General features: G+C 71.3%; 192 protein-coding genes and 2 pseudogenes (2 of these 194 cut by a window edge). 112 read left to right on the top strand and 82 right to left on the bottom strand.

All coding sequences use genetic code 11. The features are described from left to right. Positions 1–86: the 5' end (the start) of an MFS transporter gene (locus OG349_RS06565; RefSeq protein ID WP_327233691.1), read on the bottom strand. Its footprint begins 1,498 nt before the window's first position; 86 of the gene's 1,584 nt are visible here — the first part of the coding sequence; the start codon lies at positions 84–86; the stop codon falls past the left edge of the window. 78 nt (positions 87–164) lie between these two features. Between OG349_RS06565 and OG349_RS06560 the strand changes: the two genes are divergently transcribed. Beyond that, entirely contained in the window at positions 165–818 is a 654-nt protein-coding gene (locus OG349_RS06560) for a winged helix-turn-helix transcriptional regulator (protein WP_327233690.1), read from the top strand. Further along, positions 815–1,468, top strand: coding sequence for a DUF4304 domain-containing protein (locus OG349_RS06555; protein ID WP_327233689.1), 654 nt, complete (start codon positions 815–817; stop codon positions 1,466–1,468). The genes OG349_RS06560 and OG349_RS06555 overlap by 4 nt, the downstream gene beginning before the upstream one ends. Here OG349_RS06555 and OG349_RS06550 read toward each other — a convergent pair. Continuing rightward, on the bottom strand, positions 1,407–2,114 hold the full coding sequence (locus OG349_RS06550; protein ID WP_327233688.1) for a class I SAM-dependent methyltransferase: 708 nt from the start codon (positions 2,112–2,114) through the stop codon (positions 1,407–1,409). The genes OG349_RS06555 and OG349_RS06550 overlap by 62 nt on opposite strands. A gap of 174 nt (positions 2,115–2,288) precedes the next feature. After that, on the bottom strand, positions 2,289–2,438 hold the full coding sequence (locus OG349_RS06545; RefSeq protein WP_327233687.1) for a hypothetical protein: 150 nt from the start codon (positions 2,436–2,438) through the stop codon (positions 2,289–2,291). A gap of 251 nt (positions 2,439–2,689) precedes the next feature. Between OG349_RS06545 and OG349_RS06540 the strand changes: the two genes are divergently transcribed. Further along, positions 2,690–4,090: a hypothetical protein gene (locus OG349_RS06540; protein WP_327233686.1), complete on the top strand. Its 1,401-nt coding sequence runs from the start codon at positions 2,690–2,692 to the stop codon at positions 4,088–4,090. 152 nt (positions 4,091–4,242) lie between these two features. Then, on the top strand, positions 4,243–5,022 hold the full coding sequence (locus OG349_RS06535; protein WP_327233685.1) for an MHYT domain-containing protein: 780 nt from the start codon (positions 4,243–4,245) through the stop codon (positions 5,020–5,022). Positions 5,023–5,055: 33 nt separating this feature from the next. Here OG349_RS06535 and OG349_RS06530 read toward each other — a convergent pair whose 3' ends face one another. From OG349_RS06530 to OG349_RS06520, 3 genes are all read right to left on the bottom strand, one after another. Next, positions 5,056–7,068: an ATP-binding SpoIIE family protein phosphatase gene (locus OG349_RS06530; protein ID WP_327233684.1), complete on the bottom strand. Its 2,013-nt coding sequence runs from the start codon at positions 7,066–7,068 to the stop codon at positions 5,056–5,058. Positions 7,069–7,679: 611 nt separating this feature from the next. Continuing rightward, positions 7,680–8,771, bottom strand: a complete 1,092-nt coding sequence (locus OG349_RS06525; RefSeq protein ID WP_327233683.1) for an LLM class flavin-dependent oxidoreductase — start codon at positions 8,769–8,771, stop codon at positions 7,680–7,682. A gap of 237 nt (positions 8,772–9,008) precedes the next feature. Continuing rightward, complete coding sequence (locus tag OG349_RS06520) at positions 9,009–10,130, bottom strand: prephenate dehydrogenase (RefSeq protein ID WP_327233682.1); 1,122 nt, start codon at positions 10,128–10,130, stop codon at positions 9,009–9,011. A 382-nt stretch (positions 10,131–10,512) separates the two neighbouring features. On the opposite strand from OG349_RS06520, the gene OG349_RS06515 reads away from it, so the two are divergent. The 7 genes from OG349_RS06515 (at position 10,513) to OG349_RS06485 (ending at position 18,868) form a co-directional block, all read left to right on the top strand. Further along, positions 10,513–11,013 carry a flavin reductase family protein gene (locus OG349_RS06515; protein WP_327233681.1) on the top strand — a complete coding sequence of 167 codons (501 nt, stop codon included), beginning with the start codon at positions 10,513–10,515 and terminating at the stop codon, positions 11,011–11,013. Between the two features lie 241 nt (positions 11,014–11,254). Continuing rightward, complete coding sequence (locus tag OG349_RS06510) at positions 11,255–12,772, top strand: FAD-binding oxidoreductase (protein WP_327233680.1); 1,518 nt, start codon at positions 11,255–11,257, stop codon at positions 12,770–12,772. 218 nt (positions 12,773–12,990) lie between these two features. Further along, the gene (locus OG349_RS06505) at positions 12,991–14,202 is read left to right on the top strand and encodes an acyl-CoA dehydrogenase family protein (protein ID WP_327233679.1); all 1,212 of its coding nucleotides are present in this window, start codon (positions 12,991–12,993) and stop codon (positions 14,200–14,202) included. A 45-nt stretch (positions 14,203–14,247) separates the two neighbouring features. After that, positions 14,248–15,822: an AMP-binding protein gene (locus tag OG349_RS06500; RefSeq protein ID WP_327238475.1), complete on the top strand. Its 1,575-nt coding sequence runs from the start codon at positions 14,248–14,250 to the stop codon at positions 15,820–15,822. Positions 15,823–15,996: 174 nt separating this feature from the next. Continuing rightward, positions 15,997–16,467 carry a flavin reductase family protein gene (locus OG349_RS06495; RefSeq protein ID WP_327233678.1) on the top strand — a complete coding sequence of 157 codons (471 nt, stop codon included), beginning with the start codon at positions 15,997–15,999 and terminating at the stop codon, positions 16,465–16,467. A gap of 132 nt (positions 16,468–16,599) precedes the next feature. After that, positions 16,600–17,586 carry an LLM class flavin-dependent oxidoreductase gene (locus tag OG349_RS06490; protein ID WP_327233677.1) on the top strand — a complete coding sequence of 329 codons (987 nt, stop codon included), beginning with the start codon at positions 16,600–16,602 and terminating at the stop codon, positions 17,584–17,586. A gap of 55 nt (positions 17,587–17,641) precedes the next feature. After that, the gene (locus tag OG349_RS06485) at positions 17,642–18,868 is read left to right on the top strand and encodes a styrene monooxygenase/indole monooxygenase family protein (RefSeq protein WP_327233676.1); all 1,227 of its coding nucleotides are present in this window, start codon (positions 17,642–17,644) and stop codon (positions 18,866–18,868) included. A 62-nt stretch (positions 18,869–18,930) separates the two neighbouring features. Here OG349_RS06485 and OG349_RS06480 read toward each other — a convergent pair whose 3' ends face one another. The 3 genes from OG349_RS06480 to OG349_RS06470 form a co-directional block, all read right to left on the bottom strand. After that, on the bottom strand, positions 18,931–20,304 hold the full coding sequence (locus tag OG349_RS06480; protein ID WP_327233675.1) for an NtaA/DmoA family FMN-dependent monooxygenase: 1,374 nt from the start codon (positions 20,302–20,304) through the stop codon (positions 18,931–18,933). After that, on the bottom strand, positions 20,294–20,644 hold the full coding sequence (locus OG349_RS06475; RefSeq protein WP_327233674.1) for a hypothetical protein: 351 nt from the start codon (positions 20,642–20,644) through the stop codon (positions 20,294–20,296). Before OG349_RS06475 ends, OG349_RS06480 begins: the two co-directional genes overlap by 11 nt. 124 nt (positions 20,645–20,768) lie before the next feature. Continuing rightward, on the bottom strand, positions 20,769–21,335 hold the full coding sequence (locus OG349_RS06470) for a TetR/AcrR family transcriptional regulator (protein WP_327233673.1): 567 nt from the start codon (positions 21,333–21,335) through the stop codon (positions 20,769–20,771). Positions 21,336–21,596: 261 nt separating this feature from the next. Here OG349_RS06470 and OG349_RS06465 point away from each other — a divergent pair, with 261 nt between their 5' ends. After that, positions 21,597–23,099: an MFS transporter gene (locus OG349_RS06465; protein ID WP_327233672.1), complete on the top strand. Its 1,503-nt coding sequence runs from the start codon at positions 21,597–21,599 to the stop codon at positions 23,097–23,099. A gap of 164 nt (positions 23,100–23,263) precedes the next feature. On the opposite strand, the gene OG349_RS06460 is transcribed toward OG349_RS06465, so the two are convergent. The 5 genes and pseudogenes from OG349_RS06460 to OG349_RS06440 all read right to left on the bottom strand — a co-directional run. Then, positions 23,264–24,076, bottom strand: a complete 813-nt coding sequence (locus OG349_RS06460) for a class II aldolase/adducin family protein (RefSeq protein ID WP_327233671.1) — start codon at positions 24,074–24,076, stop codon at positions 23,264–23,266. A gap of 52 nt (positions 24,077–24,128) precedes the next feature. Then, complete coding sequence (locus OG349_RS06455; protein ID WP_327233670.1) at positions 24,129–25,649, bottom strand: FAD/NAD(P)-binding protein; 1,521 nt, start codon at positions 25,647–25,649, stop codon at positions 24,129–24,131. 216 nt (positions 25,650–25,865) lie between these two features. Continuing rightward, the gene (locus tag OG349_RS06450; protein WP_327233669.1) at positions 25,866–26,822 is read right to left on the bottom strand and encodes a helix-turn-helix domain-containing protein; all 957 of its coding nucleotides are present in this window, start codon (positions 26,820–26,822) and stop codon (positions 25,866–25,868) included. 630 nt (positions 26,823–27,452) lie between these two features. Further along, the gene (locus OG349_RS06445) at positions 27,453–28,115 is read right to left on the bottom strand and encodes an SDR family NAD(P)-dependent oxidoreductase (RefSeq protein WP_327233668.1); all 663 of its coding nucleotides are present in this window, start codon (positions 28,113–28,115) and stop codon (positions 27,453–27,455) included. Between the two features lie 191 nt (positions 28,116–28,306). Further along, positions 28,307–28,809 (bottom strand): annotated as a pseudogene (locus tag OG349_RS06440) (transposase); the annotation flags it as partial. 67 nt (positions 28,810–28,876) lie between these two features. On the opposite strand from OG349_RS06440, the gene OG349_RS06435 reads away from it, so the two are divergent. From OG349_RS06435 to OG349_RS06400, 8 genes are all read left to right on the top strand, one after another. Next, positions 28,877–29,095, top strand: a complete 219-nt coding sequence (locus OG349_RS06435; protein WP_327233667.1) for a hypothetical protein — start codon at positions 28,877–28,879, stop codon at positions 29,093–29,095. 233 nt (positions 29,096–29,328) lie between these two features. Continuing rightward, positions 29,329–30,633: a bifunctional 3-oxoadipate enol-lactonase/4-carboxymuconolactone decarboxylase PcaDC gene (gene pcaDC, locus OG349_RS06430; protein ID WP_327233666.1), complete on the top strand. Its 1,305-nt coding sequence runs from the start codon at positions 29,329–29,331 to the stop codon at positions 30,631–30,633. A gap of 81 nt (positions 30,634–30,714) precedes the next feature. Then, positions 30,715–31,347: an MBL fold metallo-hydrolase gene (locus OG349_RS06425; RefSeq protein WP_327233665.1), complete on the top strand. Its 633-nt coding sequence runs from the start codon at positions 30,715–30,717 to the stop codon at positions 31,345–31,347. A gap of 94 nt (positions 31,348–31,441) precedes the next feature. Next, entirely contained in the window at positions 31,442–32,221 is a 780-nt protein-coding gene (locus OG349_RS06420) for an exodeoxyribonuclease III (protein ID WP_327233664.1), read from the top strand. A gap of 101 nt (positions 32,222–32,322) precedes the next feature. Further along, the gene (locus tag OG349_RS06415) at positions 32,323–32,760 is read left to right on the top strand and encodes a DUF6278 family protein (protein WP_327233663.1); all 438 of its coding nucleotides are present in this window, start codon (positions 32,323–32,325) and stop codon (positions 32,758–32,760) included. Between the two features lie 203 nt (positions 32,761–32,963). Beyond that, complete coding sequence (locus tag OG349_RS06410) at positions 32,964–33,893, top strand: glutamate ABC transporter substrate-binding protein (RefSeq protein WP_327233662.1); 930 nt, start codon at positions 32,964–32,966, stop codon at positions 33,891–33,893. Positions 33,894–33,901: 8 nt separating this feature from the next. Continuing rightward, complete coding sequence (locus tag OG349_RS06405) at positions 33,902–34,546, top strand: amino acid ABC transporter permease (RefSeq protein WP_327233661.1); 645 nt, start codon at positions 33,902–33,904, stop codon at positions 34,544–34,546. Then, entirely contained in the window at positions 34,543–35,400 is an 858-nt protein-coding gene (locus OG349_RS06400) for an amino acid ABC transporter permease (RefSeq protein ID WP_327233660.1), read from the top strand. The genes OG349_RS06405 and OG349_RS06400 overlap by 4 nt, the downstream gene beginning before the upstream one ends. Before the next feature lie 204 nt (positions 35,401–35,604). Here OG349_RS06400 and OG349_RS06395 read toward each other — a convergent pair whose 3' ends face one another. Continuing rightward, a complete protein-coding gene (locus OG349_RS06395) occupies positions 35,605–36,342 on the bottom strand; it encodes a hypothetical protein (protein WP_327233659.1) in 738 nt (245 codons plus the stop codon). A gap of 114 nt (positions 36,343–36,456) precedes the next feature. On the opposite strand from OG349_RS06395, the gene ggt reads away from it, so the two are divergent. Then, complete coding sequence (gene ggt / locus OG349_RS06390) at positions 36,457–38,292, top strand: gamma-glutamyltransferase (RefSeq protein ID WP_327233658.1); 1,836 nt, start codon at positions 36,457–36,459, stop codon at positions 38,290–38,292. 81 nt (positions 38,293–38,373) lie between these two features. On the opposite strand, the gene map is transcribed toward ggt, so the two are convergent. From map to OG349_RS06375, 3 genes are all read right to left on the bottom strand, one after another. Next, positions 38,374–39,141 carry a type I methionyl aminopeptidase gene (map, locus tag OG349_RS06385; protein WP_327233657.1) on the bottom strand — a complete coding sequence of 256 codons (768 nt, stop codon included), beginning with the start codon at positions 39,139–39,141 and terminating at the stop codon, positions 38,374–38,376. A gap of 49 nt (positions 39,142–39,190) precedes the next feature. Next, entirely contained in the window at positions 39,191–40,558 is a 1,368-nt protein-coding gene (locus OG349_RS06380; RefSeq protein WP_327233656.1) for a pyridoxal phosphate-dependent aminotransferase, read from the bottom strand. Positions 40,559–40,714: 156 nt separating this feature from the next. Beyond that, a complete protein-coding gene (locus OG349_RS06375) occupies positions 40,715–41,356 on the bottom strand; it encodes an NAD(P)-dependent oxidoreductase (protein ID WP_327233655.1) in 642 nt (213 codons plus the stop codon). 92 nt (positions 41,357–41,448) lie between these two features. Between OG349_RS06375 and OG349_RS06370 the strand changes: the two genes are divergently transcribed. From OG349_RS06370 to OG349_RS06335, 8 genes are all read left to right on the top strand, one after another. Continuing rightward, positions 41,449–41,898 carry a winged helix-turn-helix transcriptional regulator gene (locus OG349_RS06370; protein WP_327233654.1) on the top strand — a complete coding sequence of 150 codons (450 nt, stop codon included), beginning with the start codon at positions 41,449–41,451 and terminating at the stop codon, positions 41,896–41,898. 10 nt (positions 41,899–41,908) lie between these two features. Next, the gene (locus OG349_RS06365; protein WP_327233653.1) at positions 41,909–42,301 is read left to right on the top strand and encodes a PPOX class F420-dependent oxidoreductase; all 393 of its coding nucleotides are present in this window, start codon (positions 41,909–41,911) and stop codon (positions 42,299–42,301) included. Positions 42,302–42,523: 222 nt separating this feature from the next. Further along, positions 42,524–44,245: a hypothetical protein gene (locus OG349_RS06360; RefSeq protein WP_327233652.1), complete on the top strand. Its 1,722-nt coding sequence runs from the start codon at positions 42,524–42,526 to the stop codon at positions 44,243–44,245. A gap of 175 nt (positions 44,246–44,420) precedes the next feature. Beyond that, positions 44,421–45,263, top strand: coding sequence for a nitrilase-related carbon-nitrogen hydrolase (locus OG349_RS06355; protein ID WP_327233651.1), 843 nt, complete (start codon positions 44,421–44,423; stop codon positions 45,261–45,263). Positions 45,264–45,277: 14 nt separating this feature from the next. Next, positions 45,278–46,597, top strand: coding sequence for an aspartate aminotransferase family protein (locus OG349_RS06350; RefSeq protein ID WP_327238474.1), 1,320 nt, complete (start codon positions 45,278–45,280; stop codon positions 46,595–46,597). A gap of 114 nt (positions 46,598–46,711) precedes the next feature. Beyond that, the gene (hydA, locus tag OG349_RS06345) at positions 46,712–48,115 is read left to right on the top strand and encodes a dihydropyrimidinase (protein ID WP_327233650.1); all 1,404 of its coding nucleotides are present in this window, start codon (positions 46,712–46,714) and stop codon (positions 48,113–48,115) included. Positions 48,116–48,182: 67 nt separating this feature from the next. After that, positions 48,183–49,184, top strand: coding sequence for a TIGR03842 family LLM class F420-dependent oxidoreductase (locus OG349_RS06340; RefSeq protein ID WP_327233649.1), 1,002 nt, complete (start codon positions 48,183–48,185; stop codon positions 49,182–49,184). Between the two features lie 52 nt (positions 49,185–49,236). Further along, positions 49,237–50,763: an NCS1 family nucleobase:cation symporter-1 gene (locus OG349_RS06335; protein ID WP_327233648.1), complete on the top strand. Its 1,527-nt coding sequence runs from the start codon at positions 49,237–49,239 to the stop codon at positions 50,761–50,763. A 106-nt stretch (positions 50,764–50,869) separates the two neighbouring features. Here the strand turns inward: OG349_RS06335 and OG349_RS06330 are convergent, their stop codons facing one another. The 4 genes from OG349_RS06330 to OG349_RS06315 form a co-directional block, all read right to left on the bottom strand. Next, positions 50,870–51,925, bottom strand: coding sequence for a lipoate--protein ligase family protein (locus OG349_RS06330; RefSeq protein WP_327233647.1), 1,056 nt, complete (start codon positions 51,923–51,925; stop codon positions 50,870–50,872). Between the two features lie 720 nt (positions 51,926–52,645). Continuing rightward, on the bottom strand, positions 52,646–53,614 hold the full coding sequence (locus tag OG349_RS06325) for a hypothetical protein (protein WP_327238473.1): 969 nt from the start codon (positions 53,612–53,614) through the stop codon (positions 52,646–52,648). Between the two features lie 38 nt (positions 53,615–53,652). Beyond that, on the bottom strand, positions 53,653–53,850 hold the full coding sequence (locus OG349_RS06320; RefSeq protein WP_327233646.1) for a hypothetical protein: 198 nt from the start codon (positions 53,848–53,850) through the stop codon (positions 53,653–53,655). Positions 53,851–54,181: 331 nt separating this feature from the next. Then, a complete protein-coding gene (locus tag OG349_RS06315; RefSeq protein WP_327233645.1) occupies positions 54,182–54,457 on the bottom strand; it encodes a hypothetical protein in 276 nt (91 codons plus the stop codon). A 233-nt stretch (positions 54,458–54,690) separates the two neighbouring features. On the opposite strand from OG349_RS06315, the gene OG349_RS06310 reads away from it, so the two are divergent. From OG349_RS06310 to OG349_RS06300, 3 genes are all read left to right on the top strand, one after another. Then, a complete protein-coding gene (locus OG349_RS06310) occupies positions 54,691–56,394 on the top strand; it encodes a RecQ family ATP-dependent DNA helicase (protein ID WP_327233644.1) in 1,704 nt (567 codons plus the stop codon). A gap of 87 nt (positions 56,395–56,481) precedes the next feature. After that, positions 56,482–58,596, top strand: coding sequence for a glycogen debranching protein GlgX (gene glgX / locus OG349_RS06305; RefSeq protein WP_327233643.1), 2,115 nt, complete (start codon positions 56,482–56,484; stop codon positions 58,594–58,596). Between the two features lie 534 nt (positions 58,597–59,130). Continuing rightward, on the top strand, positions 59,131–59,601 hold the full coding sequence (locus OG349_RS06300; protein WP_327233642.1) for a lamin tail domain-containing protein: 471 nt from the start codon (positions 59,131–59,133) through the stop codon (positions 59,599–59,601). Positions 59,602–59,934: 333 nt separating this feature from the next. Here OG349_RS06300 and OG349_RS06295 read toward each other — a convergent pair whose 3' ends face one another. Beyond that, positions 59,935–60,849, bottom strand: a complete 915-nt coding sequence (locus OG349_RS06295; RefSeq protein ID WP_327238472.1) for a transposase family protein — start codon at positions 60,847–60,849, stop codon at positions 59,935–59,937. Positions 60,850–60,883: 34 nt separating this feature from the next. Here OG349_RS06295 and OG349_RS06290 point away from each other — a divergent pair, with 34 nt between their 5' ends. Further along, entirely contained in the window at positions 60,884–61,537 is a 654-nt protein-coding gene (locus OG349_RS06290) for a 2'-5' RNA ligase family protein (protein WP_327233641.1), read from the top strand. Between the two features lie 32 nt (positions 61,538–61,569). On the opposite strand, the gene OG349_RS06285 is transcribed toward OG349_RS06290, so the two are convergent. Continuing rightward, positions 61,570–61,737, bottom strand: a complete 168-nt coding sequence (locus OG349_RS06285; protein WP_327233640.1) for a hypothetical protein — start codon at positions 61,735–61,737, stop codon at positions 61,570–61,572. 272 nt (positions 61,738–62,009) lie between these two features. Between OG349_RS06285 and OG349_RS06280 the strand changes: the two genes are divergently transcribed. Beyond that, positions 62,010–62,222 carry a hypothetical protein gene (locus OG349_RS06280; RefSeq protein ID WP_327233639.1) on the top strand — a complete coding sequence of 71 codons (213 nt, stop codon included), beginning with the start codon at positions 62,010–62,012 and terminating at the stop codon, positions 62,220–62,222. A gap of 78 nt (positions 62,223–62,300) precedes the next feature. Continuing rightward, positions 62,301–62,655, top strand: a pseudogene (locus OG349_RS06275) (transposase); the annotation flags it as partial. Between the two features lie 427 nt (positions 62,656–63,082). Here OG349_RS06275 and OG349_RS06270 read toward each other — a convergent pair. Beyond that, entirely contained in the window at positions 63,083–64,159 is a 1,077-nt protein-coding gene (locus OG349_RS06270; RefSeq protein ID WP_327233638.1) for a hypothetical protein, read from the bottom strand. A gap of 348 nt (positions 64,160–64,507) precedes the next feature. On the opposite strand from OG349_RS06270, the gene OG349_RS06265 reads away from it, so the two are divergent. Further along, positions 64,508–66,475 carry a hypothetical protein gene (locus tag OG349_RS06265; protein ID WP_327233637.1) on the top strand — a complete coding sequence of 656 codons (1,968 nt, stop codon included), beginning with the start codon at positions 64,508–64,510 and terminating at the stop codon, positions 66,473–66,475. Continuing rightward, a complete protein-coding gene (locus OG349_RS06260) occupies positions 66,476–68,293 on the top strand; it encodes a hypothetical protein (RefSeq protein ID WP_327233636.1) in 1,818 nt (605 codons plus the stop codon). A 7-nt stretch (positions 68,294–68,300) separates the two neighbouring features. Here the strand turns inward: OG349_RS06260 and OG349_RS06255 are convergent, their stop codons facing one another. After that, entirely contained in the window at positions 68,301–69,182 is an 882-nt protein-coding gene (locus OG349_RS06255) for a hypothetical protein (RefSeq protein WP_327233635.1), read from the bottom strand. Positions 69,183–69,424: 242 nt separating this feature from the next. Here OG349_RS06255 and OG349_RS06250 point away from each other — a divergent pair, with 242 nt between their 5' ends. Further along, complete coding sequence (locus OG349_RS06250) at positions 69,425–69,901, top strand: hypothetical protein (protein WP_327233634.1); 477 nt, start codon at positions 69,425–69,427, stop codon at positions 69,899–69,901. A 1,274-nt stretch (positions 69,902–71,175) separates the two neighbouring features. On the opposite strand, the gene OG349_RS06245 is transcribed toward OG349_RS06250, so the two are convergent. From OG349_RS06245 to OG349_RS06230, 4 genes are all read right to left on the bottom strand, one after another. Further along, a complete protein-coding gene (locus tag OG349_RS06245) occupies positions 71,176–72,885 on the bottom strand; it encodes a UvrD-helicase domain-containing protein (RefSeq protein WP_327233633.1) in 1,710 nt (569 codons plus the stop codon). Beyond that, the gene (locus OG349_RS06240; RefSeq protein ID WP_327233632.1) at positions 72,875–74,713 is read right to left on the bottom strand and encodes an ATP-dependent nuclease; all 1,839 of its coding nucleotides are present in this window, start codon (positions 74,711–74,713) and stop codon (positions 72,875–72,877) included. Before OG349_RS06240 ends, OG349_RS06245 begins: the two co-directional genes overlap by 11 nt. A 214-nt stretch (positions 74,714–74,927) precedes the next feature. Further along, on the bottom strand, positions 74,928–75,098 hold the full coding sequence (locus tag OG349_RS06235; RefSeq protein ID WP_327233631.1) for a hypothetical protein: 171 nt from the start codon (positions 75,096–75,098) through the stop codon (positions 74,928–74,930). 489 nt (positions 75,099–75,587) lie between these two features. Further along, positions 75,588–76,217, bottom strand: a complete 630-nt coding sequence (locus tag OG349_RS06230) for a hypothetical protein (protein ID WP_327238471.1) — start codon at positions 76,215–76,217, stop codon at positions 75,588–75,590. Positions 76,218–76,402: 185 nt separating this feature from the next. Here OG349_RS06230 and OG349_RS06225 point away from each other — a divergent pair, with 185 nt between their 5' ends. The 7 genes from OG349_RS06225 (at position 76,403) to OG349_RS06195 (ending at position 84,199) form a co-directional block, all read left to right on the top strand. Further along, entirely contained in the window at positions 76,403–77,104 is a 702-nt protein-coding gene (locus tag OG349_RS06225) for a site-specific integrase (protein WP_327233630.1), read from the top strand. A gap of 49 nt (positions 77,105–77,153) precedes the next feature. Then, entirely contained in the window at positions 77,154–78,971 is a 1,818-nt protein-coding gene (locus OG349_RS06220) for a gamma-glutamyltransferase family protein (protein WP_327233629.1), read from the top strand. 111 nt (positions 78,972–79,082) lie between these two features. After that, the gene (locus tag OG349_RS06215; RefSeq protein WP_442806365.1) at positions 79,083–79,970 is read left to right on the top strand and encodes an inositol monophosphatase family protein; all 888 of its coding nucleotides are present in this window, start codon (positions 79,083–79,085) and stop codon (positions 79,968–79,970) included. A 113-nt stretch (positions 79,971–80,083) separates the two neighbouring features. After that, positions 80,084–81,499, top strand: coding sequence for a phytoene desaturase family protein (locus OG349_RS06210; RefSeq protein WP_327233627.1), 1,416 nt, complete (start codon positions 80,084–80,086; stop codon positions 81,497–81,499). Between the two features lie 74 nt (positions 81,500–81,573). Further along, positions 81,574–82,095, top strand: a complete 522-nt coding sequence (locus OG349_RS06205; RefSeq protein WP_327233626.1) for an O-acetyl-ADP-ribose deacetylase — start codon at positions 81,574–81,576, stop codon at positions 82,093–82,095. 89 nt (positions 82,096–82,184) lie between these two features. Beyond that, the gene (locus OG349_RS06200; RefSeq protein ID WP_327233625.1) at positions 82,185–83,681 is read left to right on the top strand and encodes an AlkA N-terminal domain-containing protein; all 1,497 of its coding nucleotides are present in this window, start codon (positions 82,185–82,187) and stop codon (positions 83,679–83,681) included. A gap of 11 nt (positions 83,682–83,692) precedes the next feature. Next, the gene (locus OG349_RS06195; RefSeq protein ID WP_327233624.1) at positions 83,693–84,199 is read left to right on the top strand and encodes a methylated-DNA--[protein]-cysteine S-methyltransferase; all 507 of its coding nucleotides are present in this window, start codon (positions 83,693–83,695) and stop codon (positions 84,197–84,199) included. A 20-nt stretch (positions 84,200–84,219) separates the two neighbouring features. On the opposite strand, the gene OG349_RS06190 is transcribed toward OG349_RS06195, so the two are convergent. From OG349_RS06190 to OG349_RS06180, 3 genes are all read right to left on the bottom strand, one after another. Next, positions 84,220–84,780 carry a GrpB family protein gene (locus OG349_RS06190; protein WP_327233623.1) on the bottom strand — a complete coding sequence of 187 codons (561 nt, stop codon included), beginning with the start codon at positions 84,778–84,780 and terminating at the stop codon, positions 84,220–84,222. Further along, complete coding sequence (locus OG349_RS06185) at positions 84,773–85,495, bottom strand: SIR2 family NAD-dependent protein deacylase (protein ID WP_327233622.1); 723 nt, start codon at positions 85,493–85,495, stop codon at positions 84,773–84,775. The genes OG349_RS06190 and OG349_RS06185 overlap by 8 nt, the downstream gene beginning before the upstream one ends. A gap of 64 nt (positions 85,496–85,559) precedes the next feature. Continuing rightward, positions 85,560–86,075 (bottom strand): NUDIX domain-containing protein, encoded by a 516-nt coding sequence (locus tag OG349_RS06180; protein WP_442806209.1) that lies wholly within the window; start codon positions 86,073–86,075, stop codon positions 85,560–85,562. Between the two features lie 106 nt (positions 86,076–86,181). Between OG349_RS06180 and OG349_RS06175 the strand changes: the two genes are divergently transcribed. The 3 genes from OG349_RS06175 to OG349_RS06165 all read left to right on the top strand — a co-directional run bounded on the left by OG349_RS06175 (position 86,182) and on the right by OG349_RS06165 (position 89,862). Beyond that, positions 86,182–87,336, top strand: a complete 1,155-nt coding sequence (locus OG349_RS06175; protein WP_327233620.1) for a glycerate kinase — start codon at positions 86,182–86,184, stop codon at positions 87,334–87,336. A 181-nt stretch (positions 87,337–87,517) separates the two neighbouring features. Further along, the gene (locus OG349_RS06170; RefSeq protein WP_327233619.1) at positions 87,518–88,453 is read left to right on the top strand and encodes a DUF6891 domain-containing protein; all 936 of its coding nucleotides are present in this window, start codon (positions 87,518–87,520) and stop codon (positions 88,451–88,453) included. Between the two features lie 230 nt (positions 88,454–88,683). Further along, positions 88,684–89,862 carry a lipid II:glycine glycyltransferase FemX gene (locus OG349_RS06165; protein WP_442806208.1) on the top strand — a complete coding sequence of 393 codons (1,179 nt, stop codon included), beginning with the start codon at positions 88,684–88,686 and terminating at the stop codon, positions 89,860–89,862. A 37-nt stretch (positions 89,863–89,899) separates the two neighbouring features. Here OG349_RS06165 and OG349_RS06160 read toward each other — a convergent pair whose 3' ends face one another. Then, entirely contained in the window at positions 89,900–91,099 is a 1,200-nt protein-coding gene (locus tag OG349_RS06160; protein ID WP_327233618.1) for a PucR family transcriptional regulator, read from the bottom strand. 223 nt (positions 91,100–91,322) lie between these two features. Between OG349_RS06160 and OG349_RS06155 the strand changes: the two genes are divergently transcribed. The 5 genes from OG349_RS06155 to OG349_RS06135 all read left to right on the top strand — a co-directional run bounded on the left by OG349_RS06155 (position 91,323) and on the right by OG349_RS06135 (position 97,113). Beyond that, positions 91,323–92,123 (top strand): ABC transporter ATP-binding protein, encoded by an 801-nt coding sequence (locus OG349_RS06155; protein ID WP_327233617.1) that lies wholly within the window; start codon positions 91,323–91,325, stop codon positions 92,121–92,123. 773 nt (positions 92,124–92,896) lie between these two features. Further along, positions 92,897–93,811, top strand: a complete 915-nt coding sequence (locus tag OG349_RS06150) for an ABC transporter ATP-binding protein (RefSeq protein ID WP_327233616.1) — start codon at positions 92,897–92,899, stop codon at positions 93,809–93,811. After that, entirely contained in the window at positions 93,808–94,698 is an 891-nt protein-coding gene (locus OG349_RS06145; protein WP_327233615.1) for a branched-chain amino acid ABC transporter permease, read from the top strand. Before OG349_RS06150 ends, OG349_RS06145 begins: the two co-directional genes overlap by 4 nt. Next, a complete protein-coding gene (locus OG349_RS06140; protein WP_327233614.1) occupies positions 94,691–95,845 on the top strand; it encodes a branched-chain amino acid ABC transporter permease in 1,155 nt (384 codons plus the stop codon). Before OG349_RS06145 ends, OG349_RS06140 begins: the two co-directional genes overlap by 8 nt. Further along, positions 95,842–97,113 carry an ABC transporter substrate-binding protein gene (locus tag OG349_RS06135; RefSeq protein ID WP_327233613.1) on the top strand — a complete coding sequence of 424 codons (1,272 nt, stop codon included), beginning with the start codon at positions 95,842–95,844 and terminating at the stop codon, positions 97,111–97,113. Before OG349_RS06140 ends, OG349_RS06135 begins: the two co-directional genes overlap by 4 nt. Positions 97,114–97,786: 673 nt before the next feature. On the opposite strand, the gene pssA is transcribed toward OG349_RS06135, so the two are convergent. The 9 genes from pssA to OG349_RS06090 all read right to left on the bottom strand — a co-directional run bounded on the left by pssA (position 97,787) and on the right by OG349_RS06090 (position 108,699). Next, positions 97,787–98,641, bottom strand: a complete 855-nt coding sequence (gene pssA, locus OG349_RS06130; protein WP_208298547.1) for a CDP-diacylglycerol--serine O-phosphatidyltransferase — start codon at positions 98,639–98,641, stop codon at positions 97,787–97,789. Continuing rightward, positions 98,628–99,275, bottom strand: a complete 648-nt coding sequence (locus OG349_RS06125) for a phosphatidylserine decarboxylase (protein WP_161309119.1) — start codon at positions 99,273–99,275, stop codon at positions 98,628–98,630. Before OG349_RS06125 ends, pssA begins: the two co-directional genes overlap by 14 nt. A 180-nt stretch (positions 99,276–99,455) precedes the next feature. Continuing rightward, positions 99,456–100,682: an acyl-CoA dehydrogenase family protein gene (locus OG349_RS06120; RefSeq protein WP_327233612.1), complete on the bottom strand. Its 1,227-nt coding sequence runs from the start codon at positions 100,680–100,682 to the stop codon at positions 99,456–99,458. Between the two features lie 3 nt (positions 100,683–100,685). Continuing rightward, positions 100,686–101,192 carry a MaoC family dehydratase gene (locus tag OG349_RS06115; protein ID WP_327233611.1) on the bottom strand — a complete coding sequence of 169 codons (507 nt, stop codon included), beginning with the start codon at positions 101,190–101,192 and terminating at the stop codon, positions 100,686–100,688. Positions 101,193–101,195: 3 nt separating this feature from the next. Continuing rightward, the gene (locus tag OG349_RS06110; protein ID WP_327233610.1) at positions 101,196–102,185 is read right to left on the bottom strand and encodes an HpcH/HpaI aldolase/citrate lyase family protein; all 990 of its coding nucleotides are present in this window, start codon (positions 102,183–102,185) and stop codon (positions 101,196–101,198) included. After that, the gene (locus OG349_RS06105; protein ID WP_327233609.1) at positions 102,182–104,203 is read right to left on the bottom strand and encodes a protein meaA; all 2,022 of its coding nucleotides are present in this window, start codon (positions 104,201–104,203) and stop codon (positions 102,182–102,184) included. The genes OG349_RS06110 and OG349_RS06105 overlap by 4 nt, the downstream gene beginning before the upstream one ends. Before the next feature lies 1 nt (position 104,204). Further along, on the bottom strand, positions 104,205–105,581 hold the full coding sequence (ccrA, locus tag OG349_RS06100; protein ID WP_327233608.1) for a crotonyl-CoA carboxylase/reductase: 1,377 nt from the start codon (positions 105,579–105,581) through the stop codon (positions 104,205–104,207). 392 nt (positions 105,582–105,973) lie between these two features. Beyond that, positions 105,974–106,786, bottom strand: coding sequence for a TetR family transcriptional regulator (locus tag OG349_RS06095; protein WP_442806207.1), 813 nt, complete (start codon positions 106,784–106,786; stop codon positions 105,974–105,976). Positions 106,787–106,893: 107 nt separating this feature from the next. Continuing rightward, on the bottom strand, positions 106,894–108,699 hold the full coding sequence (locus OG349_RS06090) for a 3-hydroxyacyl-CoA dehydrogenase family protein (protein WP_327233606.1): 1,806 nt from the start codon (positions 108,697–108,699) through the stop codon (positions 106,894–106,896). A 352-nt stretch (positions 108,700–109,051) separates the two neighbouring features. Between OG349_RS06090 and OG349_RS06085 the strand changes: the two genes are divergently transcribed. After that, a complete protein-coding gene (locus OG349_RS06085; protein ID WP_327238469.1) occupies positions 109,052–109,618 on the top strand; it encodes a HEAT repeat domain-containing protein in 567 nt (188 codons plus the stop codon). A gap of 73 nt (positions 109,619–109,691) precedes the next feature. On the opposite strand, the gene OG349_RS06080 is transcribed toward OG349_RS06085, so the two are convergent. The 6 genes from OG349_RS06080 to OG349_RS06055 all read right to left on the bottom strand — a co-directional run bounded on the left by OG349_RS06080 (position 109,692) and on the right by OG349_RS06055 (position 115,612). Continuing rightward, on the bottom strand, positions 109,692–110,120 hold the full coding sequence (locus tag OG349_RS06080) for a RidA family protein (RefSeq protein WP_327233605.1): 429 nt from the start codon (positions 110,118–110,120) through the stop codon (positions 109,692–109,694). A 51-nt stretch (positions 110,121–110,171) separates the two neighbouring features. Next, a complete protein-coding gene (locus OG349_RS06075; RefSeq protein ID WP_327233604.1) occupies positions 110,172–110,870 on the bottom strand; it encodes a response regulator transcription factor in 699 nt (232 codons plus the stop codon). After that, positions 110,867–112,195, bottom strand: a complete 1,329-nt coding sequence (locus tag OG349_RS06070; protein WP_327233603.1) for a sensor histidine kinase — start codon at positions 112,193–112,195, stop codon at positions 110,867–110,869. Before OG349_RS06070 ends, OG349_RS06075 begins: the two co-directional genes overlap by 4 nt. 10 nt (positions 112,196–112,205) lie before the next feature. Beyond that, complete coding sequence (locus OG349_RS06065) at positions 112,206–113,366, bottom strand: acyltransferase family protein (RefSeq protein ID WP_327233602.1); 1,161 nt, start codon at positions 113,364–113,366, stop codon at positions 112,206–112,208. After that, entirely contained in the window at positions 113,359–114,393 is a 1,035-nt protein-coding gene (locus tag OG349_RS06060) for an alpha/beta hydrolase (protein WP_327233601.1), read from the bottom strand. The genes OG349_RS06065 and OG349_RS06060 overlap by 8 nt, the downstream gene beginning before the upstream one ends. A gap of 157 nt (positions 114,394–114,550) precedes the next feature. Continuing rightward, positions 114,551–115,612, bottom strand: a complete 1,062-nt coding sequence (locus OG349_RS06055) for an Rv2578c family radical SAM protein (RefSeq protein WP_327233600.1) — start codon at positions 115,610–115,612, stop codon at positions 114,551–114,553. A 233-nt stretch (positions 115,613–115,845) separates the two neighbouring features. On the opposite strand from OG349_RS06055, the gene OG349_RS06050 reads away from it, so the two are divergent. From OG349_RS06050 to OG349_RS06020, 7 genes are all read left to right on the top strand, one after another. Next, positions 115,846–116,289 carry an SRPBCC family protein gene (locus OG349_RS06050; protein ID WP_327233599.1) on the top strand — a complete coding sequence of 148 codons (444 nt, stop codon included), beginning with the start codon at positions 115,846–115,848 and terminating at the stop codon, positions 116,287–116,289. A 292-nt stretch (positions 116,290–116,581) separates the two neighbouring features. Then, positions 116,582–119,017 carry an MFS transporter gene (locus tag OG349_RS06045; protein WP_327233598.1) on the top strand — a complete coding sequence of 812 codons (2,436 nt, stop codon included), beginning with the start codon at positions 116,582–116,584 and terminating at the stop codon, positions 119,015–119,017. A 168-nt stretch (positions 119,018–119,185) separates the two neighbouring features. Further along, the gene (locus OG349_RS06040; RefSeq protein ID WP_327233597.1) at positions 119,186–121,678 is read left to right on the top strand and encodes a SpoIIE family protein phosphatase; all 2,493 of its coding nucleotides are present in this window, start codon (positions 119,186–119,188) and stop codon (positions 121,676–121,678) included. Positions 121,679–121,772: 94 nt separating this feature from the next. Next, on the top strand, positions 121,773–122,486 hold the full coding sequence (locus OG349_RS06035; protein WP_327233596.1) for a class I SAM-dependent methyltransferase: 714 nt from the start codon (positions 121,773–121,775) through the stop codon (positions 122,484–122,486). Positions 122,487–122,781: 295 nt separating this feature from the next. Next, positions 122,782–123,780 (top strand): dihydroxyacetone kinase subunit DhaK, encoded by a 999-nt coding sequence (locus tag OG349_RS06030; RefSeq protein WP_327233595.1) that lies wholly within the window; start codon positions 122,782–122,784, stop codon positions 123,778–123,780. Positions 123,781–123,841: 61 nt separating this feature from the next. Further along, a complete protein-coding gene (gene dhaL, locus OG349_RS06025; RefSeq protein ID WP_327233594.1) occupies positions 123,842–124,519 on the top strand; it encodes a dihydroxyacetone kinase subunit DhaL in 678 nt (225 codons plus the stop codon). 77 nt (positions 124,520–124,596) lie between these two features. Continuing rightward, positions 124,597–124,737 carry a hypothetical protein gene (locus OG349_RS06020; RefSeq protein WP_327233593.1) on the top strand — a complete coding sequence of 47 codons (141 nt, stop codon included), beginning with the start codon at positions 124,597–124,599 and terminating at the stop codon, positions 124,735–124,737. 14 nt (positions 124,738–124,751) lie between these two features. On the opposite strand, the gene OG349_RS06015 is transcribed toward OG349_RS06020, so the two are convergent. Both OG349_RS06015 and OG349_RS06010 read right to left on the bottom strand, forming a co-directional pair. Further along, on the bottom strand, positions 124,752–125,459 hold the full coding sequence (locus OG349_RS06015) for an HAD family hydrolase (RefSeq protein WP_327233592.1): 708 nt from the start codon (positions 125,457–125,459) through the stop codon (positions 124,752–124,754). 166 nt (positions 125,460–125,625) lie between these two features. After that, entirely contained in the window at positions 125,626–126,576 is a 951-nt protein-coding gene (locus tag OG349_RS06010; RefSeq protein ID WP_327233591.1) for a ScbA/BarX family gamma-butyrolactone biosynthesis protein, read from the bottom strand. Positions 126,577–126,687: 111 nt separating this feature from the next. Here OG349_RS06010 and OG349_RS06005 point away from each other — a divergent pair, with 111 nt between their 5' ends. The 7 genes from OG349_RS06005 to OG349_RS05975 all read left to right on the top strand — a co-directional run bounded on the left by OG349_RS06005 (position 126,688) and on the right by OG349_RS05975 (position 133,488). Then, positions 126,688–127,344 (top strand): ScbR family autoregulator-binding transcription factor, encoded by a 657-nt coding sequence (locus OG349_RS06005; protein ID WP_327238468.1) that lies wholly within the window; start codon positions 126,688–126,690, stop codon positions 127,342–127,344. After that, positions 127,338–128,174, top strand: a complete 837-nt coding sequence (locus OG349_RS06000; RefSeq protein WP_327233590.1) for a M55 family metallopeptidase — start codon at positions 127,338–127,340, stop codon at positions 128,172–128,174. The genes OG349_RS06005 and OG349_RS06000 overlap by 7 nt, the downstream gene beginning before the upstream one ends. A 1-nt stretch (position 128,175) precedes the next feature. After that, the gene (locus OG349_RS05995; protein WP_327238467.1) at positions 128,176–129,531 is read left to right on the top strand and encodes a M20/M25/M40 family metallo-hydrolase; all 1,356 of its coding nucleotides are present in this window, start codon (positions 128,176–128,178) and stop codon (positions 129,529–129,531) included. Positions 129,532–129,591: 60 nt separating this feature from the next. Beyond that, entirely contained in the window at positions 129,592–131,640 is a 2,049-nt protein-coding gene (locus tag OG349_RS05990) for a prolyl oligopeptidase family serine peptidase (RefSeq protein ID WP_327233589.1), read from the top strand. Continuing rightward, positions 131,637–132,572 (top strand): S66 peptidase family protein, encoded by a 936-nt coding sequence (locus OG349_RS05985; RefSeq protein WP_327233588.1) that lies wholly within the window; start codon positions 131,637–131,639, stop codon positions 132,570–132,572. The genes OG349_RS05990 and OG349_RS05985 overlap by 4 nt, the downstream gene beginning before the upstream one ends. Before the next feature lie 58 nt (positions 132,573–132,630). Beyond that, a complete protein-coding gene (locus tag OG349_RS05980) occupies positions 132,631–133,170 on the top strand; it encodes a GNAT family N-acetyltransferase (RefSeq protein ID WP_327233587.1) in 540 nt (179 codons plus the stop codon). 102 nt (positions 133,171–133,272) lie between these two features. Further along, positions 133,273–133,488: a DUF6243 family protein gene (locus OG349_RS05975; protein ID WP_327233586.1), complete on the top strand. Its 216-nt coding sequence runs from the start codon at positions 133,273–133,275 to the stop codon at positions 133,486–133,488. A 3-nt stretch (positions 133,489–133,491) separates the two neighbouring features. Here the strand turns inward: OG349_RS05975 and OG349_RS05970 are convergent, their stop codons facing one another. Continuing rightward, entirely contained in the window at positions 133,492–133,827 is a 336-nt protein-coding gene (locus OG349_RS05970; protein ID WP_327233585.1) for a DUF6204 family protein, read from the bottom strand. 140 nt (positions 133,828–133,967) lie between these two features. Here OG349_RS05970 and OG349_RS05965 point away from each other — a divergent pair, with 140 nt between their 5' ends. Together OG349_RS05965 and OG349_RS05960 are read left to right on the top strand one after the other, a co-directional pair. Next, a complete protein-coding gene (locus tag OG349_RS05965; RefSeq protein WP_327233584.1) occupies positions 133,968–134,885 on the top strand; it encodes an arginase family protein in 918 nt (305 codons plus the stop codon). A gap of 125 nt (positions 134,886–135,010) precedes the next feature. After that, positions 135,011–137,002: a DUF5107 domain-containing protein gene (locus tag OG349_RS05960; RefSeq protein WP_327233583.1), complete on the top strand. Its 1,992-nt coding sequence runs from the start codon at positions 135,011–135,013 to the stop codon at positions 137,000–137,002. 26 nt (positions 137,003–137,028) lie between these two features. On the opposite strand, the gene OG349_RS05955 is transcribed toward OG349_RS05960, so the two are convergent. The 3 genes from OG349_RS05955 to OG349_RS05945 form a co-directional block, all read right to left on the bottom strand. Then, positions 137,029–137,379, bottom strand: coding sequence for a VOC family protein (locus tag OG349_RS05955; protein WP_327233582.1), 351 nt, complete (start codon positions 137,377–137,379; stop codon positions 137,029–137,031). A gap of 103 nt (positions 137,380–137,482) precedes the next feature. Continuing rightward, positions 137,483–138,292: a methyltransferase domain-containing protein gene (locus tag OG349_RS05950; protein ID WP_327233581.1), complete on the bottom strand. Its 810-nt coding sequence runs from the start codon at positions 138,290–138,292 to the stop codon at positions 137,483–137,485. Positions 138,293–138,417: 125 nt separating this feature from the next. Next, positions 138,418–139,929, bottom strand: a complete 1,512-nt coding sequence (locus OG349_RS05945) for a bifunctional phosphatase PAP2/diacylglycerol kinase family protein (RefSeq protein ID WP_327233580.1) — start codon at positions 139,927–139,929, stop codon at positions 138,418–138,420. A 526-nt stretch (positions 139,930–140,455) separates the two neighbouring features. Between OG349_RS05945 and OG349_RS05940 the strand changes: the two genes are divergently transcribed. Both OG349_RS05940 and OG349_RS05935 read left to right on the top strand, forming a co-directional pair. Next, a complete protein-coding gene (locus OG349_RS05940; RefSeq protein WP_327238466.1) occupies positions 140,456–141,742 on the top strand; it encodes an aminotransferase class I/II-fold pyridoxal phosphate-dependent enzyme in 1,287 nt (428 codons plus the stop codon). A gap of 328 nt (positions 141,743–142,070) precedes the next feature. Next, entirely contained in the window at positions 142,071–143,123 is a 1,053-nt protein-coding gene (locus tag OG349_RS05935) for an MBL fold metallo-hydrolase (protein ID WP_327233579.1), read from the top strand. Here the strand turns inward: OG349_RS05935 and OG349_RS05930 are convergent. Then, positions 143,103–143,786, bottom strand: a complete 684-nt coding sequence (locus OG349_RS05930) for a DedA family protein (protein ID WP_327233578.1) — start codon at positions 143,784–143,786, stop codon at positions 143,103–143,105. The genes OG349_RS05935 and OG349_RS05930 overlap by 21 nt on opposite strands. An 11-nt stretch (positions 143,787–143,797) precedes the next feature. Continuing rightward, entirely contained in the window at positions 143,798–144,589 is a 792-nt protein-coding gene (locus OG349_RS05925) for an MBL fold metallo-hydrolase (RefSeq protein ID WP_327233577.1), read from the bottom strand. Between the two features lie 365 nt (positions 144,590–144,954). Here OG349_RS05925 and OG349_RS05920 point away from each other — a divergent pair, with 365 nt between their 5' ends. The 4 genes from OG349_RS05920 (at position 144,955) to OG349_RS05905 (ending at position 148,622) form a co-directional block, all read left to right on the top strand. Further along, positions 144,955–145,365, top strand: coding sequence for a hypothetical protein (locus tag OG349_RS05920; RefSeq protein WP_327238465.1), 411 nt, complete (start codon positions 144,955–144,957; stop codon positions 145,363–145,365). 126 nt (positions 145,366–145,491) lie between these two features. After that, complete coding sequence (locus OG349_RS05915; protein WP_327238464.1) at positions 145,492–147,729, top strand: phage holin family protein; 2,238 nt, start codon at positions 145,492–145,494, stop codon at positions 147,727–147,729. A 191-nt stretch (positions 147,730–147,920) separates the two neighbouring features. After that, positions 147,921–148,379 (top strand): hypothetical protein, encoded by a 459-nt coding sequence (locus OG349_RS05910; RefSeq protein WP_327233576.1) that lies wholly within the window; start codon positions 147,921–147,923, stop codon positions 148,377–148,379. Between the two features lie 72 nt (positions 148,380–148,451). Then, entirely contained in the window at positions 148,452–148,622 is a 171-nt protein-coding gene (locus OG349_RS05905) for a hypothetical protein (protein WP_327233575.1), read from the top strand. Positions 148,623–148,775: 153 nt separating this feature from the next. Here OG349_RS05905 and OG349_RS05900 read toward each other — a convergent pair whose 3' ends face one another. The 6 genes from OG349_RS05900 to OG349_RS05875 form a co-directional block, all read right to left on the bottom strand. Continuing rightward, a complete protein-coding gene (locus OG349_RS05900) occupies positions 148,776–150,059 on the bottom strand; it encodes a sulfite oxidase (protein ID WP_327233574.1) in 1,284 nt (427 codons plus the stop codon). Positions 150,060–150,534: 475 nt separating this feature from the next. Beyond that, complete coding sequence (locus tag OG349_RS05895; RefSeq protein WP_327233573.1) at positions 150,535–152,142, bottom strand: AbgT family transporter; 1,608 nt, start codon at positions 152,140–152,142, stop codon at positions 150,535–150,537. A gap of 99 nt (positions 152,143–152,241) precedes the next feature. Continuing rightward, positions 152,242–153,252, bottom strand: coding sequence for an alpha/beta hydrolase family esterase (locus tag OG349_RS05890; RefSeq protein ID WP_327233572.1), 1,011 nt, complete (start codon positions 153,250–153,252; stop codon positions 152,242–152,244). Between the two features lie 324 nt (positions 153,253–153,576). Then, on the bottom strand, positions 153,577–154,368 hold the full coding sequence (locus tag OG349_RS05885) for a creatininase family protein (protein ID WP_327233571.1): 792 nt from the start codon (positions 154,366–154,368) through the stop codon (positions 153,577–153,579). After that, complete coding sequence (locus tag OG349_RS05880) at positions 154,365–155,054, bottom strand: FadR/GntR family transcriptional regulator (protein WP_327233570.1); 690 nt, start codon at positions 155,052–155,054, stop codon at positions 154,365–154,367. The genes OG349_RS05885 and OG349_RS05880 overlap by 4 nt, the downstream gene beginning before the upstream one ends. A gap of 109 nt (positions 155,055–155,163) precedes the next feature. Beyond that, positions 155,164–156,180 carry a LacI family DNA-binding transcriptional regulator gene (locus OG349_RS05875; protein ID WP_327238463.1) on the bottom strand — a complete coding sequence of 339 codons (1,017 nt, stop codon included), beginning with the start codon at positions 156,178–156,180 and terminating at the stop codon, positions 155,164–155,166. A 407-nt stretch (positions 156,181–156,587) separates the two neighbouring features. Here OG349_RS05875 and OG349_RS05870 point away from each other — a divergent pair, with 407 nt between their 5' ends. The 6 genes from OG349_RS05870 to OG349_RS05845 all read left to right on the top strand — a co-directional run bounded on the left by OG349_RS05870 (position 156,588) and on the right by OG349_RS05845 (position 166,449). Continuing rightward, positions 156,588–157,877, top strand: coding sequence for an ABC transporter substrate-binding protein (locus OG349_RS05870; protein WP_327233569.1), 1,290 nt, complete (start codon positions 156,588–156,590; stop codon positions 157,875–157,877). A 12-nt stretch (positions 157,878–157,889) separates the two neighbouring features. After that, complete coding sequence (locus tag OG349_RS05865; protein WP_327233568.1) at positions 157,890–158,822, top strand: carbohydrate ABC transporter permease; 933 nt, start codon at positions 157,890–157,892, stop codon at positions 158,820–158,822. 38 nt (positions 158,823–158,860) lie between these two features. Further along, positions 158,861–159,712, top strand: coding sequence for a carbohydrate ABC transporter permease (locus OG349_RS05860; RefSeq protein WP_327238462.1), 852 nt, complete (start codon positions 158,861–158,863; stop codon positions 159,710–159,712). 82 nt (positions 159,713–159,794) lie between these two features. After that, a complete protein-coding gene (locus OG349_RS05855) occupies positions 159,795–161,048 on the top strand; it encodes a glycoside hydrolase 5 family protein (protein WP_327238461.1) in 1,254 nt (417 codons plus the stop codon). 79 nt (positions 161,049–161,127) lie between these two features. Beyond that, entirely contained in the window at positions 161,128–163,233 is a 2,106-nt protein-coding gene (locus tag OG349_RS05850) for an endo-beta-N-acetylglucosaminidase (RefSeq protein WP_327233567.1), read from the top strand. Between the two features lie 150 nt (positions 163,234–163,383). After that, positions 163,384–166,449, top strand: a complete 3,066-nt coding sequence (locus OG349_RS05845) for an alpha-mannosidase (protein ID WP_327233566.1) — start codon at positions 163,384–163,386, stop codon at positions 166,447–166,449. Between the two features lie 40 nt (positions 166,450–166,489). Here the strand turns inward: OG349_RS05845 and OG349_RS05840 are convergent, their stop codons facing one another. Further along, a complete protein-coding gene (locus tag OG349_RS05840; protein WP_161309225.1) occupies positions 166,490–166,753 on the bottom strand; it encodes a hypothetical protein in 264 nt (87 codons plus the stop codon). A 126-nt stretch (positions 166,754–166,879) separates the two neighbouring features. Further along, positions 166,880–167,749, bottom strand: coding sequence for an RNA polymerase sigma factor SigF (locus OG349_RS05835; protein ID WP_161309224.1), 870 nt, complete (start codon positions 167,747–167,749; stop codon positions 166,880–166,882). 1,298 nt (positions 167,750–169,047) lie between these two features. Here OG349_RS05835 and OG349_RS05830 point away from each other — a divergent pair. Then, a complete protein-coding gene (locus OG349_RS05830; protein ID WP_327233565.1) occupies positions 169,048–171,258 on the top strand; it encodes a DUF2264 domain-containing protein in 2,211 nt (736 codons plus the stop codon). Further along, complete coding sequence (locus OG349_RS05825; RefSeq protein WP_327233564.1) at positions 171,251–174,379, top strand: alpha-mannosidase; 3,129 nt, start codon at positions 171,251–171,253, stop codon at positions 174,377–174,379. Before OG349_RS05830 ends, OG349_RS05825 begins: the two co-directional genes overlap by 8 nt. 37 nt (positions 174,380–174,416) lie before the next feature. Here OG349_RS05825 and OG349_RS05820 read toward each other — a convergent pair whose 3' ends face one another. Together OG349_RS05820 and OG349_RS05815 are read right to left on the bottom strand one after the other, a co-directional pair. Beyond that, positions 174,417–174,959: a DUF4153 domain-containing protein gene (locus tag OG349_RS05820; RefSeq protein ID WP_327233563.1), complete on the bottom strand. Its 543-nt coding sequence runs from the start codon at positions 174,957–174,959 to the stop codon at positions 174,417–174,419. Next, positions 174,947–176,266: a molybdopterin-dependent oxidoreductase gene (locus tag OG349_RS05815; RefSeq protein WP_442806206.1), complete on the bottom strand. Its 1,320-nt coding sequence runs from the start codon at positions 176,264–176,266 to the stop codon at positions 174,947–174,949. Before OG349_RS05815 ends, OG349_RS05820 begins: the two co-directional genes overlap by 13 nt. A gap of 113 nt (positions 176,267–176,379) precedes the next feature. Between OG349_RS05815 and OG349_RS05810 the strand changes: the two genes are divergently transcribed. From OG349_RS05810 to OG349_RS05800, 3 genes are all read left to right on the top strand, one after another. Further along, entirely contained in the window at positions 176,380–177,813 is a 1,434-nt protein-coding gene (locus OG349_RS05810) for a hypothetical protein (RefSeq protein ID WP_442806205.1), read from the top strand. Between the two features lie 91 nt (positions 177,814–177,904). Further along, a complete protein-coding gene (locus OG349_RS05805) occupies positions 177,905–179,062 on the top strand; it encodes a molybdopterin-dependent oxidoreductase (protein ID WP_327233561.1) in 1,158 nt (385 codons plus the stop codon). Beyond that, on the top strand, positions 179,062–179,538 hold the full coding sequence (locus OG349_RS05800) for a hypothetical protein (RefSeq protein WP_327233560.1): 477 nt from the start codon (positions 179,062–179,064) through the stop codon (positions 179,536–179,538). Before OG349_RS05805 ends, OG349_RS05800 begins: the two co-directional genes overlap by 1 nt. 10 nt (positions 179,539–179,548) lie before the next feature. Here the strand turns inward: OG349_RS05800 and OG349_RS05795 are convergent, their stop codons facing one another. Then, positions 179,549–180,385 carry a helix-turn-helix domain-containing protein gene (locus OG349_RS05795; protein ID WP_327233559.1) on the bottom strand — a complete coding sequence of 279 codons (837 nt, stop codon included), beginning with the start codon at positions 180,383–180,385 and terminating at the stop codon, positions 179,549–179,551. Positions 180,386–180,535: 150 nt separating this feature from the next. On the opposite strand from OG349_RS05795, the gene OG349_RS05790 reads away from it, so the two are divergent. From OG349_RS05790 to OG349_RS05780, 3 genes are read left to right on the top strand one after another with little or no spacing between them, the layout of a single operon-like run. Continuing rightward, positions 180,536–180,841, top strand: coding sequence for a 4a-hydroxytetrahydrobiopterin dehydratase (locus tag OG349_RS05790; RefSeq protein ID WP_327233558.1), 306 nt, complete (start codon positions 180,536–180,538; stop codon positions 180,839–180,841). Between the two features lie 46 nt (positions 180,842–180,887). After that, positions 180,888–181,871 carry an AraC family transcriptional regulator gene (locus tag OG349_RS05785; RefSeq protein WP_327233557.1) on the top strand — a complete coding sequence of 328 codons (984 nt, stop codon included), beginning with the start codon at positions 180,888–180,890 and terminating at the stop codon, positions 181,869–181,871. A 32-nt stretch (positions 181,872–181,903) separates the two neighbouring features. After that, entirely contained in the window at positions 181,904–182,869 is a 966-nt protein-coding gene (locus OG349_RS05780; RefSeq protein WP_327233556.1) for a class I SAM-dependent methyltransferase, read from the top strand. A gap of 128 nt (positions 182,870–182,997) precedes the next feature. Here OG349_RS05780 and OG349_RS05775 read toward each other — a convergent pair whose 3' ends face one another. The 6 genes from OG349_RS05775 to OG349_RS05750 all read right to left on the bottom strand — a co-directional run bounded on the left by OG349_RS05775 (position 182,998) and on the right by OG349_RS05750 (position 195,262). Continuing rightward, positions 182,998–183,798 carry an aldo/keto reductase gene (locus OG349_RS05775; protein ID WP_327233555.1) on the bottom strand — a complete coding sequence of 267 codons (801 nt, stop codon included), beginning with the start codon at positions 183,796–183,798 and terminating at the stop codon, positions 182,998–183,000. 149 nt (positions 183,799–183,947) lie between these two features. Continuing rightward, positions 183,948–185,771 carry an AMP-dependent synthetase/ligase gene (locus OG349_RS05770; protein ID WP_327233554.1) on the bottom strand — a complete coding sequence of 608 codons (1,824 nt, stop codon included), beginning with the start codon at positions 185,769–185,771 and terminating at the stop codon, positions 183,948–183,950. Positions 185,772–186,008: 237 nt separating this feature from the next. Beyond that, positions 186,009–191,201 (bottom strand): NaeI family type II restriction endonuclease, encoded by a 5,193-nt coding sequence (locus tag OG349_RS05765; RefSeq protein ID WP_327233553.1) that lies wholly within the window; start codon positions 191,199–191,201, stop codon positions 186,009–186,011. After that, entirely contained in the window at positions 191,194–192,123 is a 930-nt protein-coding gene (locus OG349_RS05760; RefSeq protein ID WP_327233552.1) for an AAA family ATPase, read from the bottom strand. The genes OG349_RS05765 and OG349_RS05760 overlap by 8 nt, the downstream gene beginning before the upstream one ends. Before the next feature lie 23 nt (positions 192,124–192,146). Further along, positions 192,147–194,237, bottom strand: coding sequence for a hypothetical protein (locus tag OG349_RS05755; protein WP_327233551.1), 2,091 nt, complete (start codon positions 194,235–194,237; stop codon positions 192,147–192,149). 53 nt (positions 194,238–194,290) lie between these two features. Continuing rightward, the gene (locus OG349_RS05750; RefSeq protein ID WP_327233550.1) at positions 194,291–195,262 is read right to left on the bottom strand and encodes an alpha/beta hydrolase; all 972 of its coding nucleotides are present in this window, start codon (positions 195,260–195,262) and stop codon (positions 194,291–194,293) included. 130 nt (positions 195,263–195,392) lie between these two features. On the opposite strand from OG349_RS05750, the gene OG349_RS05745 reads away from it, so the two are divergent. Next, positions 195,393–195,818 (top strand): (2Fe-2S) ferredoxin domain-containing protein, encoded by a 426-nt coding sequence (locus OG349_RS05745; RefSeq protein ID WP_327233549.1) that lies wholly within the window; start codon positions 195,393–195,395, stop codon positions 195,816–195,818. Positions 195,819–195,988: 170 nt separating this feature from the next. Here OG349_RS05745 and fdhD read toward each other — a convergent pair whose 3' ends face one another. From fdhD to OG349_RS05720, 5 genes are all read right to left on the bottom strand, one after another. Next, entirely contained in the window at positions 195,989–196,828 is an 840-nt protein-coding gene (gene fdhD, locus OG349_RS05740; protein ID WP_327233548.1) for a formate dehydrogenase accessory sulfurtransferase FdhD, read from the bottom strand. A gap of 62 nt (positions 196,829–196,890) precedes the next feature. After that, positions 196,891–197,748, bottom strand: coding sequence for a 2Fe-2S iron-sulfur cluster-binding protein (locus tag OG349_RS05735; RefSeq protein ID WP_327233547.1), 858 nt, complete (start codon positions 197,746–197,748; stop codon positions 196,891–196,893). Further along, on the bottom strand, positions 197,745–199,751 hold the full coding sequence (locus OG349_RS05730) for an NAD(P)H-dependent oxidoreductase subunit E (protein ID WP_327233546.1): 2,007 nt from the start codon (positions 199,749–199,751) through the stop codon (positions 197,745–197,747). The genes OG349_RS05735 and OG349_RS05730 overlap by 4 nt, the downstream gene beginning before the upstream one ends. Positions 199,752–199,758: 7 nt before the next feature. Next, on the bottom strand, positions 199,759–201,726 hold the full coding sequence (locus tag OG349_RS05725; RefSeq protein ID WP_327233545.1) for a molybdopterin oxidoreductase family protein: 1,968 nt from the start codon (positions 201,724–201,726) through the stop codon (positions 199,759–199,761). A gap of 189 nt (positions 201,727–201,915) precedes the next feature. Further along, the gene (locus OG349_RS05720) at positions 201,916–202,887 is read right to left on the bottom strand and encodes a 2-dehydropantoate 2-reductase (RefSeq protein WP_327233544.1); all 972 of its coding nucleotides are present in this window, start codon (positions 202,885–202,887) and stop codon (positions 201,916–201,918) included. 203 nt (positions 202,888–203,090) lie between these two features. Between OG349_RS05720 and OG349_RS05715 the strand changes: the two genes are divergently transcribed. From OG349_RS05715 to OG349_RS05695, 6 genes are all read left to right on the top strand, one after another. Further along, a complete protein-coding gene (locus OG349_RS05715) occupies positions 203,091–204,491 on the top strand; it encodes an OFA family MFS transporter (RefSeq protein ID WP_327233543.1) in 1,401 nt (466 codons plus the stop codon). Further along, on the top strand, positions 204,454–204,621 hold the full coding sequence (locus OG349_RS34790) for an MFS transporter small subunit (RefSeq protein WP_442806204.1): 168 nt from the start codon (positions 204,454–204,456) through the stop codon (positions 204,619–204,621). The genes OG349_RS05715 and OG349_RS34790 overlap by 38 nt, the downstream gene beginning before the upstream one ends. Positions 204,622–204,774: 153 nt before the next feature. Next, positions 204,775–205,722 (top strand): beta-ketoacyl-ACP synthase III, encoded by a 948-nt coding sequence (locus OG349_RS05710; protein ID WP_327233542.1) that lies wholly within the window; start codon positions 204,775–204,777, stop codon positions 205,720–205,722. 93 nt (positions 205,723–205,815) lie between these two features. Next, positions 205,816–206,505 carry a GntR family transcriptional regulator gene (locus OG349_RS05705; RefSeq protein ID WP_161307524.1) on the top strand — a complete coding sequence of 230 codons (690 nt, stop codon included), beginning with the start codon at positions 205,816–205,818 and terminating at the stop codon, positions 206,503–206,505. Between the two features lie 333 nt (positions 206,506–206,838). Then, positions 206,839–207,858 (top strand): hypothetical protein, encoded by a 1,020-nt coding sequence (locus OG349_RS05700; protein ID WP_327233541.1) that lies wholly within the window; start codon positions 206,839–206,841, stop codon positions 207,856–207,858. A gap of 82 nt (positions 207,859–207,940) precedes the next feature. Beyond that, a complete protein-coding gene (locus OG349_RS05695) occupies positions 207,941–209,113 on the top strand; it encodes a DUF6183 family protein (RefSeq protein WP_327233540.1) in 1,173 nt (390 codons plus the stop codon). 59 nt (positions 209,114–209,172) lie between these two features. Here OG349_RS05695 and OG349_RS05690 read toward each other — a convergent pair whose 3' ends face one another. Continuing rightward, positions 209,173–210,150: an aldo/keto reductase gene (locus OG349_RS05690; RefSeq protein ID WP_327233539.1), complete on the bottom strand. Its 978-nt coding sequence runs from the start codon at positions 210,148–210,150 to the stop codon at positions 209,173–209,175. 366 nt (positions 210,151–210,516) lie between these two features. Here OG349_RS05690 and OG349_RS05685 point away from each other — a divergent pair, with 366 nt between their 5' ends. After that, positions 210,517–211,698 carry an ROK family transcriptional regulator gene (locus OG349_RS05685; RefSeq protein ID WP_161307521.1) on the top strand — a complete coding sequence of 394 codons (1,182 nt, stop codon included), beginning with the start codon at positions 210,517–210,519 and terminating at the stop codon, positions 211,696–211,698. Here the strand turns inward: OG349_RS05685 and OG349_RS05680 are convergent. Continuing rightward, the gene (locus tag OG349_RS05680) at positions 211,670–211,915 is read right to left on the bottom strand and encodes a hypothetical protein (RefSeq protein ID WP_327233538.1); all 246 of its coding nucleotides are present in this window, start codon (positions 211,913–211,915) and stop codon (positions 211,670–211,672) included. The genes OG349_RS05685 and OG349_RS05680 overlap by 29 nt on opposite strands. Before the next feature lie 141 nt (positions 211,916–212,056). Here OG349_RS05680 and OG349_RS05675 point away from each other — a divergent pair, with 141 nt between their 5' ends. The 14 genes from OG349_RS05675 to OG349_RS05610 all read left to right on the top strand — a co-directional run bounded on the left by OG349_RS05675 (position 212,057) and on the right by OG349_RS05610 (position 230,306). Next, a complete protein-coding gene (locus tag OG349_RS05675) occupies positions 212,057–213,589 on the top strand; it encodes a sugar ABC transporter ATP-binding protein (protein WP_327233537.1) in 1,533 nt (510 codons plus the stop codon). Further along, on the top strand, positions 213,586–214,659 hold the full coding sequence (locus tag OG349_RS05670; protein WP_327233536.1) for an ABC transporter permease: 1,074 nt from the start codon (positions 213,586–213,588) through the stop codon (positions 214,657–214,659). Before OG349_RS05675 ends, OG349_RS05670 begins: the two co-directional genes overlap by 4 nt. 57 nt (positions 214,660–214,716) lie before the next feature. Then, entirely contained in the window at positions 214,717–215,760 is a 1,044-nt protein-coding gene (locus OG349_RS05665; RefSeq protein ID WP_327233535.1) for a substrate-binding domain-containing protein, read from the top strand. A gap of 71 nt (positions 215,761–215,831) precedes the next feature. Continuing rightward, entirely contained in the window at positions 215,832–217,049 is a 1,218-nt protein-coding gene (locus OG349_RS05660; RefSeq protein WP_327233534.1) for a Gfo/Idh/MocA family protein, read from the top strand. Between the two features lie 10 nt (positions 217,050–217,059). Further along, on the top strand, positions 217,060–218,064 hold the full coding sequence (locus tag OG349_RS05655) for a sugar phosphate isomerase/epimerase family protein (protein ID WP_161307515.1): 1,005 nt from the start codon (positions 217,060–217,062) through the stop codon (positions 218,062–218,064). 329 nt (positions 218,065–218,393) lie between these two features. Then, on the top strand, positions 218,394–222,083 hold the full coding sequence (locus OG349_RS05650) for a ThuA domain-containing protein (RefSeq protein ID WP_327233533.1): 3,690 nt from the start codon (positions 218,394–218,396) through the stop codon (positions 222,081–222,083). A gap of 105 nt (positions 222,084–222,188) precedes the next feature. Beyond that, entirely contained in the window at positions 222,189–223,322 is a 1,134-nt protein-coding gene (locus OG349_RS05645; RefSeq protein ID WP_327233532.1) for an inositol-3-phosphate synthase, read from the top strand. Next, a complete protein-coding gene (locus OG349_RS05640; RefSeq protein ID WP_327233531.1) occupies positions 223,319–224,311 on the top strand; it encodes an SCO3242 family prenyltransferase in 993 nt (330 codons plus the stop codon). Before OG349_RS05645 ends, OG349_RS05640 begins: the two co-directional genes overlap by 4 nt. After that, complete coding sequence (locus tag OG349_RS05635; protein ID WP_327233530.1) at positions 224,308–225,162, top strand: sugar phosphate isomerase/epimerase family protein; 855 nt, start codon at positions 224,308–224,310, stop codon at positions 225,160–225,162. Before OG349_RS05640 ends, OG349_RS05635 begins: the two co-directional genes overlap by 4 nt. Next, entirely contained in the window at positions 225,159–225,779 is a 621-nt protein-coding gene (locus tag OG349_RS05630) for an EboA domain-containing protein (RefSeq protein ID WP_327233529.1), read from the top strand. Before OG349_RS05635 ends, OG349_RS05630 begins: the two co-directional genes overlap by 4 nt. Beyond that, positions 225,779–226,627, top strand: coding sequence for a TatD family hydrolase (locus OG349_RS05625; protein ID WP_327233528.1), 849 nt, complete (start codon positions 225,779–225,781; stop codon positions 226,625–226,627). Before OG349_RS05630 ends, OG349_RS05625 begins: the two co-directional genes overlap by 1 nt. A gap of 4 nt (positions 226,628–226,631) precedes the next feature. Next, positions 226,632–227,801 carry a metabolite traffic protein EboE gene (eboE, locus tag OG349_RS05620; RefSeq protein ID WP_161308040.1) on the top strand — a complete coding sequence of 390 codons (1,170 nt, stop codon included), beginning with the start codon at positions 226,632–226,634 and terminating at the stop codon, positions 227,799–227,801. Next, positions 227,798–229,219: an alkaline phosphatase family protein gene (locus OG349_RS05615; protein ID WP_327233527.1), complete on the top strand. Its 1,422-nt coding sequence runs from the start codon at positions 227,798–227,800 to the stop codon at positions 229,217–229,219. Before eboE ends, OG349_RS05615 begins: the two co-directional genes overlap by 4 nt. 34 nt (positions 229,220–229,253) lie before the next feature. After that, positions 229,254–230,306: a sugar phosphate isomerase/epimerase family protein gene (locus OG349_RS05610; RefSeq protein ID WP_327233526.1), complete on the top strand. Its 1,053-nt coding sequence runs from the start codon at positions 229,254–229,256 to the stop codon at positions 230,304–230,306. Between the two features lie 95 nt (positions 230,307–230,401). Here OG349_RS05610 and OG349_RS05605 read toward each other — a convergent pair whose 3' ends face one another. After that, positions 230,402–230,686: the 3' end of an OFA family MFS transporter gene (locus OG349_RS05605; RefSeq protein ID WP_327233525.1), read on the bottom strand. Its footprint extends 1,128 nt past the window's final position; only the last 285 of its 1,413 coding nucleotides appear in the window; its start codon lies off the right edge, out of view — the gene reads right to left on this strand; the stop codon is at positions 230,402–230,404.

The following is a 230,686-nucleotide window of genomic DNA, read 5'->3' as shown; positions in this document are numbered from 1 at the left end:
TTGACCAGGGTCGTGTCGAGGTTGATCACGAACGCGGCGAGGAGGAGGGCGACGAGCACGAGCGGTTTGGACGGCGTACGAGTCATGCTTCAAAACTACATCCGAGTAGTTTACTTTCTCCATCACTCGCTTTAGATTCCGCCGTCCTGTCGTACGCTGGGCGCATGCGGAGTTATGGCCAGTACTGCTCGATAGCCCGGGGTCTCGACGTCATCGGGGACCGCTGGACGCTGCTGATCGTCCGGGAACTGCTGCTGCGAGGCCCGTGCCGGTTCACGGACGTCAGGAACGGCCTGCCGGGCATCGCGACGAACCTGCTGTCGACCCGCCTCAAGGAACTCGAAGCGGCAGGGCTGATCACCCGCGAGGACGCGCCACCGCCCGTCGCCACCGCTCTCTACCACCTCACCGAGGCCGGCCTGGCACTCCAGCCGGTCCTCAAGGCGATCGGGCTGTGGGGGCTGCGCTTCATGACCGACGAACGCCCCGACGACGCGTTCCAGGCACAGTGGCTGGCCTACGCCCCGGCGTGGTTCACCACCGACGCGCGGCCGGACGGCCCGCCCGCCGTCATCCAGCTCGTCGCGGACGGCGAACTGGCCGTCATCGAGCTGCGGGACGGCCACGTCCACACCCGTCTCGGCCGCGCCACCGACCCGGACCTCACCCTGGAAGGACCACCCCGCGCGGTCCTCGGCCTCCTGACAGGCAAGATCGACCTCGACCTCGCCACCCAACTGGGCCTGTCCGCCACGGGCCACCGCGACCTGCTCACCCGCCTGCGCCCGGTCGTAGAGGAGGGTGAGCGGCGGACATGAACCCCCTGGACACCCTGATCGCGCGGCATGTCGCACCGGTCGCCAAGGCGGCCGGCTTCACGAAGAAGGGCAGGACTTTCCGCCTGGCCGGGGCCAATGGCGATCACCTGCTGATGCACTTCGACACCCACGCGGTCGACCCGGCTCGGCACGTCTTCGACGTCACCTTCTGGATCGTCCCGCTGCCCTACTGGGAGTTCCTTAATCGGCAGTACGCGAACCCGCCCGCTCCCGAGGCCGGCGGCGCGCTCGCGACCTGTCCCGTGATCCCGCCGCCCGGTGTCGCCCACGAGCCCGAGGAGGAGATGCCGTTCCGGTCCCGCTGGGCTTTCACGGAACCGGGGACGCGGGATCTGTGCGGACGTGAACTGGCCCGCGTTCTGGCCGAGGAGACGCTTCCCCTGGTGACGCGCCTGCTCGACCGCAGGACCCTTCTGGAGCAGACCCGGAGCAATCCGAACGGCGAGTTGGTGAGGCTGCGGGGTGCGGCACAGAGCGAGATAGTGCTGCGCGTCGACAGCGATCCGCTCGCCGAAGTCACCGCTCTCGTCGACAAGGCCGAGACGGACGGCGGTTTTCCGCCCTTCGTCACCTGGGCGCGGCAGCGGCTGCGGCAGCGTGCGGAGCGGGAGGGGTTCGCTTGGCCATGACGACCACGCCCGGGCCCGTGTGCTCGTCGGCGGGGAGGCGGAGTTCGGCGACCGGGTGGAGGCCGGCCTGTTCGATCAGGGACACGAGTTGTTCCGGGCGCCATTTGTGGGTCGTCCAGCGGACCGGTACGCCTCCGTAGGCCTCGGTCCGCAGCGCGTCCTCGTCGCCGACGTGCGTCGCGGTGATGAAGTGGCCGCCCGGCTTCAGGGCGCGGGCGAAGTGGGCGAGGACCTGGGGGAGGACGTCGCGGGGGAGGTTGAACAGGGACCACCACCCGAGCACGCCGCCCAGGGACGCTTCGCCGAGGTCGAGTTCGGTGGCGGAGGCGACGTCGAAGCGGCACTGGGGATAGAGGCGTCGCGCGTTCTCGATCATGCGGGGGGAGAGGTCGACCCCGGAGACGTCGAGTCCGCGTTCGGCGAGGTAGCCGGTCACCGTTCCGGGTCCGCAGCCGACGTCCAGAACGGGTCCGAGCCCGCTCACGGTGTCGGCGAAGGCGTCGATCGACGCCTTGAGCCAGGGATGTCCGCGGATGTCACCGATCCCCGTTGTCAGCACCATGTGGACGTAGTTGTCCGCCACTTGGTCGTAGGACTCACGGACCGTGTGGAGATCGGCCGGGCGGTCGATGGGGTGTGCGCGCATCGGCCCACGATAGGCGGGGCTGCGCGAGGTGCGCATGCCGGTACGCGACGGGCAGACGCCCACGGCGGCGCAGATGGAACCGTGAGCCGCGTCCTGGACGCGCCGCGACACTTCAAGGCGTCCCTGTAGCCGCAGCCTTGCGCGGCGCGTCCCTGAACAGAGCGCCCTCGTCCCTCACTTGGCCTTGCGGAAAGCGTCCACCGCCCTTTCCAGCCGCCGTCGGAGCGGTGTGGTCCGCCACACCCGCGACCACTGGTGGGCGCGGCCCAGTCCGTATCCGGCAAGGATCGGCAGCAACGCCTCCAGATCTCCCATGTGTTGCATGTGCGCCTCCACGCAGCCAGGCAATCCTCCCGGTGCCCCGGGCGGAGCACCGAACGGACTCCAGGCTGTGGCCGGACGCGCACACCGTCCGGTACCGCGCCGACCGGTTTTCGGTACGCCTCTGACCTGCGGCGGGACCGACTCCGGCATCGAACTGGCACGGGGAGAAGCGTGCTTCGTCCCGTTTCCCGGACCGGGACCGGTCGGCTGCGCTAGCCTCCCGGCATGTCCGACACCTGGGGGAGGGTCACGTGTCGTCCACCGATCCCGACACGCACCGTGCGAAGGAACTGGAACGCCTCGCGGATCAGCAGGCGACCCGGTCCCTCCTCGAAGAAAGCCCCAGCCTGCTGGCGTGGTTACCGGCCGCACGGATTCCCTCGCCGGACACGCCCGCCACACGCGCCCGCGCCGTCCATGACCTCTTCCGGGAAATCATGGAGCGTGCCCAGTCCGCGTACAGCGCGAACGCGGGAGACTCCGTCGCGCGCGACACCCTGGCCGTGGGAGCCCTGTTCGGTCTGGTGACCTGGGGTCCCACGGGGCGGCCGGACCCCGGCGGCCGCCCTGCCGCGAGCAAGGAGGTCCGGCGGGGGCTGGCGGGGAGCTGGCTGGAGCCACCGGTCCTGGCCGACACCATCCGCCGCAGAGTGCACAAGCAGCGCCTTCTGACGGAGTTCCTGCACACCCTGTACGACTACGACGCGCCCGCACCGCCGCCCCAGGGGGACATCACCCCCGCCCCCGTGATCCCCGCGCCCCCCGTACGCCGGGGCCGGGCCCGCAGGCGCTTCGTACTGACCGCCCTGGCGGCCGTGGTGACGGCCACAGCGGTGCTCCTGGCCGTGACGCGGCCATGGTCGGACCCACCGAGGAAAATCGCCGACAGCGCGCGGATCAAGGACCGCGCGGTCGGCGTCGAGGGCAAGGAAAGCGTGGGCTCACCGGTCAAAGTGATCTCGGTGAACTCGCTGAACACGGGCAGCAACAGCTGGGCGTTCCCCGACGTACGAGAACTCTCCGCCGCGGAACTGCGAGAGATCGGTGACATCGGCAACCAGACGCGCTACGACGACTGGTTCCTGGAGCGCGACGCCGTTCCCGTCGGACTGCGCGCGGATCAGGTCCTCCTGGAGGGCAACTCCGACCGCTCGGTGCGCATCGTGGGCCTCACCCTCGACAAGACCTGCCGGGAACCGCTCGCCGGGACCCTCTTCGACAATCCCGACGCGGGTCAGGACGACACGGTCATGCTGAGGGTCGACCTCGACCAGCGGTTCCCGGTCGTACAGAGCAGCGATCCCGACGCCGAGGAGGGCGACTACTTCGAACACAACTCCATCTCCCTGAAGCAGGGCGAGCAGGTGACCGTGATCGTCCTGGCGTACACACAGCGGCAGTACTGCGAGTACAACCTGGACTTCGAGATCGCCCACGGCGACGAGACCCTGACCCAGACCGTCAAGGACAACGGCCGTCCCTTCCGGCTCTCCGCCGACACCAGCGACACCGGCAGGACCCATCCGTACGACTCCTACGGGCGGGTCTACCTCGGCGGCGTCGCCGTCGCGGCCGTCTGCCCGAGCGGCGGCGGCGAGTTCATCGGCGTGGATCCAAAGACCTTCACGTACGACACCAGGCAGTGCTCCTGAGGCTTCCGGCCACCGCCTCCGACTGTTCCCAGCCAACTTCGTTAAGAAGACGAGACCGTACGAATCGGTCCGGACCGCCGTCGTACAGCCCATAATCACGTCGCCCCCCACGCCCCAGTACCCACTTCCTGAGCCAAAAGGTCGTCCTACTGATGCGCGGCACCGTCGACGGATTCCACTACGGACTCATCACACCCATCGCTGCCTACCTCATGGCATGTCTCGGCGCGGCTCTCGGCCTGCGCTGCACCACACGCTCGCTGCGAGCCGAACACTCCTGGAAGGCCGGCTGGCTGGCCCTGGGGGCCGGGGCCATCGGTTCCGGTATCTGGACCATGCACTTCATCGCCATGATCGGCTTCAACGTCGAAGAGACACCGATCAGTTACGACGGAACCCTGACGATTCTCAGCCTCTTCGTGGCGATCGTGATGGTGGGCATCGGCGTATTCGTCGTCGGCTACCGGGGCGCCAGCCGGTGGACCCTCGCACTCGCGGGCACGGTCACGGGGCTGGGAGTCGCGGCGATGCACTACACCGGCACGGCCGGGATCCGGCTGGCCGGCCATCTGGAGTACGCCGCTCCGACGGTCGCCGCCTCCATCGTGGTCGCCGTGGTCGCGGCGACCGCCGCGCTCTGGGCGGCGGTCTCCATCCACGGCTTCTTCGCGAGCCTGGGCGCGAGCGTCGTCATGGGGATCGCCGTCACCGGGATGCACTACATCGGCATGGCGGCGGTGACGGTACACGTCCAGAGCGCCGCGAGCTCGTCGGGCTCCGACTTCCCGGCCTCGTTCATCCTCCCGGTGCTCCTGGGGCCTGTGGTCTTCCTCCTCCTGGCGGCCGTCATCGTCATGTTCGACCCGCTCCTGGTCCTGGGCGACCAATGGGACAGACCGGTGGCACGGCCGCGGACGCGCCACAACGCGTGACCCGGAGGGGGGATCACGAGGGAGGATCGTGGGTCAGGAGAGGCTCAGTTCGGCCCAGATGGTCTTTCCCGCGCTGGTCCGGCGGGTCCCCCAGCGTTCGCTGGTCCTGGCGATGAGGAACAGTCCCCGGCCGCCTTCGTCGAGTGCCGAGGCCAGCCGCAGATGGGGGGAGGTGTTGCTGCCGTCCGAGACCTCGCAGATCAGGCTGTCCCCGTTGATCAGACGGAGGGAGATGGGGCCGGTGGCGTAGCGCACGGCGTTGGTGACGAGTTCGCTGACGATGAGTTCCGCGGCGAACTCGACGTCCTCACTCATGTCCCAGGCGGTGAGCTGGTCGGTGGCGTACTTCCGCGCCTGTGCCACCGCGGCGGGGGCGCTGGGCAGTTGCCACCCCGCGACCTGGTCGGCGCCCAGCGCGCCGGTACGGGCGATGAGCAGCGCCACGTCGTCCCTCGGCGGGTTGGGGAGCAGCGAGCGGAGGATGTGGTCGGCCGCGTCGCTCATGGAGGGGTTGGTGCCGCGCAGAGCCGCGCGGAGGAGGTCCAGGCCCTCGTCGATGTCGTGGTCGTAGGACTCGATCAGACCGTCGGTGTAGAGGACGACGAGGCTGCCCTCCGGGACGTGCGCCGTGGCCGACTCGAAGGGCAGTCCTCCGACGCCGAGCGGCGGTCCCGCGGGGGCGTCCAGGAGGTCGACGGTGCCGTCGGGGTAGCGCACCACGGGCGGCGCGTGGCCCGCCCGGGCCACGGTGCACTCGCAGGTCACGGGGTCGTAGACCGCGTACAGGCACGTGGCACTGAGGTCCGTGTCGGCGATCTCGTTGCGGACGCCCGCCGTCCGGTGCAGCACGATGCCGTCGAGGCGGGTGAGGAGTTCGTCGGGGGTCAGCTCGATGTCGGCGAGGGTCCGTACGGCGGTGCGCAGGCGCCCCATGGTCGCCGAGGCCTGGATGCCGTGCCCCGCGACGTCCCCGACGATCAGGGCGACCCGGGCCCCGGACAGCGGGATGACGTCGAACCAGTCGCCCCCCACCCCGGCCGCGGAGTCGGCGGGCAGGTAGCGGGAGTGGGTCTCCACGGCCATGAGGCTCGGCATCTCCTGCGGCAGGAGACTGCGTTGCAGCGCCAGGGCGGTCTCCCGCTCGCGGGTGTAGCGGCGCGCGTTGTCGATGCAGACGGCGGCCCGCGAGGCGATCTCCTTGGCGAGGAGGACGTCGTCCTCGTCGAAGGGGGGTCGTGTGCCGAGGCGGCCGAAGACGACCACACCCAGGGTGCCGCGGCGGGCACGCAGGGCGACGGCCATGGCGGACGCCGGACCCGCCTCGCCGGCCTCCGCCGGCTCTGCCGCACCCGGGGTGAACCAGGTCGCCGTGGTCGCGGGATCCTGGCTGAGGACGGAGCCGCCGGTGGCCAGGCAGGTGGCGGGACCGGACGACTCCCGGTACGTCATCGGGTCCCCGGGGCCCGGCGGACCTCCCGGCCCGGCCGACGGGCCGGCCCGCGACGCGGCCGGAAAGACCCGTTGCGCGCCGGTCGTGGGCGCCGCGAAGGGTTCCCGGGTGGCGACAAGATCGACCCGGACCAGATCGGCGAAGTCGACCACGGCCACATCGGCCAGTTCGGCGGCCGTACGGGAGACGTCCAGCGTGCTTCCGACCCGGCGCCCGGCCTCACTGAGCAGGCGCAACCGGGCTCTGGAGATCGTCAGGTTCCGGAGGCGTCTGTCCCGTTTCTCGCGGAGGCGGCAGACGAACAGGCTGACGACAAACGCGAGGAACACCGCGAGAACGGTGATGAAGCGGTCGCGTGTGGCGACTCCCTGGACGCCTGCCCCGTAGACACCGGCCACCGCGCCCAGGTCGGCCACCCCGACGACGAAGGTCAGCCGAAGGGGGAGGAGGGCGCTGGCGATCAGCTCGGCGAGGACCGAATATCCCGCCCACGGGAAGAGACCCGGATCCACCGCCAGCTGGAGGAAGGCGATGAGAGCGATGAAGGCGAGCAGCAGCGCGGCCAGGACGTGGTCACGATCCCATGCGTGAAGCATGCGCCTACCTCCCTGGCAAGTTTTTCACAGAACGAGGTGGCGGGCGCGGCGGCCCCACCGGCCATCCGCGTGATCCGCGGGATGTGAGACCGTGCGGGGCGTGAGGAGCTCGGCGGGGCTCACTCATGTGGTCACACGGTGCCCTGTCCGTACTCGGCCAGACCTCGCGCGCCCCCCCCGGCTGCTCGTCGAGCTCGGGCGGTGACTGAGGCACGTGACCCGGCCGCTTCCTCTGGCGACGGAGCCGGCCGGGCCTGCGGTATCGGGCCGCCGCCGGATTTGCCGACTGCTTACGCCCTGGTCCATGAGCCGGTGGTATTCCTCCCGCTCACGGACCAGGGTCCGGCTGTCCTGACGCTCACGGTCCTTGCGGATCTCGAAGCCCATCGCATCCCCCGGGCTGGGGTGTTGTAACGACCACCGGAACCCAACCCGGATGAGGGGGCACGGCGAAGGCCACACAGCGGACCGCGGCGGAATCAATCCGTCCAGTCCTTGCGCGCCGCCTCGATTTCGTCAGGTGAACGCCCGGCGAAATTCCACCGCATGACACGGACGGCAGACCGGAGAACCAACCTCCGCGCGCGGTGGAGCCCCCGAGGGGGCAGCCGTTACCGCGGTCCGGCGTCACCGCCCGGCAGCGCGTACGCGTCGGCGATCAACTGGTAGGAACGCACTCGCGCTTCGGTCCCGTGTGAGTTCATGGCAAGCATCAGTTCGTCCGCGCCCGTCCGCTTCTGCAACTCGTCCAGGCCCGCGCGGACCTCGTCCGCCGTTCCGTACAGGGCATTGTCAAGCCAACTGCCCAGAGCACCCTGTTCCTGTGCGGAGAAAGCATGTGCCGCGGCCTCTTCGGCCGTCGGGATCAGGCCCGGTCGTCCGCTGCGCAGTCGCACCGTCGCCAGCGCGCCGGTGAGCGCCTCCCGCCTCGCCGTCTCAGGGTCCTCCGCGGCGAACGCGAAAACGCCGATCACGGCGTACGGCTCCGCCAGCGTGGCGGAAGGGCGGAACGCCGTGCGGTAGAGGTCGAGTGCCGGGAGCGTGTTCTGTGCCGAGAAGTGATGGGCGAAGGCGAACGGGAGTCCCCATTCCGCGGCAAGGCGGGCGGAGAAGCCGGACGAGCCGAGCAGCCACACCTGCGGCCGCTCCGTGGGGCCCTGCACAGGACCGGGAATCGCGTGGATTCGCTGGTAGGGGTGCCCGTCGGGAAAGTCGTTGTCGAGAAAGCGGATCAGCTCCTCCACCTCTCCCCCGAAGGCGTCCCCCGCCGCTGCGGGCTTGTCGGTACGCCTCAGCGCCGCCGCGGTGGCACCGTCCGTGCCAGGCGCACGCCCCAGGCCGAGGTCCACGCGTCCCGGGGCGAGGGCCTCCAGGGTTCCGAACTGCTCGGCGACCACCAGCGGAGCGTGGTTGGGCAGCATCACGCCACCGGATCCCAGCCGGATACGCTCGGTATGCGCCGCCAGATGAGCCAGGATCACCGCCGGACTGCTGCTGGAGATCCCCGGCATGGAGTGATGCTCGGCGACCCAGTAGCGGTGGAAACCGCGCGACTCCGCCAAGCGAGCCAGCCGCACGGATGTGTTCAGCGCTTCGCGTGCGGTGTATCCCTCTCCCACAGCGGCTAAGTCCAGCACGGACAACGGTACGGGCGCGGTTCCCCGCGCGGAGCCCCGGACGGGGGCATTCTTCTGCTCAGCCATACCGTCATCAACTCGGGGGCCCGGGAGGCTATTCCGACGCCGGCGCACGTATCTCCGTGGACCGGTCTCCCGGAGCCCTGGCGAACTCGCCCCGCCCTCGGCGCAGTTCGGCCCCGGGGCCTTTCCGGCTCATGGAATCCGGTACCGGTTCTCGCAGAAGGCAGCTGGGCGCGGGGGTACGGCGGGACCCGGCCGCCCCTCGGCGGGACGGGCCCTGCCCGGGACGTGTCCCGGGCCTCAGGCCGGGTGGGCGGTGGCCAGGCCCGGGTCGACCACCGACACGTGCCAGCCGCCGTCGGCCAGCCGATGGCGGATCGACTCGGCCGTGACGGGAGTCGCGGCTATCCGCACCGCCAGTCCCGCCGCGTCACCGGGCCCGCACAGCTGTACGTCTTCCACGTCGACGCCGATTTCCGCCGCCGCGAGGAGCAGCCGCCCCAACTCACCCGGCAGGTCGGCCACCGCGATCTGGAGCGTCAGGTGCCCGGCAGGCGTGGGGTGGCCCCGGCCGTGCACAGTGGCCCAGCCGTCCTGACCCCGGGCCAGCAGCTCACCGAGCGCCGCCGAGGCGTCCGTCCGGACCTGTGAGCCGGACATCTCGATGTCGCGCAGCGCGCCCACGACCGTCTCCAGGTCCTTCATCAGTTCTCTCAACGTCTCCCCGATCGCGAGCGCGTTGGAGCGGATGATGTCGCTCCACAGCCCGGGGTCGCCGCCCGCGATCCGGGTCGCGTCCCGGAGCCCCTGCCCGACCAGTCTCAGCACTTCGGGTGGCGCGCCCTGAAGCCTGGCCGCCATCAGGGAAGCAACCAGGTGAGGGGCGTGGGAGACCAGGGCCACGGTGCGGTCGTGGGCAGCTGGTTCCATGACCAGGGGGGTCGCGCCGCACAGTGCGACGGCGGCCAGCGTCCGGTTGAGGGCGGCCGGAGAGGTTTCGATGCCGGGGGTGAGTACCCAAGGGCGGCCCTCGAACAGGTCGGCACGGGCGGTCAAGGGGCCGGAGTGCTCGCTGCCGGCCAGCGGATGACCGCCGACATAGCTGGTGTGATCTGCCGCGCCGCGTGTGATGGCCAGTGCGGTGGCCGATTTGACGCTGGCCACATCGGTGTAGCTGTGCGCCAGCGCGCGGTGCTGCTGTTCCGCCAGTACCTGGGCGACCCAGGCGGGCGGGACCGCGAGCACCGCCAGGTCGACGCGTTGGCCGGGCGGTCCGAAGGTGCCTGCGCCAAGCGCGGCGGCGACCCGCGCCGCCGACTCGTCGGCGTCCAGCAGATACACCTGAACACCGCGCCGGCTCAGCGCCAGTGCCGCCGAGGTGCCGATGAATCCCGTCCCCACCACAGCGGCTGTGCGGATCACGCGGCCCCGCCTTCCCTGCCGCGGAGAGCGGCCCGCCCGGAGGAGCGCGGCGGCACCGGAACGGGCCGTCGCCGATGGGCGGGCGCGGCCGATAAGGACTCTGCCACGACACCTCCGAACCCTGGCAGCATCACTGAGAGCCCCCTTCTGCCGGACGGCGTTCCGTCCATGACCGTCGAAGTCTGGCCAGAAACCGGGGCATGTTCTGCGGCGTCCACGCACGGCGTGTGCCGCATCCGCGCACTCCGGCTACGCGAACGCGACAGAGCGGGTGCGCGGGGACGACACAGTGTCCGTGCCCCGGTGGTTAACGTCTTGTCAGCGGCCCCGGAACGGCCCGGACAGGGGCGGCCGCCTCAACGTCCAGCACACGAGGAGAGCCGTGGAACTCGATCTGCGAACGGCGATGCGGCACTTCGCCACCGGCGTCGGCGTGGTCAGCACCCATCTCGCCGAGGCGGGCGCGCCCGGCGGCCGACGCCACGACGCCGTCACCGTGAACTCTCTCGCCCCCGTGTCGTACGACCCTCCGCTCATCTCGTTCTGCCTGCGCCAGGAGTCGGTCTTCCTGGCCGACATGCTGGTGGCCGGGGTGTGCGCGGTCTCCATCCTGGGAGCGGACGGCGCGAAGACCGCGGGGCAACTGGCACGCCCCAGGCAGAACCGGGTCGAGGCTCTCGAGGCGCTGCCCGCCGACCGCGGAGAGCACACGGGTGCTCTGATCTTCGACGGCCTCGGGTGGCTGGAGTGCGCGCTCGCCGATTCATTCACTGCCGGGGACCACCTGATGGTGATCGGCAGGGTCCTTGCCACAGGGGTACGCGCGCCAGGGGATCCGCTGGTGTTCCTCCACGGCGCGCTCAGGTCCGCAACCGCCAACTAGGCCGTGTCCCGCGCCCCCGAGCCCCTTGTCCCGCGGATCGGCGCGGACCAGCGACGCGCCGCACTCCTTCACCTCACCGGACCGGCCTCGTACGCCCGTACAAGGCCGGTACCGCCCCGCCAGGTACGGCACCGGAGGCCGCGAGCCTGATCCACGGAGATCCGCCGGACAGACCCCGGAGCCTGCCAGGCAGCCGTCCGTCCCCGCGCGTCCGACCACAGCCAGTCCAAGGGAGACCACCATGCCCGAACGGCCCACGGCGGCCGACGGCCGTCCCGGCGCACCGCACGCGCCCCGGCCCGCCCCGCCGTACAAGACCCTCGCCGAAGCCTCGCGGATCGTCGGTGAGGAGCGGGTCCTGCGCCCGGCACCCGGCGACGGGCCCGGAAGCCCACTGGGCCCGAACACAAGCCTCTTCCGCTCACGGCGTGTCGCCGCCGTCATCCGGCCGGCGACCACTGACCAGGCACGCCGTGTCGTCGAACTCTTCGGCAGGGACCCCGATTCCGGCAGCCTCCACGTCATCAGCACCGGCCGCAACTGGGGCCTCGGCTCCCGCGAGCCGGTCCAGGACGACGTGGTGGTCCTGGACCTGGGTGACCTCAACCGTGTCCGCGGACTCGACCTGGAGGCGGGCTGGGCCGTCATCGAGCCCGGGGTCACACAAGGCGGGCTCTCCCAACTGCTCGCAGGCTCCACACGGCTGGTCAACGTGACCGTCTCCGCCGCCTCCACCAGCATCCTCGGCAATGCGCTCGACCGCGGGGTGGGCCTGCGCAACCAGCGCACCCACGACCTCGTCGGCCTGGAAGTGGCGCTTCCTGACGGCGAGTTGGTCAGGGTGGGCTGGTGGCCGACCGACGACCGGACGGCGCCGGTCTACCCCCACGGGCTCGGCCCCTCGACGCTTCCGCTATTCGTCCAGTCCAACCTCGGAGCGGTCACCGCCGGTGTGATACGGCTCCTGCCCCGGCCCGAGGCACTCCGTGTGGTGCGCCTGTCCTTTCCCCGCCCGGTGCTCGCCGACGCCACCGACGCGATACGCCGCTGGGTCGCCCAAGGGTTGACCAAGGGCGTCCCCCGGATCTACGACGCTGCCGCCGGGCGCGCCTACGGCGGCGCGGAGGACGAGTTTCTGGTACACCTGCCGGTCGACGGCACCGCCGAGGTCGTCGAAGCGCTCAGTGGTGTCCTCCTCGCCGAGGCGCGCCGCTCGGGGCTGTTCACCCAGGCATCCGATTCCGACGCCGCCGACCCGGGCTTCCCGCACCACGAGGTGGCCGGGCTGGTGGAACGAGGGTACGCCGGTGACCCGGACGTCACGGACACCCTCTTCCGGGCGAAGATGGGAGTGGCGGCGCAGGAGGTCGACGAGCAGGCGGGGTTCCTCTTCTTCCTTCCGCTGCTGCCGTTCACCGGGGAGGCCGTCGCCAGGGCGGACGGGCTGCTGCGGCGGGTGGCCGCCGCGACCGCGGTGCGCGCCTCCGCGACCCTGCACATCCTCGGTCCCGACCTCATCGACTGCGTGGTCGCCGTCAAGTTCTCCCGCGACGAGGAGGACGCCGAACGGGCCCACCGCGCCCTCGACCTGCTCTACACGTCCTACGCCGAGGCCGGCTTCGTACCGTACCGACTGGACATCGAACACGCCCACCGTTATGAGAGCTTCGCCACCGACTCCGGTGCCCTGGCCCTGACACGGCGTCTCAAGAGCGTACTGGATCCCAACAACGCCATCGCGCCCGGACGTTACGCCTGAGGGCCGCCCCCCTTGTCGCCGGGGCGCGCGCGCCGTCGGCCGGGGCACCCCGGTGACCCGAACGGCAGGGGGCATCTCCTTCCCCTGCCGCCGCACACCGACCCACCCAGCCACCGGAATGACGGGACAGCCCTCGGCGTATCGGCCGGGACACCACACCGCACCACATCCCCGCCCGCGAACCCACCCACACGTCAGATAAGAGGCGAACAGACGAGATGGCCACTTCACAAACCGAACGCGCCCCCTACCCCACCCAGGCCAGGCCGACCACACCGGAGGAGGTGCTCCGCAGAGCCCAGAACCTTGTCCCCGTGCTGCGCGGTGCGTCGGACGAGATCGAGCGCGCCCGCCACCTGCCCGCCACACTGGTCGAACAGCTGCGTGACGCCGGCGTGTTCCGCGTGGGGGTGCCCACCGCGCAAGGCGGACCGGGGCTCGACCCCATGCAACAGACCGAAGTGGTGGAGACTCTCGCACGCGGGGACGCCTCCGCCGCCTGGTGCGCGATGATCGGCATGGACACCCCGTTGTACGCACAGTTCCTCCCCGAGTCCGTCGCGCGCGACGAACTCCGTGACCCGGACGCCATCACCGCCGGCCTGATCCTTCCGCTGGGCCGCGCCGAGCGCGTCCCCGGCGGCTACCGGGTCACCGGACGCTGGCAGTTCGGCAGCGGCATCACCCACGCCGACTGGGTGGTGGCCGGCTGCTTCGTCCACCGCGACGGCGAGCCCGAAGCCGCGCCGGACGGCGGGCCCCAGCACTGGCGCATCATGCTCGCACCCCGCGAGCATTTCGAAGTCATCGACACCTGGCACACCACCGGGCTGGCCGGCAGCGGAAGCCGCGACTACCAGGCCGACAACCTCTTCGTACCGGAGAACCACTCCTTCAGCCTGAGCCAGCCCCGGACCCACAGCGCCTCCTCCACACCGGACGCGATCCTGCGCAACATGCCCGGTGTGCCGCTCGGTGTGGCCCGTGCCGCCCTCGACTACGTACGGGAACTGGCCGTGGACCGGGTGGACCGCGCCGCCGCTACCCCGTGGGCCGACACCTACCGGGTGCAACTGGCGGTCGCGGAGTCGGAGATGGAACTGGGAGCCGCCCGCTACGCCGTCTACGGCAGCCTACGCCGCCAACTCCAGATACTCGCCGAACCCGGCGCGCTCGGACGCGACGAGCGGGTGGACACCGTACTGGCCCGTGTCAACGCCTTCCGCGTGGCCCGCACCATCGTCGCCCGCCTCTACGACCTGGTGGCGAGCACCGCGATCTACCGCCCTTCACCGCTGGACCGCTGGCTGCGCGACCTGACGACGATGCGCCAGCACGTGATCGCCCAGGACCAGGTGCTCCAGTCCGCCGGCGCCCATCTGCTCGGCGGCACCCCGCACAATCCGTTCAGCGTGGGAATCGTCGCGTGAGCGCCCGCCACCGACGCCCACCCGGGGGGAGGGCCCGTGCCCACCATGCCCGGTGAACCCGCCCTGCTGCACGGCGGCCCGCTCCCCGCACCGCCGGTGGCCACCCTCGGCGAGGCACTGGCACGCGCCGCGCGCGGTACACGGGGCATGGTCCTGCTCGACGCCGGGGGCAACGCGAGCCACCGGTCCTACGCCCAGCTGTACGACGACGCCGCCCGGGCACTCGCCGCACTGCGCGCCGCGGGAGCCGTGCCCGGGCAGACCGTGATCCTGCGGCCGGCTCACCCCGCCGATCTGCTCACGGTCTTCTGGGCCTGTGTACTCGGCGGCCTGGCACCGCTGCCGCTGCCGCCGGGCGGCGCGGACGAGGCGCTCGCCGACGCCCACCGGGCGGTGGGCACGGCATGGCTGACCGGCGACGAGGAACCGGACACAGTGCCCCGTGGCCTACGGTGGCTCGGACGGCCCGGCACCCTGCGGGCCCCGGCACCCGACCTCGCCCGGCACCCCGCCCGCCCCGAGGACCTGGCGGCGCTCACCCTCACGTCGGGCAGTTCCGGGCGGCCCAAGGCGGTGCCGCTGACCCACCGCAACATCCTCAGCCGGGCCCACGCCACCGCCCTGGTCCGCGGTCTCGACGAGCACACCAGGACCCTCAACTGGATGCCCCTCGACCATGTGAGCGGCATCGTGATGTTCCACGTACGGGATGTCTTCCTCACCTGCCACCAGGTGCACGCCGACACCGGCTGGGTCCGCGCGGACCCCCTGCGGTGGCTCGACGTGGCCGCGGCCGAGCACGTCGACACCACCTGGGCACCCAACCATGCCTTCGCGCTGGTCGCCGACCGGCTCGATGAACCGGTCGACCGCTCCTGGGATCTGAGCGGGCTGCGGTACATCATGAACGGCGGCGAGGCGGTGAAGGACCGGGTGGCCCACCGCTTCGTCGCGGCGCTCTCGCGGTACGGGCTGCCCGCCACCGCCGTCCATCCCGGCTGGGGCATGCCGGAGACCGCCTCGGGTGTCGTGGACAGTGTCTTCTCACCGCACGGGGGGCCCTTCCGCCGCTTCGTGCCGGTGGGCATGCCGCACCCCGGGGTGTCGCTGCGTGTGGTGGACGAGAAGGACCAACTGCTGCCGGAGCGTGCCGTGGGCCGTCTCCAGGTCACCGGGCTGCCGGTGGCAGGGGGATTCCTGGAGGGAGGCGTGTACCGGCGGGCGCCGCTCACCGCCGACGGCTGGCTGGTCACCGACGACCTGGCCTTCGTCGACGCCGGAGAAGTGACCGTGACCGGCCGGGCCGACGACGTGATCGAGGTGGCCGGCGCCCGCTACCACAGCCATGAGATCGAGGAGGCCGTCGAGGAACTCGCCTGTGTCACACCGTCATCCACGGTGGCCCGCGGCCTTCCCGGCGCCCCGGGCAGGCTCGCCGTCTTCTTCCGCCCGCGTCCGGAGTTCCCCGTACCGCAGGCGGAAGGGCTGGTGCGCGAGAAGGTGCGCAGCCGCTTCGGAGCCACCGTGGAGCACCTTGAGGCGCTGACGGAGGACGAACTGCCGAGAACGGCCACCGGCAAGCTGCGCAAATCCGCCCTGTCCGCCCGGTTGCCCGGCTGACAACAACCTCTGCGCGAACCGCGCACTTCGTATGCGCGTGCGCGCGGTTCTCCCGCCTTTTCGCCGCATACGCTCGCAACGCCGGGTGCCGCCGACCGGAATACCCGGGACCGAGCCGCCGACCGGATATCCGAGACCGAAAGGCTCCACGTGCCCCTGGATCTACAAGCGACCATGCACACCTTCGTCACCGGGATCTGTGTGGCGACGACCTACACGGAGGTGGAGGGAGAACGGCGGCACGACGCGGTGACAGTACGCTCCCTCGCCTCTGTCTCCCTGGAACCTCCACTGATCTCCCTCGCCCTGCGCCGAGACTCGGAGTTTCTCACCGACCTGCTCGCGGCGAGGGTATGGGCGGTGTCGATCCTCGACGTGGCGGGCGACGACCTCGCCAGATCCTTCAGCGCCCCGGACCGGGAGACCCGGGCCAGGGCCCTGCTGACCTGCGCGACCTCACCGGGCCCCCGTACCGGGGCGCTGGTGCTGGACGCGCCTGGCTGGCTGGAGTGCACCCTTCACGACTGGCGCGACTTCGGAGACCACACCGTGCTGATCGGCCGGGTGACACAGACCGGCGGAGGGCGCAGGCGCCCCCCGCTGGTGTCGCTCAACGGCGCCCTGCACGCCCTTGCCGACGCCTGAGCGCCGTCCCGCGCCCCTGTCGGGCGCGCGGGACCGTCAGGCCGTATCCGGGGGACCGCCCGGCCGGACCCGGTCCGGGTCCCGGCCCCTCCCTCACTCCAACGAAAAAGCCACTGAACCCGAGGAGAATCGGTGAAATTCGGAATATGGCTGGACTTCCGCAACCCGGTGCGCTGGCGCCAACCCTGGGAAGAGGTCTACGAGGAATCCCTCTCCCTGGCGACCGGGGCCGAGGAGCTGGGCTTTGAATCCGTGTGGCTCTCCGAGCACCATCTGACCGAGGACGGCTATCTGCCGTCTCTCTTCCCGGCGCTGACGGCCATCGCCGCCAGGACCCGGGACATCAGGCTCGGTACGGCGATGCTGCTGGCCAGCCTGACCCACCCGCTGCGCCTGGCGGAGGACGCCGCCGTCACCGACCTGCTCTCGGGCGGCCGGCTGGAACTCGGGCTCGCCCCCGGCTACCGGGACGAGGAGTTCCAGCTGTTCGGCGTGGACCGGACCCAGCGCGGGGCCCGCACCGAAGAGACCGTGGAGATCTTGCAGAAGGCATTCCGCGGGGGCCTCTTCTCCCACTCCGGCAAGCACTTCTCCTTCGACCGGGTAACTCTCACCCCGGCCCCCCGGAGCCCCGGCCCCCCCCTGTGGATCGGCGGTGGCAGCAAGGCAGCCGCACTGCGCGCCGGCCGCCACGGGCTGCGCTTCATGCCCGACCTCGGCACCCAGCCGGAGATCCTGGATCTCTACCGGCAGACACTCGCCGCGCACGGCCACGATCCGGCGGCCTTCGGTGTGACCGCCATCGTCACCCCCGGTGTCTACGTCTGCGAGGACGCCGAGCAGGGCTGGGAGGAGGTCAAGGAACACTACTGGTACCTGCTCAACACATTCCAGGAGTGGTTCGGCAACCCTGGTCTGCCCTCCGTCGACGACCTGCCCCGTGAACTCTTCCTGGTGGGCCCGCCCGACGTCGTGGCCGAGGGAATCAGGGAACGGGTCAAACCCCTGGGCGACGTCGAACGGGTCATCTTCTTCGGCCGGGCACCAGGACTGCCCGCCGACCGCGCCACGCGTTCGCTGGAACTCTTCGCCGAGCACGTCATCCCGCAATTCCGGTGAACACAGCGGCGGCCCCCGCCGCGCTCTCCACCCCACCACGCCGTAAAGGAGCACCATGCCAGACATCGCCATAGTGGGAGCAGGCATCTCCGGACTGCACCTGGCGCTGCGGCTGCAACAGACCGGGATCACCACCACGGTCTACACGGAACGCAGTGCGGAGGAGGTCGCCGCGGGACGTCCGAGCAATCTGCCGGTACGTTTCGGCCGCACCCGGCAGCGCGAACGGGACCTGGGCGTCGCGCACTGGGACCAGCCCGAGAACGACACCCACGGTGTGAACCTGGTCGCGCCCGGAGATCCCGGCATCCACTTCTTCGGCCGCCTCGACGAACCGGCGAGCGGGATCGACTTCCGCCTCTACCTGCCACGGCTCACCGCCGACTACCAGGAGCGGGGCGGACGGGTCGAGCCGCTACGCCCGGAGGTCGCCGAGATCGACCGGATCTCCCGTCACCACGACCTGGTCGTGGTGGCCTCGGGCCGCGCCGCCACCGGGCTCTTCCCGCGCGACCCGGCCCGCTCGCCCTACACGGAGCCGCAACGTGTGCTGACCGCCGGGCTGTTCCGGGGCATCGCCCCCTCCGACCCCGGGTGGATCCACTTCCAGGTCACCGAGGTCGGGGAGATCTTCTCCACCCGGATTCTCACCGCGGACGGCCCCGTGCACGGCATGGTCGTCGAGGCCCTGCCCGGCGGTCCGCTGGAGCAACTGGCGGCGTACGACCACGCCAAGGACCAGTCCGGCTTCGAGCGGACCCTGCTCAAACTCGTCGCGGACCACGCCCCGGAACTGCGTGAGCGGATCACGGAGAGCGACTTCGGGTTGGCGCGCGCCGGTGACGTGGTGCAGGGCGGGATCACGCCGACGGTACGTGAGAGCTGGGCCACTCTGCCCTCGGGGCGGATCGCGCTGGCGCTCGGGGATGCCTGGGTGGTCAACGACCCGCTCACCGGGCAGGGCGCGAACCTGGGCTCCCGGTCCGCCTTCGCACTGGCGGCGCTGATCACGGACGGGCCGCCGTTCGACGAGGTGTTCGCCCGGCGGGTGGCCGACCGGCTGTGGGGCATCGCCGAGCCGGTGGTGGCGTGGTCGAACCTCAACATCGGACCGCCGCCGGAGCACCTGGGCGAGATCTTCGCCACCGCCACGGCCGTTCCCCGGGTCGCCGACGCGTTCGTCAACAACTTCAACGACCCGGCGGCCATGTGGGACGCCATCAAGTCCCCTGCGGACGCCGCCACCTGGCTGAGCAAGAACACCCAGGGCCAGGACGTCTGACCTGTCGGCGGGCCACCTGACACCCTGGCGCGGGGTTGGCCCCGCGCCAGGGTGTCAGGGTGTCAGGTGGCCCGCAGGCCCAGATTCTCGCGCAGGGTACCGCCCTGATAGGCGGTCCGGTACAGGCCGCGCTCCTGGAGGGCGGGTACCAGTTTGCCGACGATCTCCTCGATCGTGCCCGGGATCGTCTGCGGTGTGATGTTGAAACCGTCCACCACACGGGTGCGGACGAAGTGGCCCCATTCGTCGGCCACCTGCTGCGGTGTGCCGCAGAAGACGTCGTGTCCGGGGCCGACCTCCATCACCAGTTCCCGGATGGACAGGCCGCGCTCGCCGGCCATCCGCCGCCAGCCCTCGATGATCGCCCGCTTGCCGCTGCGCCGGTCGCGCGCCACGGTCCCCCGGGACGGGTCGAGTTCCGCGTCCGTCGGTTCGATGTCGGGCAGGGGTCCGTCGGGATCGTAGCCCGACAGGTCCTTGCCCCACCACTGCTCCAGGAATGCCAGGGCACGCGGACCGTTGTTCTCCTCGTTCCTCATCCAGTGAAGCTTCTCCTGTGCCTCCTCCCGCGTGTCTCCGAGCACCACCACGGCGCCCGGCATGATACGCAGGGATTCGCGCGACCTGCCGTAGGAGGCCAGGCGCGCGGTGAGATCCTCGGCGTACCGCAGCGCCTTGTCGTAGGTGGTGTTGGTGGTGAAGACGACGTCGGCGTGACGGGCCGCCAGGTCGCGCCCGCCGGGAGAGTCGCCGGCCTGGAAGAGCACCGGCCCACCGGGACCGGCCGGCACGGTCGGCGTGGCACGCATCCGCAGCAGAGGGGTCGCGGCCGCCACCTGCCTGATCGCGCCCGGCCGGGCCCAGGCCGCCGCGGCTCCGTCGGCGGCCACCGCGTCGCCGTCCCAGGCCGTCCACAGGCTCTTGGCGGCGCGCACGAATTGGTCGGCCCGCTCATAGCGGTCCTCGTGTGCCAGCCAGCCACCGTGCCGGAAGTTCTCCCCGGTCCAGGCGTTGTCGGTCGTGACGATGTTCCAGCCGGCCCTGCCCTCGGAGACCAGGTGCAGCGAGGCCAGCCTGCGGGCGAGGTCGGCCGGGTAGTTGTAGGTGGTGTTCTGGGTGGCGACGAGGCCGATGTGGTCGGTGGCGGCGGCGAGCGCGGCCAGCAGGGTGATGGCGTCGGGCCGCCCGGCCACGTCGAGTTCGAGAACCCGCCCGCGGTTCTCGCGCACCCGCAGTCCTTCCCCGAGGAAGAAGACGTCGAAGAGACCGTGCTCCAGCGTACGGACGACTCGCAGGAACGTGTCGACGTGGTGGTGGGGCGCCGCTCCCGGAGCCGTCCAGAGCAGCTGGGGGCCGACTCCGGTGTAGAAGAGCCCCAGGTGAACGTGGGCGGACGGGTCGTGGCCGAGCCCGGGGGACAGGTTGTCAGATCGCATGGGTCACCACGGCCTCGGAGAAGGCCGGCGCCGTGGCGAAGACGTGGATGGTGGGCGCGAGCCCGATCCGGTCGGTGCGTGTGGAGAGAGGGGCGGCTCGGACCCCGGCGTCCGGCCGCACTGCGGCATGGGGCGCCGGGTGCGGAGGGAGGGGACCGTCGTCGAAGGTGGCCAGGGCGAATCCCGCGGACCGGGCCGGCTCCACGGTGGCGGTGAGCGCCCGTATGGAGAGGGCCGCGGACGGTGGTCGTCCGGCGGCCCGCCAGGCGGCTGGGTGCGCGCTGTCGCCATCGGCTTCCAGGGCGGGGTGAAAGGCGGTCGGCGGGTGTGTCGGGCTCATCGTGCCTCCGTGACTCGGGCGTGAGCGTGGCCGTGCGCGTCCCCGGAGGGCCCGCACGTGAAGCCGTGGGTCGATCCGGTCCTGGCGCCGGCCGTGTCGGGCGGCGCCAGGACCGAATTCCGCGTCAGGCGGCGGTAACGGGCCGGGGGCCTGCCGACGCGCTCCAAGCGGCCATCGCCATGTCCACCAAGGAGTGCAGCTGCGCGGCGTCCGTCCCGTCACGCGCCTGGAGCGAGACACCGTTGAGGAACGTGGTGTAGAACGCGGCGATCTTGTCCGTGTCCGTGTCCCCGGCCAGCTCGCCCCCGCCCACGGCGGCGTCGAGCCTGCTCTTGATGGTGGTCTTCGTACGGGCCCGGCAGCGCAGCGCGAAGTCACGGATGGACTCGTGGTCGGAGGCGCAGTTGGTGGCGGCGAGCACGATCATGCAGCCGCGCGGCTTGTTGTCGGCGGTGAACTGGTCGACGCTTTTGTGCAGCAGCGCCGATACCGCCTCGCGGGCGGTGGGCGCCTCCTCCAGCGCCCGCCGTGAGGCTTCGGCCTCCGTGGTCTCGTAGAGCCCGATCGCCTCTTGGAACAGGGTCTCCTTGTTCTTGAAGGCGGCGTAGAGACTGGGTGGGCTGATTCCCATGGCCGCGCTGAGGTCGGTGGTCGAGGTGGTTTCGAAACCGCGCTCCCAGAAGACCATCATGGCCGTATGCAGAGCTTCGTCCCGATCGAATGTACGAGGGCGTCCGAGCCTTGCCACAGGGCCTCCTTGACGACGGGTCAGCCGTTCGTTAGCTTTACGTAGAGGTTAGTATAGAAGTCGGGGAATCGCGCTGCCCCAGCCGCATTCGCCATCCGGCCGGCGACCCCCTCCAGGGTCCTGCGGCTTCACCCGGTCCCCCCTCCCGCCGAGGCGCTCCGACCCCGACAGCGAAGCAGCATTTCACCAGAAGGAGAATCATTCATGGCTGTGACGAACGACGCCCCGGCGACCGGGCCCTTACCTCCCGGGGGGCAGGAGCGGAAGGTGCACTGGGGGTTGCGGGAATGGCTCATGCTCGTGGTCGTGTGCGGCGCGTTCTCACTGGACGCACTCGACAACATCATGGTCGGAATCGCCACCCCGCAGATCAAGGACGAGTTTGACATGAGCACGTCGGCCGCTCAGTGGGTGGTGAGCGCCTACGTACTCGGCTTCGGCGGCTTCCTGCTGCTGGGCGGGCGGATGTCCGACCTGCTGGGCCGGCGGCGGGTGTTCATCGCCGGGCTCGCGGTACTCGCGGTCGGCTCCCTCGTCGGCGGCCTCGCGACCAGCGGGCTGCTGGTGATCGTCGGCCGGCTGGTGATGGGCATCGGAGCCGCGCTCACCGCGCCCTCCGCCCTGGCGATCGTGATCGGCAACTTCCCGGAAGGCCCACAGCGCAACCGGGCTCTCGGCATCTACACGGCCTGCGGTGCGGTGGGGTACTCCATCGGCGTGGTGGTCGGCGGCGGGCTCACCGAAGCGAGCTGGCGATGGACCTTCGTGCTCTCCGTGCCGGTGGCGCTCGCCGCTCTGGTCGGCGCCCTCGTCCTGGTCCCCAAGGACCAGGCACACGACGGCACCAAGCGCCACTACGACGCGGCCGGCGCGGTCACCGTCACCGCGGGCATGCTCCTGCTCGTGTATGCCATCGTCCAGGCGCCCTCCGAAGGATGGGCCTCCGGCTCCACTCTGGTTCTCTTCGCCCTCGTGGCCGTGCTCCTGGCCGCTTTCGCGTTCATCGAGTCGCGCGCCCCCCAACCGCTGCTGCGGCTGGGACTGCTGCGCAACAAGTCTCTGGTGGGCGCCAGCCTGATCGCCGCGGCGATCCTCGGCACCTACATGAGCTACCAGTTCGTCGGCAGCCTCTACCTCCAGTCCTACCGGGGCTGGTCGCCGCTGGAAATGGCCCTGGGCTTCCTGCCGATCGGGCTGCTGATCCTGACTTTCGCGCCGCGCGCCGGAAAGCTGATCGGCCCCATCGGGGTGCGCTGGATGATCTTCGGAGGCATGCTCGCCTACACCGTCGCCTTCCTGCTCTTCCTGCGGATCGGTGAGGGCTCCTCGTACTGGACGGTCGTCCTGCCGAGCATGGTGCTGATCGGCATCGGCTTCCCCTTCGCCTTCACCGCGGCCAATGTGCTGGCGACCAAGGGCGTGGACGAATCGGAGCAGGGCCTCGCCGCGGGCATCCTCCAAACCGGCTACCAGGTGGGCGCCGCGGTGGTACTGGCCGTGGTGACGGTACGGATGGGCGGCGAGGGCGGCGAACCGAGCCCCGCGCTGGCCCTGTCCGGTTACCACCGGGGAACGTGGGTGATCATCCTCATCGCGGCCGTCTCGGTCCTCGCGGTGGTCGCCGCGGCGGGCACCGACCGGCTGCGCGGGAAGCGGGCCACCAGGACCGCTCCGGCCGGCGCCGCCACGGCGGACGCCGGCGAGTAGCCCCTGCCGTCCCCGCCCAGCGGCCGGCGCCCCGTACCGGTACACAGCGCCCGCCGCCCGCGGTCCGTCCCCTGTGCGGGGACGGACCGCGGACCGCGGGCGGCGGGCGGGACCGCGCCTCTGTACGGAGGACGTGTGCCCGGCGTCCAGTGCCCGGACGGACGCTACTCCTCCAGCAGATCGGGCTGCTCGCTGGTGATCTCGTCCCACAGCAGCTGGAAACTGAACCAGCCGAGCTGCCGGTCGCCGAATCCGTCGCGTGCGGCAACGGCCTGGGCGTCGCTCATCGGTTTGACCTCACCGGCAGCCGCCGCCAGCAGTTGCACGTGGGCGGCGCTCTCATAGGTGAAGAACCAGTGCACCGCCTCGTCGACCGAGCCGCCGACGGTGATCAGGCCGTGGTGGCGCAGCAGTATGGCGCGGTTGTCGCCGAGTTCGGCAGCGATGTCCTGGCCCTGTTCGACGTTGATGGACGGCCCTTCGTAGGCGTCGTAGAGGACCTGGTTCCGATAGAAGATGGCGGATTCCTGGTCGAGCGGCTCCAGGAGCCTGCCGAGGGCACCCAGGGCCCGCGAGTAGGGGGTGTGACCGTGGGCCGCGGCGGTGGCACCGGGGTTGGCGCGGTGGATGGCGGAGTGGATGACGAAGGCGCTCGGGTTGACCCGGTGGTGTCCGCTGACCACGCGGCCCTCGGCATCGACCAGGAGGAGGTCGCGCACCTTCACCTTGCTGAAGGAGACACCGAACGGGTTCACCCAGAACTGGTCCTCGTTCTCGGGGTCTCGTACCGAGATGTGTCCCGAAATCCCCTCGCCGTAGCCGTACTTGCCGAACAGGCGCAGGGCCGCCGCAAGGCGCTGCTTGTGGTGCCTGCGCTCATCGTCCACGGATTCGAACACGGGTGGCGTGGGCAGGGGAAGCCCGGTGTGGGTGTCCGCGAGATAACCGGCCCGCTCGTGGACCGCTGTGTCGGTCATTCCGGGTGCTCCTATTCGTCATTCGTGGTTCGTGGTTCGCCTGAGGGGTGGGTCAGACGGTCTGCATGGCGACCGCGTGCCGGGTGGCGTCCCGGTGGATGGCGTCGGCGATGTCGACGGCCCGGTCCACCAGCGAGGGGATGCCGAAGGTGAAGAAGAGCGATCCGGAGGTCAGGTCGCCAAGGGCGTAGAGCTGTTTGTCGGTCACTCCCTCGACGCTCAGCCCGCTGGTGGCCCGAGTGACGCTCACTCCACCGCGCGGATGCCGGGTGGCCAAGCCTCGTTCGGTGAGCGAGGTGATCAGCGCTTCGGCGGCGGGAGGGACACGGTGCCCGGGCGGACTGACCGCGTTGATCACAACGTCGGCCCGGTGGAAACCGTCAGCGGTGTGGACCTCGAAGCCGCCGGAGCCCTTGGTGATCCGCCCGACGCCCCGGGTGAACGCCAGCTGACCGCTGTCGGCCAGCCGCAACAGGGTCGCGGCGCTGGCCGCCGGCATCGGGCAGCACAGGGTCATGATGGTCCTGTAGTGGTGGCGCAGCAACAGCGTCCGGTCCTGTTCGGGAAGCAACTGCCATACGTCGGGCCCGGATTCGGGAACGGCGCGCTGAAGGATGCGCATCCCCGGGTCCGTGTCGTCCACCGCGTCGATTCCCCGGCGCAGCCGTTCGACAGCGTCTTCGCTGTGCGCCGAGGTGATCTCGTGGGCGATGCGTTCGAGCCCGGAACCCGCCGCGGTGAGTTCGTCCCCCATGAGAGCGGTGGCGCCGGCCACGGTGAGAGTCTCGCCCCGCGCCAGCATGGTACGGAAGCGCGCCATGGTGAAGTGCCGCAACTCGTGGTTCAGGAACCGCTGGCGGACGCTGGGCAGCACCCCGCGCCGCGAGGCGAGGACGATGCTCCCCTCATGGCCCGCCGCCGTCAGCGCCAGCACGGCGTCGACGGCGGTCAGCCCGCTGCCCACCACGACCACCCGGGCCCCGGCGTCGATGCCGGACAACCGGCTCGCCACGGGATACGGCTCGGGAACGAACCCGGGAGTCCCCGACAGTCCGTGGGGGTCCGCGGGAGCGCCGTTTCCGACACAGAGCACCACATGGTCCAGGGGGTACGGCGCGCCGTCTGCGGTGCGCGCGACGAAAGCCCCCTTGTCACGGGCCAGGTCCGTAACCGCCTTCCGGACGAAGACGATGGCGCTGCCCCGGACGGCGAGGCGGTTGAGCGCGCCTCGGGCGGACTGTTCCAGATAGTCCCCGTAGACGGCGCGTGGCGCGAAGGAGATGCCCGACCTGGGGTCCGTGTAGTCGGCGCGCGCCCCCAGAGCCGAGCGGCGCGCCTGCAACCAGCGGGCGAAGTGCCCCGGATCGTGGGCCCGTACGGTCATGTCCTCGGGCGGGGCGTTCACCCACAGGACCGCGGAGTCCGGCTGATAGGCGCGCCCGCGCCAGGGGTGGGGGGAGGGGTCGAAGACCGTGACGGCCTCGGGGACTTCGTCACGCTGGCTCAGTGCGTCGAGCAGACATACCGCGGAAGCGCCGCCGCCTACTATTCCTATCCTTGTGGGACTGAGCATGCGAAGAGACCTCGTTCGCAAGGGGTGATGGTACGGACGATGACGGAAACTTGTACCGACAACTGCCGGGACCGCGCAGAACAAAGGCACGGCATCCCCCGGCATTGTGCGCTCAGATTTCAGTATCGAGCCCGGCCGGTGTTCCTTTTCGCGCGAACGCGCATGCGGTGTGGCGGGTTCGCGCACGCGGAATGCGGGACGACTACGGCCGACGGCTCACGGAGGGAGAAGCAACGTCTTCTTCCGCCACTCCCGGGGGGTGGCCCCGTAGCGATCACGGAAGATCCTGCTGAAGTGCGAAGCGCCGTGCAAACCCCACCGCCCCGCGATATTGGCCACGGTCAGGTGGGTCGTCCGCGGGTTCCGAAGATCGTCACGGCATCGTTCGAGGCGCTCGTTGCGTATCCAGAGAGCGGGGCTGGTTCCCTCGTCCCGGAAAAGGATCTGGAGATAGCGGAGGGAGATGTTGTGAGCCCTGGCCAGCTCGGGAGGAGTCAGGTCCGGGTCACCGAGGCGCCCGCGCGCATAGGTCCTGATCCGATGCAGCAGGGCCTGCCGCGCGGCGGCGGCATCGCTGCCCGAGTGCCCCAGTTTCTCCGCGCACACCGCGCTGACCAGGCTGGCCACGCTGCTCCCCAGGTGATCGGCGACCGAGGTGTCCAGTTCGGTCATGTGGCACGCCACGCTCCGCAGCAGGTCGGCGAGGAGCACGCCGACCCCTTCACGGCCGGACCAGGTGGCGGCCCAGAGGGGATGCGCCTGGCCGGGCCTGAGATCGACCAGGCGGTGGTCGAACTTGACGGCCACCATGTGGATGGGTTGGCGCATCCGCAGAGTGAACGGGGAGGAGCTGTCGTACGAGAACAGGCTGCCGGCCCGGACCAGGGCGGTGGTTCCCCCCTGGCTGACCTGGACTTCGCCGTCCAGGATGCAGGTGAGGTAGAGAGGGCTGGAGTGTGCCCGGGCAGCGTGCAGTTCGGTCTTCTCGACGGCGTGCGGCCCTGAGCGGACCGCCGCGAGCTGGACGGCGCCGAACGCGCCGGTGACGATGGCCCCCTCGAAACCGTCCCTCCCGGCCCCACGGACCTGGAGCGGCCCACAGACCGTGGCGACCAGGTCGCCCCAGCCGGAACGGCGGTCGACGCCGGACCGCTCCGTCCTGAGAACCTTCACGGGCCGAAGCCCGGCGGTTTCTAAACCGTTCATGAGGGGTGTCCCGTGATCCGTGCGCCCGGCCACACGGCGGCGGGCACCGTTCTCCGCGCGTATCCGGCGTTGCTGCCTGGTCTGCGGCACATGGAAAAATTCCCCCTGAATGCGTAAGCCAGTTCGAACTCGCAGCGTACCCATCGCGCGATGAACACCCCAGGACAACCTGACAGGTTCAAGTCATGGTCTGAAAGTGGTCAGGTTCGAGTCATTCGCAGAGAGAGGGTGGTCACGTTCCGTGATGCGGCGCCCGGGGGCCGGACCAGCCGCGGTGGCGCCGCTGACGCCTTGGTGCGGCCGTCCCCGCCGGAGGCGAATTTCCTTGCGGCGCAAGAGTGAAGAATGGGCTTCGCGCCGGGATTCCCGGTACGCGCCGACCTGCCGGGCAACTCGCTGAACCATGGATTACATGGGGTCACAGAGAACGGAATCCGTTATTACGCTTCTTGTTTTGCTGTTCACGGAATTGTCATCTCTTTCCCATCCGGCCAGCTGTACGCGGTCCCGCCCGCGGCCTTCCAAACAGAATGAGGCGCCACAGCGCCCGGAGGCCGAAAGGGGACCCTTGACCGGGGGCGGAAACGACATGGCCGCCTAGGCGACGGGGATGCCCCCGTGTGCCACCTCGTGCTCCCAGTCGCCCCTTGACTGGGTGTGCAACCGCCAGTAGTGCTCGGCGATGTCATCCGGATCGTAGGCGGTACCGGGAGCGACCGCGCCCGGAACGGTCACGGAGGCGACATGGACCCCCGAGGAGCCGTACTCCGCGTGGAGCAGACTGACCAGATTGCGCACCCCCAGCTTTCCCAGACTCAGGCTGATGTAGCGGGGATCGGGCTGCGGCATGCCACCGGTGATGAGGATCGTGCCGTGGCCCCTCTCCGCCATGCCCGGTGCCACGTGCGATGCGGCGCTGAGAGCGCCGACGACGTTGACCGCCCAGGCGTCCAACTGCCCGCGCGCGTCACGCTCGCCGGGCGAATCCCGGCGGATCAGCGCTGCGTTGTACACCACGACGTCGAGTGGCCCCACCTCCGCCGCGGCGGTATCGAGCGCGGCGTGCAGTGCCTTCTCGTCGGTGCTGTCGGCGGTGAGGGCCAAGACCTTCCGGCCGCGCTGTCCGATCTCGTCTGCCACTGCCTTGAGCGTCTCCCTGTTGCGCGCGATCGCCACGACGGAGAGCCCCTCCCGCGCGAACCGGTCGGCTACGGACTTTCCGATCCCCGGTCCCGCGCCGACCACTACTACTCCTGGCATGTTCTGCTCCTTCAGTTCAAGGCAGGGCCGATGTCTGACGATTATGACGAGCGCAGACGCCTCCCCCGGCACGGTGCCCAACGACACCGCGATGGCTCTGTCACGCGCACGCGGCCCCGATCACACCATCGCGGTACGCCCGAGGACGCGCTCCACGACCGCCCCTGTGGCCGGTGCCCCGGGGGCGGGAGTGGCCGACCCGTTGTCTCAACTTCCGAAGGGCGCTGGCTGATCATCACCATCGGGGCTGGGTAGCCCGGCTGACGGCGCCGGGGCCGGCGCACGGCTCGCCCGGTGCGCAGGGCCCGGGTCAGCTCGCGGCGGAGTTCTCCCGGCCCTGGACGTAGAGGGACTGGCAGATCCGCTCCGGACGCCAACGGCGTTCGAGGTGGCGCTGGATGAAGTCCCGCAGCCCAAGGTCCTGGCCGATCCTGCCGGGCTCGGGCCGGGGCCGACGGGCGTCAGCACGGCTCTGCGCGGCATGTGGTCGGTAGGCCCGGCGAGTGGCATCACCCCGTGGAGGCATGCCGTTGCGGCGTATCTCCCGGCTGGTGGTGGACGGGCTGCGGCCCAGCTCGGCGGCGGTGGTCCGGACCGGTGCTTTCTCTCGCAGGTGGTCCGTGATGTGGATGTGGTCAGCCTCATGCAGGGAGCGGGACGGGCCCGATCGGGGAAACGGCCTGTTGCTTTCGGGAATTCTCGGATACACCAGCGACCGATACCGCGCCCTCTCCTCGGTCGGACCAATCTCCACCAATTTCATGGAAGAGATCGAAGACGGTACCGTCGATCTGCCCGAGCTGCTCGACAGGGCTTCCGGGGCCAGGGTAGTCATCGGTGAGCTTGTGATCGAGTCGTCTGCCGGAGGGCAGATCGACCACACGGCACCGCCTCTCAGCATGGCCACTCTTGAAGCCGTCAAGATTCGCTTCTCCCGTTGCCCGCCCCGGTCGGAGTGGTTCATACCGTCAAGCAACTGAGGACTCGGGCGTACGAGCTCATGGCGTTGGCCGGTCTCCGCAGGGTGCATCTCTACCTCGCTCGTGCGTATCCTCGCCCCCGTTGGGCGTCACTCGAACATCGCCACGACGAGACGCTTCTCCATCAAGCCGGACGTAGAGGATCTCCGCCCGGCGGCCAGGACGTGGGAGGGGCTGCACGGCGCCCCGGCCGCCCTTCGTGAGATTCTGTGGGATGTGAGACCGTGCGGGGCGTGAGTCTGACGACAGAGAAGACCCTGCAATACCGCTCTGACGGGCCAGAAGACGCTCCAGTGTTGATCTTGGGGCCGTCCCTCGGTACTACATGGCACATGTGGGACCGGCAGGTACCCGAGCTGGCCCGGAGCTGGCGGGTGGTCCGCTTCGACCTGCCGGGGCACGGCGGGGCCCCCGCGCACCCCGCCACCAGCGTTCCCGAACTCGCGGAGCGGCTGCTGGCCACGCTCGACGCGCTCGGTGTGCAGCGCTTCGGGTACGCGGGGTGTTCCGTCGGCGGGGCCATCGGGGCCGAGCTGGCGCTGCGCCGCCCCGACCGGATCGCGTCCCTCGCCGTGGTGGCCGCCTCGCCCCGCTTCGGCACCGCCGACGAATTCCGCCAGCGCGGGGTGATCGTCCGCGCCAACGGCCTCGACCCGATGGCCCGTACCGCGCCCGAGCGCTGGTTCACGCCCGGCTTCGCCGCCGCCCAGCCGGCCATCGTCGAGTGGGCCGTCCAGATGGTCCGTACCACCGACCCCGGCTGCTACATCGCCGCCTGCGAGGCGCTCGCCGCCTTCGACATCCGCGCCGAGCTGGGCCGTATCAGCGTCCCCACCCTGGTGCTGGTCGGTGCCGAGGACCAGGTCACCGGTCCTGCCGAGGCGCGCACCCTGGTCGCCGGGATACCTGACGCCCGGCTCGCCCTCGTCCCCGGCGCCTCGCACCTGGCGCCCGTCGAGCAGCCCGCCGCCGTCACGGACCTGCTCGTCCACCACTTCTCCACGGCCTGGTTCAACCCCTCGGACACCGCCACCGGACTGACCGTGCTGCCCGACCGGGCCGTCGCCCCCGCCGTCTCCCCGACCGTCGGCCCGGTGGCCGAGATCGCCCCCGCCGAGCAGCCGCGGGCCGTGGGCGGTCTTCCCGGCCCGGTACGGCGCGACCCGTACGAGACGGGCATGCGGGTACGCCGTGAGGTCCTCGGCAACGCACACGTGGACCGGGCCATGTCCGGCGCCGACGACTTCGCCGGCGACTTCCAGGAGCTGATCACGCGCTACGCCTGGGGCGAGGTGTGGACCAGGGAGGGCCTGGACCGCAGGACCCGCAGCGCGGTGACGCTGACGGCGCTGGTGGCGGGCGGGCACCTGGAGGAGCTGGCCTTCCACACGCGCGCGGCCCTGCGCAACGGCCTCACGCCGGCCGAGATCAAGGAAGTGCTGATGCAGACGGCCGTCTACTGCGGTGTCCCCGCGGCGAACTCCGCGTTCCGCGTCGCGGCGACCGTGATCCAGGAGGAGACGCGCCCCCGGTCGTAGGAGGATGAGGGGGACGGGACCTGGGCGGTTCGGTCCCACGACGTTCGGTCCCACAGCGCTCAGAGGGAGAGGTGCTCCGCGGTGAGGCTCACCAAGAAGACACATGCCTGCGTCCGGCTGGAGAAGGACGGGCGGACACTGGTCATCGACCCCGGCATGTTCACCGAGGCGGACGCGGCGGTCGGCGCGGACGCCCTGTTCGTCACACACGAACACCCCGACCACTTCGCGGAGGACCGGCTGCGGGCCGGCCTGGAGGCCAACCCGGCCGCCGAGCTGTGGGCGCCGCGCAGCGTCGCCGACCAGATCTCCGCGGCCTTCCCCGGCCGCGTCCACACCGTGGGCCACGGCGATGCCTACACCGTGGCCGGGTTCGACGTCCGGGTCCACGGCGAACTGCACGCCGTGATCCACCCCGACCTCCCGCGCGTCACCAACGTCGGCTATCTCGTGGACGGCTCCCTCTTCCACCCGGGCGACGCGCTGACCGTGCCCGACCAGCCCGTCGACACCCTGCTGCTGCCCCTCCAGGCGCCCTGGAGCAAGGCCTCCGAGGTGATCGACTACCTCCGCGAGGTCAAGCCGGTGCGTGCGTACGACATCCATGACGTACTGCTGGCGGAGCCCGGCCTGGGGCTCTACGGGAGCCTGCTCGGGTCCCTCGGCGGTACGGACCACAGCAGGCTGGCGCCGGGCGCCTCGGTGGACGTCTGAGGCGCGTGCGTGGCGGCCGCGTCCGAGGCGCCGTGTGCACCGTCCTGGCCCGCCGCTCCGGTGACTGTCCTACCCCGCCGATAGGCTGGGGAGCATGCGCATCGCGACCTGGAACGTCAATTCGATCACTGCCCGGCTGCCCCGCCTGCTGGCCTGGCTGGAGAGCAGCGGGACGGACGTGTTGTGCGTCCAGGAGACCAAGTGCACGGAGGAGCAGTTCCCCTCCGAGCAGCTGAAGGAGCTGGGGTACGAGTCCGCGGTCCACGCGACCGGCAGGTGGAACGGGGTGGCCCTGCTCTCCCGCGTGGGCCTGGAGGACGTCGTCAAGGGCCTGCCCGGCGGGCCCGAGTACGAGGGCGTGCGGGAGCCGCGCGCCGTCTCCGCGCTGTGCGGCCCTGTGCGCCTCTGGTCGGTGTACGTGCCCAACGGCCGCGAGGTCGGGCACGACCACTTCGCCTACAAGCTGCGGTGGTTCGACGCGCTGGGCGCGGCGGTACGGGAGGACGCGGCGGGGGAGCGCCCCTTCGCCGTGCTCGGTGACTTCAACGTCGCCCCGACCGACGACGACGTCTGGGACCGGTCGTTGTTCGACGGCGCCACCCATGTCACCCCGGAGGAGCGGGCCGCGCTCGCCGCGCTGCTGGCCGAGGGACTGACGGACGTGGTGCCCCGCCCGCTCAAGTACGACCATCCGTTCACCTACTGGGACTACCGCGAGTTGGGCTTCCCCAAGAACCGGGGCATGCGGATCGACCTGGTGTACGGGAACGGGCCGTTCGCCACGGCCGTCAAGGACAGTTACGTCGACCGCGAGGCACGCAAGGGCAAGGGCGCCTCGGACCACGCCCCGGTCGTGGTGGATCTCGACATCTGAGCAACCATCCGGCTTCGGGCGCGGTCTCTCCCTGCGGGACCACCCCGGCCCCCGGCCGCGCCCTATGGTGACCCGGCCAGCGGAATGGCAGGCTGAGCAGTATGAACATCCCTTTCTTGGACAACTGGCGCAAGCGGCGCGGCGACGCACCCGGTTCGCCGTCCGCCTCCGCCGCCGGGGAGTCGGCCGGCGTCGCCGAGCTGCTCGCCGAATGCGAGCTGCTGCGCGTCCGGGCAGGGCAGAGCGGGCTCGAACTGGACGACTCCCCGGCGTCGTTGGAGGCGCTCGACCAGCTGCCGCCGCGCTGGCGCGACGACCCAGAGGAGCTGCCCTGGCTGGGCAACGACGCGGGTCTCTACCTGGGCACGGTCATCGTCCGTACGATCCCCGGCGCCGTCTGGAACATCTGGCCCGACGGCCACCCCGTCGTACGGCTCGCGTCCGGCCGGGAGATCCGGGTCGTGGAGGCGGGCGTCGAGTGGGCCGGCACGGGCGCGCCCGAGCTGTCCCAGGTGTACGCGGAGGCCCAGGAGGTCTGAGGCGCCGACGGCGCCTGTGCCGGGGAGCGCCCCGCGCGGGGCCGCTCGCGCGGGGCTGCCCGTGCGCGTACGGCCGTACCGGCGTGCCTGTGCAGTAAATACGGCTTATGCCCGATTTTAGCGTGTCGGCCGTGAAGTCCCTTGTCCGGCTGGATAGTTTGCGCTGACCTCGACCGGTCGAGAGGGGGTGAGTGCGGACCGTGATGCCCGGCAGACCGCCGCGTACGGCACGCACGTCCACGGCTGCGGCGCTCGTCCTGCTCGCCGCCGCGCTCGGCGCCGGCTGCGGCAAGGACGGCAGCCCGCCGGTGAAGGGACCCCGGGTGGAAGCCCTGCCCCGGTACGCCGTGGACGCCGCCTTCCGGCTCCCCGGCTCGGCCACCTGGAACAAGGCGAAGCGGCGCGGCCATCTGGTCGTGGGCGCCAAGGAGGACCAGCCGTACCTGGGCGAGAAGGACCCGGCCACCGGCGTCTACTCCGGCTTCGACATCGAGATCGCCCGGATGATGTCCGCCTCCCTAGGCTTCGCCCCCCGGACCGTCAGCTTCCGTACGATCGCCTCGGCCAACCGCGAAACCGCCCTCCAGAACGGGCAGATCGACTACTACGTCGGCACCTACACCATCAACGACAAGCGCAAGAAGCTCGTCGGCTTCGCAGGACCGTACTACCTCGCGGGCCAGTCCCTGCTCGTCGGCGCGGACGAGAAGGACATCAAGGGCCCCGGGGACCTGGCGGGCAAGCGGGTCTGTTCGGCCGCCGGGTCCACCCCGTACCAGCGGATCCAGCAGGACCACCCGCGCGCGGAACTCGTCGCGTACGACGCCTACTCCGTCTGTGTGGACAATCTGCTGACCTTCCAGGTGGACGCCGTCACCACCGACGACACCATCCTCCAGGGCTTCGCGGCCAAGGTCCCCGGCGAGCTGAAGGTGGTCGGCGAGACCTTCTCCGAGGAGCCGTACGGCATCGGCGTCCCGCGCGGCGACCACGCCCTGCGGCTGGCGCTCGACGACGCCGTCGAGGCCCACCGGAGGAACGGCGACTGGCAGAAGGCGTACGACGCCACCCTGGGGCTCTCCGGCCGCCCCGCGACCTCAGCCCCGCCCGTCGACCGCTACCCGGCGAGCTGAGGCCGGCCATGGACGTACTGACCCAGAACTTCCCCCTCTACCGCGAGGGCTTCCTCGGCACGGTCGAGCTGACGTTCTACGCGTCGCTGATCGCCCTGTCCGTGGGACTGCTCATGGCGGCCTTCCGGGTCGCTCCCGTCCGCGCCCTGCGGGCGGTCGGCACGACCTGGGTGAACATCCTGCGCAACACCCCGCTGACCCTGCTGTTCTTCGCGGTCCTGCTCGGGCTGCCGCGCTTCGGACTGGTCCTGCCCTTCCGGCTGTTCGCGGTCCTCGCGCTCGGCTGCTACACCTCGGCCTTCATCTGCGAGGTGGTGCGCTCCGGCATCAACACCGTGCCCAAGGGCCAGGGGGAGGCCGCCCGCAGCCTCGGGATGACCTTCCCCCAGACCCTGGCGTACGTGGTGCTGCCGCAGGCGTTCCGTACGGTCATCCCGCCGGTCGGCTCCACCCTGATCGCCCTCGCGAAGAACTCCGCGATCGCGGGCGCGTTCAGCGTCACCGAGCTGCTCGGCACCTACCGGACCCTCAACGAGCGGGGGTTCAGCATCGTCTGGACCTTCGTCTGGATCGCGGTCGGCTACCTGATCATCACCCTGTCGCTGAGCGCCCTCTTCGGCGTGATGGAGAAGCGCTGGGGGATCGCCCGGTGAGCGAGTCGACGGTCCTCTACGACCTCCCGGGCCCCGGCACCCGGCGGCGGCACGGCCTGTACGCGGCGGTGTCGACCGCCGCGCTCGTGGGGGTCGTCTGCTGGCTGCTGTTCCTCCTGCTGGACTCCGGGCAGTTCACCGCCGTCAAGTGGACTCCCTTCCAGTACAAGGGGATTCAGGAACTTCTCCTGCGCGGCCTGGGCAACACCCTCAAGGCGTTCGCGCTCGCGGCCGTGCTCTCGCTCGCGCTGGGTGTCGTGCTGGCCGCCGGGCGGCTCTCCGCGCACCGGCCGGTCCGGTGGCTCGCCGCCCTGCTCGTCGAATTCTTCCGGGCCATGCCCGTCCTGGTGATGATCTTCTTCATCTTCGTGGCGCTGCGGGTGCAGGCACTGCCCGCGCTGGTCGCCGGACTGACCTTCTACAACGGCTCCGTGCTCGCCGAGGTGTTCCGTACCGGAGTCAACTCGGTCGAGCGCGGGCAGCGGGAGGCCGCGTACGGGCTGGGCATGCGCAAGACCCAGGTCATGAGCCACGTGCTGGTGCCGCAGGCGGCACGGGCCATGCTCCCCACGATCGTCAGCCAGTTGGTCGTCGCGCTCAAGGACACCTCGCTGGGCTATCTGATCACCTATGAGGAGTTTCTCCACGCGGGAAAGCTCATCGCGTCGAATCTCGACTACGATTTGCCGTTCATCCCTGTGGTGATGGTGATCTCGCCGATCTACATCGGGATGTGCATGCTGCTCTCCTGGTTCGCCCACCGGCTGGCCAGGCGGCAGCGGCGCAGTCCGAGAACAGAGGCCGCGGGGGTACCCCCGGCCGAACCAGGGACGCTGCTGCCGGGCGCGCAGTAGCTCAGGGGCAATGGCCCGTCCGGCAGCAGCCGGAGATCACTTCTCGTACCGAGGACCGGCGTGCGCCAACGTCCGGCCGGGGCGGGTGGAAGGTCAGCTGCGAGCCGGTCGGGTTGTGCTCGATGTGGAGCGGGCCCGCGTCGCGGAGGTAAGCGGCGGGGGTGCCGTTCCGCGGAGTCCGCCTCCCGCGATCCCGCCTCCCGCTCAGGCCGCGTCCGCCCCCTGCGGGGCCTGCCGGGGCTGCTGGGCCGCCCGCGTCACGTCCGCCACCAGCTCCACCACGTCGGGGCCGTACGCCTGCGAGTTGACCACCTTCAGCAGCAGGCAGAACGAACCGCCGCCGTACTTGCGCGCCAGTTTCTCGTGGTGGCGGGCCAGATAGCGGGAGGCCGCCTGGTTGGTGATCGCCCGCTGCCCGCAGAAGAGGAAGACCGGGCGCGCCTCCTCGCCGGCGGTGAGGCGCGCGAGCAGGACGTACTCGGCGACCCCCGGCTCCGCCGCGTACCGCTCGGTGCCTATCCCGTACGCACCACGGTCCGGGCCCGGCTCCGACTGGGTGTTGATCGTCACACCGGGCAGCAGCGTGCTGAGGTGAGCCGACATCCGGCGGTTCGAGGCCGGCCCGCCGAGGCAGAACTCCGTGCGCTCACCGAAGCCTTGCTGGGTGGCGTCGTGCTGGACGATCCTCGCGTGCGCGCCGCAGTCCTTGATGAGGGCGGACAACTCCAGCAGGGCGAAGACGTCGTAGCGGTGGACCGCGCCGTCGCCGCCCGCCTCCCGGTTGACCACGAGCAGGCACTCGGAGTGCCCGGGGAGCCCGAAGAAGGCCTGCTTGCGGCGCAGGGCGCGCCGCCAGAGATAGGTGCGGAAGATCCACCCCAGAGAAGCGGTGACCCCCGCGGCGACCACGCCCAGCACGATGTTGCGTACGTCGTCCGTCATGGGCGCGCATGGTAGCGGTGGCAGGGCACCCGCCGCACCACTGTTCGAGATGGTCCTGGCGGGCAGGTTGCGGTGAAGTTACAGTGCGCGGACGGTTCCTGACTGGAGGTACGGATGCATCGCTCCGCTGTTCGGAATGTGTCGGCCACGGCCGTCGCCGCGGCCATGCTCGCGGTGGGCGCGGCCGCGCCGCCCTCGACGGCGGCCCCCGGGGCTTCGGCGAAGACCCCCGCCACGAAGCCGCCGGTGAAGCCGCCGGTGGCCGCGGGGTACGGGGGAGCGGTGGCGAGCGTCGACGCGGACGCCTCCGCCGCCGGGATCGAGGTGCTGCGCCGGGGCGGCAACGCCGTGGACGCGGCGGTGGCCACGGCCGCGGCGCTCGGCGTCACCGAGCCCTACTCCGCCGGGATCGGAGGCGGTGGCTACTTCGTCTACTACGACGCCAAGTCCCGTACGGTCCGGACCATCGACGGCCGCGAGACCGCCCCCCGGTCCGCCGACTCCGGACTCTTCCTGGAGGACGGCAAGCCGATCCCGTTCGCGGACGCGGTGACCAGCGGGCTGAGCATCGGCACGCCCGGCACCGCCGCCACCTGGGACACCGCGCTCGACGCGTGGGGCAGCAGGTCGCTGGGGCAGCTGCTCAAGCCCGCCGAGAAGCTCGCCAAGGACGGCTTCACCGTCGACGAGACCTTCCGTACCCAGACCCAGGCCAACCAGGCGCGGTTCGCCGACTTCCCGGCGTCCGCGAAGCTGTTCCTGCCCGGCGGGCAGCTGCCGGTCGTCGGCTCGACCTTCAAGAACGCCGATCTGGCGCGTACGTACCAGGAGTTGGGGCGCCGGGGGACCGACGCCCTGTACGAGGGCGAGCTGGCCCGCGACATCGTCCGTACGGTACGGACACCTCCCGTCGACCCGAAGTCGACCCGGGTCGTCCGCGCCGGCGACCTCAGCACCCGGGACCTCGCCGCGTACCGGACGAAGCGCCAGGCACCGACGAAGATCTCCTACCGGGGCCTCGGCGTGTACGGCATCGGGCCGTCGTCGTCCGGCGGTACGAGTGTCGGCGAGGCGCTCAACATCCTGGAGAACACGGACCTTTCGAAGGCCACCCAGGCGAAGTACCTCCACCGCTACATCGAGGCGAGCCGGATCGCGTTCGCGGACCGGGGCCGCTGGCTCGGTGACCCCGCCTTCGAGGACGTCCCCACCAAGGGGCTGCTGTCGCAGCGCTTCGCTGACTCGCGGGAATGCCTGATCAAGGACGACGCGGTCCTCAAGAGCCCGCTGGCGCCCGGCGATCCGGGCAACCCGACGCCGTGCGCGCCGGGCGGCACCGCCGCGCCGACCACGTTCGAGGGCGAGAACACCACGCACCTGACGGCCGCCGACAAGTGGGGCAACGTCGTCGCGTACACCCTGACGATCGAGTCCACCGGCGGCAGCGCGATCACCGTGCCGGGGCGGGGCTTCCTGCTCAACAACGAGCTGACGGACTTCTCGTTCGCCCCGGCCAACCCGGCGGTCCACGACCCGAACCTGCCCGGGCCGGGCAAGCGCCCGCGTTCCTCGATCTCCCCGACGATCGTGCTGGACCGGCACGACCGGCCCGTCCTGGCGCTCGGTTCGCCCGGCGGCTCGACCATCATCACGACGGTCCTCCAGACCCTGACGGGCGTCGTGGACCGGGGTCTGCCGCTGGTCGACGCGATCGCCGCGCCCCGCGCGAGCCAGCGCAACGCGGCGGCCACGGAGCTGGAGCCGGGGCTGTGGAACAGCCCCGTGCGGCAGCAACTGGAAGCGCTGGGGCACGTGTTCACGCAGAACCCGGAGATCGGCGCCGCGACCGGCGTCCAGCGTCTGCCGGACGGCCGCTGGCTGGCGGCTGCGGAGACCGTCCGCAGGGGCGGCGGCTCGGCGATGGTGGTCAGCCCGGCAGGCAAGCAGTAGGCACAACGCCCGAGGAAACGCCCGAGGAAACGTCAGAGGAAACGCCTGAGGAAACGCCTGAGGACGGCCCGCGCGCACGGCTCACAAGGCCGTGAGGATACGCGGGCCGTCCGTCGTGATCGCCACCGTGTGCTCCGCGTGTGCCGCGCGGCTCTTGTCCAGCGTGCGGATCGTCCACCCGTCGTGGGCGGTGTAGTGCCGGTCCGTGCCGCTGCCGATCAGCATCGGTTCGATCGCCAGCACCATGCCGTGGCGCAGCGGCATCCCCCGGCCGGGGCGGCCCTCGTTCGGGACGCCCGGGTCCTCGTGCATCGTCCGGCCCACGCCGTGGCCGCCGAAGCCGTTCGGTATGCCGTAGCCGGCCGCCCGGCAGACACGGCCGACCGCGTGCGCGATGTCGCCGATGCGGTTGCCGACGACGGCCGCCGCGATCCCCGCCTCCAGCGCCGCCGCGGCCGTCTCGACGAGCCGTACGTCGGCGGGCCTGGCGCGGCCGACAGTGAAGCTGATCGCCGAGTCGCCCACCCAACCCCCCAGCGTGGCCCCGCAGTCGATGCTGACCAGGTCGCCGTCGTGCAGCCGGTAGGTGTCCGGGATGCCGTGGACGATCGCGTCGTTGACCGACGTACAGATGACGGCGGGGTAGGGGAGGGGCGCCCAGGCGGGGTGATAGCCGAGGAAGGGCGAGTCCGCTCCCGCCTCGCGGAGCACGGCGCGAGCGGTCTCGTCCAGGGCGCGCAGCGGGACGCCGACGTCCGCCGCTTCCCGTACCGCCGTGAGTGCTTGTGCGACGACCCGGCCGGCGGCCCGCATGGACTCCAGGGACGCGTCGGACTTGATGTCCACCATTCCAAGAGGTTACGTCCAAGAGGGTGCACCCTGCCTGCCCTCTGCTCCTCTACGCCCCCGAGATCAGCCGGTCCACCGCCGGGGTGCCCGATGTGTAGCCCCTGCCGTTCGTCACCGGAGGCAGGGGCATGGCGGCCGGGGCGGGCCCCATGGGCGCGGCGGGCCAGACCTGGGCCGGGACCAGTCCGAGGCCCTGGGGCTGGGCGGTCGGCTGTGGTGCGGCGAGGCCCCTGGCCGGCACCGGCAGGTGACCGAGCATCGGCTGCGGAACGGCCGGGGGCAGCGGGGCCGGGGTGACCTGGCGGCCGTACAACACCTGCTCCATCCCGGAGATCAGGCGCTGCACCTCACCCTCCTGCCGCACGACCAGCCGCAGGAACCGGCTGGACGACCCCACCTTGTTGCCGCACTCGCGCACCAGCACCCCGTGCTCCGCGAGCAGCCGGTCGCGCAGCACCGCGCCGTCCACGCCCTCCGGGAGCCGTACGAACGCGAAGTTGCCCTGCGAGGGGTAGACCGTGAGCCCCGGCAGCTGGGCGAGCCGGGCGATCATCGCCTGCCGGTCGCGCCGGGCCAGCTCCAGGCTCTCGGCGTACTCCTGGCGGTGCTCCTTCAACATGAACACCACATGCTCGGCGAAGGAGTTGAGGTTCCACTTGGGAAGCATGGAGCGGACCTTCCCGGCGAGCGACGGGTTGGCGACGAGATAGCCGAACCGGACGCCGTGCAGCCCGAAGTTCTTGCCGAGGCTGCGCAGGACGATCACATTCGTACGGAGCGGGGCCTCGTCCACGATGCTGGTCTCGCGCGCCGCGTCGGCGAACTCCAGGAAGGACTCGTCCACGACGACCAGGTCCAAGTCCCGCAGGGAGTCGCACAGATAGAGCACCTGGGCCTTGGACAGCAGCCCGCCGTCCGGGTTGTTGGGGTTGCAGATGACGGCGGTACGGGAGCCCCGGTCCTGGACGAAACGCACAAAGGCCCGGGGGTCCAACTGGAAACCGTGTGCCTCCGGCAGCAGGAACATGTCGCAGCGCTTGCCGGTCTCCATCGGCTGGTCGGTCCACCGTCCGAAGGTCGGCACGGGCACCGCCAGCGAGTGGCGGACCAGCAAGTGGTCGATCCAGGTGATGAGTTCGGTGGAGCCGTTGCCCATGGCGACGGTCTGCGGATTCAGGCCGAGGACCTGGCACAGCTCGGCGGTGATGGTGTCGGCGCCGCTCGGGTAGTAGGTGAGGATGTCGCGGATCTTCGCACCCATCGCGTCGAACATGGCGGGGGTGGGGAAGTACGGGTTGCACGGGATGCAGAAGTCGGCGATCCGCCCCGCGGCCCCGCCGCCTGCCCGGTTGAGCATGGAGATCGAGGGGCTGTGCGCGGTGGACGCACGGAAGAGTGCGGTGACGTTGCCGGCCATGGCCTGCCTTCCCTGCCGGGGGCGGCCCACCGGGGATGTGCGGACCGCCCCTCTATACGGCTGCGATGGGGGGCGTGTTCAGCGGAGGGGGCGAGGGGACAGGTGAACGGGCCCGGGACGCCCGGGAGTTCACCGCAGGACGCGTACCTGGTGCCCTCAGTCCGCGACGGCCAGCAGGACGCGGTGATGGCGCGGCTTCTCGATCTCGTCGACCACCGCGAGCGCCAGGTCCGCGTGCGCGAGACGGCCGGGGCCGTCCACCTGGCGCCCCAGCGCCGTCCGGTACCGGCCGGTCGGGGGCGCGGCCGCGTCCAGGTCCATCGGCGGCGCGATCACCAGCCAGTCCAGCGCGCCGCCCGCCGCGACGAGCGTGTCGAACTCCGACACATGGCCCTGCGTGAAGGCCCGGTACGCCTCCGGGAAGTCCGGCGCGTCCATGACCCGTACGCCGGGTTCCGTCTCCAGCGCCGAGGCGATGCCCAGCGCCACCAGGCGCCCGACGCCGGCCCGCGCCAGCCCGGCGATCATGGCCTTCGCCCCCGCGACGAAGAACTCCTCCGCCCCGGTGTCCAGCCGGGCGGCCGTGTGGACCGCCGCGTCATGACCGGCGGCCGTCGCGGCCACGCTGTCCGGGTCCGTCGCGTCGCCCCGTACCACCGTCACCCCGGCCCGGGTGAGATCCAGGTGCCGCCCCGGATCCCGGACCGCCGCCGTGACGCGGTGGCCCCGGTCCACCGCCTCGGTCACGACCGCCCGGCCGACCCGTCCGCCCGCTCCGAAAACAATGATGTCGCTCATGCCGGGGACCGTAGAACGGCGACCCCCAGTTACCGCAAGGGAACCGGCCACGCGCCCACGGCCCCCGCACGCGGTCCCCTATCGTCGGAAGGATGACCCAGAAGACGAGAGAACCGTTGCCGGCGGACCTGTTCCCGGACCCGCGCTGCTCGCGCGGGCCGCGACCCTTCCGGGTCGGCGACAAATGGTCGGCCCTGGTGTTGCGCTGTCTGGAGGGCGGGCCGCGTCGCTTCACCGAACTGCGTGTCCCCCTGCACCACATCACTGCCAAGGTGCTCACCCAGACCCTCCGGGCGATGGAGCGCGACGGGTTCCTCACCCGTACCGCGTACGACGAGAACCCGCCCCGGGTCGAGTACGAACTGACACCGCTCGGGCGGGCGTTGATCGTTCCGCTGGACACCCTGTGTGCCTGGACACGTGATCATCTTCCGCAGCTGACAGAGGCGAGGGCGGCCTGGTCGCACTTCTCGGCGGAAGCGGGGAACGCCGGTGCCGGGGAGCCGGGTGAGGGGCGTGCCTGTGGGGCCGGGAACGCGTAGTCTCGCGTCCGTGACCACCCTCGACGAAGTCGGCGAACTCGGCCGCGCCCGCTATGTCAGCCTCACCACCTACCGCAAGGACGGCACGGGTGTCGCCACCCCCGTCTGGCACGCCGTGGAGAACGGTGAGTTGTTCATCTGGACCAGGGACGACGCCTGGAAGGTCAAACGGATCCGCAACAACGGCCGTGTGGTCCTGGCCGTCTGTGACGTGCGCGGGCGCATCGCGCCCGGCGCGACCACCGTGGAGGGTACGGCCCGCGTGCTGGACGTGTCCGAGAACGACCGGGTGCGCAAGCTCCTGACCCGCAAGTACACCTGGCAGTTCTGGACGATCGACCGGCCGGCCCGGATCTTCCGGCGCGGCAGGACCAGGACGGTCGGAATCGCCGTCACGTTCTGAGCAGCGGCGTTGGCGCGGGCGTCGGCACCGGTGCCGGCGCCGGCCCTGGCGCAGCGTGGTGTGCCGATCACACCGCACCGTCCCGGAAAACTGCGCGTAGCCGTCCTGTAACACGGCTGCGGTCGAATGCCACCTGACCGCAGGGCAGGCACGGGGGGTCAGAACGGGGCAGCGATGACGGTGCATCAACTCCCGGCAGAAATAGGCGCGTTCGCTCGGTACTTGCGCGACTTGACGTCGCTGCTCGACCCGGGCGGCGGCTGGTACGGCGTGTTCAGACAGCGTGACCCCGACGGGCTGCGGGCCTGTTTCGACGGCGTCGAGATACCTCCGTGGGACGTCGTGGAGTCACTGCTCCAGGACTTCGGCGCGGGCCGGGACGCCGAGCAGACGGCGGCGGAGGCGGCCCGCGCACGCCGCCTGCACGCGGCGTCCGCCGCCGCGTACGACCGGCGGGCCGGTGGCGGGGAAGCGCTGTCGGAGCGCCTGCGGCTGATGCTCCGCGAGCAGGCGTACGCCGTGGAGCGGGCCGACGAGCTGGTACGACAGCTCCGTACGACCCCGGAGGGCTCGCCCGAGGGCGGGCAGCTGGCGCACGACCTCGCGTGGGTGCGCGACGACCACGCGCGCGCGTCCGCACGCTGCGCCGAACTCCGCTCCCGGCTCACCGCCCTGACCACCCCGGGGCGCGGCGGACCGCCCCCGCGCCCGGTGGCGCCCGAAGGGTGGTTCCGCGCGGAGGAGTCCCCGGCGGACGAGGAATCCGTGTTCGGCACCCGCGACCCGGCCCCGGCCGGCTCCGGACCCCGCGACAACGCCCACGACAACGCCCGTGTCAACGCGCAGGGATCCGCCCGGTACGCCGGCGGGGGTACGGGCGCGGGCACGGACGGGACCGGCGGCGCGCCGTCGTCGTGGGCGGGCGAACCGCGCGCGGCCTGTGCCTACGGCCAGGCCGCCCCCCAGGGGCCGTACGGAAACGGGAACGGCCCCGCCCACGCTCCCCGCGACGCCACGTGGGGCCCCGGAGCGCCGTTAGAGGGCCTGGGACACGGCCCCGCGAGCGCGGGTCGGGGCGCGGGTCGGGGCGCGGGGACGGCCCCGGCCGCCGGCGGCTCGGAGGCCGTACGGGACAGCTCACCGCAGTGGGCCGGGGAGGCCCCCCGGACCGCGCCCCGCGACCAGGAGCCCGAGCCCGCCCCGACCCGGCAGAAGAAGCGCGGCTCCGCCGCCAAGCGCAAGCCGCGCGGCGCCCGGTTCGCCGGACTCGACCTCGACGACGACGCCGACGAACCGGTGGCCGCGCCCCTCACGGACGCCCCGCCCCCCACCGCCCGCGACACCCCGCGCGGCGCCCGCTTCGGCGGCGCGCTCGCCGGTGCCGCCCGCCCCGCCGAGCCCGCCCACTCGCCCGAGGACCTGCGCGCCGCCGCCGACCTGGTCGCCTCGCTCGTCGGGCTCCGCGCCCAGGGCCGGTCCGGCGAGGCGCACGTCCTGCTCTGCGAGGCCGCCGGGCGCCCGCCGGGCCAGCTGCCGCTGCTCGCCGCCGAACTGAACCGCGCGGGCCTCGGCGCCGACTGGGCCGAACTGCTCTGGGAGGCCGCCTCCCTGCCGCCCGACCGCCTCGCGGCGGCCGCCGGGGCGCTCGCCGTCGCCGGCCGGGACGACGACTGCGGCCAGCTCCTGCGCCAGGGCGCCGCCCGCCCCGCCGAGGAGATCGCCGACGCCGTGCTCGCCCTGGGCGAGGCGGGCCGGGCGCACGAGGCGCAGGCGCTCCTGAGCACCTTCGTCCAGGCCCGTACGCCGGAGGACGCGGCGCGGATCGCCGTACCCGATCCGCGCCGTCTCGTACCGCAGCTCCTCGACGCGGCGCGGGCCGTCTCGGCCGGTCACGAGCGGGATGTCGTGCATGCCCTGCGGGTGGCCGGGATCGGGGCCGCCTGACCCGGCCGTGCCCCGATCCGCCCGTTGTCGACCGCTCGGGTGTGAAACTTGATCGACTCTGCGGGTTAACGACGATGGTCTTGCCCCCGTGTGTGACGGGGCTTACGTTCTCCTCCTACGCATCTGTCTACGTGCGTAGAAAGCTCGTCGACGATCCCGCCCAAGGAGCAGTCCCGTGGCCAGAGTCGTACGCGCCGCACTTGTCCAGGCGACCTGGACCGGCGACACCGAATCCATGATCGCCAAGCATGAGGAGCACGCCCGCGAGGCGGCCCGGCAGGGCGCGCGGGTGATCGGCTTCCAGGAAGTCTTCAACGCCCCGTACTTCTGCCAGGTGCAGGAGCCCGAGCACTACCGGTGGGCCGAGCCCGTCCCGGACGGTCCCACCGTCACGCGGATGCGCGAGCTGGCCCGGGAGACCGGGATGGTGATCGTGGTCCCCGTCTTCGAGATCGAGCAGGCGGGCTTCTACTACAACACCGCCGCTGTGATCGACGCCGACGGCACGTACCTCGGGAAGTACCGCAAGCACCACATCCCGCAGGTCAAGGGCTTCTGGGAGAAGTACTACTTCAAACCGGGCAACGCCGGCTGGCCGGTCTTCGACACCGCCGTCGGCCGGGTCGGCGTCTACATCTGCTACGACCGGCACTTCCCCGAGGGCTGGCGCCAGCTCGGCCTGAACGGCGCCCAGATCGTGTACAACCCGTCCGCCACCTCGCGCGGCCTCTCCGCCTACCTCTGGCAGCTGGAGCAGCCGGCCGCCGCCGTCGCCAACGAGTACTTCATCGCGGCGATCAACCGGGTCGGCCAGGAGGAGTACGGCGACAACGACTTCTACGGCACGAGCTACTTCGTGGATCCGCGCGGCCAGTTCGTCGGTGAGCCGGCGAGTGACAAGGCCGAGGAACTCCTCGTCAGGGACCTGGACTTCGGGGTGATCGACGAAGTGCGGCAGCAATGGGCGTTCTACCGGGACCGCAGGCCCGACGCGTACGAGGGACTGGTGCAGCCGTGACCGACACGACGGACATCCCGCGGGCCACCGGCCACCCGGGCACCCCGCAGGGCACCGACCGGCTCCTCGACCGCCACCGCGCGGTCCTCCCCGACTGGCTCGCCCTGTACTACGACCGGCCCTTGGAGATCACACATGGCGAGGGCCGCCACGTCTGGGACGCCGACGGCAACCGCTACCTGGACTTCTTCGGCGGCATCCTCACCACGATGACCGCCCACGCCCTGCCCGAGGTCACCAAGGCGGTGAGTGAGCAGGCCGGGCGGATCATCCACTCGTCCACGCTCTACCTCAACCGCCCGATGGTCGAGCTGGCGGAGCGGATCGCCACCCTGTCCGGCATCCCGGACGCCCGGGTCTTCTTCACCACGTCCGGTACGGAGGCCAACGACACGGCCCTCATGCTGGCCACCACCTACCGCGCGTCGAACCAGATCCTCGCGATGCGCAACAGCTACCACGGCCGGTCCTTCTCCACCGTGTCCGTCACCGGCAACCGGGGCTGGTCGCCTACCTCGCTCTCCCCGCTCCAGACGCTGTACGTGCACGGCGGGGTCCGCGACCGGGGCCCGTACGCGCACCTCGGCGACGACGCCTTCATCGCGGCGTGCGTGGCCGACCTGGAGGACCTGCTCGGCCACACCCGCGCGCCCGCCGCGCTCATCGCCGAACCGGTGCAGGGCGTCGGGGGGTTCACCGCCCCGCCCGACGGGCTGTACGCCGCGTTCCGCGAAGTCCTGGACCGGCACGGCATCCTGTGGATCAGCGACGAGGTGCAGACCGGCTGGGGCCGTACGGGCGAGCACTTCTGGGGCTGGCAGGCCCACGCCGCGAGCGGCTCGCCGGACATCCTCACCTTCGCCAAGGGCATCGGCAACGGCATGTCCATCGGCGGGGTCGTGGCCTGCGCCGACATCATGAACTGCCTGGACAGCAACTCCATCTCGACCTTCGGCGGCAGCCCCGTCACGATGGCGGCCGGCCTCGCGAACCTCTCGTACCTGCTGGAGCACGACCTCCAGGGCAACGCCCGGCGGGTCGGCGGACTGCTGATCGAGCGGCTGCGGGGGATCGGCGCGGGTGTCGCGGCCGTACGGGAGGTCCGCGGCCGGGGCCTGATGATCGGCGTCGAACTGGTGAAGCCGGGCACCGACGAGGCGTCGCCCGAGCGGGCGGCGGCCGTACTCGAAGCGGCCCGCGAGGGCGGGCTGTTGATCGGCAAGGGCGGCGGCCACAACACCAGCGTGCTGCGGATCGCACCGCCGCTCTCCCTCACCGTCGCCGAGGCGGAACAGGGCGCGGCCATCCTCGAACAGGCCCTGCGGGGCGTCTGATCCGTCCGTACGGCCCCGGCGCGGGCGGCCGACAGCCGCCCGCGCCAGGGCAGTTCGGACCAACCTCCGTCCCCGCGAGCGCGGTCGCACCGCAAGAATGGGAGCGCCACCACCATGAGCACCCGCACCCTGATCCGTGGCGGGCTTGTCATCACCGCCGCCGAGGAGACCCACGCCGACGTCCTGATCGAGGACAGCAGGATCGTCGCCCTCGCCGCGCACGGGTCCACGGTCGCGGAGGGCTGGACCGCCGAGCGGACGATCGACGCGACCGGGAAGTACGTCATCCCCGGCGGGGTCGACGCCCACACGCATATGGAGATGCCGTTCGGCGGCACCCTGGCCGCCGACACCTTCGAGACGGGCACCCGCGCCGCCGCCTGGGGCGGCACCACCACGATCGTAGACTTCGCCATCCAGTCGCCGGGACGGGCGCTGCGCGAGGGCCTGGACGCCTGGTACGCCAAGGCCGACGGCCGATGTGCGATCGACTACGGCTTCCACATGATCGTGGCGGACGTGAACGAGAGTTCGCTGAACGAGATGGATCTCCTGGTCCAGGAGGGTGTGACCTCCTTCAAGCTCTTCATGGCCTACCCCGGCGTCTTCTACAGCGACGACGGCAAGATCCTGCGGGCCATGCAACGCGCCTCCCGGAACGCCGGGTTGATCATGATGCACGCCGAGAACGGCATCGCGATCGACGTGCTCGTGGAACAGGCGCTCGCCGAGGGCCGCACCGACCCCCGCTACCACGGCGAGGTACGGAAGGTCCTGCTGGAGGCCGAGGCCACCCACCGCGCGATCCAGCTCGCGCGGGTCGCCGACGCACCGCTGTACGTCGTGCACGTATCGGCCGAGGAGGCGGTCGCCGAGCTGGCGCAGGCCCGCGACAAGGGGCTGCCGGTCTTCGGCGAGACCTGTCCGCAGTACCTCTTCCTCTCCACCGACAACCTCGCGGAGCCGGACTTCGAGGGCGCCAAGTACGTCTGTTCGACCCCGCTGCGGCCCAAGGAGCACCAGGCGGCCCTCTGGCGCGGGCTACGTACCAACGACCTCCAGGTGGTGTCCACGGACCACTGCCCGTTCTGCTTCACCGGGCAGAAGGACATGGGCCGGGGCGACTTCTCCAAGATCCCGAACGGCCTGCCCGGGGTGGAGAACCGGATGGACCTTCTCCATCAGGCCGTGGTCGAAGGCCACATCACGCGCCGCCGCTGGATCGAGATCGCCTGCGCCACCCCGGCCAGGATGTTCGGCCTCTACCCGCGCAAGGGCACCATCGCGCCCGGCGCGGACGCAGATGTCGTGATCTACGACCCGGACCACGAGCAGACGCTCTCCGTCGCCACGCACCACATGAACGTCGACTACTCGGCGTACGAGGGCAAACGGATCACCGGGCAGGTGGAGACCGTGCTGTCCCGGGGCGAACCGGTCATCGACCGGCGGGAGTTCACCGGCCGCGCGGGCCACGGCCAGTACACGCCGCGCGCCACCTGCCAGTACCTCGACTGAGCACGTCCGCCAAGTGAACGAAGCGAACCGAACCGAGCGAACCAAGTGATCTAGGAGTGGCACGGCCATGGACTTCGGACTCGTCCTCCAGACCGACCCGCCGGCCTCAGGGGTCGTCGGGCTCATGCGGCGCGCGGAACGCAACGGGTTCCGCTACGGCTGGACCTTCGACTCGGCGGTCCTCTGGCAGGAGCCGTTTGTCATCTACAGCCGCATCCTGGAGCACACCACCAGCCTGATCGTGGGCCCCATGGTCACCAACCCGGGCACCAGGACGTGGGAGGTGACCGCCTCCACCTTCGCCACCCTCAACGAGATGTACGGCAACCGCACGGTCTGCGGCATCGGGCGGGGCGACTCGGCGATGCGGGTGGCAGGCCGCAAGCCCAACACCCTGGCCCGGGTGGGCGAGGCGATGGAGGTCATCCGCGACCTCGCGGAGGGCCGCGAGGCGGTCGTCGACGGCCAGAGCCTGCGGCTGCCGTGGGTACGGGACGGGAAACTGCCGGTCTGGATGGCCGCGTACGGGCCCAAGGCCCTGGCCCTCGCCGGGCAGAAGGCCGACGGTTTCATCCTCCAGCTCGCGGACCCGTACCTCACCGAGTCGATGATCAAGGCGGTCCGTACCGCCGCCTCGGACGCCGGGCGGGACCCGTACTCGATCACGATCTGCGTGGCGGCGCCCGCGTACGTCGGTGACGACCTCGCCCACGCCCGCGACCAGTCGCGGTGGTTCGGCGGGATGGTCGGCAACCACGTCGCGGACCTGGTGGCGCGCTACGGCGAGCACTCCGGGCTGGTGCCCGACGCGCTGACCGACTACATCAAGCAGCGCGAGGGGTACGACTACAGCCACCACGGGCGTACGGACAACACGTCGGCGGACTTCGTGACCGACGAGATCGTGGACCGGTTCTGCCTGCTCGGTCCCGTCGAGGCACACATCGAGAAGCTGGAGGCGCTGCGGGCCCTGGGCGTCGACCAGTTCGCGCTCTACAACATGCACGACGCGAAGGAAGCGACGATCGACGCGTACGGCGCCGAGATCATCCCGCACTTCCAGGACTGACCCGCCCTTTCCCACCCGCTTCCGTCCCCTCCGCAGGAAGGGTTCCGCCGCGATGACCGCGATAACCGACACCGGAGACACCGGGAGAGACGAGGGCGGCCGGGCCGAGCTCGCACCCGGCGCGACCCCCGGCGACAGCCGCTTCGTCAACGACGACCTCCTGCCGGTGCCGGTCGCCCGCCGCACCTGGACCACGTACAACTTCGCGGCGCTGTGGATCGGCATGGCGCACAACATCCCGTCCTGGCTGCTGGCTTCGGGTCTTGTCACGCTCGGCATGGACTGGAAGCAGGCGGTCCTCACGATCGCCCTCGCCAACCTGATCGTGCTCTTCCCGATGCTGCTGACCGGCCACGCGGGACCCAAGTACGGCATCCCCTTTCCCGTACTCGCCCGTGCCTCCTTCGGCCTGCGCGGCGCCAACCTGCCCGCGCTGATCCGGGCGGCCGTCGCCTGCGCCTGGTTCGGTATCCAGACCTGGATCGGCGGCCAGGGCATCTTCGTCCTGCTCGGCAAGATCTTCGGCGGCTGGGCGGAGGCGTCGCGGGTCGGTGGCCAGCCCTGGACGCTGTGGGTCTGCTTCGTCCTCTTCTGGGCGCTCGAACTCGCCATCATTTACCGGGGGATGGACACCCTGCGGCGCTTCGAGAACTGGGCCGCGCCGTTTGTCATCGTCGGCGCGCTCGTGCTGTTCCTCTGGATCACCGTCAAGGCCGGCGGCCTCGGCCCGCTGCTCGACCAGCCGTCGAAGCTCGGCTGGGGCGCGGACTTCTGGCCGGTCTTCTTCCCCTCCCTCATGGGGATGATCGCCTTCTGGTCCACCCTGTCGCTCAACATCCCGGACTTCACCCGCTTCGGCGCCGGACAGCGCGCGCAGATCTGGGGACAGACACTCGGACTGCCCACCACCATGACGGTCTTCGCGCTGCTGTCGGTCTTCGTCACCTCCGGCTCGCAGGCGGTGTACGGAGCGGCCGTCTGGGACCCGGTCGCCCTCGCCGCCAAGACCGACAACGTCTTCGGGCTGCTCTTCGCGCTGGTGACCGTACTGATCGCGACGATCTCCGTGAACATCGCGGCGAACGTCGTCTCGCCTGCCTACGACCTCGCCAACCTGGCGCCGAAGCTCATCAACTTCCGTACGGGCGCGCTGATCACAGGGGTGGTCGGGGTGGTCATCATGCCGTGGAAGCTCACCGAGACGCCCGAGCTGTACATCTTCACCTGGCTCGGTCTGGTCGGCGGTCTGCTCGGTACGGTCGCGGGCATCCTGATCGCCGACTACTGGGTCGTCCGGCGGACCGTCCTCGACCTGGCCGACCTCTACCGGCCCGGCGGCCGTTACTGGTACACCAACGGCTGGAATTTCAAAGCCGTATGGGCGTTCCTGGTCGGCGGGCTGCTGGCGGTGGGCGGGTCCCATTCGGCGGAGGGCCAGGGGCCGTTCCCCGAGGACGGCCTGATCCCCTTCCTCAAACCGCTCGCCGACTACGGCTGGGCGGTGGGCCTCGCCGCCTCGCTGGTGCTCTACGTCGCCCTGATGCTGCCCGAACGGCGGGCGGTGGCCGCCGGATCCTGACGATCGGGCGTCCATCCGGAGCAGTACTCCTCCGCCCCGGCGGCTCCCCCCGCCGGGGCGGAGGTGTGAGCCACGGCATCTCCGAGCTACGGCATCCCCGCCCGGATTACGGCACCCGCGCCGTCCACGCCCGGCTGCCGAACTTCGTCGCGGCGAGTTCGCGCGCCCGCGCCATCTCCTCCTCGGTGACCCGGCCCTCCGTCAGGCCGTACCGCCCCCGGAAGGACGCGATCATCCGCTCGATCACGGCCTCCCGCGACAGACCGGTCTGCCGCCGCAGCGGGTCCACCCGCTTCTTCGCGCTGCGCGTCCCCTTGTCGGAGAGCTTCTCGCGGCCGATCCGCAGCACGTCGAGCATCTTGTCGGCGTCGATGTCGTACGCCATGGTCACGTGGTGCAGTACGGCACCCCGCCCGCTCACGACCCGCTTCTGCGCCGCGCCCGCGATCTTGCCCGCGTCCGTCGCGATGTCGTTCAGCGGCTGGTACCACGCCTTCACGCCCAGGTCGCCGAGCGCGCCGAGCACCCAGTCGTCCAGATACGCGTAACTGTCGGCGAAGCTCAGCCCCTTGACCAGCGCCTCCGGCACGGAGAGCGAGTACGTGATCGTGTTGCCCGGCTCGATGAACATGGCGCCGCCGCCCGAGATCCGGCGGACCACCGTGATGCCGTGGCGCTCCGCGCCGGCCGGGTCCACCTCGTTGCGCAGCGACTGGAAGCTGCCGATCACCACGGCGGGCGCGCCCCACTCCCAGATCCGGAGCGTCGGCGGGCGGCGGCCCGCCGCGACCTCGGTGGTCAGGACCTCGTCCAGCGCCATGTGGAGAGCCGGGGACTCCGGGGCCGCGTGGATGACCTGCCAGTCGTAGTCCGTCCAGTCGGTGGCCCGCGCCAGGGCACGGCGTACGGCGACGGCGACTCCCTCCGACGTCAGGCCGTACATCACCGTCCCGGCGGGCAGCGCCGCGTCGATCCGGGACGCGAGGGCGGCGGCGTCCGTGTCGGCGGGCGCGCCCTCCAGCGCGGCGTCGATCGCCTCGATGGCCTCGTCGGGCTCCAGGAAGAAGTCCCCGGCGACCCGGACCCCGCGCAGCACCCCGTCCGCCGTGTCCAGGTCCACGACGACCAGCTTGCCGCCGGGGACCTTGTACTCACCGTGCACCGCGTACCTCCGCTACGGTCCGTGCCGCCTCGCACCCGTGGCGGAGCTGGGCATGATCACCCACAAATCGTACTGCTGGACCACGGGCGACCACGGACGACCACGAACGGTCGATAGCCTGCTCGGCGAACAGACGAACGAGACAGCAAGGCGGCGCACGCATGTTCACCACCCGGCCCACCCTCCAGGGCACCTTCGGCATGAAGGTGTCCAGTGGACGGCACTGACCTGTGGCGATGCCGCCCATATGGCCTCTGAGCTGGACGGACGTCTCTTTCCGTGTCTTTCACGTTCGTGCCGCCTTACGCAATCGATTCTCCCCGGACGCTCCCCAGCGGTACCTGTACTCCCCAGATTCTCCCCAGGCGGCGTCCCTCCAGCGATCGTGTGCTGGAGGGACAGGTTTCTCTGGGCGACGTTCACCAGTCACCGGGAGTGATTGCCGAGAGCTGGCCTTGCGGGAGTTGCCTGGACATTTTCGGGCCGAGGGCGGCGCGCAGGTCAACTGATGCAGGTCGACCTTCTCCAGCCCTACTAGGAGGCGGCGACACTCGTGACCGCGGCTTCGGCAACCAGGCGTCGACCGTTCGGGGGACGAGGTATGTCACCTCATTTCATTCCGATGACGCACCATGTGGAGTGCGTGGCGATCCTTGAACCTGCCGTGAAGGGCCGCTGACCTGCGGCTTTGGCGGGTGCGCATGATGTGCTCCATGTGCGTTACGGGCGATGTCTTGACGCTGAAATGACGCTCGCAGCGGTATCTTGACGCTCATTTGACGCTCGTTCTGATAGGTCGTCAGGTGCTTTGGAGTGCTGGTCAGGGTACGTGGAGATGGCATCCGATCGGGCAAGAGATTGTTCGAACTTCGCAGTGCCAGGGGTGGTCCAAAGCCGTAGGGGAGCGGGTGCCGCGCGCTGGTGCCGTCTCGTTGAGGACTTTTTCCCCTTGATCTCCGCAGGTTTAGTGAGTGGAAGTCCCTCGCGCCGGCCGGGAGGACCGCTCGGCCTGGGGCGCGGTTCGAGGGCTCTCCTGCACACTCCCGCACCGGCGGGGAATACCAGCACCCGGCTACCTACACCGAGGCTGACGCCGAAACACCCCCGCGCTGACGGGGAGGACGCCAGCAAGGAACTCGACGCGAACCCCCACCTCGGAACACCCCCGCGCTGGCGGGGAGGACGACGACGAGAAGGGCCTGGAGCCCGACGACGACGGAACACCCCCGCGCTGGCGGGGAGGACCCGTACGAACGTCGTCACCAGGGCCAAAACAGCGGAACACCCCCGCGCTGGCGGGGAGGACACGCGGGCCGCGGAATGGGCAGCTGGGGAACGGACGAGCTGGCCTGGGCCGAGGAAGCGGACGAGCTCCTCTCTGAGTCGGAGTTTCCGCGCAAGATGTCCTCGAACCTGCTCCTCGCCGACGGCACCGTCGTCGGGCGGGCGCTGATCCAGTTCGGCGACACCGCCGACGGCTTCACCGCGAACCTGACGATCTACCTCCCCGTCACGTGCCCGGACGAGGTCCTGGACCACCACCTGCGGCACTACGCCGTCGAGCAGGCCGCGCTCCTCCATCCGGCGCAGCTGATACGCGACCGAGCTGGTACTCGACAGGCCGACCTCACGGCCGATCTCACGGATCGACGGCCCCTCCTCCCGGTCGGCGATCCACGCTCGGACCACGCGCAGGATCTGCTCCTGGCGCTCGGTCGGCCCGCCCGTCACGCCGCCCACACCCCGGCCCGCTCCGAGGAGCCGGCCTGCTGGCGCAGCCGGACCATCCGGGTCGACAAACGGAGCAATCGCCGGCGCAGCCGGGTGTTGTCGGCCGGGCGGGAGGTCGCGGCGAGCGCCTGGTACGTGGCCCTCCAGGCGCGCCGGGCCTGCGCCAGATCCTCGGGAACGGTGATGGAGTCCATGACCTTATTAGAACGCACATTCGATTTTCAGTTCATAGGGGCCCGCTGTGAAGGTCGGCTTGGGCCTGGGTTATGGGGGCGGGGTCCTCGGGACCCAGGCCAGGCGCAGCTTCCCGCCTGGGGCCAGTAGTACGTCCGCTCGTGCCCGCCACCCCCGCGCGGCGGCGTCACATTCACCCGGAACGCGGCCCGGCCGTCCGGGTACGCCACACGGGCGAGCACCTGGGAGTGGAGCCACCGGCCATCGATACGTACGCGTAGGACCGGAAGGCGGTCGGGCGGCCACGGCCACCGCACGGGCACATCGCCAGAGGGTGAGGGCTGTTCCGGCTCATCCATCGCTTCCCCCGTCACCGTCGGAGCCCTGACTGCCCGTCGCCTCGACGGCCGCCTTGCGTACGGCCATGGCCACCTCCAGGCGGTTCTGACCCGTCTCCTTGGCGTAGTCGGTGATCGCCGGGCTTCCCCGCCAGCGCGGGGGTGTTCCGACGTACGTCCCGGTCGGCCGCACCGATGTGCCGTCCTCCCCGCCAGCGCGGGGGTGTTCCGGCCTGGCAGATGGGCTGCTGTAGAAGTCGGCGACGTGGGGGCCGATGTTCTCCACCACGCGCGCTCCGAGGGAGGCAGGGGCCCCGGAACAGTGTGTGGAAGCCTCCTTCTCCCGGGTGCGGCCCCCGGTGCCGCCGGGTGGCCGCGGTGCGGAGCGTCGGGGAAACGGGCATCGGGTACGGATTCCGACCGGTCGGCTCGCGGGGTGCTAACGCGTGGTCGCGGGGGCAGCAGGAAGTCAGCCGCGGCTGCTGTCGCGGTCTGCGCCCGGGTCCGAGTTCGAGGAGCATCATGGTTACTGCGTCATCGCGGCGTCTGCAGCGCAGCGCGCGGGAGGTATTCGGCTGGGAGCGTTTGCGCCCGGAGCAGTTGCTTGCGATGGAAGCGGTGATGGAGCGGCGGGACACGCTGGTGGTGATGCCCACCGGCGCGGGCAAGTCGGCCGTCTACCAGGTTCCCGGTCTGCTGATGCCGGGTCCGACCCTCGTGGTGTCGCCCCTGATCGCCCTTCAGCGGGACCAGGTGCAGGGGCTGCTGGCCCGGTCGGGCCCGGACGCGGCCGCGGTGAACTCGACGCAGAGCGGCAGTCAGAACGCGGCGGTGTGGGACCGGATCAGTGCGGGCGGTGTCGACTTCCTCTTCTTGGCGCCGGAACAGCTGGTGAAGGACGAGGTGATAGAGCAGCTCGCGGCGGCGAGGCCGGCTCTGTTCGTGGTGGACGAGGCGCAGTGCGTGTCGTCCTGGGGCCATGACTTTCGTCCTGAATACCTGCGCCTGGGGCAGGTCATCGACAGGTTGGGGCGGCCTCCCGTACTCGCCTTGACCGCGAGTGCCGCCGCCCCTGTGCGGGCTGACATCGTCGCCCAGCTCGGCATGCGCGACGTGCACGAGGTCGTCACCGGTTTCGACCGTCCCAACATCCATCTGGAGGTCATCCCCTTCCGGGACGCCGCGGTCAAGAAGCGGGCGGTGATTGAACGGGCGGCGGCAGAGCCCAAGCCAGGCCTGGTCTACGCGGCGACGCGCCGGGAGGCCGAGGAGTACGCGGACGAACTCGGTGCGCTGGGGCTGGATGTGGCGGCGTACCACGCCGGGCTTCCCGGCGCCGAACGCGGCGCGGTGCACGACCGGTTCATGGCGGGCTCGCTCGACGTGGTCGTGGCGACCTCCGCCTTCGGGATGGGGATCGACAAGCCGGACGTGCGCTTCGTCCTCCATGCCTCCGTCCCCGGGTCCCTTGACGCCTATTACCAGGAGATCGGCCGGGCCGGACGTGACGGCGAGCCCTCGCGCGCGATCCTCGCCTACCGGCCGCAGGATCTCGGCATGCAGCGCTTCTTCGCGGCAGGCCGCCCGGACCCGGACACCGTCACCCAGGTGGCAAGCACCCTGGAGAACCACGACGGGCCCGTACACCCCAGCGATCTTCGGGACGAGACCCACCTGACAGCCAGCCGGCTGACCGCGGTCGTCAACCTCCTGGAACAGGTCGACGCCGTCCGCACCACCGACGACGGCGACCTGGAGCCGACCGGCGACAAGACCGCGGCTCGCGCCGCGCGGCAAGCTGTCGAACTCGGCGACGCCCAGCAGCAGCTGGAACGATCACGGGTGGACATGATGCGGGGCTACGCGGAGACCACCGGCTGCCGCCGCCGATTCCTGCTCGGCTACTTCGGCCAGATCCAGGACAAGACCGAAGGATGCGGATCCTGTGACCGGTGCGAGGCGGCCGAGCTGGCCCAGCAGGGGGGAGGCGGCGGCCCGGCGGTACTGTCCGGCACCGGAGGCCCGCTGCCCGAGCCCCGCGACTCTTCGCCGGCCGGCGGGCAGCACCCCTACCAGCCCGGCACCCTGGTCCGGCACAAGCACTGGGGGGAAGGCTCGGTGATGAGCGAGGAGGACCAACGTCTGACCGTGCTGTTCGAAACCGTCGGCTACCGCACGCTGTCCCTGGACGTCGTTCGCGAGAACGGCCTGCTCACCGTCTGCTGAACACCCCGGCGAGGGCGTCCGACGCTGCCCGCCGGCGGATGACGAATCGTGCTGTGTGAGGCCGGGACACCGGGGCAGACCCCACTCATGGATGTTCAAAGCGGTCGCGCCTACCCTCTGGGCGCCCAGTACGACGGCGCCGGCACCAACTTCGCTCTTTTCTCGGAAGTCGCGGAGAACGTGGAGCTGTGTCTGGTCGACGACGACGGGGCGGAGCACCGCATAGCGCTGCCCGAGGTCGACGGGTCGGTCTGGCACGGCTATCTGCCCGGTGTCGGCCCCGGCCAGCGGTACGGGTACCGGGTCCACGGGCCTTTCGACCCGGCGAACGGGCTGCGCTGCAACCCGGCCAAGCTTCTGCTGGACCCCTATGCCAAGGCCATCGACGGGCAGATCGACGGGGATCCTTCGCTGTGCGGCCACCGCCTCGACGATCCAGGCGTTCCCGACGACCGCGACTCGCTCGGGCACGGCATGCTGGGCGTGGTCACCGATCCCAGTTCGTTCGACTGGTCCGGCGACCTGCCGCCCAAGCGCTCGTATCACGAGTCGGTGATCTACGAGACTCACGTCAAGGGCATGACCCAACTGCATCCCGAAGTACCCGACGAACTGCGCGGTACGTACGCCGGCATGGCCCACCCCGCCGTCATCACGCACCTGCTCGACCTCGGGGTGACCACGGTCGAACTGATGCCGGTGCACCAGTTCACCCAGGACGGCTTCCTGGTCGACCGGGGCCTGTCGAACTACTGGGGCTACAACACCATCGGCTACTTCGCCCCGCACAACGCGTACGCCGCCACCGGCACGCGCGGCCAGCAGGTCGACGAGTTCAAGGCCATGGTCAAGGCCCTGCACGCGGCAGGCCTGGAGGTGATCCTGGACGTGGTCTACAACCACACCGCCGAGGGCAATGAACAGGGCCCGACCCTGTCCTACCGGGGCATCGACAACCGGTCGTACTACCGTCTGGTGGACGACGACCCGAGCCACTACTTCGACACCACCGGCACGGGCAACAGCCTGCTCATGCGGCACCCGCACGTCCTGCAAATGATCATGGACTCGTTGCGGTACTGGGTCACCGAAATGCACGTCGACGGCTTCCGCTTCGACCTCGCGTCCACCCTGCTCCGGCAGTTCCACGAAGTGGACCGGCTCTCGGCGTTCCTCGACATAGTGCAGCAGGACCCTGTCATTGGCACGGTCAAACTGATCGCCGAGCCCTGGGACATCGGCGACGACGGCTACCAGGTCGGCAACTTCCCCGCCCTGTGGAGCGAGTGGAACGGCAAGTACCGCGACAACGTGCGCGGCTTCTGGCGCGGAGACCAGGGCACGCTCGGCGAGTTCGCGGCCCGTATCACCGGCTCCCCGGACCTCTACCAGCACCACAGCCGCAGACCCCGGGCCAGCATCAACTTCGTCACCGCCCACGACGGATTCACGCTCCGCGACCTCGTCTCCTACACGGAACGGCACAACGACGCCAACGGTGAGGACGGGGCCGACGGGGAAAGCAACAACCACTCCTTCAACTGCGGCACCGAAGGACCGACCGACGACCCCGGCATTCAAAAACTGCGGCTGCGCCAGCAGCGCAACATCCTCACCACCCTGCTCATCTCGCAGGGCGTACCCATGATCGCCCACGGCGACGAGACCGGCCGCACCCAGGGCGGCAACAACAACGTCTACTGCCAGGACAACGAAACCGCCTGGATGCACTGGGACCTGAACGAAGATCAGCGGCAACTGCGCGACTTCACCGCCCACCTCCTGCGACTGCGCGGCAAGCACCCGCTTCTCCGCCGCCGCCGGTTCCTACACGGCCCCAGCGACACCATCCCCGCCGAACGCGCCGACATCGCCTGGCTGCGCCCGGACGCACAGCTCATGAACCAGGAGGACTTGCAGCGCGGCGACGCCCACGCGCTGGCCGTCTTCCTGGGCGGCGACAGCGACATCGAACGCACCGAACGCGGCGCCGCCCCCGACGACTCCTTCCTTCTGCTCTTCAACGCCCACCACGAACCCGTGGAATTCCATCTCCCCGCAGCGGCCTTCGGGGAGAAATGGACCACCGTCGTGGACACCACGGAACCCCTCACCGCGGAGACCGGCGCCCTGGCGGCGGATACCGCACTTACCCTCCCCGCCCACAGCCTGCGGATACTACAGACCCCCCGCATCACCTGAGCCCACAGCACAGCCGCCATCCGGCCCCTGCCCGTCTCCGGCCGCCCAACGGCCGGAGACAGGTTCCCCGGCGTGCGGGAGGTGCTGATCAGCTGCTCAGGGCGCGGTGACGAGGGTCTGCCTGTCGAGTATCTCTCGTCGCGTTCCGTACGCCGGTCGCCCCGCACTCCGCCTGATTCACCCGCCACTGAACGAGCACAGGCCGTCCCGCTGTTACACGAATCGCTTCCGCTGGCGTGGTGGCGTGTGGGGTGGGTGTCGGGGTGGCCCGCCCAGGGGCGCGACCACGATCTCCAGTCGTGATGCGGGTGGATGCGGACCGTGATGGTCATGTATGCGACAGGTTGGCGTATGGTTGCCGTATACGGCGGAGAGTTATGGGTATGTCCGTGTTTGGCAACGCGAATCTGATGTTCCGGTTGTGCGGGTGGTGACTGCGTCATGGTCGTGTTCTCGGCCGAACAGGGCCGGGGGAGTCCGGCGTCACGCGGGCCCGTCAGGGGGTCCCGCAGGCGCCCACTTTGAGGGGGCATCATGTCCACTTCCACAACCGCCCGCCGCACGGCAGCTCTGGTTCTCGCCGCGGGCGCCATGGTCGGGGCCGCGGCCCTGCCGGCGTCCGCGGTAGGCACGCACCGGGCGGCGCCGCGCTCCAGAGTGGTCCTCGGGGAGATCCAGTACGACAGTCCCGGCCGCGACAACGGGTCGAACCGCTCCCTGAACGGCGAGTGGGTCGAGGTCACCAACACCACCCGCCGCGCCGCCAACCTGGACGGCTGGACCTTGTCCGACAGTGACGGCAACCGCTACCGCTTCGACAACCTGCGCCTGGCCGGACGCTCCAGCGTCCGCGTCCACACCGGTGTCGGCAACGACACCCGCACCGATGTCTACCAGGACCGCCGTTCCCGCATCTGGTCCAACCGGGCCGACACCGCGACCCCGCGCAACGACCGCGGCCGTACCGTCGACTCCGAGTCCTGGGGCCGCGGCAACCACCGCTGACCCACACGCTGACTGACGTACCCCCGGCGTGGCCGCGCCGGGGGTACGCCTGTGCTGCACGGGGGTGCGGCGCTGATGACGGAGATCGGCGCGTACGGGCCGGGTGGCCGCGCTCACTACGGAGCCGACCCGTCCGGGTGTGGGAGGGCAACAGGCCCCTGGCTGCCTGCGGCGCTCCCGGGTGCCGGTCGCGTCGGGAGAGCCGAGGGGCTGTAGCTGCTCGGTAGCCTTTCGGTATCGCGTTGTTCGGAGGGTGCTGTTCGTGGATGATTTCTTCTTACGAGTTGGTGCGTGATAGCGGGTGGGGCGTGTTTGGCCTAGCGTGGTCTGATGTCAGGCTGTGGTGCTGCGGTCGGAGACGAGGCCGGCGATGGCCCGGTAGGTGTCGGGGAGGCGGTCGCGTCGGTGGGTCCAGCGTGTCAGTTGCTTCCAGCGTTTGTGGTCGGCGAGGGCGTGCTCGACGGTGATGCGGTCGGATGAGTGCCCGTGGCGGTCACGTTCCCACTGTTCGACTCTGCCGGGCAGTGCTCCCGGCCGCGGTTTCCGGGGCGGTGTGATCGCTTGCCCGCGGTGGTCGCGGCTCGGGCCGAGGTAGCCGTCGTCCAGGAGGACCTCGACGTCGGGAAAGTGCTGGAAGCAGATGGCGATGCCCTCGTTGCGGGCGGCCGTGGCATCGTGCATATGTCCAGGCCGGAGTGCATCGGTCCATAAGGTGCGACCGTGGTGGTCGGCGATGACGGTGGCCTTCATCGTGTTCTGCTTCTTTTTCCCGGAGACGAACGCGCGCCGGCCACCACGTCCGGCCGGCGGCCGCCGGACCTGGATCTCGGTGGCATCCAGCCGCAGCTCGACGCCTTCGGCCTGGGCGTAGGCGAACACATCCGGCAGCGTCCGAAGACGCAAGCCAGGGGTGCCGGGGACCGCGCATCCCCGCTCCGCCAGGAGCCGACGCATCTCCCCGATCGCGCGGGTAGTGGTGGAACGGTCAACGCCGAACAGCAGCCCCAGCACCGAGTGCGGCAGGTCGTGCCGCAGATGGATCAACGTAACCACCAGCCGGTCGACGAAGACCAGTTGGTGGCGGGCGCCGGCTCCCGCAGCCCGCTTCCTGGCCCCGCCTCGCGCGGCATGACGGCGGCCCTCGACACCTGCCTGCCACGGCACCGCCAACTCCTCTACCAGGCGCGCGAGATGACGCCGAGAGATCCCCGTGAACAGCCGATGCGCCAGCACCACCCGATTGACCATGATCGCCACAGACGGATCATTCCACCGGTCGGACATGACACCCCACCTGCTATCACGCACCAACTCGTTAGAAGCGGAGCGGCGGGCGTACGGGTGGCCGGCGGGGCGGGCCGATCTGCACTGGCATGTGCTGTTCGACCCGGCGGTTGTGCAGGAGCGGTTGGTCGTCCCGTACCGGGAGATCACCCATCGGGCCGGGGTTGCTCCGGTGGAAGCGCGCTGGGTGCACGCGACGGTCATGCACGGTGGTCCGGTGGAGAGGTACGAGGCGGGGGAGATCGGCGCGATCACCGAACGGGTCCGCCAGGAGGCCGCGGACATCGAGCCTTTCGACCTGGTCCTCGACCGTCCGACGATCAGCCGGCTCGGGGTGGAGTGCACCGCCCGTGCCGGGGCGCCGGCCCGCCGCCTGTGGGAGCTGACCACCAGAATCGACGCCGAGGTCACCGGCGCCCGTTTCCCCACGATCCCCAGCGTCTACTACCCGCATCTGTCTCTGGCGTACGGCGTGGCGGGTGAGGAGCGTGCCGACCGCAGAGCGATGAAGGCGGCGATGCCGGATCTGGATCCGCCGGGTGAGCCGGTGGTGCTGCGGGCGGAGAGGATGTCGCTGGTCGCGCAGTCGCACGACCGGCAGTTCATCACCTGGAACCACCTCGCGGACGTGCCGCTCCACGGCGGCCGCTGACGTACGGTCCGTACGACCGCATGCCGAACGAGTCAGGGGCCGGTGAGGATGTCGTGGGTGCCGACGCGGCGCCAGACGATGTGCCGCTCGCCCTTGAGGATCGCTTTCCCGTAGGACCAGGTGGCGTGACGATGACCGCCTCGGTCCTCACCGGGGCCGGGTGCGGGACCCCGCTGTCCTGGCAGACGGAGATCGCCCACAAACTCCCGTACGGGTACACCCAGTACGCCGACCTGACGATGCGCGCCCCGGACGCCGCAGTACCCGCGATGCTCCTCGAGGTCGACCGCGTCACCGAGCCCGTCGACGACCTGACGGCGAAGCTGCGCCGCTACCCCGACTGGTTCGAGCTTTTGACGCCGAAGGCTGACGTGAACAAGGAGAAGACTGCCCGTCGCCATGGTGCGGCGATGCATGACTTCCGGCTGGGGTCGCGGATCTACCCGGCGACCGGCGGGAGGGCTACGTTCCGGTGGCGTTCGTGTTCACGGGCAAGACGGAGGCACAGCGGGCGAGCCGGATGCCGCGCCTGGAGCAGAGCGCCCGCCGCTACTTCGCCGGCGCGGCTGACCGGGGGGCTCAGTTCAGGGCCGTCGACTTCCACCAGGCGGTGCCCGTGGTCGTCACCGAGCTGGAGCGGATCACCGACGAGCCGCAGTCGGGTAGCCGGGTCACGGCAACGTGACCGGCTACCCGACTTAGACCGTGTCCTATGTGGTGATTACTCGTTGGTCTGAGCATGGGGCGGGATACGTAAAGTTGGATTGTTCCGGACGGGTTGTGGGAGATCGCGGAGCCGCTGATCGCACTGTCGAAGGTGCGTCCGCAGGGCGGCGGGTCGCAGGACACACCGGATGAGCCGCTGTTCGCGGCGATCGTCTACGTGCTGGTGAGCGGGTGTGCCTGGCGGGCGCTGCCGCCGTGCTTCGGAATATCGAAGTCGACGGCCCACCGCCGGTTCGTCATCTGGTCCCGAGCGGGTGTGTGGGAGCGGCTGCACGAGGCGGTGCTCGACCGTATCGACGCGTGCGGTCTGCTCGACCTGTCACGCGTGGTCCTCGATTCCGTGCACGTGAGGGGTAAAAGGGGGCGAACTCACAGGCCCGAGCCCCGTGGACGGAAGCGTGGCGGACCTACGGGGGGCCGGGCATGATGTCGACCGAGCCACCGGACGAGAGACGGGATGATCCGCAGCCGGCTGGTGCTGACGGGACCCTCGCGGAGCCAGCCCCACAACAGGCCAGGCAGAACAGGGCCTTGGTCGGCGGCCCCGGCGGCCGCGGTCGCGCAGCCCCCGCGACAGAGTGACGCCGACGAGGGAAACGGAGCGCGTGAGCGCTTCGCATCGATCGTCGCCGAGACGCTCGGCCTGACACCCGGCTCCTCTCGGCGACCGCCGTCGCCCTGGCGGTCACGGCCAACGCGGAACGCCGTACACGCCGGCGGGCCTGACTTCGGCGTCGCCGCCGTCAGCACATGAGCCCCCACCGGCGCCCCGGCATGCAGAAGGAGCCAGCACGGCACCCGCAGCCGACGGAACCTCTCTCACTTCCCGCGGAAGTAGGCGTCGAACAGCGGCTTTTCGAGCGGCTTTCCCAATGCCCGGCTTTCGTTCAGTTCCATTGTCATCCAACTGACTTCCCTGGCGTACCGCAGCGCGCCTTCCACGAAATATGCCTTGCTCTTCACCGGGGTGAAGTAGTTGTAGATCGCCTTGTCTCGGATCTCATCCCAGTCTTTTTTGCCGGATGCGGCCAGCTCATGCTCCTTGGAGTAAAGAACGTCCGTCACCGCGCGAGCCAAGGTCTCCGTCACCGCTTCGTCCGCCCCTTCCCCCCATTCGGATTGATTGTGTTTGTCCTGTAGGCCGGCCGTCAGCGTGCCACTCGGCTGCCACGAGTGGGCGTGCATGAATTCGTGCGCCAGCAGATGCCGATACGCGTCTCGCGCATGCACATGGTCGCTCTTCACCACCAGCCCGAGGTCCTCGAATTCTTTGAATTCTTTCACCATGACCCGCCCGTTCCGGGTGGCCGCCGGATTTTCGGCACTCTTGTAGCTTTCCACCACCTCGGACGGATTCTTTAGGTCACTCAGATATTTTTCGAGTTCTTTGTCCCTTTCCCCTTGCGCTAATTCCCTGAGGAAGGTCTCCTCCGTCACGGCCTTGTAGGTGGAGATCGCTTTCTTGGGATCCTTGTAGTACTGATCATCCGTAGTGAGGGCCAGAATCTTGGCCAGGCGGTCCGGACTGAGCTTGAAGAGCCGCTCGGTTTCCCACGCCTCGTACAGCTTCACCTCGTCGGTGATCATTTCCAGTTTCCGGAGTGCCCTCATCACGTAGAGAAATCCGCTTCGGACAATTTCCACGTCGGTTTTGCCGCTGATGCTTGCTTCGTCCGTCGCCGTCTTGACCAGATTCTGGTACCAGCCCGGGATCGCGGATACCTCGCGGCTCCACTTCTCGCGCTTACCCTTCGGGTTGAAGCCATAGTCTTTGTTCCGAAAAGCGAGGGAAGTAACCGCACCGGTCGTCCGGTACAGCGAATTTTCCGCCTCTCGCGATTGGATATTCGCGGTCTTACTGGGGAGGGCAATTCGTTGCAGGTCGTCGCCGGGCATCCGGGAAGGCCCCAGGACGTCTTCCCTTTTGATTTGCGCTCTGGGTGACATGAAATTTCCCCACTTTTCTTGCGTCACAGTTTCCCGTGAGTGATGAGCGAGCAGGGGCGAGGTCGTGGGTGCGGCCACGCGCGAGTACGCCCCGGTCGGCGCGCGCCACGGCTGCGGCGATCGGACGGGCGGGGCGCCTCGCCTCACACGGTATTCACTCTGAGTCACTAGTTGCAACTCTGAGTAGTCACTGTCATGCTGCCGATGCTGACACCAGCAAGATCCACGAGGGCGCCGTACGGCTGTCCTCGTCCACCGCACGGTGAACCGTGCCCTTGCATGTGTAAGGACTACTCCGTGACTGAGCCCATCGGGCCCACGATGGCCGGCGGCATCCAGAAGGTGACCAAGAACGGCTACAGCGTCAACTTCTATCCCGACGCCAACAACTACGAGTTGATGAAGGAAGGGAAGAACCCGGTCTTCTACTGGCTTCCCACCCGGATGACCATCGCCCGCAAGGACGACGGCACGGGCGACTACAAGTTCAACCTGACCCGCTTCGCCGGCCTGGAGACGGACGCGGTGGGCGGGGTGCTCAGCATCACCACCACGGGCGGGATTCCGGCGAAGGAGTGGGAGGCGGCCACCAAGCAGGTGATCGAGGACGTCAAGGGGCACACCAGCAGCCTCTGGAACCCGCAGAACCTGACGCCCGACTTCATGCCCGTCACGTTAGCGTCCAACAACGTCACCCTGTCCAACCTGGATCCCTCCGAGAAGGGCTACCAATTCTTCGAGAAGGACAAGCAGACCGGGAAGCTCCAGCTGCGCACGTCCTGGCATCTCGGCGAGGAGAACCGGACCAGGCTCCTCACCGGATCTCCCAAGGACGGGTTGATCGACAAATGGTACTGGGCACTTCAGGGAGCGGGCGCTGGGTCGATTGATCCCAGCGCCGAGCACGCCTTCGTGGCCCTGGTCGGCAACTACCCCGCCCAACTGCTCTACGCCGGGTTCAAGGGCACCAGCACGGGCCTGGTCTTCGCCTCGTCCGCCATGCAGCTACAGATGTGGACACCCAAGATCGGGCTGAAGATCACCGGTGACTGGGAGAAGGTCCAGGAGCACTTCTCCACGCACACCGTGGCGAACGGGTGGTTCCTCAAGGCCGACATCCAAACAGAACTCAACAAGCTCAAAACGAGCGGCGCCGTGAAGGTCACGATCACGCCGCCCGCCGAGATGCCGGACGCGAAAAAAATCGCGGAACAGCTGGAAAAACATTCCGAGCTGATCGTTGACAAGTTCCTCGAAGAGGCGCAGCGCATCATTTTCGAGCCGGCGCCGGTGAAGACGGACGCTGCAGAAACGTCCTCCGGAACCACTCCCTGGGGATTGGGCTTCGCTCTCAAGAAGAACGTCACCACCACGGGGCTGCATCTCCAGTACGAGGAGGAGACCCAGTTCAGCCATCTCCAGGACAACGTCATCTCCAGTTCGCTGACCGGGATCCTGCGGGAGGAGGGCGACGTTCAGGTGACCGAGCCCAAGTACTTCAGTGTGGTCTACCTGGACGACTGGCCCGCCAAGCTGGCCCGGGTGTGCACTCCCATCGCGGCCTGGAACACGGGTATCTACAACAGCCTTTCGGTCCAGATCGGCTACCCGAACACCGAGGGAGCCCTCATCTGGGGCTCCCATGTCTTCAGCGGGCCGGCCGTCGGCGAGAAACTGGAACGCTGGAGCTACTCCACCATCCAGAAGACGAAGGAGGAGGTCTCCGATCCGCCCGAGGGCTGGGAGCCGGACAGGACCTTCATCAAGCGGGCGATCCACTTCGCGGAGCCCGACCCGGACAACGAGTACGTCATCGTCCACCTGGCCGAAGGACACGGCGACCTCCCGCTCGATCCCGGTGAGAACGGCACACCGATCAACGAATCGATCATCGAAGTCCGGGCGGAGTCCCATGACATCCTGGCGGTGAACATCCACTTCAAGGCCACTCCGACCACGCTCACCGACAACATGTTCGCCGAACTCACCCTGGAGCCCGTGGACACGAAGGACCAGCCCGTGGGCGGGGAGCAGGCGGTCTTCGCCTGCGAGAAGGCGGACTCCAAAAAGGCCCGCAAGTGGGTGATGTGCCCAGCCGTAGATCCCGCGAACAAAAAATACCGGTACAAGGTGAAGGTCACCGACTTTGAAGAGGAATCGGAGTGGGAGACCGACTACAAGGTCAGCTTCGCCACCACTTTGAACGTCCCCATCCCGAAGAAGAACGGCAAGGGCGTCACCTTCAGGTTCAAGGAAAAGAAGTAGATGGAGCAGTTCCGGGGGCCCACCGAGATCGCCGGCCGCCGGATCCGCGAGGTCGACGGCTACCGCATCGTCTTCTATCCCGATGCGGGCAACCCCACACGGCCAGGATGTGAGGCCTCCAGGTTCCACTGGATGCCCGACCGGCTCTACCTGGGCCGCGAGGGCAGCGGTTACGACTTCTCCTTCACCCGCTACGCCGCCCCGGACCAGGGGGACGTCTGCGGGATGGTGCGGTTCAGCCTGACCATGGGACTCCCCTCCGGGGTCGTCGACAAAGCCACCAGGATGCTCTCCGAATCGGAACCCAAGACGGACCCGTACTGGGGGTCCAGGTACTACTACCGGGAGGCATACACACCGCTGACGTTCCGATACACCCACACCACGCTCTCCGACGTGGCGGCGGGGTCCGACCGGATCGCCCGGACTCTGCCCGGCGCCGCACCCTGGTATTGCGAGAACCAGGGTGCGGACACCGGGCCTCTCCAGGCGACCGAGAGCCGCTCCTACACGACCCTGCTGGGCCGGTACCACACCGAGCTTTTCCATCAGGCGGTCGTGCAGGACACCCAGTCGGCCCCCGCCGTGAACCGGGCGCTGGGCATCGAGTTCCAGGCCCCCGTGAACAGCTTTTCCCTTGCGGCCGATTGGCCCGCGGTACGGGAGGAACTGCTCCGGGGGACCCGGGGCGCCGAGCGGGACGTCACGCTCGATCAGATCCGCGGCGCCGTCCGCCGGCTCCGCGAGGCCGGGAAACTGGCGGCCGACTGCGTGCTCGACCCCAGCGTGCCGAAGGAGGACCCGTACCGGACGAACCTGCTGACCTCTTCCGGGTGCGTGGACGGCCGGTTCCTCGAACTTGCCCGGGCCACCGTCCTGGACGCCCCGGACAACCGGCCCACCGCGCTGGCCTCCGACGCGGACGGCCCACCCAACCCCTGGGGCGGCAGCTGGAAGGTCACCGACGGCGACTCCCCCTGCCGGACCGCCGACACCGACACCGAGGGCCCCTTCACCTACCTTCGTCCCCTCACCGTCACCACCCGGTTCCTCACGGAGTTCCAGGAGATGCGGGCCACCCCCAAGAAGTACTTCCCCACCGTCTACCCGGGGGACATGAACCACACCCTGTGCCGTGTGTTCCGCCCCGTGATGAGCCACGACAACCCCGCCGTGTCCACCCTGTCGGTCCTGTGCGGCTACCCGGACACCACCGGGAAGATTGTCTGGGAGGGCCATGCCTTCTCCCGCCCGGACCATCCTGACGACGACCCTCAGCCCTGGACCTACAGCACCGTCCAGAAGTCGGCGGGCGATGTCCACGACCCCCCGCCGGGGTGGGCCCCGGACCGGACCTTCATCAAACGCCAGGTGCGGCTGCGCGACAGCTCCGAGGCGACCGGCGAACTCTGCGTCGTTCACAACGACATCACCGAGGCCGACATCGACCAGGGAGACGACGGCACCCTCTTCAACGACATCGCCATCGACATCTCCGCCGCCATGGTGCGCCATCTTGACGTCCACCCCATCCGCCTGTTCCGCAAGATCGGGCCGGGGGAAAGCGTGAGCGTCGCCTTCGAGGCGCTGGACGCGGCCGGGCGGCCCGACGGGATCCACACGGCGGAGTTCCGATGGACGGAAGGCGACCAGCGGCCACGCCGCTGGATCGTCTTCCCCGCCGCCGTGGACTTCCCCGCCGCCTTCCGCTACCGGGCCACCGTCCACGACCACCGGGGCACCCGGCCCGGCCCTTGGATCAGATCGTCCGGCAGCGGCCCCATCCACCTCTTCGTACTGCCCGCGGCGAAGCCGTAGGACCGCGTCAACCATCCTGTCCGGTCGGGACCGTCGTCCTGACGGGGACGCCGTTGACACGGCAGTCATCGGCCCTGATCGGAAGGGTGCTGATGTCCTCGGTGGCGTGCTCGGCCCCGCCGGACAACGTGAAGGTGAAGCTGTCCGAAGGCTGGATCGTCTTCTTGTGGGACCAGTCGGCAGCTTGGACGGCGATGGCCAGTCCCCGGCTGTCAGGCTGGGCCAGGACCAGTTCGACACCGTCGCCCTCGGCGACACTGACCGTGCCGCCCAGTCCCTTGGACAGGTGAAAGGACAGGGCCCAGTCCGTCAGGGGCTCACCCTGGGCAGGGTTCCGCAGGATCACCTCGGCCTTGAAGTAGTCGCGTTGCTGCTGCCCCGGGACCGCCGCCACCTCCACGGTGACATTCGATGCCCAGATCTGGGCGTGCCCGATATCGATGAACCACCACTTCATCTTGGCGTCATCCGGGTCGAAATCCGTGACCTGCATGAGCACCGAGCCAGGGGTGTCGTCCGCGGTGGAGACGTACTTGCTCCCTCCCCGGATCGAATAGGTGCCGTCAGCGGCTTTCTGGTACTTCACATTGTTCCGGTATCCCCAATCCCGATGGCCCTGCATGACACGCCACCCGATGGCCGGGGCTTCATTGAGCATAAAATATAATCCACTGTACTCGTTCCTCATACTGTGGTCATCGGGATCGGCGTAATGGCCGTACGGTTCCACCACCGTCCAGTGCGCGCTCGCGGCACAAGGGTCTGTTCCCTGTACGATATTCTCCGTTGTGAAGCTGAGGGATTCGAGGTCCGCGAACATGCCACTGTTGACGGACTGTAAAAGATACGTTTTCCCCAGCTCGGGAGTGTCGCCCTCCCAATTCTTCACGCCACTTACATCCCTCATGCGCACCCTCTCGGTTCCGGACAATCGCTACGGAACGGCCGTGCGGCACATGGCCATTTCCTCAGTTTCCCGCCCCGTGCGTTCCACCGCACGCCGACACGCACGAGCAGGATATTTTGGTGCGAGTGTCGACGGCGATGACACGGGGAACGGCGTCCCGGAGATGGTAGAAGAGAAACCAAAGGTCCACGCCCAGGAACCTGTACAGAGAAAGCGAGAGAACGGTGAAGGAAGCCGCTGCGAAACGCCTGGAAAACGAGGGGAACGGCCGTGTGGATACGGAAGCGGACAAGAGGGTCCTGTCGATGCCCCTTGAGATCAAGAGAGAATATCGCACCCACAAGGAAGCCCTTGCTGGACTCGAAGACGCAGTCCCGCAGGGGCGTAGAGCGAACCTGTCGCAAGCGCTCAACGACGCGTTCTCCGGAGGCGGAAAGCCCAGCGGACAGCACACGATCACCAATGTGGGAAAGGTGAACGTACGCCACGCCAGCGCCGGCAACGGCCAAAAGAGCGTCACCCTCTTCTTCGTAGAGGGCGAGCCGTTTCGCCTCCTGGCCCTCGGCGAGCACTCCTCCCGCAAGGACTGCTACGACATCGACGACGACCTCGGCCAGGACAGGCCCGCCGACAGCGACGAGGTACGCGCCTTCCAGAGGAAGAAGACCGTCAACGTCAACGGCAAGTGGTGGCAGGACTGATGGGCTGTAGCCGCTGGGGCTCGTCCGCGAAGAGCCCGGGACCCGTACCCTGAGCCGGACCGCGCCACCGCGCCGTGTTGTGTCCGTGTGGTGGCGCGGTGTGCCCGGGTAGTCGTCGTCATCCACGGACAAGCTGTCCCTGAATGCGGTGGTGGGAATCCGGCGGGCTGGAGAGAAGCCCAGGAGTGCCTCAGCAGGCTGTGTGAAGAGCCGATCAAAAAACGGCCAGCAACACTTTAGCCAGAGGAGCTTCCGCGACGCCGGGACCCGGGGGCTCGTCCCAGGGGCGTCTGACTTCTTCCGTTGTTCCGTACCGTCCCGCGCTCCAGTGCATCGCCGTCGTCTCCTTCGGCGTGGTCGTGCCTGGTCACGAACCGAAAGGGGGGCCGGGCAGACCGAGGCGCTGTTCGCCGTCGCCCATGCGCACGCCCTCGCCAAGGCGGGCCGGCGGCAGGAGGTTGTGCGGGAGGTCGAGCGCGTAACCGCCCTGAGTTCGGCGAAGGGGGATGACCTGCCGTTCTGGGCGCTGTCGTGGGGGCCGCCTGCCGCCCCCGTTCACAGCCGTACGGCGATGGTCTTCGAGACGCTCGGCGACCGGCGCCGGGCCGCGGCGATGTACGGGGCGGCGGCGTCGAGCCGACCACCGGGCACCTACGCGGATCGTCGTCCTCGACCTGGTCGCGTAGGCCGAGATGCGAGCCGCCGAAGGCAGCATCGAGCAGGCGTGCACCACCTGGGGCCGGGCCGTCGACCACATGGACGGCGTCCGGTCGGGGCTGACCCGCGAGGCCCCCGGAATCAACCCAGCAGGCCCCTGCCAGCTGTCAAGATCACTTATCAAAACGTCAAGATCGGCTGTCAAAGGGCACCGGTGCCTGTCCTTCGTCATCCATTCCAGGTGTTTGACAACGAACCCAGCCGCTTCGGCTTCTCTGAGAGCGAATCTAGTCTTGAGGGGTGAGAACCCTGGGTCCGGTATTGCGGCATCGGCTGGGGCGCACAGCGCCGTGCTACACGTCGAGGGGCCTGTGCGGAGGTGCACTCGGGCGTTGTTGGCGGTGTTCGTTGCTGGAATGTGCGAAGACCGGGTTCGAGGACCTGCTTCCGGTTCAGCCGTGGCGGTGGGGCCCAGTCGTTCTGCCGCACTGGCGCGACGGTTCGCGTGAGCGTCGGCATTTCCGGCACTGCCTCGTGCGACGGGCGAACGGCTCGGTTCGTAGTCGCCGGTCTCTGCCCCGACAACTGGATCGCGCAGAGCAACGTCGAAGGCGGGGTTAGCGCGTTCCCGTGAGACGTTGGCTGCCCTGAGGGCGGACGAAGAGGACCACGAAGCGCGCTCGCGTTATGGCGACGCGTAGGAGGCGTCTCTGGGCGCGCAGACGTTCAGGGTCCCATCTGGGGTCGAGCAGGGTACCTGCGTAGGGTCCTTCGACGATGACGACACCGTCAAATTCCTTGCCCTTGGAGCGGTGCATGCTCATCAGGGAGACTGGCTCTGGCGCTTGTTGGGCTGCGGTGAGGGATTCGGCGGCAAGGACGGCGCGGACTGTGGCTGTGGCTTCTCTGTAGGCAGACTGGCCGTCCCAGGCATCAGACAGGCCCCAGGCCATCGCATCGGTAGCGTGGAGTAGGCGCAACAGGCGTGTGTGTTTGAGGACTTCTCCGAGTTCGCTGGAGCCGCGGAGGCGGTCACGCGCGGTCTGCCAGTCGGCGACCGGTTGCCCTATGTAGGAGATCCCAGCATCGTAGGCAGCGGTCACGGCCTTGACGCTCTTGGAACGGATGGTCTTGCCAGACGTGAATGCGACGAGCCCGTTCTCCAAGGGTTTGATCTTGCCGCGTGCGCCGACCGTGCCGCTGGTGAGCTTGACACGGTAAAAGTCGGCAAGGGACTGCACGGTCCGGGCCACAGCCTCCACGCGAGGCAGCCCTGGCCACTCCATGATCGACGCGACGACGTAGCCGGCCGCTGCGGTCAGTTCGGGATCCCATTGCAGGGCGTGCTCAACTGCAGGAAGTGTGATTTCTCCGGTGTCGGTGTCGGTGTCGAGGGTCTCGGACACCTGACCCAGCAGGGAGTTGACGCTTGCGAGGATGGCGATCGTCGGTGTGCGCCCCAGCTGGGTGGTGAGGTGATCCCGCACGGCGACGACCCCCTTGTGGACACGGGTCTGCCAGGGAACGCCGTAGCCAGGGGTATAGGTCCAGGTGCGGACGTTGTCTGGCTGAGGGTAAAGGGTGTTGTTCAGGACGGCGTTGGCGTAGTCGAGCAGTCCGCTGCCGGGACTGCGGTGGTTGTCCTTGGACAAGTCGAATGGCTTGGGTGCGAGGTGCGCCACGGCGTCGTCAAGGCGCTGCTCTTCAACGCCGTCCAGGTGGTCGAAGATGCGCTGGTCAGGGTCGGCGAGGCAGATGACGGTGGAGGTGCCACTGAGAGCCTTGATCACGCGCCACTGGTCGGTGTTGGTGTCCTGGAACTCGTCGACGATGATCAGTGGATAGATGCTGCTGTAGAGGACACGCAGGGCGGCGCTACGCTCCAGGAGGGTCGCCGTTGTGCCGGCGAGGAGGTCGAAGACGTAGCGGCCCTCCTCGGTCGCGAGGCGCTGACGCTCACTTTTCCAATCGCCGTCGAAGTCCGCCTGGATCTGCCGTTCGCGGTCGGGTGCGATGAACGACGATGGCCGGCCGGTGAGCAGTCGTCCGTGGCTGCGTACGACGTCGAGGAAGAAGGCGTGAAAGGTGCGTACTTCCAGGCGCTGGCGGCTGGCCTGGTCCAGGACTCCGGACATCCGGTCAGTGATCTGGCGTACGGCAGCGCGCGAGAAGCTCAGGAAAGCTACGCGCTGTTCGGGTTCGAGGGCGGCCAGCCTCGTTTGGGCCTTGAGAAGAGCGATGGTGGTCTTGCCGCAGCCTGGGCCCCCGACGATCAGAAGATGGCCGGGAGCGTCGAGGATCTCTTGCCGGACCGGGTCAATCTCCATCGGTCTCGTCCGGGTGAGCTGAGTCGCTAGTTCCGGCCCCGCCCGCGGAAGTTGCCAGATCGAAGTCAATCTGGAGAAGGATATCGGCCAGGGCAGCGGGGAGTTGGCTGCGGCCCTGGCACTCAGCTATGAGCAGCGCGGCATAGCCGTCACCCTTGCGGGCCCACAGCACGTCATAGGCGAGGGCGCTCACGGCCGGGTCCGTGGCAGACGGGTCGGGGCGTGCACATCCGGAGGGATAGTCCGTGCGCTGGGCCACCGCGGCGAGGAAGCGACGCTGGGCGTCAACCGGCACTTCGGCGACCAGGAGCTTCTCGACGCTTTTGTAGTTGAGCACCGTGTAGTGCGTGAAGTCGGCAGTCTTCGCCGCAGCCTTCGCGTCGAGCGGTTTGTCCGGGAGATCGTGGATCCCGTAGACCGGCTTGCCCAGCCCCTTAAAGACGGGGGCGAACAAGGGCACAGAGACGTCGTTCTGAGCGTCGAAGATCGTGACGCCAGCAAGGTCCAGAGGGACGTAGCCTGTGACGGCGGGGTCCGCTTCCAGTACGTCCGAGACCGCCGGGAACAGGGCCGCTTCCGCAGCGCCCTCCACCACTAGTACGGCGCGGCCCAGGACAGCCTCAGCGAACTGCCGGCGGTTGTCACGGTACTTTTTCAGCTTGAAGTCACTGGGCAGGACGACACGGTTGCTACTGAGTGCGCCCTTTGAGTCGCGGTTGATCATGACAATGCGGGAGGGCTCGAACTTCTCGATCACGTAGGGCGAATGAGAGGTGACGATCACCTGGCCCATGCGTTTGACCACGAAGTCGATGAGACGGCGCTGCGCATGTGGCGGGAGCGCTATCTCCGGCTCCTCCATCGCAAAGATCACCGACTTGTCGCCCTTGAGTTCGGCAATGTAGGTGAGCAGGGCGAACACCAGCAGGTTCAGCGATCCGGTGCTCAGCCGGTTGAACGGCACGGTGTGCGGCCCGGGCTGGGTCGCGATGAACAGGCGCAATACCTCACGCAAGTGTTCACGGGTGAGTTCAGACACCTTCAGATCGACCGGATCAGCAGTGTCGCCGAGGCTGACAAAGCGATCGACACGGTCGCGTATCTCGGTACGGATCTTTCCGAAACCAGATTCGGCCGCGGCGACTGCGACTTGGTCCAGGTCACGAAGCGCCTTCTCCCACAGCGGGCCCGCAAGCTCTGCCTCCAGTCGCACGATCGTGTCCAGAAGGGAGCCACGCTGGAAAGTGAGCGCCCTGCTGCCAGTACGGTTCGGCCGCAGATAGAGGAATCCGCAGTGCCGCTTGTCCTCACGAGTGAAGGTTTTCAGCCCTACGCCCAGGCCGGTCTCCTCCCCGTCAAGGCCATCCGGGACGCTCTCGGGGTGCGCGAAGAACGTTCCCCCGACGAAGTCGTCCTCCTGAGGGTCGTAGCGGCCGAGGAAGACCACCGGCAGGCACCATTCGCCGGTCTCGGCGTCTTCGACCGCGTCGGGGACCGTATCGAGGAAGTCGCTCGTCCGCGCCGACCAGCGGCGCAGATGGCTGCCGAACCGGCGCTCAGCGGCATCAGAAAGTTGGGTGAGGACCACCTCGATCCTCACTTCGGGCAGCTCGCCCTCCCGTTCCTGATAGCACCCGCCATAGAAGTCGTACTCGTCGACCACGGGCCGCCGGAACATGCGCTCGGGCCCAAGTACGAGCTCCAGCCCCTCACACACAGTCGACTTGCCGACGCTGTTCGAGCCGACCAACAAGGAGTGGCCATCCAGGAGAACTGTCCCGCCCTTCACGCCACGGAAGTTCTCCAGGGTCACCCGCTGTACCTGCATGCTGCTCCCTCTCTTCGAGGGAGCAGGGCGCAGCTGACTCGCCGCCCCTGGCGCTTCCTCGCGCGAAGGCCGTCGCCACAGGACAGACCGAAGCATCCCCCGACGAAACCGAGACGATTCTACGACAAGCGGGATCTTCGTACCGCCTCTGTAGGCGAAGAACGCAGCGGGTGCACGAAGCTGCGGGGCAGTCCCTCCGCTTCCACGACGAGCCCTACCCCTGCCCGTCCCGCCCGTAGCCGCCCGTCAGCCACGCTCCCGCCGTGCTCGTGTCCAGCCGCCCCTCGCACACGGGAAGCGCCGTTACCTCGACCAGATCGGGCGAATTGAGGCCGTTGCCTTCGACGTCGACGACGAGCGCCGGAGGCCACGAGGAGAAGTTCATGCGGTTTGCGTTTCGTTCCCTGCCCCCCAGCCGATGGGGCCCGGCCGAGCTGGCGGCCGTAGTGCGGCTTGTCGCGTTCGTGGCACTGGTAGCCGAAGCCGTGCTGGAGGAAGTAGCCGGGTGGTTCGTCCCGTTCCTTAACGATGATGGCGCGGTCGTTGACCTCCACCGCACCCGTCACGCCAAGGATCCGGGGTCCATGGGCGAACTTGTGCTGTGGTTGGAGGCATCAGCTCGCGACCGTGCGGGGAGGCTCGGAAGGGGCTACGGCTACGTCGTGGCGCCCTTGCCGAGGTATTTGCGGACGCGCTCGAAAATGTAGGTACCTGCACGCGGGCGGGATGCTCGTTAGGTCGCTTGGGGGACGGGACCATGGCGGGCTGGCGATCACGTTCGACGCTTCAGGCGACCTTGGCTGACCAGCCTCGTCGGAAGAGAGTGGCGGCTCCATCGGAGGTGATGGTCACTGCGGCCCCCCGGACGGGAAGGTCACCGTCCACCACAAGCCAGGTGCGGATACGGTCCAGTTCGTCCCACAGCCTCCTTGGACCACCTTGGTGCACGGTGGGTGAGCCCCTGCGCTTCGTTGCTGTGGCGCGAGCCCAGGATCCGTCTGGGTGGAGCATATACATGGTGCGTGTGCCATTGGCAGCGGTGTGCTGCCGGTGCTCGATGCCCGGCGCTACGAGTTCCAGGGTGGAGCGCACGTCCCAGGTGTCCGGCACGTACATCAGGGGGTAGCGGCTGGTGGTGACGGTCTCGCCGTCGGCGTGCTGGGCGGTCTGCCATACAGGGGCGTCGTCCGGAAGGACCGTCGTAGTTCTCGCCGTGGCGCGTGCTCATGAACCCGGCTGATTCCGGTGCGACATGACCTGTTGCGCCGCCGTCGGCGGACTTGTCCGCGACGATGATCAATCCAGTCCGAGCGAGGGTGGTCACGAGCCGTCCGCCGGGAGCGAGTGCTTCCAGCCATGAGACCGGCACGGTGGGTACCGCCACGGTGGCGACGATGCGGTCGTAGCTGCCTTCAGGCAACTTCTGCGTCAGGTCGCCGATAGGGCCGCACCTGGGCGGTGTATCGCTGAACAAGGTGTCTGCGGTCGAGCTTCGCGCCTGCATAGTCAAACTCGAATCCTCGTGCTCGCCGCAGTACGCCCGCAGCATCCTCACAACGCTGTCGAGCGTCCTAGACAGCGGTTGATGACAAGCGTCTTGCTCGGAATCCGATGAAGTCCAAGTCGGTCCGATCGCCGAAGCTGCCCGATGAGCGTCGCGAGGCGTGGCCTGAGGCGCTAGCTCGGAGGGTGCGTGATGAGATCAGCCAGAGGCACCGTATAGCGGTAATTCTTGGGCTTGGGTGCGGTCTGCGGGAGGGTGAAGTCTTCGGCCTGAGCATGGAAGACATCGACCACGCGCGCGGAGTCCTTCACGTCCGACGGCAAGTGCAAATAGTCAATGGCCACAAGTACTTTACCCTTCCAACAGGCGGCAAAACGCGCGTTGCGGATATGCCGCTTTCCGTGGTCGGCGAGCTGGTGAAGCATGCCAGGACATACCCGGGTGACAAGGTCGAGCTTCCCTGGGGCGGCCCTGAATCGGACAGGGAGCGGAAGAAGTTCGGCCTCGTACTGACAACGAAGTACGGGAACGCGATCGCCGCCAACACGTGGAACACCGAGATCTGGAAGCCTGCCCTGGCCAGGGCAGGTGTCATCCCTCCGCGTGCCAAGGGGGCGAAACCTTGGCAGTGGCAAGCGGCACCGAAGGACGGGTTCCATGTATTGAGGCACACGTACGCATCCATCGTGCTGGAGGCAGGAGAGTCGGTCGTCACCCTCGCCAGATGGCTGGGGCACTCGTCGCCGACCATCACGCTCGATCACTACGCGCACTTCATGCCGGAGGCGGGGAAGAAGGGGCGCAGGGCGATCGATAGCCTGCTGGGGGAGCGGGAGGAGGAGAGCTCCAGTCCGAACTCCCCAGATCCTCCCCAGGCTCGATCCTGAGTGCACATTCGACCGTCCGACGCGCGTAAACAGCGAGGTGAGAGCCCGTATGTTCACCACCCGACCCACCCTCCAGGGCACCTTCGGCATGGTCTCCTCCACCCACTGGCTCGCCTCGCAGTCCGCGATGGCCGTCCTGGAGGGCGGCGGGAACGCGTACGACGCCGCCGTCGCCGCCGGGTTCGTGCTGCACGTCGTGGAGCCCCACCTCAACGGGCCCGCCGGCGAGGTGCCGATCATCCTGGCGCCGGCCGGTGGTGACGTACGGGTGCTGTGCGGGCAGGGGCCCGCGCCCGCCGCCGCGACCGTCGCGCACTACCGCTCGCTCGGCCTCACCCTCGTCCCTGGTACGGGCCCCCTGGCCGCCGCCGTCCCCGGCGCCTTCGACGCCTGGATGCTGCTGCTCCGCGACCACGGCACGTGGACGCTCGCCGAGGTGCTGCGGTACGCCATCGGGTACGCCGAGGACGGCCACGCGCCCGTCGAGCGGGTCGGCCAGACCGTCGAGACCGTCCGCGAGCTCTTCGAGACCGAGTGGCCCTCGTCGGCCGCCGTCTACCTGCCCGACGGCACCCCTCCGGCCCCCGGCACGCTGTTCCGCAACCCCGCACTCGCCGCGACCTGGCGCCGCCTCGTCGCCGAGGCCGAGGCGGCGGGCGCGGACAGGACCACCCAGATCGAGGCCGCCCGCGCCGTCTGGCGCGAGGGGTTCATCGCGGAGGCGCTGGTGCGCCAGGCCGGCCGGCCGACCCTCGACACCAGCGGGACGCACCACACCGGCCCCCTGACCGCCGCCGACCTGGCCGGCTGGTCCGCGTCGTACGAGGCCCCCGCCACGTACGAGTGGGACGGCTGGACGCTCTGCAAGGCGGGCGGCTGGAGCCAGGGCCCCGCCTTCCTCCAGCAGCTCGCCCTGCTGCCGTCGCGCGCCGCCGACCTGCCCGCGTACGGCTCCGCCGCCTACGTCCACCTCCTCGTCGAGGGGTGCAAGCTCGCGATGGCCGACCGGGAGGCGTGGTACGGCGACGCGGGGGAGGGGGCCGCCGGTGACGTGCCGCTCGACGTGCTGCTCTCGGAGCCGTACAACACCGCCCGCAGGGCGCTGATCGGCGAGACGGCCTCGTACGAACTGCGCCCCGGCAGCCCCGGAGGGCGTACGCCCGTGCTCAGCGCACACGCCGGGACCGTCGTGGAGGGTGAGGAATTCAGTGCGATGAGCATTCCGGGCGCGGGGGAGCCGACCGTCTCCAAGGACGGCGCCACCCGGGGCGACACCTGCCACCTCGACATCGTGGACCGCTGGGGCAACATGGTCGCGGCCACCCCCAGCGGCGGCTGGCTCCAGTCCAACCCCGTCGTGCCCGAGCTGGGCTTCCCGCTCGGCACCCGGCTCCAGATGACCTGGCTGGAAGAGGGCCTGCCCAACTCCCTGACCCCCGGCCGCCGTCCGCGTACCACCCTCACGCCGTCCCTCGCGCTGCGCGACGGGGTGCCGGTGCTCGCGTTCGGCACACCCGGCGGGGACCAGCAGGACCAGTGGCAGCTGCACTTCTTCCTCGCCCTCGTCCTGCGCGGGTCCGTGCGCGGCGGACTCGACCTCCAGGGCGCGGTCGACGCGCCGAACTGGCACAACGACAGCTTCCCCAGCTCCTTCTACCCGCGCGGGACGCGGCCGGGCAGCGTGACCGTCGAGGAGGGCATGGACCCCGCCGTCATCGCCGGACTGCGGCGCCTCGGCCACGACGTCACGGTCGGCGAGCCGTGGTCGGAGGGGAGGCTGTGCGTGGTGGCGAGGGACCCCGCGACGGGCGTCCTGTCGGCCGCCGCGAACCCGCGCGGCATGCAGGGTTACGCCGTAGGCCGCTGAGTTGTCACCCGACCTGTCATACGCGTTGTCAGTGCCGCGTGATGGGATGGACGCATGATCGATGACATTGCGGGCGGCGGCGCCGGGTCCGGGTACGGAGACCTCCTGTCCATGAGGGTGCCGGTGCGCCGGACGGCTCCCGACGGACAACAGGGCCCCGCCGTGACGGCCGGCGCCCCGGCGGCCTCCGGGCCGCTGGTGTCCGCCGTCGAGGCGGCGGTCCGCGCGGCCGCCGCCGCCGAGATCATGCCCCGCTTCCGGCAGCTCGCCGCGCACGAGATCGTGGAGAAGAGCGGCCCGCACGACCTGGTCACCATCGCGGACCGGGGCGCCGAGGAACACCTCACCGCCGCCCTGACCGCCCTGCTCCCCGGCTCGGTCGTCGTCGGCGAGGAGGCCGTGCACGCGGACCCTTCCGTGTACGACGCGCTGCGCGGCGAGGCGCCGGTGTGGATCGTGGACCCGGTCGACGGCACCGCCCAGTTCGTCCGGGGCGAGCCCGGATTCTGCACGCTCGTCGCCCTCGCCCAGGGCGGCGAGGTGCTGGCGTCCTGGACGTACGCCGCCGCGCCGGACGAGATGGCGATCGCCGTGCGCGGCCGGGGCGCCTGGCTGAACGGCGTCCGCCTGCGCTCCGGCGCCCCCGCGCCCGGCGTGCCGCTCACCGTCGCGATGTCCCACCCGGACTACACGACCGAGGACCAGAAGCGGGCGCTCCTCGGCCTCCGTACCGAAGGCGTCGGCACCCGCGCGTGCGGTTCGGCGGGACTGGAGTACCTGGCCCTGGCACGCGGCGCCCTGGACGCGGTGGCGTTCAGCTGGGAGCTGGCCTGGGACCACGCGGCGGGGCTGCTGCTGGTGGCCGAGGCGGGCGGCGCGGACACGACGCTCGCGGGCGAGCCGTTCCGGATCACGGGCGGCAACACGCTGCCCTTCACCGCCGCCCGCGACGCGGCCACGGCGGAGCGGATACGGGATCTGCTGCTGGCCGGAGCCTGACCGGGGCCCCGCCCGGCACCGCCCGGCCGTCGCGGACAGTACCGGCGTCCGGGCTGTCCGTGCCCAGGAATATCCTGGGGGTCCTGGCCATCGGCTGACGAAGGAGTCCGAAGGTGCCGTCGATGCTCGATGCAGTCGTCGTGGGGGCGGGCCCCAACGGACTGACCGCCGCGGTCGAACTGGCCCGCCGCGGCTTCTCCGTGGCCGTTTTCGAAGCCAGGGACACCGTGGGCGGGGGTGCCAGGACGGAGGAGCTGACCCTCCCCGGATTCCGCCACGACCCCTGCTCCGCCGTCCATCCGCTGGGCGCGGGGTCCCCCGTCTTCAAGACCATGCCCCTCGACCGGTACGGCCTGGAGTGGCTGCACCCCGAGCTGCCCATGGCCCACCCGTTCGACAACGGCACGGCCGCCGTGCTGTCCCGCTCCGTCGCCGAGACCGCCGCGTCGTTCGGTGCGCGGGACGCCGGGGCGTACCGGCGGCTCGTGGCGCCCTTCCTCGGCCGGTGGGACGAGTTGGCCCAGGACTTCATGTCCCTGCCGCTGACCACCCTCCCGCGCCACCCCGTGACCCTCGCCCGCTTCGGTCTCGCCGGCCTTCCGCCGTACGGTGTGCTGGCGCGCCGGTTCCGCGACGAGAAGGCACGGGCCCTGTTCGCCGGACTGGTCGCGCACGTGATCGCCCCGCTGAACGGCATCGCCACCGGCGCCGTCGGCCTGGTCTTCGCCCTCGCGGCGCACGCGGGCGGCTGGCCGATGCCGCGCGGCGGCTCCCAGTCGATCTCCGACGCGCTCACCGCGTACCTCAGGGCCCTCGGCGGCACGGTCCACACCGGGTACGAGATCAAGCGGCTGGACGACCTGCCGCCCGCGCGCGCGTACGTCTTCGACACCTCACCGACCGCGCTCGCCCGGATCGCGGGGCTCGGCCGGGTGTACGACGGGTACCGCTACGGGGCGAGTGTCTTCAAGATCGACTACGCGCTGGACGGGCCCGTGCCCTGGACGGCCGAGGAGCCGCGCCGGGCCGGCACGGTCCAGGTGGGCCCCACCACCGGGGAGATCGGCAGGGCGCTGCGGGAGGCGTCGGGCGGACAGGCGCCCGGGACGCCGTTCCTGATCACCGCCCAGCCCAGCCTGGTCGATCCGTCCCGCGCGCCCGAGGGCAAGCACGTGTTCTGGGCGTACGGACATGTCCCGAACGGCTGGGACGGCGATCTGACCGACGCGATGGAGCGGCAGATCGAGCGCTTCGCCCCCGGCTTCCGCGACCTGATCCTGGCCCGGGCGACGGCGGGCCCGCCGCAGCTCGCGGCCAAGAACGCGAACTACGTGGGCGGGGACATCGCCTGCGGCGCCGCCTCGGGCCTCCAGTTGATGCTGCGGCCGAAGCTCTCCCTGTTCCCGTACACGACCCCGCACCCGGCGGTCTTCCTCTGCTCGTCGGCGACCCCGCCGGGGCCCGGGGTGCACGGCATGTCGGGGCACAACGCGGCGAAGGCGGTGTGGCGGCGGCTGCGGGCGGAGTGACGTGGCGCGAAGCGGCGGGGCCCGGGGCGTATTCGGAATGCGCCGTACGGCCCCGGCCTGACAGAGTTTCCCGCATGGCACAACTGACACTGGTCCAGGGCGACCTCACACGGCAGAGCGTGGACGCGATCGTCAACGCCGCCAACTCGTCGCTCCTCGGCGGCGGCGGGGTCGACGGCGCGATCCACCGGCGCGGCGGCCCCGAGATCCTGGCCGCGTGCCGGAAGCTGCGCGCCGGGCACTACGGCCGGGGGCTGCCGACGGGCCAGGCCGTCGCCACCACGGCGGGCCTCCTCGACGCCCGCTGGGTGATCCACACCGTCGGACCCGTCTGGGCCCGTGCCGAGGACCGCTCCGAGCTGCTCGCCTCCTGCTACCGCGAGTCCCTGAGGATCGCCGCGGAACTGGGCGCGCGGACGGTCGCGTTCCCGGCCGTCTCCACCGGCGTCTACGGCTGGCCGATGGACGACGGCGCCCGGATCGCGGTCCGCACGGCACGGGAGGCGGCGGTGGCGCCGGTCGAGGAGGTGCGGTTCGTGCTCTTCGACGCGGCGGCGTACGGGGCGTTCGAAACGGCGCTGGGAGCGGCGTCCTGACAGGCCGGACGGGAAGGGGCGGGCGGGGACCCACCCTGATGTCGGATTCCTGCCAGCCCCCGCCTCCCCGGTGCCGGATGCTGGAGGGCATGTACACCGACACCGAGCGCTGCGTACGGGCCGTCAGGTCCAAGGACGCGCGGTTCGACGGGTGGTTCTTCACGGCCGTCCTGACCACCCGGATCTACTGCCGGCCCAGCTGTCCCGCCGTGCCCCCCAAGGCCCGGAACATGATCTTCTACCCCAGCGCGGCCGCCTGCCAGCAGGCCGGTTTCCGGGCCTGCAAGCGCTGCCGGCCCGACACCAGCCCCGGCTCGCCCGAGTGGAACGCCCGCGCCGACACGGTCGCCCGCGCGATGCGGCTCATCCAGGACGGCGTCGTGGACCGCGAGGGCGTGCCGGGACTGGCCGGCCGCCTCGGCTACTCCGCCCGGCAGATCGAACGCCAGCTCCTCGCCGAACTGGGCGCGGGGCCGCTCGCCCTGGCCCGTGCCCAGCGCGCCCAGACCGCCCGCGTCCTCATCGAGACGACCGCGCTCCCGATGGCCGAGGTCGCCTTCGCGGCCGGGTTCGCGTCGATCCGGGCCTTCAACGGCACGGTCCGTGAGGTCTTCGCCCTGTCACCGAGCGAGTTGCGCACGCGCGCGGCCCGTCGTGGCCGCAAGGGGAGTGGTGCGCGCGGCGACGAGGCGCCCACCCCCGGCGTGATCTCCCTGCGGCTCCCCTTCCGCGCCCCCCTCAACCCCGACAACCTCTTCGGCCACCTCGCCGCGACCGCTGTGCCCGGCGTGGAGGAGTGGCGGAACGGCGCGTACCGCCGCACGCTCTCCCTGCCCTACGGACACGGCATCGTCGCCCTGTCGCCGCGCCCCGACCACATCGCCTGCCGGCTCTCGCTCACCGATCCGCGCGACCTGACCTTCGCGATCAGCGCGTGCCGCCGGATGCTCGACCTGGACGCCGACCCGGTCGCCGTGGACGAGCAGCTGCGGTCCGACCCCCTGCTGGCCCCGCTGGTCGACAAGGCGCCGGGCCGCCGGGTGCCCCGTACCGTCGACGCCGCCGAGTTCGCCGTACGGGCCGTGCTCGGCCAGCAGGTGTCCACGGCGGCGGCCCGCACCCACGCCGCCCGGCTGGTCACGGCGTACGGCCTGCCGGTCGACGACCCCGAGGGCGGCCTCACGCACCTCTTTCCGACCACCGAGGCCCTGGCGTCCCTGGACCCGGAGGCCCTCGCGCTGCCGCGCAGCCGCCGTACCACCCTCACCACGCTGATCGCCGCCCTCGCCGACGGCTCGCTCCGGCTCGGCACCGACAGCGACTGGGACGAGGCACGCGCCCGGCTCTCGGCCCTGCCCGGCTTCGGGCCCTGGACGGTCGAGGTCATCGCGATGCGCGCGCTCGGTGACCCGGACGCGTTCCTGCCCGGCGACCTCGGTGTCCGCAGGTCGGCCGCGGGGCTCGGCCTGCCCGCCACCCCGGCCGCGCTCACCGCGCGGGCCGCGGCCTGGCGGCCGTGGCGGGCCTACGCGGTGCAGTACCTCTGGGCGACCGAGGACCACGCCATCAACCACCTTCCCGCCTAGGAAAGTTCAGCATGCTCAAGCAGCACACCGTGATCGACAGCCCGTACGGACCCCTCACGCTCGTCGCCACCGACGGCCTCCTGAGCGGCCTCTACATGGTCCAGCACCGCCACCGCCCGGCGGAGGAGACCTTCGGCGAACCGGACCCCCGGCCCTTCGGCGAGGTACGGCGTCAGCTCACCGCCTACTTCGACCGCGAACTGACCGAGTTCGACCTGCCGTTGCACCTGGCGGGCACCCCGTTCCAGCGCAGTGTGTGGGCGCGGCTGGAGCTGATCCCGTACGGCGAGACCCGGTCGTACGGCGAACTGGCCGAGGCCCTCGGCAAACCGGGCGCCTCACGGGCGGTGGGACTGGCCAACGGCAAGAACCCGGTCAGCATCATCGTGCCCTGCCACCGGGTCATCGGCTCGACCGGCGGCCTCACCGGGTACGGCGGCGGCCTGGACCGCAAGCAGCGGCTGCTGGTCTTCGAGGGGGCGGCGGCCGAAGTCCCGGCGACGGCCACGCTGTTCTGACCCGGCCGGTGGCAACTTCCTTACTCCGGCAGCTCCTCCAGCACCGGACGCGCGATCCCGGCCGCCCGCAGCACCCGCGCCACGAACTCCGCCTTGCCGTTCGTGTACGCGTTCCTGGCGGTCGGATTCTCGCGCGCCAGCCGGGACTTGAGCCGTTCGTACTCCGCCGCCAGCGACGGATCCGCCCGCAGCGCGTCCCGGAACGCGAGCAGCGCCGTGGCCCGCGCGCCCCCGTGCACGGCGACATGCAAGTGGTGCGTCCGTGCCTCCGGACGCGGTCGCAGGAACCACAGCCGGGTGTCCCCGCGCGGATCGTCCGGCCAGTACAGCCAGCCGCCGGCCGACAGGACCCGTACCATCGCGGCCCGCGCCTCGCTGTCCAGGGACCGTACCGGCGCCAGGACGTCCACCACGGGCTTGGCCCGCAGGCCCGGCACCGCCGTCGAGCCGACGTGCTCGACGGGCGCGGCCAGCCACGGCGCGAGCAGCACCGCCAGCCGGTCGCGCTGTTCCGCGAAAGCCACGGCCCACGCCGGGTCGTGGGCGGCCGGCGACACCCCCATGTCGGCGCGCTCAGCCACCGTGGAACCGCTTCAGCAGCGCGGGGAGCGCCGTACCGATCGGCTCCCGCACGATCTCGTCGGCCCGGTCGTCGTACGGCGTCGGGTCGGCGTTCATCACGATCAGCCGCGCCCCGTGGTCGGCGGCGATCCCCGCCAGCGATGCGGCCGGCTGCACCTGGAGTGTCGTACCGACCGCGAGGAACACCTCGCACGCCTTGGCGATCGCCATCGCCCGCGCCAGCACCTCGGGGTCGAGCCGCTCACCGAACATCACCGTCGCCGACTTGAGGATCCCGCCGCACACCAGGCACGGCGGATCCTCCTCGCCCGCCGCGACCCGGGCCAGCGCCTCCTCCATCGGGGCGCGCGCGTGACAGCGCGCACAGCTGGTCTCCCGTGCGGTGCCGTGCAGTTCGAGCACCTTCCGGGCGGGCATCCCCGCCCGCTGGTGCAGCCCGTCGACGTTCTGGGTGAGCACCCGGACCGCCGTGCCCGACCGCTCAAGACCGGTCACCGCCCGGTGGCCCGCGTTGGGCTCCGCCCGCCACGTGGGGCTGTCGGTGCGCACGCGCCAGGCGCGCCGCCGGATCTCGGGGTCGTTCACGTACGAGTCGTACGTGACGAGCTTCTCGGCCCCCGGATCACGCCGCCACACGCCGTTCGGCCCGCGGTAGTCGGGGATGCCGGAGTCGGTGGAGATCCCGGCGCCGCTGAGGATCGCGACGAGAGTCATGCCCCGAGCGTACGCAGCGGGCGCGGACGCGGGCGACCCCATTTGCCGGGGCCGGAGCCCTCGGTCACCCCACCCGCCTGCCGTTCTCCAGCTCGACCGTGCCCGCGCCCGCGCCCGACTCCACCGCGTCCAGTGCCGCAAGCACCCGCCCCGCCAGCGAGCCCAGCAGGTACGTGGTCAGCTCCTCGCGGGCCAGCAGCCGCCAGGACAGCAACTCCGCCTCCTGGACCCGTACCGCGGCGAGCTGCTCCGGCGTCAGCACACCGCCGTCGTACAGATAGGCCGCGATCGGCGGCCGGGTGACACCCGGGAGCCGGGTGACACCCGGGACCCAGTCGACGGCGAGCAGCCGGCCGGGCTCGATGTCCAGGCCGATCTCTTCGAGCGTCTCGCGCCGCGCGCCCTGGCGGGGGGTCTCGCCGTCGTCGGACTCGATGGTCCCGCCGGGCAGCGCCCAGCCCTCCCGGTAGTTCGGCTCGACGGCCAGGACCCGTCCCTCGCCGTCCCTGAAGAGCATGGCCGCGCCGGCGAGGACGCGCGGGAGTCCCGCGATGTACGCGGCGTAGTCGGTGTCCGTCACCGGGTCAGCGTATCGGGCGGACCCGGGGGCCATGGGCAGAGTGCCACCCGTGCGGATAGGGTCGGCGCGGGGCGCGACTGCCTGTTCGACAGCAAGGGATAACAACGTGACGGACGGAGCAGTAACCGATACCGCGCGCGTGCTCATCGCGGCGGACAAGTTCAAGGGGTCGCTCACGGCCGTGCAGGTCGCCGAGCGGGTGACGGCCGGGCTGCACCGGATCGCGCCCCATGTGGCGGTCGAGACGATGCCCGTCGCGGACGGCGGCGACGGCACCGTGGCCGCCGCGGTGGCGGCGGGATTCGAACGGCACGAGGTACGGGTCAGCGGACCGCTCGGCGACGAACTGACCGCCGCCTTCGCCCTCCGGGACGGCACGGCTGTCGTGGAGATGGCGGAGGCATCCGGCCTGGCCCATCTGCCCGACGGGGTCTTCGCCCCGCTCACGGCCGGTACGTACGGCTCCGGCGAGCTGCTGCGCGCGGCGCTCGACGCGGGGGCGCACACCATCGTCTTCGGGGTGGGCGGCAGCGCCACGACGGACGGCGGCGCGGGCATGCTGGCCGCGCTGGGCGCCCGCTTCCTGACGGAGGACGGCACGCCCGTCCCCCCGGGCGGCGGCGGGCTGTGGGACCTGGCCACCGCCGACCTCTCGGGACTCGACCCCAGGCTGGCCAGGACGGACATCGTCCTGGCCAGTGATGTCGACAATCCACTGACCGGGCCCAAGGGCGCCCCGGCCGTCTACGGACCGCAGAAGGGCGCGAGCCCGGAGGACGTGGCGGTCCTGGACGCGGCTCTCGCCCACTACGTCACGGTCCTGGAGGCGTCCCTCGGCTCCCGGGCCGCGCGTCTCGCGCTGTCCCCGGGCGCGGGCGCGGCGGGCGGTATCGGCTACGGCGCTCTTGTCGGCCTCCACGCGAGCTTCCGCCCCGGCATCGAGGTGATGCTCGACGTCCTCGGCTTCGCCGCCGCGCTGTCCCGGGCGACGCTGGTCATCACGGGGGAGGGCTCGCTGGACGAGCAGACGCTCCACGGCAAGGCGCCGGCGGGGGTCGCCGCGGCGGCGCGCGCGAAGAACATCGAGGTCATCGCCGTCTGCGGGCGGCGGGCCCTGCTGCCGGAGGCCCTGGGCAGGGCCGGTATCCGCCGTGCGTACGCCCTCACGGACCTGGAGAAGGATCCGGCGGTGTGCATGGCGGAGGCGGGTCCGCTGCTGGAGAGGCTGGCGGCGGACATCGGGAGGGACTTCCTGACGTGAGCGGCTTCCTGCCCTGAGGGGCGTGCCTCAGTCGTGCCCTGAGGTCTGTTCTGATGGGCCGGTCCTGCCGGTCGGGTCCTGGATATCAACTCCCGGGACCCGACCGTGCCGGGGCGCGAAGGTCCGGGACGCCGCCCACCCTCGCAGGGCCGGTGTCAGTGGGGTGTGCGAGCATCCGCGCATGCTGGAGATCGTCGTGGAGACGGAGAAGCGGGAGCGGCACGTCCGGGTGTCCGCCGAGGACCTGGCCGGGCTGATCCGGCGTATCGGCGGCGAGGGCGACCGGTTCCTGGTGCTCCACCGGATACCCGACCTGCCCGACGTCTTCGCCCAGGTCTGGCACCAGGCCGGCGGGGACTACACCGTGGAGCACCGCGACGGCGCCGCCGACCGGCACTTCCAGGTGCGGGTCGACGGTCCCGGGGCGGTGGTCGCGACGCTGACGGGGTGGGCGACGGTGACGGACCGGGCCCGCCAGGAGTCCGGCGGGGACAACGATCCGGGCTGGATACCGCTGGACATGGGCCCCCTTCCCGTGGTGCCGCCGCTCGACCTGGACGAGCGCGAGCGCGAGGACTTGGAGACGCGCGTCCGCGAGGTGCTGGCCGGGGGCTACACCACCCGCGCACAACTGGCCGAGCTGGCCGAGGACTACCTGGTCACCGCCGACCGCCGGCCCGTGTCGCCCGACCAGGCGCGGGTGCTGGCCGACCGGATGTGGCTGGAGCGTGTCGCGGAACAGGCCGGCTGGCAGGGCGAGACCGACCCCGAGCGGCTCACCCGCGCCTTCGCCGTCCTGGAGCGGGCCGGGATCACGGCCCGCGAGAACTTCACCTGCTGCCGCGGCTGCGGGCAGGCCGAGATCGGCGGCGAGGGCGGCCCCGGCGCCCGTGGCTTCGTCTACTTCCACACCCAGTGCACGGACTCCGCCGCGGCCGGTCATGGACTGACGCTGCTCTTCGGCGGCTTCGACGGCTCGTCCGGGACCACGGCGGCGATCGGCCGGGAGGTCGTGGCCGCGCTCGAAGCGGCCGGCCTCCCCGTCGAGTGGGACGGCGACCCGGGCAGGGCCGTCATCGTCACCCCGGTGGACTGGCGCCGCCGCTTGGTCGGATAGAGGTCCGGCAGAGGCCGGGCAGACGTCGGGCGGAGGCCGGGCAGAGGCCGGGTGGCGACCGGCCGGGCACGTCCTCCCATGTCTCCCACGTCCTCGCACGCCCTCCCACGCCCTCCCACGCCCTCGGACCGCCGTGGGGCGTCATCCTCGGCCCGCCCCTTCGCGTGTCCGCCGGCCGCCCCTTCGCGTGTCCGCTCCGCCCCGGCCCGTACGGCACGTATGACTGGACCATGAGCATCAGCTACCGACTGAGGACGATCACCCGCGAGGAGCACCTGGCCTTCGTCCGCGCCAGACCCTCCGCCAGCCATATGCAGGTCCCGTCCTGGGGAGACGTCAAGCCGGACTGGCGGGCGGAGAGCGTCGGCTGGTTCGAGGGCGGCGACCGCCCCGGCGGGGCGTACACCGGCGGCCCCGGCGAGGCGCGCGGCGCCGGGCGGATGGCCGGGGCGGGGCTGGTCCTCTACCGTCCGGTGCCGAGGATCAAGCGGTACCTGGCCTATCTGCCCGAGGGCCCCGTCATCGACTGGTACGCCGCCGACCTGGCCGCCTGGCTCACCCCGATGCTCGCCCACCTCAAGTCCCGGGGCGCCTTCTCGGTGAAGATGGGCCCGCCGGTCGTCGCGCGCCGCTGGGACGCGGAGGCGCTCAAGGCGGCCGTCGCCGACCCGGCCGCGCACCGGCTGCGGGACGTCACGGCCACCACCACCGACCCACGCGCCCTGCGGGTCGCCGACCGGCTGCGCGAGCTGGGCTGGCGGCAGGGCGAGGACCCGGCCGGGGACGGATTCGCCGCCGGACAGCCCCGGTACGTCTTCCAGGTCCCGCTCGAAGGACGGTCGCTGGAGGAGATCCGGCAGGGCTTCAACCAGCAGTGGCGCCGCAACATCAAGAAGGCCGAGAAGGCCGGGGTCAAGGTCGTCCGAGGCGGTTACGAAGACCTGCCGGCCTTTTACACGCTGTACCGGGAGACCGCCGAACGCGACCGGTTCCTGCCCCGGCCGCTGCCGTACTTCGAACGCATGTGGACCGCGCTCACCGCCGAGGACCCCGACCGCATGCGGCTCTACCTCGCCCACCACGACGGCGAGATCCTGTCCGCCGCCACGATGCTCACCGTCGGCGACCACGTCTGGTACTCGTACGGCGCCTCCACCTCCCGCCGCCGCGAGGTGCAGCCCAACAACGCCGTCCAGTGGCGGATGTTGAGCGACGCACACGCGGACGGGGCGCGCGTCTACGACCTGCGCGGCATCACCGACACCCTTGACGAGAGCAACCATCTGCTGGGACTGCTGCGTTTCAAGGCGGGTACGGGCGGCGAGGCCGCCGAGTACTTGGGCGAGTGGGACTTCCCGCTCAACAGGCTCCTGCACAAGGCGTTCCAGCTCTACATGGCCCGCCGCTGAGTGATGGTCCTCCCCGGGCCGAACCTCTGACTGTTCGTCACCCCGGTGTCAGCCGGAAGGCGTCCAGGGCCAGGGTCATCTCGATCAGGTCCCGGGGCCGGGACAGCGAACGGGACGTGAGGTGTTCCAGCCGGCGCAGCCGGTTGAACACCGTGTTGCGGTGGCAGTACAGCCGGGTGGCCGCCCGCCCCGCCGAACCGCCGTACTCCAGCCAGGCGTCCAGCGTCTCCAGCAGTACGGCCCGGTCGGACGGGTCGAGTTCGAGCAGCGGGCCGAAGACGTCCGCGATCAGCCGGGCGGCCAGCTCCGGCTGGCCGACCACCAACGCGGTCGGCAGACAGGAGTCCAGACGGACCATCAGCTGAGAGCCGGGGGCGATCGTTCGCAACGCCGTCTCGGCCAGCCTCCGTGCCAGGCCCAGCTCGGCGAGGCTCTCCACCACCGGGCTGATCCCACCGGGCCCGGGACAGGGCCGGCTCAACTCCTCGGCCAGCTCGGCGAGTCCCGCGTCCGGTTCCAGCGCCACCACCGCGATCTCGCAGTCGGCGCGCATCCGCCAGAAGAACCGCATGCCCTCCGCCGCGGTGATCCGCTCGAACGGCTCGCGCCCGCCCTGCCGTTCGACCCGGACCACCACCACCGCGTACCGCCCCTGCTCGGGCAGATCGAGACCCGCCGCCGCGCGAGCCGCGAGGCCCGGCGAGGGCCGGCCCTCCAGCAGCGCGTCCAGCAACGCCTGGACCCGTTCGTCACTGCGTCGGTGCATCTCCCGCTCCGTTGTCCGGTACGCCTCCGCCACGGCGGTCGCCTGGACGTCCACCCCCGACCACATGTGGGACGCCGTGTGCACCAGTAACGGCAGGTCCGCCGGGTCCTGTTCGCCGACGATCCGCAGCAGTTCGTCCCAGACGAGATAGCCCGCGTGCCGGTAGGCGTGCAGGAGGAGGTCGAGCGCCAACCCCTGCTCGGCCCGGCGCCGGCCCAGGGCCCTGGCGTACTCCAGGTCGGGCCGGGGCGCGTCGCGCGGCGCGGTGATCGCCTCGATTCCGTACCGCATGGCCCGGTCGATCTGCTGCCAGTGCTCGTCGCGCGGCACGGCGAGGTCGAACTGGACGGAATGCGCGCGCAGTTCCTCGATCAGCTGGTCGGTGAGGCGTGGTACCCGGTCCAGCAGCGCGCGCGAGGCGCTCGCCAGAACGGACCACTCGCGATCGGTACGCGCTCGGTGGCCACCCATGGCTGGTGAGGATGCCATCGACGGCCCCGGCGGGACAGCCCCCCGGCCGAAGACCCTTTGGACGGTCCTCGGGTGTTGTGCGCGTGCACAACGCGGACGGTGCGCCGCTGGTCATCGGCAGCGATTGCGCCCGGCGTCGTGGACGCTGCCACCGCCCGGTGTTGTGGTGTGGCTCCGGACGGACGGCCGCCCCCGGGCGGCCCGGAGGAACGGAGGCCCTGGGATGACCGCGCTCGAAGTGCGTGCGCTGTCCGTCGGTTACGGTCCGGTGCGGGCACTGCGCGAGGTCTCCCTCGACGTGCCGCCCGGCCGGATCGTCGCCGTGCTCGGTGGGAACGGCGCGGGCAAGTCCACGCTGCTGCGCGCCATTTCACGCACCCTGGGGTTCCACCGGGGGCGGGCGGGCGCGGGCACGGTCCGGTTCGACGGCCGCCCGCTGGACGGGCTCGCGCCGGCCCGGGTGGTGGCCGCGGGGGTGGTCCACGTACCGGAGGGGCGGCAGGTGTTCGCCCGGATGACGGTCGCGGACAACCTGCGGGCGGGCGCGCTGGGGGCGCGGGGCGGCCGCAAGGAGAGCGCGCGGAGCCTGGCGCGGGTACGGGAGCTGTTCCCCGTACTCGCGGACCGCGCGCACCAACGAGCCGGACTCCTCTCCGGCGGCGAACAGCAAATGCTGGCGCTGGGCCGGGCGTTGATGGCCCGACCGAAGCTGCTGCTCCTGGACGAGCCGTCGCTGGGACTGGCCCCGCTGATGGCCGCACGGATCGCGGAGACGGTCCAGGAGATCAACACCACCGGCACGTCGGTCCTCCTGGTGGAACAGAACGCCGCGATCGCCCTACGGCTGGCCTCGACGGCCTACGTCCTGGAGGTCGGCGAGGTCACCCTCCAAGGCACCGCGGCGGCCCTGACGGCGTCGGACGAGGTGAGGCGCCGCTACCTCGGCGTGACCGACGAAACGGCAGCGGCCGACGCGGCGCGCGCGGGCGCTTCGGCCCCGACCCTGAGGCGGTGGACGGCGTGAGCGCGACCCCCTGGCCGGGCGGCGGGATGCCGGCCGATGCGATGCCGGGAGGCGAGACGCGGCGCGGCGCGGTACCGGGCGGTGCGGTGCCGGGCGACACGACGCGGGCCGCCCCGATGCCGGGTGCTCCGCGGCCGGGCGCCCCGACTCGGGGCGTTCCCACGCCGAGCGACCTGACGCCGGGCGTTTCCAGGTCGGCCGACGCGACACGGAAGGGGAGTCCTGCCCCGGGCGATCCATCGCCCGGTGTTTCCGCGCCGGGCGACCCGATGGTGGGGGTTCCCACGCCGGGTGGCGGTCAGCCCCCGCGCGAGCCGTCGCCGGGTGACCCGGGGCTGGGTGATCCATCGCCGGGTGTTTCCGCGCCGGGCGGTGCGACGTTGGGTGGCAGTCGCACCCAAGGCGATCCGGTCCAGGGCGACCTGTCGTCGTGGGATCCGTCGCCGGGGGATTCGACCCCGGGTGCTCCTGCGCCGTGTGGCGCGGCGCTGGGTGGTGGCCCCACCCCGGGCGACCCGATGGCGGGGGCTCCCACGCCGGGTGGCGGTCAGCCCCCGCGCGAGCCGTCGCCGGGTGACCCGAGGCCGGGCGCTCCTACGCCGGGTGGCGCGGCACCGGATGGCACGCCGATGCAGGGGGACCCGTCGCCAGGCGCTCCCACGCCGGGTGGCACCACGACGCCGGGTGGCACGCCGGAGCCCGGGCGCGCCGAGACACGGGGCAGCGGGCGGCGCTGGGCCGCGGCGCGTGGTGGCTCGTGGCGTGGCCCCCGCGTGGGCGGCCCGTCCGCCGGCGGCCCGTCCGCCGGCGGCCCCGGCGGCGGTGATCCGCCCGGCGGACCGCCCTCCGAGCGGTCCCGCCCTCTCTCCGCCGAAGCGCCCCCCACCCTCACCCTCACCGACCTCACCGTCCGCTTCGCCGGGCTCACCGCCCTCGACGCCGTCTCCTTCACCGTCGAGCCCGGCAGTGTGCACGCCGTCATCGGGCCCAACGGCGCGGGCAAGTCCACCTGCTTCAACGTCCTTTCCGGCGTCTACCGGGCCACGGCGGGGAGCGTTCGCCTCGGTGACACCGAGCTGACCGGGCTCGCCCCGCACCGGATCGCCGCGCTTGGCATCGCCCGTACGTTCCAGAACCTCGCCCTGCCCCCGCACGCCACCGTCGCCGACAGCCTGCTGCTCGGCCGCCACCGGCTCACCCGCGCCGGTTTCCTCGCCACCGGGCTCGGGCTGCCCTCCGCCGCGCGGGAGGCCCGGCGCCACCGGGCCAGGGTCGCCGAGATCGCCGAGTTCGTCGGGCTCGCCGACGACCTCGACCGCCCGGCCGGGACCCTCCCGTACGGCAAACAGAAACTCGTCGAACTGGGCCGCGCGCTCTGCATGGAGCCCCGCGTGCTCCTCCTGGACGAGCCCGTCGCCGGGATGACGGCCGACGAACGGCGGCGCACGGCCGCCGTCGTCTCCGGGGTGCGTGACAGCCTCGGCATCTCGATCGTTCTGGTCGAACACGACATGGGGGTGGTGATGCGGCTCGCCGACACGGTGACCGTCCTCGACTTCGGCCGCGGGATCGCGAGTGGCCCGCCCGCGCGCGTACAGAACGATCCCGCCGTCGTACGCGCCTACCTGGGCGCCGACGCCGACGCCGACGCCGCGCCCGACCCCGCCGAGCAGGAGCCGACGCCGTGACCACCTTCATCGAACTCCTTCTCGGCGGCCTGTCCATGGGCTCCGTCTACGCCCTGATCGCCCTCGGCTTCGTGGTCATCTTCAAGGCCACCGAGGTCGTCAACTTCGCCCACGCCTCGCTCCTCCTGGCGGGCGGCTACCTCACCGCCGTCCTCCACGACGACCTGGGCTTCTGGCCCGCGCTCGCCCTCGGCGTCGCGGGCGCGGCGGTGGTCGGCTCCGCCGTCGAGTTCCTGGTGATGCGCCGTTACCGGGGCTCCGACCACAGCGTCCTCGCCATCGTCACCATCGGCGTCGACATCCTGCTGACCACCGAACTCACCCGCCGCCTCGGCACGGACGTGCTCGCGCTCGGCGACCCCTGGGGCGACCGTGTCCTCACCTTCGGCGGGGTCACCCTCGCCCAGACGCGGGTGGCCGCGTTTGTCGCCGCCGCGCTGCTGATCACGGCGTTCCTGCTCGCCTTCCGGTACACCACCTGGGGTGTGGCCATGCGCGCGGCGGCCGAGAACCCGACCACCGCCGCGCTGATGGGCGTACGGCTCGGCCGGGTCTCGCTCTCCGCGTGGGCGGTCGCCGGGGCCCTCGCCGCCGTCGCCGCGCTGTTCCTCACCGTCTTCCCGACCCCCGGCCTCGAACGTGCCACCTCCCTCGCCGCCCTCAAGGCCTTCCCCGCGGCCATCCTCGGCGGCCTCGACTCGACCACCGGCGCCCTGGCGGGCGGACTGATCGTCGGCGTCACCGAATCACTCGCCACCGGCTACCAGAGCGATCTGGCCTTCCTGGGACGCGGGATCGGCGACCTCGCGCCCTATCTCGTGATGGTCGCGGTCCTCCTCGTCCGGCCCGCCGGTCTCTTCGGCACGAAGGAGCCGGCCCGTGTCTGACGTCCAATCCTCTGACACCACGTCAAAGTCCGTCCTCAACGGGCGATCCGGCCGACCCGGCCGCGCCGGCCGACTCAGGCTCAAGCGCCTCCCCGCCGGCCCGCGCCCCTACCTGTGGACCGCCACCACCCTCGTCCTCCTCGCCCTCCCCTTCTACGCCGACCGCTTCTGGCTCCAGGCCGGCCTCTTCGCGATGGCCGCCGCGATCGGCGCCATCGGCCTCAACCTCCTCACCGGCGCCACCGGCCAACTCTCCATGGGGCACGCCTTCTTCCTCGCCGTAGGCGCGTACGGCTACTGCCTCTTCGCCGGTGACGGCCGCGCCGAGAACGGCCACCGCCTTGTCGGCCTCGGTCTGCCCACCTGGCTGGCCGCCGTCCTCGCCGTGCTCCTCGCGGGCGTGGCCGGCGGCTTGTTCAGCCCCATCGCGGGCCGGCTGCGCGGTGCCTACCTGGGCATCGCCACCCTCGCCCTGATCTTCATCGGCCAGCACCTCCTCTTCAACGCCGGTGACCTGACCGGGGGGTTCAACGGACGTGCCGTCCCACCGCTCTCCCTCTTCGGCGTGACCTTCGACGACACCGAGACCGTCGTGGCGGCCGTCCCCTTCCACTCCTCGGAGAAACTCTGGTACGTGGGCCTCGCCGCCCTCCTCGCGGGCGGCCTCTTCGCCCGCGGCGTGCTGCGCGGACGGCCGGGACGGGCCATGAACGCCATCCGCGACCACCGCGTCGCCGCCGGGGTGATGGGCGTGCCGGTGGCCCGCTACCGCGCCGCCGTCTTCGTCCTGTCCTCGATGTACGCGGGCCTCGCGGGCGTCCTGCTCGCCCTGCTCTTCCAACGCACCGTGCCCGACTACTTCGGCATGGTCCTCGCCCTCGAATACCTGGCGATGATCGTCATCGGCGGGCTCGGGACCGTCGCGGGCGCCGTCGTCGGCGCCGCCTTCGTCTCCCTGCTGCCCCAGCTCCTCACCCACTACAGCGACAGCCTGCCGCTGGTCTCCGACCCCGGCACCGGAGGCCTCGCCCCCGGCGAGGCCTCCCGCTACCTGTACGGCGCCGCGATCGTCGCGGTGGTCCTGTTCCTGCCCGGCGGTCTCACCCGCCCGACTCTGTCCCCACGGTCCTCACGGGAGAAGACATGAAGCCAACAGCCCGTCACACCCTGAGGGGTGGCGCCGCGCTCCTGGCCGCCCTGGCCCTCGCCCTCACCGGATGCAGCGGCAAGGCCGGCGAGAAGGACACGAAGAGCGAGGACGCCGGGGGAGTACGTACCGGGGTCGGCGTCACCGCGAAGACCATCAAGCTCGGCGTGCTCACCGACATGACCGGGGTGTACGCCTCCCTCGGCAAGAGCGTCACCCAGGCCCAGCGGTTGTGGGCGAAGCAGACCAACGCGGCGGGCGGGATCTGCGGCCGTACGATCGAGCTGACCGTGCGCGACCACGGCTACGACCCGCAGAAGGCCGTCGCCGCGTACACCGAACTCGCCCCCGGCGTCCTCGGCTTCGCCCAGTTCATCGGCTCCCCGTTCGTCGCCGCCGTCGAACCGCGCATCGACGGCCAGGACAAGGGACTTGTGCTGCCGCAGGCGTGGTCGGCGTCGCTCCTCGGCAGCCCGTACGTCCGCGTGATCGGTGCCACGTACGACGTCGAGACCATCAACGCCGTCGACTACCTCCTCGCGGAGAAGCGCGTCGCGAAGGGCGACAAGATCGGCCATGTCTACTTCGAGGGCGACTACGGCGAGAACGCGCTCGTGGGGTCCAAGTACGCCGCCCGGCAAGCCGGGTTGACCGTCGTCGAGCAGAAGATCAAGCCGACGGACAACGACATGTCCGCGCAGGTCGCCGCGCTCAAGCGGGCCGGCGTCAAGGCGGTGATCGTCAGCGCGGGCCCCCGGCAGGCGGCCTCGCTCGTCGGGGTCGCCGCGGCCACCGGCTTCCAGGTGCCCGTGATCGGGAACAACTCCGCCTTCGCGCCCCAACTCCTCGCCACCCCGGCCGGACCCGCCCTGATGAAGGACTACTACGTCGCCTCCTCCACCCTCCCCATCGGCTCCACGGAACCGGCACCGGCGAAGCTCGCGAAGGAGTACGCGGCGGCCTACCCCAAGGACGTGCTCGACAACGGTGTGGTCGCCGGATACACCGCCGGGCAGGTCTACGGCGATGTCCTCAAGAAGGCCTGCGCGGCGAAGGACCTGACGCGGGAGGGGGTGGGCAAGGCGCTGCTCACCGTGACCGCGTACCAGAGCGGCTTCGGCATCACGCACAACTTCTCCGACCCGGCCGCGCCGTCCACCCGCGAGTCCGTGATCATGAAGCCGGACGACAAGGTCCCCGGCGGCCTGCGCGTGGTGCGCCCGGCCGAGGTCGCGAAGGCGGCGGAGTCCTTCCAGGTGGGCGGCTGAAGCCAGGTCTCCAGCCGGGGCGCGCGGATACGGAACGCCCGCCCCGACGAGGCGCGGCCCCTGAGTGCGCTCGTCCCGCGCTCCAAGGCGCACCGGGGGTGCGACGCCACGTTCCCGGCCGCCTGCCGGTCCGACCTCACCCTCGCCGCCGCCGCCGACGAGCAGCAGCCGCAGCTCGGCCCCCACAGCCGGGCCGCCGCGGCCGGACCCACCGCGGCGACGGTGACGCACTCGGCCAGGGCGAGCCGCCTGGCGGCCTTCGATCCGGTGGCGTCCAGCCGCTCGACGGCAGCCGATCCGCCGACGACCGGCCGGGGGGCGGTCCGCCCAGCGGCAACCGATCCGGTAGCGGCCGGCCCGGCGGCGGTCTGTCCGGCGGCGACGCCCTGCTCAGCGTCCACCTGCCGTGCGGTGACCGACCCCGGCATCGTCCACCTGTCCGGCGGCGACCGATCCGCCGGCGGCCGGCCCGGGGGCGGCCTGCCCAGGCGTGTCACATCCGGCACCCGATCCGCGCGATGGCCAGGGTCGCGCCCGGCAGCGGAAGGCCCTCCGTCACGGACAGGCGGGCCGCCAGCCGGGCGGCCGCGGAGTCCTGCACGCGGGCACAGGGGTGCGCAAAGGGGCCCGGGTGCTTCCGCACCCGGGCCCCTTTCCGTACGACCGTCTACCGCTACGGCAGCTGCGCCGCCCGCGCCTCACGCCGGTTGTCGCGGAACGTGTTCACCCGCCGCGCCGTGGCGAAGAGCGGAATCACCGCCCCCGTCACCACCTGGAGCGCACACCCGGTCTGGAGCAGCAGCTGACCGCCCGGCGCGTCGAACGCCCACGCCGCCAGCAGCCCCATCGAGACCACGATCCAGCTGAGCATCGCCACCGCGAGCACCCCCCGCGGCTTCGGGTACTCGACCCGGCTCACCATCAGCCACGCCACCCCGATGATCGCGAGCAGCGTCGGCACGAAGGGAAGCTCCAGCAGCACGATCGAGATGACCGTCAGCGCGCCGAACGGGCTCGGCATGCCCTGGAACATGCCGTCCCTGATCGTCACGCAGGAGAATCTGGCCAGCCTGAGCACCACCGCCAGCAGGACCACGATCGCCGCCAGCGCCGAGACCCGCTGATGCGCGTCGTCCGCGACCATGCCGTACACCAGTACGAAGTACGCCGGTGCGAGGCCGAAGCTGATCAGGTCGGAGAGGTTGTCCAGCTCCGCGCCCATCGGCGAGCTGCGGAGCTTGCGCGCCACCAGCCCGTCGAACAGGTCGAAGATCGCCGCGCAGAGCATGAGGATCACGGCCGTCGCGGCGGAGTGCCGCGCCATGCCGCTCTCGTCGCTGCCCGTGAGGTGTGGGATCAGGATGCCGGTGGTGGTGAAGTACACCGCCATGAAGCCACAGGTGGCGTTACCGAGCGTGAGCGTGTCCGCTATCGACAGTCTCATCGACAGCGGCATGTCCTCCGCGTCGTCCTCCGCCTGGGCCTCGGCGACCCAGCCGGCCTGCGTCTCAGGATCAATCACGGTCAATTCGAGTCACCCCTGCGGTCGTGGTCTGACCGACCTCGACGGCGACATCGACACCTTCCGGAAGGTAGATGTCGACGCGCGAGCCGAAACGGATGAGGCCGATGCGCTCGCCCTGTTCCACCTTGGTGCCCTGGGGGAGGTACGGGACGATGCGGCGGGCCACCGCGCCCGCGATCTGCACCATCTCGATGTCGCCCAGCTCGGTGTCGAAGTGCCAGACAACGCGCTCGTTGTTCTCGCTCTCCTTGTTGAACGCCGGGACGAACCCGCCCGGGATGTGCTCGACCGAGGTCACCGTGCCCGCGAGGGGGGCGCGGTTCACATGGACGTTCAGCGGGCTCATGAAGATGGCGACCCGGGTGCGCCCGTCCTTCCACGGCATGATGCTCTGCACCACTCCGTCGGCCGGCGAGATGACCCGGGCCTGGGTGATCTCCCGCTCGGGGTCGCGGAAGAACCACAGCATGCCCGCCGCGAGAGCGGTGGCGGGTACGGCGAGAACGGCGGCGCGCCGCGAGTGGCGCGCCCTGACCAGGCTGATCGCGGCGGTGGCGACGGTCGGCAGAAGCCACGGCGATGCTCCGCGCGCGAGGCGGACCCGGCCGCGTGGTGCAGAGGTTTGGCTGTGGGGCATGGATGACCTTCGTAGCGGATGATGCCGCGCTGGCAACGGGGGACGGCGGCTTTACGACGATGGTATCGGTTGCGAGGAGCAACTGAGCAAGCCAGCAGTCGAGTCGAGCGGCTTGAAGCCAGCGGGAGAGGACAACAGGGTGTGATCTTCTTCGCGGCGAAATCGGCTCAAAAGAGACAATCAGCCCTGGATTTGATACTCCTCCAGCAGTCGGCGGCCAATGATCATTTTCTGGATCTCGGCGGTACCTTCGCCGATCAGCAGCATCGGCGCCTCGCGGTACAGGCGCTCGATCTCGTACTCCTTGGAGAAGCCGTACCCGCCGTGGATCCGGAAGGCGTCCTCGACGACTTCCTTGCAGTACTCGGACGCGAGGTACTTCGCCATCCCTGCCTCCAGGTCGTTTCGTTCCCCGGAGTCCTTTTTGCGTGCCGCGTTGACCATCATCGCATGCGCCGCTTCGACCTTGGTGGCCATTTCGGCCAGCTTGAACTGGATCGCCTGGTGCTGGGCGATCGGCTTGCCGAAGGTGTGGCGCTGCTGGGCGTACGAGATACCCAGCTCGAAGGCGCGCCGGGCCACCCCGCACCCCCGCGCGGCCACGTTCACCCGGCCGATCTCGACCCCGTCCATCATTTGGTAAAACCCACGGCCGGTGGTGCCGCCGAGGACCCGATTGGCCGGAATGCGCAGTCCGTCCATGATGAGCTCGGTGGTGTCGACGCCTTTGTACCCCATCTTGTCGATCTTCCCGGGGATGGTGAGACCCGGGCGCACCACACCGAACCCCGGCTCCTTCTCCACCAGGAACGTGGTCATCGAGCGGTGCGGCGGTGGGGGCGGTGTGGCCGGTGTGCTGCCGGGGGGCTGCCCCTCGTCGCTGCGGCACAACACCGCGACGAGTGTGGACGTACCCCCGTTGGTGAGCCACATCTTCTGGCCGTTCAGGACGTACGTGCCGCCGTCCCTGACGCCCCTGGACGTGATGGCGGACACGTCGGAGCCCAGCGCCGGCTCCGACATCGAGAACGCCCCGCGCACCTCGCCCAGCGCCATCCTCGGCAGGAACGTGTCCTTCTGCTCGTCGGTGCCGTACTGCTTCAGCAGGTACGCCACGATGAAGTGGGTGTTGATGATGCCCGACACCGACATCCAGCCCCGGGCGATCTCCTCCACGCACAGCGCGTATGTGAGGAGGGACTCACCCAGACCGCCGTACTCCTCGGGGATCATCAGCCCGAACAGGCCGAGATCCTTGAGGCCCTCGACGATCCGCGTCGGGTACTCGTCGCGGTGTTCCAGCTCGGTGGCGACCGGCAGGATCTCCTTGTCGGTGAAGTCCCTGACGGTCGCCAGGATCTCCCGCTGGACGTCGGTCAGTCCGGCTGTCTGGGCGAGTCGGCTCATCTCTCACTTCTCCCGGGGCTCCGGGCGGCCGGGCTGCTCGCCGCCGCGCTGGTCGATGTAGGTCTTCGTCGGCACCATCACCTTGCGGCGGAACACACACACCACCGTGCCGTCCTGCGTGTAGCCCTTCGTCTCCACGTACACGACCCCGCGGTCGCTCTTCGACCGGGACGGTGTGGTGGCCAGCACGGTCGTCTCGCCGTACAGCGTGTCGCCGTGGAAGGTCGGCGCCACGTGCCGCAGCGACTCGACCTCCAGATTGGCGATCGCCTTGCCGGAGACGTCGGGCACCGACATCCCCAGCAGCAGCGAGTAGACGTAGTTCCCCACGACGACGTTCTTGCCGAAGTCCGTCGTCGTCTCCGCGTAGTTGCTGTCGAGGTGCAGGGGGTGGTGGTTCATGGTGAGCAGGCAGAAGAGATGGTCGTCGTACTCGGTCACCGTCTTGCCCGGCCAGTGCTTGTAGACGGCGCCGACCTCGAACTCCTCAAAGGTCCGTCCGAACCGCATCGTTCACCCCTCCGGGATCTCGAACGCGGTGGTACGGCTCATCCCGGCGGCCCGCCCCTTGCCCGCGATCACCAGCGCCATCTTGCGGCTCGCCTCGTCGATCATCTCGTCGCCGAGCATCGCGGACCCCTTCTTGCCGCCCGCCTCCGACGTGGCGTGGTCGTACGCGTCGAGGATCAGCTCGGCGTGGTCGTAGTCCTCCTGCGCCGGGGAGAAGATCTCGTTGGCCGCGTCGATCTGGCCCGGGTGCAGCACCCACTTGCCGTCGTAGCCGAGCGCGGCGGCGCGCCCCGCCACCTCGCGGAACGCGTCCACGTCACGGATCTGGAGGTACGGACCGTCGATCGCCTGGAGATCGTGGGTACGGGCCGCCATCAGGATGCGCATCAGGATGTAGTGGTACGCGTCCGCGCCGTAGCCGGGCGGCTGTTGCCCGACCACGAGGGTCTTCATGTTGATCGACGCCATGAAGTCGGCCGGGCCGAAGACGATGGTCTCCAGCCGGGGCGAGGCGGCGGCGATCGCGTCGACGTTCACCAGGCCCTTGGCGTTCTCGATCTGCGCCTCGATCCCGATCTTCCCGACCTCGAAGCCCATGGTCTTCTCGATCTGGGTGAGCAGCAGGTCGAGGGCGACGATCTGCTGCGCGTCCTGGACCTTCGGCAGCATCAGGCAGTCGAGGTTGTGGCCCGCGCCCTCGACCACCGTGACGACGTCGCGGTACGTCCAGTGGGTCGTCCAGTCGTTCACCCGGACGACCCGGATCTTGCCCGTCCAGTCACCCTTGTTGAGCGCGTCGACGATGGTGTGCCGGGCGCCCTCCTTGGCGAGCGGCGCGCACGCGTCCTCCAGGTCGAGGAAGACCTGGTCCGCCGCCAGCCCCTGGGCCTTCTCCAGGAAGCGCGGGTTCGAGCCCGGTACGGCGAGGCACGAGCGGCGCGGGCGCAGCCGGTTCACGGGGACCTCGGTCGGGGGGATCGCTGGGGCTGTCATGCGGAGACCTCCAAGGGGTCGAGCGGGTCGAGCTTGTTCGCCGTACGGATCTCGTCGACGATACGGCCGATGATCTCGGTGATCCCGAAGTCCTTCGGGGTGAAGACGGCGGCCACCCCGGCCGCCCGCAGCGCGGTCGCGTCGGCGCCCGGGATGATCCCGCCGACGACGACCGGGATCTCCCCGGCGCCCGCCTCGCGCAGCCGTACGAGCACGTCGGGCACGAGCGCCGCGTGCGAGCCGGACAGGATCGACAGCCCCACGCAGTGCACGTCCTCGGCGAGCGCGGCGTCCACGATCTGCTCGGGGGTCAGCCGGATGCCCTGGTAGACCACTTCGAAGCCGGCGTCCCGCGCCCGTACGGCGATCTGCTCGGCGCCGTTCGAGTGGCCGTCCAGCCCCGGCTTGCCCACCAGCAGCCGCAGCCGCCCCGAGCCCAGTTCCGCGGCCGTACGCGCCACCCTGTCCCGTACGGCGGCCAGCGGGCTGCCGCTCTCGGCGCTCACCGCGACCGGTGCCCCGCCCACCCCCGTCGGCGCGCGGAACTCACCGAACACGCCCCGCAGCGCCTCCGACCACTCGCCGGTCGTCACCCCGGCCCGCGCGCACGCGACCGTCGCCTCCATCAGGTTGCCGGTGCCCTCGGCGGCGGTCACCAGGGCGGCCACCGAGGCGGTCGCCCGCTCCTCGTCCCGCGCCGCCCGCCAGGCGCCCAGCGCCGCCACCACCCGTGCCTCGTTCGCCGGATCGACCGTCATGATCGCCGTGTCCAGGTCGGCGGTGAGCGGGCTGGGCTCGGTCGACTCGTAGCAGTTGACCCCGACGATCCGCTCCTCGCCCGACTCGATCCGGGCCCGCCGGGCCGCGTGCGAGGACACCAGCTCCGACTTGAGGTAGCCGGACTCCACGGCCGCCATCGCGCCGCCCATCGCCTCGATACGGTCCATCTCGGCGAGACTCTCCGCCACCAGGTCCTTCACCTCGGCCTCGACCACGTGCGAACCCTCGAAGAGGTCGGGGTACTCCAGCAGGTCCGACTCGTCCGCCAGCACCTGTTGTATGCGCAGCGACCACTGCTGGTCCCACGGCCGGGGCAGCCCCAGCGCCTCGTTCCAGGCCGGCAGCTGTACGGCGCGGGCGCGCGCGTCCTTGGACAGCGTCACGGCCAGCATCTCCAGGACGATCCGCTGGACGTTGTTCTCCGGCTGCGCCTCCGTCAGCCCCAGCGAGTTGACCTGCACGCCGTAGCGGAAGCGCCGCTGCCTGGCGTCCCCGATGCCGTACCGCTCCCGGGTCACCCGGTCCCAGATGCGGGAGAAGGCCCGCATCTTGCACATCTCCTCGACGAAGCGGACGCCCGCGTTCACGAAGAAGGAGATGCGGGCGACCACCTCGCCCCTGCGGTCGTCGGGGATCCGCCCCGACGCGAACACCGCGTCCAGCACGGCGATCGCGGTGGACATCGCGTACGCGATCTCCTGGACGGGGGTGGCCCCGGCCTCCTGGAGGTGGTAGCTGCAGATGTTGATCGGATTCCACCGGGGGAGGTGGTGGACCGTGTACGTGATCATGTCGGTCGTGAGGCGCAGGCTCGGCACGGGCGGGAAGACATGGGTCCCGCGCGAGAGGTACTCCTTGACGATGTCGTTCTGCGTCGTCCCCTGGAGCAGCGAGACGTCCGCGCCCTGCTCCTCGGCGACCACCTGGTAGAGCGCCAGCAGCCACATGGCGGTGGCGTTGATGGTCATCGAGGTGTTCGTACGCTCCAGGGGGATGTCATGGAACAGCCGCCGCATGTCGCCCAGATGCGAGACCGGGACCCCGACCCGGCCGACCTCGCCGCGCGCCAGGATGTGGTCGGGGTCGTAACCGGTCTGGGTGGGCAGGTCGAACGCGACGGAGAGGCCCGTCTGCCCCTTGGCGAGGTTGCGGCGGTAGAGCGCGTTGGACGCCTCGGCCGTGGAGTGGCCCGCGTACGTCCGCATGAGCCAGGGCCGGTCCTTCGGGCGCCTCGCCATGTCAGTGGACCCCGCCGTGGGCGGCGAGCGGCTGCGCCCGTACGTCGTCGCGGAACAGGTTGATGGCGTCGAGGTGGCGCGCGCGCAGCTCCTCGTCGCGTACCCCGAGGCCTTCGGCGGGGGCCAGCGCCAGGACGCCGACCTTCCCCTGGTGGCGGTTGCGGTGGACGTCGTACGCGGCCTGGCCGGTGTCCTCCAGGGCGTACACCTTGGACAGTGTGGGGTGGATCTTTCCCTTGGCGACCAGCCGGTTGGCCTCCCACGCCTCGCGGTAGTTGGCGAAGTGCGAGCCGACGATCCGCTTGAGCGACATCCACAGGTAGCGGTTGTCGTACTCGTGGGTGAAGCCCGAGGTCGAGGCGCAGGTGACGATCGTGCCGCCCTTGCGGGTGACGTACACACTCGCGCCGAAGGTCTCGCGCCCCGGGTGCTCGAAGACGATGTCCACGTCCTCCCCGCCGGTCAGTTCGCGGATGCGCTTGCCGAACCGCTTCCACTCGCGCGGGTCCTGGTGGTGCTCGTCCGGCCAGAACGTGTAGCCCTCCGCGGAGCGGTCGATGATCGCCTCGGCGCCCATCCGCCGGCACAGCTCCGCCTTCCGGTCGCTGGAGACGACACAGATCGGGTTGGCTCCGCCCGCGAGCGCGAACTGGGTGGCGTACGAACCGAGTCCGCCGCTCGCCCCCCAGATCAGCACGTTGTCGCCCTGCTTCATCCCCGCGCCGTTGCGCGAGACGAGCTGGCGGTACGCGGTGGAGTTGACGAGTCCGGGGGCCGCCGCCTCCTCCCAGCTGAGGTGCTGGGGTTTCGGCATCAGCTGGTTGGACTTCACCAGCGCGATCTCCGCCAGGCCGCCGAAGTTGGTCTCGAAGCCCCAGATCCGCTGCTCGGGGTCGAGCATGGTGTCGTTGTGGCCGTCCGAGCTCTCCAGCTCGACGGAGAGGCAGTGGGCCACCACTTCGTCGCCGGGGCGCCAGGAGTTGACGCCGGGTCCGGTGCGCAGCACGACGCCCGCCAGGTCGGAGCCGATGACGTGGTACGGCAGGTCGTGGCGGCGCGCGAGGTCGCTGAGCCTGCCGTACCGCTCCAGGAATCCGAAGGTCGCCATCGGCTCGAAGATGGACGTCCAGACCGAGTTGTAGTTCACCGAGCTGGCCATGACGGCCACGAGGGCCTCGCCGGGGCCGAGTTCGGGCACGGGAACGTCGTCGAGGTGCAGGGATTCGCGCGGGTCCTTCTCCGCGGTGGGAAGGCCGGCGAACATCTCCGTCTCGTCCTTGTGGACGGTCACGGCGCGGTACGAGTCGGGGAGGGGCAGTGCGGCGAAGTCGGCGGGCGTGGAGTCCGGCGACTGGATGGCGTCCAGGATGTCCTTCACGGTGGTGCCTCCGGCGAAGCTGGGGGTGGTGTGGGACGTCGCCTTCCGAGGTGTGACCTCGGGCCGGGCAGGGTGCTGCTGAGCGGCGCCGGGTGGGCGCGAGGGTGCCTGTGACGCAGGCGTCCGGGCCACAAGCGCGAAGGCTTGCGGGAACAGCCGGACACCTTCAACGTATGGCACGGTGTGACACCTGGCAAGGCACTGGGTGCCAGGTTTTTCTCTCACTTGTCAGCCTCGTGGCACGCATGAGCCATACCTACCGCCCGGAATGCGGTGAATATCAGCTGGGTGAGGCGAATGTGCGGTCGAACGTGTGGCGGATGTGCCCTTCTGGGCGTCCGCTCGCCGGATGCCCGCTCGCTGGGTGTCCGCCCGCTGGGTGTTTGCCCGCGCTACGCGTCCTTCAGCGCCCGCTTGATCGTCCGCATGACCTCGTCCAGCGGCGCGTCGGTGTGCGCCACGGCCACCAGGACGTCCCCGCCGGTACGGGCGGTGACCGCCGGGCGCTCGGGCTTGCCGCCCATCGAGAGGCCCGCGCCGATCCCCGGGCCGAACGTGTCACGGACGATCGCGAAGGCGTGGTCGAGCTGCGCCTCCACGTCCCCCTGGCCGCCGGCCCGCAGCCACCGCCGCAGCACATGGTTGTGCGCGGTGACGACCGCGGACGCGGCCACCTCCGCCAGCAGCGGGTCGTCGTTGCCGTCGGTGTGGTCCAGCTCGTCGAAGTGGCCCAGCAGATAGCGGGTGAACAGTCGCTCGTAGCGGGCCACCGAGGCGATCTCCCGCTCCCGCAGGGTCGGCACCTCGCGGGTGAGGCGGTAGCGCTCCACGGAGACCGCGGGCGAGGCCGCGTACATCCGCATGACTTCCTTGATGCCCCGGCAGATCGTGTCGATCGGGTGCTCGTGGGACGGCGCGGCGTTGAGGACCGCCTCGGCCCGGACGAGGGTGTCGTCGTGGTCGGGGAAGATCGCCTCTTCCTTGGAGCGGAAGTGCCGGAAGAACGTCCTGCGGGCCACCCCGGCCGCCGCGGCGATCTCGTCGACCGTCGTCGCCTCGTACCCCTTGGTCGCGAACAGCTCCATGGCCGCGGCGGCCAGCTCACGGCGCATCTTCAGCCGCTGCGCGGCCGCCTTGGTCCCCGCGGCGCTCTCGGGAGCGTCGGACCTGGGGTTCTTACGGGACGACTCGGCGGACTGCGACATGAGGTGAACGTACTGCATCCACGCGGGGGTGCGCGCCCGCAGTCGCGCACCCGCGGCCCCTGGTCAGCGGCGGAGGCGCGCGCGTTCAGCGGTGGACCCGCTCGCGTTCAGCGGCGGAGGTGCTCGCGGAAGCCCCGGCCCGACTTGCGGCCCAGGCAGCCCGCCGCCACCAGGTGCTCCAGCAGCGGCGCGGGCGCCAGGCCCGGGTCGCGGAACTCCTGGTGCAGCACCCGCTCGATCGCCAGCGAGACATCGAGACCCACCACGTCCAGCAGCTCGAAGGGGCCCATGGGATAGCCGCCGCCGAGCTTCATCGCCGTGTCGATGTCGTCGAGGGTCGCGTAATGCTCCTGGACCATTTTCACGGCGTTGTTGAGGTACGGGAACAGCAGGGCGTTCACGATGAACCCGGCCCGGTCGCCGCAGTCCACCGGGTGTTTGCGGAGGCGGGCGCACACCTCGTGGGCGGTGGCGCGGACGTCGTCGGCGGTCAGGACCGTACGGACCACCTCGACCAGTTTCATCGCGGGCGCCGGGTTGAAGAAGTGCATCCCGACGACGTCCTGGGGACGGGAGGTCGCCCGGGCACAGGCGATGACCGGCAGGGAGGAGGTGGTCGTGGCGAGGACCGCGCCGGGGCGGCAGACCTTGTCGAGCGTCCCGAAGAGCTGCCTCTTCACTGCCAGGTCCTCGGCGACCGCCTCGACGGCGAGGTCCACCTCGGCGAAGGCGTCGAGCGTGCCCGCCGTTCGGATCCGGGCCAGGGTCTCCTCGCGGGCGTCCTCCGTCAGCCGGCCCTTGGCGACCGAGCGGGCGAGGGAGGCGGCGACCCGGTCCTTGGCACCCTGTGCCTTCTCGGGGCTCCTGGCGGCCAGGACCACGTCCAATCCGGCCTTGGCGAAGACCTCGGCGATCCCGCTCGCCATCGTGCCGGAGCCCGCGACGCCGACGGACCTGACGGTCCTGCCCGCGACGGGGCCCGTGCCGTCCGCCGGGGTGAGGGCGTCGGGGACGGGCGTGGCGCTGCCCGGCCCGGCGTACGTATAGAAGCCGCGCCCGGACTTCCGGCCGGTCAGCCCGGCCTCGCTGAGCTGGCCGAGGATGGGGGCGGGGGCGTGCAGCCGGTCGTGGGACGCGCTGTACATCGCTTCCAGGACCGTTCGCGCGGTGTCGATCCCGATCAGGTCGAGCAGGGCGAGCGGGCCCATCGGCAGGCCGCAGCCCAGCCGCATCGCCGCGTCGATGTCGGCTCGGGAGGCGTAGCCGGACTCGTACATGGCGGCGGCCTGGTTGAGATAGCCGAAGAGCAGGCCGTCCGCGACGAACCCCGGGCGGTCGCCCACGGCGACGGGCTCCTTGCCCAGCTCACGGGCGAGGGCGGTGACCGCCTCGACCGCCCGGGGCGAGGTGAGGACGGAGGAGACCACCTCGACCAGCTTCATCGCGGGCGCGGGATTGAAGAAGTGCAGGCCGAGGACGCGTTCGGGGTGCGCGGAGTCGGCGGCCAGCCGGGTCACCGACAGGGCGTTCGTCCCCGTCGCGAGGATCGTGCCGGGACCGACGATCCCGTCCAGCTCCCGGAACACCTGCTGCTTGGTCTCGTACGACTCCGGCACGACCTCGATGACGAGCGGGGCGTCGGCGGCGGCGCGCAGGTCGGAGAAGGTGCGCAGGCGCGTGAGCACGGTGCGCCGCTCGTCCTCCGTGAGGCGTCCGCGTTCCACGGCCCGCGCGGTGGACGCCTCGATCGCGGCGACGGCCCGGCCGGCGGCCGCGTCGCTGATGTCGATGCCGATGACCTCGCGGCCGGCCCGCGCGAGGGTCTCGGCGATGCCGGTGCCCATGGTGCCGAGGCCGACCACGGCGACGGTGGGGAGGGCCAAGGTGTGAGGGGTGTCCGAGGGGATGTCCATGAGGGACTCCAGGGGGAGGGGGTGACGACTGGGGGCGGCGCACGGCACGCGTACGGGTGCTCGGTGCTCCGCTGGGGCCGACGCGCTGCGGAGCGCGCGGCTGATGCGGGTCGCTGAAAGGGGCGACGGGCTCTGTTCCGGAGCCGCGCCGTTGTCTGGAACCGACAGCACTCGCGATGGCTGCGTCACCAGGCCACGCGAGTCGCGGGGGTTTCCCGCTCATCTGAGGTTAACCGACGAGTAACGAGCGCGCCAGACCTGGGCGGCCCCTTGTCCGCGTCTCTTGCCGGCCGGATCAGGAACGCCGGGCACCTATCCTCGGCGTCATGGATGTGGGTCATGGATGAGCGTCATGGATGAGGACTTCCGCTCGCTCGCGGACCGCGTACGGGACGAGTCGGGCGGGTCCGCCGCGTGCGAGCGGCTCCTGACCACCGGCGATCAGGAGGAACTGGCCGGGGTGCTCGTGGAGCGCAAACGGCCGCTGTGGGCGCGGGAGATCGCCGCGTTCCGGCTGGGGTGCGGGGGTGACCGGCGGGCGTTCGAGGCGCTGGTGCTGCTGCTCAACCACCGTGATCCGGAGCGCTGCGTGAGCGCGTCGTACGCGCTGGCGCGGCTGGCCGACCCGCGCACGGCCCGCGCCGCGGCGGCCCTCGCGACCAACACCCTGCGCACGGCGTACGCCCTGCACCCGGTACGCCTCCTCACGGAGCTGCGCGCCCCGGAGTCCGTCCCCGTACTGATCGCCACCCTGGAACGCCTGTCCGCCCCGGACGAACCGCACTGGCGGGTTGCCCTGGCCTGCGTCGAGGGCCTGCACCACCTGGCGGACCCCCGCGCCCGCCCGTCCCTGGAGGGAGCGCGGTCCCACCCCCGCCTGACCGACGCGGCGACGGCGGCGCTGAGATCCTTGCCGTAGCCGTAGCCGTAGCCGTAGCCGTAGCCGTAGCCGTAGCCGTAGCCGCACCGCCCGCCTCCGGCGCGCGGCGTCCTCAATCGCCGGACGGGCTGGACGAGCCGGACGGGGGCGGGGTGACGGCGAACGCCTCTATCTCCACCAGGAGTTCCGGGCGGATCAGGGCCGCTACCTGGAACGCCGAGCTCGCCGGAGGGCGCTTCGGGTCGATCACCGCGTCGCGGGCCTCCCGTATCGCGGGGAGGTGGGCCACGTCCGTCACGAAGAACGTCAGCTTCACGACGTCGTCGAACGTGGCGTCCGCCGCCGCGAGGCAGCGGCGCAGGTTTTCGAACACCTGGCGTGCCTGGGCCGCCGGGTCGTTCACGCCCACGATTCCGCCGTCCTCGTCGAACGCGCACTGGCCCGAGATCGCGACGAAGCGGCCCGTGCCCCAGACCACATGGCTGTAGCCGTTGCCGGGGGCGACCCCTTCCGGGGCGGTCACATGCGTGAGGTGTGTCATGGGTCCATTGTTTCTCATGGCACTGACAACCGGCCGGAGCCCCGGCCCCGTTCAGTAGCCGGCCGGCCGCACCACACCCGTCTCGTACGCGAAGACCGCCGCCTGCGTCCGGTCGCGCAGGCCCAGCTTCACCAGGATCCGGCCCACATGGGTCTTCACGGTCTGCTCCGCGACGACGAGCCGCGCGGCGATCTCCGCGTTCGACAAGCCCTGCGCGATGAGGGACAGCACCTCCGTCTCCCGCTCCGTCAGGTCGCCCACGCGGTCCCTGCGCGGCACACGCGGGGCGGCGGTCACCCGGGAGAACTCGGCGATCAGCCGCTTGGTGATGTTCGGCGCGAGCAGCGCGTCCCCGGCCGCCACCACCCGTACCGCCTGCGCCAGTTCCTCCGCCGACGCGTCCTTCAGCAGAAAGCCGGACGCGCCCGCGCGCAGCGCCTCGTACACGTACTCGTCGAGATCGAAGGTGGTGAGGACGAGCACCTTCACGGGGGAGCCGGCCCGGGCGGTGAGGCGGCGGGTCGCCTCGATGCCGCCCAGTTCCGGCATCCGTATGTCCATCAGGACGACGTCCGGGGCGAGTTCCGCGACCTGGGCCAGCGCGTCGAGACCGTCCACCGCCTGGCCGACGACCTCGATGCCGTCCTCGGCGTTCAACAGCACGGTGAAACCCTGGCGGACCATGACCTGGTCGTCCGCGATCAGCACCCGGATGGGGGGCGGGAGTGCGGGTGGGGGCGTGGTTGTCATGTGGCTTCCTCCGTCGGCAGCGTCGCCGTCACCTCGTACCCGCCCGGCGGCGTCGCCCCGGTGGCCAGTTCGCCGCCCAGCATCGCAGTGCGCTCCCGCATCCCCAGCAGTCCGTGTCCCACATCCGTGGAAGGCGGCGCGACGGCACGCGCGGGAGCGCTGTTCACGACCCGGACCACCACGCGCGACGGCAGGTACCCGATCTCCACCCGCACCTCCGCGCCCGGCGCGTGCCGCATCACGTTGCTCAGCGCCTCCTGCACGATCCGGTACGCCGACAGGCCGACCCCCGGGGCCAGCGGGCGCGGCTCGCCGGTGAACCGGGTGGTGACCGGGAGCCCGGCCCCCCGTACCGTCCCGATCAGCTCGTCCAGCCGGTCCAGCGTGGGCTGCGGGGCGTGCCGCACGCTCTCGGACAACGCGTCCTCGGAGCGCAGGACGCCCAGCACCCGCCGCAGTTCCGTGAGCGCGTCGACGGCGTTGCCCCGTATCCCCGCGAGGTTCTCCCTCAGCTCCTCGGACGGGTTCTCGACCAGGTGCGGCGCCACCTGCGCCTGGATGGAGATGACCGACATGTGGTGGGCGACCACGTCGTGCAGCTCGCGTGCGATCCGGTTGCGCTCCTCCAGGAGCGTCCGCCGTGCCCGCTCGTCGGCGGTGAGCCCGGCCTGGACGACCAGTTCGGTACGGGCCTCCTGGCTGCCCCGCAGCGCGGCGCCGACCACCACCGCGACGCCGAAGACGGCGGCGGCCCGCGTCACGTCGGAGGCGTGTGCCGTGGTCACGGAAAGCCCGCAGGCCGCCCCGGCCAGCAGGCTGATGGCCAGCGCCCCGAACACGGCCCGGGGACGGACCCGCAGCGCCAGCAGGAACAGCACCCCGGCCTGGAGGGTCATCCCCTCGCTGGTCCACGGGTACAGCGTGTCCGGGACGGGGGCCATCCCCCCGCCGGTCCACGGGTACGGCGTGTCCGGGCCGGCGGTGGCCCTCGTGGAGAGCGCGACGACGACCATGACCAGCGTCACCACCCACCACGCGGGCACCGGCCGGAACACCGCGACCACCAGCGCCGCCGCCTGGAGCACGCCCAGGAGCGTGCCGTAGACCTGGCCCAGACCCGCGTCCCAGATGAGGTTGTTGACCCCCATCGCGCCGATGAACATCGCGCAGATCACCGTCAGGAGGACCACCACCGGCTGCCACTCCCGCCAGCCGGGCCGCCCCGTGTCCGGCAGGGGACCGAACGCCCGCGCCCCCAGGAGGTCCGTACGCAGCTGACGCGGCACCGCCCGCAGCTCCGCCACCACCCGGCGTGGGTCTCTCATGCGACCGACCCTAGACATGTCCCGCCTCCGCCCTCCGGGTGGGCCGTCCCTGACGGACGACCTCGGTCCGCCCGCGCGCCCGCTGTTCATGGCCACGGAACGCCGCCCAGCACACCAGCAGCGCCGCCGCGAACGCCGGGAGCCACGCGAGCCTCGCCGGCACCCAGCCCGGGTGGTCCGGCACGGTGTGCAGGCCCGCCAGCGGCCGGCCCACGAGCAGACCGGTCGCGGTGACGGCCATCATCGCGGTCTGATGCCACAAGAAGACCGTCACAGCGGAGAGATTGGCCAGTGCCACCCCCGCCCGGACCGCCGGCCGCGCGCACAGCCGCCGCAGCGGGCCCAGGAGCAGCAGGGCCGCCCCGCACTGTGCCAGGCCGAAGGTCACGGCGGCCAGGGTCGGCGGGTCGAGGTTGGAGACCGGGGCGCCCGGCACGCCGACCATGGACGCCGGGTAGCCGCCGAACAGGACCAGGAGCGCGGTGGCCGCCGAGCCGCCGCCCAGCAGCACCCAGGCGGCCCCCCGCCCGCTCAGGTCGCCACGGGACCAGGCCGCGCCCAGGCAGTACGGGACGAGCCAGCCCGCCGCCAGATTGACCCAGCCGAGCCACGCGGGCCCGCCGAGGGCGAACCGGAACAGGTCGATGTGCAGGACCACGGCCAGCGGCCACAGCGGGTGCAGTCGTGCGACCAGCGGGGTCGCAGCCGTCAGCGCCATCAGGACCAGCAGGAACCACAGCGGGGACAGCACCAGCTTGAGCAGCGCGTGTACGGTCGGCGGGCTCACCCCGGAGACGAGCATCACGCCCGCCGCCACCGCCCACACCCCCAGCACGGCGGTCACCGGCCGCCACAGCCGGGCCGTCCTGGCGCCGAGCCACTGTCCGTACGTCGTGCCCCGGGCACGGGCCGACGCGTAACTCGGCGCGGCCACCTGCCCGCCGACCACGAAGAAGACGGCGAGCGTCTGGAACAGCCAGGAGACCGGGGCCAGGTGGGGCAGGTACCGGAGCGGGCTCGCGGCACGCACCGTACCGCTGTCGGCGACCAGGGCGGTCACCAGCCAGTGGCCGAGCACCACACCGAGGATGGCGAGGGCGCGCAGGGCGTCGGTGGCCCGGTCACGGCCGGGCGGGGTGGCGGCGTCGATCCGCCGCACGAGATCACGCACGGGGTCCCTCCCCGGTGGAGGTGCCGGCGAGATCCCTGTCGAGGCGCGTCTCCCCGCCGGCTATCCGGGCCAGGTTCCGCAACGACACCGATCCGGGCCGCAGATAGCCGCTGTGGGCGGACCCGCCCGCGTCGAAGATCCGGGCGCCGAACGCCTCCGACACCGGGTCCCTGCCGAACCCCACCGTGACGAAGGGCAGTCGGAGCCGTCCGTACGGCACCCCGGCGATGCGGTCGGCGGAGCCCCGGCCCGCCCAGACGGTGGCCCCGGTACGGAGCGCGGTGGCGTGGTCGGCGCCGGTCCCGGGGCTGCCGTACAGCACCAGGTCGGCGACCGGCAGGCCCGGCGCGGCGCGGGCGCAGACGACGGAGCCGTACGAGTGGCAGAGCAGCGACACCCGCGCGGCGGGCGCGGCGGCGGCCAACTCGCCGACGAAGGACCGCAGATCAGGGGCCGCCTCGTCGGCGCGGCCCGCCGTCAGCACGGCGGGGCTCACCGTGGCCGGTGTCCGGTAGCCGAGCCAGGCGACGACGGCCGCCCCGGCGCCCATCTCCCGCCGGAGCGCGGCGGCCCCGGCCCCGAAGCGCGCGTAGTGGTCGAGGCCGGTGTCCGAGCCCGGCACCAGTACGGCGATCCGCCGGGCGCGCGCGAGATCGCCGAAGACCTCGGCGGTACGGCCGCCGTCGCGGCCGTCGAAGGAGAGGAAGCGGCGTGCCGGGTCCGCCATGACGCGCAGGGCTGCGGCCCGTACGTGGTCGCCGTGACCGGCCGCCATCCGCTCGGCGGCCCGGATCCCGGCGCGGTTGACGGCGTACCGGGTGTCCAGGGCGGCGGGGGTCAGGTGGTCCCGCAGCGGCGCGAGCGCGGCGGGCACGGGCGCCGGGACGGCCGCGGGGCGGGCCGCACCCGACACCGGCACCGCCACCGACGCGGTGACGAGCGCGGCGAGCAAGGTGCGGTGCGTGCGGTGCGTGCGGTGCGTGCGGTGTGAGCGCTGCGCGCGGTTGCCACGGGGCCATGACGCCATGGGGGAGGGACCTTCCGTACCGGATCTCTGTCGTGCTGCCGGTACCGAAGTTAGGGATCACACCGCGTCGTCCGCGTCCCGCCAGGGAGCCAAGCCCGCTGGTGGCTCCCAGGTATGACGGGTAGGGGTGCACCCCCGGCGCCACCACCCGACCGCCTCACAGCAAGGTCAGTTGCGTCCCCTCCGGTTCGGGATCGGGCAGCGGCGCCGCCATCCGGTGGTTGCCCGGCCTCGACAGCCCCGTCGAACCGCCCGCGCCCCGGGGGCCGATGCCGAACGTGTCGGCCAACTCGTGCACCTGCCGGGTGATCCGCCGCTGGTACCACTTCGGCGCGTACGCGCCCTCCGCGTACATCCGCTCGTACCGCCCCACCAGCTCCGGGTGGTGTTTCCCCAGCCACTCCATGAACCACTCGCGCGCCCCCGGCCGCAGGTGCAGCACCAGCGGGGTCACGGAGGTCGCCCCGGCCGCCGCTATCGCCCGTACCGTCGAACGGAGCTGCTCCGGGCTGTCGCCCAGGAACGGGATCACCGGGGCCATGAGCACCCCGCACCCGATCCCGGCGTCCGTCATGGCCCGTACGACGTCCAGCCGCCGCTCCGGCGACGGGGTGCCCGGTTCGACCGTGCGCCACAGCTCCTGGTCGGTGAAGCCCACGGAGACGGAGATGCCCACGTCGGTCACCGACGCCGCCTCGCGCAGCAGGTCCAGGTCGCGGAGGATCAGCGTCCCCTTGGTCAGGATGGAGAAAGGATTCGCCTGGTCCCGCAGGGCGCTGATGATCCCCGGCATCAGCCGGTAGCGCCCCTCCGCCCGCTGGTAGCAGTCGACGTTCGTGCCCATGGCGATGTGCGCGCCCTGCCACTGGCGCGAGGCCAGCTTCCGCCGTACCAGCTCCGGGGCGTTGATCTTGACGACGATCTGGGAGTCGAAGCCCAGTCCGGTGTCGAGGTCCAGATAGCTGTGGGTCTTGCGGGCGAAACAGTAGACGCAGGCGTGTGTGCAGCCCCGGTACGGGTTCACCGTCCATTCGAACGGCATGCGGGAAGCTCCCGGGACCCGGTTCACGATCGAGCGCGCGCGGACCTCGTGGAAGGTGATGCCGCGGAACTCGGGGGTGTCGAAGGTGCGGGTGGTGACCGCGTCCGTACCGAAGAGCGCGATGTCCCCGGCGGGCCGTGCGGTGGACGGTCCCTCGGTCAGATTGTCCCAGCGCATGGAGTACCTCCTCGGTAGTGCTGCCCCCACAATAGAACACATGTTCGTTTGATGGTCGAACGTGTGTCCACCGCGCCTCGAACCCGTGCCGCGCCCGCCCGCCCGGACCGCTCACCGGACGCGTGCCGCATGCACGGGTCCTGACCTCCGCGCCCCCGGATTTGGGCGGGCGTGCCGGAGGGTGGTTGGCTGGCCGCACCCCAACCCGAGAACCGAGTGCTGGAGGAAGTGCCATGGCGCAGGTCGAGGCCACGACGGAGCGGATCATCGCGGCGAAAGCGGACACGGTGTTCGACGCGCTGGCCGATTACCAGGACACCCGGGCGAAGCTCCTGCCCTCGCAGTTCAGCGAGTACGAGGTACGGGAGGGCGGTGACGGCGAGGGCACCCTCGTCCACTGGAAGCTCCAGGCCACCAGCAAGCGCGTCCGCGACTGTCTGCTGGAGGTGACCGAGCCCACCGACGGCCGGCTCGTGGAGAAGGACCGGAACTCCTCGATGGTCACCACCTGGACCGTCACCCCGGCCGGTGAGGGCAGCTCCAAGGCCGTCGTCACCACCGTCTGGGACGGCGCGGGCGGCATCGGCGGCTTCTTCGAGCGGACCTTCGCGCCCAAGGGCCTCGGCCGGATCTACGACGAGGTGCTGGCGAAGCTCGCGGCCGAGACCGAGAAGTAGGTTCGGCCGGAAGACGTGAACAGCGTCAAGGCATGAACGGCCCCAAGGCATGAACAGCCGGACCCCGGGGGGCTCCCCGGGGTCACCGGTTCGAGTGGTTTTCCCCGCGACGCCGTTGCGCCCGCCCCGTGCGACGCGTCGCGGGAAAGCCCCTGATGAGCGCCCCGGCACACCCCGTACTTCCCAACCCGCCCCCGCCGCAAGGCCCTTCGCCCCGGCCGTTCCCGCTTGCTCCTGCTTGGCGAGCAATGCGAAGAATGACGCCGCGCAGGTGCGACGAGGGGAGCAGTACGTGGGCGGGATCACGCTGGTGAAGGACGCCGGGCAGGCCACCGTGCCCGTCCCGGCCGTGGCGGCGGGCACCCCGCCCCCTCCGACGCGCGCCACCGGTGGCGCGCCACCGGCCGAGCCGCTGAGCCCCCGCCGGGTCCGGCTCGTCTTCTTCGGGCTGATGCTCGCCCTGCTGCTCGCCGCGCTGGAACAGATGATCGTGGCGACCGCCCTGCCCAAGATCGTGGGGGAACTGCACGGCCTGGAGCGGATGTCCTGGGCGATCACCGCGTATCTGCTCACCTCCACGATCGGTCTGCCGATCTACGGCAAGCTCGGCGACCTCTTCGGCCGCAAGGGCGTCTTCCAGTTCGCGATCATCGTGTTCGTCATCGGCTCGGCGCTGGCCGGCTGGTCCCGCACGATGAACGAGCTGATCGCCTTCCGCGCCGTCCAGGGCGTCGGCGCCGGCGGACTGATGATCGGCGTCCACGCGATCATCGCGGACATCGTGCCGCCCCGGCAGCGCGGCCGGTTCATGGGCCTGATCGGCGGCGCGTTCGGCCTCGCCTCGGTGGCGGGACCGCTGCTCGGCGGGTTCTTCACCGACCACGTGTCCTGGCGCTGGTGCTTCTACTTCAACGTGCCCTTCGGCCTGCTCACGCTCGCCGTGGTGTCCGTCGTCCTCACCCTCCCCAAGCCCACCAGCCGGGGCCGGCTGGACATCCTCGGCGCGCTGATGCTCGCCGCCGCCTCGACGTGCCTGGTGCTGCTGACCAGTTGGGGCGGTACGGAGTACGCGTGGGGCTCACGCGTCATCCTGGGACTGGCCGCCGGGGCCGTCGGAACCACCGTGCTGTTCCTCGTCGTCGAGCACTTCGCGCCCGAACCGATCATCCCCCTGCGGCTGTTCCGCGACTCCGTCTTCACCCTCACCGGTCTGATCGGCGCCGTGCTCGGTCTGGCGCTCTTCGGGGCCGCCAGCTATCTGCCGACCTTCCTCCAGATGGTCGACGGCGCCTCCGCCACGGAGTCCGGCCTGTTGATGCTGCCGATGATGGGCGGCATCGTCGTCGCGTCCGTCGTCTCCGGCCAACTCATCAGCCGTACCGGCCGCTACAAGATCTACCCGGTGGTCGGCGGCGCGCTCTCGGCCGCCGGGATGTGGCTGCTGTCCCGGCTGGAGGCTGACACCTCCATGCTCGAATGCGGCATCGCCCAGGCGGTGTTGGGCCTCGGCATCGGGCTGGTGATGCCCGTCCTCATCCTCGCCGTGCAGAACGCCGTGCCGCCCTCCGACCTCGGCGTCGCCACCAGCGCCAACAACTACTTCCGGCAGATCGGCGGCAGCGTCGGCGCCGCCGTCTTCGGCACGCTCTTCGCCGACCGGCTCGCCGACGCGCTCGCCGACCGGATCCCGGCGGGCGCCGCGCTGCCGAACGCCCACTCCATCACCCCGCAGTTGGTCCACGCGCTCCCTCCCGCGCTGCGGGACCACTACATCCAGGCGTACGCGGACGCGATGCCGCGGATCTTCCTCTACCTCGTGCCGGTGCTCGTCCTCGGCCTGTTGCTCGCCTTCTTCCTCAAGGAGAAACCGCTGGTGTCCCACAACGCCCCCGCCGCCGAGTCCTCCGCCGTCCCCACCGCGCGCGCCGCCGCGAACGGCGCCCCGATCGCCGCGCCGCCCCCGTACGTCTCGGGAGTGGCCGTCTGCGGCACCGTGCAGCACTACGACGGCAGTACGGTCCCGCGCGCCGCGCTCACCCTCATCGACGTCCAGGGGCAGCAGATCGGGCGCGGGGCGAGCGGCGAGGACGGGCGGTACGCGCTGAGCGTGCCCGGCGCCGGCTCGTACGTGATGATCGCGGCGGCCGGCGGCCACCAGCCGCAGGCCGTCACGGTCACCGTCGGCGAGCGCCCCGTCGAGCTGGACGTGGTCCTCGGCGGCGCGGGCCGCCTCGCGGGCGCGGTGCTCACCGCGGACGGCACGCCGGTACGGGACGCCGCCGTGACCCTCACCGACGTACGGGGCGACGTGGTGGCGTCCACCCGCAGCGGGCGCGAGGGCGCCTACGTGATCGGCGAACTGGTGGCGGGGGAGTACACGCTGGCCGCGAGCGCCCCCGCCTTCCGCCCCGCCGCGCTCCCCGTCAGCGTGCAGTCCTCCCGCGAGACCCGGCAGGACATCGAGCTGGCGGGCGGGGCGGTGCTGCGCGGTACGGTAAGGGCCGGGGGCGGCCGGCCCGTCGAGGACGCCCGCGTCACGCTGCTGGACGCGGCGGGCAACGTGGTCGACACCCTCACCACCGGTTCCGACGGCACCTTCCGCTTCGTGGACCTCTCGTCGGGGGAGTACACGGTGATCGCAGCGGGCTATCCGCCGGTCGCCACGGTGCTCCAGATGGCGGGCGGCGGACGCACCGAACGCGACCTCCAACTGGGTCACGCGGACTGAGAGAAGCGCGAAGAAGGACCGTTGAAAAGCTGACTGAATTTCAGTCAATTCCCCGGCGTGCGCGGGCGCACCACCTATTAGTTCATTGCCCGGCGCTTCTCGTGCGCAGGGCCGTACCGTGGTGGGCGGAGCCGCAGATCCTGGCGGCAGGGAAGGAGCCTTCCAGCCATGGACCGTGGTGTTCCGCCGGGGCCGCCGCAACAGCCGCTCGCGACGGCAGGCCGGATTCCGCTCGCCGTGGTCGTCGTGGACCGCGACGGCCTCGTGTCGCACTGGTCGACCGGCGCACGGCGGCTTTTCGGCCATTCCAAGGACGAGGCGGTGGGCCGGTCCGCCAGCGATCTGATGCCGGTGGCCGGCGCACTCGCCGACGAGGAACCGGGCCTCGCGCACGGCGGGTACGGCGGTGAGAGCCGCGCCACGTTCGACGGCCACGACGAGCTGGGCCCCGACCTGCACACCCGCGGCTCGTACCCGACGTCGGGGCGCGCGACGCTCTCCGAGGACGGGCGCCGGCGGCTCGACGTGCTGTGGTGGGCCTATCCCCTGGTCGGTCCCGGACCGGGCCGCCATCTCGTACTCGCCGCCGACGCCGCCCAGTTCGGCGACGGCTACACCTCCGCCGACGATGCCGCAGGCGAAGAGGTGAGGCAGGCCGACGTCCAGCGGATAGCGCCGGGCTTCGCCCTGCACACCGACTTCCCGGACGCGGAGGCGCTGGCCAGGCGCCTGCCCGACATCCTGCCCAATATGAGCCCGGCCGAGTCCACCCGTATCGTCTCGCAGGTGCTCGAACTGGGTTACCCGGTGCTGGAGTTCAGCCACCACGACCGCGTTCCCGTCACCCCGGACTGGGGTGTGCCGCGCCGGGTCGCGTCCCGGCGGAGCAGGCTGACCGTCGTGGAGGAGGACGGCGGGACCCGGCGCGGTGGCGCGCCCCGGCCCGAACTCGACCTCGAATACGCCGCGGTGCGCGAGAGCCTGGAGTTCCTGAACGAGGTGAGCCGCCGGATCGGGTCCTCCCTCGACCTGGAGCGCACCATCCGCGAGGTCACCAGCGCCGCTGTCCCGCGCTTCACCGACTTCGCCGGTACGCACCTGCGCGCCGCCGTGCTCGCCGGGGAGGGGTTCCCGGACGGGCCGCCCGACGTCACCACCGTCTGGCACCGGGTCTGGGTCGAGCACAACGACGAACCGGGCCGCTGGGACGACACCGTGCCGATCGGCGAGGCGATCTCCTTCCCGGAGCACACCCCGTTCTTCCAGTGCATGGTCACCGGCGAGCCGGTCCTCATCCCGACGCTCGGCGAGGAGGACGGCGACCGCATCTCGGGCGAGTTCGAGAAGCGCGACCTGCGCCCGCTCATCAACAACCGGTCCATGCTGCTGGTCCCGCTCAAGGCCCGTGACGTCGTGCTCGGCTTCATGGTCCTGATGCGGCGCCCCGAGCGGGAGCCGTTCGACGACATGGACCGTACGACGGGCGCCGAACTGGCCGCGCGGGCGGGCCTCGTCCTCGACAACGCCCGCATGTACACGTACCAGGAAAACGTGGCGGAGACCCTCCAGGACAGCATGCTGCCGACGGTCGCCGCGCGGATGGCGGGCTGTGACACCGCCACCCGCTACCTGCCCGGTACCCGGCTCGGCCGGATAGGCGGCGACTGGTTCGACGCGGTGAAACTGCCCGGGTCCCGTACGGCGCTGGTCGTCGGGGACGTGATGGGGCACGGGCTGCGCTCCGCGGCGATGATGGGCCAACTGCGCACCGCCGTCCAGACGATGGCGACCATGGAGATGCCGCCCGCCCAACTGCTGCGCAATCTGGACGACCTGGCCCAGCGCCTCGGGGAGAGCTATCTCGCGACCTGCCTCTACGCGGTGTACGACCCGATCCGCTCCGAGCTCCAGATCGCCAACGCCGGACACATCCCGCCCGTCCTGGTCCGGGCCGCCGACGGCCGGGCCGAGGTGCTCGACCTGCCGACCGGCGCGCCCATCGGGGTCGGTGGCGTGGCGTTCGAGACGGCGGTCGTCCGCGTGGCACCCGGCGACCGGCTGGTGCTGTGCACCGACGGTCTGGTGGAGGTACGCGGCGCGGACATCGGGGACGGCCTGGCGGCGCTCTGCGAGTCCGCCGCCCATCCCGCCGCGTCGATGAACGACGCCTGCGACACGATCATCCGCGCGCTGAACCCCCGGGGCGGGCGCAAGGACGACGTGGCGCTCCTGATGGCCCGGCTGAACGGCATCCCGGACGGTGACGTGGCCGAGTGGCAACTGGCCCTCGATCCACGCGAGGTGGCACGTGCCAGGCGGCTGGTGCACGGCCGGCTGCTCGACTGGGGCCTGCCGGACGCCGTGGAGACGGCCGAACTGATGGTCAGTGAGCTGGTCACCAACGCCGTCCATCACGCCCGCTCGCACCACGTCGGGCTGCGGCTGGTCCGCACCGACGCGCTGCTGTGCGAGGTCCAGGACGACGAGCCGGCCCCGGCGACCCTGCTGAGTGCGAGCAGGGAGGACGAGTTCGGCCGGGGACTGCGGGTGGTGAGCAGTCTCGCCCGGGAGTGGGGGACAAGCAGCACGCCGCACGGCAAGACGGTGTGGTTCGAGCAGGCGCTGGGCCAAAAGGGGCGTGCGCGCCGGGCGAGCCGGTGAAAGACGTTCCCGGCCCCTTGCCCGGCGAGCGTTCCGACCGGTAGGCCGGTGCTGCACAACTCTGCTTCTGACGGCCTGACTTGGGGAGACGCACATGGATGTGTCGCAGCGCTACCGGGACGCGTGGGAAGGGTACTGGCGGGAGACCTCCGACGCGCCGGGGGAGGCCATCTGGGACTCGGATGCCTCCCTCAGCTCCGTACCGCACAGCGCTCTGCTGCTGCCGTACGCCGATGTGTCGCTGCCCGTGGTCGACCTCGGCTGCGGCAGCGGCACCCAGACGCGCTATCTGGCGACGCTCTTCGCCCGCGCGATCGGCGTGGACCTGTCGCTGGCGGCGGTGGAGCACGCGCGCCGCGCGGACACGGCCGAGGCCGCCACGTACGAACAGCTGAACCTGGTCGACGCGGGCGCGGTGGAGGCCCTGGGGGAGCGTCTGGGTGACACCAACGTCTACATGCGCGCCGTCATCCACCAGAGCGAGCCGCAGGACCGCGCGGCGGTCGCCGGGGCGGTCGCGCGGCTCCTCGGGGCGCGGGGGCGGGCGTTTGTCGTCGAACTGACGTCCGCCTCGAAGGCGGTGTTCCAGCAGGCGGTGGAGGCGGGCACGCCCGCGAAACTCCAGCGGGTCTTCGACCACGGCCTGCGGCCGGCCGGGGCCGCCGACGAGGAGGTCCCCGGGCTGCTGCGCGCCGCGGGCCTGAAGATCCTGGACACCGGCGACACGGCGCTCCCGCAGACGGAGCATCTGCCGGACGGCACCAGGATCGACCTGCCGGCGCGCTGGTTCGTGCTCGCCCGGGAGTGAGCGGTACGAGTGGGGAGTGAGCGGTACGGGCCCGGCGTGAGCGGGACCGGCCGGGCGTGAGCGGGACCGGCCGGGCGTGAGCGGGACCGGCCGGGCGTGAGCGGGACCGGCCCTCAGGGGGCGTGAAGGGGGGCGGGGACAGGGCGTGGCCGGGGTCGGGAAGGCGTACGTACGGCGCTCGTGGCCCGGGAGCGTGCTTCGGCCGCCGGGTCGGTGTGAGTTGCCGCCCGGCGTGTCGTGGCACACGATGGCGTTCCGGTGGTCCGCCCGCGGCGGGTGATTTCTGGGAGCCCACATGGCCTTGTACTTCGGGAACAGTTCGGACTCTTTGGTCATCGACGCGCTGGCCGGCTTCGCCCGGGCCCACGCCGATCTGGTGGCGCACGACGTCGAGCACGGTTTCATACGGGCCCTGCACACGTCCCCCGCCAGACGGGTGGGCCTGGTGTCGGGCGGCGGTTCCGGCCACGAACCCCTGCACACGGGATTTGTCGGTCTGGGCATGCTGGACGCGGCCTGTCCGGGCCGGATCTTCGCCTCACCGCACAACCGGCAGGTCTTCATGGCGTCCCGGGCGGTGGCCCGCGAGGACGGCGTACTCCATCTGGTGAAGAACTACACCGGCGACCGCATCAACTTCGGCATCGCGGCCGAGCGCCTCGTCCACGAGGGCATCGCCTGCACCCGGGTGCTGATCGACGACGACCTCGCCTCGGAGTCCGAGGAGATCGCGGCGGGCAGGCGCGGCACGGGCGCGACCGTGCTGGTCGAGAAGGTGCTCGGGGCCGCCGCCGACACCGGTCTGGGACTGCGTGACCTGGCGGACCTCGGGACCGACCTGGTGTCCCGCTGCCGGAGCCTCGCCGTCGCCTCCGCGTCGCACACCGCGCCCACCACGGGGCTGCCCGCCTTCGAGCTGCCGATCGACCGAATGGAGTACGGCGTCGGGATCCACGGCGAGCGCGCGGACCACACCGTCCCCCGGCAGCCGGTCCGGGAGCTGGTCGGGAACATGGCGAGCGCGCTGGAGAAGTCCCTGGGGCTCGGCAAGGGCGCGTCCGTGATCCTCCTGGTCAACGGTCTCGGTTCCCTCACCCGATTGGAGCTGTACGCGGTGCTGGCCGACGCGGCCCGGGTCCTCGACGCGCGCGGCATCACCACCGAGCGGGTGCTGGTGGGCGATTTTGTCACCGCGCTGGACATGCGGGGCTTCTCCCTGTCCGTGATGGTGGCGGACGCCGAGACGGTCAAGCTCTTCGACGCCCCCGCCCGTACCGCTGCCTGGCCCCGCTGAGCCGACCGCTCTCCGTCGACCTGGGCGGCAGCGCCGCCGACCCGAAGAGAGGCAGGACGCCATGCACGTGGACGGAACGTTCACCGACGGCTGGATGCGGCGCTTCGCGGCATCCGTCTCCGCCACCGAGGCCGAACTGACCGCGCTCGACCAGGCGGCCGGGGACGGCGACTTCGGCACCAACCTCATGGCGGGACTGGACGCCACACTCCGCTTCCTCGGCGACGCGCCCACCGGTCCCGCGGACCCGGCGGGCCCCCTGCGCGCCGCCGCCACGGCCTTCCTCGACGAGGTGGGAGGGACGAGCGGACCGCTGTTCGGGCTGCTCTTCCACGAACTGGCGGTGGCCGCCACGGACGCGGGGCCCGAGCTGACCGTGAGCGCGCTGGCCGCCGGCGCGGGCGGTGGCCTGTCGGCGATCCGGCGGGTCGGGGAGGCCGCTCCCGGCGACAAGACACTGGTCGACGCGCTGGCACCCGCCTGCGACGCCCTGCGGTCGTGCGACCGGAAGGGGGACCCGAGGAAGGCGCTGTCGCGTGCGGCCGCCGCCTCCTGGGAGGGCGTACGGGACACGGCCGGCCTACGGGCCCGACGGGGCCGGGCCAGCTACGTGGGGGAACATGCCTCAGGGGTGCCGGACCCGGGCGCGGTGGGCATCGCGCTGCTGTTCTCGTCGTCCGGCGAGAGCGTCACGACCCTGGCACCGTATCTGGAGGAACCCACTCCGGCGGCCCGGTAGGCGCACAGGCCAACGGCCTTGATTTTCTGGGCACTTGTACGGAGAGGATTTCCCGGATCACCTGGGTGCTGTTGGCGATGAACGTCGGCGCTGCGGTGATCGCCACGCATCTCGACGGCGACGGCGACTGCGCCTGCGACAGCGACAGCGACAGCGACGGCGACGGCGACGGCGACTGCGTGGTGCGCGGGGCCGGCTCCCGGCGGTCCCGCACCTGACCCGCGTCGGCGTGCTAGCTGGCCGGTACGCCTCCCTGGGCCTGGCTGGGGATGCGGTCGCAGGCCCAGAGCCGTACCTCCGGGTTGTCCAGGGCGCGGACCCACAGGTCCACCAGGGCCACCGTCTCGGGGCTCGGCCAGGAGCCCGCCCCGAGGACGCGCATGCCGGCCCCTACCGCTGCCTGGACGCCGCAGTGCGAGTCCTCGACGGCCAGGGTGTCGGCCGGGTCGACGCCGCACAGCTTGGCGGCCGTGAGGTAGACGTCCGGGTGCGGCTTGGGCCTGATGGTGCCGTCCGGGACCACGATGTGGTCGAAGCAGTCGAGCAGCCCCGCCGTGTCGAGGCAGGACTCGACCACCTCGGCCGGGCAGTTGCTGGCGACGGCCAGCGGCGCGAACCGCCGTACGTCATGGACCAGTTCCCGGGCGCCGGGCATGGTCATCGGCTGCTCGGCGACGAGCGACCGGAACTCCGTGAGCAGCTGGGACGTCATGTCCCCGGCCAGGTCGGGGCGTCCCGACTCGACCGCCATGAGGGTGCCGCACTCGGTGTAGTGCAGGCCTTTGGCCCGTTCCGCGAATCCGGGGGCGGGAGCGAAGCCGTACCCGTCGAGGACGAGGTCGCGGGCGTCCTGCCAATGCCGTTCGGTGTCCATCAGTGTGCCGTCGCAGTCGAAAACAATGGCCGCGGGGGTCCAGGAAAGGATGCGAGAAGCCGTCATTTCGATTTCTTGTCCGTTCGCGTAGGGGAGTGGCGCCCGAGAGGGCGGCTTTGGGTGGCGGGCGCGCGGAGTGTGTTCATCCGGCGCCCGCCGAAAACATAACGATCGCTACGCTAAGGACGGCGACTCGACGTAGTCAAGGAGGCACGGATCGTGACGAGGGTGTTCACCGGTAGTGCAGGGTGCCGAATGCTTTCTGTTCGCCCCCTTGCAGGACGCGGAAGACGCAGGTCGAGTGGTGTGGCACGCAGAGAATGCGCGCGGGCGGATCGAATTCGGTGAACCGCGCGGCTTTCAGCCGTCCGGCGGTAGGGCGAAGCAACGTTCCGCCACTCTGCCGGGCGGCCGCCTGCCGTGCCGCCTCCAGCAGGACCATGCCGGGCACGTGGTCCGACGCGTGGTCGAAGAAGAACGGGTGGCGCGGGTCGGCGGGCTCCACGAGCAGTACGTCGTCCGGAGCGGGACCGCCGGCCCGCAGGGGCCGCGTGCCGTGGGTGACCAGGACGTCGTGCGGGGTGTGCACCCCCACCGTCACGGCGTCCGGGTACGGCCGGCCCGTCGGCGTCGCCCCGGGGGCGACGGTTCCGGCCCGCCCCGCGCGTACCGCGCCGTACCGCTCCTCGTCCAGGAAGAGCGCACCCCCGCCGGCCAGCGCGAACGCTCGCCCGCCGGCCAGGAACGCCACCTCCAGGCGCAGCCCCGTCACGCCGCCGCCAGGACCGCGCCGCACCTCGCTGACGGTGGCCAGGCAGGTGACCTCGGTGGCGCCGAAGGCCGCCCGGGGCTCGGCCGACGGGTCGAGGCGGAAGAAGAGATCGGTGATCAGCAGCCGGGCGTCCGGCGCGACGCCGTAGTGGCGCAGGGGCAGGTAGATGCCCAGCTGGCGCAGGGTCTCCACGACCATCAGGGGGCTGTGGAGGTCCGTGCCGCCGCGCGGGAAGGTGGGATGCGACCGCGGCCAGCACGCGGCGGCCTCGAAGCGGCCGTCCCCCGCCTGCCGTACGTCGGTCAGGAGCACCTCCGCGACCGAGGCCCGGTGGACCGTCTCGCGGGCGACCGTGCGCGACCAGCTCAGCGGTCGGGAGTCACCGCCGAGTTCATCGAACAAATCCATCATGAAATAAAACAATCCCAATTTCTCGGGATCTGCACGCCAGCGTTGTCGCGGCATTGGCGGAAAGCACTACATTGCGTGATGTCAGCAGCGGAATCGGGACTCGGAGTGCACGTGCAGGCTAGGGCGAAAAACACGCGTAGGTTTCTTCTGGAAGCGGCAGCACGCCTGTTCGATGAGCGGGGATACGCCGGGACCAGTATCAGCGACATCAGCGCGGAGTCCGGCCGTACCAGCGGAGCCATCTACTTCCATTACGTCAGCAAGGAAAAACTCGCCCTCGCGATCGTCGAGGCGCATTTCGCGACCTGGCCCGAGCTGGTCGGGGAATACCTCACCGCGGAGCGCCCCGCGCTCGACCGGCTCGTCGGACTGAGCTTCGACGTGGCGAAGGCGTTCCGCGACGACGTCGTCGTCCGGGCCGGCGCCCGCCTCTGGGCCGAGCGCACCGCGATCGACGCCCCGCTGCCCGCCCCGTTCGTCGGCTGGCTCGCCACGGTCACCACGCTCCTCGAACAGGCCCGCGCCGGGGGGGAGCTCAACCCGCACCTGGACCCCGGCGTGGCCGCGCACGGGGTCGTGTACGCGTTCTTCGGTCTCCACACCGTCTCGGACGCGCTCGACGGCCGGGAGTACATCGAGGACAGGCTCCGGGACCTGTGGCTGCTGCTGCTGTCCGGGCTCCAGGCGCGCCCCGACGCGGCCGGACTGCTGGAGCGGGTGCGCCCGTGCGTACCGGCGGTCACCTGCGATAGGACTGGCGCATGGTAAAGATCCTCATCAGCGCCGACATGGAGGGCGCGACCGGCGTGACCTGGCCGGCCGACGTCCTGCCCGGCACGCCGCAGTGGGAGCGCTGCCGCGCCCTGTTCACCTCCGACGTGAACGCCGCCGTGCTCGGTTTTCTCGACGGCGGCGCCGACGACGTACTCATCAACGAGGCGCACTGGACCATGCGCAATCTCCTCCTGGAGCAACTGGATGATCGGGCACAGCTGCTGACGGGGCGTCACAAGTCACTCTCCATGGTGGAGGGGGTCCAGCACGGCGATGTCGACGGCATCGCCTTCGTCGGCTACCACACCGGCGCCGGTACGGAAGGGGTCCTCGCGCACACCTACCTCGCCAACTCGATCACCGGCGTGTGGCTCGACGGCACACGCGCGAGCGAGGGAGTGCTGAACGCGGCCGTTGTCGCCGAGTACGGCGTCCCGGTGGTCCTGGTCACCGGCGACGACCTGACCTGCGCGGACGCGGACGGCTACGCGCCGGGGGCCCGCAAGGTCGCGGTGAAGGACCACGTCTCGCGGTACGCCGCGGTGTGCCGCACCCCGGCTCGTACCGCTGCCGACATCCGCGCGGCGGCGAAGGAGGCCACGGCGCTCGCCGTACGGTACGAACCGGCCCCCGCCGGTCCCTTCACCGTCGAGCTGGAGTTCGACGCCGCCCATCTCGCCTCGGCCGCCACCGTGGTTCCGGGGGTCGCCGCCACGGGCGAACGCCGCGTCGTGTACACCAGCGGGACGATGTACGAGGGCATTCGCACCTTCAAGGCGGTCACCACGATCGTCTCGGCCGCGGTGGAGGAGCAGTATGGCTGACATGACGCCCAGCGACACGACGCCCAGCGACACGATCGACGCACTCGACGCGGTGGCGCTGGACGAGGTGGTCACCTTCACCTCCGACCTGATCCGCATCGACACCACCAACCGAGGGAGCGGCGACTGCCGGGAGCGCCCGGCGGCCGAGTACGTCGCCGAACGGCTCGCCGGCGCGGGGCTCGAACCCACCCTGATCGAGCGGACCCCGGGCCGTACCAACGTGGTCGCCAGGATCGAGGGCACGGACCCCTCCGCCGAGGCGCTCCTCGTCCACGGCCACCTGGACGTGGTGCCCGCCGAACCCGCCGACTGGACCCTCCACCCCTTCTCCGGGGAGGTCAGGGACGGGGTGGTGTGGGGCCGGGGCGCGGTCGACATGAAGAACATGGACGCGATGGTGCTCTCCGTCGTCCGCGCCTGGGCCAGGTCGGGCGTCCGGCCGCGCCGCGACATCGTGATCGCCTACACCGCCGACGAGGAGGCCAGCGCCGTCGACGGCTCGGGCTTCCTCGCCGACCATCACCCGGAGCTGTTCGAGGGCTGTACGGAGGGCATCAGCGAATCGGGCGCCTTCACCCTCCACGCGGGCCCCGGCATGGCGCTCTACCCGATCGCGGCCGGCGAACGCGGCACGGGGTGGCTCAAGCTCACCGCGCACGGCAAGGCGGGACACGGCTCCAAGGTCAACCGCGCCAACGCGGTCAGCAGGCTCGCCGCCGCCATCGCCAGGATCGGCGACCACGAGTGGCCGGTCCGGCTCACCCCGACCGTCCGGGCCGCCCTGCGTGAACTGGCCGTCCTCCATGGGGTGGAGACCGATGTGGACGCCCCGGGCTTCGACCCGGACGACCTCCTGGGCAAGCTGGGGCCGGCCGCCGCGCTGGTCGAGCCGACGATCCGCAACAGCGCCAACCCGACGGTCCTGGAGGCCGGTTACAAGGTCAATGTGATTCCCGGGCAGGCCACCGCGCTGGTCGACGGGCGGATGGTGCCCGGCGGCGAGGAGGAGTTCAGCGCCACCCTGGACCTGCTCACCGGGCCCGACGTCGAGTGGGAGTTCCACCACCGGGAGATCGCCCTCCAAGCCCCCGTGGACTCACCGGCGTTCGCCAAGATGCGGGCGGCCGTCGAGCGGTTCGACCCGGCGGGGCACGTCGTGCCGTACTGCATGTCGGGTGGTACGGACGCCAAGCAGTTCTCCCGCCTCGGGATCACCGGCTACGGCTTCTCGCCCCTCAAGCTGCCACCCGGCTTCGACTACCAGGCGCTCTTCCACGGCGTCGACGAACGGGTCCCCGTCTCGGCGCTCCACTTCGGTGTCCGTGTCCTCGACCACTACCTCCGGTCCGCGTAGGGATCACTGTCTTCGGTCCGCGCAGGGCCACCACCCTCAGTCCGCTTAGGAGAGTTGTCCATGGTGCCCATGGGGGCCTACGGAACGTGGCCGTCGCCGATCGACGCCACCCTCGCCGCGTCGCACGACGGCCGGCCCGAGTACGTGGGGGCGGTCGGCGACGAGCTGTGGTGGACCGCGCCACGGCCCGCCGAGGACGGCCGCCGCGCCCTCGTGCGCCGGCATCCCGACGGCCGTGAGGAGTCCGTGCTGCCCCCGCCGTGGAACGTCCGCAGCCGGGTCATCGAGTACGGCGGGGTGCCCTGGGCCGGCACCGAGCGCCCCGACGGCGGACCGCTGATCGTCTTCGTCCACTTCCCCGACCAGCGCTTGTACGCGTACGAGCCGGACGGCGGCGGCGAACCCCGCCCCCTCACTCCGGTGTCCGCCACCGGCGGCGGCCTGCGGTGGGCCGACCCGCGCATCGAGCGGGAGCGCGGCGAAGTCTGGTGTGTCCTGGAGGAGTTCACCGGCGAACGGCCCACCGACGTACGGCGGGTGATCGCCGCCGTCCCGCTCGACGGCTCCGCCGCCGGGGACCGTACCGCCGTACGGGAACTGTCCGACGACAGGCACCGCTTCGTCACCGGGCCCCGGCTCTCGCCCGACGGCGCCCACGTCGCCTGGATCGCCTGGGACCATCCCCGGATGCCCTGGGACGGCACGGTCGTCCAACTCGGCGCGGTGGCACCGGCCGACACCGGGCCGACCGGCCCCTTCACCGGCGTCAGGACCGTCGCCGGAGGCGTCGGCGAGTCGGTGGCCCAGGTCGACTGGTCCCCGGACGGCGCGCTGCTCCTCGTCTCGGACATCGGCAACTGGTGGGAGATCCAGCGCCTCGGCCTCGACGCGGCGCTGTCCGGCCCCGTCCCGTCGCCGGGCGGCGGCCCCGCCCCCCTGCCCCCGGCCACCCCGCTGAGCCCCGGCCGCCGCGAGGAGTTCGGCGGACCGCTCTGGAAGATCGGCCTGCGGTGGTTCCACCCGCTGGCGAACGGCATGATCGCCGTCATCCACGGCAAGGGCGCCAACGCGCTGGGGATACTGGACCCGGAGACCGGCGACGTCGTGGACACCGCCGGGCCGTGGACCGAATGGGCCGCCGACCTCACCGTCCGGGGCGACCGGGTGATCGGCGTCGCGGCGGGACCCCGGTCCGGGTACGAGATCGTGGAACTGGACACCGTCACCGGCCGCGCCCGGGTCATCGGCGAGGCCCACCGGGACCCGGTCGACCCCGCCTACTACCCCGAGCCGCAGATCCGCACCTTCACCGGACCCGGCCGGCGCGACGTCCACGCCCACGTCTACCCGCCGTACAGCCCCGACACCGCCGCGCCCGACGGCGAGCTGCCGCCCTACGTGGTGTGGGCGCACGGCGGGCCCACGGGCCGTGCCCCGCTCGTCCTCGACCTGGAGATCGCCTACTTCACCTCGCGGGGCATCGGCGTCGTGGAGGTCAACTACGGCGGCTCCACCGGCTACGGCAGGGAGTACCGCGACCGGCTGCGCGAGCAGTGGGGCGTGGTCGACGTCGAGGACTGCGCGGCCGTCGCCCGGGCGCTGGCCGCCGAGGGCACCGCCGACGGAGCACGGCTGGCGGTACGGGGCGGCAGCGCCGGCGGCTGGACCGCGGCGGCCTCCCTCGCCGCCACCGGCGTCTACGGTTGCGGCACCATCAGCTACCCCATCCTCGACCTGGAGGGCTGGGCCACCGACGGGACACACGACTTCGAGTCCCAGTACCTGGAATCGCTGATCGGTCCGATCGTGGAGGTCCCCGACCGCTACCGCGACCGGTCGCCCATCAACCAAGTCGACCGGATCACCTCGCCGTTCCTCCTGCTCCAGGGGCTCGACGACGTCATCTGCCCGCCCGAGCAGTGCGAGAGGTTCCTCGCCAGGACCGCCGGGCGTGGCATCCCGCACGCGTACCTCACCTTCGAGGGCGAAGGCCACGGATTCCGGAAGGCGGCCACGATGATCCGTGCGCTGGAGGCCGAACTGTCCCTGTACGCACAGACGTTCCGGTTCGCCAGGACCGACGTCCCGAAGCTGGAGCTCTCCCGGTGACCGTCACCCCTCTGACCCGGCCCGCGCGACTGCGCCCCGGAGCGAAGGTCGCCGTCGTGGCGCCCAGCGGGCCCTTGCCCGCCGAACGGCTGGACGCGGGCCTGGACTTGTTGCGCGGCTGGGACCTCGACCCGGTCGTCGCGCCCCATGTCCTCGACCGGCACGACGAGTTCAGGTATCTCGCGGGCACGGACGCGGACCGGGCCCGCGATTTCCAGGAGGCGTGGTGCGACCCGAGCGTGTCCGCCGTGCTCTGCGCGCGCGGCGGCTACGGAGTCCAGCGCATGGTGGACCTGCTCGACTGGACCGCCCTGCGGGCCGCAGGGCCCAAGGTCTTCGTCGGGTACAGCGACATCACGGCGCTGCACGAGGCCTTCGCCGTACGGATGGGCCTGGCCACGCTCCACGGCCCGATGGTCGCCGCCATGACCTTCCTCAAGGACACCGACACCCAGGAGTCGCTGCGGGCCACGCTCTTCGAGCCCGAGTCGGTGATGACCCTCGGCGGCGGCCCGACGGCCGGCGCGCTGGTCCCCGGCCGGGCCAGGGGGGTCACCCTCGGCGGCTGCGTCAGCCTGCTCGCCGCCGGCCTCGGGACCCCGTACGCACGGCCCACCACGGCCGGCGGGCTGCTGCTGATCGAGGACACCGGCGAGGAGCCGTACCGCCTGGACCGCATCCTGACCCAGCTGCTGCGCTCCGGCGTGCTGGACGGGGTGGCCGGGATCGGCCTCGGGTCCTGGGCGGAGTGCGGCCCGTACGACGAGGTGCGGACGGTGCTGCGGGACCGGCTGGGCGGGCTCGGCGTACCGGTCGCGGAGGAGATGGGCTTCGGGCACGGCCCGACGAACCTCACGATGCCGCTGGGGGTGCCGGGGACGCTCGACGCGGGGCGCGGGACGCTGACCCTGGACGTACCGGCGCTGGTCTGAGCGGCGCTGGTGTGAGCGGCGCCGACCCCGCCCGGGGCGCCGGCAGTACGCTGAGGGGATGCCCGACAGCCCTGACCTGGCCGAAGGTCCGCGCACCTACCTGAGCCCGTACCGCCATGAGGACATGGACGAGTTCACCTCGCTCGCCCGCGAGAGCCGGGAACTGCACCACCCCTGGCTCTTCCCGCCCACCCGCGCCGAGGACTACACGCCGTACGCGCGCCGCCTCATCGAGGACCCCACCCGCACCGGATTCCTCGTCCGCGCGCGGGACGACCACCGCGTCGCCGGCTTCATCAACATCAACAACATCGTCCAGGGCGCCTTCCGGAGCGGAGCCCTCGGCTACGGGGCCTTCGCCCACGCGGCCGGGCGCGGCCTGCTCTCGGAAGGGCTGGGCCTGGTGATCCGCCACGCCTTCGGCCCGCTGGGCCTGCACCGCCTGGAGGCCAACATCCAGCCCGCGAACGCCGCCTCCCTCGCGCTCGTGCGCCGGGCGGGCTTCCGCCTGGAGGGGTTCTCCCCGGACTTCCTCCTCATCGACGGCGCGTGGCGTGACCACGAACGCTGGGCGATCACCGCCGAGATGGTGACGTGAGCGGCCCCGTGCCCTTCCCGCGAGCGGCGGACGCCCCACCGGGCTCGTACCCTTGGCAAGCCGAGATCCGTGGATCACTTCACATCACCACCGGGAGAACCCGTGACCGTGAGCAAGAACATCAACAACCCCGTGGGCATGGGCGGCGGCCAGCGCAAGAAGCTGTCCCGCACCGAACGGCAGAACAACGGTCCGCACCGGAACCTCGACCGCCAGGGCGCGGCCGACCAGAAGGCGGAGCTGGTGCGCAAGATGCGCGAGAAGGCGGGCGCGGGCGAGGGGGCCGGGGAGGCGGGCGACAACACCGCGCGGAGCTGACCGTCAGCGGGTCTTTCTGTTGATCTTCATCGCGTCCATGTCGGTGGCCGTCGAGCGCAGGTCGCGGTGGCCGCAGCCGAGGGCCGCGAGCGCCGTCCCGGCGCGGTCCTCCGCGAGGGCCACGGCCATCTCGTCGCCGTCCTCGGCGTCGGAGACGACCACGAAGCGGTACGTGAAGCGCTTGAGGGCACGGTCGTAGGAGAGGGCACCCTCCGGGGTGAAGCGCATCTGCTCCAGGCCGTGGGCGTCCACCTCCGCGAGCAGCCGGGACCGTGTCTCGTCCGTGAGGCCGTCCCAGACCCCTCGTACGATCACCCGGTAGGTGTGCTGCGTCGTCATGGTCCGGCCTGCCTTCTTCCGTACGTGGTGGTGCTGTGTCTGTCTGCGCGGGTCGGTCCGCGCCGGTCCGTCCGCGCCGGGTCGTCCGTCGCGCGCGAACCCGCTTGAAGACGCACCCTACGACGCGGAGGATGATCCGCATGCGGAATATCGTGGTCATCGACGCCCCCTCCAACCTGGGCCTGCGCCCGCCCGCCCCCGGCACCGTCCCCGGCTGCTACAAGCTCGCCGGGGCCCTGCGCGAACAGCGGATCGTCCAGCGGCTCGGGGCGTTCGAGGGCGGGGTTGTCGTGCCGCCGCGTTACGACCGGGGCGCGTGGCAGGAGGGCGACGGCGTCTTCAACGCCGCCGCGATCGCCGCGTACACCCCCCGCCTCGCCGACCGGATCGAACACCACGTCCGCGCCGGGGACTTCCCCGTCGTGCTCGGCGGCGACTGTTCGATCCAGCTCGGCGCCTCCCTGGCGCTGCGCAGGCTCGGCCGGTACGGGCTCGCGGCGATCGACGGCTCGGCGGACTTCCGGCACCCGGGCAACTCCTCCTCCGTCGGCGCGGCGGGCGGCGAGGAGCTGGCGCTGAGCACCGGACGCGGCCAGCGGGACCTCACCGACCTGGAAGGGCTGCGGCCCTACCTGCGTGACGAGGACGTACGGCTCTTCGGGATCAGGGACTACGACGACGACCGCGACGAGCTGGCCCGACTCAAGATCCCCACCGTCACGGTCGGCGAGCTGCGCGAGTGGGGTACGGCCGGCCTCGCCGGGGCCGTACTGCCCACGCTGGAGACCCCGGTCACCGACGGCTTCTGGGTCCACCTGGACGCGGACGTCCTCGACCCGTCCGTGATGCCCGCCGTCGACAGCCCCGACCCCGGCGGCCTGCTCCCCGGTGAACTCGCCGTCCTGCTGCGGACCTTGGTCCGCTCCGAGCACTGCGTGGGCCTCAACGTCACCATCTACGACCCGGACCTGGACCCGGAGGGAACGGCCGGCGCGCTGCTCGCGGATCTGGTCGTCGGGGCGTTCCAGGACGAGGGGGCCGTACCCGAGGGGGAGTGAGTCCTGAGGGCGCCGCGCGTCCCCCGTACGTGTTGACACCTGGTCAGAGCGCCGCCGAGCGTGTTCCATGGTCACCGGGCCCGGCACCGGAAGAGCGCGCGGCCCCCGGACGAAGCGAGGTTGCCGTGGCCACGAGCGTGCGACGTGCCGTACTGACCCTGCCCACCGCCCCGCTGGGGCCGGAGAACCCCCTGCCCGCCCTGCGCGCCCTGGACGAGACCCACACGGTCGACGACCGCGTGAAACGGGGCATGCCCCGCGACATGGCCCGCCAGGTCGGGTACGCACCGCTGCGGACCGTCCTCCCCGTCCGCATCCTCGACGGGTACGGGCGCGAGCGGACGTCCACGGACCTCGACGCCCTCATCATCGAGAACGACCGGCTGCGCGTCACCGTCCTGCCCGGGCTCGGGGGCCGTATCCATTCCCTCCACCACAAGCCCACCGGCCGGGAACTCGTCTACCGCAACCCGGTGATGCAGCCCGCGTGCTTCGCGCTCAACGGCGCCTGGTTCTCCGGCGGCATCGAGTGGAACGTCGGCGCCACCGGGCACACCACCCTGTCCTGCGCCCCGCTGCACGCCGCGCTCGTCCCCGCTCCCGACGGGGGCGAGATGCTGCGGCTCTGGGAGTGGGAGCGGCTGCGCGACCTGCCGTTCCAGGTGGACCTGTGGCTGCCGGACGGCTCGGACTTCCTCTATGTCGGCGTACGGATCCGCAATCCGCACGAGCGGACCGCGCCCGTCTACTGGTGGTCCAACATCGCCGTCGAGGAGGACGAGCACACGCGCGTCCTGGCCCCGGCGACGGAGGCGTGGCACTTCGGGTACGAGCGTGACCTGCGCCGGGTCCCCGTGCCCGAGGTCGCGGGCACCGACGTCACCTACCCGCCGCGCAGCACGTTCCCGGCCGACTACTTCTACGAAGTCCCCGCCGGGGAACGGAAATGGATCGCGTCCCTGGACGGCGCCGGGCAAGGGCTTGTCCAGACGTCGACCGACACACTGCGCGGCCGCAAGCTCTTCGTATGGGGCGCGGGCCGGGGCGGCCGGCGCTGGCAGAGCTGGCTCACCGAGCCGGGCACGCCCGGTTACGCGGAGATCCAGGCGGGCCTGGCCCGGACACAGCTGGAGCATGTACCGCTCGAAGCGGGCGGGGAGTTCAGCTGGCTGGAGGCGTACGGTCCGCTCGCCACGGACCCCGGGACGGTGCACGGCGCCGACTGGGGCGCGGCCCGCGCGGAGGTCGCGGACCGGCTGGAGGCGGCTTTGCCGCGCGCGGACGTCGACGCCGCCTACACGGCGTGGCTGGCCTGCGCGGACGTACGGCCGGGGGAGCCGCTGGCGGTGGGGTCGGGGTGGGGCGCGCTGGAGGTGCTGCGCGCGGGGCACAAGCTGCCCGGCACCCCCTTCGAGGAGGCCGCGTTGGGCGAGGAGCAGGCGCCCTGGGTGGAGTTGCTGACCAACGGGGCGCTGCCGGCGCCGGGCCGGGACGTACCGCCCGGGCCGACGCTGGTCGCCCCGCACTGGCGGGACATGCTGGAGACCGCGCCCGCCGACCCTCACACCGAGTACCACCTCGGGGTGGCGCAGTGGCACGCGGGCGATCTGGCCCAGGCGGTGCGCAGTTGGGAGCGCGGGCTCGAACGGGCGGCCCCGCGCTGGCCGTTGCTGCGCTGCCTGGCCGTCGCGGACCAGTTGGGCGACCACCGGGAGCGGGCCGCCGACCTGTACGCGGAGGCGTTCGAGGATCTTTGGGGGGAGCGCGGGGGCGGCGGGGATGACGTGGACGGCGGGGGTCACGGGGAGGCCTGGACTGCGGTGTTCGCGGCGCTGGGGCGGGAGGCGGTCGCCGCGCTGCTGGCGGCGCGCCGTACCGCCGAGGCACGCGCCGTCCACGACCGGCTGCCGCCGTCCGTGCGGGAGCGCGGCGCCTTTGTGCTGGCGGAGGCCCAACTGCTCGGCGCGGAGGGGCGGAAGGAGGAGGCCCGCGCCCTGTTCGACGCGGGTTTCGAGGTCGCGGACCTCCGGGAGGGCGCCGAGACGCTGAACGAGTTGTGGGCGGAGCTGACGGACGACCCGCTGCCGGACGCGTACGAGTACCGGATGCGGCCGTAAGGCGGTGTGTGCGGCCGGGCGGGCGTTCAGACCGCCCGGCGGTCCACGTACTCGAAGACCGAGCCGTCCGGATGGGCGGCGATGAGGTTGCGGCCCACCGGGGTCGGCACCGGGCCCACGAGGACCTTGGCGCCGACCCCGTTGAGCCGGATCACCGCCTCGTCGAGATCCTTCACCGCGATCGTCGCCGTCACCTTGCGCAGGATCTCGATCTCCGCGGGCGGGCCACTCATCAGGAGGAAGCAGCCGACGGCCGCGACCGAGACCCCGTCGCGCTCGAAGCGGAGCGCGCGGCTTCCGGTGAGGTGTTCGTAGAACATCACCGAGGTCTCCAGGTCGTCGACGCAGATGCGCAACGTGGTTCCCAGGATTTCCATACGGGTCAGCCTAGTTGGCGTCGATCGACTGTGAGAGGGCAACGGCGGGTCGCACGCGGAAGACGACAGCGGCCGTCGGACGCGGCAAGCAGCGCGGCTGCCTTCACACGCGGCACAGGATCTCGCCGTGCGGGACCATGAACCAGCCGTCCTCCTCGGCGCCCCACCGCCGCCACGCCTCGCCGAACTCCGTGAGGCGTTCGCGCGTCGTGTGGCCGCCGTCCACCGCCCGGTCCGCGTACGCCGACGCGACCGTACGGTCCGCCCACAGCCCGCTCCACCACGCCCGCTCCTCCGGGGTGGCGAAACACCAGGTCGTGGCGGTCGCCGTGACGTCCGTGAACCCGGCCCGCCGCGCCCACGACACCAGCCGCCGCCCCGCGTCCGGCTCACCGCCGTTGGCCCTGGCCACCGTACGGTAGACGTCCTGCCACGCGTCCAGCACCGGCACCTCGGGGAACCAGGTGAACGCGCCGTAGTCCGCGTCCCGCGCCGCGACGACCCCGCCAGGCCGGCACACCCGGCGCATCTCCCGCAGCGCCGCCACCGGATCGCCGACGTGCTGGAGCACCTGGTGGGCGTGGACGACGTCGAACGAGTCGTCCGGGAAGTCCAAGGCGTGGACATCGGCGACCGCGAAGCGGACGTTGTCCACGCCCCGCGCCCGCGCGCTGTCCCGTGCCGTGTCGAGGACGCCCTGGGAGGCGTCGACCGCCGTCACCGTGCCCGGCGCGACGAGCGCGGCCAGGTCGGCGGTGATGGTCCCGGGCCCGCAGCCCACGTCCAGCAGGTCCTGGCCGGGCCGCAGTTCGGGGAGGAGGTACGCCGCGGAGTTGGCGGCGGTCCGCCAGCGGTGCGAGCGCAGCACCGACTCGTGGTGCCCGTGGGTGTAGACGGCGGTCTCCTTCGGCATGGCCGGACTCCCTCTCGTGAACGGTAGGGCCACGGTACGCCGACATGTCGAGGAGTGAGATGCGTATCTTACGATGTGGACAGGGCTGGATGTGGGGCGACCGCTCCGGAGGCTGGAACTGGAGGCTAGAAAACGGCCTTCGGCCGGTAGACCGTCAAGGCCTCGACCGCCTTGTCGACGGTCAACTCCCGCGGCGCCTCGGCCACTTCGCCGTCGAAGGCGAGCGGGGTCCCCGGTGCGATGTCCGAGATCCGCAGCCGCCGCATCCGCTCCGCCGCGTGTACGGGCGAGCGGCTCAGCGGGCCCGCGAGGGCGGCGGACAGCAGGCGCAGGCTCGGGAAGCGGCCGCCGTGCACGATCCGTACGTCCAGCAGGCCGTCGGCGAGATCGTGCCGGCGGCCGGGGGTCGGCCCCATGCGCTGGTACATGCCGTTGCCCGCGAACAGCAGCCAGAGCGAGCGCTGCCGCCCGTCGAACTCGGCGTGCAGCTGGTGCTCGGCGCGCAGCACCTTGACCGCGGCGAGAACCCCGGCGGGCCAGCCGCCGATCCGGGGGGACCAGTGCTCGCGCACCCGTACCAGCTCCGGGTAGACGCCCAGGCTGAACGTGTTGATGAAGTGGCCCACCGAGCCGGGACCGTCGGGGCCGGGTGTGAAACGCCCCAGGTCCACCCGTACGGCGTCGCCCTCCGCCAGCGCCCGTACGGTGGCGTGCACGTCCTCCACGCCCAGGTCGTACGCGAAGTGGTTGAGTGTGCCGCCGGGGAAGACGGCCAGCGGCAGGCCGTGCCGCATGGCGGCGACCGCGGCCCGGTTGATCGTCCCGTCGCCGCCCACGACGCCCAGCGCGCGACAGCGCCCCGCCGCCTTCTCCAGTTCACTCTCCACGTCCTCGGGCTCGCACTCCACGACCTCCGCGAAGGGCAGCGCGTCGCGCACGAGGAGGGCGGTCTCGGAGGTGCCGGAGGCGCGGTTCACCACGACGACCAGGTCCTGGCCGCCCGGCAGGGCGGGAGCCTCCGTATATGGCCGGCCCGGCAGCGGGAGCTGGTTGCGGGTCGGCACGATGCCGCGTATCGCGTAGGCGGCGCCGACGCCGAGTGCCGCGCCGACCAGCACGTCGCTCGGATGGTGCACGCCGGTGTAGACGCGCGAGACCGCGACGGCGGCGGCCACGGGGATCACTACCGCGCCCCATCCCTTGGACTCCAGCGCGACCCCCGTCGCGAAGGCGGCGGCGGAGGCCGCGTGCCCGGACGGGAAGGAGGTGGTGAACGGCTGCCGCTTCAGCTGCCGTATCGCGGGCACGGCGTCGAGCAGGGGCCGCCGCCTGCGTACGGCCCGCTTGCCGACCGTGTTGATGGCGGCGGAGGCGAGACTCAACGACGCGATGCCCCGCACGGCGGCCCGCCGGGAGCGTGGTCCGTGTCCCACGGCGGCGATCCCGGCGGCGGCGCCGAACCACAGCAGACCGTGGTTGGCGGCCCGGCTGAGCCGGGGCAGCACCGGCCCCGCCCCCGGCCAGTGCCGGGTCGCGACGGAGTCGAAGACCTGCTTGTCCCAGGCCTCCAGAAGGGCCGAGATCCGGGCTCTGGCGCCCGGCGCCGCCTGACGGAAGCGCGCTGAGGTGTCTGACATGCAACGCGGGTACCCCGCGGACCGGGACCCCAAGCAGGCGGTACGGCATCCGGGCGGCGGACGGCGGGCGGTACCCGAGGGGCACGCGGGGACATATCTCCGTATAAAGGACAGGAGGCCCACGCGCAGGCCGGGCCGGACGAGCGCGCGGACCGTGGACCGGTCGACCGGGAAGGGTGGCGACATGCGGCGAACATCGCTGGACGGCCGGGCCACCGACCACGGTCGCGGGCGGTACGGCGGGGGCGGGGGCGGGGCTACCGGCGGTCGCCAGGCGGGGAGCACGTCCGACGAGGACCCAGCGACCGGCGCTCAGGTTCCTAGGGGCCGAGCGACCGGCGGTCCAGCCCTTGGCGGTCCGGCCCCTGATGGTCACGAGGCCGTGAGTGCGGCGAATGGCGGTCCGGCCCCCGGAGGTCACGGGGCCGTGAGCCCGGCCAAGGGCGGTGGGGGTCCTGGCAGTCATGCGGCCGGCGGTCATGCTCCCGGGGGGCACGCGGTCGGTGGTGCGGCCGCTGAGGAACACCTGACTGGCGGTTCGGCCCCCGGTGGGCACCCGGCCCGGGGTCGCGGGCCCGTTCGGTTCGGGCCCTCCGCGCCTGAGGCGGGGGTGCCTGTGGTGGCTGAGCTGGGTGAGGTCTGTGCGGGGGCCGTTGGGCGGGACGAAGCCGAGCCGCCCGGTGGTGGTGCGGTCCTGCGCGAGGCCGCCTGCGGTTACTGGGGGCGGCGTGGGCACCGGGTCAGGGCCGGGGACGTCGTCGCCGCGCCCGGTGGGCCGTCGTTGCTGTTCGCGTTGCTCGCCGCCCTGGGGGGTGACGTTCTCGTGCCGCGTCCCTGTCCTGCCTGGTGGGCGCCGCAGGTCCGTCTCCTCGGGCGGGCCGCGTACTCCGTACCGACCCCGGCGGAGTGCGGAGGCGTACCCGATCCGTACGCCCTGCTGGAGACCGTGCGGCGGGTGCGTGCCGAGGGCGGTGACCCGCGGGTCCTGCTGCTGTCGCCCGCCGACGACCCCACCGGTACCGTCGCGCCGCCCGAGCTGGTCAGTGAGGCGTGCGAGGCGGCGGTCGCCGAGGGGCTGCATCTCGTCAGCGACGAGACCTGGTGCGACACCCTCCACGCGCCGCACGGGACGGTTCTGTTCAGCCCCGCCGAGCGCCGGCCCGACGACGTCACCGTCCTGTACGACACCGTCGGCGCCCTCCTGCCCGCCGCCTGGCCGGCGGCCGTCGCGCGTTTCCCCGCCACCCCGGCCGGGGCCGCCCGGCGGACCGACACCCTCGACATCCTCACCGCGCTCGGCGCGTTCGTCGCCGGTCCTGTCGGCGCCGCGGCCGCCTACGCGCTGGACGAGCCCGGCCCCGTCGCGGACCGGGCGCGGGCCGCCGCCGCCCTGCACGCGCGCGTCGCCGCCGCCGCGCACCGGCTCGTGCTCTCCTCCGGCGCGCTGTCCCTGCCGCCCGAGGCGGGCCGGCACCTCTACGCCGACCTCGGCCCGCTGCGGGAACGCCTGGCCGCGCTGGGGGTGACCGACTCCCTGGAGCTGGAGGACCACCTGAGCCACCGGTTGGGGACACCCGTCCCCGGCGGCCACCGGTTCGGCGAGGCACCGGACACGCTGCGCGTCCGCCTGTCGACCGGACCGCTGCTCGGAGCGACCCCGGAGGAGCGCGTGGAGTCCCTCACGGCGTCGGATCCCCTCGCGCTGCCCCAGGTCGCGGAGGCGCTCGACCGTCTCGGCTCCGCCTTCGGGGAGCTGAGCGGAGACGCTCCGGCGAGCGGAGACGCCCCGCCGAGCGGGGACGCCTCGCCATGAGACAACCGCCCGCGACATTCGCGACGGGTCGGCTGCCGGGGGCAGCCGCAGCCCTACGGGGGCGATCGCCCAGTCCCTCCCCCCTGCGTCGACCACCCGGTTCAACCCCGTCGGGTCGCCTGCTCGGGCCAGCCGTACGGAGTCGGGCGCCCAGGCCGTCTGCCGGGCGTCGGCTGCCCACGTCAACCCCGCAGAACCGACAGCTCGGGCCAGTCGCCCGGCGCCGACCGCCCAGACAGGCCCCACCGAGCCGACCGTTCAGGTCAACCCCACCGAGCCGACCGCCCAGGTCAACCGCGCCGAGACGACCGTGTGGAACGGAGCCCCAGTGACGGAAGAGACGAAACGGGACGGAGAGGGCCACCGAGGCCGAGGCCCCTCGTCGCGCGGCGCCGGGCCGCCGCAGGCGCCGCGGCCGCTCGGGGAGGTTCGCCGGTGGCCCAAGTCCTTCGCCGGGCGGCTGACCGCGCCCCTCCCCGGCATACGGGCCATGACCCGGCTGGCCAGGGAGGGGTCCGTACGGCCCGGCGCGGACGGCATGCGGGACGTGCCGCTGCTGCCCTTCGCCCCCGGCCCGCTGCCGTCCGTGGACGCGGCCACCGTCGCCGTCACCTGGGCCGGCCACGCCAGCTGGGTCGTGCGCATCGGCGGGCTCACCGTCCTCACCGACCCCGTCTGGTCCCGCCGTATCCTCGGCACCCCCGCCAGGATCACCCCCGTCGGCGTCCGCTGGGCCGACCTGCCCCCGGTCGACGCGGTCGTCATCAGCCACAACCACTACGACCACCTGGACGCCCCGACCCTCAAGCGGCTGCCCCGCACCACCCCGCTCTTCGTCCCGGCGGGCGTGGCCGCCTGGTGCCGGCGCCGGGGGTTCGGCCGGGTCACCGAGCTGGACTGGTGGGAGGCCGCCGAACTGCCGGGCGCCGACGGCAGGTCCGTACGCTTCGACTTCGTACCGGCCCATCACTGGTCCCGGCGGACCCTCACCGACACCTGCCGTTCGCTGTGGGGCGGCTGGGTGCTGAGCGACGGCCACGGGCAGCGGGTCTACTTCGCCGGGGACACGGGCTACGGGCACTGGTTCGGCGAGATCGGCCGCCGCCACCCCGGCATCGACCTCGCGCTGCTCCCCATCGGGGCCTACGCCCCGCGCTGGTGGCTGAGCGACGTGCACACCGATCCGGAGGAGGCCGTACGGGCGTGCCAGGATCTCGGCGCGCGGAACATGGCGCCCATGCACTGGGCGACGTTCGTCCTCTCCGCCGAACCGGTCCTGGAACCCCTCACCCGGGTCAGGGCCGCCTGGGAGAACACCGGCAGGCCGCGCGCCCAGCTCTGGGACCTGCCGGTCGGCGCCTCACGTCTCCTGACCCCCTGAGGAGCCGGGAGCCTCGGGGGCGTGAGTGCCACGCCCGGAGCCGCCAGGGTCCGAGGCACCCCGGCCGCCTGCTCCCCGTACCCGGTGCCACAGCGCCGGCGCCGCGGCCACCACCACCGTGAGGACCACCGCCGCCAGCACCCCCTGCCACGGCTCCTCGAAGAGCGAGCCGCCGAGGATCCCGATCAGCTGGTACGTCGCCGCCCAGGCCAGGCACGCCGGCACGTCGCCCCGCGCGAACCGTCGCGACGGCCACTCGGCGAGCAGGCACGCCAGCATGACCGGGATCCGCCCGGCCGGCACCAGCCGGGACAGCACGAGGACCGTCACCCCGTTCTCCCGCAACTTCTCCTGCGCCTGCTCCAGCCGGTCGGGCGGGGCGTGGTCCTTTATCTTCGCCAGCCAGCGCGACCCGTTCTTCGACCCGACCCCGCGCCGGCCCAGCCAGTACAGCGCCATGTCGCCGAGGAACGCCCCGAACGACGCGACCAGGAACACGTACAGCATCGAGAGCGGCGCCGTCTGGTGGAACGCCACCACCGCCGCCGAACTCACCACGGCCCCCGTCGGCACCACCGGCACCAGCGCGCCCAGCGTCACCAGCAGGAAGACCGACGGATAGCCGACGGCCTGCTGCGTCGACTCCGTGGGCAGCTGGCTCATGAGCTGATCTATCACCGGCGGGCCTCCGGCCGCACACTCTCGCCGTGCCGCAGCAGGTGCACGGTGACCTTGGGAGCGAGCAGCGCCGCGTGCCGTACGAAGTCCTCGCCGGGCGAGAAGAACTCATGGGGCCGCACCGCGTCCAAGCCGATCGGCCAGTACGTGCCGTAGTGCACCGGTACGGCGGCGGCCGGCGACAGGTCCGCCAGCGCCTGGGCCGCCCGCGCGGCGTCCAGGTGCTCGGGCCCCAGGTGGGGGCCCCAGCCGCCGACGGGCAGCAGCGCCACGTCCACCGGGCCCACCGTGTCCGCCATCGTGTCGAAGAGGCCGGTGTCCCCGGCGAAGTACGTACGCGACTCGCCGCTGATCACATAGCCGAGGGCGGGCGAGCGCTGCGGTCCCACCGGAAGCCGCCGGCCGTCGTGGTGCGCGGGCACGGCTCGTACCCGCAACGGCCCGATCTCCACCTCGTCGCCGACGCCGACCTCCGTGATCCGCAGCCCGGCGCGGTTCCTGCGGGCGTCCAGCCGCCGGAGCGCCGGGACGGACCGCCCGGCGCCGCGCGGCACGAGCAGCCGGGTCCCGGGCGCGAGCTTCGCCAGCGAACGGGGGTGGAGGTGGTCGGAGTGCAGGTGCGAGACGAGCACGGCGTCCGCGACGGCGGCCTCGGGGGTGGGCACGGCGCCGAGCCGGCGGCGCAGGTGGGCCAGCCTGCGGACGAAGAGGGGGTCCGTCAACACCCGTACCCCGGAGTCCTCGACCGTGCAGGTGGCGTGACCCCACCAGGTGATGACAGTTCCCAACCCGACCTCAACTCCGTCCGCCCGGGCGCCGGTGAGCCCGCCCCGGGCACGATCTCCGCACTCAGCGTACGGGGGGTACCCCGGGACGGGGCCGCGAATCCGGCGCCCGCCGCTTCCGGGCCCCCTCCCGCGCGCCCCCGGATGGCGCGGATCGCACGCCCCCCTGCGTGGTTCACGCCTCCCTCGGGCCGGTGCGGGAGCGGTAAGGTCTGCGGTCCGGACAAGGGGTGGGCCGGACAAGGGGTGGGGAACGGGACATGGCCGAGGCGGGCGTGGCAGTCGAGACGGGCGGGACGGCTGGGACAGCTGATAGGGCCGGGACAGCCGGTACGGGCAGCACGGGCGGGGCAGCCGGTACGGGCGAGGTGGCGGCCGGCGAGGTACGGGTGGCGGTCATCGCCAGCCTGACGCCCCTGGAGGAGCTGGACCGTACCCCCTTCCTCGTGGACACCCGGGGCCAGCAGGCGATGTGCGCGCGCTGGGCGGCGGACCAGGGGTACGTCGTCACCCGCCAGCTGCTCCTCTACGGGCTCCGCGCCGATCACCACGGGCTGTGGGTCGATGTCGAGGCCGGTCTCCTCGACGTCTTCGTCGCCCCCAACGAACGGGTCCTGGACCGGGCGTTCACCTCCGTCCCCGCCTTCTCGGCGGAGTGCGCGCGCCGGGGGGTGCGGCTGGAGACGGTGGGCCTGGACGAACCGCCGTACGACGCGGCGATGAAGGCCGACGTCCACCGCAGGCTCTCCATGCCCACGGCCGGGTACGACGGCTGCTGACCCGGGGCGCCGACCCGCGCGCCCGCCCCCGCCGACAAACGCCCACCCGACCCCGCGCCGCCCTGTGTCACGCTGGGGCCGAGCCCGTGAGCGGATGCGGGCCCGGACCATGGGGTGGAGAACGACGTGTGGCGCGGCCGATGGCGATGGCGTACGACAGGCAGAGCCGTACTCCGGGTGATCATCGTGTGGCTGGTGTCCAGCCTGACGCTGCTGGCGCTCGCCGGCATCCTGCCCGACTTCCAGCTCCAGTCGGACGACGGGGACACCATCACCAGGACGGCCGTCACGGCGGGCTGGGGCGCGGGCGCGTTCGGCCTGCTCAGCGCGCTGGTCTGGCCCTTGCTCGTACGGGCCCTGCTGCTCGTGCCCGCGCTGATCCTCGGCGCGCTGGTGTTCTTCCTCAACGGCTCGCTGCTGCTCATCGCCCTGTGGCTCATCCCCGACGGCCGGGGCGCCGCCAACGCCGAGACGGCGGTGGTGGTCGCCGCCGTGATGTCCGCCGTCGCCTCCGCGACCTCCACCGGGCTCGCGGTCGGTGACGACGACGCGTACCGGCGCAGGCTCTCGCGCCTGGCCGACCGGCGCCGGCGCAGGAGCGGCGAGGACGGCGGACAGGGCGGGCCGCCCGGCACGGTCTTCCTCCAACTGGACGGCGTGGGCCACCAGGTGCTGCTGGACGCCCTCGCGAACGGCGTGATGCCGAACATCGCCGCGTGGCTCGAAGGGGAGCCCACCCACCGGCTCACCCGCTGGCGCACCGACTGGTCCAGCCAGACCGGCGCCAGCCAGCTCGGCATCCTGCACGGATCGAACCACGACGTCCCCGCCTTCCGCTGGTACGAGAAGGACAGCGGCAGGACGATGGTCAGCAACCGCCCCGCCAGTGCCGCCGAACTCCAGCGGCGGGCCATCGAACGCACCGGCGACGGCGGGCTGCTCACCCTCGACGGCGCCAGCCGGGGCAACCTCTTCAGCGGCGGCGCCGACGAACTCGCCTTCGTCCTCTCCATCGCCGCCCGGCGGGGCAGGGCGAACCGCTCCCGCGCCGGGTACTTCGCCTACTTCAGCGACCCGGCCAACGCCGTCCGTACGGTCGTCTCCTTCGCGGCGGAAGTCGCCCGCGAGATGGGGCAGTCGATGCGCGCGCGGGCCCGGGGCGACCGGCCACGGGTGGGCCGGGGCGGGCTGTACCCGTTCATCCGGGCGTTCGCGACCGTCCTCGGACGGGACGTGGTGGTCGCGGCGGTCATCGGCGACATGCTGGTGGGACGCACGGCGGTGTACGCGGATCTCGTCGCGTACGACGAGGTGGCCCACCACTCCGGGCCGCACAGCCGGGACGCGCAGCAGGTACTCGCCCGGCTGGACCGCTCGGTCGGCCTGCTGGTCGAGGTCGCGGACCACGCGCCGCGCGAATACCGGATCGTGCTGCTCTCCGACCACGGGCAGAGCCCCGGCGAGACCTTCGAGGGTTTGTACGGGCTCACCCTCAAGGACCTGGTCAGGGCCGGGTGCGGGCTGCCCGTGTCACGCCGGGCCGAGCGGACGAGGAGCGGCGCGGAGGCCCGCTCGGCGGCGCGGCACGCGGTGCGCCACGCGCTGCACCGGCCGGTGCGGGAGGGCGCGGAGGACGAGCCCGCGCAGGGCTCGGACCCGGTGGTGCTCGCGTCCGGCAACCTCGCGCTGGTCTCCTTCCCCGACGTGCCGGGCCGGATGAGCCGTGAGCAGATGGACGCGCGCCACCCCGCGCTGCTGCCGACGCTGGCCGACCATCCGGGAATCGGCTTCCTGCTGGTACGCAGCGAGGCGCACGGTTCGGTGGTGCTCGCCCGGGGCGGGGTGGAGGTCCCGGTGGCGGAACTCCGCGACGGGGAGGGGCCGCTCGCGGCGATGGGGACCGGGGCGGCGGATGCCGTACGGCGCACCGACACGTTCCCGCATGTCGCGGACATCATGGTCAACTCGACGTTCGACCCCCGGACCGGGCAGGTGCACGCCTTCGAGGAACAGATCGGCTCCCACGGCGGCCTGGGCGGCCAGCAGTCGTACGCGTTCCTGCTGTCCCCGCTGGTCCTGTCCCCACCGGTCCCGCACGCCGCGTCCGGGCCACCGGGGGAGCTGGTGGGCGCGGAGCAGGTGCACCAGGTGCTGCGCCGCTGGCTGCGCGAGGGCAACGGCCCGGAGGTACCGGTGGGCCTGGCGGCCGGGGCGGTCGCCGGTGGTCCGGCGCCGGCGGACGTGCCACGGCAGACGGGGGAGCCGGCGAAGGACGGCGCCCGGCGGGAATGTGTCGCGACGGAGGACCACCGGCCCGCGACGGACGGCGTCCCGCCGGGGGCGGCGTGGCAGCAGAGCGGCTGACGCCGCTGGGCGGCGGGGCGGGTGGCTCCCCTTTGGCGGCGTGGTGGGGCCCGCAGTCGTCGGCGGTCGAACTGGGGTGGGGGGTGTCCTTCGTACAGGGGGTTTCCGGTGGCGTACGGGGGAATCCGGGGTGGCGGAGGGCGGATCGGGGGCGCTGACGGGCAGAGGTGGCGTGTCCAGGAGGTTCTGCCATGTGCCGTGCCGCGCCCGTCACCCGCCGCACCGTTGCGGCGCCCCGCACTGTCACGGTGGGCCGTCCCGTCTCGGCGGCCCCCGGTGTCACGGCGCCCCGCGCCGTTTCCGTGGCCCGTGCCGCTCACGCGCGGCGGATCGCGGTAACGGCGCTGCTCGTTCTGGTCGCGCTTCTGGGCATGTCGCTGGACACCGGTCACGTACCCGCCTCCGCCGCCGAGCCCAGGCCACCCGCCTCCGCCGCGCCCGAACCGGCGGGCGAGGGGCAGCAGGACCCCGCCGAGAGCGAACGGGCCGCCGTCGGCCGGGCCGCCCTACGGGGCGGTGGCGCACCCGCCGTACCCCGGACCGGGACAGGGTGGCGCGGACCGCAACCGGCCTCGTACACCCGGCCGTTCAGCCCTCAGGAACCCTCACGCGTGCCGTCGGCCGCCTCCGGGGCCGTGCTGCGCTGCTGACAGGCGGGGCGCCCAAGTGCCCTTCTCGCCCCAGCAGTTGAGCCAGCACCAACCCACCGTGAGGACACAGCCATGCCCATCGATCCCTTCGCCGCCCTCAACGCCCTGCTGCGCGCCGAGGCCGCCCGCGCCGACGAACCCGAGATCCGCCGCCGCCCGCCCACGGGCGAAACCGACCCCGCTGCGGCGGGCGACCACGCGGCCGTGGACGGACAGCGCAACGAGAGCGGCACACCCCGCTAGGTCCGACAGGGCGGCGAGTGCGCGGGCACGGGGGGCCGCCGTTCGCGACTCCCCGCTGCCCGGCCGGACCGGGTGCGTACATCCCGTACGCGCCCGGTCCGCGTACCGGACACGCCCCGGCCCACACGCCCCGCAGGCCCCCCGCTCACCTCCTCAGACCACCGTCACCTCGTGCCGTACCACCGCGTCGAACAGGTACCCCTGCGTGTTCGGCACCGCCACCTCCGGCTGGGTGCGGCCCGAGTGGTCCGTCGCGCGGGCCAGCAGTACCGCCGGGCCCAGGTCTCGCGGCACCCACTCCGCCGACCAGCGCACCCAGCTGTGCCGTTCCGGCGTGTCGCGCAACCGCGCGCGGCGCCACGTCGTCCCGCCGTCGGTGCTGACCTCCACCGTGCGCACCGGCGCCCCGCCCGACCAGGACCGGCCCGTCAGCACCTGCCGCCGGTGCGCGGTCACGGACACGCCCGGTGCCAGCTCGAACGCGCTCTTGAGCGTCTGCCGGGTCAGCGGCGCGCTGCCCTCGGGGGGATACGCCGCGCCGAACAGCCGGTAGAGGTCCGTGTTCCACGGGCTGTACAGCGGCTGGTCGCTCACCTCGATGTCACCGAGCCACTTGATGTTCGCGATCCCGATCCAGGACGGCACGATCAGCCGCACGGGGAAACCGTGGTCCGGCGGCAGCGGCTCGCCGTTCATCTCGTACGCGATCAGCACGTCGTCCAGCGCCTTGGCCACCGGCAGCGGCCTGCGGACCCGGCCGAGGTTCACCCCGCCGCTGATGACCTCGTCGTCCAGACCGCGCGGCAGGACGTCGACCGCGCGTGACGTGATGCCCGCGCGGCGCAGGACGTCGGAGAGCCGTACCCCACGCCAGCGCGCGACCCCGATCGCGCCGAGCGTCCACGCCGTACCGCTCACCGTCTCCTGCTGCTGGGTCGTGTAGTAACTACGGCCGTTTCCCGCGCACTCGATGAACGCGGTACGCGTCACCGACGGCAGCGCCCGCAGCTGCTCGTAACCGAACTCGACCGCCGGGCCCCGCAGTCCGCTGCCCCACACGGTCAACGTCCAGTCCTCGGCGGCGATCCGGGGCGTCACGGTGTGGTTGCGTACGAAGAAGTGGCTCGCCGGGGTGTGCGGGCCGGTGGACCGCAGCGCCGCGAAGTTGGTCTCCGCGTTCGTGCCCCGGACGGTGAACACGTCCGTGGGCAGCGGCTTTACGATCCCGGGCGCGGCGCCCGGCGCGTCGGCCGCAGCCGCGCTCCCGGCGCCGGCGACGAAGGATCCCGCCGCCGACGGTCCACCGACGGAGGCTGCCGCGAGCAGCCTCAACAGGTCCCGCCGCTCCACCCCGGCGGATGCGGCCGCGCCCTCGCGCCACTGGCGCAACCGCAGCCGGTCGTAGGCGGTTTCGGTCGGCGGCGCTACGGGAGACATCGGCACTCCTGAGAGGTCACGACTGTGGGGGAGGGGTGAGGGGTGAGGAACGGACCGGCAGGTCCGGTGACCTCGATCGGCGCGGGCCGGAACGCCCCACGCCGCGAGGCTCAGCGGTCCCGACAACACGCCGCCCACGCACAACGCCCCGCCCGCGCGGCGCGCGGCGGAGCGAAGAACGGCGTCGGCCTCACAGGCATGCCCGGAGCGTGGCAGTGGCATCCGGGCACGTCAACGCCGTCCTGACAGGGCGCGCGGCGACCGTACGGACTCCGTCGCCGCGCCCCGCCCCCGCCCCACCTGCGGCTCCGTCGCCGGGCCCGGCGACGGGGGCGTCCCCGCCCGGGGGCCGGGGCACGCCGGTGATTTCATCCGGTCGCAACACCGGCCGCTACAACCGACGCTCCCAACGCCCCCGCCGCCTGAGACCACTCGGGCTCCCGGACCCCTCACCGCACCGGCGCCCCCGGTCCGATCACCGCACCGGCGCCCCCGGTCCGAGCGGAATGCCGACCGCCCACCAGATCAGGAACAGCGCGGTCCACGCCAGCGTCATCGCGACCGCCAGTGGCAGGGTGTACGACGCGAGCGTGCCGATGCCCGCGTTCTTGCGGTACCGCTGGAGGAAGCCGAGGGCCATGAGGAAGTACGGACTCATGGGGGTGATCGCGGTCGACCCGGAGTCCGCGATCCGGAACAGTGCCTGGGTCGTCTCGGCGGGGACACTGACCAGCATCAGCATCGGCACCAGGACGGGCGCGGCCAGCGCCCACATCGCGGAGCCGCTCGTCACCATCACGTTGACCAGTGTCAGCAGCAACAGGATCAGCAGGAACACCAGCACGATCGGCATCCCGCTCCGCTCCAGCGCCTCCGCCGCCCGGACGGCGAGCACATCGCCGATCCGGGTCCAGTCGAAGTACGCCAGGAACTGGGCGATCGCGAAGAACAGCACCAGCACCGGCGCCATCTGCTTGATGCCCTGACCCATCAGCTTCGGTACGTCACCGGCCGAGGTGATCGACCCGGAGCGGTACCCGTACACAATGCCCACCAGGCCGAAGACAAACGCGACCACCGCCGCGATGCCGTCCAGGAACGGCGACTCGACGATGCTGCCGCCCTCGCCCCGCAGCGGGGACGACGCCGGGACCATCACCGCGACGAGCACGACCAGCGTGCCGACCAGCGTCAGCACGGCGGCGCGCAGCGCGGACCGCTCCTTCGGGCTGAGGGTGAGCGCGCCCAAGTCCTCCAGGTCGGCGTCCGGGTCGGCGTCGAGGTCCGGCCGCTTGCTCAGGACGAACCGCACCACCAGCGTGATGACGATCGCGAGCAGCACCGACGAGGCGATGTTGAAGAACCAGTTGCTGAGCGGCGAGACGTACGCGTCGTCCCCGCCGACGATCTTCGCCGCGGCCGTGGTGATGCCCGCGAAGATCGCGTCGTTGGGGGTCGGCACCGGACTCGCGTCGTACCCGGACGCGATCGCCGTGTAGGCGACGACGATGCCGAGGATCGGGGAGCGCCCGACGGCCCGGAAGGCCAGCCCGCCCAGCGGGACGAGGATGATGTACGCGGCGGCGGAGGCGACGTGCGCCACCGTGCCCGCGAAGGCGACGGCGAACACGACCCAGGAGGCGGGCACCCGCGAGACGCTGACCCGCATCAGCGCCGCGAGGAAGCCGGTCCTCTCGGCCACCGCGACGCCCATGATCACCACGACGATCGTGGCCATCGGCGGGAAGGTGGCGAAGTTCTCGATCATGGTGGAGACGGCCATGGCCAGGCCGTCACCGCTGAGCAGGTTCTGGACGACGACGGTCTTGTGGTCGCTCGGGGAGACCACGGACACGTCGGCGGCGGCCAGGAACGCGCTCACGACGGCGAGCACGCCGGAGAGGATCCAGAACAGCCAGAACGGATGCGGCAGCGCGTTGCCCGCGCGTTCGATGACGGCCATCGCACGGACGATGCGCGGTAGCCGGGCCCCCTCGGCGACGGACGGGCCGCGCGGGTCCGCGGGGTCGCCGGGTGGCGGAGACGTTCTGCCGGGGGGTGCGGGCGGGGTCGGTGTGGTCATGGGGAGCGGCTCCTTGCTCGGATGTGAGAGTAGGGGACGGGATCGGCGAGGGGGAGGGGTGGACCTGCGTCGTGGGGGGTCAGCGGGCTGGGGGAGGGGTCAGTGGCCGTGGCCGTGGCCGCGGGCGGGGGGAGTGCGGAAGTCCCGCAGGAATTTCCACAGGACCTCGTGCGCCTCGACGGTCTGGGTGGTGTAGCCGCCGCCGCTGTAGATGTCCGCGCCCGGCCAGGTGTGCCCGCCGTCCGTCACGGCGACGTGCCGCACGTCGGCCCCGCGGTCGCAGCCGCGCCAGCTGGTCGTGGTGATGTCGGGGGCGGTCGTCCGTACCCGCGGCCGGGTGTGGCAGCCGTTGCGCTCGGCCCAGTCCGCCGCCCACGTGGCGATCGCGGGCAGGCCGCGGTCGGCGTCACCCGCGTACGGGATGGTCACGTCGCCGGTGCCGTGGAACTCGATCATGGGCACCGGGCGGGACGGCCGGCACGTCTCCCCCGTGGGGTAGAGGGCGGCGGCGACGGGTGCGACGGCGGCGATGCGGTCGGCCATCCGGCAGGCGAGCAGCGTACTGACGAAGCCCGCGCCGTTGGACTTGCCGGTGGCGTACACCCGCCGTTCGTCGACGCACAGGGTGGCTTCGAGTGTGTCGATCAGGTCGCCGGTGAACGCGACGTCGTCGACGCCGGCCGCCGCGTAGGGCGCGCCCTGCCAGGCCTGCCGGTCACCGTCGCCGGTGCCGATCACACCCTCGGGGTAGACGACGACGGCCGGCAGGGTCGACAGGTTGGAGAACTCCTCCGTACCGGCGCCGGTGTTGCCGCGGCCGTGGAAGGCCAGCACGACGGGCCAGTCGCGCTTCTTCCCGTAGTCGGCGGGGAGGTGCAGCCGGTACGAGCGCTCCCGGCCGCCGCTGGTGAGCGTGTGGGCCTCGCTCGTGCCGGCGGCCTGGGGCGCGGGCAGCCGGCAGGCCGTCTTGCCCGTGGTCCGCTGCGGCGCGGTGGGGGCGGAGGCGGACGCGGTGGTGGCGGTCGCCGCGACACACAGCAGGAGGCCGGTCGCGGCGGTGGCCAGCCGCCGGAGGGAGAGGGCGGTTCTGGGCCGGAGGGTGGTGTTCATGGCAGGCTCCTTCTGCCGGACGCCTGGCGGCGGACGGCTGTCGTTCTGGGTGCTGAGCTGGGGGTGCCCCGGGCAGGGCGGGGCGGGGACGCGCGGGCGTACGAACGACGCGTGGGCGCGTGACAGGGAAACGCGTGACAGGGATGTACGGGCCCGGCATCGCGGGCGGGGTGGTGCGTGCGGGCGGCGCTCCGGGCAGGCCGGTGCTACGGCACCGCACACGCCGTCATCGGTGGTGCGATGGGTACAAGTGGTGCTGGTGGTGCTGGTGGTGCGGATAGTGCGGGCAGTGCTGCTGGTGCGGCTCGTGTGGCTGTTACGGGATCAGACGTCCAGCCACTCCTTGACAAAGGCGGTCACCCGGGCGACGACCGCGTCCACGACCGCCCGCCCGTCCTCGGCGGTCGCCCACCGCGGGTCGCCGAGCACACCGTTCTCACTGAGCCGGTCGTACCGCACGGCGAGCGCGGGGTGGCTGCCGTGCCGGGCCAGCCGGGAGAGCGGATCGAGCTGGTCGGTGTCCGTCGTGCCGGGGACCAGCCGGTCGTTGTGCACCAAGTGCGGTGCGAGGTGGAGCATTTGGGCGGTCTCCGCCTCCCCGCTGTGACCGTGCACCTCGCTGACGCCCATCTCCGACACGACATCGGCGGCCAGCGGGGTGACCGGGGTCCAGGCGAACTGGAGGTCGGGGTGGGTGGTGAGCAGGTCCTGCGCCACCGTGGTCAGGGTGGCGTTGTTGCCACCGTGACCGGTCACCACGAGGATCTTCCGCCAGCCGTGCCGGTGGAGGCTTTCCACGTACTCACGGACCACCGTGGCCAGCGTGGTGGTGGTCAGGGTGACCGTACCGGCGAAGGCGAGGTGGTGCGGGGACACCCCGACCGGCAGGGGTGGGCCGATCACCACGCGCCCGCCGAGTCCGGCGGCCACCCGTTCGGCCACCCCCTCGGCCCGGATCGTGTCCGTCGCCAACGGCATCCCGGGGCCGTGCTGTTCGAACGCGCCCGCCGGGATGATCACCACCGGGCTCGCCGTGACGGCCGTGGCCGCCTCGACCGTGGTCATCTCCGCCAGCCGCAGCGGGGGCCGGGTCTCCGCCGGGGAGGGTGTGCTCATCGCTCGCTCCCCGGGAAGTCGGCGGCGAGGACCGCCGCGCGGATGGACCCGAGGTGGTCCCGGGTCAGCCGCTCGGCCGCGTCCGCGTCCCCGTCCCGTACCGCTTCGAAGATCTCCACGTGCTCGGCGTGGTCCCGCGCCCGGTCGTTGTAACGGTGCCGGATCTCGACCTGCTCCGTGGCCCTGACCTGGAGCAACGCCTCGACGGCTTCCCGCAGCAGCGCGTTGCCGCTGGCCGCGGCGAGAGCCACGTGGAAGTGCGTCGAGGTGACCGGTGAATCCTCCGGCGGATGCAGCGCGTTGACCGCCGCCTCCTCCAGCCGGCCCACCGCACCGGCCTCCCGGACCCGCGCCGCGGCGGCCGCCACGGCGGGCTCCAGCACGAGCCGTGCCTCGACCAGTTCGAGGACCGACTCGCGGCTGCTGCGGGGGAGATGGGGATTGGCGAGCAGCCGCCGCTCGCTGCCAGGACCCACGTACGTACCCGAGCCGTGCCGGAACTCCACCACGCCGGTGGCCTCAAGTCTGCGCAACGCCTCGCGGACCGTGGGCGTGGTGACGTCGAACCGGCGGGCCAGGTCCCGGGAGGACGCCAGGACGTCCCCCGGAACCAGCCGTTCGGTTCGGATGATCTCAACGATGCTGTCCGCCAGATGCTCGGACAGTGACACCTCACTGCGACTCATGGAAGTGAATAGATCACTTGATCTCTTGGGGTGTCAATGGTCGCGACAGGATCGATTCGGCCCGTGCTTCCCCGGTGCTTTCCTGACGCTTCCTCGGTGCTTTCCCGCGCTACCCGCGTGCTTCTCCGGTGCTCTCGCGCTCGATCAGCCGGGGGAGCGGCACTTGTACGGAGCGGGCCGCGCCCCCGTCGAGCAGGGCGGCCAGCTCCCCCGCGGCGATCCGGCCGAAGCCGATCGTGTCCCGGGAGAGGGCGGTCAGCCAGGGGTGGACGAGGCGGCACAGCGCCGAGTCCTCCCACGAGACGACCGAGACGTCGCGGGGCACGGAGAGTCCGAGCCCGGCCGTGACCGCCGCCCCGGCCGCGGCCATCACGTCGTTGTCGTAGATCAGCGCGGTCGGCGGGGTGCCCTCCTCCAGGACGCGCCGGGTCACCGCGGCGCCCTCGGTGTCGGAGTAGTCCGTGGTGAGGGAGCGGACCTCGGCGAGGCCGCGCCGGGCGGCCTCGATCCGCAGCGACTCGATCCGGCGCTCGGTGTGGGCGAAGGAGGGCAGCCCCGCGATGTGCACGATCCGCCGGTGGCCCAGCTCGTGCAGCCGGCCGACGATGGACGCCATGGCGCCCGTGTCGTCGGCCCGTACCTGCGAGAGGCCGGGGTGCGGACCCACGTCGTTGCCGGGCAGCGCGCCGATGACCACGCCGGGCAGGCCCAGTTCGTCCAGCAGGTCGGGCCGGGGATCGTCGGTCCTCGGGTCCACGACGAGCACGCCGTCGACCCGGTGCTCGGCCCACCACCGCCGGTAGACCGCGCACTCGGCGCCGACGTCCTCCACCACCTGGAAGAGCAGGCCGAGTTGGCGCCGGGCCAGCCCCTCCTGGATGCCGGAGATCAGCTGGAGGAAGAACGAGTCCACGCCGAGTGTCGCGGCCGGCCGGGCCAGCACCAGGCCGACCGTGGCCGAGCCCTCGCCGGACAGCGCGCGGGCGGCGGTGCTGGGGCGCCAGCCCAGCTGTTCGGCGACCCGCCTGACCCGGTCGCGGGTGACCTCCGAGACCCCGGGCCGGTCGTTGAGCGCGAAGGACACGGCGCTCTCCGACACTCCGGCGCGCTGGGCGATGTCCTTCATGGTCGGGCGGCGGGCGGGGGTGCGCCTGGCCGGCGGGGTCCCTCCGGACGGCGTCCCCTTCGCTGCCACCCGATGCCCCGATCCCCGCGTTTCGCCCGATGTCCGACGTGGGCATCGTATGCCTTCCCGCCGTCCTGGGCGAGCGAAGTCCCCCGGTGTACTAATGCGCTTGAGCTGAGAGAGCTAAAGCGCATTAGTGATCCATCGTAATCTCACTGTGACAACGCTCTGAGCTGCTGTTATGGCGCGGTTTTTGACGCCGTCCCGGCTTCCCTGCGTCTTATCCGCGACCGATCTGTTGACTTTCCCCCCGGCGCATTGCAATGTCTGCGAGGCGCGGGCGGCCCGGAGGTCCTCAGCCCCGGCCCGCCCGCGCACGCCTGGTCCGAGCAAAGGAGCCGTTCACCGTGCGTATCTCCCGCGGAACCGTCGCAGCCGCCGTTGTCCTCGCCACCGTCCTGCCCCTCAGTGCCTGCGGAGGAGGGTCCGGCTCGGGCTCGTCCCCGGACGCCTCCGGCAAGATCGAAGGCAAGATCACCTTCCAGACCTGGAACCTCCAGGCCAACTTCAAGGACTACTTCAACGGGGTCATCGCCGACTTCGAGAAGAAGTACCCGGGCACCGACGTGAAGTGGGTCGACCGGCCGGCCGACGGCTACGCCGACAAGATCAGCGCCGACGCCGCCGGCGGCACCCTCCCCGACGTGGTCAACGTCTCGCCGGACCTGCTGGCCCCGCTGGTGAGGGCCGGACTCGCGCTGGACCTCGACAAGTCCGCCGCGCAGTACCGCGAGGAGTACCTGCCGGGCGCCTGGGCGGGCGATCAAGTGCCGGGAGTGGAAGGGACGTACGCCTTCCCCTGGTACCTGAACACCGGGCCGCTGTTCTACAACAAGCGCCTCTTCAAGGAAGCGGGCCTCGACCCCGAGAAGCCGCCGACCACGTACGACGAGGTCTTCGACGCCGGGCTCCGGATCGCCGAGAAGAGCGACGGGAAGATCGCGACCCTCGCCAACGTACCCACCATCGAGGACTTCGGCCGCTACGGCGCCCAGTTGACCAACGAGGCCGGTACGGGCTTCGCCTTCAACGACGCCAAGGGCGTGGAACTGCTCACCCGCTACAAGGAGTTGTACGACGCCAAGGCGCTCGACCCCCAGGCCCTCACCGCCACCCCCGAGTCGGCGGGGCACAAGTTCCTCACCGAGTCCGTCGCGATGAACCCGGGCAGCGCCCTGGACCTCGGCAACTTCAAGAAGCAGGCGCCGAACCTCTACAGGAACATCGGGATCACCGACCAGATCACCAGCACCGGCAAGGTGAACATGTACGTCATGGGCGTCATGGTCAACTCCCGGAGCAAGCGGAAACCCGCGGCGGTGGCGTTCGGCCACTTCGTGACCGACGCGACCCGCCAGATGGCGTTCGCCAAGCAGGTCGCCATCTTCCCGAGCACCGCCGGTTCCCTGGACGACCCGTACTTCACGAAGGAGGACGGCACCGACGAGACGCGGGTACGGATAGCCGCCGCCAAGTCCCTGAAGAACGCGGTCAATTACACCCCCGTCCAGTTCAGCGACCAGATGAAGACCGAGCTGGGCAACGAGGTGGCCAAGGCGCTCCAGGGCAAGCAGAGCCCCAAGGAAGCGCTCGACAACGCTGTCAAGGCGTGCGACCGCCTGCTCCAGCAGAGCTGAGCCGAGCGGAAGATGACAACCACCCACCCCGCGCCCGCCACGGCGGCCCGCGCCGCCCCCAGGCCCGCCCGAGGCATCCGGCGCCATCTGACGCACAGCCCCTGGCTGTTCGCCGCGCCCGGCCTGCTGATCGTCGGCGTGTTCAGCCTGTACCCGTTCGTCAGCACCGTGATCAACTCCTTCACGGACCGGCGGACGCTGCTGCCGGGACACTTCGTCGGGCTCGCCAACTACCGTGAGCTGCTCGACGACGACATGTTCTGGATCGGCCTGCGCAACAGCACGCTCTACGTCCTCGGTGTCGTCCCGGCGCTGGTGGTCCTGCCGCTGCTGCTCGCCCTGCTGGTCCAGCGGCACATCCCCGGCATCGCCTTCTTCCGCGCCGCCTTCTACACCCCGGTGGTCGCCTCGATCGTCGTGGTCGGGCTGATCTGGGTGTGGATGCTGGACGACCGGGGCCTGGTCAACGCGCTGCTGGAGACCGTCGGGGTCGGGAAGGTGGGCTTCCTCAGCGACCAGTGGCTGCTGCTGGTCAGCTCCATGGCCGTCACGGTCTGGAAGGGCCTCGGCTACTACATGATCATCTACCTGGCCGCGCTGGCCAACGTACCCCGTGAACTGCACGAGGCCGCCGCCGTGGACGGGGCGGGCGCCGTGCGCCGGTTCGTCACCGTCACCGTTCCGGCGGTCCGCTCCACCATGGTCCTCGTCGCGGCCCTCTCCTCGGTCGCCGCCTTCAAGGTGTTCTCCGAGGTCTACCTGATGGCGGGCCCCAACGGCGGCCCCGCCGGGGAGGACACCACCCTCGTGATGCTCGTGCAGCGCGTCGGCACCGGACTGAGCGGGCGGGTCGGGTACGCCTCCGCCCTCTCCGTCGTCGTCTTCGCCGTGGTGGTCGCCCTGATGCTGCTGGTGCTCCGCGCCGACCGCAAGGAGGACGCGTGAGCGTGCTGAGAGCCACCGAAGCCGGGGGACGACGGGGGATGCGGGTCACCGACGCCGACGGGCGGCGCGTCGCGCCCTGGCAGCTTGTCCTGCGGTACGTCCTGCTGGTCGCCGTACTGGCCCTGACGGTGGGCCCGTTCCTCTGGCAGCTGTCCACCTCGCTCAAGGGCCCGCACGAGGACATCTTCAGCTCCCCGCCGTCGTTCCTCCCGAGCGATCCGACCCTGCGCAACTACGGCCGGGTCGCCGACACCATCCCGGTGTGGGACTACGCGTTCAACTCGCTCAAGGTCGCCGCCGCCAACGTGATCACCAACTGCGTCGGCGCGGCGCTGGCCGGCTACGCCCTGGCCCGGATGCGCTACCGGGGACGGCGGGCCGCGACGCTGGCGTTCATCCTCGCCATGCTCGTGCCCGTCGAGGGCCTGATCATCGCCCAGTTCACCACCATGCGGGAGCTGGGCCTGAACAACACCCTGATCGGGGTGCTCCTGCCGGGCTCCATCAGCGCGATCAACGTGCTGCTGATGCGCAACGCGTTCCTCAACCTCCCCCTGGAGGTGGAGGAAGCGGCCTTCGTGGACGGCGCCAACGTCTGGCAGCGGTTCCTCAGGATCGCCCTGCCCTCCGTCAAGGGCACCCTCGCCGTCGTCGCGATCTTCGCCTTCATGGGCGCCTGGGACGACTTCCTCTGGCCCCTGATCGTGCTGAGCGACCCGGACAGGTTCACCCTCACCATCGGGCTGAACTACCTCCATGGCACCTTCGCCAACGACGAACGGCTCGTCGCGGCGGGCACGATCATCGCCGTGGCCCCGCTGATCGCCCTGTTCGCCTGCCTCCAGCGGTACTTCTTCCGGGGCGTCGGCGAAGGCGCCGTCAAGGGCTGAGCCTCCCGCCCGTATCCCCGATCCGCCGACCCCCACCGACCGAGAACCAGGAACCGTCTGCCGTATGAGCCCCTCCGCCGGTATGAGCCCTTCCGTGCCGCGCTTCGGCGCCAACTACACGCCCAGCCAGGGGTGGTTCCACCACTGGCTGGACTTCGACCTCGACGCCGTACGGGCCGATCTGGACTCCATCGCGGGACTCGGCCTCGACCACATCCGGGTCTTCCCGCTGTGGCCGCTCTTCCAGCCCAACCGCACGCTGATCAGGCCCCGCGCCGTCGAGCAGCTCGTCCAGCTCACCGACGCCGCCGCCGAACGCGGCCTGGACGTCAACGTCGACGGCCTCCAGGGCCACCTGTCCAGCTTCGACTTCCTGCCGGCCTGGACCCGGACCTGGCACCGGTGCAACCTCTTCACCGATCCCGACGTGGTCGCCGGGCAGGCCACGTACCTGCGGACGCTCGCCGCCGCGCTCGCCGACCGGCCGAACTTCATCGGCATGACCCTCGGCAACGAGATCAACCAGTTCTCCGGCGACCCCCACCCCGACCCGGACCCCATCACCCCCGCCGAGGCGGGCAGTTGGCTGACCCGGCTGCTCGACGCCTGCGAGGAGGGCGCCCCCGGCAGGCTCCACCTGCACGCGGAGTACGACGCGGCCTGGTACGTGGACGGCCACCCCTTCACCCCCGCCCACGCGGCCCGGCTGGGCGCCGTCACCGCCGTGCACTCCTGGGTGTTCAACGGCACCGCCCAGCGCCACGGCCGTACCGGCAGCGCCACCGAGCACCACGCCGCCTACCTGATCGAGCTGTCCAAGGCCTGGGCGCTCGACCCGCACCGGCCGGTCTGGCTCCAGGAGGTCGGCGCCCCGGCCCCGCTGATCCCCGCCGGACACGCCGCCGCCTTCACCGAGGCGACGGTGGCCAACGCCCTGGACTGCCCGGACGTCTGGGGCGTCACCTGGTGGTGCTCCCACGACGTGTCGCGGGACCTCGCCGACTTCCCCGAACTGGAATACAGCCTGGGCCTGTTGACCAACGACGGGAAGGCCAAGCCCGCCGGGGAGACCATCGCCCGGATCGTACGGGAACGGCGCGGCCGGGAGCACAGGCCCGCCGTCCGCACCACCGCGCTCGCCCTCGACACCGGGGACGACGAGACCTCGCCCCACCGTGCGACCTGCGCGCCGGGCGGGGAGTTCTTCGAGGCCTTCGCCCGGCTGACGGAGGAAGGTCACAGGCCCGCGGTGGTTCTGGAGAGCCTCGCGGGGGACAAGATGCATCTGGCGGCCCGAGGGATCACCGAGGTCCTCCGCCCGCACGACGTCCGATGAACGGCGCCCCCAAGTGCCGTACCGCACAGGTCAGTTCAGCTCAGCACCGGAATCGCCCCCCAACGATACGGAGAGCCAAGTGAACCCGTCAGAGAAGCGGAGACCCACCCGCCCCACCCGCCGTACGGTCGTCCTCGCCGGCGCCGCCACGGCCGCCACGGCCCTCGGCGCCCCGCTCGCCACCGCGGCCCCCGCGCCGGCCCCCGAGGCGGCGGCCGCCGCCGCGAACGCGCCGTACGCCTCCTACTGGTACCCGGACTCGCTCCCCTCGGGGACCCCCGGCGCGGGCATCACCTGGCGCGGGCTCAAGACCTGGCGCGCCCAGGACGATCCCGACCTCGCCTTCAACAGGGCGTCCGTGTCCCTCGCCGCGCGCTTCACCCCGGTGGCCGTGAACACCACCGCCCGCGCCGGCCAGGCCCGTATCTCCTCGCTCGTCTCCTTCGGCCCCACCGCCCAGAACCCCTCCCAGGGCTCCGCCACCGCCGACTACTACGCGCTCGCCCACTGGCAGTACATCGACGAACTGGTCTTCTGGGGCGGCTCCTCCGGCGAGGGCCTGATCCTCGCGCCCAACGCGCCCGTCGTGGACGCCGCGCACCGCAACGGCGTCCCCGTCCTCGGCAACATCTTCCTGCCGCCCGCCGCCTACGGCGGTCAGCTTCAGTGGACCCGCGACCTCGTGCAGCGCGACGCGGCGGGCGGCTACCCGCTCGCCGACAAGCTGGTCGAGGTGGCCGTCGCGTACGGCTTCGACGGCTGGTTCGTCAACGCCGAGACGGGCGGCGGGAACGCGGCCCTCGCCACCGACATGAACGGCTTCCTGCGGCGGCTGCACGCGCTCAGCCAGGCCAGGGGCCTCAAGGTCACCTGGTACGACTCGATGACCACTGGCGGCGGCGTCTCCTGGCAGGGGGCCCTCAACTCCGCCAACCAGACGTTCTTCCAGGACGCGAGCGGCAAGGTCAGCGACTCCATGTTCCTGGACTTCCGCTGGAGCACGGCCACCCTCGCCTCCTCCGGCACCCTCGCCGGGAACCTCGGCCGCGACCGCTACGAACTGTGGGCGGGCGTCGACGTCGAGGCGAGCGGCTGGAACAAGTCGGTCAACTGGAACGCCATCGTGCCCCTCGACAAGCCGCACGTCGTCTCCCTCGGCTTCTACCGGCCCGAGTGGACCCGCAACCAGCTCCCGGCCGGCCGCACCCCGGGCCAGTTCCACGCCGCCGACGACCGCTTCTGGACGGGCCAGTCCCTCGACCCGTCGACCCCCGACACCGCGGGCAGCTGGCGGGCGCCCGCCGTCTCCGTCGCCGACCGGTCGACGGTACGGGCCCTGCCCTTCGCCTCGACCTTCAACACCGGCCACGGCCTGCGCTGGTACGACAACGGCGCCGTCACCTCCGCCACTGCCTGGAACCACCTCGGCCTCCAGGACCGGCTGCCGAACCGCCGCTGGGTCGTCCGCACCACCGGCGTCCGCCCGGCCGTCACCTTCGACTTCGCCGACGCCTGGCGCGGCGGCAGCAGCCTGCTGGTGGACGGCGCCCTGACCGCGCCCGCCACCGTCGACCTGTACAGCACCCGCCTGCCGCTCACCGCCGACACGGTCGTGGACCTCACCTACCGCGCCGACGCCGGTCCCGTGGTCGTGGAACTGGCCGTCGCCACCCGCGAGCCCGCGACCCCGGGCGCGGCCGTCCCGTACACCTACCTGCCCGCCGGGACGCTGCGGCCGGGCACCGGCTGGAGCACCGCAACCCTGCGGCTCTCCGGTCTGCTCGCCGGACAGCCCTCAGGCACGGTCCACGCCCTCGGGATACGGCTCACGGCGGGCACGGGCGCCACGTCCGTACGCTTCCGGCTCGGCGCGCTCTCGATCCACGACGCGACCACCGTGCCCGCCGCCCCGGCCGCCCTGCGGATCACCTCCACCGCGCCCGACACCGTCGGCAGCGCGTTCCGCTTCGCCTGGGACCGGGCGCCGGGCGAGGTGCGCCAGTACGAACTGCACCGCGTGCTGCCCGACGGCTCACGGCGCTTCCTGGGCGGGACCGCCGGTACGGCCTACCATGTCCCGGCCCTCCAGGCGGAACCGGGCGAGAGCGTGGCCCGTTTCGAAGTGCGTAGTGTCTCGGAGGCGTACCAGGTCTCGTCCGCCACCGGGACCGAACGCCCCTGGTAGCCCCCTGACCTGTCACGTCCCCGTCCGCACCCGTACCGTACTCACCGCCCGCAGCCGCCACCGCACCCGCACGTCCGCCACCCGCACGTCTGCCACCCGCACCCGCACGTCCGTACCCCGCACCCTCACGTCCTACAGGAGTCTCCCCTCATGCATGACGACCGCAGCCTCGTCGAAGCACGCCTCAAGCGCGTTCTCGACGAGCGCATCCGTCCTGCCGTCTATCCCGAATCGACCCCGCTGGACGTCGCCGTCTGGGACGCGCCGGGTGAACCCGTGCCCGTCGAGGAGGGGCTCGCGGGACCGGTGAGGCCGGTCTCCGTCGGCGACCGGTGGGGCGCTCCCTGGGCCACCAGCTGGTTCCGCGTGTCCGGCACCGTCCCCGAGCGGTGGGCGGGCCGGACCGTCGAGGCGATCCTCGACCTCGGCTTCGACGAGAACATGCCCGGGTTCCAGTGCGAGGGCCTGGTCTACCGGCCCGACGGCTCGCCGGTGAAGGGCCTCAACCCCCGCAACCAGTGGGTGCGGATCGGCGCGCCCGTGGCGGGCGGGGAAGAGGTGCTGCTCCACATCGAGGCGGCCTCCAACCCGGTCATCCTCGACTACCACCCCTTCGTGCCGACCACCCTGGGCGACAAGGAGACGGCCGGCACGGAGCCGCAGTACCGCCTCGCCCGCATGGACCTCGCCGTCTTCGACGAGAACGTGTGGCAGCTCGTCCTGGACCTGGAGGTGCTGGGGGAGCTGATGGCGGAGCTGCCCGTCGAGGGGGCCCGCCGCTGGGAGATCCTGCGCGCCATCGGCCGCGCTCTGGACGCCGTCGACCTCCAGGACGTCAACGGCACGGCCGTGGCGGCGCGCGAGCGGCTCGCCGGCGTGCTCGCCACGCCGGCCCCGGCGACCGCGCACCACATCAGCGCGGTCGGCCACGCGCACATCGACTCGGCGTGGCTCTGGCCGCTGCGCGAGACGGTCCGCAAGGTCGCCCGTACGACGGCGAACATGACCGCGCTGCTGGAGGACGAGCCCGAGTTCGTCTTCGCGATGTCGCAGGCGCAGCAGTTCGCCTGGATCAAGGAGCACCGGCCCGAGGTCTACGCGAAGGTCAAGAAGGCCGTGGCGGAGGGCCGGTTCGTGCCCGCGGGCGGGATGTGGGTCGAGTCCGACACGAACATGCCCGGGTCCGAGGCGATGGCCCGGCAGTTCGTGCACGGCAAGCGCTTCTTCCTCGACGAGTTCGGCATCGAGAACGACGAGGCGTGGCTGCCCGACACGTTCGGCTTCGCGGCCGGGCTGCCGCAGATCATCAAGGCCGCCGGGTCCAAGTGGCTGCTCACCCAGAAGATCTCGTGGAGCAAGATCAACAAGTTCCCCCACCACACTTTCGACTGGGAGGGCATCGACGGGACCCGGATCTTCACGCACTTCCCGCCCGTCGACTCCTACAACTGCTCGATGACGGGTGAGCAGATCGCTCACGCGGCGCGCAACTTCAAGGAGAAGGGCGTCGCCAGGCACTCCCTCGCCCCCACCGGCTGGGGCGACGGCGGCGGAGGCACGACCCGCGAGATGATCGGCAAGGCCGCGCGGATGCGCAGCCTGGAGGGGTCCGCCACCGTCGAGTGGGAGTCCCCGGGCGCGTTCTTCGCGAAGGCCGAGGCCGAGTACCCGAATCCGCCCGTGTGGGTCGGTGAGCTGTACCTGGAGCTGCACCGCGCGACCCTCACCAGCCAGGCCAGGACCAAGCAGGGCAACCGGCGCAGCGAGCACCTCCTGCGGGAGGCCGAGCTGTGGGCCGCCACCGCCGCCGTACGGGCCGGGTCCGCGGCCGGGACGCCGGACACCTCTCCGTACACCTATCCGTACGACCAACTCGACCGGATCTGGAAGACGGTGCTCCTGCACCAGTTCCACGACATCCTGCCCGGCTCCTCCATCGCCTGGGTGCACCGCGAGGCCGAGAAGACGTACGCGGCGCTCGCCGCCGAGCTGAACGGCATCATCGACTCCGCGCAGCGCGCCCTGGCCGGTGACCCCGCCGGGGGGACGACCCTGCTCTTCAACTCCGCGCCGCACGCGCGCCACGGGGTCGCGGCGGGCGCCGCGGGGCCGGCCGGGGGAGCGGGACAGGTGGAGCTGTCGCCGCGCGAGGACGGCGGGTTCGTCCTCGGCAACGGGCTGCTGGAGGTCGTGGTCGACGGCCGCGGGCTGGTCGTGTCGGCGTACGACATCGCCGCCGAACGGGAGACCGTGGCCCCCGGGGAGGCGGCCAACCTGCTCCAGATCCACCCCGACTTCCCCAACCAGTGGGACGCCTGGGACGTCGACGAGTTCTACCGCAACACCGTCACCGACCTCACGGACGTGGACGAGGTCACCGCCGTCCCGAACGGCGACGGCGCGGCCGTGGTCCGCGTCGTCCGCTCCTTCGGTACGTCCAAGGTCACCCAGCTGCTGACCCTCGCGCCCGGCACCAAGCGGCTCGACATCGACACCGAGGTCGACTGGCACGAGACGGAGAAGTTCCTCAAGGCGGCCTTCCCGCTGGACGTGCACGCCGAGCGGTACGCCTCCGAGACGCAGTTCGGCCACGTCTACCGGGCCACCCACACCAACACATCCTGGGAAGCGGCCAAGTTCGAGGCCTGCAACCACCGCTTCGTCCACCTGGAGGAGCCCGGCTGGGGGGTCGCGCTCGTCAACGACTCCACGTACGGCCACGACGTGACCCGTACCGTCCGGGCGTCCGACGGCGGCACCACCACGACCGTACGGGTCTCGCTGCTGCGCGCCCCGCGCTTCCCGGACCCCGAGACCGACCAGGGCGTCCACCGCTTCCGGCACGCCCTCGCGCCGGGCGCGGCGATCGGCGACGCGGTCAGGGAGGGCTATCGGATCAACCTGCCCGAGCGCCCCGTCGAAGGGACCGCGGGTGAGGTGGCGCCGCTGGTGGCCGTCGACAACGATGCCGTGGTCGTCAGCGCGGTCAAGCTGGCCGACGACAAGAGCGGCGACCTGGTCGTACGGCTCTACGAGTCGACCGGGGGCCGGGCGAGGGTGACGGTCGCCCTGGGGGCCGAGATCGGCGGACTCGCCGTGACGGACCTGTTGGAGAGGCCGCTCGCGGACGTGGAACGGCCCCAGGTGACGGAGGGCACGGTACGGCTGTCCCTGCGCCCGTTCGAACTCGTCACGCTGCGGCTGACGCGGGTCTGAGAGGCGGGGTCCGTCCGGCGGCGCGGGCCGCCGGACGGCCTCAGCCGCCCGAGGCGCGCGCGGCATGCCCGCCCACCGCCTGGAGGGCGACCAGATCGAGGAACTCCCTCTCGTTGCCCGCCAGGCCCGCCGCGTCCAGCGCCTCGTCCGCCTCGGCGATCGGGGCTGCCAGCAGCGGCGCGGCCAGGGACGCCTGCAAAGGGTCGTCCAGAACGGCCCGCACCGCGGCCAGCAGGCGCAGATAGGCCTGGGCCGCGGTGCACTCGCCGGGCGTGGCGGACGGAGTGGAGGTGGTGGCGGTCATCTCGGCTTCCTCCCCAGGAATCTGTCGGACTCTCAGGTCCTCAAGTCTGATCCATGGGTCTGACATTCCGGTCCGATCACCGGTCCGACCGCCGCCGACGGCCTCCGTGCGGAGGCCGTGAGGAGGTCACTCCTCGACGAGCATCCCCGCGCGGAGCTGCGAGATGATGCGGTTCAGCAGCCGCGACACATGCATCTGGGACACGCCCAGCTCCGTACCGATCTGCGACTGCGTCATCTCCCGGCCGAAGCGCATCTCGACGATGCTGCGCTCCCGCTCGTCCAGCTGCTCCAGCAGCGGCGCCAGGGCGTGCAGGTTCTCGACCTTCTCCATCGCGGGGTCCGGCTCGCCCAGCACGTCGGCGAAGGTCCGGCCGCTGCCGCTCTGGCCCTCGTCACCGGTCGGCATGTCCAGCGAACCGGCGGTGTAGCCGTTCGTGGCGACGAGGCCCTCGATGACCTCTTCCTCGTCGATGTCCAGCAGCTCCGCGAGCTCCTTGACGGTCGGGTCCCGGTCCAGGCCCGTGGCCAGGTGCTCCTTGGCCTTCGCCAGCTCGACCCGCAGTTCCTGGAGCCGGCGCGGCACGTGCACGGCCCAGCTGGTGTCACGGAAGAAGCGCTTGATCTCGCCGACGATGTACGGCACCGCGAAGGAGGTGAACTCGACCTCGCGGGACAGGTCGAACCGGTCGATCGCCTTGATCAGGCCGATCGTGCCGACCTGGATGATGTCCTCCATGTCGCCGCCGCCCCGGTTGCGGAAGCGGCCCGCGGCGAAGCGGACGAGCGAACGGTTCATCTCGATGAGCGTGTTACGGGCGTACTGGTATTCGCGCGTGCCCTCCTCCAGAACCATGAGCTGGTCGAAGAAGAGCTTGGACAGCGCGCGGGCGTCCTTCGGAGCGACCTTGCTCGGGTCGTCGATCCGCGGCAGTACGTCCTCCGACCGCTCGGCCGTCCTCTCCACCCCGACAGCACGCACAGTTCCGGTTGTCATCACACTCACCCTCCACAGCAGCGGACCGTACCGGTGGCGCTAGTGCCCCGTACTCGCCGACTCATTCCCCGCCGAGGGCGAACAATTGTCCGGAGTCGAAAAGAGGGCCCGCGGCCCCGGCCCCGGACCCGGCGATCCGTTGCCCTGCCAGGCTGATCCCGAGGACCGTTGCCGAGAAGCGCCTCCAAGGACGCGGCCCGGTGGTCGGGGTGGCGGTCGAGCTCCAGGACCGGGTCGCGCCGGCGGATGCGCGGGTGCAGCCCGCCGAGTAAACCCTCCAGGCCGCCGCCGAGCAGGATCCCGGCCCGGGAGGCGGACGTACGGGCGACGTCGGCGCGCAGCCGCTTACCCACGGGGGCGACCACCACGTCGTGATAGGCGCGCAGCGCGTCCCCCACCGCCGTCAGGGCGCGGGGGCTGCCCGCCGCCAGGGCCGCATCCACGAAGGCGTCGCACGCGCGGGCGCCGGGCGGGACGGCGCGGGACGTGCGGCCGCGGCGGCCGACGAGAGCGCCAGGAGGCCGAGTTCGGAGTCCAGCCGTCCCTGGGGGTGCCCAGGAGGTTCTCGATGCCCGCTTCCAGGTCGTCGCGCGCGTGAGCGGGGGTGAGGAAGTCCGGGCAGTAGCCGTCCCCCGGGACCAGGTCGCCCAGGAACCGTGCCGATTCCGGTACGCGCCCCGACGCCCATCGCCGCCGGCCCGCCGGCGTCCTGTCCCGTCCCGGTGCCTGGAGCGCCCTGAGGCTCAGGACCACCTCCCAGCCCTGAGGCTCAGGACCACCTCCCAGAGGACGACGGGGGCCCGGGCCACCGTCACCCGCAGGAGGTCGTCCTTCGTCAGATGGATCCTCAGCCCCATGGAGAAGTCCCCCCGCTCGGTTCATCGATGTGGTGCCGGTCCGGCGGCGCCGCGCCGAGCCTTTTCACCGTCCTCGAAAAGCTTGCCGCACGCGACGCGCGCTCGGCACAGTGAGGCGCGGCCTGACCAGCCGCCCCGTTCGCCGCCTCTCGGTCACGTGTGCACGCCCGGATCGGGGGACCGGGCGGGGACACGGACCGGGGCGGGTCCGGGGAACGCGCTTTCCAGCTGCTCTCCCACGCCCTTCCGGCACAGGCGATTGCCCCGCCGGGGCGGGCGGTCGCCCGCGTAACGCATTGACGTGAGGCGGCACGCTGGATTTACATGGCACCGTCAGACCGGGCGGCAGACGGGACGCTTGGGAGCCCGTACGAAAGGGCTTTCTCCCGACGGTACGTCGACGTCCAAGGACGACACCCTCAACCGGGAGAGCCGCCAGCGATGACCTCCGTCCCCCCTGCCCCCGTCCCCGTCTCGGCCGGCCGCACCCCCGCCGCCGACCGCGCCCACTGGGAACGGACCGCCGACCGGCTGCTCCTGGCCGTACGCCCGTACGCCACCCCCGACCACTCGCTCGTCCAGCTGCCCGGCGCGGCCAGCCACAACGGCACCTGGAGCGACGGCTTCGAAGGCTTCGCCCGGACCTTCCTGCTGGCCGCCTTCCGCCTCGCGGGGGCGCGGGGCGAGGACCCGCACGGTCTGGCCGAGTGGTACGCGGCCGGCCTGACCGCCGGGGTCGACCCCGCGCACCCCGGGCGCTGGCCCACGTTCAAGGAGAGCAACCAGGCGAAGGTCGAGGCGGCCTCCGTCGCACTGGCCCTGCACGAGACCCGGCCCTGGATCTGGGACCGCCTCCCCGGCCGCGTCCAGGAACAACTCCTGGAGTGGCTGGGCGCCATGGCCGGCACCGACATGCCGGCCAACAACTGGATCTGGTTCCAGGGCGTGACCGAGGCCTTCGCGCGCGGTGTGGGCGGCACCTGGCGCCAGGACGACCTGGACCGCACGATCGCGCTCACCGACGACTGGTACGCGGACGAGGGGTGGTACTCGGACGGGCTCACCGGCGGCGCGCACCGCAACTTCGACCACTACAACGGCTGGGCCATGCACCTCTACCCGCTCTGGTTCTGCCGGATCATGGGCGACGCGGCGCCCCCGGGACTGCTCGACCGCTACCGCGCCCGCCTCCGGCGCTTCCTGGAGGACCAGCGGCTGCTCGTCGGCGCCAACGGCTCCCCGCTCGTGCAGGGCCGCTCGATGACCTACCGCTTCGCCGCGCTCGCCCCCGTATGGACCGGCGCGCTCTTCGACGCCACGCCGCTCGTCCCGGGCGAGACCCGCCGGCTCGCGTCCCGGATGCTCGACCACTTCACCGCGCACGGCTCCACGGACGACGGCGGGCTGTTGACCCTGGGCTGGCACCGGCCCTTCCGGGGCCTGCTCCAGACGTACTCGGGGCCGGCCTCGCCGTACTGGGCGGCGAAGGGGTTCATCGGGCTGCTGCTGCCTCCCACCCATCCGGTGTGGACGGAGGAGGAGAGCCCTCTCGCCGTCGAACAGCACTCCTTCGTACGGGCGTTGAAGGCGCCGGGCTGGCTGGTGTCGGGTACGGCTTCGGACGGTGTCGTACGGGTCGTCAACCACGGCGCCGACCACGCGGATCCGGCGCGCCCGCACTCCGACGACCCCTGCTACGCCCGCCTCACGTACTCCACCCACACCGCCCCCGAGATGCCCGCGGATCCGGCCGGGGGGCCGGTCGACGCGACCGCCACGCTGGTGGACGCCGATGGCAGGGCGGCGCACCGCCGTCCGCTGGAGCGGATCTCGGTCGAGGGCGCCACGGGTGTCTCCCGCAGCAGGGCGCACTGGCCGGCGGACGAGCGCTGGGACCCGTTCGGCGGCCCGGACACGGAGTACCGGGTCGGGCCGTGGGTCACGGTGGGGTCGGTGGTGCGGGGGTCGGTGGAGATCCGTCTGGTACGGGTGGATCCGGGCGGCTCGGACGAGGACGGGGGACCGTGGCGGCTGAGGTTGGGGGGCTGGGCGCTTGCGGTGGACGGGGAGGACGGGGACGTCGGGGTGGTGACGCGGCCTGCGGTGGCGTTCTGTCCTCAATCGCCGGACGGGCTTGAAACGCCGGCCGGTCCGGAGGACACGGGGGGTCTCGGGGCGCTGAGTGGCGTGGAAGCGGGTGGCGAGCACGAGATGCCGGACGGGCTTGAAACGCCGGCCGGTCTTGAGCAGGCGGGCGGCCTCCGGGCGCCGAGTGGCGTGGAAGCGCGTGGCGAGCACGAGATGCCGGGCGGGATCGAGGTGCCGGCCGCCACCGTCGTCGGTGTCGACGGGCTTGTCTCCAGTGTTCTCGGGCTGCGCGGCTTCGCCCTCGCCGCCACGCGTCGCTCCGTCGACAGCAATGCCTTCGGAGCCCGTTCCGCCACCCCCGTGGTGTGGACCGGGGGGCCCGTCGAGTCCGGCGTGCTCTATGCCGCCGCCGTCCACCTGGGGGGCGCCGCGCTGGACCCGCAGGACATCCCGGACGTGGCCCTCCGCTTCGAGGGGCCCGTCGCCGACGCCGTCGTGACCTGGCCCGGCGGGGTCCGCGACACCGTACGGCTCCCCGCCCCGGAGGAGTCGTACCGTGCATGACGACCGCCGCGTCATCGAGGCACGGGTGACCGCGTTCCTGGAGAGGAGCCTGCGCCCCGCCCTCTACAGCGACGCCCGGCACCTCACCCTCGACGCCTGGGAGGTGCCCGGGGAGCCGGTGCCGGTCGCGGAGGCGCTGGCCGCGCCGTACCGCCCCCTGCGGCTCGGCGAGAGCTGGGGCGGCCCCTGGTCCACCACCTGGCTGCGGGCCACCGCCGAGATCCCCGCCGCCTGGACGGGCCGCCGCGTCGAGGCCGTCTTCGACCTGGGCTTCGACCTGACGCGCGGACCCGGCGGCCAGGCCGAGGGGCTGGTGCACGACCGGCACGGCTCCCCGCTCCAGGGGCTGCACCCGTACAGCCGCAGTGTCCTGCTGGCCGCCTCCGCCACCGGCGGCGACCCGGTGAGCCTCCTGGTCGAGCTGGCCGCCAACCCGAACATCGTCGGCAGCCGGGGCCTCGGTACCCGCTTCGGCTCGAAGGAGACCGCGGGCGACGAGCACCTCTACGTGCTGCGGACCGCCGAGATCGCCGTACGGGAAGAGGCGGTCTGGCAGTTGATCCACGACGTCGAGGTGCTCGACGAGCTGATGCGCGAGCTGTCCGAGGACTCCTCGCGGCGCCACGAGATCCTGCGCGCCCTCAACCGCGCGGTCGAGGCTGTCGATCCGCGCGACGTCGCCGGCACCGCACCGGCCGGCCGTGACCGCCTCGCCGGCGTGCTCGCGCGCCCCGCCCACGCCTCCGCGCACACGATCGCCGCCGTCGGCCACGCGCACATCGACTCCGCGTGGCTCTGGCCCGTTCGCGAGACCCTGCGCAAGTGCGCCCGCACCTTCACCAACATGACGACCCTGGCCCAGGAATACCCCGAACTGGTCTTCGCCTGCTCCTCGGCGCAGCAGTACGCCTGGATCAAGGAGCAGCGCCCCGAGATCTTCGGCCGGATACAGAAGGCCGCCGCGGCCGGCAACTGGGTGCCGGTGGGCGGCATGTGGGTCGAGGCCGACGGCAACCTGCCGGGTGGCGAGGCGCTCGCCCGCCAACTGGTCCACGGACGCCGGTTCTTCGCCGAGGAGTTCGGGATCGAGCAGGACGGCGTCTGGCTGCCGGACTCCTTCGGCTATACCGCCGCCTACCCGCAGCTCGCGAAGCTCGCCGGGGCGAAGTGGTTCCTGACGCAGAAGCTCTCCTGGAACGAGACCAACCGGCTGCCGCACCACACCTTCGACTGGGAGGGCATCGACGGCACCCGGATCTTCACCCACTTCCCGCCGATCGACACGTACAACGCCGAACTCACGGCGGCCGAACTCCACCACGCCGAGGCGAACTTCACGGACAAGGGCGCGGCCACCCGCTCCCTGGCCCCGTTCGGCTTCGGGGACGGCGGTGGCGGTCCCACGCGCTCGATGCTGGAGAAGGCCCGCAGGCTGCGCGACCTCGAAGGCTCCCCGAAGGTGGAGATCACCACCCCCGGCGCGTTCTTCGCCGCCGCCCGAGCCGAGTACGCGGAGTACGGCGACCTCCCGGTGTGGCGCGGTGAGCTGTACCTGGAGAACCACCGGGGTACGTACACCAGCCAGGCCCGCACCAAGCGCGGCAACCGCCGGAGCGAATCGCTGCTGCGCGAGGCGGAGTTGTGGGCCGCGACCGCCACGGTACGGTCCGGCGCGGAGTATCCGTACGGCCGGCTCGACTCCCTCTGGAAGCGGGTCCTGCTCCACCAGTTCCACGACATCCTCCCCGGCTCCTCCATCGCCTGGGTGCACCAGCAGGCCGAGCAGGCGTACGGCGCGGTGCGCGAGGAGTTGGAGGAGATCATCGCGGAGGCGGCAGGGGCGCTCACCGCCACCGGAGGCCAACTGCTCCTGAACGCGGGCCCGTTCGCCCGGCGTGAGGTGGTCGTCCTGCCCGTGGACGGCCCTGGGGTGCCGGAGGCGCCCGGCGCGCAGCGGTTGTCCGACGGGCGGCGCGCGGTGTTCGCCGACGCACCCGCGCTCGGCGCCGGATCCACGGACAGCGCGCCCACGGCCCCCGTCACCGGCCGGACCGCACCGGACGGCATCGTCCTGGACAACGGTCTGGTGCGGGTACGTATCGACCACGACGGCCTGGTCAGGTCGGTGTACGACCACACCGCCCGACGCGAGGCCATCGCCCCGGGCGCCGCCGGCAACCTGCTCCAGCTGCACCCCGACGACCCCAACCTCTGGAGCGCCTGGAACATCGACCACTTCTACCGGGACACGGTGCGCGACCTCACCGACGCCGAGTCCGTGGTCCTCGCCGAGAGCGGCCCGCTCCTCGCGTCCGTGCGCGTCGAGCGCGCCTTCGGCGACTCCCGGATCGTGCAGCACCTCGAACTGGGCGCCGAGAGCAGGCAGCTGACGGTCCGTACGGACATCGACTGGCAGGAGCGCGACGCCGTCCTCAAGGCGGCCTGGCCGCTGGACGTCCACGCGGAACGGGAGAGCGCGGAGATCCAGTTCGGCCATGTGCAGCGGCCCACCCACGAGAACACCAGCTGGGACGCGGCCCGCTTCGAACTGTGGGCCCACCGCTGGGTGCACGTCGGCGAGCGGCACTGGGGCGCGGCCGTCCTCAACGACTCCACGTACGGCCACGACCTCGGCCGCGAGACCCGCGAGGACGGCGGTACGACCACCACCGTACGGCTCTCGCTGCTGCGCGCCCCGCACAGCCCCGACCCGCAGGCCGACCGGGGCAGGCACTCCTTCAGTTACGCCCTGCTCGCGGGCGCCGGCATCGAGGAGGCCATGGCGGGCGGCTACGCCCTCAACCTGCCCCTGCGGCCCGCCGCTTCGGGCTCGGCGCCGATCATCGCGGTCGACAACCCGGACGTCGTCGTCGAGTCGGTGAAGCTCGCCGACGACTGCGGCGGCGACGTGGTCGTCCGCCTCTACGAAGCGGTCGGCGGGGCGGCGCGCGCCACGCTCTCGGCGGCGTTCCCCCTGGCCGGGGCCTTCTGCTGCGACCTGCTGGAACACCCCGAGCGCGAACTGACCCTCGCCGCCGAGGACGCGGCAGTGCCGCTACGGCTCCGCCCCTTCGAGATCCGTACCGTACGGCTCCGCCCCGGCCACCGGACACACGACTGAGCAACCCACCGGCCGCCCCACGCACCGCAGTGGAGGATCACCCGGTCCGGTGGGGCGGGTCCTGCCGGACCCGGGCCCGCGCCCGCGCCCGTCGGCCGTACCACGTCCGCCACCCCAGCCAGAGCGCCGACGCCACGAACAGCGCCGCCGTGATCAGCAGCCAACGCCCCAGGAACACCCCGATGTCGAGCCGGGTCGCCGCCTCGTAGGACGGCGAGGCCCGCGTCACCAACGGCCAGTACACCAACAGCAACAGCAGCGAGACGGCGGCCGGGACGCGGACGTAATTGACCGCCGTACGCGGCAGGGACGGCCGCCGCCCCAGCGCGGAGCGCACCGCACGGTCGAGGAGCGCGTACAGCGGCGCCAGCACCAGGTCGTGCAGCACGGCCGCGCCCACGAACCAGATCAGGATCCCGCCCCAGTCGTCCCTGTCCAGCAGCAGCACCCCCGCGTAACAGCAGATGACAAACGACGTCAGCAGGACGAGCAGGTGGAGCGGCGACTCGCCGTACACCCGCCGGACGCGCGCCCCGGCCGCCGAGGCCGCCTCCCGGACCGTCCTTCTCACGCCGGCCACGCCGCCTCCCCGAAGCTCAGCCGTGTGACCCACTTGGTGTTCATCACACCCGGCGCGCCCGGCACGATGATCCGCGCGGGATAGCCGTGGTCCACCGACAGCCGCGCCCCGTTGACCCGCAGCGCGAGCAGCGACCGGGTGTCGCGGACCTGGTTGTCCCGCAGCGCCGCCGAGCGGAACGAACCGTGCAGCTGCGCCGACTCCACGAAGACACCGGGCGGCCGGTGGTCCAGGCCGACCAGGGCCGAGAGATCCACCAGCCGTACCCCCTCCCACCGTTGGTCGGACGTCGACCACCCCTCGACACACGCGATCGGCAACGACGAGCGGTGCTGGGGCAGGCGCTCCAGCTGCGCCCGGGTCAGGACCGCCTGGCGGCCACCGCCCCGTACGACGAGGCGCCAGTCCTCACCGATGTCCCGCGCCCTCAACCGCACAGACTCGGCGGTCTTGTTGATCTGGAAGCCGTTGGGCCCCGGGCCCGGATCGCGCCCGTGCGGGGCGAGCAGCGCCGTACCGCGTACCGAGCCCCCGATGCTCTGACCCACCGTCACCGCGAAGAGGGCAAGCGACCCCAGGCCCACCAGGCCCAGCGCACCCCGCCGCGAGACGGTCGGCGGCGCCGGGTCGCGGGGGACCAGGCCGCTCTCCGGATCGGGCGGCTCCGGTGCCGTACGGGACGCGGGCGTCCGCAGCTCCGCGCGCAGGTCGTGGCCGCGCAGCGCCCGTACCGCACGCGGCAGCCGGAGGACCGCGTGTGCGAGGAACGCGCCGAAGAACACCCAGGACCCGTAGAAGTGCAGCGGATAGAACGACCCCGGGAAGATGTACTCCAACTGGATGTTGAGTACCCCCGTGGCGAACGTGAACAGCCCGCCCCCGACCAGCAGGAGCAGCGACAGCCGGTCCAGCGCGTGGCCCACCGACCGTACCGGCGGCAGGACGAACAGCTTGGGCGCGACCGACCAGAGCTTGGCGAGCACCACCGGCACCAGCACGATCCCGAGCGTCACATGGACGCCCTGCGTGACGCGGTACAGCCAGTAGGGGCCGGTCGGCCAGGAGAAGAGGTAGAAGCCGAGCAGGCCCTTGTCCGGTGTCTTGTCGTTGACCGGCGCGAGATCCGGGTTGTACGCGGCGTACGAGAGCAGGCCGGTGACCCACAGCACGGGGATGCCGGCCAGCAGCACCACGGCGAGGACCGAGGTCAGCCACGGCCCGCGCAGGGGGCTGCGCCACGACGGCGGAGGGACGTCCATGGCAGCGACCGTAGGCGGCGGGGAGCGCCGGGCCCGGTTGCGACTCATGACAAAAGGCTGACGCCGGAGAGAAACAGTGCCCACGCCGTGGATCTGACGGATCGGTGACGCGACCCGCCGCTCACCCCGATCCGCCCGGTCCCGGCCCTAACGTGACGGGCGTGACCCCGCTTCCCCACCCCGACCCGCACCCCGCGCCTCCCGCGCCACGCGAAGCCCCACCGGAGGGCCACGCCGGACCCGCAGCCGGCACAGGCCGCCGTGCCGACGTGCTCGCCGCCGGAGCCGCCGCCCTCCTCGTCACCGCCGCCGCCGTGATCGGTGCCGTGATCCAGGACCGGTACGGGACCCTGCACGTCCAGTGGCCCCCTCTCCTGGCCGAGTGGCTGCCGCACACCGGCCCCGGCACCCTCCCCGCCCTGGTCGTCGCCGTCCTGGTCGTCCTGTACGGCCCCGCCCTCGCGGCCCGGCTGCCCTGGCGGCGGCTCCTCGCCGCGAGCTGGGCGGCGGCCCTGGCCTGGACCTGGTCGCTGGCGCTGGTGGACGGCTGGCAGCGGGGCGTCGCGGGCCGGCTCGACACCGTCCACGAATACCTGCGCGGGGTCGACCGCTTCCAGGACATCGGGGCCGCCCTGCGCGGCTACACCGCCCACATCCTCCTCGACTCGCCCGACAACTGGCCGACGCACATCGCCGGCCATCCGCCCGGCGCCGTCCTGACCTTCGTCGGCCTCGACCGGATCGGCCTGGGCGGCGGGGCGTGGGCGGCCACGTTCTGTATCCTCACCGGCACCTCGGCGGTGGTCGCCGTGCTCGTCACGCTGCGCGCGCTGGACGCCGAGCGGGCCGCCCGCGCCGCCGCGCCCTTCCTCGTCCTCACCCCGGCCGCCGTCTGGGTCGGCGCCTCCGCCGACGCGTACTTCGCCGCTGTCGGGGCCTGGGCCCTCGCCCTGCTGACCCTGTCCGCGACCCGTACCGTCCGCGCCCCGTACGCGACGGCCCTGGCGGCGGGACTGCTCCTCGGCTGGATCGTCCACCTCTCGTACGGGCTCACCCTGATGGCGGTCCCGGTCGCGGCGATCCTGCTGCTGACCCGTACCGCACGGCCCCTGCCCCTCCTGGCACTGGGATTCCTCGCTGTGGCCGTCACCTTCATCCTGGCCGGTTTCCGCTGGTGGGAGGCGTACGACCTGCTCGTGGAGCGTTACTACCAGGGCGTGGGAGGCGAACGCCCGTACGCCTACTGGGTGTGGGGCAATCTGGCCAATGTGGTGATCGCCACCGGTCTCGCCTCCGCCGCCGGGATGCGCCGGGCCCTGGCCGCCGCACCCGATCCGCTGCGGCGGCTGCGGCGGGGCGGACCGGTCACCGGCGACGGGGCGGTGGTGCTGCTGGTCGCCGCCCTCCTGCTGGCGGTGGCCGCCGCCGATCTGTCCGGGATGAGCAAGGCCGAGACGGAACGCATCTGGCTGCCTTTCACCCTCTGGCTTCCGGCGACCGCCGCCCTGCTGCCCGCCCGGGACCACCGGCGCTGGCTGCTGGCCCAGGCCGCCGTCGGACTGGCCGTCAATCATCTGCTGCTCACATTCTGGTGAGCGAATGCGCGGGCGTGGAGAATGCGGATGTCAGTTTTCCGTAATCCTCGATCCCCTTCACCCCGCACCGGAAACGGCGTGGAATACGGATATGCGTACCCCGCCTTTCCTCCCCCGATTCAGAGGCCGATTGCACGACCCGCGCACGGCGACGGCGGTGGGCCGATGGCTCGGACTCGCGATTCTGGTCTGCTTTGTCACGGGTGTCACCAGCCATTACCTCCAGGAACCACCTGGTTGGGCGGCCGGGCACCTCCCCACCAGGCCTGTCTCCGGCTACCGCGTCACCCAGAGCCTCCATGTCATCAGCGGGATCGCCGCGATTCCCCTGCTTCTGGTGAAACTCTGGACGGTCTGTCCGAGGCTTTTCGAGTGGCCTCCGATCCGTTCCGTCGCGCACGCGGGGGAACGGATCTCCATCGCCGTTCTGGTCGCCGCCACCCTGCTCGAACTGTTCATGGGACTCCTCAACACCATTCAGTGGTATCCCTGGCCCTTTCCCTTCCGGGCTGTCCACTGGGCGCTGGCCTTTGTCATCATCGGCGCGCTGCTCGTCCACCTCGCCGTGAAGGCCCCCGTGATCGCCGCGCACTGGCGCCGTACCTCACGGGCGACGACGCGTCTCGACGCGCGGGAGGCGGCGGGCGAAGTGGCCACGGCCGGCGCCGAGCGGCGCTCGCTGCTGCTCGGCCTCGCCGCGTCGGTCGGCGCGGTCACGCTCGTCTCCGCCGGACAGTCCGTCACCCCGCTGCGGAAGCTGGTGCTCCTCGCCCCACGGGACCCGCGCGTCGGTCCGCAGGGCCTGCCGGTCAACCGCACGGCCAAGGCCGCCGGCATCACCCCCGACGACCTGCGCGGGTGGCGGCTGCGGGTCGGCGGACCGAAGCCGTACGAACTCACCCTCGCCGAACTCCGCGCGATGCCGCAGACCCGCGTCGAACTGCCCCTGGCCTGCGTCGAGGGCTGGTCCAAGTCGGCCCACTGGGAAGGCGTCCGGATCAAGGACCTGCTGGCCCGCGCGGGACTGCCGGACGGCGCGTCGCTGCGGATCGTCTCGATGCAGCGCCACGGCGGATACGGCGTGACCGCGATGGACAGCGCGTACACCCGCGACGGGCTCACCCTGCTGGCGCTGCGCCTCAACGGCGAGATCCTGGCGCCCGACCACGGCTATCCGGCCCGGATCATCGCGCCGAACCGGCCCGGGGTGCTCCAGACGAAGTGGGTCACACGACTGGAGGTGCTCTGATGCCCCGGAACGACACTCCGACCACCCCCGCCTCGCCCACCGCCACCATCGCCCGCATCGCCGTCGGCTCCCTCGGCGTGGCGGCCCTCGGCTTCGGCGCGTACGAACTCCTCACCCTCACCCGCCCCGGCGACCCCCTGAACGTGGCGCTGTGGCTCGCGGGCGCGGTCGCCCTGCACGACGGGCTGCTCGTGCCGCTGGTCCTCGGGGCCGGGCTGTTCGTCGGACGCTCCCGATCCCGTACGGCCCTGCGCGGCGGCCTGCTGACGGCCGGTTGCCTGACGTTGCTCGCGCTGCCGCTGATGCTCCGCCCCGGAAAGCCGAACAACCCCACCGTGCTGCCGCTCGACTACCCCGTCAACTGGGCCCTGGCCCTGCTCCTGACCGCCCTGGCCACGGCCTGCGTGGCCCGGGCGACCCGGCCCCGGCGCAAGGTACGCGCGCCCGCCCCGCCCCCACCACCCGCCATGGAATGACCGCCGCCGACTACGTGGTCACCGACGCCAGGTACTTGGCCGTCGCCGGGTCGGCCGGGAGGAAGGTTTCCATGGCCAGTTCGGCGACGGTGACGTCCATCGGCGTGTTGAACGTGGCGATGGTCGAGAGGAAGGACAGCTCATGGCCGTCGTGCCCGATGCGCAGCGGCAGCGCGAAGCCCGGGAGTACGGGTCCCTGTGCCCCGTGCGTCGGCGTCCGGATCCCGGCCGGGCGTATGGGGTACGCCGCCACCTCGTCGTACAGCTCACGCAGGGCGGGGGAGCGGGAGAGGGCCAGCTGGCGTTCCATCTGGTCCAGCAGATGCCCCCGCCACTCGTGCAGGTTGAGGATGCGCGGGGCGAGCCCCTCCGGGTGGAGAGTGATCCGCATGACGTTCAGCGGCGGGGCGAGCAGGTGCTCGGGCAGGCCCTCCATCAGCAGGGCGATGCCCCGGTTGGCGGCCACCACCGTGTACGTCCCGTCCACGATCACCGCCGGATACGGCTCGTACGCCCGCAACAGCTCGGTCAGGCCCTCGCGCAGGACGTCCATGGCCGGGTCGTCCAGCGTCGTCTCCGTGTACCGGGGCGCGTAACCGGCCGCCAGCAGCAGGGCGTTGCGCTCCCTGACCGGCACATCGAGGTGCTCGGCCAGCCGCAGCACCATCTCCTCGCTGGGGCGTGAGCGGCCCGTCTCGACGAAGCTGATGTGCCGGGCGGACGAATCCGCCCGCAGGGCCAGATCGAGCTGACTGATCCGGCGCCGCCGGCGCCAGTCGCGCAACAGGGGGCCGACGGACGGGGCCGGGGCGGATGCGGGGGCGGGTGCGGGTCCGGGGACTGCCATACGGGGACGGTAGTGCACCGCTCTGTCAGCGGACCCGCCCCGGCGGCGCGGCGGTGTCCCCGCTCGACCTCGACAGGAGGGACCGGGCGGAACGACGTATCGTCGGCCGGGTGAGGAGCGTCCCGCCCCGAGCAGTAAGGAGCCCCGGTCATGCCCACCGAGCCGCTGTCGCCGCAGGAGACCGAGGACCGGCTGAGGGAACTGCCCGGCTGGTCCCTGGAGAACGGCCGGATCACTCGTACGTACCGCCTCGGCTCGCACCGGGCCGCCGCCGCCATGGTCGCGCACGTGGCCGCGATCCAGGACGAGTTGAACCACCACTCCGACCTGACCCTGGGCTACGACACGCTCTCCCTCACGGTGAACACGCACGACGCGGGCGACGCCGTCACCGGCCTCGACCTGGCCCTCGCGCGCCGCGTCGAGGACATCGCACCTGCTCACGGCGCGAACTGACCGGTGCCGCAACCGGCACTGTCGCCCGTGCATTTACGCTGGTGACATGGACGTACTCGCCGGACTCCTCGACGGACCGCGCGCCAGGGGGGCCTTTCTGCTCCGCATGGTGATGGAACCGCCGTGGTCCGTCCGGATCGAGGACCGCGCCCCCCTCTGCCTGATGTGCGTCACGCGCGGCGAGGCCTGGATCGTTCCCGGCGACGGGGGCGAGGCGATCCACCTGCGCCCCGGTGACGTGGCGATCGCGCGCGGCCCCGACCCGTACACTGCCGCCGGCGACCCGGCGACCGCCCCCCGCGCGCTCATCGGCCCCGGCGGGGTCTGCCACACCCTGGAGGGCGAGCCGCTCGCGCAGTCGATGCGGCTGGGCGTACGGACCTGGGGCAACGCCCCCGACGGGGCGACGACGATGCTCATCGGCACGTACCAGATGGACGGCGAGGTCAGCCGCCGGTTGCTGGACGCCCTGCCCGCCCTGATCCACCTGCCCGCCGACGCGTGGAACGGGCCGTTGATGCCGGTCCTCGACGACGAGATCTCCCGGGACGAACCGGGGCAGAGCGTCGTTCTCGATCGGGTGCTCGACCTGATGCTGATCGCCGTGCTCCGGGCATGGTTCTCCCGCCCCGGCGCGGAGGCGCCCGGCTGGTACCGCGCCATGGCCGATCCGTCGGTCGGCAACGCCCTGCGGCTGCTCCAGAGCGATCCGGCCCAGCCCTGGACGGTCGCCTCGCTCGCCACCGCGTGCGGTGTCTCGCGGGCCGGGCTCGCCCGCCGCTTCACCGACCTGGTGGGGGAGCCACCGATGGCGTACCTGACCGGCTGGCGCCTGGCGCTCGCGGCGGATCTGCTGCGCGGGTCGGACGTGACGGTCGAGGCGGTGGCGCGGAAGGTCGGCTACAGCGGCTCGTTCGCGCTGAGCACGGCTTTCAAGCGGGTACGGGGCGTCAGCCCGCAGGAGTACCGGGCGGGCGCGGCGGCGCAGCCCCCGGCACCGGATTCTTTGCCGGAACCGCAACACAGTTAGCCATAGCGGCACCGGGAGTGCAGCCTGGGGCCATGAGCCCTCACGACGACGCCCACGCGGCGGCGGCGACTCCCACCGCCACCGCCCCCACCACCGGCAACGGCCACACGCACGGCCATTCCCAGGGGCACACCCACGGCAACGACTCCTTCGACTTCGACTGGGGCGTCCTCAGCACCCAGCTCGAACAGGAGGCCGAGATCCGCGGTCCCCTGTACCGGCAGGCCGCCGAGTGGATCTCCGGCCTCCTCCCGGCACCCGGCGCCCGCCGGGTCCTGGACATCGGCAGCGGCCCCGGCGTGGTCTCCGCGCTCCTGGCGGACGTCTTCCCCGCCGCCGAGGTGGTCGCCGTGGACTCCACCCCCGAACTGCTGGAACGTACCGCCGCCCGCGCCGAACTCCTCGGCCTGAAAGGCAGAGTGAGCACGCGCCTCGCCGAACTCCCCGACGCCGTCGACACCTTGGGAGAGGCCGACGTCATCTGGGCCGGCAACTCACTGCACCACCTCGGGGACCAGCTCGCCGCGCTCGAAGGATTCGCCCGGCGGCTGCGCCCCGGCGGGGTGCTCGCCCTCCTGGAGGGCGGCCTGAGCGCCCGCCACCTTCCCCGGGACCTCGGTACGGGCATGGGCCGGCCCGGGCTCGAAGTGCGCTTCGAGGCGCGCCTGGCGGAGTGGTTCGGCGCGATGCGGTCCGAACTGCCCGGCGCCGTACGGGAGACGGAGGACTGGCCGGCCCTGCTGACCGCCGCAGGTCTCGAACCGAGCGGCACCCGCTCCTTCCTGCTCGACATCCCGGCCCCGGCGCCCCTGCTCGTACGGGAGCAACTCGTCCGGACCTTCACGCGATTGCGGGACAAGAACCTGGCGGAGGGGTCGGCGGACGACCGGGAGGTCCTGGACCGGCTGCTGGACCCGGAGGACCCGCGGGGCCTGCTCAAGCGCCCGGACGTCTTCCTGCTGGAGGCCCGTACAGTGCACACCGCGCGCAAGGTCTGAACCCGTACAGAAGCGCGGCCCGGACAAAAGCGCGGCTCACGGCCCGCAGAAGCGCGGCTCACACACAGGCGCGGCGCCCCCGACCGGGACGCCGCGCCTGTGCCGGTGCCGCGTGTACGTACAGGCGGTCAGCCCTCGTCGAGCGCGGCGAACGCCGCCAGGTCGTCCGCGTCCAGCTCGAAGTCGGCCGAGACGGTGTCGAAGTTCTCCTGGATCCGGGACGGGGTCACGGACTTGGGGATCACCACGTTGCCTAGCTGGAGGTGCCAGCGCAGCACGACCTGCGCCGGGGTTTTGCCGTGCTTGCGCGCGACGGCCACCACCGTCGGGACGTCCAGCAGGTTCTTGCCCTGGGCGAGCGGCGACCAGGCCTCCGTGGCGATGCCGTGCTCCGCGTGGTAGGCGCGGGACTCGGCCCGCTGGAGCCGGGGGTGCAGCTCGATCTGGTTGACGGCCGGGACCACCGAGGTCTCGGCGGCCAGCCGCTCCAGGTGCTCGGGCAGGAAGTTCGAGACACCGATGGACCGGGCGCGGCCGTCGGCGAGGATCTTCTCGAAGGCGTTGTACGTGTCCACGTACAGGGCCTTCTCCGGCTGGGGCCAGTGGATCAGGTACAGGTCGACATGGTCGAGGCCGAGCTTGGCCAGCGACGTGTCGAAGGCGCGCAGGGTCGAGTCGTACCCCTGGTCCGCGTTCCACAGCTTCGTGGTGATGAACAGCTCGTCGCGGGGGATGCCGGAGGCGGCGACGGCCTGCCCCGTGCCCTCTTCGTTGCGGTAGATGGCCGCGGTGTCGATGCTGCGGTAGCCGGCCTCCAGCGCGGTGCCGACGGCCTGCGCGGTCTCGTCGTTCGGCACCTGCCAGACGCCGAAGCCGAGCTGGGGCATCTCGATGCCGTTGTTGAGGGTAACGGTGGGGACCTTGCTCACGAGCGGTCGATCCTAACGTTGTCGATACGTCGTCTACGAGTTCTCGGTCGTTCAACGATCGCCGGGGCGGACAGATTCCCGGCACGTCACCCACAGCGGGCGCCGCGCGTCGCGCGTCCGTGCGCGTCCGTGCGCGTCCGTCGCGCGGGCTACTTGTAGAGGGCCTCGACCTCCGTCGCGTACGCCGTCTCGATCGCCTTCCGCTTGAGCTTGAGCGACGGGGTCAGCAACCCCCGCTCCTCGCTGAACGGATGCGCCAGGATACGGAAGGTACGGATCGACTCCGCCTGCGACACGGCCGTGTTGGCGGCCACCACCGCCCGCCGGATCTCCAGTTCCAGGTCCCGGTCGCGTACCAGCTCACGGTCCTTGAGGGGCGGCTTGCCCCGCATGGTCAGCCAGTGCTCCACCGCCTCGTGGTCGACGGTGACCAGGGCGGCGATGTACGGGCGGTTGTTGCCGACCACGATGCACTGCGCGACCAGCGGATGCGCCCGGACCCGTTCCTCCAGCGCCCCGGGCGACACGCTCTTGCCGCCCGACGTGACCAGGATCTCCTTCTTCCGGCCGGTGATGGTGAGGTAGCCGTCCTCGTCCAGCGACCCCAGGTCACCGGTGGCGAGCCAGCCGTCGCGCAGGACCGCGTCCGTCGCCCGGCTGTCGTTGAGGTAGCCGGAGAAGAGCAGGCCGCCGTGCAGCCATATCTCGCCGTCCTCGGCGATGTGGACGGTGGTGCCGGGGATCGGCTGCCCGACCGTGCCGAAGCGGGTGCGTTCCGGCGGGTTGACGGTGGCCGCCGCGCACGACTCGGTGAGTCCGTACCCCTCGTAGATCGTGACGCCCGCGCCCTCGAAGAAGAGGCCGAGCCGCCGGTCCATCGCCGAGCCGCCGGAGAAGGCGTGCCGCACCCGCCCGCCCATCGCCTCCCGCACCTTGCTGTAGACGGCCTTCTCGAAGAACTGGTGCTGGACGCGCAGCGTGGCGGACGGCCCGGGTCCGATCCCGAACGCCCGGTGCTCCCGCGCCTCCGCGTGCCGCACCGCCACCTCGACCGCCTTGTCGAAGGGCCCGGCCTTCCCCTCCGACTCCGCCTTGCGGCGGGCCGCGTGGTAGACCTTCTCGAAGACGTACGGCACGGCCAGGACGAACGTCGGGCGGAACGCGGCGAGATCGGGCAGGAGCGCGTTCGCCCGCAGCTCCGGCTGGTGGCCGAGCTTCACGCGGCCCCGGATCGCCGCGATCTCGACCATCCGCCCGAAGACGTGCGCGAGCGGCAGGAACAGCAGCGTGGACGCCTCGTCGCCGCGCCGGGAGTGGAAAACGGGCTCCCACCGGCTGATCACGGTGTCGGTCTCGTACATGAAGTGGGCGTGGGTCAGCACACAGCCCTTGGGGCGGCCTGTGGTGCCCGAGGTGTAGATGACCGTGGCGACGGAGTCCGGCGTCACCGCCTTGCGGTGGCGGTGCACGACGTCGTCGTCGATGGGCGCGCCCGCCGCGAACAGTTCGTCCACCGCGCCGGCGTCCAGCTGCCACAGCCGCTTGAGGCGGGGCAGCTGGTCGATCACGGAACCGACCGTCATCGCGTGGTCCTCGTGCTCGACCATGCAGGCCGTGACCTCGGCGTCGTGCAGCATCCAGTGGACCTGTTCGGCCGAGGAGGTCGGGTAGATCGGTACGGACTGGGCGCCGACGGACCAGAGGGCGAAGTCGAAGAGCGTCCACTCGTAGCGCGTACGGCACATCAGGGCGATCCGGTCGCCGAACCGTACCCCTTGCGCGAGCAGCCCCTTGGCCAGGGCCAGCACCTCGTCACGGAAGACGCCGGCGGTCACGTCCCCCCACCGGCCCTCGTCGTCCTTGCGGCCGAGGGCGACCCGGTGCGGGTCGTCGCGGGCATGCTCGAACACGGCGTCCGCGAGCCCACCTACGTGGGGCGCGGCCGCCAGGGGAGGAACGGTGAATTCGCGCAATGACCTGCTCCTTGGACGCTCCGCACAGCGCCGGTGACGGTACCCCACGGCGGAGTCGGGCGGGAGAGCGTGCACATAACCGGAGCGAACTCGTATCGCCACAGGTCAGGGCGGCGGACCGGGCCGGCGCGGCAGGGTCCGTACGCACTTCTGACCGAAGAGTAAGTAACGGGCGCGACAATCTCCACCGAATCCGTACGCCACGGTCACGCTCGCTCTACCGCCGGCGCTGGCGGGTCACGCCTCGTCCGTACCGCCTAGCTCTTCTGCCCCGTCCACCCCCTCCACGCGGACACTGACCCATTCGTCGGCACCGGGAGCCGGTACGCCCAGCCTCTCCGCGACCGCGAGGTCGTCGGGCCGGTGTCCTAGGACGGTGATTCCTTCGGCGTCGAGCACGCGGCGCGCGTCCCGGATCCGCCGGGCGACCTCCGGCTGCCGGGCGACCGTGCGGACGGTCGCGATCGGGATCGGGCGGTTCCGGACCCGCCGGAACAGCTCGGCCAGCCGCTCCGTCCCGGACCCTCGGGAGAGGATGGCGGCACGGTCGGGGCCGGGGATGCTCACGAGGAGGTTCTCCGGGAGTTCGGCGTCCTGGTGGAGCCATTCCACCGCGCCGGCCACTGCCGAGGGGCGGAGGGCACGCGGGGCGTCCTGGTTGCGGAGGCCGGGCTCCAACAGCTTGTCCTGTACGCGGACCAGCCCGGCCGACCAGACGGACCGGCTCTCGTCGGCGAGCACGACCAGGCAGATCTCGTTCACCGCTTCGGGCGGGATCAGCCAGTTCGGCCCGAGGAGCGAGAAGTGGACGTCGAACTCGACGTCCGCCATCCGCATGGTCAGGCGGTTACCGCCGTCGAGGTCGAACTCGTGACGGGTCTCCCGCGCGACCTCCACTCCCAGGGCCGCCAGCATGCTCGGCGGGGCATCGCTCAGGTCCCCCCGGCCCGCCGGTGCGCTCTCGATCACCGCATCCATGCAATCCCTGATCAGGTGCGCCATCCGGTGCCCGTCCGCGTCGGCGTCGAGGAAGGCCTCCCTCAACAGGCGGACCTGATCGTCGACAGGGTTGGGGAGTTGAATGTGGGCCCGCACGCCGGTGAGAGGAGCGCTCCTGAGCCGTACCGGGGCAAAGCGTCCGGGGAAGAAGATCGCGTCAGGGTGGTGCGTCGCCTCCCGCATGGCGCGCTCGGACACAATCAGCTTATGGACGGGGCCGGAGGTTCCTCCTGCGGTGAAGGGTTCCTCGTGACGCAGCAGGGCGAGCACCAGACCGATGTCGGACCGGTCCCGTTCTGCCTCGGTCGGGCCGCTGTCCACGGCGATGTTGAGGCGCAGGCCGGGGTCGTCCAGCCTCCAGGGCAGATCGTCCAACAGGGCGTGGAGGACCGTGGCGAGGGGCACGCTCCTCGCGGTGGTCACCAGGATGACGCCGTCGTCCTCCGACCGGAATTCGAGGAGGTGTTCGCTGATGCCACGTTCGGTGAGGACCCCACGCAGCGTCCAAGTGGCGATTTCGGCCATCGCCGACTGCTTGGCCCGACCACGACGGGCGAAACCCTCGATGCCGACCGCGACCAGGGTGGACAGCCCGGCAGGGCCGGGGGCCGCAACGCTGGTCGGGTCCGTGCCGGTCGTGCGGTCGGTCAAGCGGTCGCTGTCGTGGGGGGGTTCGGTGACGGGCTCGGGATCCGTGGCCGCCAGCAACGCCTCCACTCCCGCCACGTCGACGGGGTCGGGGTCCGTGCTCATCCGGTACAGCATCAGCGCCTGGTGCCACCGGGTCCTGGCCTCTTCCGTCCGGCCGAGGTCGGCCAGCGCGCGCCCGCTCAGGGTCTCGGCCTCGGCGCGACGGCTGTACGACGTCGCCGTCCCCAGCAACCGCAGGGCCTCGTACGCCGAGTCGAGCGCGTCCTCCGGCGCCCCGGTCGCCAGCAGGGTGCGAGCCATGCCCAGCCGGACCAGCGCCTGCCACCGGGGCCGGCCGTGCGACCGGAACAGCCGGAGAGCCTGCCGGTGCGTCTCCAGCGCCTCCGCCTGCGCTCCGTCCGTCTCGTGGACCTCGGCGAGTACGTAGAGCATCTGGCCGTACTGCGTCGTAGCACCCAGCGTCCGCCAGCGCTGCTGGGCCTCCACGGCGGAGTTCAGAGCCACGTGGAAGCGTCCCGCTTCCAGGTGGAGCAGGGCGAGACTGTGCAGGGCCGTCGCCTCGGCGTAGAGGTCGTCGTTCTCCTGGGCGACGGAGCGCGCCCGGAGGAAGTGGCCCTCCGCCGTCTCGTACTCCCCGGCCTCCTGGACGATCGTGCCCCGCAACTGCGCGACGAGCCCGACGGTCGCCGGATCGGAGGCCAGGTACGGCGTCGAGTTCAGGGTGACGGCCGCCGTGTGGAAGAGCCCGGCGCCCAGGTAACTGTGGGCGAGGGCCAGATGCGCGCGGGCATGGCTCAAGGGAGTGTCGATCTCGGACACCCGTGCCAGGTGCAGGGCCGCGTCACGGTACTGCCCGGCGTGCGGCGGCGACTGCGCGAGATCCCGCAACAGGAGCAGCACGTCGGTCCGCGCTCCCAGCGTGCCCGGCGAGATCGACTTCCGGGGAGTCAGCGCGGCCAGCGCGTTGGGGGCCTCGACCAGGAACCAGTCGATCCCGGCTCTGGCCGGTACGTCCGCGCCGTCGGCGGCTCCGTACCCCGGCCCCAGCGCCAGCCGTTCGGCGAGCCGGTCACCGGGCCGGTCCGTCGTGTACGTGCGTACGGCGGCGTCCCGGTAGTGATTCAGAAGGCGTCTCTCGGCCTCCCCCCGGTGCCGGACGCCGAGGTCGTGGGACGCCCTGCCCCGCACGTACGCGTGCACCCCGTTGTGGAAGTGGTAACGGAACCGCTCCTGCCCCGACCGCTCGATCAGACCAACGCGGACCAGCGTCTCCACGGTGTCGACGGCGTCGGGGTAGTCCGCGCCGAGGACGGCGGACACCTCGTACGCGGTCAGGTGCACGGCGTCCGGCAGTGAGAGCAGCAGCAGCGCGGTCCTGAGCGGCACGTCCAGGTCACGCAGGCGCGCGTCCAGGATCGGTTCCAGTACGTGGGAGAAGAGGTCGGACAGTCCGCGCAGGGAGTCGAGCGCCGCGAACGGCTCGGTTGCCGTGGCCAACCAGGAAGAGACCAGGGCCAGTCGGAGCGGCCATCCTCCGCAGTACTCGACGACCTGGGGGGCGAAGCCCTTCGGCAGGTTGGGGAACGCCTCGCCGACGAGTTGTTCCGTCAGCGCCACCGCGCTCTCCCTGACCAGCGGCGGCAGGTCCACCTCCACCATCCCGTCCACCCGGACCTCCCGCATCCGTCTGCCGGTGACCAGGACGGCGCAGCCGGAGGTATCCGGCAGGAACGAAGTCACCTGGGCCGCGTCGGCGGCGTCGTCCAGCACGACCAGGACCCGGCGTCCGGCCAGCGTCGCCCGGTAGAGGATGGCCCGCCCCTCGACGTCTTCCGGGATGAGCTCCGGGTTGACACCGAGGGCCAGCAAGAAGCCGTTCAGGGCGGCGGACGCGTCCAGCGGCCGGTCGGTGGACCGTCGGAGGTCCACGAACAGCTGGCCGTCGGGGAATTGTTCCTTCACCGCGTGGGCAGCCCGTACGGCGAACACGGTCTTCCCGGTCCCGGGGAACGGGCCCTTGGTGGCCGTGACCCCCACCACCGGTGACCCGGGCGCGGTCAACAGGGCGGTGACGGTACGCATCTCGTTCGCGCGGCCTACGAACAACGCATCGCCCAGGCGGGGGAGTTGGCTGGGCCGCCCCACGTCCCGTGCCTCGTCGTCCTCCCGCATCCCGTCCGTCGCGGGAACAGTCTCCCCGCCCGTCCCCGACAACCCCAACAGCTCCAGCGTCCGCGCCGACGCCTGCCCGAACGGTCCTCGCCCCGCCGCGAGTTCCGTACCACCCACCGGGTTGTGGGCGACCGCAGGCAACTGCCCCCGCCCGTCCCCCTGCGACGACACATGCCAGCTGATCGCGCGGTTGATCCGCCACACCTCGTGCTCCGCCAGCTCCTTCCGCAACCGCTCCTGCACGGCGGCCGGCAGGCTCAGCTCAACAGTGCCCTCGGCACCACCCACCGTCTCCGCCCCTACACCGGCCCCGCCATCCAGCACGAACAGCCCACTCGTCAGCAACTCGGCGACATCCGCCGTCGTCGCCTCCGGCACCAACTCCCGCCGGATGATCTGGAGCAGCCGAAGGCTCAGCCGGTCGAACGTCGAGCTGAGCACGGCCAGCCGCACGGCGGCCGGTGCGGCCGTGCGGACGAAGCCCTCCGCCCGGCGCTCGTCCGTCCCCGCGACGGCCGGCCGGCGGCTCCCCGGCCCACGCACCCGGCCCCCGGACGGGACCAGCACCGCGCCGCACCCCTCGGGCGCGCCCCGCATCACCGTGCGCGACCAGCGGTCCAGCGTGTGCGGGGAGAGCGACAGGACGGGGACGGGCAGCCAGGTGTCCCCGTCCGGCACCTGCGGCAGCAACACCGGTGCCTCGAAGGGCAGATGGGCGTTGGGCGCGCCCGGCGCGCCCGCGCCGACCCGGACCGTGGGCAGGTTCAGCCCCGTCCCCCGCCACAGCTTCACGGGCAGTGGATCGAGCAGGGCGACGGGCGTCGTCAGGGACCACTCCCGTACCAGCCGCCAGACCGCCGCCTCCCGCCAGGCGGGCGCCGCGCAGTCGGACACCACCACGACCAGGCGGCGCGCGTCCGGCGACCGCAGCTGGCCAGGGCTGGTCAACGTACCCTGTGCGCCGCGCAGTTCCGGGCGCTGGTCGCCGTCGAAGGTGAGATCACGGACCTGGAGGGTCCGGAAAGCGCCCAGCCGGTCCAACACCGCCGTGAAGTCGCCGATCGTCTCCCGCCACACCCGCATCGCCGGGGACCGGTCCACGACCAGCACCAGGTCGAACCACCGCTCGGGCGCCGGTGTGAACGCCGGGATCAGCTCCCCGCTCCTGGCGTACGCGTCGACCGTGGCCTCGATGTCCAGGGCCCGCCTGCGGCCCTCCCGCCACGGCCGCTTCCACGGGCGCAGCGCACGGGTCACCTCCAGCGCCTCGGGGAGACCCGAGGCCCGGGACGCGCTCACCGGGTCCCCGGTGATCCGTGCCCCGGACCCGGACAGCCTTTCGTGCAGGGCCCGTTCACCACCCCCGCCGACCGGCTCCGGGGCCGCCGCGTGGGACGTACGGGAGCCGGCGGGCCGCTCCGCGCCCTCGGCGGACACCGTGGAAGGCGTCGCCGCTCCACCGTCCGGTACGGCGGCCGGCTCCGGGGCCCGCTCGTCCGACGCCATCAGCGACGCCAGCCACAACGCCTCCGCGAGGGACGTGCCGTCCAGGTCGGGCACCCCCGCGTGCAGCGCCGCCACCGCGCGCGCCAACGGCGTCTCAGGCACGGGACAACTCGCGCAGGACGATCTCCATGACCTCCTGCTCGTCCTCCGCCACCGGCGCACTCCCGCCGGTCAACAGGTGCACGGCGTTGAGGAGTTGGTCGACTGCCAGCAGTTCACCTCCCGCGACCCGCGCGACGAAGGCCGCGACCAGCGTGTCGACGGCCGCCGAGCGGTCCGTACCGACTCGGAGATGCGCGTCCACGACCTGGCGCAGCGCCTCGACCGTCAGACGCGGCATGGTGAAGCGCACGCACCGCCGCAGGAACGCGGCGGGGAAGTCCCGTTCACCGTTGCTGGTCATCACGATGAAGGGAAAACTCGCGCACCGCACCCGGCCGCGCTCGACCTCGCTCCGGGCGTCGCCGCCCCACTCCCGTACGGAGACTCTCTCCTCCCGGTACCGGGCCAGCTCGGCGATCTCGAACTCGCCCCGCTCCAGCACGTCCAGGAGGTCGGAGGGCAGATCCAGGTCGCTCTTGTCGATCTCGTCGATCAGCAGCGCCCTCGGGTGGTCCGCCGGGAGAAGTGCCGTGCCCAGCGGACCCAACTGGAGGAACGGGGCGATGTCGTCGCCGCCCGCCGGCCCCTCCAGCCGCTGCGCGTGGATACGGCCGAGCGCGTCGTACCGGTACAGCGCCTCCGTGAGCGTGCTGCGGGACGTGATGTGCCAGCGCAGGACGTCACCGAGCTTCAACTCCGCTGCCACCTGCTCGATCACCGTCGACTTGCCGGACCCCGGCGCCCCCGTCACCAGCAGGGGACGGCGCAGCGCCAGCGCCGCGTTGACTGCCTTGACCAGCCCCTGCGGCGGCTTGAACTCACGGTCGAGCGCCTGCCGGGGGAAGCGGCGCCACGGGGGCGGTTCCCCCAGGTCGACGTCGCGCGGTGTGCCGTCGCCGACGTAGAAGGGCTGCCAGGTCATCAGGTGTTACTCCCCATCAGGTATTACTCCCCATCAGTGGTGGGACGCGTGTCCGTGGCGGACAGCACATGGGTCGTGGACGGTGGCGTGGACGGTGGTGCGGACCCCTCGAACCACTCGCAGAAGTCGAGCCATTCCGGGTCGTGCCACACCGACCGCAGCCGGGCGAGGTCGTCCCGCCCGTCCGCCGGTGTGTCCTCCTGCCAGCTGCGCCGGTACGCCTCGCTGAACTCGGCCGGCAGCAGGTGCCAGTACTTGGCGAGGTTCTCGCGCGAGGTGTCGGGGACCCCCGCCTCCCCGTCCGGCCACAGCACGATCGGCGCGTGGGCCAGCAGCACCTCCATGACCTGGTCGAAGCGGGTCGGCAGGTGCGCCAGCGCCACCGCGCCCGGGTAGCTGCCCAGCCGCATCCGGCGGTCGAGTTCCGTGGCCTGGCCGGTCTCGTGCTCGGCCAGCCAGTCGACGGGCGCCCCGCCCGCCCCGCCACCCTGCGCGGAGACGGCGGCCATCGCCTCCAGCTTCTCCTGGGCCCGCATGTTGATCCACCACAGGTGCTCGGGCGGGCAGAGGCGCTCGCTCCAGCGCAGGACGACGTCGTACGTGACCCCCAACCGCATCCCGAAATCCGTCTCCTCGGGACGCCAGCGCAGCAACAGCGCCGAGGAGGCGGCCACTTCGACCCGCCGGAGCCGTACACCGACCTTTTTCGCCTCGGCCGACGCCCACCGCAGGATCTCGGCGAGCCGTCGCTCGACCCCGGACCGGTCCGGGGTACAGGTGAACTCCCGGTGCGCGTGCTGCTTCCCCCGGTCCAGCAGCCACGCGTCGAGCGTCTCGGGCCATTCGTCCGCGACCGCCGCGTGCAGGCTGACGATCAGACGCAGCCGCGTCCGGTCGCTCCGACGGGACAACTCCTCATGGGCGTCGGAGAGTTCGACCCCGGCACCGACGTCTCTGGCCCAGGCGTGCAACCGGGGGTGCCCCGGCTCGATGCTGTCCTCGGCGGCCAGCGCGGCCACGAACGCCGCCAGCGGTGCGGTACGGCTCCCGCCGACGCGCGGGGCCCGCAGCCGCAGGAACTCCACCGCGTCCCGGAGCAGTTCACTTCCCGTGGTGCCGGGAAGCCGCACCTCGGAATCGGTACCGGCGGCGAGCAGCGCCCGCCGCAGCCGCTCGGAGGTCAGCGGTGCGCCCGGCCATTCGCCCAGCAGCTCCAGGGTGAGCACTCCGTCGAGCAGGCCGTCCACCACGCGGACCGCCCACGCCGTCTCCTCGCGGGACCCGCTCCCGCCGGGCGGCCGGGCGCGCAGGATGTCGCGCAGCCGCTCCAGGCCGACGACACCGGTCGGCGGCGCGGGCGCGAGAGCCGTACCACCCAGCGGATCCAGCGCCCGCTCCAGCTCCTCCGTCCCCACCGGGCCCAGGAACGCACCCGCCGCGTGCGGGTGGCGGGCGTTGCGCGCGAGCCACGGACGCTCACCGAACTGGGCACCGTGGTACTCGACCAGCCGGGCGTCCTGTCCGGGTGCGGCGTCCCGTACGGCCTCGACGACCGCGTCGGGCCGCAGATACTCCCCGGCGCCGGGGATGCCCGCGCGGAGTACCTGGACCAGTCCCCGGGTGAAAGCGAGCCCGTACGCGGTCTGGCTCGCGCCGACCGACATCAGCAGCGAGAGCCGGGTCGCGCCGTCCCGTACCCCGGCGTCCAGGGCCTTGAGATCCGGTACGGCGCCGCCCGCGTGGCAGGTGTCGACCAGCGCGATCACCCCCGCGAGACCAGGAGTGTCGAGAGCCTGGGTCAGCAACTCACCCACATTCACCGCCGTGTTGATGACATCGGGCCGGGAATCCCCGGCCATCAGGTACAGCGTGGAGTGCTGACCCGGCGTCATACCGTGCCCGATCAGGGCCAGTACGAGTACGGCGCCCGCCTCGCCCGCCCGCCGGGCGGCGCCCCGGATCGCGGCCTCGATCCGCGCCTGCCCGAGCGAGGCGCCGTGCAGCAGCGAGACGACCCCGGCGGACGGCGCGTCCGTACAGGCGCCGCCCCTGCGGTGGGTGAGCGAACCGTGCAACGCCCGCGCCACGTCGTCCAGACCGTCGAGCAACCCCATCTCGGGACACTGGGGCGCGATCACCAGGACATGCCGGACGGGGGGTGGGCCGGTCATAAGCCCGTGGCCGCTTCGACGGCCTCCACGACCGGCCCGGCGACGGCGGGGTGGGCGAGATACCGCACGGCGGGATGCACCCACACGCCGTCCGAGTCGACGCGTGTGCTGACGGGAAGTACGGCGCGGGAGTTGGGCCGCAGGAGCTTCTCCGGGCGCGGGCCGCCCGCCACGAAGTCGTCCCGGTCCCAGAAGTTGAGCCACCGCCCGACCTGACCGGGCACCCCCGGCGGCTGGGGGCGGAGCTTCGGCAGCACGGCCGTACGCATCCCCAGCGGGGAGCCGAGCGTGACGAACAGCGGTACGGGCCCCTCGTGTTCGTGCAGTGCCTCCAGGGCCACGACCGTGCCGAGCGAGTGCGAGACGACAATCGTCGGTCCCACGGGGTCCAGCGCCTCCACCACCCGGCGGCGGATCCTCCGGTCGAGCGGGACACCGTCCGCGTCCGGCTCCCCGCGTGCGAGATAGCGCGCCACCTGGCTGAGCCTGAGGATCATGGCCTTGGCGCTGACCCAGCCGCCGAACGTCCGCAGCCCCGGTACCGAGAGCAGGGTGTTCGCGGCGTTGAGGGTCTGCCGCAGGGCGCTGCCCGGGCCCTGGGGCGCGCCCTTCGGGTCCAGTTGGGCCCGCGCGTGGGTCAGCACCCGGATCTTGTCCTCGCCGGCCGGGTCCGCGAGCCGCGCGTCCACGGCCTCGTCCACGGCCTCGCGGAGCAACTCCGCCAGCAGCAAGGATTCCTGGTCAGCCGTCGGGTCGAGAGCGGAGCCCTGGGCCTGCCCGGCGCCGAACAGATCGCCGTAGTAGGCGAACCGGATGTCCGCGGCCCAGCCCTGGGTCAGCGCGGAGACCTTCCCGGCGTGGCCCGCGGCCCTGGCCCCCTCGGCCAACGCGCGCACCCACTCGTCGCGTTCGGCGGCGCTGTCCAGCGGCCCGCCGATGCCGTGGACGAACACCAGGCGCGGCTTCATGCATCCCCCAAGATCCACCCGGCCCGGGGAGCCGGAGGAGCCAAGAGAATATCAACCGACCACGCCCCCCGCCCCGGGACCGCCGACCCCGCCCCGCGCCGGTCCACCACCCGGCTGACAAGATCCTCGGGTGACGCAGCCCCCCTCGCCCGCCTTCTCCGGCATACGCCCCTTCGGCCCTCGCCCCTGCACCCTCGTCGTCTGCCGGGGCTGCTGCTGCGGTGACCCCGCCAAGAACCCGGGCACGGATCACGCGGGCCAGCTCGCCCGCCTCCGCGCGGCCGCCGCCTCCTCGGAAGGCCGGCTGTCCGTCCGTACGACCGACTGTCTCGGCCCGTGCGGACAGGCGAACGTCGTCGTGGTCCAGCCCTCCGCCGAGGGCCGGCGCGCGGGGGGCCGCGCCACCTGGGTCGGCTGGGTGCTGGACGAGGACGGTACGGACGACCTGCTGGCCTGGACCCGGGCCGGCGGCCCCGGCGTGGCCGAGCCGCCCGCCACCCTGGAGCTACAGATGATTCCGCCCCCGTCGGACGCGAGGCGCAGACGGGGGCCGTGATGGGGGTGCAGACGGGGCTGTACCCCGGAAAACGAAAGCGGATCAATCGGCGGCGGGCGGATGAGGCCCGCGCACCGCTGAGCTGATGGGTGTGTGGCTGCCGGAGGTACCCGGCCGACGCAGGGGGCGCTCCCCGCCGGCCGGGCCCTGTTCCCGTGCAGCGGGGACTGTCACACCCCAGTGTGCAGGGCGATGCGCTCATCGCCCGCGTACACGTTCATGGAGGGGCCACGGAGGAAGCCGACCAGGGTCAGCCCCGTCTCCATGGCCAGATCGACGGCGAGTGAGGACGGCGCCGACACCGCCGCGAGCACCGGAATGCCCGCCATCACGGCCTTCTGGGCCAGTTCGAAGGAAGCCCGGCTGGAGACCAGGAGGATCGACCGGGACAGCGGCAGCAGATCCTGCCGCAGCGCGCGGCCGATCAGCTTGTCCACCGCGTTGTGCCGGCCGACGTCCTCCCGGATGTCCAGCAGCTCCCCGTGCTCGCTGAAGAGCGCCGCCGCGTGCAGGCCCCCGGTCCGGTCGAAGACCTCCTGAGCCGCCCGCAACCGGTCGGGGAGGCCGGCGAGCAGGGTGGGCTCCAGCCGGACCGGGGGAGTGTCGTCGATCGTGAACCGGGCCGTTGTCCGTACGGCGTCGAGACTCGCCTTGCCGCACAGCCCGCACGACGAAGTGGTGTAGACGTTGCGCTCCAGCGTGATGTCGGGGACCGGGACACCGGGCGCGAGCCGGACGTCGACCACGTTGTACGTGTTCGACCCGTCGTCCTTCGCCCCCGCGCAGTACACGATCGACTGCACGTCGGAGCCGGCCGCCAGCACCCCCTCGCTCACCAGGAAGCCCGCCGCCAGGGCGAAATCGTCGCCCGGGGTGCGCATCGTGATGGCGAGGGATTTCCCGTTCAGCCGGATCTCCAGCGGCTCCTCGGCCACCAGGGTGTCGGGGCGGGTCGTGACGATTCCGTCCCGGATACGGATGGTGCGGCGGCGCTCGGTGACCCGTCCCATGATGATCAGTCCTACTCGTATCGGTGTGCTGGTGCTCGTCGGCCGGACCGGAAAGCGCCCGGTCAGCGTTCCTGTACGTGCTGGAAGCCGAAGCGGCCCTTGATGCAGAGGTTCCCGTGGGTCACGGGATTGTCGTGCGGAGACGTGACCTTCACGATCTCATTCTCCTGGACGTGCAGTGTCAGATTGCAGCCGACACCGCAGTACGCGCAGATGGTGGTGGTCTCCGTCTGGATCTCTTCGTTCCACGTCCCGGCCTCCCGCATGTCGAACTCCGACTTGAAGCTGAGTGCCCCGGTCGGGCAGACCTCGATGCAGTTGCCGCAGTAGACACAGGCCGAGTCGGTGAGCGGTCCGTCGTGCTCGGTGGAGATACGGGCGTCGAAGCCACGGCCCGCCACCGAGATCGCGAACGAATTCTGCCACTGCTCACCGCACGCGTCGACACACTTGTAGCACTGGATGCACTTGTCGTAGTCGCGTACGTAGAGATCGTTGTCGATCTTCGGTTCCTCGTCGAGCCGGGCCGCGTCGGGACCGAAGCGGTCGGGCTTCGCCTTGTACTCCTTGATCCACTCGGCGGCCCTCGGGGTGGTCGAGAGGTCCGTGGAGGAAGCGAGGAGTTCGAGGACGATCTTCCGGCTGTGCCGGGCCCGGGGGCTGTCCGTGAGGACGGTCATGCCCGCCTCGGCCTTGCGCGAGCAGGCCGGCGCGAGGACCCGTGCGCCCTCGACCTCGACCACACACACCCGGCAGGCGTTCTTCGGGGTGAGGGTGTCGCCCTCGCAGAGCGTCGGGATGTCCTTCCCAGCCGCCCGGCAGGCGTCGAGGATCGTGGAGCCTTCCGGCACCCGCGTCTCCTGGCCGTCGAGGGTGAATTCGAGCAGCCGCCGCGGGAGTCGCAGTGGGATGACGGTCATTTGTAGGCCCCCAGTCGATCGATGGCTGACTCGACGGCACTCCAGGCGGTCTGTCCGAGACCGCAGATCGAGGCGTCCTTCATGGCCGCGCCCACCTCACGCAGCAGCGCGATGTCCTGCGCGGCGTCGGCGCCCGTACGGTCCACGATCCGGTGCAGTGCCTCTTCCTGCCGTACGGTGCCGACCCGGCACGGCACACACTGCCCGCACGACTCGTCCCGGAAGAACTCCGCGATCCGTACCAGCATCCTCGGCAGCGGAACGGTGTCGTCCAGCACCAGCACCACCCCGGATCCCAGGGTCGTACCGGCCGCCCTGGTCCCTTCGAAAGTGAGCGGGATGTCCAGCTCGTCGGGGCGGACGAAGCCGCCCGCCGCGCCGCCGAGCAGGATCGCGCGCATGGTGTCCGGCGCCTGCGCCAGTTCCAGCAGCTCGCCCAGCGTGGCGCCGAACGGCAGCTCGTAGATGCCGGGCTTCCCGACGTTCCCCGAAACGCAGAAGAGCTTCGGCCCGGTCGACTGCCCGGTGCCGATCGCGGCGTACGCGGCGGCTCCCTGGTTCAGAATGGGCAGCACGTTGATCAGCGTCTCGACGTTGTTCTCGGCCGTCGGCTTGCCGAACAGACCGCTCTCCACCGGGAAAGGCGGCTTGGACCGCGGCTCTCCGCGATAGCCCTCGATGGAGTTGAACAGCGCGGTCTCCTCCCCGCAGATGTACGCCCCGGCGCCGCGCCGGATCTCGATGTCGAAGGCGTACCCCTGGCCGAGGATGTCGTCGCCGAGGAGGCCGCGGGCGCGCGCCTGGTCGATCGCGTTCTGGAGCAGCCGCAGGGCGCGGGGGTACTCACCGCGCAGGTAGAGGTAGCCCCGGTCGGCGCCGACCGCGTACCCGGCGATCGTCATCGACTCGATCAGCGCGTACGGATCACCCTCCATCACCACCCGGTCCTTGAAGGTGCCCGGCTCGGATTCGTCGGCGTTGCAGACCAGGTAGTGCTGCCGTACCGGCTGCGAGGCGGTGGCCTGCCACTTGCGGCCGGTGGGGAACGCGGCGCCGCCGCGGCCCACCAGGCCCGCGTCCGTGACCTCCCGGATGACCCCGGCGGGGCCGAGGTCGAAGGCGCGGCGCAGGGCGCGGTAGCCGTCGTGCGCGCGGTAGTCGTCGAGGCTGTACGGGTCGACGACGCCGACGCGGGCGAGCAGCGACAGCCCTGGCTGTCCGGCCTGCGGTACGGCGAGGGAGGCGGCGGGCTCCGCCGGGGCCGCCGCGGGCTCGGCCGCCGCGAGGACGAGGGCCTCGGCGGTGGCGGGGGCGATGACGGCGGTGGTGTAGCGGCGTGCGGCCGGTTCGGCGGAGACGCCGTTTCCGGTACGGGCCGGGCCCGCCGGGTTCGCGCCGGCCGGCCAGGACGGCCGCGCGCCGCCGAGCTGGACCTGGGTGGCGCCGTCCCGCCCGGAGCCTGTGCTCGCCAGGGGCAGGGGTACGGAGCCCTCGTCGGACGGGACACCCGCCTGGATGACCAGCGCGGCGGGGGCGCGTTCGCACAGACCCAGACAGGGGCTCGGCTGCCAGACGAGGCCGCCCGCGGCCGAACCGGCCGCTCCCAGGCGCTCTTCAAGGCCGGCGCAGAGCGCGGCCGAGCCCTTGCTCGCGCAGGCCAGGTCCGTACAGACGTGCAGCACCTTCGCGGGGCGCGGCTTGACGGCGAACATCGCGTAGAACGTGGCGACGCCGTACGCCTCCGCGGGCGGCACGGTCAGCCGCCGGCACAGGTAGTCGAGGGCGCCCTCGCTGATCCAGCCGATCCGGTCGTTGATCGCGTGCAGCCCCGGGAGCAGCAGGTCCCGCCGCTCCCGTGCCTCGCGGCCGCCCCGTGCCCAGCGCAGGTCCGCGTCGGTACGGTCCTCCGCGCCCTCCCAGGCCGAGGTGGGCGGGCCGAGGAGCGAGTCGACCGCCGCCCGCTCCTCGTCGGTGGGTTTGCTGTCGCCGAAGTGCAGATCCACTGATGCCTCAGCTCCTCACGGCGGGGGCGGACACGAACCCGGAGACGGAGCCGGACACGGGCCCGGACACCGGCAGCTTCTCGATGCGGATCGCGGACGCCTTGAACTCGGCGGTCCCGGCGATCGGGCAATTCGCCTCGATGGTCAGCTGGTTGGTGTCCACCTCGTCCGGGAAGTGCATCGTCATGAAGGCAAGTCCGGGGCGCAGCCCGGGATCGACCCAGACCGGGGCCTGGACCGTGCCGCGCCGCGACGAGATCCGTACCTCCTCGCCGACCGACACGCCGTACCGCTCGGCGTCCTCGGGGCACAGCTCCACGTACTCGCCCCGGCGCAGCGGGGAGGCGAAACTCCCGGTCTGTACCCCGGTGTTGTACGAGTCGAGCCGGCGGCCCGTGGTCAGCCTGATCGGGTACTGATCGTCCGTCAGGTCGACCGGGGGGTCGTGCTTGACGATGCCGAAGGGGGCGAGCCGGCCGCGCCTGGCGGGGTCCTCGTCCCAGAGGCGGCCGTGCAGATAGGTCGGCTCGATCCTGTCGGTGTCGGGGCAGGGCCACTGGATGCCCTGGTGCTCCGCGAGCCGCTCGTACGTCATGCCGTAGTGGTCGGGTGACACCGACCGCAGCTCGTTCCACACCGATTCGGCGTCCGCGTACTTCCAGGGGTGTCCGAGCCGGCCCGCCAGGTCGCAGATGATGTCGATGTCCTCGCGCGCCTCGCCCGGCGGTTCGACGGCCTTGCGGACCCGCTGGACCCGGCGTTCGCTGTTGGTCGTGGTGCCGTCCGTCTCCGCCCAGGCGGCGGTGGCGGGCAGGACCACGTCGGCCAGCTCGGCGGTCGCGGTGAGGAAGATGTCCTGCACCACCAGGCAGTCGAGCTTCTTCATGCGCTCGACGGCCTGCTCGCTGTCGGCCTCGGACTGGGCGGGGTTCTCGCCGATGCAGTAGACGGCCTTGAGGTCACCCGTCTCCATCGCCTCGAACATCTGGGTGAGCGTCATTCCGTACTCGGGCCGGATGACGGTGTTCCAGGCGCTCTCGAACTTGGACCTGACGTCCGGCTCCAGGATGTCCTGGAAGCCGGGCAGTCGGTTGGGGATGGCCCCCATGTCACCACCGCCCTGCACGTTGTTCTGGCCGCGCAGCGGCTGCACACCGGAGCCGTACCGTCCGACGTGCCCGGTGAGCAGGGACAGGTTGATCAGTGCCCGGACGTTGTCCGTGCCGTTGTGGTGCTCGGTGATGCCGAGCGTCCAGCACAACTGGGCCCGTTCCGCGCGGGCGTAGGCGTGGGCGAGGTCGCGGATCGCCTCGGCCGGCACTCCGGTCACCTTCTCCGCCACCGCGAGCGTCCAGGGCTCGACCTCGGCCGCGTAGTCCTCGAAACCGGTGGTCGCGCGCTCGATGAACGACGTGTTGTGCAGGCCCGCGTGGATGATCTCGCGGCCGACCGCGTGGGCCAGCGGGATGTCCGTGCCGACGTTCAGCCCGAGCCAGCTCTCGGCCCACTCGGCGGTGGAGGTGCGGCGGGGGTCGACGGCGTACATGCGCGCGCCGTTCCTGATGCCCCGGAGCACGTGCTGGAAGAAGATGGGGTGGGCGAAGCGGGCGTTGGAGCCCCACATGAGGATCAGGTCGGTGTGGTCGACCTCGCCGTACGACGAGGTCCCGCCACCGGAGCCGAAGACCGCGGACAGGCCGGCCACACTGGGCGCGTGACACGTCCGGTTGCAGGAGTCCACGTTGTTGGTGCCCATCACCACGCGGGTGAACTTCTGCGCGACGTAGTTCATCTCGTTGGTGGCCCGGGCGCAGGAGAGCATCCCGAAGGAGCCGCGCGCGGCGTCCAGGCCGGCGGCCGCCCGGTCCAGGGCCTCGTCCCAGCCCGCACGGCGGAGGGGCCCGCCCTTCTTGTCCCGCACCAGGGGATGAGTGATGCGGGCATAGGTTTTCGGTGTGCGCTCTCGCTTCTTCACGCTGCGCTCCTGTGAGTGGTGACCGACGGCCGCGCCCATTGCATACAGTATTCTGTAGTCGCGTAGGTAAAGGGAACCCCACGGACAGAACTGGCCATGAATGGCTGTGCGCGGCCGTCGGCAGGAGTGGTTCCGGGGCGGATTCCGCAGGTGTCGTCTCCCGCCGGCCCCCCCGGACACCGGAGTGGATCAGGCAGCCGCGCCCTGGGCCAGGAGATCCGAAATGGCGTCCACCGTACGGAGGGTGGGCACCGGAACGCCGGTGATCTCGGCGAGTTCCACGACAGCGGCGAGCAGGACGTCGAGTTCGAGCGGTTTGCCCTTCTCCAGATCCTGGAGGGTCGACGTCCGGTGGTCACCGACGCGTTCCGCGCCGGCCAGCCTCCGCTCGATGGAAATGTCGGGGTGGCAGCCCAATGCCTCAGCGACGCTCAGGGTTTCGGCCATCATCATCTCGATGACCTGGCGTGTGCTGCGGTGCAGGCACATCTCCCGCATGGTGGCGCGGGTCAGCGCGCTGATGGGGTTGAACGAGATGTTCCCGAGGAGCTTGATCCAGATGTCGTCGCGCAACTCGGGCTCGACGGGGCACTTGAGTCCGCCCGCCTGCATCGCCTCGCTGAATTCGAGACAGCGTTTCGACACCGAGCGGTCCGGTTCCCCGATGGAGAAGCGGGTGCCTTCGAGGTGCCGGACGATCCCGGGCCCTTCCAGCTCCGTAGCGGCGTAGACCACGCACCCGATCGCACGTTCGGGTGGCAGTACCGCGCTGACCGAGCCGCCGGGGTCGACGCTCTCGATCCGTGTGCCGTCGTGCGGACCCCCGTGCCCGTGGAAGTACCACCAGGGGATCCCGTTCTGGGCGGCGATGACCGCCGTACCGTCATGGAGCAAAGGCTTCACCAGCGGCCCGCACGCCGCGTAGGAGTTCGCCTTGAGCCCCAGGAACACATAGTCGACCGGACCGATGTCCTCCGGCCGATCGGTGGCATGCACCCGGGCGGTCCAATCCCCGCGCGGGCTCAACACCCTGACTCCGTCCTGCCTCATGGCCGCGAGATGCGGTCCACGGGCGATGAGATGAACTTCGGCGCCGGCTCGATCGAGCGCGGCTCCCACGTAGGCGCCGATCGCGCCGGCTCCGACAACTGCGACTTTCACTGTGGGGCTCTCCGTTCGGTTTGAGGGGGGACCGAGGGAAGGGTCACACTTACTTTCGTGTCGACGATATATTGTCTACAGTATGTAGTTCTGGGCCACAAGGCTCCCTTCCGGTATGCAGTAGGCAAACTCGTGCGTGGATCTTGGATGAACCGCGGCGGCGATCTTCCCAACAGGTCGGGCCGTTCTTAGAGTTCGCGACCATGACCCCACCTCTCGCACCCCCCGGCTGGAGTCGCTGGCTGGTACCGCCGGCGGCGCTGTCGGTGCACCTCTCGATCGGCCAGGCCTACGCCTGGAGCGTTTTCAAACCCCCACTCGAGTCCGCGCTGGGCCTCTCCGGCACCCAGAGCGCGCTCCCCTTCCAGCTCGGCATCGTCATGCTCGGCCTGTCGGCCGCCTTCGGCGGCACGCTGGTCGAGCGCAACGGGCCGCGCTGGGCGATGACCGTGGCCCTGAGCTGCTTCTCCTCGGGCTTCCTGCTCGCCGCGCTCGGCGCGGCCACCGAGCAGTACTGGCTGATCGTCTTCGGATACGGCTTCGTCGGCGGCATCGGACTCGGTATCGGGTATATATCGCCTGTCTCGACGCTCATCAAGTGGTTCCCCGACCGCCCCGGCATGGCCACCGGCATCGCGATCATGGGATTCGGCGGCGGCGCGCTCATCGCCTCGCCCTGGTCCGCGCAGATGCTGGAGTCGTTCGGCGCGGACAGCGAGGGCATCGCGTACGCGTTCCTGGTGCACGGTCTCGTGTACGCCGCGTTCATGACGCTGGGCGTCCTGCTGATCCGCGTACCGCCGCCGGGATACCGGCAGCGGGAGCCGGCCGCGTCCGCCGGCGCCGGGGCGCCCCCGGCCGGATCGCCGGTCTCCGCGGGCCGGCTCTCCACCGGCCTGATCTCCACCGCCCAGGTCTCCGCGAAATCCGCCGTACGGACCCCGCAGTTCTGGTGCCTGTGGGTGGTGCTCTGCATGAACGTCACCGCCGGCATCGGGATCCTGGAGAAGGCCGCCCCGATGATCACCGACTTCTTCGCCGGGACGAGCACCCCCGTCTCCGTCTCCGCCTCGGCCGGCTTCGTGGCACTGCTCTCCGCCGCGAACATGGCGGGCCGGATCGGCTGGTCCTCCGCGTCCGACCTGCTCGGCCGCAAGAACGTCTACCGCGTCTACCTCGGCGTGGGTGCCGTGATGTATCTCCTGATCGCACAGTTCGGCGACTCCTCCAAGCCGCTCTTCGTCATCTGCGCGCTGGTCGTCCTGTCCTTCTACGGAGGCGGCTTCGCCACCGCGCCGGCGTACCTCAAGGACCTCTTCGGCACCTACCAGGTCGGCGCCATCCACGGCCGGCTGCTCACCGCCTGGTCCACCGCCGGCGTCCTCGGCCCGCTCATCGTGAACTGGGTCGCGGACAGCCAGGAGAAGGCCGGCAAGAGCGGTTCCGGGCTCTACGGGGTCTCGCTCACCATCATGATCGGCCTGCTCGCCGTCGGCTTCGTGGCCAACGAACTCATCAGGCCCGTCCACCCGCGCCACCACATTCCGGCCCCCAGGGAGGCATCCGATGACCACGTCACCAGCGAGCAGCGGCGGAGTGCCTGAGCCGGGCCTTACCGGCTCGGAGCCACGCCGTACCGGCTTGATCGTCTTCGCCTGGCTCTGGGTAGGGATTCCTCTGGCTTACGGTGTGTATGAGCTGGTCCTCAAGGCCGCGCAGCTGTTCACCGGGTGAATGGTTCACCGAGTGGATCGGGAACTATTCCGACGATGATCCGAAGTCTCCAAGCGGAGACGGTGAATCCTGTTGGTTCGCCTGTACCCGTACGGGTGAGTCGCTGACGAGACTTGAGGACTCCTGACGTCGACAGCAGAGGGGGTCCCGGGCATGACCGGCACTCGTATCGCCGCGCTCGGGCACTATCAGCCCGCCAAGGTGCTCACCAACGACGACCTGGCGGCCCTGGTCGACACCAGCGACGCCTGGATCACCAGCCGGGTCGGCATCAAGACGCGGCATGTCGCGGGTGAGGACGAACCGGTCGACGAGCTGGCCGCGCACGCGGGCGCCAAGGCGCTCGCCGCGGCCGGCCTCACCCCGGCGGACATCGACATGGTGCTGGTCGCCACGTCCACCGCGATCGACCGGTCGCCCAACACGGCGGCCCGGGTCGCGGCCCGCCTCGGCATGGGCTCGCCCGCCGTCATGGACCTCAACGTGGTCTGCGCCGGGTTCACCCACGCCCTGGCCCTGGCCGACCACACCGTACGGGCGGGCTCCGCCTCCCGGGTGCTGGTCATCGGCGCGGACAAGATGGCCGCCGTCGCCGACTGGACGGACCGCACCACCTGCGTGCTCGTCGGCGACGGCGCGGGCGCGGCGGTGGTCGTGGCGACCGGGCCCGGCGAGGAGCCGGGGATCGGCCCGGTGCTCTGGGGCTCGGTGCCCGAGATGGGCAATGCCGTACGGATCGAGGGCACCCCGCCCCGCTTCGCCCAGGAGGGGCAGTCCGTCTACCGCTGGGCCACCACCCAGCTGCCGCCGATCGCCCGCCAGGTCTGCGAGCGGGCCGGTGTCACGCCGGAGGAGCTGGCGGCCGTGGTCCTGCACCAGGCGAATCTGCGGATCATCGAACCGGTGGCGCAGAAGATTGGCGCGATCAACGCGGTGATCGCCCGGGATGTGATCGAGTCGGGAAACACGTCGGCCGCGTCGATTCCGCTGGCTTTGTCCAAGTTGGTGGCCCGGGGAGAGGTGCAGTCCGGCGCTCCGGCCCTGCTTTTCGGCTTCGGCGGGAATCTTTCGTACGCCGGCCAGGTCATCCGTTGCCCATGATCTTCGATGTTCTCGGTAGACTGTAGACGATAGCCAATGTCTAGATCTCATCGATACAGTCATGTGACTCTGCCGGCCAGGAGGGGGACCGCGATGTTGTCCGCAAGATTGGCGCAGGGAGCCGTGCCCAAGCTCGAACGACCGGGTCCGCTGCGCGAGCGTGTCTACGGGGCTCTCCTCGAACTCATCACCACGCGCGCGCTCCAACCGGGCCAGCATCTTGTCGAAAGCGAACTCGCAGGTCACCTCGGCGTGTCGCGCCAGCCGGTACGGGAAGCGCTCCAGCGCCTCAACACCGAGGGCTGGGTCGACCTGCGCCCGGCCCAGGGCGCGTTCGTCCACGAGCCCACGGAGGAGGAGGCGGACCAGCTGCTGTCGGTCCGCACGCTCCTGGAGGCGGAGGCCGCCCGCCTCGCCGCCGCCCACTCCGGCAAGGCCGGCATCGCCGCGCTGGAGGCGCTCTGCGCCCAGGGCGAGCAGTCGGTCGCGGACGACGACGTGGACCTGACAGTCGCCACCAACGCCGCGTTTCACGCCAAAGTCATGTCCCTGGCCGGCAACGTCGTCCTGGCCGAACTGGCGGCCCAGGTGGACCGCAGGGTCCGCTGGTACTACACCCCGGTGGCCCGCCAGCGCGGCAAGCAGTCCTGGATCGAACACCGAGAACTGATCGCGGCGATCGCGGCCCGCGACGAACAGCGCGCGACGGAAGTAATGAAGGCCCACACAGAACACACCCGCTCCACATACCACCACAGGGCGGACCAACGCCACGACGCCTGACACACCCTCACCGGAACGAGGGCCTGTAGCAGATCGGCGCGCGCCGGCGCATTGTCCCTGACAGGCACTCACCTGCCGTCGTGACCCCGGTTCTTGCGCATGGGGCCTCCGAAGCATGTCCCGACACCGGACCGTACCTCCGGGCAACCCCAAGAACCCGATGGATCCCACGCGTTGCGATTGCGACCACGGGTGAGGGTGAGAACCGCGAACTGGCCTGTTTCTGTCAGTGGGCCGCCTTATACGTCGCGCGGTGAGAAGCCGCAGGTGAACGGTTGTGAGAGCTGCATGTCGCGGATAGGGGAGCGGCACCAGCGTGGCAATCCGACCAGCGTGAATGATCCCGACAAGGGTGACGCGTCCTCGACCTTCGACGACCGTAACCTGCTCACTTCCACCTCGTCCGCCAGCGCCGGCAGCCGCAAAAAGACCGTCACGCATCTGTACGACGGACTCGGTCGTGAAATTGAGACTCACGACGGCGACGCGACCGGTCCCCTGCTCACCAAACACGTCTGGGACCCGTCCAACTTCGAAGGCCGGCTGGCCTCCACCACCCGCTACGTCGGAGGGGCGAGCGGGGCGGCGTACACGACTACCTACAACATCTACGACACGCTGTACCGACCCAACAGGACCACGACCACCATCCCCTCCGTGCCGGGAGAAGAGGGCCTGGCCGGCGACTACCAGTCCAACATCACGTACGACGCGAACGGCACTGTCCGGTCGACCGGTTACCCCGCCGCCGGAGCCCTCCCGGCAGAAGCCCTCACGCCGACGTACGACGATGTCCTGCGCCCGGTCACGCTGACCGGTACCGGAGGCACCACCTATGTCACCGGCACCACGTACAGCTTCACGGGCAAGCCTCTTCAGTCGACGTACCAAAGCGGTGGTAAGAAGACCCAGGTCACCAATACCTATCAATGGGGCACCCAGCGTCTGAGCAATACCCGCGTCGACCGGGAGAACGTGCCAGGCACTGACAAGTCGTCCACCTTCGGCTACGACCAAGCCGGCAATATCACGTTCATCAGCGACGTCTCGCGTGATGGCACCGACAACCAGTGCTTCCAGTACGACTATCAACGTCGGCTGACGCAGGCCTGGGCGCAGGGAACCACCACATGCGCTGAGAGCCCCAGCGGGTCCGTTCTCGGTGGGCCCGCTCCTTACTGGCAGTCCTACACGTATGACCTCAGCGGAAATCGCAGGACCGAGACGCTGCACGACAAGAGTGGTGTCGAAGCCAAAGACGTTCTGCGCACCTACGACTACCCCGAGGCGGGGGCTGAGCAGGTGAGAACTATATACGGATGGCCGTTGACCCGGCTGCTAATCGCATTCTAAGCGCCTACCCGATCTTCAGGCCCTAGCAGTCTCCGGGTGCGGTTGTCCGGAAAGAGCATTTCAAAATGAGGAGTTTCGCAGCATGAGCAAGGACATCATTCGCGCGGTGGCGGCCCTAAGTGAAGCCAGCGATGCGGACGTCTCCGCGTTGCGCGCGGAGATCGACTTGCGAGTTCTTGCTGGTGATTTCGTCTGGGTTGGTGACCTTGGGGCGCAGCTTGCTGCTCAAGCCACTGCTGGAAAGCCTCTCCAGGCGCACTGCAGGGAGGTCCTCGATTACGTCCTTCACGTGCTGTCCACGCATCCAGGTGTTCAAAGTCTGCGTAGCTTGCTGCGTGTTCCTGTCTCTCGTCACTCGGACGGCTCCGATCGGACTGGGGCTGAGCGGCGACTGGCTTTCTTTGTTGCCTGCAACCATCGAATCGATGATATTGCGAACTCGGTGTTCACCATGGAATATCAGTCGGTACACTCGAGGGAATTCATGGCGTGTCTCCTTCAGGAGTTGGTCCTTCAGTCGGTGGAGGTGGAGGAGTATCCCGTCCTCCGTTCCTTCGCGGAGAAACTCGTAAACGTCGGCCATCCTCTTGCTGTCCTGCCACTGAGTCTCTTGCCTGAGGAGCACGGGTTGCGTCGCCCGTCCGATGCGGCGGACGACTGGACCTGGACGGTACCCCCCACGCCTTTTGTGTCCTTCGGGACGGCCGAACTGCGTTCCGCGCCGTCGACGCAGCAGCGCACGGCCTGTATCGGGATGACGGAGCTCACTGTTCCGGCGGTTGCCGACGTCATGGGTGCAGCCATACAGCATTGGTGTACCCAGTCCAACGGAAAGATCTCCGCACAGGAGTTTTGGGCACCGGATCCGGTGAGGGAGGAGGACTTCCCGGCTGCCTTTCAGTCCCTTCCCCTGATTCCCTGGCCCGCAGATCAAGCCCCGGCGCGGCTGTACCCGTCTTCTTCCGACTCGGTGCTCAGAGTGCTGCTTACTGCCGCAGTGCGCGGACCGGCCTACGGCTTCGGCCTCTACGGTGCCTACGGAAGGCTTGCCACGTGGCGCTCTCTTGCCGGTTTGACCGGGGCTTCGGCGGATGCCCCGATTACGCATACGGCTGAATTGGTTCGGCAGGCGCGCTGGTTCCGTGTCGACACCGCTTCAGTGTGGTTCTACGGCGTCGCTTGGGACCTTGCCGTTGCGGTTCTGCGATCCGGTGGCCAGGAGATCGCTGTGTTGGCCGCCACCGACACTGACTAATTCGGTACTTCGGGATCGGCGCGTTCCGAGATCAATGCGTGGTCGGTCCGCCCAAGTACTCAGGCGGTCAGGTTCTGCATGTTCGTGTAGCGGTCGCCGGTTGCCGGGGACAGGGACGAGAGACTCTTGAGCTGGGTCGGCGTCAGCGTTATCGCGTCCGCCGCTATGTTTTCCTCCGCCCGGGTCACCCGCTTCGTGCCGGGAATAGGGGCGATGTCATTTCCCTGGGCGAGAAGCCAGGCTATCGCCACCTGGGCCGGTGTCGCTCCGACGTCGTGGGCGATAGTTTCCACCTGGTCCACGATGCTCAGATTCCGCTTCAGATTGTCGCCCGTGAATCGCGGATTGTTCGCCCGGAAGTCGTCGCTGTCCATCTGGTCCGTGGAACGGATGGTTCCGGTGAGGAATCCCCGGCCCAGTGGGGAGTAGGCGACAAAGCCGATGCCGAGTTCCCTGAGCAGGGGGAGGATCTCCTTCTCCGGCTCGCGCGACCACAGAGAGTATTCGCTCTGGAGCGCTGTGATCGGGTGGGCCGCCTGGGCCCGGCGGATCACGTCCGGGGTGGACTCCGAGAGCCCGATGTGGCGGATCTTGCCCTCCGTGACCAGCTCACTCATGGTGCCCACCACGTCCTCGACGGGCGTGTGCGGGTCCATCCGGTGCTGGTAGTACAGGTCGATGTGGTCGGTGCCCAGCCTCCTGAGGGAGCCTTCGACGCAGATACGTATATTCGCCGGCGAGCTGTCGAACCGGCGGATGTACTGGCCGTCAGAGCCGTGCGAGAGATAGCCGAACTTCGTCGCCAGAACCACCTGGTCCCGGCGCCCCGCGAGCGCGCGGCCCACCAGTTCCTCGTTCTTGTACGGTCCGTACACCTCGGCGGTGTCCACCAAGGTGACGCCCAGGTCCAATGCCCGGTGGATGGTACGGATCGATTCCGCGTCGTCCGTCCCGCCGCCCGTATACACGCCCGTCATGGACATGCAGCCGAGCCCGATCCGGGACACGTCCAATTCCCCGAGAGAGATGTGCTTCATGTGAGTTCCGTTCACCGCTGCCTTCGCCGCGACCTACGGCCTTCCCTTCCACGCTAACTCCGCCCGGCGAGGCGTGACTGTTGCCCTCTGCAAGTGTGTGCGCCGGACGGCTGCTGCCCGGACGGCCGGTGCCCGCCCCCGCCACCCGGCGGACCGCTGGGCGGCAGGCAGGCAGGCAGGCAGGCAGGTAGGCAGGCCCGACGACCGCCCGGCACGAGGTCCGCTCCCACCTTTGTCCTGGGTGTGGAGAAAGTTGGCGTAGATTCCCGCTCAACTTCTTCCCACTGCGGGCAACCACTGCTACGTTCCCCTCGAAAGCAGCACGACGGACACAGCCGACACGGCGGGGAGGGGCGCGTGAGACGTATGACCGCACGACCCGCGAACGCGCACCAGGCGCGACTGCTCAGGCTGTTGCGTGACGGTGGGCCCAACTCCCGCGCGCAGCTCGGCGATCAGGTGGATCTCTCCCGTTCCAAGCTCGCCGTCGAGGTCGACCGGCTGCTGGAGACCGGGCTGGTGGTCGCCGACGGGCTCGCCGCCTCGCGGGGCGGGCGGCGTTCGCACAACATCCGGCTCGCTCCGGCCCTGCGCTTCCTCGGCGTCGACATCGGCGCCACCTCGATCGATGTGGCCGTCACCAACGCCGAGTTGGAGGTCCTGGGGCATCTCAACCACCCCATGGACGTCCGCGAGGGACCCGTCGCCGTCTTCGAGCAGGTGCTCGCCATGGCGGCCAAGCTCAAAGTCTCCGGTCTCGCCGAGGAGTTCGACGGAGCCGGCATCGGGGTGCCGGGGCCCGTCCGCTTCCCCGAGGGGGTGCCCGTCGCGCCGCCGATCATGCCCGGCTGGGACGGCTTCCCGGTACGGGAGGCGCTCAGCCAGGAACTCGGCTGCCCGGTCATGGTCGACAACGACGTGAACCTGATGGCCATGGGGGAGCAGCACGCGGGCGTGGCCCGCTCCGTGGGCGACTTCCTCTGCATAAAGATCGGTACGGGTATCGGCTGCGGCATCGTGGTCGGTGGCGAGGTCTACCGGGGGACGACCGGAAGCGCCGGCGACATCGGACACATCCAGGTCGAACCGGACGGCCGGGCCTGCGCCTGCGGCAACAAGGGGTGCCTGGAAGCCCACTTCGGTGGTGCCGCGCTCGCCCGCGACGCCGAGGACGCCGCCCGTACCGGACGCTCGCCCGAACTCGCCGCACGGCTCGGCGCGGCGGGGCGGCTCACCGCCGTCGACGTCGCCGCGGCCGCCGCCGCCGGTGATCCCACCGCGCTCGACCTGATCCGTGAGGGCGGAAACAGGCTGGGGCAGGTCATCGCCGGGCTCGTCAGCTTCTTCAACCCGGGGCTCGTGGTGATCGGCGGCGGGGTGACCGGGCTCGGCCACACGCTGCTGTCGAGTGTCCGCACCCAGGTCTACCGCCAGTCGTTGCCGCTGGCCACCGGCAATCTCCCCATAGTCCTGGGGGAGTTGGGACCGGTCGCCGGAGTCACCGGCGCGGCCCGGCTCATCAGCGACCACCTGTTCTCGCCGGCCTGACGGGCCGGTAGGCACCACCGCGTGACCCGGCCCCACAGGCCGGTGAGTACCACCGCGTCACCCGCACCATCCGTACGAGCCGCACCATCCGTACGAGCCGCGTCACCCGCACCACCCGCACCACCTGTACGAGCCGCACCACCCGTACGTGCACGAGCCGCACCGCCCGCACCACCAGCACCGTACGCACACCGCACAGGCACACGTACCCGCACACGCCCAGATCACGCGCACCACACCACCGCGCCGTACGCAAGCGACACCGCACACCGCACCACCCACCCGTACGCCGGTTCCGCGCTGCCCGCAGCGCACCGCCCTGCCCGCGCAACGGCCGCATCCGCCGAGGGGATACGCCATGGCACCAGCTCCACCGGAAACCGTTCTGCTCACCATGTCCGGCATCACCAAACTGTTCCCCGGTGTCCGGGCCCTCGACGGCGTCGACCTGGAAGTCCAGGCGGGGGAGGTCCACTGCCTGCTCGGCCAGAACGGCGCGGGCAAGTCCACGCTCATCAAGGTCCTCGCCGGGGCCCACCAGCCCGACGGCGGTGTGATCACCTGGCAGGGCGAGGCCGTCACCCTCAAGTCACCCATCGCCGCCATGCGGCTCGGCATCGCGACCATCTACCAGGAACTCGACCTGGTCGAGGGCCTGTCGGTCGCCGAGAACATCTTCCTCGGGCACGAGCCGACCACCGCCGGCTTCGTGGTCAAGGGCCGCGAGGCCAGGACCAGGGCGACCGCGCTGCTCAAGCGGCTCGGGCACCCGGAGATCCAGGCGCACCGGCCCGTCGGCTCGCTCTCCGCCGCCCAGCAGCAGATCGTCTCGATGGCTCGCGCCCTCTCCCACGAGGTACGGCTCATCGTGATGGACGAGCCGTCCGCGGCGCTCGACCCCGACGAGGTCAACAACCTCTTCCGGATCGTCTCCACCCTCACCGCCGACGGTGTGGCCGTGGTCTACATCTCCCACCGGCTGGAGGAGATCCGCCGCATCGGGGACCGCGTCACGGTCATCAAGGACGGCAGGACCGTCGCCGTCGGCCTCCCCGCGAAGGAGACACCGACGCGCGAGGTCGTGGCGCTGATGACGGGCCGTAACGTCGAGTACGTCTTCCCCGAGCGCCCCGCCCCGGTCGACGCGCCGAGCGGCGAACCCGTCCTTCGGGTCGAAGGGCTCGCCAGGGAAGGGGAGTTCGCCCCCGTCGACCTCGAACTGAGGCCCGGTGAGATCGTCGGCCTCGCGGGGCTCGTCGGCTCGGGACGCTCCGAGATCCTGGAGACGATCTACGGCGCCCGCAAACCCACCGCCGGGCGTGTGCTGGTCAACGGTGTCGTGCTGCGGCCCGGCAGTGTGCGCGCCGCGGTCCGCGCCGGACTCGGGCTCGCACCCGAAGAGCGCAAGGCCCAGGGCCTGTTGATGCTGGAGTCCGTCACCCGCAACGTGTCGGTCTCCTCCCTCTCCCGTTTCTCGCGGGCCGGCTGGCTCGACCACGCGGCGGAGCGCACCGCGGCCAGGAAGGCCGTCAGGGAACTCTCCCTGCGTCCCGACAACCCCGAAGTGCCCATCCGTACCCTCTCCGGAGGAAACCAGCAGAAGGCGGTCCTCGCCCGCTGGTTGCTGCGCGGCTGCCGGGTCCTGCTCCTGGACGAACCGACCCGCGGGGTCGACGTCGGCGCGCGCGCCGAGCTCTATGCCGTGATCCGGCGGTTGGCCGACGAAGGCCTCGCCGTCCTGCTCGTCTCCAGTGAGGTCCCCGAAGTCCTGGGCCTCGCCGACCGGGTGCTGGTGCTCCGCGAAGGGCAGGTCGTCCACCGGGCGCCGGCCCAGGAGCTCGACGAGCACCGTGTACTCGACCTCGTGATGGAAGGGAGCCCGACGCCATGAAACAGCCTGCCTCCGAGGCGCGGCAGGGCGGGCCGGATGCCGCGGCCGCCTCGCAACCGCCCTCGACCGTGACCTCCGCCGACTCCGCCAAGGACCAGGAGCCGAAGGGAAACCGGCCCTCGTTGGGGCTGCGGCTCGACGTCCGCAGCCTCTCGCTGCTCGGTGTGCTCCTGGCGCTGGTCGTCGTCGGTGGCATCACCAAACCGGACCAGTTCCTGGACACCAACAACCTCCAGCTGATCCTCACCCAGGCGTCGATCATCGGTGTCGTCACCGTCGGCATGACGTTCGTCATCACCAGTGGGGGCATCGACCTCTCGGTCGGTGCGATCGTGGCCCTCGCCTCGGTGTGGGCCACCACGCTCGCCACCCAGGAGTTCGGCTTCATCGGGATCCTCTTCACCGCGATGGTGGTGGGGCTCGCCTGCGGCCTGGTGAACGGACTGCTCATCGCGTACGGCGGGATGGTGCCGTTCATCGCGACCCTCGCGATGCTCGCCTCCGCCCGCGGTCTGGCCCTCCAGATCACCGACGGCAAGACGCAGATCGTCACCGTGAACTCCGTGCTCGACCTCGGTATCCCCGACTCCTACGTCCTGGGGATCCCGCCGCTCGTCCTGGTCTTCGCGGCGGTCACGGTCGTCGGCTGGCTCGTGCTGAACCGTACGACCTTCGGCCGGCGCACCGTCGCCGTCGGCGGCAACGCCGAGGCCGCGCGCCTGGCGGGCATCGACGTCCGCCGGCAGCGGCTCTACCTCTACCTGCTCTCCGGGCTCTGCTGCGGCATCGCGGCCTTCCTGCTGATCGTCCTGGCCGGCTCGGGACAGAACACCAACGGGAACCTGTACGAGCTGGACGCCATCGCCGCGGCGATCATCGGCGGCACCCTGCTCAGCGGCGGCCGCGGCACCATCGTCGGCTCCGTCCTCGGTGTCCTCGTCTTCACCACGATCACCAACATCTTCGCCCTGAACAACCTCCAGAGCGATGTCCAGCAGATCGCCAAGGGCGCCATCATCGTCGCCGCCGTACTGGTCCAGCGCCGCACTTTGCGCAACGGCGAGGCCTGACTCCCGGTCTCGTATCCGCTCCCGAACGTCCCGCACCGTCCGAAGGGTTGAACCGCCATGCCAGAAACCAGCCGTAGAGGAATGCTCTTCGGCACCGCAGCGATCTCCGCGGGTGCCCTCCTCACCGCCTGCACCAGCAACGAGCCCGACAAGAAGGAGACGGCGGCGACGAACAACCAGCCGGCCGCCGCGGACGACAAGCCCGGCAAGCCGGTCACCATCGGCTTCGCCGGCCCCCAGGCCGACCACGGCTGGCTCGCCGCGATCAACACCAACGCCAAGTCGCGTGCCGAGAAGTACTCCGAGGTGACCCTCGACATCACCGAGGGCTCCAACGACACCGCGGCCCAGATCGGCCAGGTCGAGACGCTGATCAACAAAAAGGTCGACGTCCTGGTGATCCTGCCGACCGACGGCAAGGCGCTCACCCAGGTCGGTCTCAAGGCGATGCGCGCCGGCATCCCGGTCATCAACCTCGACCGGATCTTCGCCAGCCCGCAGGCGTACCGCTGCTACATCGGCGGCGACAACTACGGCATGGGCGTCAGCGCCGGGAACTACATCGGCGAGAAGCTCAAGGGCAAGTCGAACGCCAAGGTCATCGAGCTGGCCGGGATCGACGCCCTGGAGCTGACGCAGCAGCGCAGCCAGGGCTTCAAGGACGCCCTCAAGAACTACCCGAACATCAAGCTCGTCGCCCGCCAGGCGGCCGACTTCACGGTCGAGTCCGGCCAGGCCAAGATGGCGCAGCTGCTCCAGGCGCAGTCCAGCTTCGACGCCCTGTGGAACCACGACGACGACCAGGGCGTGGGCGCGCTGCGCGCCATCCAGCAGGCGGGTCGCAAGGACTTCCTGATGGTCGGCGGCGCCGGTGCCAAGTCGGCGATGGACGCGATCAAGGCCGACAACAGCGTCGTCAAGGCGACCGTGCTCTACCCGCCCACCATGGCGGCCTCGGCCATCGACCTGGCGCGCGCGCTCGGCCAGGCCAAGGGCATCGGCGGCCTGGCGGAGCTGGAGATCCCGGCGTCCGTGACCCTCTTCTCGGCCGTGGTCGACAAGACGAACGTCGACCAGTACCTGCCGACGGGCTTCAGCTGACCGGGCCCGGGGCCGGGCCCGCCCCGGCCTTAGGCCGCCCCCACCAGCGAAAGAGACGAGGAGTACTCCGTATGACCCCCAGGGAAGCGTCGGAGAAGGAGGCCGGCGCACCGCCGGTGCTCGGTATCGGCATGGTCGGGTACGCGTTCATGGGCGCCGCCCACTCGCAGGGGTGGCGTACCGCGGGACATGTGTTCGACCTGCCGCTGCGGCCCGCGCTCGCCGCGATCTGCGGCCGGGACGCGAGCTCCGTGGAGGCCGCCGCGCGCAAGCACGGCTGGGCCGCCACCGAGACCGACTGGCGTGCGCTCATCGCACGCGACGACGTGCAGGTGGTCGACATCTGCACGCCCGGGGACAGTCACGCGGAGATCGCCATCGCCGCGCTGGAGGCGGGGAAGCACGTCCTGTGCGAGAAGCCGCTGGCCAATTCCGTGGCCGAGGCGGAGGCCATGGTGCGCGCCGCGGAAGCGGCGCGTGAGCGGGGCCAGTTGGCCATGGTCGGCTTCAACTACCGCCGGGTGCCGGCCATCGCGTACGCCCGGACGCTGATCGCCGAGGGCCGGCTCGGCACGCTGCGGCACGTCCGGGTCACCTACCTCCAGGACTGGCTGGTCGACCCGGCGTTCCCGCTGACCTGGCGGCTCAAGCGTGAGCACGCCGGGTCCGGGGCGCTGGGCGACCTGGGGGCGCACATCGTCGACCTCGCGCAGTTCCTGACGGGGGAGCCGCTGGTAGGGGTGTCGGCGCTGGCCGAGACCTTCGTGAAGGAACGGCCGGTGCTCTCCGGGGCGTCGGCCGGTCTCTCGGCCACCGGCGGCGGTGAGACGGGTCCGGTGACCGTGGACGACGCGGCGCTGTTCACCGGACGGCTCGCCTCGGGGGCGCTGGCGTCCTTCGAGGCGACCCGGATGGCGGCGGGGCGCAAGAACGCGCTCCACCTGGAGATCAACGGCGAGCTGGGCTCGCTCGCCTTCGATCTGGAGCGGCTCAACGAGCTGTCGTTCCACGACCACACCGAGCCCGCGGTCACGTCCGGCTTCCGCCGGATCCTCGTGACCGAGTCCGAGCACCCGTACCTGGAGGCGTGGTGGCCGCCGGGCCACGCGCTCGGCTACGAGCACACGTTCGTGCACCAGGCCCGCGACCTGGTCGAGGCGGTGGCCGCCGGGAAGGATCCGGCGCCGTCCTTCGCCGACGGGCTCCAGGTGCAGCGGGTGCTCGCCGCGGTCGAGGACAGTGCCGCCAAGAACGCCGTCTACACCCCCGTACCGCAGCAGCACGCCTAGGAGGTAGCGCATGCCACGTCCGTTCACTCTCTTTACCGGCCAGTGGGCCGATCTGCCCCTGGAGGAAGTCTGCCGCCTCGCCCGGGACTTCGGGTACGACGGCCTGGAACTCGCCTGCTGGGGTGACCACTTCGAGGTCGACAAGGCACTCGCCGACCCGGGCTACCTGGCCGGGCGTCACCAGCTGCTCGACAAGTACGGGCTCAAGTGCTGGGCGATCTCCAACCACTTGGTGAGCCAGGCGGTCTGCGACAGCATCATCGACGAGCGCCACCAGGGCATCCTCCCGTCCCGCATCTGGGGCGACGGGGAGCCCGAGGGCGTCAGGCAGCGCGCCGCCGCCGAGATCAAGGACACCGCGCGGGCCGCGGCCGCGTTCGGGGTCAACACGGTCATCGGCTTCACCGGCTCGTCCATCTGGCACCTGCTGGCGATGTTCCCGCCGGTGCCGCCCGCCATGATCGAGCGGGGGTACGAGGACTTCGCGGAGCGCTGGAACCCGATCCTCGACGTCTTCGACGCGGAGGGCGTGCGGTACGCCCACGAGGTGCACCCGGGCGAGATCGCGTACGACTACTGGACCACGCACCGCGCGCTGGAGGCCGTCGGCCACCGGCCCGCGTTCGGGCTGAACTTCGACCCGAGCCATTTCGTCTGGCAGGACCTGGACCCGGTCGGGTTCCTCTACGACTTCCGCGACCGGATCTACCACGTCGACTGCAAGGAGGCGCGCAAGCGCCTCGACGGCCGCAACGGCCGGCTCGGCTCGCACCTGCCCTGGGGCGACCCGCGGCGCGGCTGGGACTTCGTGTCCGCCGGCCACGGTGACGTGCCGTGGGAGGACGTCTTCCGGATGCTGGGGTCGATCTCGTACGAGGGCCCCATCTCGGTCGAGTGGGAGGACGCGGGCATGGACCGGCTGGCCGGCGCGCCCGAGGCCCTCAGGGACCTCAAGCGGTTCGACTTCGACCTGCCGACGGCGTCCTTCGACGCGGCGTTCGGCGGCGGCGAGTAGCAGAAGGTTCCGCACTGTCCTCGATCGCCGGGCGGGCCCGGTTCGGCCCGCCCGGCGATCGAGGCTGAGGCATGCCCGATTCCCGCTTTGTCCTGGGGCTGGAAAAAGTAGAACTTCACCTCTGCGCAAGGCCTTTCCGTTCGGGACGAACCCCGCTACCGTCCACTGAGGTGTACAGGACAGCGAGCTTCCGGTGTGACGGCGCACACCGAGGAAGAAGCAGTTGTCCCGGGGACCGGTGCAGGACGAGCACCGACCCCGCGAAGCGGACGTGAAGTTCCGCGTCCCTTCAACTCGCAGTACGAACAGCCCACTTGTGGAGGACTTTCGTGCACAGAAAACGCCCTAGAGCCAGATCCCTCCTCGCCCTCCTGACCGGCGCCCTGCTCGCCGGTTCGAGCCTCAGCGCCGTACCAGCGACCGCCCACGAGCCGGAGCCGCCGGCGGCGGCCGAAAGCTTTCAGCAGGTGACCCTCGCCAAGGGGGCCGCCGAGGTGGGCGAGCCGATGTCGCTCGCCGTCCTGCCGGACCGGCAGGTGCTCCACACCTCACGTGACGGCACCCTGCGCATCACCGACGCCGAGGGCAACACCACGGTCTCCGGCTCGCTGGAGGTCTACAACCACGACGAGGAAGGCCTCCAAGGCGTCGGCGTGGACCCGGACTTCGCGGAGAACCGGGCCATCTACCTGTTCTATGCACCGAAGCTCAGCACCCCGGCCGGCGACGCCCCCGAGAACGGCACCGCCGCCGACTTCGCGCCCTTCGACGGGTACAACCGCCTCTCCCGCTTCACCCTGAACGCGGACGGCACCCTCGACAAGGCGAGCGAGAAGAAGGTCCTCGACGTCAGCACCTCGCGCGGCACCTGCTGCCACGTCGGCGGTGACATCGCCTTCGACGCGGACGGCAACCTGTACCTGTCGACCGGCGACGACACCAACCCGTTCGCCTCCGATGGCTACACCCCGATCGACGAACGGACGGACCGCAACCCGGCGTTCGACGCGCAGCGCAGCTCGGGCAACACCAACGACCTCCGCGGCAAGGTGCTGCGCATCAAGGTCGCCGAGGACGGCTCGTACACGATCCCGGAGGGCAACCTCTTCGCCCCCGGTACGGAGAAGGCGCGGCCCGAGATCTACGCGATGGGGTTCCGCAATCCGTTCCGCATCAACGTCGACCAGAAGACCGGCATCGTGTACGTCGGTGACTACGGCCCCGACGCGGGCGCCGCGTCCCCGACCCGCGGCCCGGCCGGACAGGTCGAATTCGCCCGGGTGACCAAGGCCGGCAACTTCGGCTGGCCGTACTGCACCGGCGACAACGACCCGTTCATCGACTACGACTTCGCGACGAAGGTCTCCGGCGCCGCCTTCGACTGCGCCGCGCCGAAGAACAATTCGCCGCACAACACCGGGCTGACCGACCTGCCCCCGGCCGAGGCGGCCTGGCTGCCCTACGACGGCGGCAGCGTCCCCGAGCTGGGCTCCGGCTCCGAGTCCCCGATGGGCGGTCCCGTCTACCGGTACGACGCCGGCCTGGACTCTCCGGTCAAGTTCCCCGAGTCCTACGACGGCGACTTCTTCGCCGGTGAGTTCGGCCGCCAGTGGATCAAGCGGATCGAGCAGGACGAGAACGGCACCATCGGCTCGATCAACCCCTTCCCCTGGACCGGCACCCAGGTCATGGACATGGAGTTCGGCCCCGACGGCGCCCTCTACGTCCTCGACTACGGCCTCTCCTGGTTCGGCGGCGACGAACACTCCGCCGTCTACCGCATCGAGAACATCACCGGCGGACGCTCGCCCGTCGCCGTGGCCACCGCGAACAAGACCTCCGGCAAGGCCCCGCTCAAGGCGACGTTCTCCTCCGCGGGCACCGAGGACGCGGACGGCGATCCGCTCACCTACGCCTGGGACTTCGGCGACGGCGGCACCTCGACCGACGCCAACCCCGCGTACACGTACAAGAAGAACGGCACCTACACCGCGACGCTCACCGTCTCGGACGGTACGGGCCGCCACGGCAGCGCGTCCGTACGCGTCGTCGTCGGCAACACCGCGCCGAAGGTGACGCTCGAACTGCCCGCCGAGGGAACGCTCTTCAACTTCGGTGACAAGCTGCCCTTCAAGGTCACGGTCACCGACCCCGAGGACGGTCCCATCGACTGCGCCAAGGTGACGATCCGTTACATCCTCGGCCACGACAACCACGGCCACCCGATCACCTCGGCCAGCGGCTGCGAAGGCACCATCACCGCGCCCGCCGACGCCGAGCACGACCCCAACGCCAACATCTTCGGGGTCATCGACGCCGAGTACACCGACGGCGGGGCCGGCGGCCAGGAAGCGCTCACCAGCCACGACCAGGCGCAGCTCCAGCCCCGTCACCGGCAGGCCGAGCACTACAACGGCTCCTCCGGCATCAAGACGTACGACAAGGCCAGCGCCAACGGCGGCAAGACCGTCGGCGACATCGACAACGACGACTGGATCTCCTTCAAGCCGTACCACCTGGCCGGGTCCAAGACCCTCACGGCCCGAGTCTCCTCCGGCGGCGCCGGCGGATTCCTCGAAGTACGGACCGGCTCCGCCACCGGCAACCTGCTGGGCTCCGCGCCCATCCCGGTCACCGGCAGCTGGGACGTCTTCCAGGACATCGACGTCCCCCTGAGGTCCGTCCCGGCCAAGACCACCGAGCTGTTCCTGGTCTTCAAGGGCGCCACCGGCCAGGGCGCGCTCTTCGACCTGGACGACTTCCAGATCAGCACCGCCGTGCCCGGCAAGACCGAGAAGCGGGTCCTGGTCTTCTCCAGGACCGCGGGCTTCCGCCACGACTCGATCCCCGAAGGGGTCGCCGCGCTCAAGGAGTTGGGGAAGACCACCGGCATCACGGTCGACTCCACCGAGACACCGGGGCAGTTCACCACCAACAACCTGGCCCGGTACGACGCGGTCGTCTTCCTCTCCACCACCGGTGACGTCCTCAACGCCGACCAGCAGAAGGCGTTCGAGAACTACGTCGCCACCGGCGGCGGGTACATGGGCGTCCACGCCGCGGCCGACACCGAGTACGACTGGTCCTTCTACGGAGGGCTGGTGGGCGCCTACTTCGAGGGCCACCCCCAGATCCAGTCGGCCACGGTGCGCGTCGAGGACAAGGACCACCCGGCCACCGCCCACCTGGACGACGAGTGGCAGCGTACGGACGAGTGGTACAACTACCGCACCAACCCGAGGACCCAGGCCAAGGTCCTCGCCACCCTGGACGAGACCACCTACCAGGGCGGCACCATGAAGGGCGACCACCCGATCGCCTGGTGCCAGACGTACGAGGGCGGCCGGGCGTTCTACACCGGCGGCGGCCACACCAAGGAGTCCTACGCGGACGCTCCGTTCCGCCAGCACCTGCTGGGCGGACTGCGCTACGCCGCCGGCCAGGTCAAGGCCGACTGCAAGCCGGACAAGGACTACCGGGCCATCTTCAACGGCAAGACCCTCGCCGGCTGGAAGCAGGGCGGCCCCGGCAAGTTCAACGTCGTGGACGGCGAGCTGCGCTCCGAGGGCGGCATGGGCCTGCTGACGTACCAGGCCAAGGAGCTCAAGTCGTACTCGCTCAAGCTCGACTGGAAGCTCGACGGGGACGACAACTCCGGTGTGTTCGTGGGCTTCCCGGCCTCCGACGACCCCTGGTCGGCGGTGAACAACGGGTACGAGGTGCAGATCGACGCCACCGACGCCCCGGACCGCACCACCGGCTCCGTCTACACCTTCAAGTCGGCCAACATCAAGGCCAGGGACCAGGTTCTGCGCCCGCCCGGGCAGTGGAACAACTACGAGATCCGCGTGCAGGGTGAACGTCTCCAGATCTTCCTGAACGGCGTGAAGATCAACGACTTCACCAACACAGATCCGGCACGCAGCCTGAAGGACGGCTACATCGGTCTCCAGAACCACGGGGCCGACGACCAGGCGTCCTTCCGCAACATCCAGCTCAAGGAACTGCCCACCCCGTAAGGGCCGGACCGTTCCGCAGGGCTGGACCGTCAGCCGGCGGCGGGCGGGGAGGCGCCGTACCCCCCGCCCGCCGTCCACCACCACACCACCGGCAGGAGGCATCCCGTGACGACGAACCGTACAGAGTCGACCGCACCGCGCACCGGAGTCTGGTTCGTCGGAGCGCGAGGCTCCGTCGCCACCACGGCCGTCGCGGGATGCGCCGCGGTCACCGCAGGACTGCACCCCGCGACGGGCATGGTCACCGAGACCCCGCCCTTCGCGGGAGCGGGACTGCCACCCCTCTCCTCCCTCGTCTTCGGCGGTCACGACACCGCCAGCTGCCCGCTGCCCAAGCGCGCCGAGGCACTCACCGCGGCGGGCGTGCTGCCGCACGGACTGCCCTCCGCGATCCACGCCGAACTCACCGCCGCCGACGACGAGATCCGCTCCGGCGGACCGCACCCCGGCGACACCCGCCCCGACGACGAGATCATCGCCGCGTTCGCCGCGGACATCACCGACTTCGCCCAACGCACCGGCGTGGTACGGACGGTGGTGGTCAACGTGTCCTCCACCGAGGCGGCCCCCGCGCCCGACGACCCACGCCTGCCCGTCAGTTCGCTCTACGCGGCGGCGGCGGTCCGGGCCGGCTGCGGCTACGTGAACTTCACCCCGTCCACCGGACTCCGTACCCCCGCCCTCACGGCCGCCGCCGCGGTCGCCGGACTTCCCCACGCCGGCCGCGACGGCAAAACGGGCCAGACGCTGCTCCGTTCCGTGCTCGCCCCCATGTTCGTCCAGCGCGCCCTGACGGTACGGGCCTGGTCCGGTACGAACCTCCTGGGCGGCGGGGACGGGGCGGCGCTGGCCGACCCGGCCGCCGCGGCGGCCAAGAACGCGGGCAAGGAGCGTGTCCTCGCCGACACCCTGGGGGCGGCCCCCGAGGGCGAGGTCCACATCGACGACGTCCCGGCGCTCGGCGACTGGAAGACCGCCTGGGACCACATCGCGTTCGACGGGTTCCTCGGCTCCCGCATGATCCTCCAGACCATCTGGCAGGGCTGCGACTCGGCGCTCGCCGCGCCGCTGGTCCTGGACCTGGCACGGCTGGTGGCGCGCGCCCACGAGACCGGGCTGACCGGCCCGCTCCCCGAACTGGGCTTCTACTTCAAGGACCCGGACGGCGGACCGGCCGCGCTGGCCGAGCAGTTCACGGAACTGCTCACCTTCGCCGACCGGCTGAAGGAGACCGCGTGAAGGTGCGCGCCTGGGCCGAACTGCTGCGTGTGTCGGCCCTGTTCACGGTCCCGGGCGACGCCCTCGCGGGGGCGGCTGCCCTGGGCGTACGGCCGGGGCGCGGCACCGCGCTGGCGGTGGGCTCCTCGCTCTGCCTGTACGAGGCGGGCATGGCGCTCAACGACTGGGCGGACCGCGAGGAGGACGCGCGGGACCGGCCCCACCGCCCGATCCCCTCGGGGCGGATCTCGCCCCGGGCGGCACTCGCCGCGGCGGGCGCGCTGACGGCGGCGGGCCTGGCCCTGGCGTCCCGGGCGGGGCGGCCGGCGCTGGTGGTGTCCACGGCGTTGGCGGCGACGGTCTGGGCGTACGACCTGAAACTCAAGCACACGCTCGCGGGACCCGCGGCGATGGGCGCGGCGCGCGCGCTGGACCTGGTCCTGGGCGCGGTGGCGACGGTGCCTTCGGCGGGGCCGTCGGTGCGCGCGGCGCTGCCTTCGGCGGCGATCCTCGGCGCGCACACCGCGGCGGTCACGACGGTGTCGCGCCGGGAGGCGGAGGGCGGCTCTACGGCGGCGCCGCTGGCCGCGCTCGCGGCGACGATCGCGCTGGGCGCGGTGACTGCGAGGCGTACGTGGAGTCCTCAATCGCCGGACAGGCTCGACGTGTTGTCCTCAATCGCCGGACGGGCTGAAAGTGCCCCCGCAGACGGTCACAAGCCCGCACTGCAAGCCCGTCCGGCGATTGAGGACACCTCCGGCCATAGGCCGCGCCTCGTCACCGCCGCCCTCACCGCGGCCTACGTCGCCACCGCCGCCAAACCCCTCGCCCACGCCGTGCTCAACCCCTCCCCGCCCCTCACCCAGCGCGCCGTCGGCGGGGGAATCCGGGCCATGATCCCGTTGCAGGGCGCGCTCGCCGCGCGCGGCGGGGCCGTCGCGGTGGGGCTCGGCGTCATGGGGCTCGTCCCGATCGCCCGCGCACTCGCCCGGAAGGTGAGCCCCACATGACCCTCCGCTTCGGATACGGCACCAACGGCCTCACCGACCTCCGCCTCGACGACGCCCTCGGGCTCCTCGCCGACCTCGGGTACGACGGCCTCGGCCTGACCCTCGACCACATGCACCTCGACCCCCTCGCCCCCGACCTCGCCGCCCGCACCCGGCGGGTCGCCCGGCGCCTGGACGAGCTGGGGCTCGGGGTCACCGTCGAGACCGGGGCGCGGTACGTCCTGGACGCCCGGCGCAAGCACGGGCCCTCCCTCCTCGACCCGGACCCCGAGGGCCGCAAGGCCCGTACGGCACTGCTGGTCACCGCCGTCCAGGTCGCCGCCGACCTCGGCGCCCACGCCGCCCACTGCTTCAGCGGGATCGTCCCCGGGGGCACGTCCCCCGACATCGCCTGGGACCGCCTCGAAGAGGCGCTCACCCCCGTCCTGGCCGCCGCCGACACCGCCGGGATCCCGCTCGCCTTCGAGCCCGAGCCCGGCCAGCTCGTCGCCGACCTGGACGGGTTCCACCGGCTCAGACACCGCCTCGGCGACCCCCCGGCCCTCGGCCTGACCCTCGACATCGGCCACTGCCAGTGCCTGGAGACCGCCTCGCCCGCCGACTGCGTCCGCGCCGCCGCGCCCTGGCTGCGGCACGTCCAGATCGAGGACATGCGGCGCGGGGTGCACGAGCACCTCCCCTTCGGCGACGGCGAGATCGACTTCCCGCCCGTGCTCGACGCCCTCGACGCCACCGGCTACCAGGGCCTGACCGTGGTCGAGCTGCCCCGCCACTCCCACGCGGGGCCCGAACTGGCCCGTACCTCCCTCGACTTCCTCCGCGCGGTCCTGACGAACGGGGTACCGGCATGACACAGATCCGCGACCAGCTCACCCCCCGGCTCGACGCGACCGCGCGCGCGTGGCTCGACGCGTCCCTCGCCCTCGCGGAAGAGGCCGCCACGGCCCATGCCGGCACCGACAACGCCGACAACGTTGCCTTCGCCCCCTGGGAGCTGCGCTTCGCCGCCGCCGGGCGCCACTGCGGCCAGGACCACGCCGACTCCGTACGGGTCCTCCTCCTGCACACCGCCCGCGCGGACCTCGCCACCCTCACCCGCCTCTACCACCAGGGCAGCGCCGCCGAACGCCGAGCCGTCCTGCTCGCCCTGCCCGAGCGCGTCGAAGGGCCCGCCGCCCTCCCGCTCACCGAGGACGCCCTGCGGACCAACGACACCCGGCTCGTCGCCGCGGCCGTCGGACCGTACGCCACCGCGCACCTCGACGCCCACGCCTGGCGGCACGCGATCCTCAAGTGCCTCTTTACCGGAGTCCCCCTCGCCGCCGTCGACGGCCTCGGCCGGCGCGCCCGAGGAGACGCCGAACTCGCCCGGATGCTCGCCGACTTCGCGGCCGAACGCACCGCCGCCGGCCGCTCCGTGCCCGCCGACCTGCCCCACGCGCTGCACCTGACCGGCGAGGAGTCCTGATGCGTATCTTCGACCCCCACATCCACATGACCTCCCGCACGACGGACGACTACGAGGCGATGTACGCCTCCGGGGTACGCGCCCTGGTCGAGCCCTCCTTCTGGCTCGGCCAGCCCCGTACCTCACCCACCAGCTTCTTCGACTACTTCGACGCCCTCCTCGGCTGGGAGCCGTTCCGCGCCGCCCAGTACGGCATCGCGCACCACTGCACCCTCGCCCTCAACCCCAAAGAGGCCAACGACCCGCGCTGCACGCCCGTCCTCGACCAGCTGCCGCGCTACCTCGTCAAGGACGGAGTGGTCGCCGTCGGCGAGATCGGCTACGACTCCATGACCCCGGCCGAGGACCACGCCCTGGCCGCCCAGTTGCAGCTCGCCGCCAACCACGGCCTGCCCGCGCTCGTCCACACCCCCCACCGCGACAAGCTCGTGGGCCTGCGCCGCACCATCGACGCCGTCCGCGAGTCCGCCCTCGCCCCGGACCGCGTCCTGCTCGACCACCTCAACGAGACGACGGTCAAGGAGGCCGCGCAGAGCGGGAGTTGGCTCGGGTTCTCCATCTATCCCGACACCAAGATGGACGAGGACCGCATGGTCGCCGTCCTCAAGGCCCACGGCACCGAGAAGGTCCTCGTCAACTCCGCAGCCGACTGGGGCAAGAGCGACCCGCTCAAGACCCGCAAGGTCGCCGACGCCATGCTCGCCGCCGGGTTCACCGACGACGACGTGGACCAGGTCCTGTGGCGCAACCCCGTCGCCTTCTACGGCCTCAGCGGCCGGCTCCAGCTCGACGTACCGGCCCCGGAAGCCCTGCACGAGGGCAACTCCATCCTCCGCGGCGGGGAGTGAGGCCATGCGCTTCCGCCACCCCGACGGCTCCACCGTCCACCTCTCCTACTGCACCAACGTCCACCCCGCCGAACACCTCGACGGCGTCCTCGCCCAACTGCGCGACCACTGCGAGCCCGTACGGAAACTGCTCGGCCGGGACCGCCTCGGCATCGGCCTCTGGCTCGCCAAGGACGCCGCCCGCGCCCTTATCACCGACCCCGCCCAGCTGCGGGGCCTGCGCGCCGAACTGGACCGGCGCGGCCTGGAGGTCGTGACCCTCAACGGCTTCCCGTACGAGGGCTTCGGCGCCGAAGAGGTCAAGTACCGGGTCTACAAACCGGACTGGGCCGACCCCGAACGGCTCGCCCACACCAGCGACCTGGCCAGGCTGCTCGCCGCCCTGCTGCCCGACGACGTGACGGAAGGCTCCGTCTCCACCCTCCCGCTCGCCTGGCGCACCACCTTCGACGAGGCCGCGGCCCGTACCGCGCACACCGCGCTGACCACCCTCGCGGAACGCCTCGACGGCCTGGAGGAGCTGACCGGGAAATCCATCAGGATCGCCCTGGAGCCGGAACCGGGCTGCACCGTCGAGACCACCGCCGACGCGATCCGCCCGCTCACCGAGATCGCCAGCCACCGCATCGGCATCTGCGTCGACACCTGCCACCTCGCCACGTCCTTCGAGGACCCGGCCACCGCGCTGGACGCGCTGGAGGCGGCCCACATCCCCATCCCCAAGGCCCAGCTCTCCGCCGCCCTGCACGCCGAACACCCCCACCTGCCCGAGGTGCGCGAAGCCCTCGGCGCGTTCGCCGAGCCCCGCTTCCTCCACCAGACCCGTACCCGCACCGCCGCCGGACTGCGCGGCACCGACGACCTCGCCGAGGCACTCGCGGGGGACACCCTGCCCGACGGAGCACCCTGGCGCTCCCACTTCCACGTCCCCCTGCACGCTCCGCCGGCCCCGCCCCTCACCTCCACCCTGCACGTCCTCCAGGACACCCTCACCCGGCTCGTCGGCGGCGCGGAGCCGCGGACCCGCCACCTGGAGGTCGAGACCTACACGTGGCAGGCGCTCCCGCCGGAGCTGCGCCCCCGCTCGCGCGGCCGGCTCGCCGTCGGAATCGCGGCCGAACTCACCCTGGCCCGCGACCTGCTGGTCGACCTCGGCCTCAAGGAGCTGCCATGACCGAAAGCGTGACACCCACCGCCACCCCCGGCCGCGCCGCCGACGGGCCCACCCCGCTGCTCGTCCTGGACGTCGTCGGCCTCACCCCCCAACTCCTCCGCCACATGCCGTACTTGACAAAGCTCGCCGCGGCCGGCGCGCAGGCCCCGCTCACCACCGTGCTGCCCGCCGTCACCTGTAGCGCGCAGTCCACCTTCCTCACCGGCACCCTCCCCTCCGAGCACGGCATCGTCGCCAACGGCTGGTACTTCCGCGAACTGGGCGACGTCCTGCTCTGGCGCCAGCACAACGGCCTCGTCGCCGGTGACAAGCTGTGGGACGCGGCCCGCCGCGTCCACCCCGGCTACGCCGTCGCCAACATCTGCTGGTGGTACGCGATGGGCGCGGACACCGACTTCACCGTCACCCCCCGGCCCGTCTACTACGCCGACGGCCGCAAGGAACCCGACTGCTACACCCGGCCGCCGGCGCTCCACGACGAACTCACCGAAGAACTCGGCACGTTCCCCCTCTTCCACTTCTGGGGCCCCGGCGCCGACCTGGTCTCCTCCCAGTGGATCATCGACGCCACCCGGCACATCATCCGCACCCGCAAGCCCGACCTCGCCCTCTGCTACGTCCCGCACCTGGACTACGACCTCCAGCGGTTCGGCCCCGACGACCCCCGCTCGCACCGGGCGGCCGCCGAACTCGACGCCGCCTTGGCCCCGTTGCTCGCCGACGCCGCCGCCGAGGGCCGCACGGTCGTCGCCCTGTCCGAGTACGGCATCACCAAGGTCTCCCGGCCGGTCGACATCAACCGCGCGCTGCGCCGGGCCGGGCTGCTGGAGGTCCACACCCAGGACGGCATGGAGTACCTCGACCCCATGACCTCCCGGGCCTTCGCCGTCTCCGACCACCAGATCGCGCACATCTACGTGCGCCGCCCCGAGGATCTCGACGCCACCCGCGAGGCCCTCCGGGACCTCGCCGGCATCGACGAGATCCTGGACGACCAGGGAAAGAAGAACCACGGCCTGGACCACCCGCGCTCCGGCGAACTCGTCGCGATCGCCGAACCGGACGCGTGGTTCACGTACTACTACTGGCTGGACGACGACCGGGCGCCCGACTTCGCGCAGCTCGTGGAGATCCACCGCAAGCCGGGCTACGACCCCGTCGAGCTGTTCATGGACCCGCTCGACCCGTACGTACGGCTCAAGGCGGCCAAGGCCATCGCCCGCAAGAAGCTGGGCATGCGCTACCGCCTCGCGGTCGTCCCCCTGGACCCCTCGCCCATCCGCGGCAGCCACGGGCGGCTCCCGGACAGCGACGACGAGGGCCCGCTCGTCCTGTGCTCCACCCCCCGATCCCTCGGCGACCGCGTGGCGGCCACCGAGGTGAAGTCCCTGCTCCTCCACCTTGCCGGACTGAACTGACCGCACAGCACGGAGAATCAGAAGGAGTTCCGCAATGAGCCGCAAGAACTCGGCCGACGCCGACCTCGCCCGCACGCTCAGCAGACGCAACATGCTGGGTGTCGCGGCCGGCGCCACCGCCGCCGCCGTCCTGGGCGCCGCCGCCACCCCCGCGGCGGCCCACGGCAAGGAACACGGCCACGGGCATGACCACGGTCACGGCAAGGGCACGCCCGTCCTGCCGCCCGGCCGCCTCGGCATCCAGCTCTACTCCCTGCGCGACAAGGTCTCCTCGCTCGGCTTCGCGAAGGTCTTCGACGAGCTGGAGCGGTTCGGCTACGACGAGATCGAGTACGCGGGCTACACCCAGGGCACCGGCGCCATCACCCTGCCCGAACTCAAGAAGCTCGCCAGGGACCACGGCCTCAAGGGCATCGGCAGCCACGTCAACTACTACGACAACAACAATCCCAACGCCTACAGCTTCGCCCAGAACCTCACCCAGGTCCTGGACGACGCCCAGGCCCTGGGCCTTGATCACATCGGCACGGCGTCGGGGCCGTTCCGCTACGGCTCCACCGTCGACGCCTGGAAGCGCGCCGCCGAGGACTTCAACACCTACGGCGCCGCGGCGCGCCGGCGCGGGCTGAAGTTTTACCAGCACAACCACGCCGAGGAGTTCTCCTTCGCCACCGACCAGCCCGACGTCCGGCTGTACGACGTCCTGCTGGCCGAGACCGACCCCGACCTGGTGTTCCTGGAGATGGACATCTACTGGGCGTTCGCCGGACAGTTCCGCTTCAGCAAGACGGTCACCGGGAAGCCGCGCCCCTTCGACCCGCTGCGGTACGTCCTCAAGCAGCCCGACCGCTACCCGCTCTTCCACGTGAAGGACGGCATCGAGGACATCGCGGCCCGCGACGGCTACCGGATGGTGGACGTCGGCGACGGCGACATCGACTACAAGCGGTTCATCTCGGCGGTGAACAAGACCCGCGGCGGGCGCCGGGACCACCACTGGCAGGTCGAGCACGACCAGCCGGTGGACTCGATCGCCTTCGCCCGCAAGTCGGCGGACCACCTGCACGCGCTGCGCGAAAGGCGCTGACACCGGCGGGACATCCCCGTACACCCGCCTGAAAAACCGCGGAGGGCGGTGCCACGCACGGCACCGCCCTCCGACGTTGGTGTGTATCGCGACGCCTATCCGCTGACAGGCACCGCGTCGTTCACTGTCTGCTTGCCCTTCGGGTAGCCCGGGTTGTGCAGGAAGGTCGCCAGACCCGCCGCGACCAGGGACAGTCCTCCGGCCAGGATGTAGGCACCGTCGTAGCCCCACGAGGCCACGGCCATCGAGCCGAGTCCACCTCCGAAGAGACCACTGATGACCTTGCCGCTGTAGGCGATCCCGTAGTTGGTGGCGTTGTAGTTCTCCCCGAAGTAGTCCGGCGTCAGAGCCGCGAACATCGGGTAGAACGCACCGCCGCC

Source organism: Streptomyces sp. NBC_01317, assembly GCF_035961655.1.
In the GTDB taxonomy this organism is placed as follows: domain Bacteria; phylum Actinomycetota; class Actinomycetes; order Streptomycetales; family Streptomycetaceae; genus Streptomyces.
This window is presented reverse-complemented; position numbering and strand designations above follow the sequence as displayed.

Excerpts from the sequence above, each read along its gene's own strand:
- OG349_RS06410 (WP_327233662.1), top strand. The coding sequence starts at position 32,964 with ATGCCCGGCAGACCGCCGCGTACGGCACGCACGTCCACGGCTGCGGCG.
- OG349_RS06535 (WP_327233685.1), top strand. The coding sequence starts at position 4,243 with ATGCGCGGCACCGTCGACGGATTCCACTACGGACTCATCACACCCATC.
- OG349_RS06445 (WP_327233668.1), bottom strand. The coding sequence starts at position 28,115 with ATGCCAGGAGTAGTAGTGGTCGGCGCGGGACCGGGGATCGGAAAGTCC.
- OG349_RS05835 (WP_161309224.1), bottom strand. The coding sequence starts at position 167,749 with ATGACAACCGGAACTGTGCGTGCTGTCGGGGTGGAGAGGACGGCCGAG.
- OG349_RS05885 (WP_327233571.1), bottom strand. The coding sequence starts at position 154,368 with ATGAGCACACCCTCCCCGGCGGAGACCCGGCCCCCGCTGCGGCTGGCG.
- OG349_RS05880 (WP_327233570.1), bottom strand. The coding sequence starts at position 155,054 with ATGAGTCGCAGTGAGGTGTCACTGTCCGAGCATCTGGCGGACAGCATC.
- eboE (WP_161308040.1), top strand. The coding sequence starts at position 226,632 with ATGCGCTTCCGCCACCCCGACGGCTCCACCGTCCACCTCTCCTACTGC.
- OG349_RS06485 (WP_327233676.1), top strand. The coding sequence starts at position 17,642 with ATGCCAGACATCGCCATAGTGGGAGCAGGCATCTCCGGACTGCACCTG.
- OG349_RS05905 (WP_327233575.1), top strand. The coding sequence starts at position 148,452 with ATGCCCATCGATCCCTTCGCCGCCCTCAACGCCCTGCTGCGCGCCGAG.
- OG349_RS05830 (WP_327233565.1), top strand. The coding sequence starts at position 169,048 with ATGACCTCCGTCCCCCCTGCCCCCGTCCCCGTCTCGGCCGGCCGCACC.
- OG349_RS06260 (WP_327233636.1), top strand. The coding sequence starts at position 66,476 with ATGGAGCAGTTCCGGGGGCCCACCGAGATCGCCGGCCGCCGGATCCGC.
- OG349_RS06115 (WP_327233611.1), bottom strand. The coding sequence starts at position 101,192 with ATGCGGTTCGGACGGACCTTTGAGGAGTTCGAGGTCGGCGCCGTCTAC.
- OG349_RS06080 (WP_327233605.1), bottom strand. The coding sequence starts at position 110,120 with ATGACACACCTCACGCATGTGACCGCCCCGGAAGGGGTCGCCCCCGGC.
- OG349_RS06290 (WP_327233641.1), top strand. The coding sequence starts at position 60,884 with ATGACACCCCACCTGCTATCACGCACCAACTCGTTAGAAGCGGAGCGG.
- OG349_RS05840 (WP_161309225.1), bottom strand. The coding sequence starts at position 166,753 with ATGACCGCCACCACCTCCACTCCGTCCGCCACGCCCGGCGAGTGCACC.
- OG349_RS06240 (WP_327233632.1), bottom strand. The coding sequence starts at position 74,713 with ATGCAGGTACAGCGGGTGACCCTGGAGAACTTCCGTGGCGTGAAGGGC.
- OG349_RS05780 (WP_327233556.1), top strand. The coding sequence starts at position 181,904 with ATGAGCCCTCACGACGACGCCCACGCGGCGGCGGCGACTCCCACCGCC.
- OG349_RS06380 (WP_327233656.1), bottom strand. The coding sequence starts at position 40,558 with ATGGCCGGCAACGTCACCGCACTCTTCCGTGCGTCCACCGCGCACAGC.
- OG349_RS05890 (WP_327233572.1), bottom strand. The coding sequence starts at position 153,252 with ATGAACACCACCCTCCGGCCCAGAACCGCCCTCTCCCTCCGGCGGCTG.
- OG349_RS06295 (WP_327238472.1), bottom strand. The coding sequence starts at position 60,849 with ATGGTCAATCGGGTGGTGCTGGCGCATCGGCTGTTCACGGGGATCTCT.
- OG349_RS05910 (WP_327233576.1), top strand. The coding sequence starts at position 147,921 with ATGTGCCGTGCCGCGCCCGTCACCCGCCGCACCGTTGCGGCGCCCCGC.
- OG349_RS06550 (WP_327233688.1), bottom strand. The coding sequence starts at position 2,114 with ATGCGCGCACACCCCATCGACCGCCCGGCCGATCTCCACACGGTCCGT.
- OG349_RS06375 (WP_327233655.1), bottom strand. The coding sequence starts at position 41,356 with ATGAGCGACATCATTGTTTTCGGAGCGGGCGGACGGGTCGGCCGGGCG.
- OG349_RS06340 (WP_327233649.1), top strand. The coding sequence starts at position 48,183 with ATGGACTTCGGACTCGTCCTCCAGACCGACCCGCCGGCCTCAGGGGTC.
- OG349_RS06085 (WP_327238469.1), top strand. The coding sequence starts at position 109,052 with ATGGATGAGGACTTCCGCTCGCTCGCGGACCGCGTACGGGACGAGTCG.
- OG349_RS06160 (WP_327233618.1), bottom strand. The coding sequence starts at position 91,099 with ATGGGTGGCCACCGAGCGCGTACCGATCGCGAGTGGTCCGTTCTGGCG.
- OG349_RS06135 (WP_327233613.1), top strand. The coding sequence starts at position 95,842 with ATGAAGCCAACAGCCCGTCACACCCTGAGGGGTGGCGCCGCGCTCCTG.
- OG349_RS05955 (WP_327233582.1), bottom strand. The coding sequence starts at position 137,379 with ATGGAAATCCTGGGAACCACGTTGCGCATCTGCGTCGACGACCTGGAG.
- OG349_RS05865 (WP_327233568.1), top strand. The coding sequence starts at position 157,890 with ATGACAACCACCCACCCCGCGCCCGCCACGGCGGCCCGCGCCGCCCCC.
- OG349_RS06070 (WP_327233603.1), bottom strand. The coding sequence starts at position 112,195 with ATGAGAGACCCACGCCGGGTGGTGGCGGAGCTGCGGGCGGTGCCGCGT.
- OG349_RS05630 (WP_327233529.1), top strand. The coding sequence starts at position 225,159 with ATGACACAGATCCGCGACCAGCTCACCCCCCGGCTCGACGCGACCGCG.
- OG349_RS06000 (WP_327233590.1), top strand. The coding sequence starts at position 127,338 with ATGGTAAAGATCCTCATCAGCGCCGACATGGAGGGCGCGACCGGCGTG.
- hydA (WP_327233650.1), top strand. The coding sequence starts at position 46,712 with ATGAGCACCCGCACCCTGATCCGTGGCGGGCTTGTCATCACCGCCGCC.
- OG349_RS06095 (WP_442806207.1), bottom strand. The coding sequence starts at position 106,786 with ATGTCGCAGTCCGCCGAGTCGTCCCGTAAGAACCCCAGGTCCGACGCT.
- OG349_RS05980 (WP_327233587.1), top strand. The coding sequence starts at position 132,631 with ATGCCCGACAGCCCTGACCTGGCCGAAGGTCCGCGCACCTACCTGAGC.
- OG349_RS05945 (WP_327233580.1), bottom strand. The coding sequence starts at position 139,929 with ATGTCAGACACCTCAGCGCGCTTCCGTCAGGCGGCGCCGGGCGCCAGA.
- OG349_RS06235 (WP_327233631.1), bottom strand. The coding sequence starts at position 75,098 with ATGAACTTCTCCTCGTGGCCTCCGGCGCTCGTCGTCGACGTCGAAGGC.
- OG349_RS06030 (WP_327233595.1), top strand. The coding sequence starts at position 122,782 with ATGGCCTTGTACTTCGGGAACAGTTCGGACTCTTTGGTCATCGACGCG.
- OG349_RS05610 (WP_327233526.1), top strand. The coding sequence starts at position 229,254 with ATGAGCCGCAAGAACTCGGCCGACGCCGACCTCGCCCGCACGCTCAGC.
- OG349_RS06230 (WP_327238471.1), bottom strand. The coding sequence starts at position 76,217 with ATGCAGGCGCGAAGCTCGACCGCAGACACCTTGTTCAGCGATACACCG.
- OG349_RS34790 (WP_442806204.1), top strand. The coding sequence starts at position 204,454 with ATGACCACGTCACCAGCGAGCAGCGGCGGAGTGCCTGAGCCGGGCCTT.
- OG349_RS05815 (WP_442806206.1), bottom strand. The coding sequence starts at position 176,266 with ATGAGTCGCAACCGGGCCCGGCGCTCCCCGCCGCCTACGGTCGCTGCC.
- OG349_RS05670 (WP_327233536.1), top strand. The coding sequence starts at position 213,586 with ATGAAACAGCCTGCCTCCGAGGCGCGGCAGGGCGGGCCGGATGCCGCG.
- OG349_RS06435 (WP_327233667.1), top strand. The coding sequence starts at position 28,877 with ATGGAAGAGATCGAAGACGGTACCGTCGATCTGCCCGAGCTGCTCGAC.
- dhaL (WP_327233594.1), top strand. The coding sequence starts at position 123,842 with ATGCACGTGGACGGAACGTTCACCGACGGCTGGATGCGGCGCTTCGCG.
- OG349_RS06335 (WP_327233648.1), top strand. The coding sequence starts at position 49,237 with ATGACCGCGATAACCGACACCGGAGACACCGGGAGAGACGAGGGCGGC.
- OG349_RS05950 (WP_327233581.1), bottom strand. The coding sequence starts at position 138,292 with ATGCCGAAGGAGACCGCCGTCTACACCCACGGGCACCACGAGTCGGTG.
- OG349_RS05710 (WP_327233542.1), top strand. The coding sequence starts at position 204,775 with ATGACCGGCACTCGTATCGCCGCGCTCGGGCACTATCAGCCCGCCAAG.
- OG349_RS06075 (WP_327233604.1), bottom strand. The coding sequence starts at position 110,870 with ATGACAACCACGCCCCCACCCGCACTCCCGCCCCCCATCCGGGTGCTG.
- OG349_RS05900 (WP_327233574.1), bottom strand. The coding sequence starts at position 150,059 with ATGTCTCCCGTAGCGCCGCCGACCGAAACCGCCTACGACCGGCTGCGG.
- OG349_RS05895 (WP_327233573.1), bottom strand. The coding sequence starts at position 152,142 with ATGACCACACCGACCCCGCCCGCACCCCCCGGCAGAACGTCTCCGCCA.
- OG349_RS05735 (WP_327233547.1), bottom strand. The coding sequence starts at position 197,748 with ATGACCGTCATCCCACTGCGACTCCCGCGGCGGCTGCTCGAATTCACC.
- OG349_RS05755 (WP_327233551.1), bottom strand. The coding sequence starts at position 194,237 with ATGGGGTTGCTCGACGGTCTGGACGACGTGGCGCGGGCGTTGCACGGT.
- OG349_RS05790 (WP_327233558.1), top strand. The coding sequence starts at position 180,536 with ATGCCCACCGAGCCGCTGTCGCCGCAGGAGACCGAGGACCGGCTGAGG.
- OG349_RS06510 (WP_327233680.1), top strand. The coding sequence starts at position 11,255 with ATGCCCGAACGGCCCACGGCGGCCGACGGCCGTCCCGGCGCACCGCAC.
- OG349_RS06220 (WP_327233629.1), top strand. The coding sequence starts at position 77,154 with ATGTTCACCACCCGACCCACCCTCCAGGGCACCTTCGGCATGGTCTCC.
- OG349_RS05965 (WP_327233584.1), top strand. The coding sequence starts at position 133,968 with ATGCGGAATATCGTGGTCATCGACGCCCCCTCCAACCTGGGCCTGCGC.
- OG349_RS05660 (WP_327233534.1), top strand. The coding sequence starts at position 215,832 with ATGACCCCCAGGGAAGCGTCGGAGAAGGAGGCCGGCGCACCGCCGGTG.
- OG349_RS06560 (WP_327233690.1), top strand. The coding sequence starts at position 165 with ATGCGGAGTTATGGCCAGTACTGCTCGATAGCCCGGGGTCTCGACGTC.
- OG349_RS06395 (WP_327233659.1), bottom strand. The coding sequence starts at position 36,342 with ATGACGGACGACGTACGCAACATCGTGCTGGGCGTGGTCGCCGCGGGG.
- OG349_RS06155 (WP_327233617.1), top strand. The coding sequence starts at position 91,323 with ATGACCGCGCTCGAAGTGCGTGCGCTGTCCGTCGGTTACGGTCCGGTG.
- OG349_RS06120 (WP_327233612.1), bottom strand. The coding sequence starts at position 100,682 with ATGAGCCGACTCGCCCAGACAGCCGGACTGACCGACGTCCAGCGGGAG.
- OG349_RS05655 (WP_161307515.1), top strand. The coding sequence starts at position 217,060 with ATGCCACGTCCGTTCACTCTCTTTACCGGCCAGTGGGCCGATCTGCCC.
- OG349_RS06370 (WP_327233654.1), top strand. The coding sequence starts at position 41,449 with ATGACCCAGAAGACGAGAGAACCGTTGCCGGCGGACCTGTTCCCGGAC.
- OG349_RS06200 (WP_327233625.1), top strand. The coding sequence starts at position 82,185 with ATGTACACCGACACCGAGCGCTGCGTACGGGCCGTCAGGTCCAAGGAC.
- OG349_RS06055 (WP_327233600.1), bottom strand. The coding sequence starts at position 115,612 with ATGCGCTGGGACAATCTGACCGAGGGACCGTCCACCGCACGGCCCGCC.
- OG349_RS06205 (WP_327233626.1), top strand. The coding sequence starts at position 81,574 with ATGGCACAACTGACACTGGTCCAGGGCGACCTCACACGGCAGAGCGTG.
- OG349_RS05855 (WP_327238461.1), top strand. The coding sequence starts at position 159,795 with ATGAGCCCTTCCGTGCCGCGCTTCGGCGCCAACTACACGCCCAGCCAG.
- map (WP_327233657.1), bottom strand. The coding sequence starts at position 39,141 with ATGGTGGACATCAAGTCCGACGCGTCCCTGGAGTCCATGCGGGCCGCC.
- OG349_RS06015 (WP_327233592.1), bottom strand. The coding sequence starts at position 125,459 with ATGACGGCTTCTCGCATCCTTTCCTGGACCCCCGCGGCCATTGTTTTC.
- OG349_RS05930 (WP_327233578.1), bottom strand. The coding sequence starts at position 143,786 with ATGAGCCAGCTGCCCACGGAGTCGACGCAGCAGGCCGTCGGCTATCCG.
- OG349_RS05860 (WP_327238462.1), top strand. The coding sequence starts at position 158,861 with ATGCGGGTCACCGACGCCGACGGGCGGCGCGTCGCGCCCTGGCAGCTT.
- OG349_RS06405 (WP_327233661.1), top strand. The coding sequence starts at position 33,902 with ATGGACGTACTGACCCAGAACTTCCCCCTCTACCGCGAGGGCTTCCTC.
- glgX (WP_327233643.1), top strand. The coding sequence starts at position 56,482 with ATGGATGTTCAAAGCGGTCGCGCCTACCCTCTGGGCGCCCAGTACGAC.
- OG349_RS06270 (WP_327233638.1), bottom strand. The coding sequence starts at position 64,159 with ATGCCCGGCGACGACCTGCAACGAATTGCCCTCCCCAGTAAGACCGCG.
- OG349_RS06050 (WP_327233599.1), top strand. The coding sequence starts at position 115,846 with ATGGCGCAGGTCGAGGCCACGACGGAGCGGATCATCGCGGCGAAAGCG.
- OG349_RS06020 (WP_327233593.1), top strand. The coding sequence starts at position 124,597 with ATGAACGTCGGCGCTGCGGTGATCGCCACGCATCTCGACGGCGACGGC.
- OG349_RS05685 (WP_161307521.1), top strand. The coding sequence starts at position 210,517 with ATGACCGCACGACCCGCGAACGCGCACCAGGCGCGACTGCTCAGGCTG.
- OG349_RS06465 (WP_327233672.1), top strand. The coding sequence starts at position 21,597 with ATGGCTGTGACGAACGACGCCCCGGCGACCGGGCCCTTACCTCCCGGG.
- OG349_RS06420 (WP_327233664.1), top strand. The coding sequence starts at position 31,442 with ATGCGCATCGCGACCTGGAACGTCAATTCGATCACTGCCCGGCTGCCC.
- OG349_RS06040 (WP_327233597.1), top strand. The coding sequence starts at position 119,186 with ATGGACCGTGGTGTTCCGCCGGGGCCGCCGCAACAGCCGCTCGCGACG.
- OG349_RS06215 (WP_442806365.1), top strand. The coding sequence starts at position 79,083 with ATGAGGGTGCCGGTGCGCCGGACGGCTCCCGACGGACAACAGGGCCCC.
- fdhD (WP_327233548.1), bottom strand. The coding sequence starts at position 196,828 with ATGGGACGGGTCACCGAGCGCCGCCGCACCATCCGTATCCGGGACGGA.
- OG349_RS06320 (WP_327233646.1), bottom strand. The coding sequence starts at position 53,850 with ATGGACTCCATCACCGTTCCCGAGGATCTGGCGCAGGCCCGGCGCGCC.
- OG349_RS05800 (WP_327233560.1), top strand. The coding sequence starts at position 179,062 with ATGCCCCGGAACGACACTCCGACCACCCCCGCCTCGCCCACCGCCACC.
- OG349_RS05990 (WP_327233589.1), top strand. The coding sequence starts at position 129,592 with ATGGTGCCCATGGGGGCCTACGGAACGTGGCCGTCGCCGATCGACGCC.
- OG349_RS06125 (WP_161309119.1), bottom strand. The coding sequence starts at position 99,275 with ATGCCCCACAGCCAAACCTCTGCACCACGCGGCCGGGTCCGCCTCGCG.
- OG349_RS06555 (WP_327233689.1), top strand. The coding sequence starts at position 815 with ATGAACCCCCTGGACACCCTGATCGCGCGGCATGTCGCACCGGTCGCC.
- OG349_RS06090 (WP_327233606.1), bottom strand. The coding sequence starts at position 108,699 with ATGGACATCCCCTCGGACACCCCTCACACCTTGGCCCTCCCCACCGTC.
- OG349_RS05695 (WP_327233540.1), top strand. The coding sequence starts at position 207,941 with ATGAGCAAGGACATCATTCGCGCGGTGGCGGCCCTAAGTGAAGCCAGC.
- OG349_RS05705 (WP_161307524.1), top strand. The coding sequence starts at position 205,816 with ATGTTGTCCGCAAGATTGGCGCAGGGAGCCGTGCCCAAGCTCGAACGA.
- OG349_RS05635 (WP_327233530.1), top strand. The coding sequence starts at position 224,308 with ATGACCCTCCGCTTCGGATACGGCACCAACGGCCTCACCGACCTCCGC.
- OG349_RS06415 (WP_327233663.1), top strand. The coding sequence starts at position 32,323 with ATGAACATCCCTTTCTTGGACAACTGGCGCAAGCGGCGCGGCGACGCA.
- OG349_RS05805 (WP_327233561.1), top strand. The coding sequence starts at position 177,905 with ATGCGTACCCCGCCTTTCCTCCCCCGATTCAGAGGCCGATTGCACGAC.
- OG349_RS06475 (WP_327233674.1), bottom strand. The coding sequence starts at position 20,644 with ATGAGCCCGACACACCCGCCGACCGCCTTTCACCCCGCCCTGGAAGCC.
- OG349_RS06310 (WP_327233644.1), top strand. The coding sequence starts at position 54,691 with ATGGTTACTGCGTCATCGCGGCGTCTGCAGCGCAGCGCGCGGGAGGTA.
- OG349_RS06105 (WP_327233609.1), bottom strand. The coding sequence starts at position 104,203 with ATGGCGAGGCGCCCGAAGGACCGGCCCTGGCTCATGCGGACGTACGCG.
- OG349_RS06455 (WP_327233670.1), bottom strand. The coding sequence starts at position 25,649 with ATGCTCAGTCCCACAAGGATAGGAATAGTAGGCGGCGGCGCTTCCGCG.
- OG349_RS05715 (WP_327233543.1), top strand. The coding sequence starts at position 203,091 with ATGACCCCACCTCTCGCACCCCCCGGCTGGAGTCGCTGGCTGGTACCG.
- OG349_RS05970 (WP_327233585.1), bottom strand. The coding sequence starts at position 133,827 with ATGACGACGCAGCACACCTACCGGGTGATCGTACGAGGGGTCTGGGAC.
- OG349_RS05665 (WP_327233535.1), top strand. The coding sequence starts at position 214,717 with ATGCCAGAAACCAGCCGTAGAGGAATGCTCTTCGGCACCGCAGCGATC.
- OG349_RS06495 (WP_327233678.1), top strand. The coding sequence starts at position 15,997 with ATGCACACCTTCGTCACCGGGATCTGTGTGGCGACGACCTACACGGAG.
- OG349_RS06060 (WP_327233601.1), bottom strand. The coding sequence starts at position 114,393 with ATGGCGTCATGGCCCCGTGGCAACCGCGCGCAGCGCTCACACCGCACG.
- OG349_RS05795 (WP_327233559.1), bottom strand. The coding sequence starts at position 180,385 with ATGGCAGTCCCCGGACCCGCACCCGCCCCCGCATCCGCCCCGGCCCCG.
- OG349_RS06195 (WP_327233624.1), top strand. The coding sequence starts at position 83,693 with ATGCTCAAGCAGCACACCGTGATCGACAGCCCGTACGGACCCCTCACG.
- OG349_RS06480 (WP_327233675.1), bottom strand. The coding sequence starts at position 20,304 with ATGCGATCTGACAACCTGTCCCCCGGGCTCGGCCACGACCCGTCCGCC.
- OG349_RS06165 (WP_442806208.1), top strand. The coding sequence starts at position 88,684 with ATGAGCATCAGCTACCGACTGAGGACGATCACCCGCGAGGAGCACCTG.
- OG349_RS05995 (WP_327238467.1), top strand. The coding sequence starts at position 128,176 with ATGACGCCCAGCGACACGACGCCCAGCGACACGATCGACGCACTCGAC.
- OG349_RS05760 (WP_327233552.1), bottom strand. The coding sequence starts at position 192,123 with ATGACCTGGCAGCCCTTCTACGTCGGCGACGGCACACCGCGCGACGTC.
- OG349_RS05845 (WP_327233566.1), top strand. The coding sequence starts at position 163,384 with ATGCATGACGACCGCAGCCTCGTCGAAGCACGCCTCAAGCGCGTTCTC.
- OG349_RS06460 (WP_327233671.1), bottom strand. The coding sequence starts at position 24,076 with ATGACCGACACAGCGGTCCACGAGCGGGCCGGTTATCTCGCGGACACC.
- OG349_RS06035 (WP_327233596.1), top strand. The coding sequence starts at position 121,773 with ATGGATGTGTCGCAGCGCTACCGGGACGCGTGGGAAGGGTACTGGCGG.
- OG349_RS05875 (WP_327238463.1), bottom strand. The coding sequence starts at position 156,180 with ATGAAGGACATCGCCCAGCGCGCCGGAGTGTCGGAGAGCGCCGTGTCC.
- OG349_RS05785 (WP_327233557.1), top strand. The coding sequence starts at position 180,888 with ATGGACGTACTCGCCGGACTCCTCGACGGACCGCGCGCCAGGGGGGCC.
- OG349_RS06525 (WP_327233683.1), bottom strand. The coding sequence starts at position 8,771 with ATGGCTGAGCAGAAGAATGCCCCCGTCCGGGGCTCCGCGCGGGGAACC.
- OG349_RS05690 (WP_327233539.1), bottom strand. The coding sequence starts at position 210,150 with ATGAAGCACATCTCTCTCGGGGAATTGGACGTGTCCCGGATCGGGCTC.
- OG349_RS05750 (WP_327233550.1), bottom strand. The coding sequence starts at position 195,262 with ATGAAGCCGCGCCTGGTGTTCGTCCACGGCATCGGCGGGCCGCTGGAC.
- OG349_RS06170 (WP_327233619.1), top strand. The coding sequence starts at position 87,518 with ATGCTGGAGATCGTCGTGGAGACGGAGAAGCGGGAGCGGCACGTCCGG.
- OG349_RS05675 (WP_327233537.1), top strand. The coding sequence starts at position 212,057 with ATGGCACCAGCTCCACCGGAAACCGTTCTGCTCACCATGTCCGGCATC.
- OG349_RS06470 (WP_327233673.1), bottom strand. The coding sequence starts at position 21,335 with ATGATGGTCTTCTGGGAGCGCGGTTTCGAAACCACCTCGACCACCGAC.
- OG349_RS05615 (WP_327233527.1), top strand. The coding sequence starts at position 227,798 with ATGACCGAAAGCGTGACACCCACCGCCACCCCCGGCCGCGCCGCCGAC.
- OG349_RS05625 (WP_327233528.1), top strand. The coding sequence starts at position 225,779 with ATGCGTATCTTCGACCCCCACATCCACATGACCTCCCGCACGACGGAC.
- OG349_RS06545 (WP_327233687.1), bottom strand. The coding sequence starts at position 2,438 with ATGCAACACATGGGAGATCTGGAGGCGTTGCTGCCGATCCTTGCCGGA.
- OG349_RS06300 (WP_327233642.1), top strand. The coding sequence starts at position 59,131 with ATGTCCACTTCCACAACCGCCCGCCGCACGGCAGCTCTGGTTCTCGCC.
- OG349_RS06185 (WP_327233622.1), bottom strand. The coding sequence starts at position 85,495 with ATGACTCTCGTCGCGATCCTCAGCGGCGCCGGGATCTCCACCGACTCC.
- OG349_RS06530 (WP_327233684.1), bottom strand. The coding sequence starts at position 7,068 with ATGCTTCACGCATGGGATCGTGACCACGTCCTGGCCGCGCTGCTGCTC.
- OG349_RS06245 (WP_327233633.1), bottom strand. The coding sequence starts at position 72,885 with ATGGAGATTGACCCGGTCCGGCAAGAGATCCTCGACGCTCCCGGCCAT.
- OG349_RS06500 (WP_327238475.1), top strand. The coding sequence starts at position 14,248 with ATGCCCGGTGAACCCGCCCTGCTGCACGGCGGCCCGCTCCCCGCACCG.
- OG349_RS06505 (WP_327233679.1), top strand. The coding sequence starts at position 12,991 with ATGGCCACTTCACAAACCGAACGCGCCCCCTACCCCACCCAGGCCAGG.
- OG349_RS06110 (WP_327233610.1), bottom strand. The coding sequence starts at position 102,185 with ATGACAGCCCCAGCGATCCCCCCGACCGAGGTCCCCGTGAACCGGCTG.
- OG349_RS06010 (WP_327233591.1), bottom strand. The coding sequence starts at position 126,576 with ATGATGGATTTGTTCGATGAACTCGGCGGTGACTCCCGACCGCTGAGC.
- ggt (WP_327233658.1), top strand. The coding sequence starts at position 36,457 with ATGCATCGCTCCGCTGTTCGGAATGTGTCGGCCACGGCCGTCGCCGCG.